219 protein-coding genes and 1 pseudogene (1 of these 220 cut by a window edge) are annotated in these 226204 nt (G+C 60.1%); 123 read left to right on the top strand and 97 right to left on the bottom strand.

What is annotated here, in order from left to right:
• Together M2497_RS09565 and M2497_RS09560 are read left to right on the top strand one after the other, a co-directional pair.
• Nucleotides 1-48, top strand: the 3' portion of a protein-coding gene (locus tag M2497_RS09565; protein ID WP_248487087.1) for a glycosyltransferase. The gene continues 750 nt to the left of window position 1, outside the view; the window shows 48 of its 798 coding nt (coding positions 751-798); the start codon falls outside the window, past its left edge; the stop codon is at nt 46-48.
• Nucleotides 41-1258 (top strand): glycosyltransferase, encoded by a 1218-nt coding sequence (locus tag M2497_RS09560; protein ID WP_248487085.1) that lies wholly within the window; start codon nt 41-43, stop codon nt 1256-1258. The genes M2497_RS09565 and M2497_RS09560 overlap by 8 nt, the downstream gene beginning before the upstream one ends.
• 56 nt (nt 1259-1314) lie before the next feature.
• Here the strand turns inward: M2497_RS09560 and M2497_RS09555 are convergent, their stop codons facing one another.
• The 6 genes from M2497_RS09555 to M2497_RS09530 form a co-directional block, all read right to left on the bottom strand.
• The gene (locus M2497_RS09555) at nt 1315-3309 is read right to left on the bottom strand and encodes a nucleoside-diphosphate sugar epimerase/dehydratase (RefSeq protein WP_248487083.1); all 1995 of its coding nucleotides are present in this window, start codon (nt 3307-3309) and stop codon (nt 1315-1317) included.
• 97 nt (nt 3310-3406) lie between these two features.
• Nucleotides 3407-4420: a glycosyltransferase family 4 protein gene (locus tag M2497_RS09550; protein WP_248487082.1), complete on the bottom strand. Its 1014-nt coding sequence runs from the start codon at nt 4418-4420 to the stop codon at nt 3407-3409.
• A 43-nt stretch (nt 4421-4463) separates the two neighbouring features.
• Nucleotides 4464-5729 carry a glycosyltransferase family 4 protein gene (locus M2497_RS09545; protein WP_248487081.1) on the bottom strand — a complete coding sequence of 422 codons (1266 nt, stop codon included), beginning with the start codon at nt 5727-5729 and terminating at the stop codon, nt 4464-4466.
• Nucleotides 5730-6860: a UDP-N-acetylglucosamine 2-epimerase (non-hydrolyzing) gene (wecB, locus tag M2497_RS09540; RefSeq protein ID WP_248487080.1), complete on the bottom strand. Its 1131-nt coding sequence runs from the start codon at nt 6858-6860 to the stop codon at nt 5730-5732.
• A 68-nt stretch (nt 6861-6928) separates the two neighbouring features.
• Nucleotides 6929-8047, bottom strand: coding sequence for a capsular polysaccharide biosynthesis protein CapF (locus M2497_RS09535; protein ID WP_248487079.1), 1119 nt, complete (start codon nt 8045-8047; stop codon nt 6929-6931).
• A gap of 3 nt (nt 8048-8050) precedes the next feature.
• Nucleotides 8051-9085 carry a polysaccharide biosynthesis protein gene (locus M2497_RS09530; protein ID WP_058424502.1) on the bottom strand — a complete coding sequence of 345 codons (1035 nt, stop codon included), beginning with the start codon at nt 9083-9085 and terminating at the stop codon, nt 8051-8053.
• 96 nt (nt 9086-9181) lie between these two features.
• Between M2497_RS09530 and M2497_RS09525 the strand changes: the two genes are divergently transcribed.
• On the top strand, nt 9182-9499 hold the full coding sequence (locus M2497_RS09525; RefSeq protein WP_248487078.1) for a hypothetical protein: 318 nt from the start codon (nt 9182-9184) through the stop codon (nt 9497-9499).
• Nucleotides 9500-9561: 62 nt separating this feature from the next.
• On the opposite strand, the gene M2497_RS09520 is transcribed toward M2497_RS09525, so the two are convergent.
• The 11 genes from M2497_RS09520 to mtnA form a co-directional block, all read right to left on the bottom strand.
• On the bottom strand, nt 9562-9792 hold the full coding sequence (locus tag M2497_RS09520) for a hypothetical protein (RefSeq protein WP_248487077.1): 231 nt from the start codon (nt 9790-9792) through the stop codon (nt 9562-9564).
• Nucleotides 9793-9812: 20 nt separating this feature from the next.
• On the bottom strand, nt 9813-10109 hold the full coding sequence (ihfB, locus tag M2497_RS09515; protein WP_003218804.1) for an integration host factor subunit beta: 297 nt from the start codon (nt 10107-10109) through the stop codon (nt 9813-9815).
• Nucleotides 10110-10241: 132 nt separating this feature from the next.
• Nucleotides 10242-10526, bottom strand: a complete 285-nt coding sequence (locus tag M2497_RS09510; protein WP_248487076.1) for a hypothetical protein — start codon at nt 10524-10526, stop codon at nt 10242-10244.
• Nucleotides 10527-10687: 161 nt separating this feature from the next.
• The gene (rpsA, locus tag M2497_RS09505) at nt 10688-12379 is read right to left on the bottom strand and encodes a 30S ribosomal protein S1 (protein ID WP_012722933.1); all 1692 of its coding nucleotides are present in this window, start codon (nt 12377-12379) and stop codon (nt 10688-10690) included.
• Between the two features lie 119 nt (nt 12380-12498).
• The gene (cmk, locus tag M2497_RS09500; protein ID WP_003172653.1) at nt 12499-13188 is read right to left on the bottom strand and encodes a (d)CMP kinase; all 690 of its coding nucleotides are present in this window, start codon (nt 13186-13188) and stop codon (nt 12499-12501) included.
• A complete protein-coding gene (locus M2497_RS09495) occupies nt 13185-15395 on the bottom strand; it encodes a bifunctional prephenate dehydrogenase/3-phosphoshikimate 1-carboxyvinyltransferase (RefSeq protein ID WP_248488187.1) in 2211 nt (736 codons plus the stop codon). The genes cmk and M2497_RS09495 overlap by 4 nt, the downstream gene beginning before the upstream one ends.
• 28 nt (nt 15396-15423) lie before the next feature.
• Complete coding sequence (hisC, locus tag M2497_RS09490; protein WP_248487074.1) at nt 15424-16536, bottom strand: histidinol-phosphate transaminase; 1113 nt, start codon at nt 16534-16536, stop codon at nt 15424-15426.
• Between the two features lie 9 nt (nt 16537-16545).
• Entirely contained in the window at nt 16546-17640 is a 1095-nt protein-coding gene (gene pheA / locus M2497_RS09485; RefSeq protein ID WP_003172650.1) for a prephenate dehydratase, read from the bottom strand.
• Entirely contained in the window at nt 17640-18725 is a 1086-nt protein-coding gene (gene serC, locus M2497_RS09480) for a 3-phosphoserine/phosphohydroxythreonine transaminase (RefSeq protein WP_248487073.1), read from the bottom strand. Before serC ends, pheA begins: the two co-directional genes overlap by 1 nt.
• A 111-nt stretch (nt 18726-18836) precedes the next feature.
• Nucleotides 18837-21491 (bottom strand): DNA gyrase subunit A, encoded by a 2655-nt coding sequence (gyrA, locus tag M2497_RS09475; RefSeq protein WP_010211963.1) that lies wholly within the window; start codon nt 21489-21491, stop codon nt 18837-18839.
• 424 nt (nt 21492-21915) lie between these two features.
• Nucleotides 21916-22992 (bottom strand): S-methyl-5-thioribose-1-phosphate isomerase, encoded by a 1077-nt coding sequence (mtnA, locus tag M2497_RS09470; RefSeq protein WP_248487070.1) that lies wholly within the window; start codon nt 22990-22992, stop codon nt 21916-21918.
• Between the two features lie 108 nt (nt 22993-23100).
• On the opposite strand from mtnA, the gene M2497_RS09465 reads away from it, so the two are divergent.
• The 4 genes from M2497_RS09465 (at nt 23101) to M2497_RS09450 (ending at nt 26797) form a co-directional block, all read left to right on the top strand.
• Complete coding sequence (locus tag M2497_RS09465) at nt 23101-24432, top strand: TRZ/ATZ family hydrolase (protein WP_058424510.1); 1332 nt, start codon at nt 23101-23103, stop codon at nt 24430-24432.
• A 64-nt stretch (nt 24433-24496) separates the two neighbouring features.
• The gene (gene ubiG, locus M2497_RS09460) at nt 24497-25195 is read left to right on the top strand and encodes a bifunctional 2-polyprenyl-6-hydroxyphenol methylase/3-demethylubiquinol 3-O-methyltransferase UbiG (RefSeq protein WP_003189760.1); all 699 of its coding nucleotides are present in this window, start codon (nt 24497-24499) and stop codon (nt 25193-25195) included.
• A gap of 4 nt (nt 25196-25199) precedes the next feature.
• On the top strand, nt 25200-25871 hold the full coding sequence (gene mupP, locus M2497_RS09455; RefSeq protein ID WP_248487069.1) for an N-acetylmuramic acid 6-phosphate phosphatase MupP: 672 nt from the start codon (nt 25200-25202) through the stop codon (nt 25869-25871).
• 185 nt (nt 25872-26056) lie between these two features.
• Nucleotides 26057-26797, top strand: coding sequence for a YciK family oxidoreductase (locus tag M2497_RS09450; protein ID WP_248487068.1), 741 nt, complete (start codon nt 26057-26059; stop codon nt 26795-26797).
• 130 nt (nt 26798-26927) lie between these two features.
• On the opposite strand, the gene M2497_RS09445 is transcribed toward M2497_RS09450, so the two are convergent.
• From M2497_RS09445 to M2497_RS09420, 6 genes are read right to left on the bottom strand one after another with little or no spacing between them, the layout of a single operon-like run.
• A complete protein-coding gene (locus tag M2497_RS09445) occupies nt 26928-28442 on the bottom strand; it encodes an ABC transporter substrate-binding protein (protein ID WP_248487067.1) in 1515 nt (504 codons plus the stop codon).
• A 35-nt stretch (nt 28443-28477) separates the two neighbouring features.
• The gene (locus M2497_RS09440; RefSeq protein ID WP_071496683.1) at nt 28478-29449 is read right to left on the bottom strand and encodes an ABC transporter ATP-binding protein; all 972 of its coding nucleotides are present in this window, start codon (nt 29447-29449) and stop codon (nt 28478-28480) included.
• Entirely contained in the window at nt 29446-30402 is a 957-nt protein-coding gene (locus tag M2497_RS09435) for an ABC transporter ATP-binding protein (protein WP_071496684.1), read from the bottom strand. The genes M2497_RS09440 and M2497_RS09435 overlap by 4 nt, the downstream gene beginning before the upstream one ends.
• Entirely contained in the window at nt 30399-31256 is an 858-nt protein-coding gene (locus tag M2497_RS09430; protein WP_071496685.1) for an ABC transporter permease, read from the bottom strand. The genes M2497_RS09435 and M2497_RS09430 overlap by 4 nt, the downstream gene beginning before the upstream one ends.
• On the bottom strand, nt 31253-32200 hold the full coding sequence (locus M2497_RS09425) for an ABC transporter permease (RefSeq protein ID WP_071496686.1): 948 nt from the start codon (nt 32198-32200) through the stop codon (nt 31253-31255). The genes M2497_RS09430 and M2497_RS09425 overlap by 4 nt, the downstream gene beginning before the upstream one ends.
• A gap of 3 nt (nt 32201-32203) precedes the next feature.
• Nucleotides 32204-33091 carry a proline iminopeptidase-family hydrolase gene (locus tag M2497_RS09420; RefSeq protein WP_248487066.1) on the bottom strand — a complete coding sequence of 296 codons (888 nt, stop codon included), beginning with the start codon at nt 33089-33091 and terminating at the stop codon, nt 32204-32206.
• A 184-nt stretch (nt 33092-33275) separates the two neighbouring features.
• Here M2497_RS09420 and M2497_RS09415 point away from each other — a divergent pair, with 184 nt between their 5' ends.
• Both M2497_RS09415 and M2497_RS09410 read left to right on the top strand, forming a co-directional pair.
• Entirely contained in the window at nt 33276-34040 is a 765-nt protein-coding gene (locus tag M2497_RS09415; RefSeq protein ID WP_058424519.1) for a LuxR family transcriptional regulator, read from the top strand.
• A 92-nt stretch (nt 34041-34132) separates the two neighbouring features.
• On the top strand, nt 34133-35065 hold the full coding sequence (locus tag M2497_RS09410) for a proline iminopeptidase-family hydrolase (protein ID WP_248487065.1): 933 nt from the start codon (nt 34133-34135) through the stop codon (nt 35063-35065).
• A gap of 114 nt (nt 35066-35179) precedes the next feature.
• Here the strand turns inward: M2497_RS09410 and M2497_RS09405 are convergent, their stop codons facing one another.
• On the bottom strand, nt 35180-36682 hold the full coding sequence (locus M2497_RS09405; RefSeq protein WP_248487064.1) for a nucleobase:cation symporter-2 family protein: 1503 nt from the start codon (nt 36680-36682) through the stop codon (nt 35180-35182).
• Nucleotides 36683-36840: 158 nt separating this feature from the next.
• Here M2497_RS09405 and M2497_RS09400 point away from each other — a divergent pair, with 158 nt between their 5' ends.
• Nucleotides 36841-37674 (top strand): nucleoside-binding protein, encoded by an 834-nt coding sequence (locus M2497_RS09400; RefSeq protein WP_248487063.1) that lies wholly within the window; start codon nt 36841-36843, stop codon nt 37672-37674.
• Here the strand turns inward: M2497_RS09400 and punC are convergent.
• Entirely contained in the window at nt 37671-38855 is a 1185-nt protein-coding gene (punC, locus tag M2497_RS09395; protein WP_248487061.1) for a purine nucleoside transporter PunC, read from the bottom strand. The two genes, M2497_RS09400 and punC, sit on opposite strands and share 4 nt — an antisense overlap.
• 122 nt (nt 38856-38977) lie before the next feature.
• On the opposite strand from punC, the gene punR reads away from it, so the two are divergent.
• A complete protein-coding gene (gene punR, locus M2497_RS09390) occupies nt 38978-39901 on the top strand; it encodes a DNA-binding transcriptional activator PunR (RefSeq protein ID WP_248487059.1) in 924 nt (307 codons plus the stop codon).
• Here punR and M2497_RS09385 read toward each other — a convergent pair.
• Nucleotides 39873-41051: an aspartate aminotransferase family protein gene (locus M2497_RS09385; RefSeq protein WP_248487057.1), complete on the bottom strand. Its 1179-nt coding sequence runs from the start codon at nt 41049-41051 to the stop codon at nt 39873-39875. The genes punR and M2497_RS09385 overlap by 29 nt on opposite strands.
• A 102-nt stretch (nt 41052-41153) precedes the next feature.
• Between M2497_RS09385 and M2497_RS09380 the strand changes: the two genes are divergently transcribed.
• The gene (locus M2497_RS09380; protein WP_248487055.1) at nt 41154-42059 is read left to right on the top strand and encodes a LysR family transcriptional regulator; all 906 of its coding nucleotides are present in this window, start codon (nt 41154-41156) and stop codon (nt 42057-42059) included.
• Here the strand turns inward: M2497_RS09380 and M2497_RS09375 are convergent.
• Nucleotides 42056-42679, bottom strand: a complete 624-nt coding sequence (locus M2497_RS09375; protein WP_248487053.1) for an HAD family phosphatase — start codon at nt 42677-42679, stop codon at nt 42056-42058. The genes M2497_RS09380 and M2497_RS09375 overlap by 4 nt on opposite strands.
• A gap of 156 nt (nt 42680-42835) precedes the next feature.
• A complete protein-coding gene (fabV, locus tag M2497_RS09370; protein WP_248487051.1) occupies nt 42836-44029 on the bottom strand; it encodes an enoyl-ACP reductase FabV in 1194 nt (397 codons plus the stop codon).
• 312 nt (nt 44030-44341) lie between these two features.
• On the opposite strand from fabV, the gene M2497_RS09365 reads away from it, so the two are divergent.
• Nucleotides 44342-45166, top strand: a complete 825-nt coding sequence (locus M2497_RS09365) for an aspartyl/asparaginyl beta-hydroxylase domain-containing protein (protein WP_248487049.1) — start codon at nt 44342-44344, stop codon at nt 45164-45166.
• Nucleotides 45167-45316: 150 nt separating this feature from the next.
• On the top strand, nt 45317-46690 hold the full coding sequence (gene ppnN, locus M2497_RS09360; protein WP_025856956.1) for a nucleotide 5'-monophosphate nucleosidase PpnN: 1374 nt from the start codon (nt 45317-45319) through the stop codon (nt 46688-46690).
• 1 nt (nt 46691) lies between these two features.
• On the opposite strand, the gene M2497_RS09355 is transcribed toward ppnN, so the two are convergent.
• Nucleotides 46692-47084, bottom strand: coding sequence for a RidA family protein (locus tag M2497_RS09355; protein ID WP_248487047.1), 393 nt, complete (start codon nt 47082-47084; stop codon nt 46692-46694).
• A gap of 145 nt (nt 47085-47229) precedes the next feature.
• Here M2497_RS09355 and M2497_RS09350 point away from each other — a divergent pair, with 145 nt between their 5' ends.
• From M2497_RS09350 to M2497_RS09340, 3 genes are all read left to right on the top strand, one after another.
• Nucleotides 47230-47487 (top strand): AbrB/MazE/SpoVT family DNA-binding domain-containing protein, encoded by a 258-nt coding sequence (locus M2497_RS09350; protein WP_248487045.1) that lies wholly within the window; start codon nt 47230-47232, stop codon nt 47485-47487.
• Nucleotides 47484-47879, top strand: coding sequence for a type II toxin-antitoxin system VapC family toxin (locus tag M2497_RS09345; RefSeq protein ID WP_248487043.1), 396 nt, complete (start codon nt 47484-47486; stop codon nt 47877-47879). The genes M2497_RS09350 and M2497_RS09345 overlap by 4 nt, the downstream gene beginning before the upstream one ends.
• Nucleotides 47880-47949: 70 nt before the next feature.
• Nucleotides 47950-48324 (top strand): hypothetical protein, encoded by a 375-nt coding sequence (locus M2497_RS09340; protein WP_248488186.1) that lies wholly within the window; start codon nt 47950-47952, stop codon nt 48322-48324.
• A gap of 25 nt (nt 48325-48349) precedes the next feature.
• Here the strand turns inward: M2497_RS09340 and M2497_RS09335 are convergent, their stop codons facing one another.
• Nucleotides 48350-48679, bottom strand: a complete 330-nt coding sequence (locus tag M2497_RS09335; protein ID WP_058424532.1) for a YXWGXW repeat-containing protein — start codon at nt 48677-48679, stop codon at nt 48350-48352.
• A 193-nt stretch (nt 48680-48872) separates the two neighbouring features.
• Nucleotides 48873-50519, bottom strand: coding sequence for a malate dehydrogenase (quinone) (mqo, locus tag M2497_RS09330; RefSeq protein ID WP_248487041.1), 1647 nt, complete (start codon nt 50517-50519; stop codon nt 48873-48875).
• 472 nt (nt 50520-50991) lie between these two features.
• On the opposite strand from mqo, the gene M2497_RS09325 reads away from it, so the two are divergent.
• Nucleotides 50992-52179 carry an MFS transporter gene (locus tag M2497_RS09325; protein ID WP_248487039.1) on the top strand — a complete coding sequence of 396 codons (1188 nt, stop codon included), beginning with the start codon at nt 50992-50994 and terminating at the stop codon, nt 52177-52179.
• A gap of 100 nt (nt 52180-52279) precedes the next feature.
• Here the strand turns inward: M2497_RS09325 and M2497_RS09320 are convergent, their stop codons facing one another.
• The gene (locus M2497_RS09320) at nt 52280-52501 is read right to left on the bottom strand and encodes a hypothetical protein (RefSeq protein WP_248487037.1); all 222 of its coding nucleotides are present in this window, start codon (nt 52499-52501) and stop codon (nt 52280-52282) included.
• 146 nt (nt 52502-52647) lie between these two features.
• Entirely contained in the window at nt 52648-52923 is a 276-nt protein-coding gene (locus tag M2497_RS09315) for a DUF6124 family protein (RefSeq protein WP_248487035.1), read from the bottom strand.
• A 288-nt stretch (nt 52924-53211) separates the two neighbouring features.
• Between M2497_RS09315 and M2497_RS09310 the strand changes: the two genes are divergently transcribed.
• The 6 genes from M2497_RS09310 to tal all read left to right on the top strand — a co-directional run bounded on the left by M2497_RS09310 (nt 53212) and on the right by tal (nt 58710).
• Nucleotides 53212-53454, top strand: a complete 243-nt coding sequence (locus M2497_RS09310; protein ID WP_016975290.1) for a hypothetical protein — start codon at nt 53212-53214, stop codon at nt 53452-53454.
• Nucleotides 53455-53459: 5 nt separating this feature from the next.
• A complete protein-coding gene (locus M2497_RS09305) occupies nt 53460-53729 on the top strand; it encodes a type II toxin-antitoxin system RelE/ParE family toxin (protein ID WP_248487033.1) in 270 nt (89 codons plus the stop codon).
• Between the two features lie 594 nt (nt 53730-54323).
• Nucleotides 54324-55577: an ATP-binding protein gene (locus tag M2497_RS09300; RefSeq protein ID WP_248487032.1), complete on the top strand. Its 1254-nt coding sequence runs from the start codon at nt 54324-54326 to the stop codon at nt 55575-55577.
• Nucleotides 55570-56001, top strand: a complete 432-nt coding sequence (locus tag M2497_RS09295; RefSeq protein WP_248487031.1) for a hypothetical protein — start codon at nt 55570-55572, stop codon at nt 55999-56001. The genes M2497_RS09300 and M2497_RS09295 overlap by 8 nt, the downstream gene beginning before the upstream one ends.
• Nucleotides 56002-56343: 342 nt before the next feature.
• Nucleotides 56344-57330, top strand: a complete 987-nt coding sequence (dusA, locus tag M2497_RS09290) for a tRNA dihydrouridine(20/20a) synthase DusA (RefSeq protein ID WP_248487030.1) — start codon at nt 56344-56346, stop codon at nt 57328-57330.
• 453 nt (nt 57331-57783) lie between these two features.
• The gene (tal, locus tag M2497_RS09285) at nt 57784-58710 is read left to right on the top strand and encodes a transaldolase (RefSeq protein WP_248487029.1); all 927 of its coding nucleotides are present in this window, start codon (nt 57784-57786) and stop codon (nt 58708-58710) included.
• 185 nt (nt 58711-58895) lie between these two features.
• Here the strand turns inward: tal and rssC are convergent, their stop codons facing one another.
• Both rssC and rssB read right to left on the bottom strand, forming a co-directional pair.
• Complete coding sequence (rssC, locus tag M2497_RS09280) at nt 58896-59378, bottom strand: anti-sigma factor antagonist RssC (protein ID WP_003218919.1); 483 nt, start codon at nt 59376-59378, stop codon at nt 58896-58898.
• Nucleotides 59378-60559 (bottom strand): two-component system response regulator RssB, encoded by a 1182-nt coding sequence (rssB, locus tag M2497_RS09275; protein ID WP_058424541.1) that lies wholly within the window; start codon nt 60557-60559, stop codon nt 59378-59380. Before rssB ends, rssC begins: the two co-directional genes overlap by 1 nt.
• Before the next feature lie 276 nt (nt 60560-60835).
• Here rssB and M2497_RS09270 point away from each other — a divergent pair, with 276 nt between their 5' ends.
• A complete protein-coding gene (locus M2497_RS09270; protein ID WP_248487028.1) occupies nt 60836-61132 on the top strand; it encodes a PilZ domain-containing protein in 297 nt (98 codons plus the stop codon).
• Between the two features lie 60 nt (nt 61133-61192).
• Here the strand turns inward: M2497_RS09270 and M2497_RS09265 are convergent, their stop codons facing one another.
• A complete protein-coding gene (locus tag M2497_RS09265) occupies nt 61193-61882 on the bottom strand; it encodes a VacJ family lipoprotein (protein WP_058424544.1) in 690 nt (229 codons plus the stop codon).
• A gap of 195 nt (nt 61883-62077) precedes the next feature.
• Between M2497_RS09265 and M2497_RS09260 the strand changes: the two genes are divergently transcribed.
• Together M2497_RS09260 and M2497_RS09255 are read left to right on the top strand one after the other, a co-directional pair.
• Nucleotides 62078-62686, top strand: a complete 609-nt coding sequence (locus tag M2497_RS09260; protein ID WP_248487027.1) for an HAD family phosphatase — start codon at nt 62078-62080, stop codon at nt 62684-62686.
• Nucleotides 62687-62796: 110 nt separating this feature from the next.
• Nucleotides 62797-63063 carry a DUF4404 family protein gene (locus tag M2497_RS09255; RefSeq protein WP_248487025.1) on the top strand — a complete coding sequence of 89 codons (267 nt, stop codon included), beginning with the start codon at nt 62797-62799 and terminating at the stop codon, nt 63061-63063.
• A gap of 130 nt (nt 63064-63193) precedes the next feature.
• On the opposite strand, the gene queF is transcribed toward M2497_RS09255, so the two are convergent.
• On the bottom strand, nt 63194-64024 hold the full coding sequence (gene queF, locus M2497_RS09250; RefSeq protein WP_248487024.1) for an NADPH-dependent 7-cyano-7-deazaguanine reductase QueF: 831 nt from the start codon (nt 64022-64024) through the stop codon (nt 63194-63196).
• A gap of 69 nt (nt 64025-64093) precedes the next feature.
• Nucleotides 64094-64606, bottom strand: a complete 513-nt coding sequence (locus tag M2497_RS09245; protein WP_248487023.1) for a cupredoxin family protein — start codon at nt 64604-64606, stop codon at nt 64094-64096.
• A gap of 155 nt (nt 64607-64761) precedes the next feature.
• Here M2497_RS09245 and M2497_RS09240 point away from each other — a divergent pair, with 155 nt between their 5' ends.
• Nucleotides 64762-65442: a heavy metal response regulator transcription factor gene (locus tag M2497_RS09240; RefSeq protein ID WP_058424549.1), complete on the top strand. Its 681-nt coding sequence runs from the start codon at nt 64762-64764 to the stop codon at nt 65440-65442.
• On the top strand, nt 65439-66785 hold the full coding sequence (locus M2497_RS09235; protein WP_248487022.1) for a heavy metal sensor histidine kinase: 1347 nt from the start codon (nt 65439-65441) through the stop codon (nt 66783-66785). Before M2497_RS09240 ends, M2497_RS09235 begins: the two co-directional genes overlap by 4 nt.
• A gap of 106 nt (nt 66786-66891) precedes the next feature.
• Here the strand turns inward: M2497_RS09235 and M2497_RS09230 are convergent, their stop codons facing one another.
• The 3 genes from M2497_RS09230 to M2497_RS09220 all read right to left on the bottom strand — a co-directional run bounded on the left by M2497_RS09230 (nt 66892) and on the right by M2497_RS09220 (nt 70140).
• Nucleotides 66892-68136, bottom strand: coding sequence for a lipoprotein-releasing ABC transporter permease subunit (locus M2497_RS09230; RefSeq protein ID WP_248487021.1), 1245 nt, complete (start codon nt 68134-68136; stop codon nt 66892-66894).
• A 62-nt stretch (nt 68137-68198) separates the two neighbouring features.
• Nucleotides 68199-68882, bottom strand: coding sequence for a lipoprotein-releasing ABC transporter ATP-binding protein LolD (gene lolD / locus M2497_RS09225; RefSeq protein WP_017477213.1), 684 nt, complete (start codon nt 68880-68882; stop codon nt 68199-68201).
• A 7-nt stretch (nt 68883-68889) separates the two neighbouring features.
• On the bottom strand, nt 68890-70140 hold the full coding sequence (locus tag M2497_RS09220; RefSeq protein ID WP_071489019.1) for a lipoprotein-releasing ABC transporter permease subunit: 1251 nt from the start codon (nt 70138-70140) through the stop codon (nt 68890-68892).
• A 94-nt stretch (nt 70141-70234) separates the two neighbouring features.
• Here M2497_RS09220 and M2497_RS09215 point away from each other — a divergent pair, with 94 nt between their 5' ends.
• The gene (locus M2497_RS09215) at nt 70235-70819 is read left to right on the top strand and encodes a PilZ domain-containing protein (RefSeq protein ID WP_248487020.1); all 585 of its coding nucleotides are present in this window, start codon (nt 70235-70237) and stop codon (nt 70817-70819) included.
• Nucleotides 70820-70862: 43 nt separating this feature from the next.
• The gene (locus tag M2497_RS09210) at nt 70863-71585 is read left to right on the top strand and encodes a glycerophosphodiester phosphodiesterase (protein ID WP_095015140.1); all 723 of its coding nucleotides are present in this window, start codon (nt 70863-70865) and stop codon (nt 71583-71585) included.
• A gap of 42 nt (nt 71586-71627) precedes the next feature.
• On the opposite strand, the gene sthA is transcribed toward M2497_RS09210, so the two are convergent.
• Complete coding sequence (sthA, locus tag M2497_RS09205) at nt 71628-73022, bottom strand: Si-specific NAD(P)(+) transhydrogenase (protein WP_248487019.1); 1395 nt, start codon at nt 73020-73022, stop codon at nt 71628-71630.
• 233 nt (nt 73023-73255) lie between these two features.
• Here sthA and M2497_RS09200 point away from each other — a divergent pair, with 233 nt between their 5' ends.
• Entirely contained in the window at nt 73256-73777 is a 522-nt protein-coding gene (locus M2497_RS09200; RefSeq protein ID WP_248487017.1) for a chalcone isomerase family protein, read from the top strand.
• 191 nt (nt 73778-73968) lie between these two features.
• On the opposite strand, the gene M2497_RS09195 is transcribed toward M2497_RS09200, so the two are convergent.
• Nucleotides 73969-75432 carry a glyceraldehyde-3-phosphate dehydrogenase gene (locus M2497_RS09195; protein WP_248487016.1) on the bottom strand — a complete coding sequence of 488 codons (1464 nt, stop codon included), beginning with the start codon at nt 75430-75432 and terminating at the stop codon, nt 73969-73971.
• A 340-nt stretch (nt 75433-75772) separates the two neighbouring features.
• On the opposite strand from M2497_RS09195, the gene mfd reads away from it, so the two are divergent.
• From mfd to M2497_RS09180, 3 genes are read left to right on the top strand one after another with little or no spacing between them, the layout of a single operon-like run.
• Complete coding sequence (mfd, locus tag M2497_RS09190) at nt 75773-79222, top strand: transcription-repair coupling factor (protein WP_248487015.1); 3450 nt, start codon at nt 75773-75775, stop codon at nt 79220-79222.
• An 11-nt stretch (nt 79223-79233) separates the two neighbouring features.
• A complete protein-coding gene (locus M2497_RS09185) occupies nt 79234-79800 on the top strand; it encodes a CsiV family protein (protein ID WP_248487014.1) in 567 nt (188 codons plus the stop codon).
• A gap of 9 nt (nt 79801-79809) precedes the next feature.
• On the top strand, nt 79810-82500 hold the full coding sequence (locus M2497_RS09180; RefSeq protein ID WP_248487013.1) for a DEAD/DEAH box helicase: 2691 nt from the start codon (nt 79810-79812) through the stop codon (nt 82498-82500).
• A gap of 101 nt (nt 82501-82601) precedes the next feature.
• Here M2497_RS09180 and nagZ read toward each other — a convergent pair whose 3' ends face one another.
• The gene (gene nagZ, locus M2497_RS09175) at nt 82602-83612 is read right to left on the bottom strand and encodes a beta-N-acetylhexosaminidase (protein ID WP_248487012.1); all 1011 of its coding nucleotides are present in this window, start codon (nt 83610-83612) and stop codon (nt 82602-82604) included.
• Nucleotides 83613-83748: 136 nt separating this feature from the next.
• On the bottom strand, nt 83749-84456 hold the full coding sequence (locus M2497_RS09170) for a TetR/AcrR family transcriptional regulator (RefSeq protein ID WP_058425062.1): 708 nt from the start codon (nt 84454-84456) through the stop codon (nt 83749-83751).
• A gap of 263 nt (nt 84457-84719) precedes the next feature.
• Between M2497_RS09170 and lexA the strand changes: the two genes are divergently transcribed.
• Together lexA and sulA are read left to right on the top strand one after the other, a co-directional pair.
• On the top strand, nt 84720-85328 hold the full coding sequence (lexA, locus tag M2497_RS09165; RefSeq protein ID WP_003172575.1) for a transcriptional repressor LexA: 609 nt from the start codon (nt 84720-84722) through the stop codon (nt 85326-85328).
• Nucleotides 85329-85338: 10 nt separating this feature from the next.
• The gene (gene sulA, locus M2497_RS09160) at nt 85339-85812 is read left to right on the top strand and encodes an SOS-induced cell division inhibitor SulA (protein WP_248487011.1); all 474 of its coding nucleotides are present in this window, start codon (nt 85339-85341) and stop codon (nt 85810-85812) included.
• A 229-nt stretch (nt 85813-86041) separates the two neighbouring features.
• On the opposite strand, the gene M2497_RS09155 is transcribed toward sulA, so the two are convergent.
• The 7 genes from M2497_RS09155 to M2497_RS09125 form a co-directional block, all read right to left on the bottom strand.
• A complete protein-coding gene (locus tag M2497_RS09155; protein ID WP_010212068.1) occupies nt 86042-86275 on the bottom strand; it encodes a hypothetical protein in 234 nt (77 codons plus the stop codon).
• Between the two features lie 120 nt (nt 86276-86395).
• Nucleotides 86396-86917, bottom strand: coding sequence for a DUF6586 family protein (locus M2497_RS09150; protein ID WP_248487010.1), 522 nt, complete (start codon nt 86915-86917; stop codon nt 86396-86398).
• Nucleotides 86918-87153: 236 nt separating this feature from the next.
• Entirely contained in the window at nt 87154-89775 is a 2622-nt protein-coding gene (gene topA / locus M2497_RS09145; protein WP_058425065.1) for a type I DNA topoisomerase, read from the bottom strand.
• A 114-nt stretch (nt 89776-89889) separates the two neighbouring features.
• Nucleotides 89890-90126: a DUF1653 domain-containing protein gene (locus tag M2497_RS09140; RefSeq protein ID WP_010212074.1), complete on the bottom strand. Its 237-nt coding sequence runs from the start codon at nt 90124-90126 to the stop codon at nt 89890-89892.
• Between the two features lie 97 nt (nt 90127-90223).
• A complete protein-coding gene (gene fadA, locus M2497_RS09135; RefSeq protein ID WP_016975260.1) occupies nt 90224-91399 on the bottom strand; it encodes an acetyl-CoA C-acyltransferase FadA in 1176 nt (391 codons plus the stop codon).
• Between the two features lie 29 nt (nt 91400-91428).
• Nucleotides 91429-93576: a fatty acid oxidation complex subunit alpha FadB gene (fadB, locus tag M2497_RS09130; RefSeq protein WP_248487008.1), complete on the bottom strand. Its 2148-nt coding sequence runs from the start codon at nt 93574-93576 to the stop codon at nt 91429-91431.
• A 448-nt stretch (nt 93577-94024) separates the two neighbouring features.
• A complete protein-coding gene (locus M2497_RS09125; protein ID WP_248487006.1) occupies nt 94025-94462 on the bottom strand; it encodes a hypothetical protein in 438 nt (145 codons plus the stop codon).
• Nucleotides 94463-94568: 106 nt separating this feature from the next.
• On the opposite strand from M2497_RS09125, the gene M2497_RS09120 reads away from it, so the two are divergent.
• A complete protein-coding gene (locus M2497_RS09120) occupies nt 94569-95009 on the top strand; it encodes a universal stress protein (RefSeq protein ID WP_024074077.1) in 441 nt (146 codons plus the stop codon).
• A gap of 170 nt (nt 95010-95179) precedes the next feature.
• Here the strand turns inward: M2497_RS09120 and M2497_RS09115 are convergent, their stop codons facing one another.
• Nucleotides 95180-97102, bottom strand: a complete 1923-nt coding sequence (locus M2497_RS09115; protein ID WP_222541211.1) for an ATP-binding cassette domain-containing protein — start codon at nt 97100-97102, stop codon at nt 95180-95182.
• Nucleotides 97103-97314: 212 nt separating this feature from the next.
• Between M2497_RS09115 and M2497_RS09110 the strand changes: the two genes are divergently transcribed.
• Nucleotides 97315-99243 carry a transglycosylase SLT domain-containing protein gene (locus M2497_RS09110; protein WP_248487004.1) on the top strand — a complete coding sequence of 643 codons (1929 nt, stop codon included), beginning with the start codon at nt 97315-97317 and terminating at the stop codon, nt 99241-99243.
• Nucleotides 99244-99402: 159 nt separating this feature from the next.
• On the opposite strand, the gene M2497_RS09105 is transcribed toward M2497_RS09110, so the two are convergent.
• Nucleotides 99403-101190 carry an ABC transporter transmembrane domain-containing protein gene (locus M2497_RS09105; protein WP_248487002.1) on the bottom strand — a complete coding sequence of 596 codons (1788 nt, stop codon included), beginning with the start codon at nt 101188-101190 and terminating at the stop codon, nt 99403-99405.
• Nucleotides 101191-101426: 236 nt separating this feature from the next.
• Between M2497_RS09105 and M2497_RS09100 the strand changes: the two genes are divergently transcribed.
• On the top strand, nt 101427-101600 hold the full coding sequence (locus M2497_RS09100; RefSeq protein ID WP_058425072.1) for a PA1571 family protein: 174 nt from the start codon (nt 101427-101429) through the stop codon (nt 101598-101600).
• Nucleotides 101601-101653: 53 nt separating this feature from the next.
• Here M2497_RS09100 and pdxB read toward each other — a convergent pair whose 3' ends face one another.
• Nucleotides 101654-102796: a 4-phosphoerythronate dehydrogenase PdxB gene (gene pdxB, locus M2497_RS09095; protein WP_248487000.1), complete on the bottom strand. Its 1143-nt coding sequence runs from the start codon at nt 102794-102796 to the stop codon at nt 101654-101656.
• A 140-nt stretch (nt 102797-102936) separates the two neighbouring features.
• On the opposite strand from pdxB, the gene M2497_RS09090 reads away from it, so the two are divergent.
• The gene (locus M2497_RS09090) at nt 102937-104331 is read left to right on the top strand and encodes an MATE family efflux transporter (RefSeq protein ID WP_248486998.1); all 1395 of its coding nucleotides are present in this window, start codon (nt 102937-102939) and stop codon (nt 104329-104331) included.
• On the opposite strand, the gene tusA is transcribed toward M2497_RS09090, so the two are convergent.
• Both tusA and rlmM read right to left on the bottom strand, forming a co-directional pair.
• Nucleotides 104328-104573 (bottom strand): sulfurtransferase TusA, encoded by a 246-nt coding sequence (gene tusA, locus M2497_RS09085; protein WP_058425075.1) that lies wholly within the window; start codon nt 104571-104573, stop codon nt 104328-104330. The two genes, M2497_RS09090 and tusA, sit on opposite strands and share 4 nt — an antisense overlap.
• A gap of 146 nt (nt 104574-104719) precedes the next feature.
• Complete coding sequence (gene rlmM, locus M2497_RS09080; protein WP_034102534.1) at nt 104720-105796, bottom strand: 23S rRNA (cytidine(2498)-2'-O)-methyltransferase RlmM; 1077 nt, start codon at nt 105794-105796, stop codon at nt 104720-104722.
• 196 nt (nt 105797-105992) lie between these two features.
• On the opposite strand from rlmM, the gene acnA reads away from it, so the two are divergent.
• Entirely contained in the window at nt 105993-108734 is a 2742-nt protein-coding gene (gene acnA, locus M2497_RS09075) for an aconitate hydratase AcnA (RefSeq protein ID WP_248486997.1), read from the top strand.
• Between the two features lie 162 nt (nt 108735-108896).
• On the opposite strand, the gene M2497_RS09070 is transcribed toward acnA, so the two are convergent.
• The gene (locus M2497_RS09070) at nt 108897-109835 is read right to left on the bottom strand and encodes an aspartyl/asparaginyl beta-hydroxylase domain-containing protein (RefSeq protein ID WP_034102532.1); all 939 of its coding nucleotides are present in this window, start codon (nt 109833-109835) and stop codon (nt 108897-108899) included.
• A 109-nt stretch (nt 109836-109944) separates the two neighbouring features.
• Entirely contained in the window at nt 109945-110919 is a 975-nt protein-coding gene (gene cysK, locus M2497_RS09065; protein ID WP_248486996.1) for a cysteine synthase A, read from the bottom strand.
• Between the two features lie 126 nt (nt 110920-111045).
• On the opposite strand from cysK, the gene M2497_RS09060 reads away from it, so the two are divergent.
• The 3 genes from M2497_RS09060 (at nt 111046) to M2497_RS09050 (ending at nt 114245) form a co-directional block, all read left to right on the top strand.
• Entirely contained in the window at nt 111046-112122 is a 1077-nt protein-coding gene (locus M2497_RS09060) for a DUF748 domain-containing protein (protein WP_248486995.1), read from the top strand.
• Nucleotides 112123-112221: 99 nt separating this feature from the next.
• Complete coding sequence (locus M2497_RS09055; protein ID WP_248486994.1) at nt 112222-113067, top strand: MoxR family ATPase; 846 nt, start codon at nt 112222-112224, stop codon at nt 113065-113067.
• On the top strand, nt 113067-114245 hold the full coding sequence (locus tag M2497_RS09050) for a VWA domain-containing protein (RefSeq protein WP_248486993.1): 1179 nt from the start codon (nt 113067-113069) through the stop codon (nt 114243-114245). The genes M2497_RS09055 and M2497_RS09050 overlap by 1 nt, the downstream gene beginning before the upstream one ends.
• Before the next feature lie 42 nt (nt 114246-114287).
• Here M2497_RS09050 and M2497_RS09045 read toward each other — a convergent pair whose 3' ends face one another.
• From M2497_RS09045 to M2497_RS09030, 4 genes are all read right to left on the bottom strand, one after another.
• Complete coding sequence (locus tag M2497_RS09045; protein WP_248486992.1) at nt 114288-114866, bottom strand: hypothetical protein; 579 nt, start codon at nt 114864-114866, stop codon at nt 114288-114290.
• Nucleotides 114867-114949: 83 nt separating this feature from the next.
• Nucleotides 114950-115858: a biotin-dependent carboxyltransferase family protein gene (locus M2497_RS09040; protein WP_248486989.1), complete on the bottom strand. Its 909-nt coding sequence runs from the start codon at nt 115856-115858 to the stop codon at nt 114950-114952.
• Nucleotides 115855-116559 (bottom strand): 5-oxoprolinase subunit PxpB, encoded by a 705-nt coding sequence (gene pxpB, locus M2497_RS09035; protein ID WP_248486987.1) that lies wholly within the window; start codon nt 116557-116559, stop codon nt 115855-115857. The genes M2497_RS09040 and pxpB overlap by 4 nt, the downstream gene beginning before the upstream one ends.
• Nucleotides 116556-117296: a 5-oxoprolinase subunit PxpA gene (locus M2497_RS09030; protein ID WP_248486985.1), complete on the bottom strand. Its 741-nt coding sequence runs from the start codon at nt 117294-117296 to the stop codon at nt 116556-116558. The genes pxpB and M2497_RS09030 overlap by 4 nt, the downstream gene beginning before the upstream one ends.
• Nucleotides 117297-117472: 176 nt before the next feature.
• Here M2497_RS09030 and M2497_RS09025 point away from each other — a divergent pair, with 176 nt between their 5' ends.
• Nucleotides 117473-118393 (top strand): LysR family transcriptional regulator, encoded by a 921-nt coding sequence (locus tag M2497_RS09025; RefSeq protein WP_248486983.1) that lies wholly within the window; start codon nt 117473-117475, stop codon nt 118391-118393.
• A gap of 109 nt (nt 118394-118502) precedes the next feature.
• On the opposite strand, the gene M2497_RS09020 is transcribed toward M2497_RS09025, so the two are convergent.
• From M2497_RS09020 to M2497_RS09010, 3 genes are read right to left on the bottom strand one after another with little or no spacing between them, the layout of a single operon-like run.
• Nucleotides 118503-119045, bottom strand: coding sequence for a DUF2937 family protein (locus M2497_RS09020; RefSeq protein WP_248486981.1), 543 nt, complete (start codon nt 119043-119045; stop codon nt 118503-118505).
• Nucleotides 119046-119056: 11 nt separating this feature from the next.
• Nucleotides 119057-119833 (bottom strand): class II glutamine amidotransferase, encoded by a 777-nt coding sequence (locus M2497_RS09015; protein WP_058425088.1) that lies wholly within the window; start codon nt 119831-119833, stop codon nt 119057-119059.
• Nucleotides 119834-119863: 30 nt separating this feature from the next.
• On the bottom strand, nt 119864-120400 hold the full coding sequence (locus tag M2497_RS09010; protein WP_248488185.1) for an MFS transporter: 537 nt from the start codon (nt 120398-120400) through the stop codon (nt 119864-119866).
• A 25-nt stretch (nt 120401-120425) separates the two neighbouring features.
• Here M2497_RS09010 and M2497_RS09005 point away from each other — a divergent pair, with 25 nt between their 5' ends.
• Together M2497_RS09005 and M2497_RS09000 are read left to right on the top strand one after the other, a co-directional pair.
• Nucleotides 120426-122468, top strand: a complete 2043-nt coding sequence (locus M2497_RS09005) for a S9 family peptidase (RefSeq protein WP_248486979.1) — start codon at nt 120426-120428, stop codon at nt 122466-122468.
• Nucleotides 122469-122536: 68 nt separating this feature from the next.
• Entirely contained in the window at nt 122537-123010 is a 474-nt protein-coding gene (locus tag M2497_RS09000) for a cyclic nucleotide-binding domain-containing protein (protein WP_248486978.1), read from the top strand.
• Here M2497_RS09000 and M2497_RS08995 read toward each other — a convergent pair.
• Nucleotides 123007-123285 (bottom strand): hypothetical protein, encoded by a 279-nt coding sequence (locus tag M2497_RS08995; RefSeq protein WP_058425091.1) that lies wholly within the window; start codon nt 123283-123285, stop codon nt 123007-123009. The genes M2497_RS09000 and M2497_RS08995 overlap by 4 nt on opposite strands.
• Before the next feature lie 78 nt (nt 123286-123363).
• Between M2497_RS08995 and M2497_RS08990 the strand changes: the two genes are divergently transcribed.
• Nucleotides 123364-124044 carry a hypothetical protein gene (locus M2497_RS08990; RefSeq protein WP_248486977.1) on the top strand — a complete coding sequence of 227 codons (681 nt, stop codon included), beginning with the start codon at nt 123364-123366 and terminating at the stop codon, nt 124042-124044.
• A 4-nt stretch (nt 124045-124048) separates the two neighbouring features.
• Here M2497_RS08990 and M2497_RS08985 read toward each other — a convergent pair whose 3' ends face one another.
• A complete protein-coding gene (locus M2497_RS08985) occupies nt 124049-124969 on the bottom strand; it encodes a ParB/Srx family N-terminal domain-containing protein (RefSeq protein ID WP_248486976.1) in 921 nt (306 codons plus the stop codon).
• A gap of 98 nt (nt 124970-125067) precedes the next feature.
• Between M2497_RS08985 and M2497_RS08980 the strand changes: the two genes are divergently transcribed.
• From M2497_RS08980 to M2497_RS08970, 3 genes are all read left to right on the top strand, one after another.
• Nucleotides 125068-125442 carry a YajD family HNH nuclease gene (locus tag M2497_RS08980; protein WP_025858458.1) on the top strand — a complete coding sequence of 125 codons (375 nt, stop codon included), beginning with the start codon at nt 125068-125070 and terminating at the stop codon, nt 125440-125442.
• Between the two features lie 170 nt (nt 125443-125612).
• Nucleotides 125613-126080 carry an RNA methyltransferase gene (locus M2497_RS08975; protein ID WP_003189607.1) on the top strand — a complete coding sequence of 156 codons (468 nt, stop codon included), beginning with the start codon at nt 125613-125615 and terminating at the stop codon, nt 126078-126080.
• Between the two features lie 68 nt (nt 126081-126148).
• The gene (locus M2497_RS08970; protein ID WP_071488982.1) at nt 126149-126499 is read left to right on the top strand and encodes a DUF2892 domain-containing protein; all 351 of its coding nucleotides are present in this window, start codon (nt 126149-126151) and stop codon (nt 126497-126499) included.
• Here M2497_RS08970 and M2497_RS08965 read toward each other — a convergent pair.
• Entirely contained in the window at nt 126496-127716 is a 1221-nt protein-coding gene (locus M2497_RS08965) for a hypothetical protein (protein WP_248486975.1), read from the bottom strand. The genes M2497_RS08970 and M2497_RS08965 overlap by 4 nt on opposite strands.
• A 13-nt stretch (nt 127717-127729) precedes the next feature.
• Complete coding sequence (locus tag M2497_RS08960; protein ID WP_003172524.1) at nt 127730-128179, bottom strand: YcgN family cysteine cluster protein; 450 nt, start codon at nt 128177-128179, stop codon at nt 127730-127732.
• Between the two features lie 154 nt (nt 128180-128333).
• Here M2497_RS08960 and M2497_RS08955 point away from each other — a divergent pair, with 154 nt between their 5' ends.
• Nucleotides 128334-128918: a nitroreductase family protein gene (locus M2497_RS08955; protein WP_058425096.1), complete on the top strand. Its 585-nt coding sequence runs from the start codon at nt 128334-128336 to the stop codon at nt 128916-128918.
• Between the two features lie 35 nt (nt 128919-128953).
• Here the strand turns inward: M2497_RS08955 and M2497_RS08950 are convergent, their stop codons facing one another.
• From M2497_RS08950 to M2497_RS08930, 5 genes are all read right to left on the bottom strand, one after another.
• Nucleotides 128954-129886, bottom strand: coding sequence for a D-2-hydroxyacid dehydrogenase (locus M2497_RS08950; protein ID WP_248486974.1), 933 nt, complete (start codon nt 129884-129886; stop codon nt 128954-128956).
• 107 nt (nt 129887-129993) lie between these two features.
• Entirely contained in the window at nt 129994-130287 is a 294-nt protein-coding gene (locus M2497_RS08945; protein WP_248486973.1) for a YcgL domain-containing protein, read from the bottom strand.
• Complete coding sequence (gene rnd / locus M2497_RS08940; RefSeq protein WP_248486971.1) at nt 130284-131417, bottom strand: ribonuclease D; 1134 nt, start codon at nt 131415-131417, stop codon at nt 130284-130286. The genes M2497_RS08945 and rnd overlap by 4 nt, the downstream gene beginning before the upstream one ends.
• 122 nt (nt 131418-131539) lie before the next feature.
• Nucleotides 131540-132139 (bottom strand): class I SAM-dependent methyltransferase, encoded by a 600-nt coding sequence (locus tag M2497_RS08935; RefSeq protein WP_248486968.1) that lies wholly within the window; start codon nt 132137-132139, stop codon nt 131540-131542.
• Between the two features lie 101 nt (nt 132140-132240).
• A complete protein-coding gene (locus M2497_RS08930) occupies nt 132241-133611 on the bottom strand; it encodes a glutamine synthetase family protein (protein ID WP_248486966.1) in 1371 nt (456 codons plus the stop codon).
• Nucleotides 133612-133956: 345 nt separating this feature from the next.
• Here M2497_RS08930 and M2497_RS08925 point away from each other — a divergent pair, with 345 nt between their 5' ends.
• Nucleotides 133957-134727 carry a transporter substrate-binding domain-containing protein gene (locus tag M2497_RS08925; RefSeq protein WP_248486964.1) on the top strand — a complete coding sequence of 257 codons (771 nt, stop codon included), beginning with the start codon at nt 133957-133959 and terminating at the stop codon, nt 134725-134727.
• Here M2497_RS08925 and cynR read toward each other — a convergent pair.
• The gene (cynR, locus tag M2497_RS08920) at nt 134702-135568 is read right to left on the bottom strand and encodes a transcriptional regulator CynR (protein ID WP_248486962.1); all 867 of its coding nucleotides are present in this window, start codon (nt 135566-135568) and stop codon (nt 134702-134704) included. The genes M2497_RS08925 and cynR overlap by 26 nt on opposite strands.
• A 110-nt stretch (nt 135569-135678) precedes the next feature.
• On the opposite strand from cynR, the gene M2497_RS08915 reads away from it, so the two are divergent.
• Genes M2497_RS08915 through M2497_RS08905 form a run of 3 tightly spaced genes read left to right on the top strand, consistent with a single transcriptional unit; the run spans nt 135679 to nt 137700 of the window.
• Nucleotides 135679-136308: a carbonic anhydrase gene (locus tag M2497_RS08915; RefSeq protein ID WP_071496758.1), complete on the top strand. Its 630-nt coding sequence runs from the start codon at nt 135679-135681 to the stop codon at nt 136306-136308.
• A 27-nt stretch (nt 136309-136335) separates the two neighbouring features.
• Nucleotides 136336-136806, top strand: coding sequence for a cyanase (cynS, locus tag M2497_RS08910; protein ID WP_248486960.1), 471 nt, complete (start codon nt 136336-136338; stop codon nt 136804-136806).
• 54 nt (nt 136807-136860) lie between these two features.
• Complete coding sequence (locus tag M2497_RS08905) at nt 136861-137700, top strand: cache domain-containing protein (RefSeq protein WP_248486958.1); 840 nt, start codon at nt 136861-136863, stop codon at nt 137698-137700.
• A gap of 9 nt (nt 137701-137709) precedes the next feature.
• On the opposite strand, the gene M2497_RS08900 is transcribed toward M2497_RS08905, so the two are convergent.
• Both M2497_RS08900 and pobA read right to left on the bottom strand, forming a co-directional pair.
• The gene (locus M2497_RS08900) at nt 137710-139227 is read right to left on the bottom strand and encodes an MDR family MFS transporter (RefSeq protein WP_248486956.1); all 1518 of its coding nucleotides are present in this window, start codon (nt 139225-139227) and stop codon (nt 137710-137712) included.
• Between the two features lie 66 nt (nt 139228-139293).
• A complete protein-coding gene (gene pobA, locus M2497_RS08895) occupies nt 139294-140478 on the bottom strand; it encodes a 4-hydroxybenzoate 3-monooxygenase (RefSeq protein ID WP_248488184.1) in 1185 nt (394 codons plus the stop codon).
• A gap of 189 nt (nt 140479-140667) precedes the next feature.
• Between pobA and M2497_RS08890 the strand changes: the two genes are divergently transcribed.
• A complete protein-coding gene (locus tag M2497_RS08890; protein WP_092247288.1) occupies nt 140668-141546 on the top strand; it encodes a helix-turn-helix domain-containing protein in 879 nt (292 codons plus the stop codon).
• Here the strand turns inward: M2497_RS08890 and M2497_RS08885 are convergent.
• On the bottom strand, nt 141539-141715 hold the full coding sequence (locus M2497_RS08885) for a hypothetical protein (RefSeq protein ID WP_248486954.1): 177 nt from the start codon (nt 141713-141715) through the stop codon (nt 141539-141541). The genes M2497_RS08890 and M2497_RS08885 overlap by 8 nt on opposite strands.
• A gap of 98 nt (nt 141716-141813) precedes the next feature.
• Nucleotides 141814-142719, bottom strand: coding sequence for a LysR family transcriptional regulator (locus tag M2497_RS08880; protein ID WP_248486952.1), 906 nt, complete (start codon nt 142717-142719; stop codon nt 141814-141816).
• A gap of 104 nt (nt 142720-142823) precedes the next feature.
• On the opposite strand from M2497_RS08880, the gene M2497_RS08875 reads away from it, so the two are divergent.
• Entirely contained in the window at nt 142824-143690 is an 867-nt protein-coding gene (locus tag M2497_RS08875) for an MBL fold metallo-hydrolase (protein WP_248486950.1), read from the top strand.
• A 34-nt stretch (nt 143691-143724) separates the two neighbouring features.
• Entirely contained in the window at nt 143725-144339 is a 615-nt protein-coding gene (locus M2497_RS08870; RefSeq protein ID WP_248486948.1) for an NAD(P)-dependent oxidoreductase, read from the top strand.
• A 45-nt stretch (nt 144340-144384) separates the two neighbouring features.
• Here the strand turns inward: M2497_RS08870 and M2497_RS08865 are convergent, their stop codons facing one another.
• Nucleotides 144385-145257, bottom strand: a complete 873-nt coding sequence (locus tag M2497_RS08865) for a LysR substrate-binding domain-containing protein (RefSeq protein WP_248486946.1) — start codon at nt 145255-145257, stop codon at nt 144385-144387.
• Between the two features lie 111 nt (nt 145258-145368).
• Here M2497_RS08865 and M2497_RS08860 point away from each other — a divergent pair, with 111 nt between their 5' ends.
• The 4 genes from M2497_RS08860 to M2497_RS08845 all read left to right on the top strand — a co-directional run bounded on the left by M2497_RS08860 (nt 145369) and on the right by M2497_RS08845 (nt 150884).
• A complete protein-coding gene (locus M2497_RS08860) occupies nt 145369-146994 on the top strand; it encodes a 5-guanidino-2-oxopentanoate decarboxylase (RefSeq protein ID WP_248486944.1) in 1626 nt (541 codons plus the stop codon).
• The gene (locus M2497_RS08855; RefSeq protein ID WP_248486942.1) at nt 146991-148433 is read left to right on the top strand and encodes an aldehyde dehydrogenase family protein; all 1443 of its coding nucleotides are present in this window, start codon (nt 146991-146993) and stop codon (nt 148431-148433) included. Before M2497_RS08860 ends, M2497_RS08855 begins: the two co-directional genes overlap by 4 nt.
• Before the next feature lie 190 nt (nt 148434-148623).
• Entirely contained in the window at nt 148624-149811 is a 1188-nt protein-coding gene (locus tag M2497_RS08850) for a cyanate transporter (protein WP_248486940.1), read from the top strand.
• 137 nt (nt 149812-149948) lie between these two features.
• Nucleotides 149949-150884, top strand: coding sequence for a LysR family transcriptional regulator (locus M2497_RS08845; RefSeq protein ID WP_248486938.1), 936 nt, complete (start codon nt 149949-149951; stop codon nt 150882-150884).
• Between the two features lie 3 nt (nt 150885-150887).
• Here the strand turns inward: M2497_RS08845 and M2497_RS08840 are convergent, their stop codons facing one another.
• The 9 genes from M2497_RS08840 to M2497_RS08800 form a co-directional block, all read right to left on the bottom strand.
• Complete coding sequence (locus tag M2497_RS08840) at nt 150888-151250, bottom strand: 5-carboxymethyl-2-hydroxymuconate Delta-isomerase (RefSeq protein WP_248486936.1); 363 nt, start codon at nt 151248-151250, stop codon at nt 150888-150890.
• 55 nt (nt 151251-151305) lie between these two features.
• Nucleotides 151306-152229 carry a LysR substrate-binding domain-containing protein gene (locus tag M2497_RS08835; protein WP_071488956.1) on the bottom strand — a complete coding sequence of 308 codons (924 nt, stop codon included), beginning with the start codon at nt 152227-152229 and terminating at the stop codon, nt 151306-151308.
• A gap of 58 nt (nt 152230-152287) precedes the next feature.
• The gene (locus tag M2497_RS08830) at nt 152288-153604 is read right to left on the bottom strand and encodes an MFS transporter (protein ID WP_248486934.1); all 1317 of its coding nucleotides are present in this window, start codon (nt 153602-153604) and stop codon (nt 152288-152290) included.
• Nucleotides 153605-153659: 55 nt separating this feature from the next.
• On the bottom strand, nt 153660-154982 hold the full coding sequence (locus tag M2497_RS08825; protein ID WP_248486932.1) for an MFS transporter: 1323 nt from the start codon (nt 154980-154982) through the stop codon (nt 153660-153662).
• A gap of 73 nt (nt 154983-155055) precedes the next feature.
• Nucleotides 155056-155934 carry an SMP-30/gluconolactonase/LRE family protein gene (locus tag M2497_RS08820; protein WP_248486930.1) on the bottom strand — a complete coding sequence of 293 codons (879 nt, stop codon included), beginning with the start codon at nt 155932-155934 and terminating at the stop codon, nt 155056-155058.
• Nucleotides 155935-155998: 64 nt separating this feature from the next.
• Nucleotides 155999-156931 carry a 3-keto-5-aminohexanoate cleavage protein gene (locus M2497_RS08815; RefSeq protein WP_248486928.1) on the bottom strand — a complete coding sequence of 311 codons (933 nt, stop codon included), beginning with the start codon at nt 156929-156931 and terminating at the stop codon, nt 155999-156001.
• A gap of 67 nt (nt 156932-156998) precedes the next feature.
• Nucleotides 156999-157787: an SDR family oxidoreductase gene (locus M2497_RS08810; protein ID WP_248486926.1), complete on the bottom strand. Its 789-nt coding sequence runs from the start codon at nt 157785-157787 to the stop codon at nt 156999-157001.
• Complete coding sequence (locus M2497_RS08805) at nt 157784-158506, bottom strand: GntR family transcriptional regulator (protein ID WP_058425125.1); 723 nt, start codon at nt 158504-158506, stop codon at nt 157784-157786. Before M2497_RS08805 ends, M2497_RS08810 begins: the two co-directional genes overlap by 4 nt.
• A gap of 148 nt (nt 158507-158654) precedes the next feature.
• Complete coding sequence (locus tag M2497_RS08800; RefSeq protein ID WP_248486924.1) at nt 158655-158798, bottom strand: hypothetical protein; 144 nt, start codon at nt 158796-158798, stop codon at nt 158655-158657.
• A gap of 195 nt (nt 158799-158993) precedes the next feature.
• Here M2497_RS08800 and M2497_RS08795 point away from each other — a divergent pair, with 195 nt between their 5' ends.
• On the top strand, nt 158994-160298 hold the full coding sequence (locus M2497_RS08795) for an MFS transporter (protein ID WP_248486922.1): 1305 nt from the start codon (nt 158994-158996) through the stop codon (nt 160296-160298).
• Nucleotides 160298-161056 (top strand): substrate-binding domain-containing protein, encoded by a 759-nt coding sequence (locus M2497_RS08790; protein WP_248486920.1) that lies wholly within the window; start codon nt 160298-160300, stop codon nt 161054-161056. Before M2497_RS08795 ends, M2497_RS08790 begins: the two co-directional genes overlap by 1 nt.
• Here M2497_RS08790 and M2497_RS08785 read toward each other — a convergent pair.
• Nucleotides 161048-161950 (bottom strand): LysR family transcriptional regulator, encoded by a 903-nt coding sequence (locus M2497_RS08785; protein ID WP_248486918.1) that lies wholly within the window; start codon nt 161948-161950, stop codon nt 161048-161050. The two genes, M2497_RS08790 and M2497_RS08785, sit on opposite strands and share 9 nt — an antisense overlap.
• A 333-nt stretch (nt 161951-162283) precedes the next feature.
• Between M2497_RS08785 and M2497_RS08780 the strand changes: the two genes are divergently transcribed.
• The 15 genes from M2497_RS08780 to M2497_RS08710 all read left to right on the top strand — a co-directional run bounded on the left by M2497_RS08780 (nt 162284) and on the right by M2497_RS08710 (nt 177130).
• Nucleotides 162284-162565 (top strand): type II toxin-antitoxin system ParD family antitoxin, encoded by a 282-nt coding sequence (locus tag M2497_RS08780; protein ID WP_348984778.1) that lies wholly within the window; start codon nt 162284-162286, stop codon nt 162563-162565.
• Nucleotides 162562-162888: a type II toxin-antitoxin system RelE/ParE family toxin gene (locus M2497_RS08775; protein ID WP_248486915.1), complete on the top strand. Its 327-nt coding sequence runs from the start codon at nt 162562-162564 to the stop codon at nt 162886-162888. Before M2497_RS08780 ends, M2497_RS08775 begins: the two co-directional genes overlap by 4 nt.
• A 104-nt stretch (nt 162889-162992) precedes the next feature.
• Nucleotides 162993-163844, top strand: a complete 852-nt coding sequence (locus tag M2497_RS08770) for an STAS domain-containing protein (RefSeq protein ID WP_248486914.1) — start codon at nt 162993-162995, stop codon at nt 163842-163844.
• A 2-nt stretch (nt 163845-163846) separates the two neighbouring features.
• A complete protein-coding gene (locus M2497_RS08765; RefSeq protein ID WP_248486913.1) occupies nt 163847-164209 on the top strand; it encodes an STAS domain-containing protein in 363 nt (120 codons plus the stop codon).
• Nucleotides 164206-164610 (top strand): ATP-binding protein, encoded by a 405-nt coding sequence (locus M2497_RS08760; protein ID WP_248486912.1) that lies wholly within the window; start codon nt 164206-164208, stop codon nt 164608-164610. The genes M2497_RS08765 and M2497_RS08760 overlap by 4 nt, the downstream gene beginning before the upstream one ends.
• The gene (locus tag M2497_RS08755) at nt 164601-165608 is read left to right on the top strand and encodes an ATP-binding protein (protein ID WP_248486911.1); all 1008 of its coding nucleotides are present in this window, start codon (nt 164601-164603) and stop codon (nt 165606-165608) included. The genes M2497_RS08760 and M2497_RS08755 overlap by 10 nt, the downstream gene beginning before the upstream one ends.
• The gene (locus M2497_RS08750) at nt 165601-166464 is read left to right on the top strand and encodes an ATP-binding protein (RefSeq protein ID WP_248486910.1); all 864 of its coding nucleotides are present in this window, start codon (nt 165601-165603) and stop codon (nt 166462-166464) included. The genes M2497_RS08755 and M2497_RS08750 overlap by 8 nt, the downstream gene beginning before the upstream one ends.
• Nucleotides 166454-168379 carry a response regulator gene (locus tag M2497_RS08745; RefSeq protein ID WP_248486907.1) on the top strand — a complete coding sequence of 642 codons (1926 nt, stop codon included), beginning with the start codon at nt 166454-166456 and terminating at the stop codon, nt 168377-168379. The genes M2497_RS08750 and M2497_RS08745 overlap by 11 nt, the downstream gene beginning before the upstream one ends.
• Before the next feature lie 141 nt (nt 168380-168520).
• Nucleotides 168521-169345: a hypothetical protein gene (locus M2497_RS08740; protein ID WP_248488183.1), complete on the top strand. Its 825-nt coding sequence runs from the start codon at nt 168521-168523 to the stop codon at nt 169343-169345.
• A 180-nt stretch (nt 169346-169525) separates the two neighbouring features.
• Entirely contained in the window at nt 169526-169735 is a 210-nt protein-coding gene (locus tag M2497_RS08735) for a cold shock domain-containing protein (RefSeq protein WP_248486905.1), read from the top strand.
• 66 nt (nt 169736-169801) lie between these two features.
• Nucleotides 169802-170014 (top strand): hypothetical protein, encoded by a 213-nt coding sequence (locus tag M2497_RS08730; protein ID WP_248486903.1) that lies wholly within the window; start codon nt 169802-169804, stop codon nt 170012-170014.
• Nucleotides 170015-170339: 325 nt separating this feature from the next.
• Nucleotides 170340-171566 (top strand): MFS transporter, encoded by a 1227-nt coding sequence (locus M2497_RS08725; protein WP_248486901.1) that lies wholly within the window; start codon nt 170340-170342, stop codon nt 171564-171566.
• Between the two features lie 605 nt (nt 171567-172171).
• Nucleotides 172172-173374, top strand: a complete 1203-nt coding sequence (locus M2497_RS08720; RefSeq protein WP_169892585.1) for a site-specific integrase — start codon at nt 172172-172174, stop codon at nt 173372-173374.
• A 106-nt stretch (nt 173375-173480) separates the two neighbouring features.
• The gene (locus M2497_RS08715; RefSeq protein ID WP_169892583.1) at nt 173481-174257 is read left to right on the top strand and encodes a hypothetical protein; all 777 of its coding nucleotides are present in this window, start codon (nt 173481-173483) and stop codon (nt 174255-174257) included.
• A gap of 260 nt (nt 174258-174517) precedes the next feature.
• On the top strand, nt 174518-177130 hold the full coding sequence (locus M2497_RS08710; RefSeq protein WP_169892581.1) for an AAA family ATPase: 2613 nt from the start codon (nt 174518-174520) through the stop codon (nt 177128-177130).
• Between the two features lie 301 nt (nt 177131-177431).
• On the opposite strand, the gene M2497_RS08705 is transcribed toward M2497_RS08710, so the two are convergent.
• Entirely contained in the window at nt 177432-178286 is an 855-nt protein-coding gene (locus M2497_RS08705) for a LysR substrate-binding domain-containing protein (RefSeq protein WP_248486900.1), read from the bottom strand.
• Nucleotides 178287-178448: 162 nt separating this feature from the next.
• Here M2497_RS08705 and M2497_RS08700 point away from each other — a divergent pair, with 162 nt between their 5' ends.
• The 4 genes from M2497_RS08700 (at nt 178449) to M2497_RS08685 (ending at nt 182479) form a co-directional block, all read left to right on the top strand.
• Nucleotides 178449-179432: a hypothetical protein gene (locus tag M2497_RS08700; protein WP_248486899.1), complete on the top strand. Its 984-nt coding sequence runs from the start codon at nt 178449-178451 to the stop codon at nt 179430-179432.
• 96 nt (nt 179433-179528) lie between these two features.
• Nucleotides 179529-180419, top strand: a complete 891-nt coding sequence (locus M2497_RS08695; RefSeq protein WP_248486898.1) for a 2OG-Fe(II) oxygenase family protein — start codon at nt 179529-179531, stop codon at nt 180417-180419.
• On the top strand, nt 180413-181327 hold the full coding sequence (locus tag M2497_RS08690) for a DMT family transporter (RefSeq protein ID WP_248486897.1): 915 nt from the start codon (nt 180413-180415) through the stop codon (nt 181325-181327). Before M2497_RS08695 ends, M2497_RS08690 begins: the two co-directional genes overlap by 7 nt.
• Before the next feature lie 417 nt (nt 181328-181744).
• The gene (locus tag M2497_RS08685) at nt 181745-182479 is read left to right on the top strand and encodes an ATP-binding protein (protein WP_248486896.1); all 735 of its coding nucleotides are present in this window, start codon (nt 181745-181747) and stop codon (nt 182477-182479) included.
• Between the two features lie 199 nt (nt 182480-182678).
• Here the strand turns inward: M2497_RS08685 and M2497_RS08680 are convergent, their stop codons facing one another.
• A complete protein-coding gene (locus tag M2497_RS08680; protein WP_248486895.1) occupies nt 182679-183305 on the bottom strand; it encodes a hypothetical protein in 627 nt (208 codons plus the stop codon).
• 407 nt (nt 183306-183712) lie between these two features.
• Between M2497_RS08680 and M2497_RS08675 the strand changes: the two genes are divergently transcribed.
• The 9 genes from M2497_RS08675 to M2497_RS08635 all read left to right on the top strand — a co-directional run bounded on the left by M2497_RS08675 (nt 183713) and on the right by M2497_RS08635 (nt 189773).
• On the top strand, nt 183713-183931 hold the full coding sequence (locus tag M2497_RS08675) for an AlpA family transcriptional regulator (RefSeq protein WP_123750546.1): 219 nt from the start codon (nt 183713-183715) through the stop codon (nt 183929-183931).
• A gap of 12 nt (nt 183932-183943) precedes the next feature.
• On the top strand, nt 183944-184795 hold the full coding sequence (locus tag M2497_RS08670) for a ParA family protein (protein WP_248486894.1): 852 nt from the start codon (nt 183944-183946) through the stop codon (nt 184793-184795).
• Nucleotides 184785-184988, top strand: coding sequence for a hypothetical protein (locus M2497_RS08665; RefSeq protein WP_102591965.1), 204 nt, complete (start codon nt 184785-184787; stop codon nt 184986-184988). Before M2497_RS08670 ends, M2497_RS08665 begins: the two co-directional genes overlap by 11 nt.
• Entirely contained in the window at nt 184981-186300 is a 1320-nt protein-coding gene (locus M2497_RS08660; RefSeq protein ID WP_248486892.1) for a ParB family protein, read from the top strand. Before M2497_RS08665 ends, M2497_RS08660 begins: the two co-directional genes overlap by 8 nt.
• Nucleotides 186297-186857, top strand: a complete 561-nt coding sequence (locus M2497_RS08655) for a DUF2857 domain-containing protein (RefSeq protein WP_248486891.1) — start codon at nt 186297-186299, stop codon at nt 186855-186857. Before M2497_RS08660 ends, M2497_RS08655 begins: the two co-directional genes overlap by 4 nt.
• Before the next feature lie 3 nt (nt 186858-186860).
• Nucleotides 186861-187997, top strand: a complete 1137-nt coding sequence (locus M2497_RS08650) for an STY4528 family pathogenicity island replication protein (protein ID WP_248486890.1) — start codon at nt 186861-186863, stop codon at nt 187995-187997.
• 155 nt (nt 187998-188152) lie between these two features.
• Nucleotides 188153-188911: a PFL_4669 family integrating conjugative element protein gene (locus tag M2497_RS08645; RefSeq protein WP_248486889.1), complete on the top strand. Its 759-nt coding sequence runs from the start codon at nt 188153-188155 to the stop codon at nt 188909-188911.
• On the top strand, nt 188899-189375 hold the full coding sequence (locus M2497_RS08640) for a DUF3158 family protein (RefSeq protein ID WP_248486888.1): 477 nt from the start codon (nt 188899-188901) through the stop codon (nt 189373-189375). The genes M2497_RS08645 and M2497_RS08640 overlap by 13 nt, the downstream gene beginning before the upstream one ends.
• Complete coding sequence (locus M2497_RS08635) at nt 189372-189773, top strand: single-stranded DNA-binding protein (RefSeq protein WP_248486887.1); 402 nt, start codon at nt 189372-189374, stop codon at nt 189771-189773. The genes M2497_RS08640 and M2497_RS08635 overlap by 4 nt, the downstream gene beginning before the upstream one ends.
• Before the next feature lie 315 nt (nt 189774-190088).
• Here M2497_RS08635 and M2497_RS08630 read toward each other — a convergent pair whose 3' ends face one another.
• The 4 genes from M2497_RS08630 to M2497_RS08615 form a co-directional block, all read right to left on the bottom strand.
• Complete coding sequence (locus tag M2497_RS08630; RefSeq protein WP_248486886.1) at nt 190089-191312, bottom strand: DUF1173 family protein; 1224 nt, start codon at nt 191310-191312, stop codon at nt 190089-190091.
• A gap of 85 nt (nt 191313-191397) precedes the next feature.
• On the bottom strand, nt 191398-192150 hold the full coding sequence (locus tag M2497_RS08625) for a hypothetical protein (protein ID WP_248486885.1): 753 nt from the start codon (nt 192148-192150) through the stop codon (nt 191398-191400).
• An 80-nt stretch (nt 192151-192230) separates the two neighbouring features.
• A complete protein-coding gene (locus M2497_RS08620; RefSeq protein WP_248486883.1) occupies nt 192231-196730 on the bottom strand; it encodes a hypothetical protein in 4500 nt (1499 codons plus the stop codon).
• A 162-nt stretch (nt 196731-196892) separates the two neighbouring features.
• The gene (locus M2497_RS08615; RefSeq protein ID WP_248486881.1) at nt 196893-200216 is read right to left on the bottom strand and encodes a hypothetical protein; all 3324 of its coding nucleotides are present in this window, start codon (nt 200214-200216) and stop codon (nt 196893-196895) included.
• Nucleotides 200217-201184: 968 nt separating this feature from the next.
• Between M2497_RS08615 and M2497_RS08610 the strand changes: the two genes are divergently transcribed.
• The 29 genes and pseudogenes from M2497_RS08610 to M2497_RS08470 all read left to right on the top strand — a co-directional run bounded on the left by M2497_RS08610 (nt 201185) and on the right by M2497_RS08470 (nt 226190).
• Nucleotides 201185-201577: a hypothetical protein gene (locus M2497_RS08610; protein WP_248486879.1), complete on the top strand. Its 393-nt coding sequence runs from the start codon at nt 201185-201187 to the stop codon at nt 201575-201577.
• Between the two features lie 76 nt (nt 201578-201653).
• Nucleotides 201654-202373 carry an ABC transporter substrate-binding protein gene (locus tag M2497_RS08605; RefSeq protein ID WP_248486877.1) on the top strand — a complete coding sequence of 240 codons (720 nt, stop codon included), beginning with the start codon at nt 201654-201656 and terminating at the stop codon, nt 202371-202373.
• 287 nt (nt 202374-202660) lie between these two features.
• A complete protein-coding gene (locus M2497_RS08600; protein ID WP_248486875.1) occupies nt 202661-203134 on the top strand; it encodes an STY4534 family ICE replication protein in 474 nt (157 codons plus the stop codon).
• Nucleotides 203135-203209: 75 nt separating this feature from the next.
• The gene (locus tag M2497_RS08595; RefSeq protein WP_248486873.1) at nt 203210-203503 is read left to right on the top strand and encodes a hypothetical protein; all 294 of its coding nucleotides are present in this window, start codon (nt 203210-203212) and stop codon (nt 203501-203503) included.
• A 72-nt stretch (nt 203504-203575) separates the two neighbouring features.
• Nucleotides 203576-204220 (top strand): hypothetical protein, encoded by a 645-nt coding sequence (locus M2497_RS08590; protein WP_248486871.1) that lies wholly within the window; start codon nt 203576-203578, stop codon nt 204218-204220.
• Nucleotides 204221-204339: 119 nt separating this feature from the next.
• Nucleotides 204340-204831 (top strand): integrating conjugative element protein pill, pfgi-1, encoded by a 492-nt coding sequence (locus tag M2497_RS08585; RefSeq protein WP_348984771.1) that lies wholly within the window; start codon nt 204340-204342, stop codon nt 204829-204831.
• Nucleotides 204828-205463 carry a hypothetical protein gene (locus M2497_RS08580; protein ID WP_248486867.1) on the top strand — a complete coding sequence of 212 codons (636 nt, stop codon included), beginning with the start codon at nt 204828-204830 and terminating at the stop codon, nt 205461-205463. The genes M2497_RS08585 and M2497_RS08580 overlap by 4 nt, the downstream gene beginning before the upstream one ends.
• Nucleotides 205464-205466: 3 nt before the next feature.
• On the top strand, nt 205467-206213 hold the full coding sequence (locus M2497_RS08575) for a TIGR03759 family integrating conjugative element protein (RefSeq protein ID WP_248486865.1): 747 nt from the start codon (nt 205467-205469) through the stop codon (nt 206211-206213).
• Nucleotides 206198-206761: a transglycosylase SLT domain-containing protein gene (locus M2497_RS08570; RefSeq protein WP_248486863.1), complete on the top strand. Its 564-nt coding sequence runs from the start codon at nt 206198-206200 to the stop codon at nt 206759-206761. Before M2497_RS08575 ends, M2497_RS08570 begins: the two co-directional genes overlap by 16 nt.
• Nucleotides 206758-207177, top strand: a complete 420-nt coding sequence (locus tag M2497_RS08565; RefSeq protein ID WP_248486861.1) for an integrating conjugative element protein — start codon at nt 206758-206760, stop codon at nt 207175-207177. Before M2497_RS08570 ends, M2497_RS08565 begins: the two co-directional genes overlap by 4 nt.
• Before the next feature lies 1 nt (nt 207178).
• Nucleotides 207179-209200 (top strand): annotated as a pseudogene (gene traD, locus M2497_RS08560) (type IV conjugative transfer system coupling protein TraD); the annotation flags it as partial.
• 34 nt (nt 209201-209234) lie between these two features.
• Nucleotides 209235-209978, top strand: coding sequence for a TIGR03747 family integrating conjugative element membrane protein (locus M2497_RS08555; protein ID WP_248486859.1), 744 nt, complete (start codon nt 209235-209237; stop codon nt 209976-209978).
• A 155-nt stretch (nt 209979-210133) separates the two neighbouring features.
• Nucleotides 210134-213079: a DEAD/DEAH box helicase family protein gene (locus M2497_RS08550; protein ID WP_248486857.1), complete on the top strand. Its 2946-nt coding sequence runs from the start codon at nt 210134-210136 to the stop codon at nt 213077-213079.
• Between the two features lie 215 nt (nt 213080-213294).
• Nucleotides 213295-213642 carry an RAQPRD family integrative conjugative element protein gene (locus tag M2497_RS08545; protein ID WP_248486855.1) on the top strand — a complete coding sequence of 116 codons (348 nt, stop codon included), beginning with the start codon at nt 213295-213297 and terminating at the stop codon, nt 213640-213642.
• Nucleotides 213632-213865, top strand: a complete 234-nt coding sequence (locus M2497_RS08540) for a TIGR03758 family integrating conjugative element protein (protein ID WP_169892604.1) — start codon at nt 213632-213634, stop codon at nt 213863-213865. The genes M2497_RS08545 and M2497_RS08540 overlap by 11 nt, the downstream gene beginning before the upstream one ends.
• Nucleotides 213866-213918: 53 nt before the next feature.
• A complete protein-coding gene (locus M2497_RS08535; RefSeq protein ID WP_123750543.1) occupies nt 213919-214248 on the top strand; it encodes a TIGR03745 family integrating conjugative element membrane protein in 330 nt (109 codons plus the stop codon).
• A gap of 9 nt (nt 214249-214257) precedes the next feature.
• On the top strand, nt 214258-214650 hold the full coding sequence (locus M2497_RS08530) for a TIGR03750 family conjugal transfer protein (protein WP_248486853.1): 393 nt from the start codon (nt 214258-214260) through the stop codon (nt 214648-214650).
• Nucleotides 214647-215306: a PFL_4703 family integrating conjugative element protein gene (locus M2497_RS08525; RefSeq protein WP_248486851.1), complete on the top strand. Its 660-nt coding sequence runs from the start codon at nt 214647-214649 to the stop codon at nt 215304-215306. Before M2497_RS08530 ends, M2497_RS08525 begins: the two co-directional genes overlap by 4 nt.
• Entirely contained in the window at nt 215303-216142 is an 840-nt protein-coding gene (locus tag M2497_RS08520; RefSeq protein ID WP_248486849.1) for a TIGR03749 family integrating conjugative element protein, read from the top strand. The genes M2497_RS08525 and M2497_RS08520 overlap by 4 nt, the downstream gene beginning before the upstream one ends.
• The gene (locus M2497_RS08515; RefSeq protein ID WP_248486847.1) at nt 216132-217511 is read left to right on the top strand and encodes a TIGR03752 family integrating conjugative element protein; all 1380 of its coding nucleotides are present in this window, start codon (nt 216132-216134) and stop codon (nt 217509-217511) included. Before M2497_RS08520 ends, M2497_RS08515 begins: the two co-directional genes overlap by 11 nt.
• The gene (locus M2497_RS08510) at nt 217492-217908 is read left to right on the top strand and encodes a TIGR03751 family conjugal transfer lipoprotein (protein WP_248486845.1); all 417 of its coding nucleotides are present in this window, start codon (nt 217492-217494) and stop codon (nt 217906-217908) included. The genes M2497_RS08515 and M2497_RS08510 overlap by 20 nt, the downstream gene beginning before the upstream one ends.
• The gene (locus M2497_RS08505) at nt 217908-220727 is read left to right on the top strand and encodes a conjugative transfer ATPase (protein WP_248486844.1); all 2820 of its coding nucleotides are present in this window, start codon (nt 217908-217910) and stop codon (nt 220725-220727) included. The genes M2497_RS08510 and M2497_RS08505 overlap by 1 nt, the downstream gene beginning before the upstream one ends.
• Nucleotides 220728-220792: 65 nt before the next feature.
• The gene (locus tag M2497_RS08500; protein WP_169892602.1) at nt 220793-221104 is read left to right on the top strand and encodes a type II toxin-antitoxin system RelB/DinJ family antitoxin; all 312 of its coding nucleotides are present in this window, start codon (nt 220793-220795) and stop codon (nt 221102-221104) included.
• A gap of 100 nt (nt 221105-221204) precedes the next feature.
• Nucleotides 221205-221858, top strand: coding sequence for a DUF2971 domain-containing protein (locus M2497_RS08495; RefSeq protein WP_248486843.1), 654 nt, complete (start codon nt 221205-221207; stop codon nt 221856-221858).
• A gap of 167 nt (nt 221859-222025) precedes the next feature.
• A complete protein-coding gene (locus M2497_RS08490; protein WP_248486842.1) occupies nt 222026-223174 on the top strand; it encodes a hypothetical protein in 1149 nt (382 codons plus the stop codon).
• Nucleotides 223175-223278: 104 nt separating this feature from the next.
• The gene (locus tag M2497_RS08485; RefSeq protein WP_248486841.1) at nt 223279-224307 is read left to right on the top strand and encodes a restriction endonuclease; all 1029 of its coding nucleotides are present in this window, start codon (nt 223279-223281) and stop codon (nt 224305-224307) included.
• Between the two features lie 540 nt (nt 224308-224847).
• Nucleotides 224848-225351, top strand: a complete 504-nt coding sequence (gene radC, locus M2497_RS08480) for a DNA repair protein RadC (protein WP_248486840.1) — start codon at nt 224848-224850, stop codon at nt 225349-225351.
• Between the two features lie 63 nt (nt 225352-225414).
• On the top strand, nt 225415-225693 hold the full coding sequence (locus M2497_RS08475; RefSeq protein ID WP_248486839.1) for a DUF1778 domain-containing protein: 279 nt from the start codon (nt 225415-225417) through the stop codon (nt 225691-225693).
• Complete coding sequence (locus M2497_RS08470) at nt 225693-226190, top strand: GNAT family N-acetyltransferase (protein ID WP_248486836.1); 498 nt, start codon at nt 225693-225695, stop codon at nt 226188-226190. Before M2497_RS08475 ends, M2497_RS08470 begins: the two co-directional genes overlap by 1 nt.
• Nucleotides 226191-226204 lie beyond the last annotated feature (14 nt).

Raw genomic sequence — 226204 nt, 5'->3', positions numbered from 1 at the left:
ATCCTCGTCAGAGTAATCAATACATTAGGAATATTTAAACGTGACTGATGAAAAAGGCATGACCGTCGAGCGCTCAGCCATTTTTACTGTGTGCAACTTGGCTTACTTGTCCAAAGCGTTGGTGCTGGCCGAGTCGCTGGTTAAATTCGGTCAGCCTAAACTGAAGATCTATATTTTTGATCGCAAGGTCGAGATGGATCTCCCTACCCACCTGGCAGAGTTCCATTGGGTTGAAGAGATCGGATTGCCAAATGTCCAGCACTACGCCTTTAAATACGACATCGTGGAGTTCAGTACCAGTCTCAAGCCCTGGATCACTTTGCAGCTGCTTGAGCAACACGAGAAGGTTATCTTCCTCGACCCCGACACGTGCGTTTTCAGCCGCCTCGATGGCCTATGGGACGAACTCGGTACGCGTGACATCATTCTAACGCCCCACTACGTCACGCCTCATGTCGAGGGTGATGTCGGGATGCTGCGCTTTGGCTCCTTCAATCTGGGCTTCTACGCAGTTTCAAACACGTCAGAAGGCATACGCTTTCTCCAGTGGTGGAATGAACGCTGTCTGGAACATTGCTATTTCGAAACTCAGTTTGGCCTCTCCACCGACCAGAAGTGGGTCAGCATCGCCCCCTGCTTCTTCCCGACCCTGCACGTATCGTTCAATCTTGGCTACAACATGGCTTTTTGGAATAGCCATGAGCGCACCCTCGCCCCTGACGGCCAGGGTGGCTATACGGTAAATGGAGAGTTCCCGCTGGTTTTCTTCCACTTCAGTTCGTTTGACGAGAAGAATCCGGAACGCTTGAGCAAACGAGCATTTGCGGGAAGAGAAGAAAAACGTGAAGATCTGTTGGAGGTCAGCTTCTATTACAAGGAACGGCTGTCCAACTTTTCAGCCTTCCCTTCCAACGCAGCCTATGCCTTTGATTATATGAGCGATGGGAAATACATTTCGCCCACGCTGAGAAGGGCCTACGCCGCCGTACTGGATGAACTGCCTGCCGAGCATGAGCCGTTCGATGCGAGCGGCCCTGTCTACCAATTTGCCAAGAAGAACTACTTGTTCGAAAAAGGCGGGCCATACAAACCGGCAGGATTTGGTGACGCACAAAATCACTCTGGAAAGCTTCAGATCATCAACTCGTTGCTAAAGGTGGTTCTTTACACTGTAGGCCCTAACAGGTTCATGAACATATCGAGACTGTTCGTCTACCTATCGAGCTTCAGACTGAACAAAAAACTCTGGAAGCTTTAACTTAAGTTTTACCTGATGGGCCTCCAAATAGGCCCATCAGAGCGTCCACCAGATGATCAGACTTCACGGTGTCGCTGAATGTGCATCCAGTCGACGATCTCACCTTCCGGGCTATAGCCACTGACGGTTTCTTTCAAGAGTTGCCTGACGAGCGCAAAATCGCCCTCCTCGACAGCCGCCAATAACCCGTGCAACCTGGCCTTGAGTACTTCCCACCCCAGAAGCTCTTCATTAGCTCGCATAATCATTGGATGACGAGTAGCCGCTACATTGTCGCCAATCAACAACTCCTCATACAGCTTTTCACCCGGACGCAGCCCACTGAAATTAATCAGGATATCTCCGTGCGGGTTTTTCTCGGAGCGGATACTCAAGCCCGAGAGATGAACCATCTTTTCAGCAAGCTCGACAATCTTCACAGGCTCACCCATATCCAGCACGAAAACGTCGCCGCCCTGCCCCATCGAACCCGCCTGGATAACCAGTTGCGCCGCCTCGGGAATCGTCATGAAATAGCGGGTTATCTTCGGATGAGTCACCGTCAAAGGGCCTCCCGCCTGGATCTGCTTATGAAACAGCGGGATAACCGAACCTGAAGAGCCCAGTACGTTGCCAAAGCGAACCATGGTGAAACGGGTTTTGTTGACGCGCGAGATATTCGACGCATCACCAAACAACGTCGGTGCCAATTCCTTGCTCAACGCTTGCAACACAAGCTCCGCCAGCCGTTTGGTGCTGCCCATGACATTGGTTGGCCGCACCGCCTTGTCGGTTGAAATGAGCACAAAGTTCTCGACACCTGCCTGCAACGCTGCCTGCGCGGTATTGAGAGTACCGATCACGTTATTAAGAATGCCTTCGGCAATGTTGTGCTCCACCATGGGCACATGCTTATAGGCCGCCGCATGGTAGACCGTGTCGACCGACCAGGTATTCATGACATCCAGCAGTTTGTCCGGATGGCGCACCGAACCGAGGATGGGTAACAACGTCACATTCAACAATTCTGATTGAACGCGCTGTTCAAGTTCGGACAGGATGCAGTAGAGGTTGTACTCACTGTGGTCGAACAACAATAGGCTGGTGGGTTCCAGCGTAAGGATCTGCCGGCAAAGCTCCGACCCGATCGAACCGCCCGCGCCGGAAACCAGTACCACGCGATTCTTGATGCATCGCTCCAGCAGTTCGGGCTGCGCAGGTACAGGGTCCCTACCCAGCAGGTCGGCAATGTCGACTTCCTGGATATCATCGACCTTGACGCGCCCGCTAGCCAGATCCATGAAACCGGGAACACTACGCACATGCAGCGGGTATCCCTCCAGATAACCCAGTATCTCTCGGCGACGAGCCCGTGTGGATGAAGGGATGGCCAGTAACAGCTCTTCCGCGCCAGTCTCATTGATCATCTGCTGGATACGCTTGGGCTTGTACACCTTCAACCCCGAGATGATCCGATCGGAGATGCCGCTGTCATCATCGATGAATGCCACAGGCCGCATTACCCGCCCCAGCCGCAAGGCTGCCACCAATTGATTACCTGCGGCCCCGGCACCGTAGATAGCGACCTTGGTCAAGCCATCATCACGATTGGTGAACGGCACGTGTTGCGCCGCAGTAAACCAGTCCCCTTGAAAGTACTGACGCATGGCCAGGCGCAAGCCACCAATGATGACCATGCTCAACCACCAATAGTTGAATACGATCGAGCGCGGCACCACCGTCTGGTGATTGCTGTACAGGTACACCACCAGCGCCAGCAATAATGCAGAGAGGCTCACGGCCTTGATGATTGCAATCAGCGCATCATTGCCAAAATAACGCATGACCGCACGGTACATGCCAAAGTGGATAAACAACGGGATAGCGATTACCGGCGCGCTGAGAAACAACCACAAATGCACGACGAAGGGGTTGTTAAGATCATCAAACCCCAGGCGAACGACAAATGCCAGCCACAGTGCTCCCCACACCAGGACGATGTCGGTCACTACTTGCAAGAAACGTTTTTGCCTGCGCGGCAAGCCCACCAATCGGGCACGTAGACTATCCATAAACCCTTTTTATACCTCAGTCCCTAGCGCTGCCAGCAAAAAATGGCAGTCACGTACGTGTGCAGCAACCTTTTCAAACACCAGCGTCAACCAATGATCACACTTTTTCCAACTCGCCCGCGTGAAACTTGATCGCCAGCACTACAAGCGGAACATACGCCACCACCAGCCCAAGAACACCGTCAAAACCAAGGCCGACGAAAAGAGCGATGGGCAGCAGCCACAATAGATTGATCGCCATCACCGTCAGCGTCACCGGCAAGTGGCGCCCGGCCTGGCGCGAGGCATACTGATAAGCATGACTGCGATGCGCTTCATAGACCTTATCCCCGCGCAACAGGCGTCGTCCCAAGGTAAAGGTGGCATCAACCACGAACACACCCAGCAAAATCAGCCAGACCCACAGCATCTGAGGGGCCGCCCAGGCCGCCTGCAGCGACAACACACCGATTACGACACCGAGGAAGCCGCTACCCGCATCGCCCATGAAAATGCGCGCGGGAGGAAAGTTCCAGTACAAGAATCCAAGCACGGCGACTGCCAGTAACATCGGCGCAAGCATGAGACTTTCATGCCCTGTCAGCCAGTAAACCAGGCACGCTCCCGAACAGGCGCAGACGGCCTCGATGCTGGCAATGCCGTCGATACCATCCATGAAGTTATACAAGTTCAACATCCAGACCAGGTACAGAGCCGCCAGCACGTGGCCGAACCACCCAAGGTCCAATTCAACCCCGGCCAGACTGATCGTCGGCAGCCTTCCGATCCAACATAACGCCCAAATGGCTGCGGAAAAATGGGCCAAAAGGCGCCAACGTGCTGCGATATGGCCGTGATCATCGAGAAAACCAACCACAGCGACCAGAGTCCCCGCCCCCAGCAATGGCAAGGCCGCGTTCCAACTGACCCAGCCAGCGAGCGCAACGAGCACCAACGCCACCAGGAAAGTCAGCACGATTGCGACCCCGCCTCCTCGTGGCGTGGGAACCGAGTGCGAGCTGCGACCATTGGGAATGTCCATCAAGCTACGCGACAAAGCATAGCGGCGCAGTACCCAGGTCAACAAAAGTGATACGAGGAGTACTGCGGCAAACACGAACCAGAGGGTCATTTCGCAAACAATTCCTGAAACAGAGACGGGCAAAGGGTTCTGGTCATTGTTGGTTACGCCTCAAGGTCGCTTTTCTAAATAGCGCCTCAAGACGATCGAACAAGGTGTCCTTGGAAAAATGCTCAAGGTAGTAACGCCTGCCCAACAGGCCCATGCTCTCAAGCTCGGACTTGGGTAAGACGCCCATGGTGCGAACGATACGCGCCAACCCCTGGGCATCGCCAGAACGACACACCATGCCCGCACCCGATCCTTCAACAACGTTGGCCGCTTCACCATCGATCATGGCGATTACAGGTTTCCCAGAAGCCAGGTAAGCCTGAACTTTGCCTGGAATGGTTTTCTCGAAAACGTCATTTGTCCTCAACGAAACCAGCAAAGCGTCCGCGACGGCGAACAACGCAGGCATCTTCTCCAAGGGATGTCTGCCAAGCAGTAGCACGTTGTCCATGCGGTTTTGCGCCACATGCTCGGTCAGCCATTGGCTTGCCCGACCATCCCCCACAATCACCCAGCGCACCGGCAGATCGGTCTCGACAGCCTTGACTGCCGCCATGATGGCTGGAAAATCCTGAGCATCGCCGATGTTACCGGCGAAAAGGATTGTAAATACAGCATCGTCACGCTGCAGCAACTCCGAAGGCCCCTGCTGCTCTGCGGAAAAATCATCCTCAGCCCAACTAGGGAAATACACCAGTCGGTCTGCATCAATTGCACGTGTGCAGTACTCCTTGACGTTCTCGTCGAACGAACGTGACTGCAACAACAGGTAATCAGTGCGGTTGTAGATCCAGGACACCACCTTGCCAACCAGTCCAAGCAACTTCGGGTTTTCTATAACCCCAACCGCCCTGAGGCTTTCCGGCCAAAGATCCAGCACCCATATAAGTACCGGAGCCCTTTTCAAGCGCCCAAGCAACAGCGCCGGGATCGCCCCCATGATAGGCGACACGCCATACACAAAGATGGAGTCGAACGCCTGACCACGCAGCTTGTAACTGCCAATGATTGAGGCACTGCTGAAAAACGAGAGGTAATTCATGGCCAGTCTGAAATTGCTCTTGCCTCGCGCCAGCATCGGCACCCTGATCACTCGCGCTCCCCGATAATTGGAAAACTGCGCAGGGTCACGCCGGAAATCGGCAAAGACTTGCCCTTCCGGATAGTTGGGCACGCCCGTGAGGACGGTCACCTCATGACCTTTGGCGACAAAGCCCTCGACCATGTTGTTGATACGCATGTTTTCGGGCCAGAAATACTGGGTGACCACCAGAATCTTCAGTGGTTTTTCCGGGGAGAGGCTGTCCAATCAATATTGCTTCCATACAGTGCGCATGACGTAGTCACGGTAGCTATGGATGATCCGCACAACCTTTTCGGCAACATTTGGCATGCTGTAATCGGCAACCAAGCGCAACGTCCGTTCCGCCCCAGCGGCCTGGCTTTCCAGGAGCTGCAAGCCCTGCAGGGCGCGCTCAACCTCCAGGCCGACCATCATGACCGCCGCCTCCTCCATCCCTTCCGGTCGTTCATGGGCCTCACGCAGATTCAGTGCAGGGAAATTCAGGATCGATGACTCTTCGTTGATGGTGCCGCTGTCGGACAGTACGGCCTTGGCCGTCAGTTGCAGCTTGTTGTAATCCTTGAACCCCAGCGGCTTGAGCAATTGCACATTCTTGTGAAAGGTTACGCCCATCGCATCGACACGCTTTTGCGTACGAGGGTGTGTGGTCACGATCACCGGCAGGTCATACTGGGCAGCAACGGTGTTCAACACGCCGACCAGCTTGAGGAAGTTTTTGTCGGAATCAATGTTCTCTTCGCGATGGGCACTCACCACGAAAAACTTGCCCGCCTCAAGACTGAGGCGATCGAGCACTTCAGAGGCTTCGATACCATCACGGTAATGGTTAAGCACTTCAAACATAGGGCTACCGGTCTTGATCACCCGATCCGGCGGCAATCCTTCGCTCAGCAGGTAGTCACGTGCGATGCTGCTATAGGTCAGGTTGATGTCTGCGGTGTGATCAACGATGCGGCGATTGATCTCTTCAGGCACACGCATGTCGAAACAGCGATTGCCGGCTTCCATGTGGAATGTCGGGATTTTACGGCGTTTGGCTGGAATCACCGCCATGCAGCTGTTGGTATCACCGAGAATCAGAAGGGCTTCTGGCTGCACCTCCTCCAGCACCTGGTCCACCGCAATGATCACATTGCCGATCGTTTGCGCACCACTCGCGCCCGCTGCATTGAGAAAATGGTCAGGCTTACGAATACCGAGGTCCTGGAAAAAAATCTCGTTCAATTCGTAATCGTAGTTCTGGCCGGTATGCACCAGGACGTGTTCACAGTGTTCATCCAGCTTGGCAATCACTCGCGACAAGCGAATGATTTCGGGACGAGTCCCAACGACTGTGACAACTTTCAGCTTTTTCATTTCAACACTCTTCCAGAATCATTGGCATCGGAGCTGTTCGCGCCATGCATTGCCTGATGCGCTCATGCTCAGGCTTGAGTACCCACCGGCATCGCAAAGGTGTCTGGCCGCTCACGATCAAAAACCTCGTTGGCCCAGAGCATGACGATCATCTCGTCTTCGCCGACATTGGTAATGTCATGAGTCCAACCAGGCACTGTCTCCACCACCCGAGGCTGTTCACCTTGAGTGAACAACTCATGGAACTCACCCGATACGATATGGCGAAAACGGAAGCAGGCCTTGCCTTTGATTACCAGAAACTTCTCGGTCTTGCTGTGATGATAATGCCCACCACGTGTGATGCCGGGATGCGCAGTGAAATAGGAAAACTGCCCACTGTCCTTGGTCTTCAGCATTTCGACAAAAACGCCGCGCGGGTCACCGTATTTCGGAACGTCATAAGTGAATTGCTCGACGGGCAAGTAGCTCACATAGGTCGAGTAGAGTGCTCGCACCAGGCCCGTGCCAACAGCTTCGCTGATCAACGTTTCGCGACTGTCGCGAAACGCATGCAGTTGATCGGCCAGTTCCCCGACAGCAATGCTGTAAATTGGGCTCACCTGAGCCGCCGCGCCATGAGGTAAACCCGAATCCATTACCCGGATAAAACACTCGACCACGTCGTCGATGTAGACCAGGTTAACCATCGCTTGTCGATCATTGACCTGGATCGGCAGGCCTCGGGTGATGTTATGGCAGAAAGTCGCCACGGCGGAGTTGTAATCAGGTCGCGCCCACTTGCCAAACACATTAGGCAGGCGCAGGACATGAACCCTGGAACCATGGCTCGCCTGCAGGTCGTGCAATGCCTGCTCGGCAGCCAGCTTGCTGGCACCGTAGGGATTGTCACGGTCAGCCTGGGTCGACGAGGTGTAGAGCACAGGAGTGAGCTTGCCACTTGCCTTGATCGCGTCGCACAGGGCCAGAGTCAGGTCAGTATTGCCCACCTTGAACTCATCGGACGATTGGGGCCGGTTGACCCCCGCCAGATGGAACACAAAATCGACCTCGGCAACCAACGCTGGCAGTTGGGCGATGCTGTTGTCACGGGTAAAGACGACAACCTCGACATCACTGCGCTCAGTCAAATGCGCAATCAGGTTCTTGCCGACAAAACCGTTGGCCCCGGTGATCAGTACCTTCATCAATTATTCCTCCGGCGTAGCGAGTTCGCCACGCTGGATCGCTTGCATGAATTCAAGCTTGAGCAGAAGCCGTTGCATGCCGGCCACATCCAACCGTTCAGTGTTATGGGAGTTATAGTCTTCCGTACGGGAGATTTTCTCTTCACCCTGCTCGACAAATTTTGAATAGTTCAAGTCACGCAGATCGGGGGGAATCCGGTAGTAATCACCCTTGTCTTCAGCGCAGGCCATTTCTTCACGGCTCAACAACGCTTCAAAAAGCTTTTCCCCATGGCGAGTACCGATGACCTGGATAGGGTGCTCAGGCCGGCCGACCATTGCGGTCAGTGCCTTGGCCAAGGTCTCGACTGTCGCGGCAGGCGCCTTCTGAACAAAAAGATCACCGTTGCGACCGTGCTCAAAAGCATACAGCACCAAGTCCACAGCATCGGCCAGCGTCATCATGAAGCGAGTCATACTCGGGTCGGTCAACGTCAATGCGTTACCTGCACGAATCTGCTCGATGAACAGGGGAATGACAGACCCCCTCGAAGCCATGACGTTACCGTAGCGAGTACCGCAGATAACGGTCTTGGCATCATCTACGTTGCGGGATTTGGCAACCATGACCTTTTCCATCATCGCCTTGGAGATACCCATGGCGTTGATAGGGTAGACAGCCTTGTCGGTGCTCAGGCAAACCACTCGCTTGACCGCGTTCTGGATAGCGGCTTCCAGGACATTCTCAGTGCCGATAACGTTGGTCTTGACCGCTTCCATGGGATGAAACTCACAGGAAGGCACCTGCTTCAGTGCGGCCGCATGGAAAATGTAGTCCACACCACGCGTGGCATTGAGCACACTTTGATAGTCGCGCACATCGCCTATATAGAACTTGAGCTTGGTGTCGGCATAGCGCTTGCGCATGTCATCCTGCTTCTTCTCATCGCGGCTGAAGATGCGGATTTCTGCAATATCACTGTCGAGGAAGCGCTTGAGGACGGCGTTGCCGAATGAACCGGTACCACCGGTGATAAGAAGCGTTTTTCCGCTGAACATAGTAAGTCCTAAAGCAACGCGCACAGCACGACAAGCTTCTAGTCGGCCAATCACCTCAATGCCTGCAGACCAACAAAGCCAACATGCCGCCCCGGAATGCTCAACGGTGAAGAGGTTCTAGGAAAACGTCGAAGCTCGTTAGCAAACAGCCCGAAAAATAAGCTTTGTGTGGTGCAGTTAAAGATGAAGGGGATGAAAATTGATGGCCATTTTAAGGCCTGCATCCTTAAAGTCAAAAGCGAACATGGATGCATGTCGCGTAAGAAGGCGCCTTGGCAGCGGCTTGAGGGGAAGGGGCGCAAGCCCCGAGCGGTGCAAGAGAATAACGCAGACCGACTTTTCGAGAGCATTAATGCAGACAAATGCGCAAGTTTTTCACTAGACCAGCAGGGCATGGCATACATGACAGGATAAACGTCTCAAATCCTGCTCAGGCTGCGGCCGCTAAAGAAAACAGGATGCTGCAGGAAAAGACATCAAGCCTTTTGTCGAGCCATCTTACGACCCACTATCAACCCCAGCACTGGCCCAATGATCATTCCCACGACCAAAGCCAACGTCGTAAAAACTGAAACAGGCAGTTCAACGGTAGACCAGCCGAAAAATGACAGCTTTGTACTTTGCTGATTTTCCAACACAAAAGTCACGACAATGAGCGCGAAAAACAAAACAGCTACAACCGATACAAAGCGCCTGGCTTTTAGCATAACGTTCTCCTGAAAGTCGATCAGACGCCCTCTTCCTCGTCTTCGTTCACCCGATCACGCAATTCCTTACCCGGCTTGAAGTGAGGTACGAACTTACCGTCCAGGCTGACGGACTGGCCGGTTTTTGGATTACGACCCACACGCGGTGCGCGATAGTGAAGCGAAAAGCTCCCAAACCCACGGATCTCAATCCGATCCCCGGTCGCCAGGCACTGGGACATTTGCTCAAGCATGGTCTTGATAGCCAGCTCGACATCCTTGGATGAGAGCAGCCCTTGATGGGTGACAATTCGTTCGATCAACTCCGACTTCGTCATATTTTTCCCTTCTTTTTCAAGCAGCTAGGAAAAGCGCTTCGAAGGTTTTAGCATGACTTGATGAATTTGAACAGCCCACCGAACAACTTATCCGCAGGATAGATGGCAACCGGCTATAGGCGTATTCCGACCTCAATTACAGATGACCAGCATAGTGCGGGTTACTGCCCCGGCAGGGTTCCAACCGAACAGATAGTCACCCTCTTCGTCGCTGGCATCGCTGGATCGGGTGATGACCTTGTAGCCCTGCATCTTGCACTCTCGAGCCGCGCGTTTTTCGCACTTGCTCCAGCTGTTGCCGAGGCCAGAGCAATCTACCTCGATACCACTCACACCGCGTTTGGCGTGGGTCTTGGCGCTGGTGGCCGAGCAACCAGCAAGCATTACCAATGCGAGCACTACGATAAGCCTGTTCATTCAAATCCTTACTGAAGCCACAACACAAGAACCGCTTTTAACTTAAGACTATAGTCAGTTCTGACACTGGGCTATACGCCTTGGTTCTCGGTGTTGATTCAACGAATTTCAGGCACAAAAAAGGGCGACCGAAGTCGCCCTTTTTTATGGTCTGACAGAACTTAGTTCTGTTTTTCCATTTGTGCACGCAACAGGTCGCCCAGAGTGGTAGGACCAGCAGCGATGCTATCCGAAGGCTTGTCTTTCAAGCTCTGGATGGCTTCTTTCTCTTCAGCATCGTCTTTCGACTTGATGGAGAGCTGGATTACACGGCTCTTGCGGTCAACGCTGATGATCTTGGCTTCTACTTCCTGGCCTTCTTTCAGAACGTTACGCGCGTCTTCAACGCGGTCACGGCTGATTTCGGAGGCTTTCAGAGTCGCTTCGATATCGTCGGCCAGAGTGATGATGGCGCCTTTAGCGTCAACTTCCTTCACGATGCCTTTAACGATTGCGCCTTTGTCGTTGTCCTGAACGTATTCAGAGAACGGGTCGCTTTCCAGTTGCTTGATACCCAGGGAGATACGCTCGCGCTCTGGGTCAACCGACAGGATAACGGTGTCCAGCTCGTCGCCCTTCTTGAAACGACGAACAGCTTCTTCGCCCACTTCGTTCCAGGAGATGTCGGACAGGTGAACCAGGCCGTCGATGCCGCCGTCCAGACCAATGAAGATACCGAAATCGGTGATCGACTTGATGGTGCCGGAGATTTTATCGCCCTTGTTGAACTGGCCAGAGAAATCTTCCCATGGGTTAGATTTGCACTGCTTGATGCCCAGGGAGATACGACGACGCTCTTCGTCGATGTCCAGAACCATAACTTCCACTTCGTCGCCGACTTGTACGACTTTCGAAGGGTGGATGTTCTTGTTGGTCCAGTCCATTTCGGAAACGTGTACCAGGCCTTCCACGCCTTCTTCCAGCTCAGCGAAGCAGCCGTAGTCGGTCAGGTTGGTAACACGCGCGGTAACGCGAGTGCTTTCTGGGTAACGGGCTTTGATAGCAACCCATGGATCTTCACCCAGTTGCTTCAGGCCCAGGGAAACACGGTTGCGCTCGCGATCGTATTTCAGAACCTTGACATCGATCTCGTCGCCAACGTTGACGATTTCGGAAGGATGCTTGATACGCTTCCAAGCCATGTCGGTAATGTGCAGCAGGCCATCCACGCCACCCAGGTCGACGAATGCGCCGTAGTCGGTGAGGTTTTTGACGATACCTTTGACTTGTTGGCCTTCCTGCAGGGATTCCAGCAGAGCTTCACGCTCGGCGGAGTTCTCTGCTTCCAGGACGCTGCGACGGGAAACGACAACGTTGTTGCGCTTCTGGTCGAGCTTGATGACCTTGAATTCGAGTTCTTTGCCTTCCAGGTGCGTGGTGTCGCGCACTGGACGAACGTCGACCAAAGAACCTGGCAGGAACGCACGGATGCCGTTAACGTCGACAGTGAAGCCGCCTTTAACCTTACCGTTGATAACGCCCTTGACCACTTCTTCAGCTGCGAAGGCTGCTTCGAGAACAATCCAGCATTCAGCGCGCTTGGCTTTTTCACGGGACAGCTTGGTTTCACCGAAACCGTCTTCAACCGAGTCCAGAGCAACGTGAACTTCGTCACCGACATTGATTGTCAGATCACCAGCATCGTTGTAGAACTGTTCCAGCGGGATCAGAGCTTCAGACTTCAGACCAGCGTGAACGGTTACCCAGCGAGCTTGGTAATCGATATCAACGATAACACCGGTGATGATGGAGCCTGCCTGAAGGTTCAGGGTTTTTAGGCTTTCTTCAAAGAGTTCCGCAAAGCTTTCGCTCATTTTAATTCCTGTTGATAAGGGCGAAGAATACGCCCATCTCCACACCCCAGACGGTGTGGGTCAGTTTCAATTAAAAGAAGCACCGCAGGACTATGACTGGTCCCCTGCAGCCTTCTTGGTCACCCGGCGATATCGCGAATGGCGATCTCGCTCAAGATGCGTTCCAGCACCTGCTCGATGGACAACTCCGTGGAATCCAGCTGTATGGCATCAGCCGCCGGCTTGAGCGGGGCTACTGCGCGCTGGGTATCACGCTCATCGCGTGCACGGATCTCATCTAGCAGACTCGACAGACTAACACCATCGACTTTGCCCTTCAACTGCAAGTAGCGGCGGCGAGCCCGCTCCTCGGCGCTGGCGGTCAGGAAAATCTTCAATGGCGCCTCGGGAAACACCACGGTTCCCATGTCACGGCCATCGGCCACCAGGCCCGGTGGCTCCTGGAAAGCCCGCTGGCGCTGCAACAATGCGTCCCGCACCGCTGGCAGTGCGGCAACCTGGGAGGCCCAGGAGCCGACTTGCTCATTGCGCAGATCATCGGTCACATCATCCCCTTCAAGGATTATGCGCTGGGGATGACCTTCCGTCGCGCCAACAAACTGCACATCAAGGTGCGCCGCCAGCAGCTTCAGGGATTCTTCGTTGGTCAGGTCGACGCCATGGTTGCGTGCGGCGAATGCCAGCAGGCGGTACAGCGCGCCGGAATCCAGCAGGCACCAGCCCAGGCGCTTGGCCAGGATGCCGGCGATCGTGCCTTTGCCCGAGCCACTTGGCCCGTCGATGGTAATCACCGGTGCTTTGATATTCACAATTGAGCCTCTTGGGCAACACGGATGCCGACTTGGGCACACAGTGTAAGAAAGTTCGGAAAAGACGTAGCAACATTGGCGCAGTCACGGATACGAATCGGCGCCGCCGCCCGCAGGGAAGCCACGCTGAATGCCATGGCAATCCGGTGATCGCCATGGGCATGCACTTCACCACCGCCCATCAGGCCACCGTCAATGATAATCCCATCAGGCGTCGGTTCACACTTCACGCCCAGTGCCAGCAGACCATCGGCCATGACCTGGATACGGTCGGACTCCTTCACGCGCAGCTCTTCGGCGCCGCGCAACACGGTCCGCCCTTCGGCACAGGCCGCCGCGACGAACAGCACCGGGAACTCGTCGATCGCCAAAGGCACCAGCGCCTCGGGGATTTCAATACCTTTCAACGTCGCGGCACGTACGCGCAGATCAGCAACCGGTTCGCCGCCCACTTCACGCGGATTTTCCAGGGTAATGTCCGCCCCCATCAGCCGCAGAATGTCGATCACGCCGGTGCGGGTCGGGTTGACGCCCACATGTTCCAGCAACAACTCGGAGCCTTCGGCAATCGAAGCCGCCACCAGGAAAAACGCCGACGAGGAAATATCCCCCGGCACTTCAATATGCGTCGCAACCAGCGCATGGCCAGACTCAACCGACGCCTTGGCCCCCACCACATCAACCGGATAACCAAAACCGCGCAACATGCGCTCGGTATGATCACGGGTCGGCGCAGGCTCGGTCACCGAGGTCTTGCCCTCGGCGTAAAGCCCGGCCAGCAACAGGCAGGATTTAACCTGCGCACTGGCCATCGGCATCGAATAATCGAAACCTTTGAGCACCTGACCACCCCGGATAGTCAGCGGCGGACGCCCCTCCGGGCCGGTCTCAATCACCGCGCCCATTTCCCGCAGCGGCTTGGCCACGCGACTCATCGGGCGCTTGGACAGGGAAGCATCGCCCGTCAGCACGCTGTCGAAGCTCTGCGCAGCCAGCAACCCGGACAGCAGACGCATGGAGGTGCCCGAGTTACCGAGATAGATCGGCCCCGGCGCCGGCTTCAAGCCATGCAAACCCACGCCGTGGATGGTCACGCGCCCATGGTGCGGCCCTTCAATCACCACGCCCATGTCGCGAAACGCCTGCAAAGTTGCCAGCGCGTCCTCGCCTTCGAGGAAACCCTCAACCTCAGTCACGCCTTCAGCCAATGAACCCAACATGATCGACCGATGGGAGATCGACTTGTCGCCCGGCACCCGAATGCGCCCGCTCAAGCGGCCACCGGGTTCGGCGAGGAAGGTCAGCTCATCAGCGTTCACAGCGGTTTCCATGTAGGCCCGGCGCGCCAGGATCTTGCTGAAATGCTCACGCGCCACCCGCGCACGGGTAAACACGCCCAATAACTGATGGCCATCCCCGGCGTCGACCGCATCGCGCAAGGCGTCGAGGTCGCTGCGGAAGGTGTCCAGGGTGCGCAACACCGCTTCGCGATTGGCGAGGAAGATGTCGTGCCACATCACCGGGTCGCTGCCGGCAATCCGCGTGAAGTCGCGGAAGCCACCGGCGGCGTAACGGAAAATCTCGAGGTTCTCGTTGCGCTTGGCCAGCGAGTCCACCAGGCCAAACGCGAGCAAATGCGGCAGATGGCTGGTCGCGGCCAGCACTTCGTCATGACGCTCGACCTGCATGTGCTCGACGTCCGCACCCAACTCGCGCCACAGACGATCCACCACCGCCAGCGCCGCCGGATCGGTTTGCGCAAGCGGCGTCAGGATCACTTTGTGGCGACGGAACAGCTGCGCATTCGACGCCTCCACCCCGCTTTGCTCCGAACCAGCAATCGGATGGCCCGGCACGAAACGCGTCGGCATGCCACCAAACGCCTGTTGCGCCGCGCGCACCACATTGCCCTTGGCACTGCCGACGTCCGTGAGGATCGCCTGGCCCAGGTCCATGCCCGCCAACACGGCGAGCAATTTCTCCATGGCCAGGATAGGTACGGCCAGTTGGATCACGTCAGCGCCCTGGCACGCGAGCGCTAGGTCCGCTTCACAGCGATCCACCACGCCCAACTCGACCGCCAACTGACGCGATTGCGGGTCCAGGTCCACACCGACCACTTCGCCACACAGCCCGCTTTCACGCAGGCCTTTGGCGAAGGAGCCACCGATCAACCCCAGACCGACCACCACCAGGCGACCGATCATAGGCACAGCAGGTTGCAATGCAGTGACATCAACCACGAGCCAGAACCTTGGCCAGCGCCTCCAGGAAGCGGCTGTTTTCAGCCGGCAGACCGATGGTGATGCGCAGGTGGTTCGGCATCCCGTAGTTGGCCACCGGACGCACGATCACGCCTTCGCGCAACAGCCCCTGGAACACCGGGGCAGCCACCTGGCCGAGATCGACGCAGATAAAGTTGCCCTTGGACGGAATCCAGCCCAGGCCCAGTTCGCGGAAGCCTTCCTGCAACTGCACCATGCCGCTTTCGTTGATGCGGCGACCCTCTTCCAGATACTCTGCATCCTTCACCGCCGCACAGGCCGCCGCCAGGGCCAGGCTGTTGACGTTGAACGGCTGGCGCACGCGGTTCAGCACATCGGCGACCACCGCACTGGACAAGCCGTAGCCCACGCGCAACGACGCCAGGCCGTAGGCCTTGGAGAAGGTGCGCGACACCAGCAGGTTCGGGTACGCGGCCAGGAAATCCAGGCCGTCCGGCAGGTCGCTGCCTTCGGCATACTCGATATAGGCCTCGTCCAGCACCACCAGCACGTGTTCCGGCACGTCTTGCAGGAAATCGTTCAGCGCCTGGGCGTCGAACCAGGTGCCGGTCGGGTTGTTCGGGTTGGCGATGAACACCACGCGGGTCTGGGCGTCGATGGCCGCCAGCATGGCTGGCAGGTCGTGGCCCCAATCTTTCGCCGGAATGATGCGCGCATCGGCACCGACGGCCTGGGTCACGATCGGATAGACCGCAAACGCGTGCTCGCTGAACACCGCGTTCAAGCCCGGTGCCAGGTAGGCACGGCCGACCAGTTCAAGAATGTCGTTGGAACCGTTGCCCAGGGTCACCTGGTTCAGCTCGACCCGGCACTTTTCCGCCAGCAGCGACTTGAGCGCGAAGCCGTTGCCGTCCGGATACCGGGTCAGCTCAGCCAGCTCTTCACGAATCGCTGCCAATACCTTGGGGCTGGGACCAAGCGGATTCTCGTTGCTCGCCAGCTTGACGATTTTCGAAGGATCCAGGTTCAACTCACGCGCCAGCTCATCCACAGGCTTGCCCGGAACGTAAGGCGACAGTTGTTGCACGCCCGGCTGCGCCAGGGCGAGGAAGTTGCCACTCATGTTAACGCCTCACAAAACCGCTTTCGGGTAAGAGCCCAGCACCTTGAGTGCCACGGCTTCCTGACTGATTTTCTCCAGCACGCCCTTGACCAGTGGGTCGCGGTGATGGCCGATGAAGTCGATAAAGAACACGTAAGTCCATTTACCGCTGCGCGAAGGACGAGTCTCGATGCGCGTCAGGTCAATCCCGTTGTCGTGGAACGGCACCAGCAGCTCATGCAGCGCGCCAGGCTTGTTGCTCATGGACACAATGATCGAGGTCTTGTCGTCACCGGTCGGCGGTACTTCCTGGCTACCGATCATCAGGAAGCGCGTGGAGTTGTCCGGGCGATCCTCGATTTTCTCGGCCAGCCGCGTCAGGCCGTACAGGCCCGCCGCCATATCACCGGCGATGGCCGCCGAGTTCCACTCACCCTTGACCCGCTTGGCGGCTTCGGCGTTGCTGGAGACCGCCACGCGCTCGACATTCGGGTAATGCGCATCCAGCCATTTGCGGCACTGGGCCAGCGACTGCGCGTGGGAGTAGATGCGGCTGATGCTGTCAGTCTTGGTGTTCTCGCCCACCAGCAGGTGGTGGTGGATGCGCAGCTCGACTTCGCCGCAGATCACCATGTCGTGTTCGAGGAAGCTGTCCAGCGTGTGGTTGACCGCGCCTTCGGTGGAGTTTTCCACCGGAACCACGCCAAAGTTCACCGCACCGGCCGCCACTTCACGGAACACTTCGTCAATGGCCGCCATTGGCTTGCTGATCACGGCGTGGCCGAAGTGCTTCATGGCCGCCGCCTGGGTGAAGGTGCCTTCCGGGCCGAGGTACGCCACTTTCAGCGGCTGCTCCAGCGCCAGGCACGAAGACATGATTTCACGGAACAACCGCGCCATCTCCTCGTTGCCCAACGGGCCCTTGTTGCGCTCCATCACGCGCTTGAGCACCTGGGCTTCACGCTCGGGACGGTAGAACACCGGCACTTCGCCTTCGGCCAGGGATGCCATCTTCACCCGTGCCACTTCCTGGGCGCACCGCGCACGCTCACTGATCAGCTCCAGGACTTTCTCGTCCAGGCTGTCGATGCGTACGCGCAGGGCCTTGAGTTCTTGCTCAGACATTAGCCGTGTTCCTTTTCGAACTCTGCCATGTAGGCAACCAGCGCGTTGATCGCGTGGATGTCGACGGCGTTGTAGATGGAGGCGCGCATGCCACCCACCGAGCGGTGACCCTTGAGGTTCAGCAGGCCGCGTTCGTCGGCACCGGCCAGGAATGGCTTGTCCAGGCGGTCGTCAGCCAGGCGGAACGGCACGTTCATCCACGAGCGGTCAGTCAGGTTGATCGGGTTGCTGTACAGGCCGCTGGCGTCGATGAAGTCGTACAAGACGCGCTTCTTCTCTTCGTTCAGCTTGCCCATGGCGGCGACACCGCCCTGCTCTTTCAGCCACTCGAACACCAGGCCGGACAGGTACCAGGCGAACGCCGGCGGGGTGTTGTACATCGAGCCGTTATCGGCTGCGACCTTGTAGTTGAGCATGGTCGGGCACAGCGATCGCGCACGACCCAGCAGGTCTTCGCGGATGATGTTGACCAGGATGCCGCTCGGGCCGATGTTCTTCTGGGCGCCGGCGTAGATCATGCCGTACTTGGACACGTCGATCGGGCGCGACAGGATGTCCGAGGACATGTCGCACACCAGCGGCACGTCGCCCACTTCCGGTACCCAGTCGAATTCCAGGCCGCCAATGGTTTCGTTGGCCACGTAGTGCACGTAGGCAGCGTCCTTCGACAGCTTCCACTCGTTCTGACCCGGAATGGCGAAGTAGTCGTAAGGCTTGGCGGTGCCTGCCACATTGACGTGACCGTAACGCGAGGCCTCTTCAATAGCCTTCCGCCCCCAGATACCGGTGTCGATATAGTCGGCAGTGCCGTCTTCCGGCAGCAGGTTCAGCGGGATCTGGGCGAACTGCTGGCTGGCGCCACCTTGCAGGAACAGCACCTTGTAGTTGGATGGGATGTCCAGCAAGTCGCGCAGGTCCTGCTCGGCCTTGGTGGCGATAGACACGAACTCATCGCTGCGATGGCTCATTTCCATCACAGAGAGGCCTTTTCCATGCCAGTCGAGGAGTTCACCCTGCGCACGCTGCAGGACTGCTTCAGGAAGCGCCGCGGGACCGGCACAGAAGTTATAGGCTCTCTTGCTCACATCCAATCTCACTCTGATCTGGTGGGGTGGTGCAATAAACGGGTATTTCAATACTTTCAGAAGGGACAAACAACAAGGGGGCGAATCTTCATCCGCCCCCTGTGTGTCCGCTTATTCCTGCGGTTCTTCTTCGTCTGCGGCAGCGTCGAGGGTTGGCTCGTCGACGTTGTCATCGCCGGCTGCGATCACCTCGCCCTCAAACTCCTCACCTTCCAGCTCTTCGCCTTCGACTTCCGACGGCTCCTGAACACGCTCCAGGCCGACCAGTTTTTCGTCCTTGGCCAGCTTGATCAGGGTCACGCCCTGAGTGTTACGGCCCAGGCTCGACACTTCAGCGACACGGGTACGCACCAGGGTGCCCTGGTCGGAGATCAGCATGATTTCCTCGCCGTCGAGCACCTGCACCGCGCCGACCAGACGGCCGTTGCGGTCGTTGCTGACCATGGCGATCACGCCCTGGCCGCCACGCTTGTACTCCGGGAACTCGCTGATGGCGGTGCGCTTGCCATAACCACGCTCGGAAGCGGTGAGGATCTGGCTGCCTTCTTCCGGGATCAGCATCGAAATCAGCTTCTGCCCTTCTGGCAGGCGCATACCGCGCACACCGCGGGCGGTACGGCCCATGGCACGCACGTCGGATTCCTTGAAGCGCGTGACCTTGCCGCCATCGGAGAACAGCATGACCTCACGCTCGCCATCCGTGATGGCAGCGGAGATCAGTACGTCGCCTTCGTCCAGCTCCAGGGCGATCAGGCCCACGCTGCGTTGACGGCTGAAGGATTCCAGCGGCGTCTTCTTCACGGTGCCTTTGGCGGTGGCCATGAAGATGAAGTGACCTTCGGTGTATTCCTCGACCGGCAGCATGGTGGTGATGTATTCATCACTGTCCAGCGGCAGCAGGTTGACCAGTGGGCGACCACGGGCAGCACGGGACGCTTCCGGGATTTCGTAGGTCTTGAGCCAGTACACCTTGCCCTTGCTGGAGAACAACAGCAGCGTGGTGTGGCTGTTGGCAACCAGCAGGTGAGCGATGTAGTCCTCATCCTTCACGCCGGTAGCCGATTTACCTTTACCACCACGACGCTGGGCCTGGTACGCAGCCAGCGGCTGGGTCTTGGCGTAGCCACCGTGGGAGATGGTCACTACACGCTCTTCTTCCGGGATCATGTCACCCAGGGTCAGGTCGAGGCGCGCATCGAGAATCTCGGTGCGGCGCACATCGCCGTATTCGGCGCGGATCACTTCCAGTTCTTCGCGGATCACTTCCATCAGGCGCACGGCGCTGCTGAGGATGCGGATCAACTCGCCGATCTGGTTGAGAATCTCCTGGTACTCGGCCAGCAGCTTCTCATGCTCCAGGCCGGTCAGGCGGTGCAGGCGCAGTTCCAGAATGGCCTGGGCCTGTTCCGGCGACAGGAAGTACTTGCCTTCGCGCAGACCGTATTGCGGGTCCAGGGTCTCCGGACGGCACGAGTCGGCGCCGGCACGTTCAACCATGGCCACCACGGCGCTGGATTCCCAAGGGGTGCTGATCAGCGCCTCTTTGGCTTCCGACGGGGTTGGCGAGGCCTTGATCAGGGCGATCACCGGGTCGATGTTCGACAGCGCAACTGCCTGGCCTTCCAGGATGTGGCCGCGTTCGCGGGCCTTGCGCAGTTCGAACACGGTACGGCGGGTGACCACTTCGCGGCGGTGACGCACGAAGGCTTCCAGCAGGTCCTTGAGGTTCAGGATGCGCGGGCGGCCATCGATCAGTGCAACCACGTTGATACCAAACACGCTTTGCAGCTGGGTCTGGGCGTAGAGGTTGTTGAGGATCACCTCAGGCACTTCGCCACGACGCAGCTCGATCACCACGCGCATACCGTCTTTGTCGGACTCGTCGCGCAGCTCGGTGATGCCTTCGAGCTTCTTCTCTTTGACCAGCTCGGCGATCTTCTCGATCAGGCGTGCCTTGTTCAGCTGGTACGGCAGCTCGGTGATGACGATCTGCTGGCGGCCACCGACCTTGTCGATGTCTTCGATGATCGAGCGGGCACGCATGTAAATGCGGCCGCGACCGGTGCGATAGGCTTCGATGATGCCGGCGCGACCGTTGATGATCGCGGCGGTCGGGAAGTCCGGGCCGGGGATGTATTGCATCAGCTCATCGACGGTCAGCTCGGGGTTGTCGATGAGGGCCAGGCAACCGTCGATGACTTCACCGAGGTTGTGCGGCGGGATGTTGGTCGCCATGCCCACGGCGATACCGCTGGAACCGTTGACCAGCAGGTTGGGGATCTTGGTCGGCATGACGGCCGGGATCATTTCGGTGCCGTCGTAGTTCGGCACCCAGTCCACGGTTTCTTTATGCAGGTCGGCCAGCAGCTCATGCGCCAGCTTGGTCATGCGCACTTCGGTGTATCGCATGGCCGCGGCGTTGTCGCCGTCGACCGAACCGAAGTTGCCCTGGCCGTCTACCAGCAGGTAGCGCAGGGAAAACGGCTGGGCCATCCGAACGATGGTGTCGTACACCGCAGTGTCGCCGTGAGGGTGATACTTACCGATCACGTCACCGACAACACGGGCAGATTTCTTGTACGGCTTGTTCCAGTCGTTACCCAGCTCGCTCATCGCGAACAGCACACGCCGGTGCACGGGCTTCAAGCCATCGCGCGCATCAGGCAGTGCCCGACCGACAATTACGCTCATCGCGTAGTCGAGGTAGGACTGTTTCAGCTCGTCTTCGATATTGACCGGGAGGATTTCTTTGGCCAGTTCGCCCATGAGAAGCCTGATTCCTTTTTCGGGTGAAACCTCGTCACATCCATATGGGACGAACGAAGCTCGCCGCTGCCGGCAGAGTGCCTGACAACGACTTACGACAAATCAACGAGTTATGACACGGATCTGCACGTTATAGGCCGCCCCTCGGGGCAGCCCTGGAAACCGCCGGATGTTATCACAATCGCCGCCACGCACCTATCCCCCTGATGCGCATGGAGCATAGTAAGTTGACGGATGACAGGCTTGAGGGCGACGAGAGGGGCTCAGAGCTGGGTCAGGGGTATTTTTCCGGGCTGGATCGGAGGGATTTATTGACTTTTAGCGCCAATCGGGGGCAAGCCCCCTCCCACATTTTGAATGTGTTCACGATTCAAGTGTGGGAGGGGGCTTGCCCCCGATCGCTATCTGACAAGCATCGACGCCCTCAATGCAGGCGTTTACGGCACATCAATTTGGCCAACTTGGCGGTGTCCGGCCGTTCGACCACGCCTTTTTCGGTCACGATCACATCGATCAGGTCAGCCGGGGTCACGTCGAACACCGGATTGAAGGCCGCCACATCCGCCGCGAAGCGCTGGCCGGCGACTTCCAGCAACTCACCGGCATCACGCTCTTCCAGGGCAACGCCATCGCCAGTGGCCATCATCAGGTCCAGGGTAGAACTCGGCGCCACCACCATGAAACGCACACCGTGGTGCATCGCACACACGGCCAACTGGTAGGTGCCGATCTTGCTGATCACATCACCGTTGGCGGCAATGCAGTCGGCGCCGACGATCACCCAGGTCACGCCTTTGGTCTTGAGGATATGCGCACCGGCCGAGTCGGCATTCACCGTCACCGGGATGCCCTCGCCCGCCAGCTCCCAGGCGGTCAGCCGCGAACCTTGCAGCCAGGGCCGGGTTTCATTGGCGTAGACCTGCTCGACCATGCCTTCGAGGTAAGCCGCGCGAATCACCCCGAGCGCCGTCCCCACACCGCCGGTCGCCAGGGCACCCGCGTTGCCATGGGTGAGGATGGCCTGGGCATTGCCCTGGTGCTTGCGGATCAGCTCGACGCCGAGCTGGGCCATGGTCAGGTTGGCCTCGCGGTCACTTTCATGGATAGCGATGGCCTCCGCCTCCAGCACCGCCAGCGGGTCGGCGTGCTTTTTCACACGATCCAGGCGATCACGCATGCGCTTCAACGCCCAGAACAGGTTCGACGCGGTGGGTCGGGCATCGGCCAACAATGCGTAGTCTTCTTCCCACGCAGCCTGCCAGTCACCGCCTTCGGCGATCCGCTCACGGGCCGCCAGCACCAGGCCATATGCGGCGCTGATACCGATGGCCGGCGCACCGCGCACCACCATCGAGCGAATGGCTGCAGCCACTTCATCGACCGTCACGCAGGCCACCCAGCTTTCCCGGGACGGCAAGGCACGCTGATCGAGCAGGTACAGTGCGCCATCACGCCAATCGATGGCCTTCACTTTCTCCGCTGCCAACAGTCGATCGCGCATCCCTTACTCCGCACTCATAAACAAAGCCGCCGATTATAGCGATCCGCCAGCCAGGACGCTCGGGTATACTTCGCCCTTCTTTTATAGCTGCCTGGGAAGAAGCCTGCGATGACCGCCACTGCCGCCCCGCTCGACCTATTGTTGCTGCCAACATGGCTGGTGCCTGTCGAACCCGCCGGCGTGGTGCTCAAGGAACATGGCCTGGGCATCCGCGATGGGCGCATTGCCTTTATCGGGACTCGCCAGGCGGCGTTGAAGCTGACCGCCAAGGAGACCCGTGAACTGCCGGGCATGCTGCTCAGCCCCGGCCTGGTCAACGCCCACGGGCACGCGGCGATGAGCCTGTTTCGCGGCCTGGCCGATGACCTGCCGCTGATGACCTGGCTGGAAAAACACATCTGGCCCGCCGAAGCCAAGTGGGTCGATGAAGCCTTCGTACGCGACGGTACCGACCTGGCCATCGCCGAACAGCTCAAGGGCGGCATCACCTGCTTCTCCGACATGTACTTCTACCCCAAGGTCGCCAGCGATTGTGTGCACAACAGCGGCATGCGCGCGCAGATCGCGATTCCGATCCTCGACTTCCCGATCCCCGGCGCCGGCAGCGCCGACGAGGCGATTCGCCAGGGTGTCGAGCTGTTCGGCGACCTCAAGCACCACCCGCGCATCAAGATCACCTTCGGCCCGCACGCGCCTTACACAGTGTGCGATGACAACCTGGAAAAAATCCGAGTGATCGCCGAAGAACTGGACGCCGCGATCCATATGCATGTTCACGAAACCGCCTTCGAAGTGCAGCAAGCGGTCGAACAGACCGGCGAGCGCCCATTGGCGCGCCTGGGTCGGCTCGGCCTGCTCGGCCCGCGCTTCCAGGCCGTTCATATGACCCAAATCAGCGAGGACGACCTGGCTTTGCTGGTAGAAAGCAACACCAGCGTCATCCATTGCCCGGAATCCAACCTGAAACTGGCCAGCGGCTTTTGCCCGGTGGAGCGTCTGTGGCAGGCTGGCGTGAATGTGGCCATCGGCACCGATGGCGCCGCCAGCAACAATGACCTCGACCTGTTGGGCGAAACCCGCACGGCGGCGATGCTGGCCAAGGCCGTCGCCGGTTCGGCCACCGCACTCGATGCCCATCGCGCCCTGCGCATGGCCACCCTCAATGGTGCGCGGGCCATGGGCCTGGAAAGCGAGATCGGCTCGCTGGAAGTCGGCAAGGCGGCGGATATCGTTGCTTTCGATCTGTCGGGGCTGGCGCAACAACCGATCTATGATCCGGTCTCACAGCTTATATATGCCACCGGACGCGATTGCGTGAAACACCTTTGGGTCGCTGGCAAGCAATTGCTCGACGACCGGCAATTGACCCGCATGGATGAACAACAGTTGACCGCCACGGCCATCGCCTGGGGCCAACGCATCAGCGGGCACAGCGAATAACGAAGGTCTTGAACCCCGGCGTTCAAGACTGACAAACCGATTTATCAGATTTAGAGGATTCACCATGAGCAACGTCGACCACGCCGAAATCGCCAAATTCGAAGCCCTGGCTCACCGCTGGTGGGACCGCGAAAGCGAGTTCAAGCCTTTGCACGACATCAACCCGCTGCGGGTCAACTGGATTGACGAGCGCGTCAACCTGGCCGGCAAGAAGGTACTGGACGTCGGTTGCGGCGGCGGCATCCTCAGCGAAGCCATGGCTCAGCGCGGCGCGACCGTGATGGGTATCGACATGGGCGAAGCGCCCTTGGCCGTGGCCCAATTGCACCAGTTGGAGTCCGGGGTGAGCGTGGAATACCGCCAGATCACCGCCGAAGCCCTGGCCGAAGAGATGCCCGAGCAGTTCGACGTGGTCACCTGCCTGGAAATGCTGGAGCACGTACCGGACCCGTCCTCGGTGATCCGCGCCTGCTTCCGCATGGTCAAGCCCGGCGGCCAGGTGTTCTTCTCCACCATCAACCGCAACCCCAAGGCCTACCTGTTCGCGATCATCGGCGCCGAATACATCATGAAGCTGCTGCCGCGCGGCACCCATGACTTCAAGAAATTCATCCGTCCCTCCGAGCTGGGTGCGTGGAGCCGCCAGGCCGGGCTGACCGTCAAGGACATCATCGGCCTGACCTACAACCCGCTGACCAAGCACTACAAGCTGGCCAACGATGTGGACGTCAACTACATGATCCAGACCCTGCGCGAGGAGTGAGCCTGTGAAGTTGCGAGCGGTTCTCTTCGACATGGACGGTACCCTGCTGGATACCGCGCCGGACTTTATCGCCATCTGCCAGGCCATGCGCGCCGACCGCGACCTGCCGCCGATCAACCCGCAGCACATCCGCGATGAAATCTCCGGCGGTGCGCGGGCAATGGTGGCGGTGACCTTCTCGATGGACCCGGAATCGCCAGGCTTTGAAGAACTGCGCCAGGAATTCCTCGAGCGCTACCTCAAGGGCTGCGCGGTGCACAGCAAGTTGTTCGACGGCATGGCCGAGCTGCTGGATGACATCGAGAAGTCCAAGCTGGTCTGGGGCGTGGTCACCAACAAGCCCCTGCGTTTTGCCGAACCGATCATGCAGCAACTCGGCCTGGCCGAACGCTCGGCACTGCTGATCTGCCCGGACCACGTGAAAAACAGCAAGCCGGACCCGGAGCCGATGATCCTGGCCTGCAAGATGCTCGGCCTGGACCCGGCCAGCGTGCTGTTCGTGGGCGACGACCTGCGCGACATCGAGTCCGGCCGCGACGCCGGCACCCGCACCGCGGCGGTCACTTACGGCTACATCCACCCGGACGACAACCCACGCCATTGGGGCGCCGATGTGGTGGTGGATCACCCGCTGGAACTGCGCAAGGTGCTGGATAACGCACTGTGCAGTTGCTGATTACTCAACGCCCCCACCCTCTATGAAGATCCAATGTGGGAGGGGGCTTGCCCCCGATAGCGGTGTGCCAGCCCGCACCTATCGGACTGATAGGCCCTCATCGGGGGCAAGCCCCCTCCCACAGGGGATCTTCAGTGTTTTCGGAGTTGGGGTTCATAAGCTGCTGAATTCTGTCGAGGCTATTTATGTTTGATTACTCCGCACGTCCAGAACTGCTCAAAGGCCGGGTGATCCTGGTCACCGGCGCCGGTCGCGGGATCGGCGCCGCGGCGGCGAAAACCTATGCCGCCCACGGTGCTACCGTACTGCTGCTGGGCAAGACCGAAGCCAACCTTGCCCAGGTATATGACGAGATCGAAGCCGCAGGCCAACCACAGCCGGTGGTGATCCCCTTCAACCTGGAGACCGCCCTGCCCCATCAATACGATGAGCTGGCGGCGATGATCGAAAAGGAATTCGGCCACCTCGACGGCCTGCTCCACAACGCCTCGATCATCGGCCCACGCACACCGCTCGAACAGTTGTCCGGCGAGAACTTCATGCGGGTGATGCACGTGAACGTCAACGCGATGTTCATGCTGACCAGCACCTTGTTGCCGCTGCTCAAATTGTCCCAGGATGCGTCGGTGGTGTTCACCTCCAGCAGCGTCGGGCGCAAGGGTCGGGCTTACTGGGGCGCTTATGGCGTGTCGAAGTTTGCGACCGAAGGCTTGATGCAAACCTTGGCTGATGAGCTTGAGGATGTGGCAGCAGTACGCTCCAACAGCATCAACCCAGGCGGCACGCGCACCAGCATGCGCGCCCAGGCGTATCCCGGGGAAAACCCGATGGAGCGGCCTGCTCCGGAAGAAATCATGCCGGTGTACCTGTACCTGATGGGGCCGGACAGTACCGGCATCAACGGCCAGGCGTTCGACGCGCAATAACCGGCACATTGTAAAACCAAATGTGGGAGGGGCTTGCCCCCCGATTGCAGTGGATCAGTCAACAGATACAGTGACTGTCCCACCGCTATCGGGGGCAAGCCCCCTCCCACATTTTTTATCGCGGTGTGGTTTAGTTTTTCACCACTTCTTCGAGGGTGAAACGGCCCAACGGGTTCTGCAGGAAGTTGCTCACATTCTTGCGTGAGATGTTGATGTAAGGGCTGTAGTACAAGTCGATCCAGTTCACATCCTGTTTCGCCAGTTTCTGCAATTCCACATACATCTGCTCACGCTTGACCGGGTCGGCCTCGATCCGTGCCTGAGCGACCAGGTCCTTGACCTTGTCGTTCTTGTAGCGGGTCATGTAGTTCTGGTTGGTGTCGTGGCCCAGCACGAAGGTGGTCTTCTGGTCGGGGTCGAGGATGTCGTTGGTCCAGTACATCACCGAAATGTCGTACTCACCGTCCACCAGCATCTGCCAGCTCTGGGTCGGGTCGACCTTTTGCAGGTTGGCGGTCACGCCGACCTTGGCCAATTGGTCCTTGATGATCACCGCAATCTGCTCGTCGGCTTCGTTACCGGCGTTGACTACGTAGTTGAGCTTCAAGTCCTTGGCACCGGCCTGCTCCAACAGCTTCTTGGCGGCCGTGGGGTCATACGGGCGCTGCAGGTTGTTGGCGTAGTGGTACAGCGAGCCCTTTGGAATGTAGGAATAGGCCACAGTGCCCTGACCGTAGGTGGCGGTCTTCACCAACGATTGTTTGTCGATGGCCATGTCCAGCGCCTGACGCACTTCCGGCTTGGCCAGCAGGCCGTGGGCGTGGTTGATCAGCAGGTGATCTTCACGGGTGGACGGGTCGGCGTGGATCACCACGTTCTTGTCTTTCTTCAGCTCTTCAACCCGCGAGAACGGTACGAAGATCGCCGTGTCCAGCTCGTTGTTCTGCACCATGCGCATGCGCGTGTTGTCGTCAGTGACGGAGACCCACTCCACGCCATCCAGGCTCACGTTTTTTGCCTGCCAGAAGTTCGGGTTCTTCTTCAGGATCACCCGATCGCCCTTGCGCCACTCGTCCACGGTAAACGCACCGGAGGTCACCGGGTTTTCCGAGTAGGCGTCTTCGCCCATCTTGGTCATGGCTTTTTCCGACAGGATCGACACCGTCGGCGACGCCAGTTGCGAGAGGAAGGCTACAGCCGGGGTTTTCAGGGTGACCACCAGGGTTTTCGCATCCGCCGCCTTGGCCGTGTTGATCAGGTTGAACGGATCAGCCCACAGCGACGCCTTGTTGTCGCGGATACGCAGCAGGCTGAACGCCGCATCGTCGGCAGTAATGGCCGAGCCATCGGAGAACTTTGCGTCACGCAGTTTGAAGGTGTAAGTCAGCCCGTCCTTGGAGATATCCCAGCTTTCAGCCAGGCCCGGCTCCATCTTGGTGCCCAGGTTGTCGACGCGCACCAGAGTGTCGTAGACATTGGCAAATACCCAGGTGTCGCGGTTTTGCGCGCTTTTGATCGGGTCGAACGTGGTGCTGTCTTCACGGCAGCCGATGGTCAGTACACCGGCGGCCTGCGCGAAACCGGCAGTCAGCGACCAGGCGGACAGTGTGGCGGCGGCGAGCAACTTCAAGTGGCGCGATTGCATGTCATAACTCCTTGTTCATGAATGGCAGGGATGGGTTAAAGCAAAGGTTCTTCAAGCACGCAACTGTACCGATGCTCGTGCAGGAAATGCGTTGGCGGCAACACCACGGAACACAAGGCGCGGGCATGCCGGCAACGCGGGTGGAAGGCGCAGCCGGTGGGCAAATTCAGTGGGCTCGGTGGTTCACCCGGCAAAGGCTGCGTAGGTAACGGCCGATGCGGATCGATCTCGGGAATCGCCTGGATCAACGCCGCCGTGTAGGGGTGACGCGGTGAAGTAAAGACCGCTTCCACCGGTCCCTCCTCGACGATCTTGCCCAGGTACATCACCGCCACGCGGTCGCACAGGCGGCGCACGATGGCCAGGTCATGGGCGATAAACAGGATCGCCAGGTTCATGCGCTGTTGCAGTTCCAGCAGCAGGTTGATGATCTGGCCCTGGATCGACACATCCAGCGCCGCCACGCACTCGTCGGCGATGATCAGGCGTGGCTCCACCGCCAGCGCCCGGGCAATGCCGACGCGCTGGCACTGGCCACCGCTGAGGGAGCCGGGTTTGCGGCTGGCCAGTTCGGGGCGCAGGCCGACCAGGTCGAGCAGTTCATTCACACGAGCTGCAACTTGCTCTGGCGCGACTTTGCGCTGCACGCGCAGCACCTCGGCGATGGTTTCACCGATGGTGTGGCGCGGGTTCAACGCGGCGTACGGGTCCTGGAAGATCATCGCGGTTTCATGCCGCAGGCGAGTGATATCGATGGCGCTGCCGTGGGCCATGTCGATGCCATCAAACAACACCTGACCGGCGCTGATCGGGTTGAGGTGCAGGATGGCGCGGCCCAGGGTGCTTTTGCCACTGCCGGACTCACCCACCAGCCCCAGGGTTTCACCCGCCGCCAGGTTCAGCGACACGCCATTCACCGCCCTCACCCACTGCTTGTTCAAGCCGAACACGCCGGTGCCGGAGGCGGCAAACTTCACCTCAAGGTCCTTGATCTGCAACAGGCTCATGGCTGCACTCCCAACGGGTAATGACAGGCCACTCGCGCACCTTGTGGCAGCACCTCGGTGCACAAGACGCCGACCTGCGGGCAGCGCGGGTTGAAGCGGCAACCGGCGGGCAATGCGTCCAGCAACGGCGGCTGCCCAGGGATCGTGCGCAGCAAGGCGTGGCCGCTGCTGTGGGCGGGCTGGCAATCGATCAGGCCGGCGGTGTAAGGGTGCTGCGGTCGAGCCAGCAAGTCGTATTTGCTGCCGTGCTCGCACAGCCGCCCGGCATACATCACTGCGATGGAATCACAGGTTTGCGCCACCACGCCGAGGTCATGGGTAATCATGATGATCGACAGGCCGCGCTGATCACGCAGGTCCAGCAGCAACCGCAGGATCTGCGCCTGCACCGTCACATCCAGGGCCGTGGTCGGCTCGTCGGCGATCAGCACTTTAGGGTTGCAGCCCAGCGCCACGGCGATCATTGCGCGCTGGCGCATGCCGCCAGAAAACTCGTGAGGGTAGTTGTCGACCCGCGCTTGGGGATCGGGGATGCCAACCTGGCGCAGCACGTCGATAGCCTGCAATCGTGCGTCTTTTTTTGACGCGCCTTGATGCAGTCGAATGCCTTCGGCAATCTGCTCGCCGATACGCATCAGCGGGTCGAGGTGGCTGCTGGGGTTCTGGAAGATCATGCCCAGTTGGCCGCCGCGCACGGCGCGCATGCCAGCATCATCCAGTGCCAACAGGTCTTGGCCGGCCAGCCGCACTGCGCCGCCTTGCACGCGCAGGCTGGGCGATGGCAGCAGGCGCATCAGGCCGCGACAAGCCATGGTCTTGCCTGAGCCGCTCTCCCCTACCAGGCCGAGGATTTCGCCTTCGGCCAGGTCGAACGACACTCGGTCGACCAGGGTCACCTCGCGCCCGGCATCGTTGGCGATGACACTGAGGTCGCGCACTTGCAGCAGACTCATGAGCGGTCCCCCAACACTTGCGCTACGCCATCGGCGAGCAAGCTGAAGCCCATGGCCAGGGTCACGATGGCCAGCCCCGGAAAGGTACAGATCCACCACGCGGTGGTGATAAAGGCCTGCCCCTCGGCGACCATGGTGCCCCATTCGGCGGTCGGCGGTTGCACGCCCAAGCCCAGGTAGCTCACGGCGGCGCCATTGAGCAGCACCAGCACCGCGTCCGACATGGAAAACACAATCGAGCCGAACATCGCATTGGGCAGCAGATGCCGGAACAGAATGCGCCCGTGGCCAAAGCCCAGGCTCTTGGCGGCCAGGGCAAACTCGCTTTCCTTGAGCACCAGGATCTGCGAGCGGATCAGCCGCGCATACGACACCCAGCCGACCAGCGCCATGGCAATGTAGAAACTCTTCAAGCCCGGCCCGAGGATGGCCATGATCGCCAGCATCAGCACCAGGAACGGAAACGCCAGGATCACGTCGATCACGCGCATGCAGACGCTGTCGAAGCGCCCGCCGATATACCCGGAAACCGCGCCGATGAAGGTGCCGATCATGAACGGGAAGATCACCCCGACAATCGCCAGTTGCAGGTCGATGCGCGCGCCCCAGATCACTCTCGAAAGGATGTCCCTACCGTAGTTATCCGTACCAAACGGATGCGCAAGACTCGGACCGAGCAAACTGAAATCGGTGTTCTGCGCAATCGGGTCATACGGCGCGATCCACGGCGCAAACAGCGCAAGCGCCAACCACAGCAGCAGAATCAACAGGCCCCACGCCGCCGTCAGCCGGCCATTGCGAAAACCGAAGCGCAGGCGCATGCGCCACGGGGCAATCAACGGGCGGCTGCTCATTGCATCTTCACCCGTGGGTCGAGGGCCACCGTCACCACGTCAGCAATGAAGTTGACCACTACCGTCGCACAGGCCAGCACCATGGCCACGCCCTGCACCACCATGTAATCGCGGGTAAAAATGCCGCGCACCAGCAATTGGCCAATGCCAGGGATGGCGAACAGGCTTTCGATCACCACCGTGCCGCTGATCAGCCAGCCGATGTTCACCGCCAGCAGGTTGACCGCCGGCACCAGGGAATTAGGCAGTACATGCCGGCGAAACACGGCGGCTTCCGACAGCCCACGGGCGCGGGCGGCGGTCACGTGATCAGCCTGCAACTCCATCAGCATGCTCGCCCGCAGGTTGCGCACCAGCACCGCCGACAGCGCCAGGGCAATCGTCAGGCACGGCAGCACCATGTGATGCGCCTTGTCCAGCCAGGTGCGGCCGTAGCCGGACACCGGAAACAAGCCCCACTGCACACTCAGCAACAGGATCAGCATCAAGCCCAGCCAGAACGCCGGCATGCCCAGGCCAACCGTGGTGAACACGCGGATCAGGTTGTCCGCCCAGCCGCCCTTGTTGCGTGCGGCCCACGTCGCCAGCGGCACCGCGATCAGCAGCGCCAGCACCACGCTGCCCAGTACCAGCACCAGGGTGGGCTCGATGCGCGTGACAATCAGCTTGAGAGCGTCGACCTTGTACAGCAGCGATTGGCCGAGGTCGCCCTTGAGCAGGTTCTTGAGGAAGTAGAAATATTGCAGCCACAACGGCTGGTCGAGGCCGTACTGGGCGCGGATCTTCAGCAAGGCATCCGGTGTGCTGCGCGAGCCCAGCAAGGCGCGCGCCGGGTCGCCGGGGATCGAGCGCACCAGCACAAAGGTGATCAGGCTGATGCCAAACAGCACCGGCAGCAACTGCAGCGGCCGGGACAGCACAAAACGATAACGCGCCAGGTTCATCCGTCAGCCTCGGTGACGAGCAAGGAAGTCCAGCAACACCGGGAAATACGCCTGGGGCTCCTCGTAAAAAGGCATATGGCTGCTGTTGGGGAACACATGCAATTCGGCGTGTCGGGCCGCCATTTTCATGCGCATGGCGCAGGCCGGGGTGAGTTCGTCGTGCTGGCCGGTGGTGATCAGGATCGGCATCTTGAATTCGGCCATCTCGGGGATGCGGTTCCAGTCCTTGAGGTTACCGATGTAGAGGAATTCGTTGGGCCCCTGCATGGTTTCGTAGGGGCCCATGTTCCAGTCGCCAAGGGAACGCTTGACCGGCTCGGGCCATTCATCGAGGCGGCACACGTGGCGGTAGTTGAGCAAGGTGATCGCCGCCTGGTATTGCGGGTGGTCGAGGGTGCCCATGGCCTCGTGGCGTTGCATCATGGCCACGGTTTCGCTGCCGAGGGCGCCGCGCAGGCGCTCCAGCTCCTGGGACAGGTGCGGAATGTCGCCGACGGTGTTTTCGAGGATCAGGCTTTTCAGTGCGTCGGGGTAATGGATGGCGTATTCGATACCGAGCCAGCCGCCCCAGGAATGCCCGAGCAAATGCACACGGCCCAGGCCCAGGGCCTGGCGCACAGTTTCGACTTCTTCGACATAACGGCGGATTTCCCACAGGGAAATATCAGTGGGTCTGGCTGATGCGCCCGTGCCAAGCTGGTCGAATGCAACCACTCGCAGGTTATGGTCCTTGAGCCAGCCATGGGCGTCGCGCAAGTAGTCACACGGCAGGCCCGGCCCGCCGTTGAGGCATAGCAGCACCTCATCGCCTTCGCCGAAGCTGTAGACCACGAGGTTATGGCCATCGACTTGCACGTTGTACTGCTGGTCGGGGGCAATTTCACGCCACATGCATACATTCCTTGTGTAGTGTCGGCCTGGCAGGTAGCGGGCCGTTTATCAGGCCAACACTACCGAGGATGCCGCGCGTCCATAACCTAGCATTTCTTATAGGTTTGGCCTGGCAGTCCTTCGCCGGGGCGTGGCATTCTACTTGCAGCAAGTCGAGATTCAAACGAATTCGGGAGCAGAACGGATGCTGGCCAAGCTGACTGCCTTAAATCACCGTCTGATGCCGGGCAGGAGCCTGGACGAGCAGATGGACAACACCTTTATCCTCGCCCAGCAACTGGGCTTCGACGCCTTGGTGTACGACTACACCCCGGTGCCGATCGACCAGGATGGTGCATTGATCACCCCTTCGGTGCTGCAACTGCGCAACACCCCGCCCGACTGGCATGCCTTGTGGTGCAGCGAAGGGTTCTACCAGATTGACCCGGTACAACATCTAGCCCTGAGCCGGGTGTCGCCGTTCGTCTGGTCCTACGACGTCAAGGCCGACACCCCTCTGCAAAAGATCATCGATCCCTGCCATGCGCCGGTTTCATCCTACCTGCATGACCAGCAATTGACCTGCGGCGTCAGCGTGCCGATCCACTTGCCCCGTGGTGGTTTTGCCTCGCTGACCGGGCTGCGTACCGGCAGTGCTCGCAACGTGCTGCAGGATGCGCAGCAGACCCTGTCGGACTTCGGCCTGATTTCCCATGCCTTGCAGGAAGCGGCCTACCCGCTGTTCAGCAAAGAGCTACGGACTTACCCGCACATTCACCTGACCAAACGCGAACGCGAGTGCCTCAAATGGGCCGCCGACGGCATGACTGCGGCCGAAATTGCCACACAACTGAGCCGTTCCCTGGCGGTAGTCACCCTGCACCTGGCCTCGGCCATGCACAAGCTGGGGGCCAAGAACCGTGTGCAAGCGGTGGTGCGCGCCACCCATTACCGCCTGCTCGACGATTGACCGCCGGGCAAAACCTAGCTGTTTTGCTAGTTACTTAAATTTCTTTCACCCATTATCGTGTCCCCGATCCTTTTTTCAGAGCAGGGCACGAAATGGAATTCATCGAAAAAATCCGCGAAGGGTATGCGGCGTTTGGCGCCTACCAAACCTGGTACCGCGTCACCGGTGACCTCTCCAGCGGTCGCACGCCCCTGGTGGTTATCCACGGCGGCCCCGGATGTACCCACGATTATGTTGACGCGTTCAAGGATGTCGCCGCCAGCGGCCACGCCGTGATCCACTACGACCAACTGGGCAACGGCCGCTCCACTCATCTGCCCGACAAAGATCCATCCTTCTGGACCGTAGGCCTGTTTCTCGAAGAGCTGAATAACCTGCTGGACCATCTGCAGATCAGCGATAACTACGCGATCCTCGGCCAGTCCTGGGGCGGCATGCTCGGCAGTGAACACGCGATCCTGCAACCCAAGGGCCTGCGAGCGTTCATCCCGGCCAACTCGCCAACGTGCATGCGCACCTGGGTCAGCGAAGCCAACCGCCTGCGCAAATTATTGCCTGAAGGCGTGCATGAAACCCTGCTCAAGCACGAAACCGCCGGCAACTACCAGGACCCGGAATACCTCGCCGCATCGCGGGTGTTCTATGACCATCACGTGTGCCGGGTCATCCCGTGGCCCGAGGAAGTGGCACGCACCTTCGCCGCGGTCGATGCAGACCCGACGGTGTACCACGCCATGAGCGGCCCGACCGAATTCCATGTGATCGGCAGCTTGAAAGACTGGAAATCCACTGGCCGCCTGTCGGCGATCAATGTACCGACCCTGGTGATCTCAGGCCGGCACGACGAGGCCACGCCGCTGGTGGTCAAGCCGTTCCTGGATGAAATCGCCGATGTGCGCTGGGCGCTGTTTGAAGACTCCAGTCATATGCCCCATGTGGAAGAACGCCAGGCGTGCATGGGGACTGTGGTGAAGTTTCTGGATGAGGTGTGTTCAGCAAAATACAAAGTGCTCAAGGCCGGCTGAATGCTCAAGCTGGATGCATTCCAATTGTGGGAGGGGGCTTGCCCCCGATGACGGTGGATCAGCTGAGTGATTGGTTGCTGACACACCGCTATCGGGGCAAGCCCCCTCCCACATTCAGACCTCAGTGGTTTCAGGCTTTGCGGCCTTCTTCGACACTTCCGCCACCAACGGGATTTCCCTGCCCTGCGCATCAAACAACTTGCCGCCTTTGAAGTAATCCCCATCACGCAGTTCCGACACATCGCGAAAGCACAAGCTACGCTCGGTCCCCGCCACAAATACCGACTGCTGGTCCGAGTTACCGGCGGTGAAATGGTTGAACGCCAGGTTCAGCAGGATCGCCATGATTGCCGACGAGCTGATCCCCGAGTGGAAAATGGTCGCGAACCAGCTCGGGAAGTGGTCGTAGAAGCTCGGTGCCGCAATCGGGATCATGCCAAAGCCGATGGAAGTGGCCACGATGATCAGGTTCATGTTGTTGCGGTAATCGACCTTGGACAAGGTGCGGATACCACTGGCCGCCACGGTACCGAACAGCACAATACCGGCCCCGCCCAGCACTGAAGTGGGCACCGCCGCGATGACCCGGCCCATGAAGGGCAACAAGCCGAGGATCACCAGGAACAGCCCGCCCGTGGCCACCACGAAGCGGCTCTTGACCCCGGTCACCGCCACCAGCCCGACGTTCTGGGCGAAGGCGCTCTGGGTGAACGAACCGAAGATCGGCGCAACCATGCTCGACAGCATATCGGCGCGCAGCCCGTTGCCCAAGCGTTTGGAATCGACTTTGGTGTCGATGATTTCACCCACCGCCAGGATATCCGCCGAGGTCTCGACCAGGGTCACCATCACCACGATGCACATGGAAATGATCGCGGCCACATGAAAGGTGGGCATGCCGAAATGGAAGGGTGTGGGGAAACCGAACATCGGCCCCTGGGTCACCCCCGAGAAGTCAGCCATGCCGAGGAACACCGCAATCACGGTGCCGATCACCATCGCCAGCAGGATCGACAAGCGTGAGATGGTCGCGCTGCCGATCTTGCTCAGCAGCAACACCAGTACCAGGGTCAACGCTGCCAGGCCGATATTGGACATGCTGCCGAAATCTGCAGCGCGGCTATTGCCGCCCATGGCCCAGCGCGCCGCAACGGGCATCAGGGTCAGGCCGATGGTGGTGATCACAATACCCGTCACCAGCGGCGGGAAAAACTTGGTGATCCGCGAGAACACCGGGGTTATCAATAAACCAATAAACGACGCGGCCATCACCGCGCCGAGAATCGCCGGCACACCGCCGGCGCCATCACTGCCGACAATCGCCACCATGGTCGCCACACCGGCGAACGATACGCCCTGCACCAGCGGCAACTGGCAGCCGAAAAACGGCAGGCCCAGGGTCTGCAACAGCGTGGCCAGGCCACCGGCAAACAGCGACGCGGCGATCAGCAGGCCGATATCCGCCGGCGACAAACCTGCCGCCTGGCCGACGATCAACGGTACCGCGACGATGCCGCCGTACATGGTGAGCACATGTTGCAGGCCGTAAGCCATGTTGGCGGCGACGCCGAGATTCTCATCTTCTGGCCGCTGCGGTGACGCCTTCGGGATAGTCATGGTGAGGGGTTCTCTGTTTTTGTTGTGCGGTCACTGTATGCAATGTTCGGACTGGATGTCCATAGAGTTGTATACAATCAATCGAACAAGTTACCCTCCATCGGCGTTACAAAAACAATCCGGCCGTGATGAGCCAGAACGCCAAAGGACCCATAACAATGAAAAAGGCACTACAGGGCGCAACCGTCGCACTCACCCTCCTCGGCGGCGGGGAGGCCGTCGCGGTGGAATGGATGAACAACAGCGTAGGGTTTCGCTACGGTCAGCAGTTCACCAACCCGAACAATCCCGACGAATTCAGCAAGCGCATCTACAGCTTCACCCACGCCAGCGGCTACCGGTATGGCAGCAACTTCCTCAACCTCGATGTGTTCATGTCCGACAGCCGCGACCCGCGCAAGGGTACGGACCATGGCGGGAGTGAGGTGTATGTCGTATACCGCCACCAGTTGTATGCGTCGCGGGTGTTCGATGTGCCGCTGGGCAGCGGCCTGGTCAAGGATTACGCGCTGACGTTGGGTTTCGATGCCAACCGCAACAACAACTTCGCCTCAGCCAAGAAGCGCGCCCTGGTGATCGGCCCGACCTTGAAGTTCAACACCGTCGGCGTGCTGGACCTGAGCCTGCTGTACTACAAGGAAAGGAACCACACCGGCATCCCCGGCGCGCAGGAGTCGAACCACACCTTCGACGATACCTACATGCTCAATCTGACATGGATGCGCCCGTTCGAGATCGCCAACCATGCGGCGAAATTCCAGGGTTTTATCAATTATGTCGGGGAAAAAGGCGAGGACTATCACGGTCGCGACACCGCGCCGGAAGCCCTGATGCGCACCGCGCTGATGGTGGCGGTGCGACCGGGCAAAAGCGTGAAGCCGAACCTGTACCTGGGGGTGGGTTACGAGTATTGGCATAACAAATTCGGCGTGGATGGCGGCCGGGGCAGCCGCACATCAACGCCGACGGTGAACCTGGAAGTGACGTTCTAGGCGGCTGCCAGTTCCGAATCATCGGCCTTGGGCCGTGCCAGCCAGTAACCCAATACCGCCAACGGCGCGGTCGCCAGCATCACGATCACGGTAATCAGCAGCGGTTGGTCGATCATCGATGACACCAACAAGCTGCTGAGAAAGCACAGGCCCAATTGCAGCGTATTTTGCAGCGCCGCCGCCTTGCCGGAGTTTTCCGCAAACGGCATCAGCGCATTCGCCACGACGATGGGGTAACTGGCACCGTTGCACAGCGCCATCAGGCAGAACGGAATCAGCAAGGTGGTGAGGGTCGGCACAGTCAAAGTGGCGACCAAGTACAACGCCACCATGCTGATGCAATACGCCAGCAGCAGCCACGGCAACAGCGCCTTGCCCTGGAAGTGCTGCAAGGCGCTGCGGCAGCTGTAACCGCCGACCAGGAACGCCAAGGTGGGCAGCACGTAGCTCAGGCCGATGTCATTCGGGCTGTAGCCCATGCCGCCCAGGATGAAGGGCGACGCCGTCAGCCAGGCAAAGAAACTGGCCGAGCACGCGGCAAAAATCATGACATTGCCGGTGAACACGCGAGACGTCAGTAACTGCCCATAACCCAGGCGCGAAGGTTCACCCTTCGCTGCCTGACGTTTTTGCGCAGTACGCAGGAACAACGTCGGCAACAGCAGCAACAACGACACCCCCAGCAATACGCCAAAGATCGCCTGCCAGCCGAAGTGATTCAGCACCAGCGCGCCCAACAGCGGCGCTAAAGCCGGTGACAACGACATCAGCGGCATGATGCTGGCGAACACGCGGTGAGCCTTCTCGGCCGGGTAGCGGTCGATCACCAGCGCCTGCCAGCTGACGGCGGCAGCGCACACGCCAATGGCCTGGATAAAACGCAATGCCAGCAGTTGCGGCGCCGTTTCGACCCAGAACATGCCCGCACAACCGAGCACAAACAGGCTCAGCCCGGCGAGCAGGATCGGCTTGCGCCCCAGGCGGTCGGACAACGGCCCCCACAACAACTGCCCGACCGCAAAGCCGGCGAGGAAGATACTCAAGCTGGCGCCCACCGCGCCTGCGCCAATCTGCAATTGCTCGCCCATGGCGCCGAACGCCGGCAGATACATGTCCATGGCGAGGTAACCGAGCATGCTCAGCCCCGCCAGATACGCAGTGAAACCAAAAGAATTTTTCATTGAAGCCTTGTTGACCTTGCCATCAAACTATTTGCTGACTGCCGCCCATTATGAAGCTGACAGTTTTGGTGTGAAGCGATAATAATTGGGCACTCTTATCAATAAATTTGAAGGCAGCCGCCATGTGGTCTGAATATTCGCTGGACGTTGTCGACGCAGTAGCGCGTCATGGCAGCTTCAGCGCCGCTGCCCAGGAACTGCACCGGGTGCCGTCGGCCATCAGCTATACGGTGCGTCAGATCGAGGAATGGCTGGCGGTGCCGTTGTTTGTGCGGCGCCACCGGGACGTCGAGCTCACGCCAGCGGGCCGGCTGTTTATCGAGGAAGCCCGTGGTGTGATGAAAAAAATGCTCGGCACCCGACGCCTTTGCCAGCAAGTGGCCAACGGCTGGAGTGGCCAGTTGAAGGTGGCGGTGGATTCCATCGTCAAACCCCAGCGCTGCCGGCAGTTGGTCATTGATTTCTATCGGCAATTTCCTGAAGTCGAGCTGTTGCTGGAGTACGAGGTGTACAACGGCGTGTGGGATGCCCTGGCGGATGAGCGCACCGACATTGTGATCGGCGCCACCAGCGCGGTGCCGGTGGCCAGCCGCTTTACCTTTCGCGACATGGGCTTGTTGAACTGGCTGTGTGTGGTCAGCGCGCGCCACCCGTTGGCCAGCGTCGAAGGCTTGCTGAGTGACGATCAACTGCGGCCCTTCGCCTCGTTGTGCATGACCGACACATCACGCAACCTGCCCAAGCGCGACACCTGGACCCTGGATAACCAGCGACGGCTGGTAGTGCCGAATTGGTCCTCGGCCCTCGATTGCCTGCGTGATGGCCTGTGTGTCGGCATGGCCCCGGCGCATCAGGTGTTGCCATGGATCGAACGCGGGGAGTTGGTGGCGCTGCAATTGAGCCGGCCGTTTCCGGCCAGCCCGTCGTGTGTGGCCTGGGCACAGGACAAGCTGTCCCCGGCCATGGCCTGGTTGTTGGAGTACCTGGGCGATACCGAAACCCTGAACCAGGAATGGCTCAATGGGCCTGATCCAGTAACCGGGTAATGGCCCGCACGATCATCTCAACCTCCTTGGCATCCAGGGTCAGCGGCGGCAGCAGCCGAATGACCTTGCCCCGCGTCACGTTGATCAACAGGCCGTGTTCCTGGGCCGCGCGCTGGGCCAGGTCACGATAAGGGCTCGCGAGCTCGATCCCGATCATCAACCCCTGCCCACGAATCGCCAGGACGTGCGGGTGCTCAGCCAATTCCACCCGCAACCGCGCCAGCAGGCGCTCGCCCTGTTGCGCCGCGTTCTGCAGCAAGCCTTGTTCTTCGATGATGTCCAGCACGGTGCAGCCGACCCGACAGGCCAACGGGTTGCCGCCGAAGGTGCTGCCGTGACTGCCCGGCGTGAACAGCTCGGCCACACCAGCCCGCGCCAGGCAGGCGCCGATGGGTACACCGTTGCCGAGGCCCTTGGCCAGGGTCATCACATCCGGGACGATGCCTTCATGCTGGAAAGCAAACCAGGCGCCGGTGCGGCCAATGCCGGTCTGGATTTCATCGAGCATCATCAACCAGCCATGGCGGGTGCAGTGATCACGCAGGGCTTTCAGGTAGCCCGGCGGTGCCGGCAGTACGCCGCTTTCACCCTGGATCGGTTCCAGCAGGACCGCGGCGATACGCGCACCCAACCTCTGGGTGATGGCTTCAAGCGCAGCCAGATCACCAAAGCCCACCTTGAGAAAGTCCCCCGGCAACCGCTGGAAACCCAGGCGAACCGACGGCCCATCACTGGCAGCCATGGTGCCGAGCGTGCGGCCATGAAAGGCGTTTTCCATCACCACCACCAACGGCTCTTCAATGCCCTTTTTCCAGCCATGCAGCCGCGCCAGTTTCAGCGCTGTTTCATTGGCTTCGGCCCCTGAGTTATTGAAGAAGGCCCGGTCCAGGCCAGACAGTTGGGCCAGGCGCTGGGCCAGCCGTTGTTGCCAGTCGATGCTGTAGAGGTTGGAGGTGTGCAGCAACAGCCCGGCCTGTTCACTGATGGCCGTCACCAGTCTGGGGTGCGAGTGGCCGACATTGGTCACCGCCACACCAGCCACCGCATCAAGGTATTCGCGGCCCTGCTGGTCCCACAGGCGCGTGCCCAGGCCGCGGGTAAAGCTCAGCGCCAGGGGTTGGTAAGTGGTCATCAGGCAGGCGGCGGTCATGGTGCGGGCTCCAGTGCATCGTTGTGATGCCTTCAGTATCGTTAGCCACCTGAGATGGATAAACTGCACATTCCTGCAATGACTTTAAATCAGGACTTGATAATGGATCTGTTCCAGGCAATGTCGGTGTACGTAAAAGTGGTCGAGACTGGCAGCATGACCGCCGCAGCCCAGGCCTGCGGGATGTCGACCACCATGGTCGGCAACCACTTGCGCGCGCTGGAACAACGCCTGGGCGTCAGCCTGCTCAAGCGCACCACGCGCAAACAGAGCCTCACGGAATTCGGTGGGCAGTATTACCAGCGCTGCCTGGAAGTGCTGGGCTTGGTGGCTGACTCCGAACAGCTTGCCGAGCTAGCCAACAGTGACATCCCCAAAGGTACCCTGCGTATCACCGCCCCCCCCGTATTCGGCACCGAGCGCCTTACACCGGCCTTGAGCGAGTTTTCCCGGCGCTACCCGCTGATCAACCTGTACGTGGTGCTGAGCAACGAGCGGATGGACTTGGTCGACAGCGGCTTCGACGTGGCGATACGTCTGGGCGAACTGGAAGCGTCGAGCCTGATTGCTCGGCCAATGCAGGACTACACCCTCACCCTCTGCGCGTCACCTGCGTACCTGGCACGACGCGGCACGCCTTCGAAACCCGAGGACCTCAAGCAACATGACTGCCTGGCGTTCGCCTACCCGGCAAATGACAATTGGCGCGACACCGAAAAACTCTGGCGCATGACCGACGATAGCGGCGAGGTGGAAGTGCCAGTGTCCGGCTCATTGACCATCAACAGCTCGCAAGGCTTGCGCCAGGCGGCCGTCAACGGCATGGGCATCATCATGCTGGCCGATGCCCTGGTACAACCGGACCTGGAGAGCGGCAAACTGGTGGCCTTGTTGACCACCTATCGACTGCCCAGCCGCCCCATGCATCTGCTCTACGGCCAGGACCGATATCGCCTGCCCAAGCTGCGCGCCTTCGTGGATTTCGCCATGGAAAAGTGGGCGCGCTAGAAGCCCACGCCCAACTCACGCAACTGCGCGGCCGTGCGCTCGGCAGACACATGGTGAATCCCCTGCCAGCCCAGTGCGATGGCCGCTTCGATATTGCCGGCAACGTCATCGATAAACACCACTTCAGCCGGCTGGATATCCGGCAACTGCGCACGTACCTGGCTGAGGCTGGCGTGATAGATCGCCGCGTCAGGCTTGATCAGCTTCAACTCGCCGGATACCACGATGTCGCGAAAACACTGCAGGAACGGGTAATTGGCCCGCGCATAGGGGAACGTCTCGGCAGACCAGTTGGTAAGCCCGAACAACGGCATATTGGCTCGGTGCAACGCTTCGAGGATCGCCACACCTTCCGGCAACGGCCCTCGCAGCATCTCGTGCCAACGGTCGTAATAGGCTTGAATCAAGCGCTCATGATGCGGGTATTGCTCGATCAGGCTGCGGGTGCCATCGGCCAGGGAGCGACCGGCGTCCTGCTCGGTGTTCCAGGCCTGGGTGCAGATGTTATCGAGGAACCATTGCCGCTCATGCTCGTCGGCAATCAGCTTGCGGTACAGGTGCTGCGGGCTCCAGTCGAACAGGACACCGCCGAAATCAAAAACCACTGCACGAATCGTCATCAGATCCTCCGTTAGCCTGAATGTGATAGCGGCTGGAGTCTGGCATATCGGAGCGATCGGACGCTGCTCAAAAATGTGTAAGAGGGTTCTGAAGGCAGCCTTTTTCAGCGGCCATAAAAAACGGCCCCGAAGGGCCGTCTTTTTGAACCGGATCACTTACGCCTGAATCAGGCCGTTGATCTTCACGGTCGGATTCACGTCAGCCTCGTAGTCCACGCCGTCGATTTCAAAGCCGAACAAACGCAGGAACTCCGCCTTGTAGCCGGCAAAATCGCTGATTTCGTTGACGTTGTCGTCGGTGACCTGGTTCCACAGGGCCGCCACGGCGTCCTGGACTTTCGGTTCCAGCTCGGCCAGGTCGGCACGCAGGCGGCCGTCGGCGTCGAGTTTAGGCTGGCTGCCGTACAGGCTGTCCTTGAACAGGCCGTAGACCTGCTCGATGCAACCTTCGTGGGTGCCCTGCTCTTTCATCACTTTGAACAGCAGCGACAGGTACAGCGGCATGATCGGGATCGCGGAGCTGGCCTGGGTGACCACGGCCTTGAGCACCGACACACGGGCGTCGCCCTTGAGCGCGGCGAGGTTGTCGCGCAGGGTCAGGACTTTCTTGTCGAGGTCTTTCTTGGCTTCGCCGATGGAGCCGTTCCAGTAGATGTCCTGGGTCAGCTTCTCGCCAAGGTAGGTGAACGCAGTGGTCTTGGCGCCTTCGGCCAGGACGTCGGCGTCACGCAGGGCGTCGATCCACAGCTGCCAATCTTCGCCACCCATCACTTTGACGGTGCCGTCGATTTCTTCCTGGGTCGCTGGCTCCAGGGTGGTGTCGACCACAACGCCTTTGTCGGTGTTGATGCCGCGCAGGGTCACGGCCTTGCCGATCGGCTTGAGGGTGGAGTTGTGCACCACGCCTTGCGGGTCGGTACGGCGAGGCGCGGCCAGGCTGTAGACGACCAGGTCGATCTTGCCGAGGTCTTTCTTGATGGTGTCGATGGTCAGGCGCTTGATCTCGTCGGAGAACGCGTCGCCGTTGATGCTCTTGGCGTACAGGCCTTTTTCGACGGCAAACTTCTCGAACGCGGCGCTGTTGTACCAGCCGGCGGAGCTCAGCTTGCCTTCTTCGCCTTCTTTCTCAAAAAACACGCCCAGGGTGTCGGCGCCACAACCAAACGCGGCACTGATGCGCGCGGCCAGGCCGTAGCCGGTGGAAGCACCGAGGACCAGCACCTTTTTCGGGCCGCCTTCGATGACGCCGTGTTGGGTCACGTAGTCGATCTGTTCCTTGACGTTCGCTTCACAGCCAACAGGGTGAGCGGTCACACAGATGAAGCCACGAACCCGCGGTTTGATGATCATAAAATTTCTGCCTCTTCCAAGGTGCCGAAGGCCAGTGGTGGCCATTCAACTTCAATCGTACCGGTCTATGACGTCCAAAAAACCGAAGCGTCACGATAGTCGCAAATCTTCTGTTTACAAAATCCAATCCACACAGCGCCGCCGGGGTTAAAAACTGTGTAAAGCCTTCACAATTTCGCAATATTTAAAACGCCCGGCTGCGGGGGAAAGCCCTATCATAGGGAGATTGTTTCATTATGTTTCATGTCTTCGCATCTCTGGGTGCCATGAGGACTGGAACTCGTGCACCTTCCCCCGTTGGAGTTGAGCTTCATGAGTGCGAGTGTCAACCGCAAGAAAATAGTCTCGGCCGCCTGGATCATCGGCGTGCTGCTGGTTATTTATTGCTTCCCGGTCACCACCCTGGTGTTCCTGGGCCTGGTGCTGGTGTGTGGTGTCTATGACTTTTTGCGCAACGGGCTGTACGACCGCACGACGATCAAAAAGTATTTTATCGGCAGTGGCCGTAACACTTGGCTGCTGGCCCCGTTCAACACCTTGTTCGACCTGTTGAGTTCGCCTAACCGCCACGTCTACACCATGGCCGACCTGCCACCCGCCTGGCGTGAAGACCTGCAACAGGTGATCAACGATGCCATGGCCCACAAGGACGAAATCATCGGCTACCTGGATGAGCGCATGGCCGAGAAGAAACGCGGCATGTTGTTCTTCCAGTGGTACGGCCAAGCCATCGAGACCACCCTGGACATTCCGAAACTGCGCGAAAAACTGCCGTTCGTGAAGACCATCGGTGTGTCGGTGTTCAATGAAAACCGCTCGACCTCCTTTCACTTCGGCCCGCTGCGCATGATGTTCCGCGTGCTCTACAACATGGCCCCGGCACCGCATCACGAGGGCGTCTACATCCAGGTGGGCCAGCACAAGCATTACTGGCACGACGACCCGCTGTTTATTTTCGATGACACCTTGATGCATGCGTCTTTCAACAAAAACGACGCCAAGCGTTACTGCCTGTTTATCGATATCGTGCGACCGACGCCGATCCCCCGGGTGCTCAATGCCGTGATCGCTGGGTTTGCCGGGATGGCCTTTACCCTGCGTCGGGTTTTCTACAAAAACTGGAAGCTGATTCAGTGAGTTCTGCGGCATGATGGTGCTGGACGGTATTTGCGCTCGACCTTGCGCGTGAGGTAAATAACCGTCTCGTGCGACCGAATTCGGCGCCCATCATTCTCAAGCCATCGCGGCCCCTTGCGGGTGCGGTGGCTGCGCTTTCAAGGAATCAGAATGCCCCAACGTCAAGTCATCAATGCCTCCGTCAGCCCCAAGGGCAGCCTCGAAACCCTGTCTCAACGTGAAGTCCAGCAACTGAGCGAAGCCGGCACCGGCAGCATCTACACCCTGTTCCGCCAATGCGCCCTGGCGATCCTCAACACCGGCGCGCACATCGACAACGCCAAGACCATCCTCGACGCCTACAAAGATTTTGAAGTGCGCATCCACCAACAGGACCGCGGCGTGCGCCTTGAACTGCTGAACGCTCCGGCCGACGCCTTCGTCGATGGCGAAATGATCGCCAGCACCCGCGAGATGCTGTTCAGCGCCCTGCGCGACATCGTCTACACCGAGAACGAGCTGGACAGCCAGCGCATCGACCTGAGCAACTCCCAGGGCATTACCGACTACGTGTTCCACCTGCTGCGCAACGCCCGTACGCTGCGCCCGGGTGTCGAACCGAAGATCGTGGTGTGCTGGGGCGGGCACTCGATCAATACCGAAGAATACAAATACACCAAGAAGGTCGGCCACGAGCTGGGCCTGCGCAGCCTTGACGTGTGCACCGGTTGCGGCCCTGGCGTGATGAAAGGTCCGATGAAAGGCGCGACCATTTCCCACGCCAAGCAGCGGATTACCGGCGGGCGCTACCTGGGCCTCACCGAGCCGGGCATCATCGCGGCCGAGGCGCCGAACCCCATCGTCAACGAACTGGTGATTTTGCCGGACATCGAGAAGCGCCTGGAAGCGTTCGTGCGCGTCGGCCACGGCATCATCATCTTCCCGGGTGGTGCCGGTACAGCAGAGGAATTCCTGTACCTGCTGGGCATCCTGATGCACCCGGACAACCGTGACCTGCCGTTCCCGGTCATCCTCACCGGGCCGAAACACGCCGCGCCGTACCTGCAACAACTGCATGCCTTCGTCGGCGCCACCTTGGGCGAAGCGGCCCAGGCGCACTACCAGATCATCATTGATGACCCGGCGGAAGTGGCACGCCAGATGACTGCCGGCCTCAAGGCGGTGAAGCAGTTCCGCCGCGAGCGCAACGACGCGTTCCATTTCAACTGGCTGTTGAAGATCGACGAAGGCTTCCAGCGCCCGTTCGACCCCACCCACGAGAACATGGCCAGCCTGCAATTGAGCCACGCCCTGCCGCCCCATGAACTCGCCGCCAACCTGCGCCGCGCGTTCTCGGGGATCGTGGCGGGTAACGTGAAGGACAAGGGCATCCGCCTGATCGAGCAGAACGGCCCGTATGAGATCCACGGCGACCCGGCCATCATGAAACCGCTGGACGAGTTGCTACAGGCCTTCGTCGCCCAGCACCGCATGAAGTTGCCGGGCGGCGCGGCGTATGTACCGTGCTACCGCGTGGTGCAATAAGCTAGCGCTGTACCGCCACACATTTGATTTCCACCAGCAGGCCGGGGTGCGCCAGTTCGGACACCCCGATTGTGGTCCAGGCGCAATGCCCACGTGGAAACAGGCGGTTTTTCACTTCACGGAAAACCGCCATGTGCTGGCTCATATCCACATGATAAGTGGTCATGTCCACCACATCGTCGAACGTGCAACCGCCCTCTTCCAGCACCTGCCGCAGATTGTCCCAGGCCGCGACGAATTGCGCCGCGGGGTCCTCGATCACCGCCAACCCAGCCGTACGCCCGACCTGCCCGGCGCAGTACAACGTCTTGCCAACCTTGACCGCAGGCACGTAGCCGGCGCGCTCGACGATGGGGTGCATGGAGACAGGGATAACGAGGCGGCGGTCGGTCATGGTTTGTATCTCTTTAGGCCCAGCGGGCGTGGACAGTTGGGACTAGTGTTTTACCTGTTCCGACTAACCCACACCAGATGAGCACCCTATGGACCAACGGATATTGTCCTCTGTCATTCCTTACCCTAAGGTAAGGAATATCACGATGGAGATCTTCAACATGGCTATCGCTACACTGACCTCAAAAGGTCAAATCACCATTCCTGTCCAGGTCAGGACCGCCCTCGGCCTGGAAACAGGTGATCGAGTTGAATTCGTAGAAATGCAAGATGGGCAGTTTTCCATCATTGCCGCGAGCAAAACGGTGCATGACCTCAAAGGGTTGATCCGCACGCCCGCCAGGACCATCTCTATCGAAGAGATGAACCAAGCCATCGCAGCGCAGGGGGCCAAAGCCGGATGATCGGGCTGGATACCAATGTGCTGGTGCGCTACGTCACCCAGGATGATCCCGTTCAATCCGCCAAGGCATCCGAGCTGATCGAATCACTGACCATCGCCTCGCCGGGCTTTATCAGCCTGGTCTCCATTGTGGAGTTGGTGTGGGTACTGCAAAGCTGCTACCAGTCGGCCAAAAGTGATGTGGTGATAGTGCTTGAGACCCTGCTGCGCACCCGCGAATTGACCGTAGAACATGGGGAGATCATCTGGCAGGCGCTGCGCAAGTTTGTGGCGAACAAGGCTGACTTTGCAGACTGCCTGATCGAGCGCTGCGCCCACGCCGCCGGTTGCGAATACACGGCAACCTTCGACCTCAACGCGATCAAGGCCACCGGCATGAAGCGGCTGGCCTGAACCCTGGCGTTGCGGCCGCGGGCGGGCTTTGGTACAAACCGTGTTCACCTTGATCGAGAGAAAGACCGACGTGCGCACGCTTCTACTCGCCGCCCTGGCCATGGCCCCCACTCTCGCCCTGGCCGACACCATCACCTGGCCCGATCTACCAAAGACCTGCTTTGTCAGCGGCCGCTCCGCCACCAGTGTGGATGTCGACAGCGGTTGCGCCGCCTTCCTGATCAATGTGAAGGGCAAGGCGGCGGGGACGCCGATCAAGCTGGATATTCCCCAATACGCGATGCATGTCGACGAAACCACCGGCAAGGAAACCCCGGTGATACTTATCCAGGCGGAGGAGAACGGCGAGGTCAAGGCCGTGGGCTACCGGGAACTGGGCACCGATCAACTCGGCGCCGCGTTGCTGCGGGAGGTTCGGCTCCTGGGCACCCAGAAGCCGATTTAACGCTCGTTGCCGATGAAACCAGGGCTCAGCGAACCCAGCCACCGCCCTGCCAGTGATACCCATCATTGCGCTGCACCCAATGTGGATGCACATAGCGATAGCCTTCACGTACAGGCTCCCAGTGGCCGTGTACAGCCACATATCGCCCGCCGTCCCAGCGCCAGTAACCACGCGACCAGACGTAGCCGTAGCGCACGGGCGGCTCGACTTCGATCACCTGCACCGGCGGCGGTTGTGGCGCGATGACTTCCACATACTCACGTTGCACCGGCCTGCGCTCGTGCACGACGCGCTCTTGCACACATCCGGATGCCGCGACGACCATGGCCGCCAATGCTGCATAACGTAGCCACATACAAAAAACCCTCGGGCGCGTGCGCCCAACACTGACACTGGTAAAAAATGCCCCCTTGTTGCGGCCTCGCTCCTGCTTGGCTCTGGAATATTTTTAACAGGTGGCGTCTGTCAGGTTGCTGAACTGTTCTCACGGCCATGAAAAAGCCCGCTGACCGTTACCGGTTCAGCGGGCTTTTGTGCATCAGCCTGGCTTACAGCGCCAGGTCAGATGCCGGCTTGCTTGGCTCAGCCGCAGGCTTGGCAGCCTCGGTAGCCTTTGGGGCAGCCATTTGTGGAATCACAGGCGGCGTAGGCAGTTGCAGGACTTCGGCGGTGTAGGCCCATTCCTTGGCAACCGCTTCCGGGCTGTCGTTCAGCTTGGTGCCGTAGCTCGGTACGATCTGGTGCAGTTTGGCCTGCCACTCAGGAGTCGCGACCTTGTCCTTGAACACTTTCTGCAGCACGGTCAGCATGATCGGAGCCGCGGTGGACGCGCCTGGCGATGCACCCAACAGGCCCGCGATGGTGTTGTCGGCGGAGCTGACCACTTCGGTGCCGAGTTTCAGGACGCCGCCCTGCTCTTCGTCACGCTTGATGATCTGCACGCGCTGGCCGGCTTGCCACAGGCGCCAGTCGGATTGCTTGGCGTTCGGGAAGTACTCTTGCAGCGCCTTGAAGCGGTCGTCATCGGACAGCATCAGTTGGCCGGCGAGGTACTCGACCAGTGGGTATTCACGAATACCGACTTTGGTCATTGGCCAGATGTTGTGGGTGGTGGTGCTGGTCAGCAGGTCCAGGTACGAGCCTTCTTTCAGGAACTTGGTCGAGAAGGTCGCGAATGGGCCAAACAGGATCACGCGCTTGCCATCCAGCACGCGGGTGTCCAGGTGCGGAACCGACATCGGTGGCGCGCCAACCGAAGCCTTGCCGTAGGCCTTGGCCAGGTGTTGCTCGGCAACGGTTGGGTTATCGGTCACCAGGAACGAGCCGCCCACTGGGAAGCCAGCGTATTCCTTGGCTTCAGGAATGCCCGACTTCTGCAGCAGGTGCAGTGCACCGCCACCGGCGCCGATGAACACGAACTTGGCGTCGGTTTCGGTCTTGGTGCCGTCTTTCAGGTTTTTGTAGCTCACACGCCACGAACCGTCGGCGTTCTTGGTGATGTCCTGCACTTCGCTCGACAGTTTCAGGTCGAACTTAGGCGTGGTTTGCAGGTGAGCGACGAACTGGCGGGTGATCTCGCCGAAGTTCATGTCGGTACCCAGCGGGCTCCAGGTGGCCGCGATTTTCTGGTTCGGGTCACGCCCTTCCATCATCAGCGGAACCCACTTGGCGATCTGCGCCGGGTCTTCGGAGTACTGCATGCCGGCGAACAGCGGGCTGGCCTTCAGGGCTTCGTAGCGTTTTTTCAGGAACTTGATGTTGTCATCGCCCCACACAAAGCTCATGTGCGGTGTGGTGTTGATGAACGAACGCGGGTCCTTCAGCACGCCCTGGCGGACCTGCCAGGACCAGAACTGACGGGAAATCTGGAACGCTTCGTTGATCTCGACCGCTTTCGGGATCTCAACGTTGCCGTTCTTGTCTTCCGGGGTGTAGTTCAGCTCAGCCAGGGCCGAGTGACCGGTACCGGCGTTGTTCCAGCCGTTGGAGCTTTCTTCGGCCACGCCATCCAGGCGCTCGACCATCTCCATCGACCAGCCCGGCTCCAGCTCATTGAGCCAGACACCCAGGGTTGCACTCATGATGCCGCCGCCAATCAGCAGCACATCGACTTTCTTTGCCTCTTCCGCCTGAACGGAGCTGATCCCCAGCGACAAAGCCAGCCCCAGCAGGGCAGTGTTTACTTTTTTAAACATCAGTAGCACCTATGATAAAACGCCATCCGCCCTACCGCCCCTGATCATGGGCAACCCTCCATCACAGCTGCGCAAGGCAGCACCGCGGGGTATGCACATTCACGAGAGGGCCGCAGGGTGGGCACACAAGGCCGACGTATCGACCTCACTGTTTATGTCCCTTCTGCGCTGACTTCTTATCATTATTGGCTTCAGCTACCTGGGCGACAGCCAACCGCTGGGACGTACGTACCCAGGGGATGCTAGACCAGGACGGCGCGCAGAATATCACGGCAAACGGCGTTTATGCGCCGTTTGGCCAATTGACAGCTCTAAATCGCAGCTTTTAACCCGTCGATGTCAAGCGTGGCAGGCGCGACCTGGGGTCACAGGCCTGGAACTCTCACGCAAACCGCTGTTCTAGACACCTTTGCCGCTGCTTGCGTAGCATCGGCGGCTCTCCTTCGTGCGCTCCATCCAACCAGAGTTACCCATGACTATCCAGCAAACACCCGGGCATGTGCTGCCCGCGCGCGGCGCCGCCAAAATGGAAGCGGCCATGGCCGTGGGCGCCTTCGCGATCGGCACCGGCGAATTCGCCATCATGGGCTTGATGCCCGACATCGCCCACAATCTCAATTTGAGCGAACCGCAAGTCGGCCACGCCATCAGCGCCTACGCCCTGGGCGTGATGGTTGGCGCGCCACTGCTGGCCATTCTTGGCGCCAAGCTACTACGCAAACACATGCTGTTGCTACTGATGGGCCTGTACGCCTTGGGCAACCTGGCCACCGCCTTCACCCCGACCTTCGGCTCGCTGGTGGCCTTCCGCTTTATCAGCGGCCTGCCCCACGGCGCCTACTTCGGCATCGCCGCCGTGGTCGCCTCGAGCATGGTCCCCAACGACAAACGCGCCGGCGCCGTGGCCCGCGTAATGATGGGCCTGACCCTGGCCATGCTGCTCGGCAACCCCATCGCCACCTTCCTCGGCCAACACCTAGGCTGGCGCTCGGCGTTTGCACTGGTCAGCGTGATTGCCCTGTGCACTATCGCGCTGGTCTGGCAATTCGTGCCCCATCGCCACGACGAACAACGCAGCGACCCGCGCAAGGAACTGCGCGCCTTCACCAAGCCGCAGGTGTGGATGGCGTTGTCGATTGGCGCGATCGGGTTTGCCGGGATGTTCTGCGTGTTCAGCTATTTGGCGCCGACCATGCTGGAAGTGACCAAAGTCTCGCCGCAGTGGATTCCCTTCGGCCTCGCCGCATTTGGGGCAGGCGGCATCATCGGCAACATCGCCGGCGGCAAATTGTTCGACCGCCTGCAATTTCGCGCCGTGGGTTGGATCATGGTGTGGTCGATGGCCGTGCTGATCTTCTTCACCGTCGCCGCCAGTTCGCTGTGGAGCGTACTACTGGGCATTGGCCTGGTCGGCACCATGATCGCCATGGCGGCCCCCCTGCAAATCCGCTTGATGGACATCGCCCACGAAGCCCCGAGCCTGGCGGCGGCGTCGAACCACGCGGCGTTCAACCTGGCGAACGCGCTGGGGCCGTGGCTAGGCGGGATGGCGATTACAGCCGGGTACGGCTGGACCAGCACCGGCTATATCGGCGCCGCTACAGCGCTGATCGGCCTGGGCATCTACCTCATCGCCCGCCGCATGAAGGGGGGGCACTGACGCCCCCGGTTTTGCGCCGATCACAGCTCCAATGTGGGAGGGGGCTTGCCCCCGATAGCAATGGGTCAGTCACCACCCCAGTGACTGCCCCACCACCCCATCAATCATCATGCAACAACCCCGCCCCATACTCCCCATAACTACTCCCCAGCCCACTGCCGCCATAATTCATCTTGGTGGCTTTGCTGGGGCTATGGTCCCCAAACGCCTGGCATCCGCCTGAAAAACACGGGTCACTGCTCACGCCGGCCGACCCCGTCGAACAAGCGCCCAACAGCAACGTGCCAGCAACCATCACGACTTTAACGAGGTTCGAGATCATGGTTTCAGTTCCCTGTGGAATGGAGGCGCGGAGGTCCTCTCTTGAAGAGGATCGTAGACCTCAAAAGCGCCGGGAGTGATGAAACATTGCTGGGTGACAGGATGGGTTCAGGTTGCCGCCTTGGGGTAAGGCGGCGGGGTTGGGTGTCAGGCGGCAGGTACGACCTGTTCCTGGACTCGGTCGACGAGTAGAGCGCTCAGATCGATGAGTTGTTGGATGCCAAGGACGATGGCACGGTGCGGGTCTTCGAGATCGAAGGCCAGGGTGGCGGCCATTTGATTGGCGGATGCGAGGTTTTCGGCGGCGTTGGCCAGGAGGGTTTCGGTGTCGATGTTGGGGCTGACCAAGAACAAGTTGCCGGTTTGGTGTTCGGCGGGCGCACTGTTTTGATCGACATAAGGACTGCGTGATTTGTTAGGCATGGGCGAAGCTCCAAATATTTCCGGGAGTTAAAACGCCTTAGCAATACGGACTTCCACCTCCGGTCGCTGGGTTTGCAGCGACTTGCGCAGGTTAGCGATGGGTGGTCTGAGGGGCAAGCCGAAAGAAGAGTAGGAACTTTTTCCCGAATGCCCTCAGACCAAATCGATAAAACCACGATGCTCTGAATTGAGGTTAATCGCTTCTGGATACACCTCGCGACGACCTGCTGATTCAAGCCAACGATCCACAGTGTAAGATGCCCACAACCATCCACCATCGAGGTCGCCATGACTGGAATCTCCCTAAACCTGCCGGAAGACCTGTCCAACTCTCTTGCCGACTTGGCCAAAAGCAACGGCCAGACTGCGACCTACCTGGCGATGGATGTTCTTCGCGACTACATCGAGCATGAAAAAACCCTGACCGCTCAGATCGAGCTGGCAGTCAAAGAAGCCGACCAAGGCAAATTCGCAACCGACGATCAAGTAGCAGCCATGCGCGCTAGGCGCTGGAGTCGGAATGCGGGTTGAGTGGCTTGAAAAAAGCGCTCAAACATCTGGAAGACGAAGCGAACTATATCGCTCTCGAAAATCCAATGGCTGCTGACGACTTCTCCGATGCCATTTTCGCCAGCGTCGACAAACTGGCTCAATTTTTCTCTGTGGGTCGTGAAGGCCGGGTCAAAAACACCCGTGAATGGGCAGTACCCAATTGGTCATATCTGATTCCGTATCGGATACGCGGTGATCGCCTGCAAATCCTCGGGGTATTCCATACAAGGCAGCGTCCGCGTTCGAAGTGGTAGTGGACGCAAATCTCGGCGCCCCGACACCCAACATCCATCCCTGATAAACTGCGCCCCATTCGTCTCGCTAACTCAGATCCCCCCCAATGCCCCTACAAACCGCTCCCCTCTCCCGCCGCTTCTCCGTCGCCCCGATGATGGATGGGAACGACTGAATCTACAAGCCACGAAGGACGGGCGCTACAACCACACCGTCAACCATCCGTACCACTTTCGAACCACCAGCATTGCTGTCCAGTCGAAGCCTCTACAACCCTTCGCTGGCTGGGGCGCTTCTGACACTCCACTGGGTGTGCTTGGTTTTCAAACTAATCCTCAACTGTGGCAAGCGAAAAATCGCCAATCACCTGCAAAATGGCCGTTGCTCCTTTCTCCCACACCTCCGGTCATCTATACCTCCCTAGGCATCCGCCTCACAACAGAAATGATTTTCTTGCAATAGAATTAAAGACGATGATAGGCTCATTCTTATCATCAAAAAACGCATTTTTTTTACATTTTTCCAATTTAAGAACCCACGGAAGCAAAAACTTAATGCTAGTAAATTTTTCGGCTGCCAACATTCTGTCCTTTAGGGATACGCAGAATCTGAGCATGCTTGCCTCAGACTCTAAAAAGGACGATATAAATCAACAAAACACTCAAATAGTTTCGGAAAATAGTGAGAGACTTTTAAAATCATCTTTACTATTTGGCGCGAACGCGAGCGGAAAATCTAACTTAATAAAAGCAATTTCCTTAATGAAGGAGATCGTTTTAAAATCAGTCGTAAACATAGAAAACAATGTAGCAAAAAAAGTCATCCCATTTCTTCTGCATAGTCCGGAAGTGGACAACCCATCTGAAATGGAAGTGATTTTTTACTCTAAAGGCATTAAATACCGATACGGCCTTAGCTTATTGAATGGCGAAGTAGCAGAAGAATGGCTATTCTATACGCCTCAAACACGAGAAACTGTACTTTTTCAACGCGAAAAAATGCACATAGAATCCAATAGATCCGCTTTCTCTGAAGCAGCGCTTTTTATCAAAAATAAAACCATACAAAAAACTCGGCCTGACGTTCCATTTATCTCCGTCTTAGCTGGTTTTGATGGGGAGCACTCAACAGTAGTCACAGATTTCTTTATAAGATTGCACGTATTAAATGGAATTAGCGATTTCCAATATAAAAACTTTACGACCAGACAACTTAAGAGTAATCCAGAATTTAGAGCATGGCTGCTCAAAATTCTAAATTCTTTCCAAATATCCGACATCAAGGTTGTTGAATCAAGCACCAAGCTACCATTCGACGAACTAGAGATTGAAAACGATGGAGTTAGAAAGATTGTTAACAATCTTAAGGAAATAACCAAAGATAAAAAACTGATCAACCATGATCTTTTCGTAATCAAAAACGCTGGCAATAATACTGTAGAGTTCCCTCTTGAGTTTGAATCTGAGGGCACCAAAAAACTAATCTATATTTTAGGCCCGATCTACGATTCAATGATAAATGGAGAAATTCTATTTATTGATGAACTAGATTCTAAATTCCACTCCCTACTGACCAAGCTTATCTTTAAGATTTTCCACTCCGAGAGCAATAATGGCAGTCAAATTATTGCAGCAGTGCAAGACGTGAATCTCATGGATACAGATTTTTTCAGGCGCGACCAGATTTGGTTTGTAAATAAAGATATTGATGGCTCTAGCGAGCTTTACTCTTTGATTGAATATAAAGAAAAATCTAGAGCATTAAAGAGAAATTACGGGGACAACTATTTAGAAGGAGCTTTTGGAGCAATTCCTTTATTCAATAATTTTTCTGAGATAGATAATCTTATGGGGCGAGATGATGCGTAATAGATCAGCTCCACTTAAAGGTACATCACGGCGCGAGGAAACCCGAGAGCCCGCCGCCTCTACCCATGATCAATATTTAAGCTTTAGCTTTAAATACTTTAAAAATAATGATACAGAAGGACAGTCACTGGAAGACTGGGCTGCAAGTGGAATTACAGACAGCTTACTTACAAGACTTCATCATTTAAGCACTACCAATATAACAGCATTACAAACTCAAAAATGCATTACAAACTACAAAGGATTCCCGCCCGCAGACAAAACATTTTTTACGTGTCCACCGGACCTTTCAAAGAAGGAAAACTGGGGGGTAATCAGAAACATCGGCGGGCAAAAAAGGAGAGTTGCTGGATTCTTCAAAGGAAATATATTTTACATAGTTTTTTTTGATAAAGAACATAGATTCTGGCCATCCGACACATAAAATTTATTAAAATATCGCATAACCATGGAAGGTTCATGCATCACCTAAAAAACTTTTCAAGTTATTACAAAGCCTTAAATTAATTTCATCGAAAACTGAGCGACCTCAGGGTTATATTATGATGTTTTAGGCGTCGCTCACCTTTCCTTCCTGAACGGCATACGGAATATCGGGGTCAGACCACGATATCCGACGTACTTGCCTGCCTCAAATACCGAAAAATTCCACACGGAGCAATGTGCAACGCGAGGTCGCGAGAAGCCCAGCGCACGCCTCTCCCACACCCAACACCCATCCCTGATAAACTGCGCCCCATTCGCCTCGCTAACTCAGATCCCCCCAATGCCCCTACAAACCGCTCCCCTCTCCCGCCGCTTCTCCGTCGCACCCATGATGGATTGGACCGACCGCCACTGCCGCTACTTCCTGCGCCTGCTCTCCAAGCACGCCCTGCTCTACACCGAGATGGTCACCACCGGCGCGATCCTCCACGGCGATCACGACCGTTTCCTGCGCCACAACGAAGCCGAGCATCCACTTGCACTGCAACTGGGCGGTAGTGTTCCGGCTGATCTGGCGGCTTGCGCGCGTATGGCCGAGGCCGCTGGCTACGACGAGGTAAACCTGAACGTCGGTTGTCCCAGCGACCGGGTGCAAAACAACATGATCGGCGCGATCCTGATGGCGCATCCTGCCCTGGTTGCCGATTGTGTGAAGGCGATGCGTGACGCGGTGTCGATTCCGGTGACCGTGAAGCACCGCATCGGGATCAATGGGCGGGACAGTTATGCCCAGTTGTGTGATTTTGTCGGGACGGTGAAGGACGCGGGCTGCTCCAGTTTTACCGTGCATGCGCGGATTGCGATTCTGGAGGGGTTGTCGCCGAAGGAGAACCGTGACATTCCGCCGTTGCGTTATGACGTGGCGGCGCAGTTGAAGCAGGACTTTCCGGAGCTGGAGATTGTGCTCAACGGCGGGATCAAGACGCTGGAGCAGTGCCATGAGCATTTGCAGGTGTTTGATGGGGTGATGCTGGGTCGGGAGGCTTATCACAATCCGTATTTGCTGGCGGAGGTAGATCAGAAGTTATTTGGCAGTGAGGCACCGGTGATCAGTCGGGCTGAGGCGCTGGTGCAGTTGCGGCCGTATATTGCGGAACATTTGGCCAGTGGTGGTGCGATGCATCACATTACTCGGCATGTGTTGGGGTTGGGGACCGGGTTTCCGGGGGCGCGTAGGTTCAGGCAGTTGTTGTCGGTGGATATTCATAAAGCTGCGGATCCATTGGCTTTGTTGGATCAGGCTGGAGAGTTGTTGGAGGGGCGGTGAGGGATTGGGTGTCAGCTGGTTAATTTGGAGGCTGACAGGCCGCTTTCGCGAGCAAGCCCGCTCCCACAGTTTTGAGTGCAGGGTGTCAGGGAGTTGCTCGATGGCCGGGCTGTTGGGGCGCGCAGGCTTGCCCTGCTTGGGGCGCGCAGCGCCCCTGATAACTACGACGGCGTTCTCACTGAAAACCTCATCGCCTTACTGGGGCCGCTTCGCAGCCCAACGCAGGGCAAGCCTGCTCACCACAAGAAGCCAGCGCCTACAGGGGGCAGCACTGATTGGGGGAACTTGAGTTGAACCTGCCGGCGGTTTTGGCCTCCTATTTAGCACCAAGACAAGGCATTCAAACGGCCGTTTTCAGGTTGTTGCCCTCGCAAACGATCGAACGCATTTGCGCCCTTGAGCGCCTGCCGGTGCTCGGGTAATGTCATCAGACCCACAGGACAGAGCACGCCCATGACTTCCAAGCTGGAACAACTCAAGCAATTCACCACTGTTGTAGCCGATACCGGCGATTTTTCCACCCTCGCCAAGCTCAAGCCGCAGGATGCCACCACCAACCCTTCCCTGCTGCTCAAGGCGGCGTCGATCCCGGCTTATGCCAAGCTGCTGGATGAAGCCGTACAGGACTGCAATGGCGATGTGGGCCTGGCCAGCGACCGTTTTGCGGTGGCGGTGGGTCAAGAGATTCTCAAAGTGGTGCCGGGTCGTATTTCCACTGAGGTGGACGCCCGTCTGTCGTTCGATGAAGCCGCCATTCTCAAGCGTGCGCATCGCCTGATCGACCTGTATGACAAAGCCGGCGTTGGCCGTGACCGCGTGCTGATCAAGATCGCCTCGACCTGGGAAGGCATCCGCGCGGCGGAGAAGCTGGAAAAAGAAGGCATCCAGACCAACCTGACCCTGCTGTTCTCCTTCGCCCAGGCCGTGGCCTGTGCCGAAGCCGGGGTGTTCCTGATCTCGCCGTTCGTGGGCCGTATCTATGATTGGTACAAGAAGGCCAACGGCAACGACTACACCGGTGCCGAAGATCCGGGCGTGCAGTCGGTGACCCGCATCTACAACTACTACAAGGCCAACGGCTACAAGACCGTGGTGATGGGTGCGAGCTTCCGTAATCTGAGCCAGATCGAGGAGTTGGCCGGTTGTGATCGCCTGACCATCAGCCCGGACCTGCTGGAGAAACTGGCGGCGGATAAGGGCAAGCTGGAGCGTAAGCTGTCGCCGGGGCATGCCGGTGAAGCGCGTGTGCATCTGACTGAAGCGCAGTTCCGTTGGGAGTCCAACGAGGATGCGATGGCGACTGAGAAGCTGGCGGAGGGGATTCGTCAGTTTGCTCGGGACCAGGAGAAGCTGGAGGCGTTGCTGACTGCCAAGTTGTAAGGCAGACGGCGACAAAAAGGGCGGCACCCTCGCGGGTGCCGCCCTTTTTTACGCTCAGTAGATCTGAAGCCTATCTAGATTCAATGTGGGAGGGGGCTTGCCCCCGATAGCAGTGTGTCAGGCACAGATGTTGTGATTGACCCTCAGCAATCGGGGGCAAGCCCCCTCCCACAGTTGGAATGCGGTCAGTGGCGCTCGAGGGCGTTGACGAGGTCGTGGAAGGCTTCGCGGTTGGAATCGTTCAAGCCCATCAGGATCTTGTGCGCTTCCAGCACCTTGACCCGCACGACTTCCTCGGACTGGTCCTGGGACGGCAGGTCGGTCAGGCATTCCGGGCATGGGATTGGGCGGTCAACGATGTTGAACACCTGATCAAAGCCCATGGACTGCAACAGGCGGGTGATGTCTTCGTGGGTGGTGACGACGGTCGGCAACAGGCCGACCTTCTGCCGAGACAGAATGGACAACTTGGCCAACAGGCCCAAGGTGGTGCTATCGATGCTGCGGGTTTCGGTCAGATCGATCACGATCGCCGAGAAGTTCAGCGCTGTGAAGATCCGCTCAATCGTCGCATCCAGCGCCGAACACAAGGTCAGGCGCACTTCACCGACAAACTTCAGGACGAAGGTCCCGTCTTGCTCGGCGAATTGGATTCTTCCGGTACTCATCAAAGATTCCTGCTCAACACCAATAGGGCGATATCATCCGGCATCTCCCCTAGCGTGGCCAATCCAAAAACCTGCCGCAGGCCATCCAGGCTGCCGCCCGCCGACTTGACCTTTTGGGGCAAGGCGGCTTCTTTCTCTTTGAGTGTAGGCTCTGGAAGCAGGTCCAGAATGCCGTCGGACATCAGCGTCAGGCTGAAGGTCGGCGGCAGTTCCAGGATGTGGTCTTCGTAGGTGGCTTCATTGAACAAGCCCACCGGCAGACCACGCCCTTCCAGGTAACGCACACTGTCAGGAGTGTATAAAACAGGCATCGGCAGGTGACCGCCGATACTGTAGGTCAAAAGACCGGTTTCTTCATCGATCACGCCGCCGACCATCGTCACGTGCTTGCCCAGCTTGCAGCTGATCAGGCCCCGGTTGATGTGGCCCAGCACCTCGGAGGGGGTGAACTCGGGCAAGGTGCCATTGCGCTTGGATTCGAACAGCAACCGTGTGGTCATGAACTTCAACAACACGGTGACAAAAGCCGAGGAAGCACCGTGGCCGGACACATCGGCCAGATAGAATGCAACACGCCGCTCGTCGACGCGGAAATAGTCGACGAAATCACCCGACAGGTACAGCGACGGGATGATCTGGTGGGCGAACTGGAATTCGTCAATCGTCCACGGGCTGACCGGCAGCATATTCATCTGCACCTGGCGACCGGCATTCTGGTCTTCCTGGAGCAGATTCAGGCTGGCTTCAAGTTCGCGGTTGGCGGTTTCGAGCTTTTCGCGGTAGCGCTGGTTTTCCAGCAGCAGGCGAGCCCGGTCCAGCGCACGGCGCACCGAGTGCTCCAGCACGGCCAGGTCTTCCAGGGGCTTGATCAGGTAATCGGCAGCGCCCAGGCGTAACGCCTCGACGGCATCGTTCATCACGCCGGCGCCGGATACGACAATCACTGGCGTCTGCGGGGCGAGCTCGGTCACCTGTCGAATCAGCTCCAGGCCGCCCATCTGAGGCATGCGCAAGTCGCAGATCACGAGGTCGGGCTGGTCGCGCTCGAACACCTGGAGACCCTGTTGGCCATTGCTGGCCTGCAGGACGCTGAACCCACTGTCTTCCAAATAGGCCGCGAGGCTCGCGCGCACTACTTCGTCGTCATCGATTATCAGCAGCGTGGCACTGGTTTTTTGCATGTGGGCAAACGGCGCCAGAATTAGGTTGGCGTAGGTGGCGCGACAATGGCCGGGCTCACGTACTGGATTCGCTTTCTAGCCTCTCTGTCCTACAAAGCATTGGGATTTTTCCCATGCACAAAGGTAAAGCAGAGGTGCCCTTCTAAGGCGCAGACGGTACTCCCATCCGTCAGGGGTTTCAAGCTCATGCCGATGGTCGCCGGGCGTCTTTACACCGCAAATCACCGGGAGTTATAAGAACAGGCACGACCACAACACAAAGTAAGGATGGAGCCCATGAGCGAACACGAGCGCGACTACGCCGAAAAACGCGATTTCATCCGCATGCGTGTGGATGCCGATGTGTCTCTGATCCATGCAGGCCAGGAGATTGCCGGGGTTTGCGTGGACCTCTCCAGCTCCGGCATGCAAGTGCAGGCGCCGCGCCAGTTCAACGTAGGCGACCGGTTGACGGTGCGCATCGATTCGGAGCACCCCGCGTTGAAGGGCCTGGAGGCGGACACGGAGGTGGTGTGGACCAAAACCACCGACGACGACCAGCACTTGGGCCTCAGGATCCTGAAAATGCGCTGAAAACCGTGCACAAAAAAGGCGACCACGCGGGTCGCCTTTTTCATGTCAAAACATAACAGCTTAGAAGTCGTCGACGACCTTGCCGTCCTTGACCTTGAACTCGCGGTTCTGCAGGTACGCATTACGGATAAAGGTGTACTTGTCACCGGTGATCAGCTTCTCGCTGTCGAGCAGGCTGGCACGGGTATCAACGATATTCAGGCCGAAGGTGCTGTTGCGCCAGCCGATATCGTTCATGTAGCGGTAAGGCTGGGTGTAGCTGTCCACGTACTTGGACGGCGCGTCACGCAAGGTGCTCGGGCCCAGCAGCGGCAGCATTACGTAAGGGCCGCTGCCGACACCCCAGTAACCGAGGGTCTGGCCGAAGTCTTCATCACTGCGTTGCAGCCCCATTTTGGTGCCTACATCGATGAAGCCCAACACGCCGAAGGTGGTGTTGACCAGCAAACGGGCCGTATCTACACCGGCCTTTTGGGGCTTGAGCTGCAGCACGTTGTTGGCCAGGTTGCCGACATCGCCGATGTTGCGGAAGAAGTTGTGAACGCCATCCTGGACGAATTGCGGAGTCACGAACTGGTAACCCTGGGCCAATGGCTTGAGCGCGTAAGTGTCAACGGTGTCGTTGAAAGTGAAGATCGGACGGTTGACGCTTTCCCATGGATCGTCTTCCGATGCTGCCTGTGCGGCGAACGGCGCCAGCAGGACAGTGGCACACACTGACAGCTGAGCGAAGTAGTGGCTCCAGCGCATAGCTTTTGCTCCTTGAATGGTCTGTCATGGGCGCTATGCCCTGAATAAGGACGTCAGTATATGACGGAAGTCGCCAATTAGGCAGTAACTAGGAAACGTCAGACCAAAAATGGACAAAATTCCTACAATTATCCCGGCTGTCATCGGCCTGTCATGGTGCCTGGATAGCGTTAGCGCTATTTCAGGGATGTCGACATGCCTCACGCCGAGATAGCCATCGCCAGCGCCCCCGCCTTGACTGCCGTTCTGTTTGGCCTGAGTGGCTGCCTGGTGGACTTCGGTTCCCGGGCCCGTACCGACTCCCCCGCCCCCGACTCCCAAGCCACACCGGGCGCACTGAACATTTTGCGCAGCCTCAAGGAACAAGGCGTGCCCTGCGCCTGGCTGGACGAACTCCCCTCCTCTGTCACCACCCCACTGGCCGCGACGCTGCCCGCCTGGGTCAAGGCTACGTCGCCGTCCGCCATCCGCTGGCCTGCGCCCCACGCCTGCTGGCAAGCCTTGATGGCGCTGAACATCGAACGCCTGGAAGGCTGCGTACTGGTCAGCGGCGAGCCGCGCCTGCTGCAGTCGGGCCTTAACGCCGGGTTGTGGACCATCGGCCTGGCCTCCTGCGGCTCGCTGTGCGGTATGGCCCCCGAGCAATGGCAGGCGCTGAGCGAACCGGAGCGCGAGCTCAAGCGCGGCAAGGCCACCCTCGCGCTGTACGGGCTGGGCGTGCACTCGGTGATCGATCACCTGGGCGAGCTCGGCACCTGCCTGGCGGACATCAGCCTGCGCCAGCTCAAAGGCGAGAAGCCCTGACACGGATCATGCACACTCAGCGCCGGTGGATTAATCTACAGGTCAGCCCGTAGACCTTTCGCGGCGTGCCGTGGTCTATGCCAGTGCCTATCGATAAAAGGAAACACGTCATGCCTGATCGCAAAAAACTGGAAGAACAGGTCGAGATCCTGCGCGGGCAGTTGGAACAGGAACCGCCGCTGTCGGAAGAAAAACGTGAAGCACTGGAGGCCTTGATTGCCAAGTTCGAATTGCAACTTGAGCTGGAACCGGCCACCCAGACACCCAGTATTTCCGACGATGTGAATAAAGCGGCCATAGAGTTCGATGCTGAACACCCGGCCATTTCCGGGGCACTGCGCAATATCATGAACACGCTGGGCAGCATGGGAATCTAATCTTCCCGCCAGCCCGGATCCAAATGTGGGAGGGGGCTTGCCCCCGATAGCAGAGGTTCAGACACAGGTTCTGTGACTGACACTCCGCCATCGGGGGCCAGCCCCCTCCCACATTTATCTTGCATTAAGCCTATTGACGGGCCAGGCGCACGTTCTGGAACGCCACATCCTCAGTACTGCGATACGGGTTGATATCCAACCCACCCCGTCGCACATAGCGCGCATACACCGTCAATTTTTCCGGCTTCAGCAGGCGCTGCAAGTCCAGGAAGATGCGCTCCACGCATTGCTCATGGAAGTCAGAGTGCTGGCGAAAGCTCACGATGTACTCGAGCAGGCTGGCGTGGTCCAACGCGTGACCACGGTACTCCACCACCACGCTGCCCCAGTCGGGCTGGCTGGTGACCGGGCAGTTGGATTTGAGCAGGTGGCTGTGCACGCTTTCTTCGACAACGCGCGAATCATCGCAACGCAGCAGTTCCGGGCGCGGGTGTTCGTAGTTGCTGACGCGGATATCCAGGTCATCGATGCACACACCGGGCAAGGCCATCACGCCCTCGGCCTCGATCTCGGCCAGGCTGCGGATGCGTACGCTCACCGGTTTACCGGCAGCGGCGCTGAGGTCGGTGCGCAGGGTGGCTTCCAGGCTGGCCGCATCGGCAAACGCGGTCTGGTTCAGCGAGTTGAGGTACAGCTTGAACGACTTTGACTCGATGATGTTCGGCGAGTCGGCCGGGATGCTGAATTCGCCGATGGCCACCACCGGCTTGCCCGACGGCAGCAGCCAGGACAATTCGAAGCAGTTCCAGAAATCCACGCCCTTGTACGGCAGGGTCTCGGCGCTCAGGCCCAGCTCGGCCCATTTGGCGGCACGCGGGATCGGGAACAGCAAAGACGGGGTGTAGGTGGAGATGTATTCACTGGACTTGCCCAGCGGCGAATGTTCGGCTGCGGGATGCATGGCGGAAACCTGGCTAAATAAACCGCGCCAGTCTACCAGCCTTTGCCCCCGCGCCTAAGCGCCAGCGGATCAATCGACGTTGAGTTTGCCGACCATGCCCGCCTGGTAATGCCCCGGCAGGTTGCAGGCAAACTCAAGGCCCGTGGCCTTGGTGAACGTCCAGGTCAGCTCGGCGGTTTTGCCAGGCTCGACCAATACGCTATTGGGATCGTCGTGTTTCATCGCACCATGGCCCATGGCGTTGTGGTCCATATTGCCCATGCCGGTAGAGGTGAGCATGCCGCTGGCCTGCATCTGTAGCATTTCCTTCTGGTGCTCGGCATGCATCGCCGCGTCGCCCAGGTTGAATTCGTGGAGCAACTGCCCTTTGTTGACCAGTACAAAGCGCACCGTCTCACCGGCTTTGACATCCAGGGACTTGGGCGAAAAGGAAATGTCCTGCAGGGTCACTTCCACAGTACGCGTGGCTTTGCTCGCCGGCGCCGCCTCGCCGAACGCATAGGTATGAGCGCCATCGGCCATCGCCTCAACACTCAACGCCAACAGGCAACCGGCCAACAACAAGGGTGTACGCAACGCCATCGGTTTTCTCCAAAAATGTGTGACTCGCCTGGGGAGCACTCTAAGAATGCGCCGCTGCCAGCCAGCTGACTGCTAGATTACAACTTTGTCAGGTTGCCCTCCTGCCCTGGCACCCAAGGTATAAAGCCGTCGTCCACCGTTGCCAAGAGCCGCCCATGAAACTGCTGATCGTCGAAGACCAACCCAAAACCGGCCACTACCTGCGCCAGGGCCTGGCCGAGGCGGGGTTTACCACCGAACTGGTGGCCGACGGCACCAGCGGCCAGCACCTAGCATTGACCGGCGACTACGACCTGCTGATCCTCGATGTGATGCTGCCGGGCCGTGATGGCTGGCAGATCCTCCAAGCCGTGCGCAGCGCCGGCCTGGACATTCCCGTACTGTTCCTCACCGCCCGCGATGCCGTGGAAGACCGCGTGCACGGCCTGGAACTGGGCGCCGACGACTACCTGGTCAAGCCTTTTGCCTTTTCCGAACTGCTGGCCCGCGTGCGCAGCCTGTTGCGCCGGGGCGGCAGCACGCCCCAGGAAACCGCGCTGCAACTGGCCGACCTGCGCCTGGACCTGATCCGCCGCCGCGTCGAGCGGGACGGCCAGCGCATCGACTTGACCGCCAAGGAGTTCTCCCTGCTGGAACTGTTGCTGCGGCGCCAGGGCGAAGTGCTGCCCAAATCACTGATCGCCTCCCAGGTGTGGGACATGAACTTTGACAGCGACACCAACATCATCGAAGTCGCCATCCGCCGCCTGCGCCTGAAAGTCGACGATAACTTCCCCAACAAACTGATCCACACCGTGCGCGGCATGGGCTATGTGTTGGAGGAACGGGTCAATTGATCAAGCGCCTGTCCCTGGCCAGCCGCCTGGCGTTGCTGTTTGCCGCCTGCACGGCGGTGGTGTCGCTGATCGCCGGTGTGCTGTTCAACCGCGCCAGCGAAGCGCACTTCATCGAGCTGGACCAGCAACAGCTCGACAGCAAGCTGGTGGCGCTGCGCAGTACCTTGCAGGGGGTCGATTCACCGGAAGCCCTGGCCCAGCGTGAGGCGCAACTGCGCGCCGAACTCAGGCGCCAGCCCGACCTGACCCTGCGTATCACCGCCGCCGGCCAACGCTGGCTGGACGATGCCCCCAGCGTCGACCTGCCCGCAGCCCCCGGCCTGCACAGCCTGCAAAATGCCGACACCGACTACCGGGTCTACAACGCGCCGCTGAGGGCGGGCCAACCCGACTCGCCACAACTGACGCTGATGCTTGATATCACCCACCACCAGCATTTCCTGCAGCGCATGCAGCATCTGATCTGGCTCACCGTCGGCTTGTCAGCCCTGGCCACCGCCCTGCTCGGCGCCTGGGCCGCCCGCAGCGGGTTGCGGCCATTGCGACGCATGGGCGAAGTGGCCGCCAGTGTGTCGGCCCACTCCCTGACCCAGCGCCTGCCCCAGCAACATATGCCGGTGGAACTGGCCGAACTGGCCCAGGCCTTCAACGCCATGCTCGGCCGCCTGGACGATGCGTTCCAGCGCCTCTCGGCGTTCTCCGCCGACATCGCCCACGAACTGCGCACACCGCTGTCGAACCTGCTGACTCAGACCCAGGTCATCCTCACCCAGCCACGCCCACTGGAGGATTACCGCGAGGCGCTGCACAGCAACCTGGAAGAGCTGCAATGGATGGCGCAACTGGTCAATGACATGCTTTACCTGGCCAAGGCCGATCATGGCCTACTGATGCCCAAGCGCGAGCCTTTGGCACTGACCGATGAAGTGGATGCGTTACTGGAGTTTTTCACGCTGCTGGCGGAGGACGGGCAGATCAGCCTGGTTCGCGAGGGCACGGCCCATACGATGGGCGACCGTGGAATGTTGCGGCGGGCTCTGTCGAATCTGCTGGATAACGCGCTGCGCTTTACCCCGCCAGGCGGCGAAGTGCGTGTGCAAATCGAGGATGGGGTGAAACTTTCAGTAGAGAACACCGGGGACGGCATTCCAACCGAGTTGCTGCCCCGGTTGTTTGACCGCTTCTATCGGGCCGATCCGGCACGGCACGAAGGCAGCAGCGAGCATGCAGGGTTGGGGCTGGCGATTACCCAGTCGATTGTGCGGGCGCATGGAGGGAGGATTTATTGTGAATCCGGGACGGGGTGGACGCGGTTTGTGATTGAGTTGCCTGCTGGAGATTGATGCAAGCTGTACCGGCCCTATCGGGGGCAAGCCCCCTCCCACAGGGTGATTTGTGAATACATTCGAAATGTGGGAGGGGGCTTGCCCCCGATGGCGGTCTTGAATATTACGAATATCTCAGCGCATGCGCCGGCTCAATCTTCGCCGCCCGATACGCCGGGTACAGCGTGGCCAAAAAGCTCAGCACAAACCCAGCCGTGCAAATCAGCACCACATCCCCACCTTGCAGCTGCGAAGGCAGGTTACTGACAAAATACACGTCCGAACTGAAGATATGCTGCCCGGTGACCCGCTCCATCCAACCCACCAGTTCACTCACGTTCAGCGCCGCGATCACGCCCAATACGCCGCCGATCAAGGTGCCGACGATGCCGATCACCGTGCCCTGCACCATAAAGATCGCCATGATCTGCCGTGGCGTGGCGCCAATGGTGCGCAAAATCGCAATGTCCGCGCCCTTGTCGTTCACCACCATGATCAAGGTGGCGATGATGTTGAACGCCGCCACGGCGACGATCATCAGCAACAGCAGACCGATCATGGTCTTTTCCATCTTCATCGCGCTGAACAGACTGCCCTGGGTGTGGGTCCAGTCATCGGGCTTGTAGGCGGTGCCCAGGCTGGCGGCGATGTCTGCCGAGACCTTGGGTGCCGCGTACAGGTCTTTCACCGCCAGGCGCACGCTTTGCACCTGGTTCGGCTGCCAATGCTGGATCTCGGCAGCGTCGGCCATATGGATCATGGCCATGGAGCCATCCAGCTCGGCACCGACCTTGAAGATCCCCACCACGTTCAAGCGCTGCATGCGCGGGGTGATGCCACCCGGCGCGGTGCTGATTTCCGGCACGATCAGGGTCAGCTTGTCGCCCACATTCAGGCGAAAACGCCGGGCGGTGATTTCGCCGACCACTACACCGAATTCGCCGGGTTTGAGGTCATCCAGTTTGCCCTGCACGATATGCTGGGCCACGATCGACACCTTGCCTTCCTGTGCCGGGTCGATGCCGCTGATCTCGATCGGCTGCATCGCGCCTTTGTAGGAGAACATGCCGTCCATTTGTGTGAACGGTACCGCTGCGGTGACTTCCGGATTCTTCATCGCAGCGGCGGCCACGGGCTGCCAATTATCAATCGGGTTCACACCAACGATGGTGGCGTGGGGCACCATGCCGAGGATGCGCGAGCTCATTTCGCGCTGGAAGCCGTTCATCACCGACAACACTACGATCATCGCCAGCACACCCAGGGCAAGGCCGATCATCGAGGTCATCGAGATAAACGAGACAAAACGGTTGCGGCGCTTGGCGCGGGTATAGCGCGTGCCGATGAAAATCGATAACGGTCTGAACATTCGCTTGCACCGCCTGAAAAAATGAAAAAACCCGGCGCATGAAGCACCGGGCTTGAAACGGGTCAGATGGCGACCAGATGACCTTCCTGCAGGTGCAGCACGCGGTCCATCTGACGGGCCATGCTCATGTCATGGGTCACCACCAGGAACGCGGTGCGCATCTGGGTGCTCAGTTCCAGCATCAAGTCCTTGATGCCCTGGGCCGTGTGGGAGTCAAGGTTGCCGGTAGGCTCGTCGAGCATCACCAGGCCGGGGTTGTTCACCAGGGCACGGGCGATTGCCACACGCTGGCGCTCGCCGCCGGACAGTTCGGCCGGTTTGTGCTCCAGGCGATGACCGAGGCCGACGCGCTCCAGCAGGGCCTTGGCGCGCTGGCGGGCCTCCGGGATCGCGGTCTTGCCGATCAGCAGCGGCATGCACACGTTTTCCAGGGCGGTGAACTCCGGCAACAGGTGATGGAACTGGTACACAAAACCGAGCGAACGGTTGCGCAGCTGACCACGGGCCTTCTCACCGAGGGCCGACAGTTCTTCACCGGCCAGCCACACGCTGCCCTGGGACGGCGTATCCAGGCCGCCCAGCAGGTTCAGCAAGGTACTTTTACCGGAACCGGAACTGCCGACGATCGCCACGCGCTCGCCCGGGTGCAGCTCAAGTTGCAGGTTGGACAGCACCACCACCGACTCCGGACCTTCCTCATAGGATTTGCCCAGGTTGCGGCAGCTCAGGATTGCTTTTTCACTCATGCCCGATTCACTCATAACGTAAGGCCTGTGCTGGCTGGGTACGTGCCGCGCGCCAGGCTGGATACAGGGTGGCAAGGAAACTCAGGACCAACGCAGCGCCGCCCACCATCAACACGTCCTGGGCCTGCACCTGGGACGGCAAGTAGTCAATGAAGTAGACGTCGGCGTTGAGAAACTTGTGGCCGATCAGGGTTTCGAGGCCAGCGATGGCGGCACTCACGTTCAGCGCCGCCAGGATGCCGACCGCCGTGCCGATCAAGGTGCCGACCACGCCGATCACGGTGCCCTGCACCATGAAGATCGCCATGATCTGCCCCGGTGTGGCGCCGAGGGTGCGCAGGATGGCGATATCACCCTTCTTGTCGTTCACCACCATCACCAGCGTGGAGATGATGTTGAAGGCGGCCACGGCGACGATCAGCAGCAACAGCAGGCCGATCATGGCTTTTTCCATGCGGATGGCCTGGTAGAGGTTGCCGTGGGTTCGCGTCCAGTCGCGGGCGTAGTACTGGCTGTCACCCAAATGCTGGGCGATTTCCCATGAAGTGCGCGGCGCGTCGAACAGGTCGTTGAACTTCAGGCGCAGGCCCTGCACCTGGTCCGGCTGCCAGCGGTGCAGGCGCGCCAGGTCGGTGAGGTTGGTCAGGCCGAGGTAGCCGTCGATCTCGCCGGCGCCAACGTGAAAGGTGCCGACCACGGTAAAGCGCTTCATGCGCGGGAACATGCCGGCCGGGGTCACGGTGACTTCCGGCGCGACGAAGGTCAGCTTGTCGCCCAGGCCCACGCCGAGCTTGGCCGCCGCCTTGTCGCCGATCACGATGCCGAACTCGCCGGGCGCCAGGTCATCGAGTTTGCCCGACAACATGAACTTGTCGATGATCGACACGTTACGTTCCTGGGCCGGGTCGATGCCATTGAGCAGGATCTTCTGCACCTTGCCGTCGTTGGTCAGCAACCCCTGCATCTGGGTAAATGGCGCAACGGCCAATACCTTGGGGTTCTGCTTGACCTTGGCCGCCAGGCTTTGCCAGTCGCTGATGGGCGCATCGCCCTCGATGGTCGCGTGGGGCACCATGCCCAGCACGCGGGTGCGCATCTCATGATCGAAGCCATTCATCACCGACAGCACCACGATCATCACGACCACGCCCAAGGCGAGCCCGATCATCGAGGTCAGGGAAATGAACGACACAAAATGATTGCGACGCTTTGCACGGGTATAACGCGTGCCGATAAATACGAAGAGAGGTCTGAACATGTCGGGGCTTGTTCGGAGGAAAAGAAGACGTCCCGGTGGCGGGGTCTGGTAAGCAGCTTTACACTCAGACCATTAACGCTACTTGGGGTTCGCCATGTCGACATTAGATGAAGAAGAACGCCGCGAATACTACCGTATCGACGACATGATCGCACTCCAAATCAAAAGCCTGTCTGCTCCCGAAGCGGCGAGCAAGGAAGTGTTGCTGGATGATTCGCCGCTATTCAATCTGCTCAGTGAACTGCACCTGAGTGAATTCGAGGCCCAGCACCTGTTGCGCCAGATAAATGAGAAAGATCGCAGCCTGGCCGCCTTCCTCAAAGTACAGAACAAACGCCTGGACCTGCTCAGCCAGATCATGGCGCGCGGCCTGCTGGATGAAGTTGGCGCACCGCAGCCGGTGATCCTTTCCGAGGGCGGTATCGACTTCCAAAACCCCACGCCCCTGTCGCCCGGTGCGCACCTGGCGGTCAAGCTGGTGCTGATGCCCCAGGCGCTTGGCCTGCTGCTGCGCGCCCGGGTCACCCATTGCGATCCCAAGGGCACAGGTTTTGACGTCGGCACGGAATTCGAAGCCATGACTGACGCCCAACGCCAGCTGCTGGCGCGTTACATCCTGCAGAAACAGGCCCAGGAACGGCGCCTGGCGCGGGAACAGAGCGACGCCCAAGACACCTGAATTCGTATTACCCCGCCAGCAGACCTGGCGCATAGGAGCAACTGTGACCCTGATTTACGGCCACCGCGGTGCCAAAGGCGAAGCACCGGAAAACACCCTGACCAGCTTCCAGGAATGCCTCAAGCACGGGGTACGCCGCTGCGAACTGGACTTGCACCTGTCCATGGATGGCGAGTTGATGGTCATCCACGACCCGACCCTCAAGCGCACCGCCGACCGGCGCGGCAAGGTCGTGGAGTATTCGGCAGCCGACCTGGTGAAGATGGACGCGCGCAAAGGCGGCCCGGGCTGGGTCAAGCCGTGCCCGATCCCACGCCTGGAAGAACTGTTCGAACAATGCGACTTCGATCACTGGCAACTGGAAGTCAAAAGCGCCTCACGCACCCGCGCCGCCACCACGGTGCTGGCCATTCGTGAAATGGCCGTGCGCTTTGGCCTGATGGACAAAGTCACCGTCACCTCAAGTTCGCGGGAAGTGCTGAAAGCAGCGGTTGAACTCACCCCGGACCTGTCACGCGGCCTGGTTGCCGAATATGCCTGGCTCGACCCGTTGAAGGTCGCGCAGAACTATGGCTGTGAGATTCTGGCGTTGAACTGGACGCTGTGCACCCCCGAGCGACTGGAAAAAGCCCAGCGCCAGGGCTTGCACGTGTCCGTGTGGACAGTCAACGAACCCGCGCTGATGCGCAGGCTCGCCGACTTCGGCGTAGATAGCCTGATTACAGACTTTCCCGGTTTGGCCACTGCCACCCTCGGGAATTACTGAAATCGGTCTCCCCGGCCGGCTCAGGCCACCGGCCGGAGCCGCTCAAAAAAGCCGGTTGAGGCCGTCGTAGGCCGCTACCCGATAGGCTTCGGCCATGGTCGGGTAGTTGAACGTGGTGTTGACGAAGTACTTGAGGGTATTGAGCTCGCCCGGCTGGTTCATGATCGCCTGGCCGATGTGCACGATCTCCGACGCCTGATAGCCGAAGCAATGCACGCCGAGGACTTCCAGGGTTTCGCGGTGGAACAGGATCTTCAGCATGCCTTGGGGCTCACCGGCGATCTGCGCACGCGCCATGCTCTTGAAGAACGCCTTGCCCACTTCGTAAGGCACCTTGGCCTTGGTCAGTTCGTGCTCGTTCTTGCCGATCGAGCTGATCTCGGGAATCGTGTAGATCCCGGTCGGCACGTCGTTCACATAACGCCAGCTGCCATTGTCGACGATGCTGCCAGCGGCCGAACGGCCCTGGTCATGCGCAGCACTGGCCAGGCTTGGCCAGCCGATCACGTCACCGGCGCCGTAGATGTTCGGCACGCAGGTGCGGTAGTTCTCGTCCACCTCGATCTGGCCACGGCTGTTGACCTTGACCCCGATGTTTTCCATGCCCAGCTTGTCGGTGTTGCCGGTACGGCCGTTGCACCACAGCAAGGCGTCGGCCTTGATCTTCTTGCCGGACTTGAGGTGCAGGATCACGCCGTTGTCCAGGCCTTCGACGCGCTCGTACTCTTCGTTGTGGCGCACGGTGATGTTGTTGTTGCTGAAGTGGTAACTCAACGCCTGGGAGATTTCCGAGTCGAGGAAGCTCAGCAACTGGTCGCGGTTGTCCACCAGTTCCACCAGTACGCCCAGGCCGCTGAAGATCGAGGCGTATTCACAGCCGATCACGCCGGCGCCGTAGATGATCAGTTTGCGCGGGGTGTGGCCCAGGCTCAGGATGGTGTCGCTATCGTAGATACGCGGGTGGTGGAAATCGATGTCCGCCGGGCGATACGGGCGCGAACCGGTGGCGATGATGATGTGCTTGGCCACCAGCTTCTCGACCACGCCGTTGGGGCAGACCACTTCGATGGTTTGCTCGTCGGCAAAGCTGCCGGTGCCGAAGAACAGGTCGACGCGGTTACGGGCGTAGTAGCCGGTGCGCGACGCGACTTGCTTGGAGATGACCTTCTCGGCGCTTTTGAGCACGTCCGGGAACGAGAACCAGCGTGGCTCACCAATGGCCCGGAACATCGGGTTGGTGTTGAATTGCATGATCTGGCGCACGGAGTGACGCAACGCCTTGGACGGGATGGTACCCAGGTGGGTGCAGTTACCGCCGACCTGGCGACGGCTATCGACCATCGCCACCTTGCGCCCAGCTTTGGCAGCGTTCATCGCCGCACCTTCTCCAGCCGGGCCGGAACCCAGTACCACCACGTCGTAGTTGTAGACAGCCATGCGTACTCCTCAGAACAGGCCAGGCGTACGGTTGGACGCCGGGCTAAATCATGCCGCGCCAGCGGTCATGAAGGACAATTTGGCTCAAGTGTGTGAACCGGGGCACAGTCTATATAAGGCTCAACGCCGCGCACATTAACCCTTGGTCGCGTCGTAGGCCAGTATTGCCTCTACTACACGCTCAGGAAATTGCAATTACACTGTCGGCACGCACCTTTGCAGGACGAGCCATTATGCGGCATGTCGCTTTCTGTTTATTACTGATGTTTTCGTTCACGGTGCAAGCCAATGAAGTCGCCCGACTCAAGCAGGCAGGTTTCCCCCCGCAGTCTCATGAATTGGCACTGAAAAACCAGGCAGTACTGACCTATCTTTGGGCCGATGTATACGCCGCGGCGCTGTATGCCCCAGCCGACACTCCCGCAGAGTCAGCCTGGAAACAGCAAAAGACGCTGCGCCTGGAGCTGTATTACTTTCGCGATATTGATCGCAATGATGTGATCAAGGCCGCCAATACCACGCTGGAGCGCCAGCACGTCAGCGACCGCTTGAAACCCGAAGTGGACAAACTGCATGCCGTCTTTCGCAACATTCATAGCGGTGATCGCTACGCACTGGATTTTCGACCCGGACGCGGCTTGAACCTGGAGATCAATGGGGAAGTGCTGTTCAGCAGCAACGACGATGAGCTGGCGAGGGCTTACCTGGGGATCTGGTTAGCGCCCAAGGGCTTGTCGGAGAGGTTGCTGGAATAAAGACATGTATTGTCTGAACTGACGCCATCGAGGGCAAGCCCCCTCCCACACTGGACCGCATTAACCCTGCAGGAATGCAGTTTAAATGTGGGAGGGGGCTTGCCCCCGATGAGGCCCTTCCAGCCAGCACAAAATCCCCAGGCACAAAAAAACCCCGAACCAGTCGGGGCTTTTTTATTCAACGCGGGTGCTTAGCGCGGAAACGCTGGCGGGTTGACCCCAGCCATGTCTTCCATCACGCGAACCACCTGGCAGCTGTAGCCGAACTCGTTGTCGTACCACACGTACAGGACAACGCGGTTGTCCTGGGTAATGGTCGCCTCGGCGTCCACCACACCGGCGTGGCGCGAGCCCACGAAGTCGGTGGAGACCACTTCCTGCGAGTTGACGAAGTCGATCTGCTTGTGCAGATCCGAGTGCAACGCCATGTAGCGCAGGTACTCGTTCATCTCTTCACGGGTGGCGGCTTTCTCAAGGTTCAGGTTGAGGATGGCCATCGACACGTTTGGCGTCGGCACGCGGATCGCGTTACCGGTCAGCTTGCCGGCCAGCTCAGGCAATGCCTTGGCTGCAGCGGTGGCCGCACCAGTCTCGGTGATCACCATGTTCAACGCGGCGCTACGGCCACGGCGATCGCCCTTGTGGAAGTTGTCGATCAGGTTCTGGTCGTTGGTGTACGAGTGAACGGTTTCAACGTGGCCGTTGACGATGCCGAACTTGTCATTCACCGCCTTCAGCACCGGCACGATGGCGTTGGTGGTGCAGGACGCGGCGGACACGATCTTGTCGTCAGCGGTGATTTCAGCGTGGTTGATGCCGTGAACTATGTTCTTCAGCTTGCCCTTGCCAGGCGCGGTCAACACAACGCGGTCGATGCCCGGGCAGGCCAGGTGCTGGCCCAGGCCCTCGGCGTCACGCCATACACCGGTGTTGTCCACCAGCAGGGCGTCCGTGATGCCGTACTGGGTGTAATCCACCTCGGACGGGTTCTTCGCGTAGATCACCTGTATCAGGTTACCGTTGGCGGTGATGGTGTTGTTTTCTTCGTCGATGACGATGGTGCCGTTGAACGGACCGTGTACCGAATCGCGACGCAGCAGGCTGGCACGCTTGGTCAGGTCGTTCTCGGCGCCTTTGCGCACCACGATGGCCCGCAGGCGCAGGCCGTCGCCGCCACCGGTTTTTTCGATCAGGATGCGCGCCAGCAGGCGGCCGATGCGACCGAAGCCGTACAGCACCACGTCGGTGCCTTTGCGGGCCGCGGCGTTTTGCTGGCCAACCACATCGGCCATTTCTTCACGCACGAACTGCTCGGCGGTACGGCCGGCGCCTTCCTTGCGGAATTTGTAGGCCAGCTTGCCCAGGTCTACCGAGGCCGCGCCGAGCTTGAGCTCGCTCATGGCTTTAAGCAGTGGGAATGTTTCGTGGACGGAGAGTTCGCTGTCGTCGGCAGAGCGATGGCGTGCAAAGCGGTGCGCTTTGAGAATCGCGATGACGGACTGGTTGATCAGGCTGCGGCCATAGATCGAGCTCACCACATTGTTATTGCGGTACAGCTGACCGATAAGCGGGATCATCGCTTCTGCGAGTGCTTCACGGTCGATCCATTCACCAAGACACTGGTCGGGCTTCTGAGTCACGGGAACCTTCCACATGTAGGGGCTGAAAAAAGGGGCTACATTATGCCGCCCGACCGCCCTCGGAGCAATGCGCGCCCCACAACAAAAACCCCTTGCCAAAAAATACCGCCCCGCTACAGCCCAGTAAATACGCGGGTTCCAGAAGGCCACCAGTTGGGAGAGCTGGCCGACTTGTCCGTAACCCTCCTAAACAATCGCGTATTTCGGCACTACATATTGAGTCAAAACACGCCATTGTTTGTCTTAGCCACCACATTTCCTACAAACCGTAATAGGCTCAGTCAGAAACTGACAGGCGGCACCTCGGGCCGTTACAATTACCGACTTTGTCGCAACGCTTGGAGCTCAACCTTCCGTGCCCGTTCTGCGTCTACCGCTACTCCCTGCCGAAGCAGGTAAACAGCACTGGGGCAACCTGCCCGGTGCCGCCCTGAGCCTGGCTATCGCCGAGGCTGCCAGCGCAGCCAAGCGCTTTACCCTGCTGCTCACCGCCGACAGCCAAAGCGCCGAACGGTTGGAGCAGGAGCTGAGCTTCTTCGCCCCCGATTTGCCGGTGCTGCATTTCCCCGACTGGGAAACCCTGCCCTACGACCTGTTCTCGCCGCACCAGGACATCATCTCCCAGCGCATCGCCAGTCTGTACCGCCTGCCGGAACTGGCCCACGGCGTGTTGGTGGTGCCGATAACAACGGCACTGCATCGCCTGGCGCCGACCAAGTTCCTGCTGGGCAGCAGCCTGGTGCTGGATGTCGGCCAGAAGCTCGATGTAGAACAGATGCGCACGCGCCTGGAAGCCAGCGGCTACCGTTGCGTCGACACGGTGTACGAGCACGGTGAGTTCGCGGTGCGCGGTGCGTTGATCGACCTGTTCCCGATGGGCAGCAAACTGCCCTATCGCATCGACCTGTTCGATGACGAAATCGAGACCCTGCGTACCTTCGACCCCGAGAACCAGCGCTCCATCGACAAAGTGGACTCGATCAAGCTGCTGCCGGCACGGGAATTCCCGCTGCAAAAAGACGCGGTCACCCGCTTCAAGGCGCGCTTTCGTGAACGCTTCGACGTGGACTTCCGCCGCTGCCCGATCTTCCAGGACCTGAGCAGCGGGATTACACCGGCCGGTATCGAGTACTACCTGCCGCTGTTCTTCGACGAAACCTCCACCCTGTTTGATTACCTGCCCCAGGACACCCAAGTGTTCTCGCTGCCAGGTATCGAGCAAGCAGCGGAAAACTTCTGGAACGACGTGCGTAACCGTTATGAAGAACGCCGCGTCGACCCATCCCGTCCTTTATTGCCGCCCGCCGAGCTGTTCCTGCCGGTGGAAGACTGCTTCGCACGCCTGAAAAACTGGCCGCGCGTGGTCGCTAGCCAGCAGGAGGTCGACACCGGTGTCGGTCGCGAACGCTTCCCCGCGGGCACGTTGCCCGACCTGGCGATCCAGGCCAAAGCCACGCAACCGCTGGATGCGCTGTCCAACTTCCTCGGCGACTTCCCAGGCCGCGTGCTGTTTACCGCCGAGTCTGCCGGCCGCCGCGAAGTACTGCTGGAACTGCTCGAACGCCTGAAGCTGCGCCCCAAGACCGTCGACAGCTGGCCGGATTTTGTGGCGAGCAAAGACCGCCTGGCGATCACCATCGCACCACTGGACGAAGGCCTGCTGCTGGACGATCCAGCGTTGGCATTGATTGCCGAAAGCCCGCTGTTCGGCCAACGCGTGATGCAGCGCCGCCGCCGTGAAAAACGCGCCGACGCCAACAACGACGCGGTGATCAAGAACCTGACCGAGCTGCGTGAAGGCGCGCCGGTGGTGCATATCGACCATGGCGTCGGCCGTTACCTGGGCCTGCAGACTCTGGAGATCGACAACCAGGCCGCCGAATTCCTCACCATGGAATACGCCGAAGGCGCCAAGCTCTATGTGCCGGTAGCCAGCCTGCACCTGATCGCCCGCTACACCGGCAGCGACGACGCCCTGGCGCCGTTGCATCGCCTGGGCTCCGAAACCTGGCAGAAAGCCAAGCGCAAGGCCGCCGAACAGGTGCGCGACGTCGCCGCCGAGCTGCTCGACATCTATGCACGTCGCGCCGCCCGAGAGGGTTACGCGTTCGCCGACCCGAAAGCCGACTACGCCACTTTCAGCGCCGGCTTCGCCTTCGAAGAAACCCCGGACCAGCAAACCACCATCGAAGCAGTGCGCGCCGACATGCTCGCGCCCAAGCCGATGGACCGCCTGGTCTGCGGCGATGTGGGCTTCGGCAAGACCGAAGTGGCGATGCGCGCCGCCTTTATTGCGGTGCATGGCGGCAAACAAGTGGCAATCCTGGTGCCCACCACCCTGCTCGCCCAACAGCACTACAACAGCTTCCGCGACCGCTTTGCCGATTGGCCGGTGACTGTCGAAGTGATGAGCCGCTTCAAGTCGGCCAAGGAAGTGAGCGCCGCCGTCGCCGATCTGGCCGAAGGCAAGATCGACATCGTGATCGGCACGCACAAGCTGCTGTCGGATGATGTGAAGATCAAGAACCTGGGCCTGGTGATCATCGACGAAGAACACCGCTTTGGTGTGCGCCAGAAAGAACAGCTCAAGGCCCTGCGCAGCGAAGTCGACATCCTCACTCTCACCGCCACGCCGATTCCGCGCACGCTGAACATGGCGGTGTCGGGCATGCGCGACCTGTCGATCATCGCCACGCCGCCGGCGCGTCGTTTGTCGGTGCGCACCTTCGTGATGGAGCAGAACAAGAGCACGGTCAAGGAAGCACTGCTGCGCGAACTGCTGCGCGGCGGGCAGGTGTATTACCTGCACAACGACGTGAAGACCATCGAAAAATGCGCCGCCGACCTGGCCGAGCTGGTGCCGGAGGCGCGTATCGCCATCGGCCATGGGCAAATGCGCGAGCGCGAACTCGAACAGGTGATGAGCGACTTCTACCACAAGCGCTTCAACGTGCTGATCGCCTCGACCATCATCGAGACTGGCATCGACGTGCCGAGCGCCAACACCATCATCATCGAGCGCGCCGACAAGTTCGGCCTGGCGCAGCTTCACCAATTACGCGGCCGCGTCGGGCGCAGTCACCACCAGGCCTATGCCTATCTGCTGACACCACCGCGCCAGCAAATCACCGGCGATGCGGAAAAACGCCTGGAAGCGATCGCCAACACCCAGGACCTGGGCGCCGGTTTTGTACTGGCCACCAACGACCTGGAAATCCGTGGCGCCGGCGAACTGCTGGGCGATGGCCAGAGCGGGCAGATCCAGGCGGTGGGTTTCACGCTGTATATGGAGATGCTCGAGCGAGCGGTAAAAGCCATCCGCAAGGGCGAGCAACCGAACCTCGATCAACCATTGGGCGGCGGTCCGGAGATCAACCTGCGCTTGCCGGCGTTGATTCCCGAGGACTACCTGCCGGATGTGCACGCACGGCTGATCCTGTACAAGCGCATCGCCTCGGCCACCGACGAAGAAGGCCTCAAGGACCTGCAGGTGGAGATGATCGACCGCTTCGGCCTGTTGCCGGAGCCGACCAAGAACCTGGTGCGCCTGACCCTGCTCAAATTGCAGGCCGAGCAACTGGGGATCAAGAAGGTCGACGCCGGGCCGCAGGGTGGGCGCATTGAATTCGAGGCGCAGACCCCCGTGGACCCGTTGGTGCTGATCAAGCTGATCCAGGGCCAGCCCAACCGCTACAAGTTCGAAGGGGCTACGCTGTTCAAGTTCATGGTGCCGATGGAACGTGCCGAAGAACGCTTTAATACCTTGGAGGCGTTGTTCGAGCGCCTCATCCCGAAACCTGCTTGAAGGACGCCCGAATGCGCCTGTTCCGCATGTTGAGCCTGTTGTTGGTGGTCGTGGCACCTGCGGCGTTCGCCGACAGCCCGTACCAGGTGGAAATGATCCTGGTGCGCCAGAACGCCGAACCGGTGATCAACAGCCGTGCCGCCCCGGAAAACTGGGATGCTGGCGCCGCGCGCCTGGGCGACCGGCTGAGCCCGCCGCGCCTGTCCAACATTGTCGATAAGCTGCGCGCCGACTCCACCTACACGGTGCTGCTGCATAAGGCCTGGGAACAGAACCTGGGCGAACAACCGGTCAAGGTCGCCATCACCGACGGCCAGGAGCAGTTCGGCCAGTTTCCGATCGAGGGCGTGCTGAGCCTGCAACTGGGGCGTTTTACCGATATCGATGCGAACTTCTGGATCAACCAGTTCGACGCCAACGGCAGCGTGATCGCCAGCGAACACCTGAGCCAGACCGACGTGCGCACCAAGAACAACCAGCTCAACTACCTGGACGGCGGCCACCTGGCGTTGCTGATCAAGATCACCTCGCTGACCGCCAAGCCCCCCAGCGCACCACCGCCCGATCTCCAGGACTGATCCAACGCCATGCCCCTGACGTCGTCGCTGACCAAACCCCTGGCCCCTTCGTGGGCCAATCGCTTTAAAGAGCAGAGCCTTGAGCGCGGGCGGCGTTATGCCCTGGAGAACCGGGTGCGCATCGTCGAATCCGGCGACAGCACCATCATCGCCAGTTGCGAAGGCTCAGGCGGCAACGTCTACCGGCAGACCATTTCGCTGCGCGAATCGGCCAAGGGCACGTTGATTCTGGTGGACAGCCGCTGCACTTGCCCGGTGCACACCAACTGCAAACACATCGCGGCGGTACTGCTCAAGGTCCAGGAAACCCTGGCCTTCCCCGCTGCCGCCCAGGATGCAGAGCTGCTGGAAAAGCTCCAGGCAGTCCTGGAAAACCGCGCGGTGTTGCCGCAGGTGGTCATGGAAGATGTGGTGCCGGTGCCGCGCCTGTGGATGGCCAGTGTTGAGTTCAGCGCGTTCGAACCACGCAACGGCAAGATGCAGCGCTATATCCAGCATCGGGCGGCGCTGTCGTTCAACTATTTGGGCAACTATGTCAGCGGGCAGAAAAACGCCGACATCATCGTGCGCCAGGACACCCAGAGCCTGCGCATCAAGCGCCATCCCGAGCTGGAACAGCCGTACCGCGAGCAACTGCGCCTGCTGGGTTTCAAGATCGCCACGCGCCAGAGCAAGGCCCTGCCGGAAAGCGCCGGCGAGTTGTTCGAGATGGTCAATGACAGTGCCTGGCTGACCTTCACCCTCAATGCCACGCCGACCTTGCGGGCCGAGGGCTGGGAGCTGCTGATCGATGATGATTTCGGCTTCGACCTGAGCGCCGTCGATGACTGGTATGCCACGGTTGATGAAGGGCCGGAGCGCGACTGGTTCGACCTGGAGCTGGGGATCATCGTCAACGGCGAGCGCCTGAGCCTGTTGCCGATCCTGTTGAATCTGATGCGCTCCCACACCGAGATCCTCAACCCGGAGAAGCTGGCGCGGCGCCGCGATGATGAGCTGATCCTGGTGAATATCCCTGGCCTGCCCAATGGCCACGACCCGATACAAGTGGCGCTGCCTTATGGCCGACTGAAACCGGTGCTGGCTACCCTCGGTGAGTTTTATCTACAGGAAGCCGGCGCCACCACTCTGCGCCTGGCCAAGGCCGATGCGATTCGCCTTAACCCGCTGGAAGACCTGCCGCTGCAATGGGAAGGTGGCGAAAAAATCCGCAACTTCGCCCAACGCCTGCGGGACATCAAGGATTTCACCTGTGTGGCGCCCGAAGGGCTGAACGCGACCTTGCGTCCGTACCAACTGGAAGGCTTGAGCTGGATGCAGTCGCTGCGCCAGCTCGATGTAGGCGGGATACTTGCGGATGACATGGGGCTGGGCAAGACCTTACAGACCCTGGCGCATATTCTCAGCGAAAAAAACGCCGGGCGCCTGGATCGCCCCTGCATGGTGGTGATGCCCACCAGTCTGATCCCCAATTGGCTGGATGAAGCAGCGCACTTCACGCCGCAACTCAAGGTGTTGGCGCTGTACGGCGCAGCTCGCAAGAAACATTTTGCGAACCTGCAGGACTACGACCTGCTGCTGACCACCTACGCCTTGCTGCCCAAGGACATCGAACAGCTCAAGGCGCTGCCCCTGCATGTGCTCATCCTCGATGAAGCCCAGTACATCAAGAACCCGTCCAGCAAGGCGGCCCAGGCGGCACGCGAACTGAATGCGCGACAGCGCCTGTGCCTGAGCGGTACGCCGCTGGAAAACCACCTGGGTGAGCTGTGGTCGTTGTTCCACTTCCTGCTGCCGGGCTGGCTGGGTGACGTAAAAAGCTTCAACCGCGACTACCGCGTACCCATCGAAAAGCGCGCCAGCGACATACGACTGCAGCACCTCAACGGCCGGATCAAACCCTTCCTGCTGCGCCGTACCAAGGAACAGGTGGCCACGGAGCTGCCGCCCAAGACCGAGATCATCCATTGGGTCGACCTCAACGAGGCCCAGCGCGACGTGTACGAAACCATGCGCCTGGCCATGGACAAGAAGGTGCGCGACGAGATCACCCGCAAGGGCGTGGCACGCAGCCAGATCATCATTCTTGAGGCGCTGCTGAAGTTGCGCCAGGTGTGCTGCGACTTGCGCCTGGTCAACGACGCCACCCTGCCCGCCCGTGGCAGCAGTTCAGGCAAGCTCGATAGCTTGATGGAAATGCTTGAGGAGTTATTTGAGGAAGGTCGACGGATCCTGCTGTTTTCCCAGTTCACCTCGATGTTGAGCCTGATCGAAGCCGAGCTGAAACAGCGCGGTGTTGCCTACGCCTTGTTGACCGGCCAGACGCGGGATCGGCGCACGCCGGTGAAGGACTTCCAGAGCGGCAAGCTGCAGATTTTCCTGATCAGCCTGAAGGCCGGTGGTGTGGGCTTGAACCTGACCGAAGCCGACACGGTGATCCACTATGACCCCTGGTGGAACCCGGCGACGGAGAACCAGGCGACTGACCGTGCGTATCGCATCGGTCAAGAGAAGCCGGTGTTTGTCTACAAGATGATTGCCCGCGGCACGGTGGAGGAGAAAATCCAGCACCTGCAAAAGGAAAAGTCCGACCTGGCGGCAGGTGTGCTGGATGGCCGTACGACCGGGGATTGGCAATTGGGCAACGAGGATATCGAAGCGCTGTTTGCGCCGTTGCCGCATAAGCAAGAGAAGCGTTGACGGTAACATCGCCATCGGGGGCAAGCCCCCTCCCACACTTGACCAGGTTCACAGATCAAAATGTGGGAGGGGGCTTGCCCCCGATGGGCGCGACGCGGTCTTCACTCAATCAGCTGAGCATCCCGCAACGCAGTCAGCGCCGCCAACCAACGCGGATCCTGTTTGTACTCAGTCGAGGCGACCGTCTGGCCGCGCATGCGTGCGATGCGCGCCGAAGGCTTGACGTTCATCCGCTGGGCGGCGCTCAACGCCAATTCGGCAGCTGCGCGATCGTTGCAGACCAGCCCCATGTCGCAACCAGCTGTCAGCGCCGCTTCGATGCGGCTGGCGGCATCGCCCACCACATGGGCACCTGCCATGGACAGGTCATCGCTGAAAATCACCCCATCGAACTGCAACTCACCGCGCAGGATGTCTTGCAACCAGCGGCGCGAGAAGCCGGCTGGCTGGGTGTCGACTTGCGGGTAGATGACGTGCGCGGGCATGACAGCCGCCAGTTGCTGACTCAGGCGTGCGAAAGGCACCAAGTCATTGGCGCGAATCTGTTCCAGGCTACGCTCATCATTGGGAATGGCGACGTGGGAATCGGCCTCGGCCCAACCGTGACCGGGGAAATGCTTACCGGTGGCGGCCATACCGGCGCTGTTCATGCCACGGATGAATGCACCCGCCAGCACAGCGGCGCGCTCGGGGTCGGCCTCGAAGGAACGGGTGCCGACCACAGCGCTGCGCTGGTAATCCAGGTCCAGCACTGGGGCGAAGCTCAGGTCCAGGCCCACGGCCAGTACTTCGGTGGCCATGATCCAGCCGCACTGCTCGGCCAGGTATTGCGCATTCGGGTTATCCGCCAAGGCACGCATGGCCGGCAGGCGCACAAAGCCCTGACGCAGGCGTTGTACGCGACCACCTTCCTGGTCGACCGCCAGTAGCAGGTCCGGGCGCACTGCACGAATCGCCGCACTCAACTCGCGCACCTGGCGCGGGTGCTCGATGTTGCGTGCAAAAATGATCAGGCCGCCCACCTCAGGCTGGCGCAGCAGATGGCGGTCCTCGGCCGTGAGCCAAGTGCCGGCAACGTCGACCATCAATGAACCTTGCAGGGCAGCAGTCATAAACCTTCCTTATATAACGCGCACAACCCGTTGCACCCACCAGGCACAGTGAGCACAACAGGTTGCGAGTAAATAGCTGAATTCGGCATGGGCCGCTAGCTTAGCGGATGCAAGCGGCTGCGCACACCCGGCAGGGTCAAACCTTGGCGGGGGTTGGCGCGGATTTGCTGCGCGGGCGCAATTGGGCGGCCGCCATCGTCGGGTCGGTCACGCCGGTTTCGGCACGCATGCCGGCAGCCAGGAATGGCACCATCAGGCGCATCACCTGCTCAATAGAGGTGTTGACGCCGAAATCGGTCTCGGCAATGGCCCGCAGCGCCTTGATCCCGGACATGCTGAACGCCGCCGCACCGAGCATGAAGTGCACGCGCCAGAACAGCTCGATGGGCGGAATACGCGGGGCAGCCTCGTTGACCAGCAACATATAGCGACGAAATACCTTCCCGTACATGTCTTCCAGGTAACGCCGCAGGTGACCCTGGCTCTGGCTGAACGCCAGGCCGAGCAGGCGCATGAAGATGGACAGGTCGTTGCCGCTGCGCGGTTGAACCACCAGCGCTTGCTCAACGAGGATTTCCAGCAGCTCTTCGAGTGTCGGCTTGTGGTCAGCCTTGCCCTGGCGACGCTCGAGCTCACGGTCGAGACTGGCGCAGAACGGCCCCAGGAAACGCGAAAACACCGCCTGGATCAGGGCCTTTTTCGAGCCGAAGTGATAGTTCACTGCAGCGAGGTTGACGCCAGCCTTGCTGGTGATCAGCCGCAATGAAGTTTCAGCAAATCCTTTTTCCGCGAACAATTGCTCGGCAGCATCGAGAATGCGTTCAACGGTTTCCGACTGGGCCATGGCTACTCCGCCTGACAAACACTTGTTTGAAACATACGTTTCAGGGTGTGTCTTGTCAAGCCTGCGAGTTCGCTTTCCGGCCGGGCAGTCATGTATTTCATCGCTATTTAATCACATCTCTATTGATCTGTAGGCAGCGCTATCTCGGGCCTGTGGGAAGCCTCAGGGATGACCGTCCAGCGGAGGGCTGGAAAAGGATGATTGCCAAGCGCAGTTCACTGTATATAATCCCAGTCACTGTATAAAAAGACAGAGCGATCAACATGCTAAAACTGACGCCACGCCAAGCTGAGATTCTGGCTTTTATCAAGCGCTGCCTCGATGACAACGGCTACCCGCCGACACGAGCAGAGATTGCGCTGGAACTGGGGTTCAAGTCCCCCAACGCCGCCGAGGAACACCTCAAGGCCCTCGCTCGCAAAGGCGCGATCGAGATGACCCCCGGTGCCTCACGCGGTATTCGCATCCCTGGCTTCGAGGCCAAGGCCGACGAATCGACCCTGCCGATCATCGGCCGCGTCGCCGCCGGTGCGCCGATCCTGGCGCAGCAGCACGTCGAGGAGTCCTGCAACATCAACCCTACCTTCTTCCACCCTCGCGCCGACTACCTGTTGCGGGTCCATGGCATGAGCATGAAGGACGTGGGCATCTTCGACGGCGACCTGCTGGCCGTCCACACCACCCGCGAAGCCCGTAATGGCCAGATCGTCGTCGCCCGAATCGGCGATGAAGTCACCGTCAAACGCTTCAAGCGCGAAGGCAGCAAGGTTTGGCTCCTGGCCGAGAACCCTGAGTTCGCCCCGATTGAAGTGAACCTGAAAGACCAGGACCTGGTGATCGAAGGCCTGAGCGTCGGCGTCATTCGCCGCTAAAGGAGGCATCATGCAGCTCGTCCACACCCCACAACACACACAACTGTCGCTGTTCGAGGCCTTCATGGCCCAACCCCTTGCGCCCATCCTCAAGGAAACGATCGAAGCGCCCTGGAGCGCCGAGCCTGAGGCGTTCAGTGAATTGTCGTTGCGCGGTGCAGCAGGGAGCTGCCTGAGCCTGCTGGCGCCCATCCTGCGCGAGTTGAGCGAAGAGCAGGACGCCCGCTGGCTGACACTGATCGCCCCGCCCGCCAGCCTGACCCAGGCCTGGCTACGGGACGCCGGCCTCAATCGCGAGCGCATCCTGCTGCTGCAACCACGCGGCGCGCAAAGTGCCCAACAGTTGACCTGCGAAGCACTTCGCCTGGGCCGCAGCCATACAGTGGTGAGCTGGTTGAATCCACTGAGTGTCAGCGCCAAGCAGCAGTTGATCAGCGCTGCTCGTACGGGTGATGCGCAGAGTTTGAATATTCGATTGGGCTAGTGCTGATCGACCGAAGTCCTGTGACATGCGGGCTTCTGTGGTGAGCGGGCTTGCCCCGCGCTGGGCTGCGAAGCGGCCCCAAAACCAAGCACCGTGGAATACCTGATGTACTGCGTCAATCTATTTAGGGCTGCTGCGCAGCCCTGCGCGGGGCAAGTCCACTCACTACAAGCAAGCTAGCTCACCACAGAAGCCTGTCTAACCACCCCAGACTCCTTCACCACAGAACTCAGTGAAGAACCCGCGGCCCGTCTTCTTTCTCCGGTTCGCCTTCTGCCAGGCGACCTGCCATCTGCACACCCACGCTCAACATGGCTTTAGCCACTTCCACGTGTTGGCCCTGCAGGAACACCTTGGCGTCCTCGGAAAAATCCAGAATGACCAGAGAACCTTCGTCCTCAGCCCGGCGCAGCTCGATTCGGCCGTCAGGCAACTCAACAATTTCCAGAAAGGACGTCGGCATAAAAGTCTGTTCTCCACGAAAGGCCGGGATTATATCAGTCATCCACCCAGCCTCGCAGAGGATCTGAACAGGTTTCTTGACAGCTTGATGAATGGTCGCTATCCAATTCCTACAGAATGATCAGCACTCGTTGAGGCCTTCGCGAAAGCGCAACGCCATTTTTTTCAATTCCTGGCGCCAGCCTTCCAGCTCTTCGCGGCTCAACGGCTTGGGTTCTTCGTCTTCCACCGCAACCGCCACAATCAGCGGCTGAGTCACATCCCCCTTGGGCACATGGGGAATGCGCGGCGGTTGGAACATATCGGCATGCGCCTTGAGTAGGCGTGCAACCCAACTGTCGGGGCTTTGCGCCATTTCCACCAGCTCGGCCAATTCAGGAATCGCCATCGAATCGAGCACTTCGCGATTCATGATCATTTCAGCACGGGGCGAGCCGGCCTGGGGCAGACGGTAAAAGCCGGCGATTTCGTGGCACAGGCCCAGCAAGGCGCCGTACAGGTGGAACAACGCCGCTTCACGCCCCGCCTGGACCAGCGCGATGGCATTCATCTCCTTCCCTTCCTCGGCACGGCCAAGGGCTTCCAGGGACAAACCCGCGAAGTAAATTTTCTGATTGGTACGGGTATAGAGTTCGTAGGCCATGACGGCAATCTCCACAACGAATAAGCGTGATGCTGGCTGAACAGTTTCACGGATCAGCCGAACCTACTGCAAGTGCAATAAACCGCTGCCTATGCGGGCCTAAAGAACCAAACAGACCCAAATGTGGGAGGGGGCTTGCCCCCGATAGCGGAGTATCAGTCATACACATGTTGACTGATATGCTGCTATCGGGGGCAAGCCCCCTCCCACATTGGATCTTCAGCGCATCCGCCGGATCAAGCGCCCTGACGCTTGTCCTCGACCTTCCACTTGCCACCGTCGTAGAACGCTTTCCAACCGGTCGGCTTGCCGTCCACTTCGGACTGCACATACTGCTCCTTGGTCTTGCGGCTGTAGCGGATCACGGCCGGGCGACCATCCGGATCCTTCTTCGGTGCTTCACACAGGAAGTGGTACTTCGGATCGATCTCATCCTTGTGCGGCACGATCTCCAGCACCAGCGGTGCACGGGTCTCACGGTTTTTCGGGAACTGGCTCGCAGCCAGGAACAACCCCGAAGCCCCGTCACGCAGGATGTAGGTGTCGTTGACCTTCTCGCACTTGAGCTCCGGCATCTTCACCGGATCCATCTTCGGCGGCGCCGCATCACCACTTTTGAGCAGCTTGCGGGTGTTCTTGCAGGTCGGGTTGGTGCAACCGAAGAACTTGCCAAAACGGCCAGTCTTGAGCTGCATCTCGCTGCCACACTTGTCACACTCCAGGCTCGGACCTTCGTAGCCCTTGATGCGATAAGTGCCTTCCTCGATCTCGTAGCCGTTGCAATCCGGGTTGTTACCGCAGATGTGCAGCTTGTGCTTCTCGTCCAACAGGTAGGCGTCCATCGCCGTGCTGCAGATCGGGCAGCGGTGCTTGCCACGCAGTACCAGCGACTCGGACTCGCCCTCGTCATCGGCGGCGATTTCGTCGCCCGGCACCAGGTTGACGGTGGCCTTGCAGCGCTCTTTCGGCGGCAGGCTGTAACCCGAACAACCGAGGAACACGCCGGTGGATGCAGTACGAATCTGCATTGGGCGGCCACAGGTCTGGCACGGAATATCGGTCATCACCGGCTGGTTGGCACGCATGCCACTCTCAGGGCTTTCGGCCACCTCGAGCTTCTTCTTGAAGTCGCCGTAGAACTCGTCCAGCACGTTTTTCCAGTCGCGCTCGCCCTGGGCCACGTCATCGAGGTTCTCTTCCATACCGGCGGTGAAGCCGTAGTCCATCAGGTTGGAGAAGCTCTCGGACAGACGCTCGGTGACGATATCGCCCATCTTTTCCGAATAGAAACGACGGTTGTGCAGCGCCACGTAGCCACGGTCCTGAATGGTGGAGATGATCGCCGCGTAGGTCGAAGGACGACCGATACCACGTTTTTCCATCTCTTTTACCAGGCTGGCCTCGGAGTAGCGCGCCGGCGGTTTGGTGAAATGCTGGGACGGGTCGAGCTTGATCAGCTTCAGCGTATCGCCCTGGGCCATGTCTGGCAGCACGTCATCATCGCCCGGCTTGGCGATCTGCGGCATCACGCGGGTGTAGCCATCAAACTTGAGGATACGGCCCTTGGCACGCAGCTCGAAGTCGCCAGCGCCCACGCTCACGGTAGTGGACAGGTATTGCGCCGGCAGCATCTGGCAGGCCAGGAACTGGCGCCAGATCAGCTCGTAGAGGCGCTCAGCGTCGCGCTCCATGCCACTGAGCTTGGCAGGCGTGGTGTTGGCGTCGGAAGGACGAATCGCTTCGTGAGCCTCTTGTGCGCCTTCCTTGCTGCTGTAGACGTTCGGCTTCTCCGGCAGGTACTTCTTGCCGAATTCGCTTTCGATATAGGTACGCGCCATGGCGACCGCGTCCACCGACAGGTTGGTGGAGTCGGTACGCATATACGTGATGTAGCCGGCTTCGTACAAGCGCTGGGCCATCATCATGGTCTTCTTCACACCAAAGCCCAGGCGGTTGCTCGCGGCCTGTTGCAGGGTCGAGGTGATGAACGGTGCCGACGGCTTGCTGCTGGTCGGTTTGTCTTCACGCTTGACGATGCTGTAGCTGGAAGCCTTGAGCTTTTCCAGCGCGGCCATGGCCTGGGCTTCGTTCAGCGGCTTGAAGGCCTCGCCTTTCTCACGGGCCACTTCAAAGCGCACATTGGCGCCCTTGGCGGTGCCGAGGTCAGCGTGTACTTCCCAGTACTCTTCAGGGATGAACGCACGGATCTCGCGCTCACGCTCCACCACCAGCTTCACCGCAACCGATTGCACTCGGCCGGCCGACAGACCACGGGCGATCTTCGCCCACAGCAGCGGCGAGACCATGTAACCCACCACGCGGTCGAGGAAGCGACGCGCCTGCTGGGCGTTGACGCGGTCGATGTCCAGTTCGCCTGGCTTGGAGAAGGCTTCCTGAATGGCTTTCTTGGTGATTTCGTTGAACACCACGCGCTTGTAGCGGCTGTCATCACCGCCGATGGCTTCCCGCAGGTGCCAGGCAATGGCTTCCCCTTCGCGGTCCAAGTCCGTCGCGAGATAGATGGTGTCAGCATCCTTGGCGAGCCGACGCAGCTCCTCGATGACCTTTTCCTTGCCGGGAAGGATTTCATACTTGGCCTTCCAGCCATGATCCGGGTCCACCCCCATACGCGAGACCAGCTGCTTGCGCGCTTTCTCTTTAGGGGTGAGCACCGGACCTTCGCCCGCAGCCGCCTTGCCGCGCTTGGCGGCTGGCTCCTTGCTGGCGCTAGCCGAACCGCTGGTGGGCAGGTCTCGGATATGGCCGATACTCGACTTCACCACGTACTCGTTGCCCAAGTACTTGTTGATGGTCTTGGCCTTAGCCGGGGATTCCACAATGACCAGCGATTTGCCCATGGATCGGAAAATTCCTGAATTCGAGAAGTGAAAGGCAGTTGGCGCCTGTCGCGGCAACGCTATATATAGTGGCAACAAGGTGAGGTCAAGCGCAGCAGTCTGCGCGACCTGCCGTTATTGCCCTGAAAAAAGACTGGGTTCGGCCTGGACCAAAGCAAAGCGCGGGACCTGCTCGCCGTCAACTTCGACGGTCTCCAGAAACATGCTCAATGGGCGCACCCAAAAGCCGTAATCGCCATACAGAGCTTGGTAGAACACCACTTCTTCTTCGGTCTCGGAGTGCCGCGCCACACTGAAAACACGGTACTGCGGACCTTTATAATGCTGGTAGAGCCCTGGTTCGACTTTCATGCTCTGGCCCTCTTACAAAATTTGTTGAAAAAAAATATTAAAAATTCCAAAAAACAAAAACCGGGGCACTGGGCCCCGGCTTCCGTCAACCCAACGCTTAAACGCGTTCGAAGACGGTGGAAATGCCTTGGCCGAGACCAATGCACATGGTTGCAACCCCAAGGTTGCCGCCATTTTGCTTCATCACGTTAAGCAAAGTGCCAGAAATCCGCGCACCGGAGCAACCGAATGGGTGGCCCAGGGCAATCGCGCCGCCGTGCAGGTTAACCTTCTCATTCATCTTGTCGAGTACTTTCAAATCTTTCAGCACCGGCAGGGCCTGTGCGGCGAAAGCTTCGTTGAGCTCGAAGAAGTCGATGTCGTTGATGGTCAAGCCCGCGCGCTTCAAGGCTTTTTGTGTGGCCGGTACTGGACCATAGCCCATGATCGCCGGGTCCACACCCGCCACTGCCATCGAACGAATCACGGCCAGCGGCTGGATACCCAGGTCCTGGGCACGCTGCGCCGACATCACGATCATGCACGAGGCACCGTCGGTGATTTGCGACGACGTACCGGCTGTCACGGTGCCGCCCTTTGGATTGAAAGCAGGCTTGAGCGCCGCCAGGCTTTCCAGGGTGGTGTCCGGACGAATGGTTTCGTCGTAGTCGAACAGTTTCAGGAAACCGTTCTCGTCGTAGCCGTTCATCGGGATGATTTCATCCTTGAACTTGCCTTCCACGGTCGCCTTGTGAGCCAACTGGTGGGAACGCAGGCCGAACGCGTCCTGGGCTTCACGGGTAATGCCGTGCATTTTGCCGAGCATTTCCGCGGTCAGGCCCATCATGCCCGAGGCTTTTGCCGCGTACAGCGACATGTGCGGGTTAGGGTCGACGCCGTGCATCATGCTGACGTGGCCCATGTGCTCCACGCCACCGACCACGAACACATCACCGTTACCGGTCATGATCGCCTGGGCGGCGGTGTGCAGCGCGCTCATCGACGAACCGCACAGGCGGCTGACGGTCTGGCCGGCAGCGGTGTGCGGGATCTGGGTCATCAAGGAGGCCATGCGCGCGATGTTCCAGCCCTGTTCCAGGGTCTGGTTGACGCAACCCCAGATCACGTCCTCGACTTCGTTCGGGTCGACCTTGACGTTGCGTTCCAGCAGCTTGCTGATCAGGTGCGCCGACATGTCTTCGGCACGGGTGTTGCGGTGCATGCCGCCCTTGGAGCGGCCCATCGGTGTGCGACCGAAGTCGACAATCACCACGTCTCTTGGATTCAAGCTCATAAATATTCTCGCTCTAGTCGTCTGGGCGCTTAACCGAAGAAGCTCTGGCCGTTCTTGGCCATTTCACGCAGCTTCGCGGTCGGGTGGTACAGCGGGCCCAGATCAGCGTATTTGTCAGCCAGGGCAACGAACTCAGCCACACCGATCGAATCGATGTAACGCAGTGCACCACCACGGAATGGAGGGAAACCAATACCGTACACCAGGCCCATGTCGGCTTCGGCGGCGGTTTCAACGATGCCGTCTTCCAGGCAACGCACGGTTTCCAGGCACAGGGCGATCATCATCCAGTTGATGATGTCCTCGTCGGACACCTCACGCTGCTCGTAGATGACCGGAGCCAGCACTTCGTGCACCGACGGGTCGGCGACTTTCTTCTGCTTGCCCTTCTTGTCGGCCTCGTAGGCGTAGAAGCCCTTGCCGTTCTTCTGGCCCAGGCGCTTGGCCTCGTACAGCGCGTCGATCGCCGAGCGGCGGTCGTCTTTCATGCGGTCCGGGAAGCCTTCAGCCATCACGTCGCGACCATGGTGGCCGGTGTCGATGCCGACCACGTCCATCAGGTACGCCGGGCCCATGGGCCAGCCGAATTTTTCCATGACCTTGTCGATACGCACGAAGTCCACGCCGGCGCTGACCAGCTTGGCGAAACCGCCGAAGTATGGGAACAGTACGCGGTTGACCAGGAAGCCCGGGCAGTCATTGACCACGATCGGGTTCTTGCCCATTTTCTTGGCGTAGGCAACGGTGGTGGCAACGGCCAACTCACTGGATTTCTCGCCACGGATGACTTCCACCAGCGGCATCATGTGCACCGGGTTGAAGAAGTGCATGCCGACGAAGTTTTCCGGACGCTTGAGGGCCTTGGCCAGCAGCGAGATGGAAATGGTCGAGGTGTTGGACGCCAGGATAGTGTCGTCTTTGACCTGGGCTTCCACCTCAGCCAGTACGGCTTGCTTGACCTTCGGGTTCTCGACAACCGCTTCGACCACCAGGTCGACATGGCCGAAATCGCCGTAGGACAGCGTAGGACGAATGCCGTTAAGCACCTCAGCCATCTTCGCAGCGGTCATACGACCTTTGTCCACACGACCGACCAGCAGCTTGGCGGCTTCTGCCAGGCCTTGCTCGATGCCGTGCTCGTTGATGTCTTTCATCAAGATCGGCGTGCCTTTGGACGCCGACTGATAGGCGATACCGCCGCCCATGATACCGGCGCCGAGTACGGCAGCCTGTTTCACGTCGCGGGCGATTTCGTCATAGGCCTTGGCCTTTTTCTTCAGTTCCTGATCGTTCAGGAACAGGCCGATCAGGCTCTGGGCCGCAGAGGTTTTCGCCAGTTTGACGAAACCAGCCGCTTCCACTTCCAGGGCCTTGTCGCGACCGAAGTTCGCGGCTTTCTGGATGGTCTTGATCGCTTCAACCGGCGCTGGGTAGTTCGGGCCGGCCTGGCCAGCCACGAAACCTTTGGCGGTTTCGAACGACATCATTTGTTCGATGGCGTTGAGCTTGAGTTTTTCCAGCTTCGGCTGACGCTTGGCCTTGTAGTCAAATTCGCCGCTGATGGCGCCCTTGATCAGGTTCAATGCGGCTTCGGCCAGTTTGTCCGGCGCAACTACAGCGTCGACAGCCCCGACTTTCAGCGCGTCTTCAGCACGGTTTTCCTTACCGGCGGCAATCCACTCGATGGCGTTGTCGGCACCGATCAGGCGCGGCAAACGCACGGTGCCGCCAAAACCTGGATAGATGCCCAGCTTGACTTCAGGCAGGCCGATCTTGGCGGTGGCCGACATGACGCGGAAGTCCGCCGCCAGGCACATTTCCAGGCCGCCGCCCAACGCGATGCCGTTGATGGCAGCCACGGTCGGTAAGTTGAGGTCTTCGAAATCGCTGAAAATCTTGTTGGCTTCGAGGTTGCCAGCCACCAGCTCGGCATCGGGCAGCTTGAAGTTGTCGACGAATTCGGTGATGTCAGCGCCGACGATGAACACGTCCTTGCCACTGGAGACGATCACGCCCTTGACCGAAGCATCTGCTTTGATGGTGTCTACGGCCTGACGCAATTCATTCAGGGTTAGACGGTTGAACTTGTTGACGGACTCACCCTTGAGGTCGAATTTCAGTTCGACGATGCCACTTTCAAGAGCCTTAACCGTGATGGCTTTACCTTCGTAAATCATCAACTGATCTCCACGATATGGAAGCTGAACAGTACACATTGGACGCTGGCCTATGGGTTGGACATTGATGAAATCTTCAATGTTCACGCCAATCCGCCAGGCACACCCGCCAATGCGATAGTCGGGATTCTGTATGAGTCGTCTGACAGACAAACGCTCAATTCATACGCCCGTTTGATTTGGGTACGCCACCTTCATCCAATTCCGGGCAATTGTCAATCGCTCCAAAGGCTAGGAAAAACGCGACTTTCCAGTCAGTTCAGAACCCCGCCCTCATACGTGCGCCTCGCCAATATTCAAATATTCACGAAATCAATAATAGAAAAGATGTGGGAAAAGGCTGTACAGAATGGGATATGCGGCTAGGCTAGCCGCAACCAAAGATTTACCGGCCTGCCTGGCCAACTCCAGCCCGATGATGATTGTCGGGCTTTTTATTGCCTGCAATTCAGGCCAACTCCTTGAGCAGCGCATCGATATCCTTCAACACGCTCGCCTCGCCCTTCTCGCCCCAATACAGGGCGATCATCTGCTTGTCGGCTTCGATCTTGTAGACGTTGTCCGGCAGCGTCGCAAAATGCGGCAACAACTTTTCATCGACGCACACTTCACGCCACTGATTGACCCACACACTTGGCTCCAACTGCCAATAACACCAGATCGCCGGCGTACTGCCGCGCCGTGGCCGGCAGTACTGCGCGCAAGGGCTCGGCGGCTCCTGCTTGAGCCAGTGCGGCCACTCCTGGGGCGCCAGTTGCATGGCCAGGCCGATGCGGCGCGCCTCCATGCGCAGGGCCATGCGTCCGCTCTGGTGGCGCGACGGGCGCAGCCATGCCAGGGGGCTCAGCACCACCACAAGGATTGACACCACTATCCAGACCGTCATATGTGTACTCCCGAATTTACAGATGAGCGGATTTGATCTGACGCAACCCTATCCGCTTGAAAGCAGCCATACTGAATCTATTGCAGTCCCCCTGGAGGAACGCCTCATGCCCTACCAACATATTCTGGTCGCTGTCGATCTGACCGAAGAGTGCGATCCAGTGATCAAGCGCGCGCAGGAATCTGCATTGGCCAATGGTGCCGTACTGTCACTGGTGCACATCGTCGAGCCCATGGCCATGGCCTTTGGCGGTGACGTGCCGATGGACCTTTCCCAGTTGCAGCAACAACAATTCGACCAGGCCAAAGAGCGTCTGGACCGTTTGATTCTCAAGTACCCGCACCTGAAAAAGGAAGACTGCCACCTGACCTACGGCCAACCGCGCCAGGAAATCCACCACCTGGCCAAAGAAAAGGGTTGTGACCTGATCGTGGTCGGTAGCCATGGCCGTCATGGGCTCGCACTGTTGCTAGGCTCCACGGCCAACGATGTATTGCACGGTGCGCCATGCGATGTGCTGGCGGTAAGACTGGTCAAAAGTTCGTAAGACCATGTGGGAGGGGGCTTGCCCCCGATAGCGGTGTGTCAGCTACACATTCACCTGCTGTCCCACTGCAATCGGGGGCAAGCCCCCTCCCACAGTTTGAATCGTATTTCCTATAAAAAACCCGGTGCTCATCTGATGAACGCCGGGCTTTTTTAATGCGCTGAAATCACTCAGGCATCCAACTCAGCCCAACGCTCGACCAACACTTCCAGCTCCTGGTTCAGTTTCTCCAGGGAAGCGATGACCTCGGCGGTTTCCGCCGCCGGACGCAGGTAGAACCCCGCGTCAGCCATTTGCGCTTCTACCGCGGCAATCTGCTGTTCCTTGGCGTCGATATCACCCGGCAAGGCTTCCAGCTCACGCTGCAGCTTGTAGCTGAGTTTCTTCTTGGTCGCCGGCGCAGCGTCCTGGGCCGGTGCAGCAGCAGCGACCACCGGGGTCACGACGGCGGAGGTCAAGTCGGCTTTGCCGGACTTGCTCTCGGTCACGCCCAGCAATCGCGGGGAACCGCCCTGGCGCAGCCAGTCCTGGTAACCACCGACGTATTCACGCACCTTGCCCTCACCTTCGAAGACCAGGGTGCTGGTGACCACGTTGTCGAGGAATGCCCGGTCGTGGCTCACCATCAGCACGGTGCCGTTGAAGGTCAGCAGCACTTCTTCCAACAGCTCGAGGGTTTCCACGTCGAGGTCGTTGGTCGGTTCGTCGAGGACCAGCAGGTTGGCCGGCTTGCTGAACAGTTTGGCCAGCAGCAGGCGCGCACGCTCACCACCGGACAAGGCTTTCACCGGGGTACGCGCACGCTGCGGGCTGAACAGGAAGTCGCCCAAGTAGCTGAGCACGTGACGGCTCTGGCCGTCGATATCGATAAAGTCGCGGCCTTCAGCGACGTTGTCGATTACGGTCTTTTCCAGGTCCAACTGATGGCGCAACTGGTCGAAGTAGGCCACGTCGATCCGCGTGCCCTCCTCCACTTTACCGCTGGTCGGCTGCAAGCCGTTGAGCATCAGCTTGAGCAAGGTGGTCTTGCCAGTACCGTTGGCGCCCAGCAGGCCGATACGGTCGCCGCGCTGCAGGACCATGGAAAAGTCCTTGATCAGGAACGGGCCATCCGGGTGATGGAAGCTGACGTTCTCCAGCACCATCACCTGTTTGCCCGACTTGTCGGCGGTGTCCAGCTGGATATTCGCCTTGCCGGTACGCTCGCGACGCTCGCTGCGCTCAACACGCAGGGCTTTCAGGGCGCGTACGCGGCCTTCGTTACGGGTGCGACGGGCCTTGATACCCTGGCGGATCCAGACTTCTTCCTGGGCCAGTTTCTTGTCGAACAGCGCGTTGGCGGTTTCTTCGGCGGCCAGCGCGGCTTCCTTGTGCACCAGAAAACTGGCGTAGTCGCCGTTCCAGTCGATCAAGCCACCACGATCCAGTTCCAGGATGCGCGTTGCCAGGTTCTGCAGGAAGGAACGGTCGTGCGTGATGAACAGCACGGCGCCCTGGAATTCCTTGAGGGCTTCTTCCAACCAGGCAATCGCGCCGATGTCCAGGTGGTTGGTCGGTTCGTCGAGCAGCAGCAAATCAGGCTCGGACACCAGGGCCTGGGCCAGCAGCACGCGACGACGCCAGCCGCCGGACAACTCGGCGAGGGTCTTGTCCGCCGGCAGTTGCAGGCGACTCAGGGTGCTGTCGACCAATTGCTGCAAGCGCCAGCCATCACGAGCTTCCAGGTCTTGCTGGACGTGCATCAGCTTGTTCAGGTCATCTTCGGTGACACAGTTCTGTGCCAGGTGATGGTATTCGGCGAGCAGTGCGCCAACGCCGTCGAGGCCTTCGGCAACCACGTCGAACACTGTCCGTCCGTCGGCCACCGGCAATTCTTGCGGCAATTCGCCGATCTTGAGGCCCGGCGCGCGCCATACGGAGCCGTCATCGGGCTTCTGGTCGCCCTTGACCAGCTTCATCATGCTGGATTTGCCGGTGCCGTTGCGGCCGATGATGCACACCCGCTCACCACGGGCGATCTGCCAGGACACCTTGTCCAACAACGGCATGGCGCCGAAAGCAAGGGACACATCGCTGAATTTGAGCAGGGTCATACGCTTCTCCAAAAACTGGGCGCGCATTCTACCTGAGTTAGGGGCTGAGGCGGCCGGGATTTTCTCAGTCGACATACTCTGAGAGACATTTCCGAGGAACTTGAACGAAGCGGCCGTCAAAGCTTTCACCGGCGTCAGGCAAAAGGCTAAGCTAGGGGCAATCAGTGTCGGCGATGCCGGCACTTGTCCAGATTCCTCTGCACGGACGTCTCATGCGCAGTCGCCTTTTCAGCTTTTTATCTTGTCTGCTTCTTTCCGCCACCGCCGTTCAATCCGCCCAGGCCGTGGACCTCACCACCCAACGTCAATACTACGATGAAGCCAAACGCGCCCTGGCCAAGGGCGATACCGGGCCGTACATGCAATACAGCCAGGCCCTGGCCGACTACCCGTTGACACCCTATCTGGCCTACGACGAACTGACCGCCCGCCTGAAAACCGCGAGCAACCAGGAAATCGAGCAGTTCCTCGCCAAAAACGGCGACCTGCCCCAGGCCAACTGGATGAAACTGCGCTGGTTGCGCTGGCTGGCCGAACGCGGCGACTGGCAGACCTTTGAAAAGTACTACGATGCCAAGCTCAATTTCGTCGAACTGGACTGCCTGCACGGCCAGTACCAGCTCACCCATAATCTGAAGGCCGAGGGCTACAAGACCGCCGAAAAACTCTGGATGACAGGCAAGTCCCAACCGGCTGCCTGCGATGTCACCTTTGGCCAATGGGCGGCTGACGGCCAACTCACCGAACAGAAGATCTGGGACCGCGCCAAACTCGCCGCCGAAGCACGCAACTACGCGCTGGCCAACAGCCTGGTGAAAACCCTGCGCACGCTGGGCCCGCAAGGCCGCTTGATGGTGGACGTGGCGCAAAAGCCGGACATGCTCAGCGACCCCTCGCGCTTCCTGCCGGCCACCGAGGCCATGTCCGACGCCGTAGGCCTGGGCCTGCGCCGCCTGGCACGCCAGGATCCGGACAAGGCCATGGCCCTGCTCGACGGCTACGCCAGCAGCATGCACTTCTCCCGTGACGAAAAAGTGTCGATCGCCCGGGAAATCGGCCTCACCCTGGCCAAGCGCTATGACCCGCGCGCCCTTGAGGTGATGACCAAGTACGATCCCGAGTTGCGCGACAACACCGTGTCCGAGTGGCGCCTGCGCCTGCTGCTGCGCCTGGCCCGCTGGGAAGATGCCTACCAGTTGACCCGCAAACTGCCACAAGACCTGGCCATCACCAACCGCTGGCGCTACTGGCAGGCCCGCAGCCTGGAACTGGCCGAGCCGAAGAACCCGCAAGCGCTGGTCTTGTACAAGCACCTGGCGCAGGAGCGTGACTTCTACGGTTTCCTTGCCGCCGATCGCTCCAAGGCCCCGTACCAGTTGAAGAACAAACCCCTGCTGATGAGCCAGGCGCTGGTCAACAAAGTGCGCAATACCCCGGGCGTGCGCCGCGCCCTGGAGTTCTATGCACGCGGCCAGGTGGTCGATGGCCGCCGCGAGTGGTACCACGTCAGCCGTCACTTCAACCGCGACGAAATGGTCGCCCAGGCCAAGCTGGCCTACGACATGAAGTGGTACTTCCCGGCCATCCGCACCATCAGCCAGGCGCAGTACTGGGACGATCTGGACATCCGTTTCCCGATGGCCCACCGCGATACCCTGGTGCGTGAAGCCAAGGTGCGCGGCTTGCATTCGAGCTGGGTGTTCGCGATCACCCGCCAGGAAAGCGCCTTCATGGACGACGCGCGCTCCGGCGTCGGCGCCAGCGGCCTGATGCAACTGATGCCCGGCACCGCCAAGGAAACCGCACGCAAGTTCAGCATCCCCCTGGCCTCCCCGGCCCAGGTGCTGGACCCGGACAAAAACATCCAGCTCGGCGCCGCCTACCTGAGCCAGGTGCACAGCCAGTTCAACGGCAACCGCGTACTCGCCTCCGCCGCGTATAACGCCGGCCCCGGCCGTGTGCGCCAATGGTTGCGCGGCGCCGACCACCTGAGCTTCGATGTGTGGGTGGAGAGCATTCCGTTCGACGAAACCCGCCAGTATGTGCAGAACGTGCTGTCTTATTCGGTGATCTACGGGCAGAAGCTCAATTCACCGCAGCCGTTGGTGGATTGGCATGAGCGTTATTTTGATGATCAGTGAGTTCATGAGCTGGCATTTGTGGCGAGCCGGCTTGCCCCGCGTTGGAGTGCGAAGCGCTCCCAATCCAGGCCAAGCAGTGTGACGTTTTGGGGCTGCTACGCAGCCCAACGCGGGGCAAGCCCGCTCGCCACAACAAGCTTGTTCACCACATAGGCCGCGTTAACGTTCGCTTTTTCCGACCTCGGCCCCGTCACTGAACTGCAACGCCGCCAACCTTGCATACAACGCATTGCTCGCAATCAACTGCTGATGTGTCCCCACCGCCACCAGCTTGCCCTGGTCCATCACGGCAATCCGGTCGGCGTTCTTCACCGTGGCCAGTCGATGGGCGATCACTAGCGTAGTGCGCCCCTGCATCAATTGCGGCAGCGCTTGCTGGATCAGGTGTTCACTCTGCGCATCCAGGGCGCTGGTGGCTTCGTCCAGCAGCAGGATCGGCGCGTCCACCAGCAACGCCCGTGCGATGGCCAAGCGCTGGCGTTGTCCACCAGAGAGGCCCATGCCGCCGTCGCCCAGGTGGGTCTGGTAACCGTCGGGCATTTGCAGGATGAAATCGTGGGCGTGGGCAATGCGCGCCGCTGCTTCGACCTGTTCCTGGGTGGCCGTCGGGTTGCCGTAGCGGATGTTCTCTTCAACGCTGCCATAGAACAGCGCCGGGCTCTGGGACACTAGGGCGAAGTGGCGGCGCAGGTCCATGGGGTCGAGTTCGGTCAGCGGGTGGCCTTCAATGAGGATCCGGCCTTGCTGGGGGTCGTAGAAGCGCAGCAGCAAGTCGAAGATCGTCGATTTGCCCGCACCGGAAGGGCCGACCAACGCCAGGGTTTCGCCAGGGTTGATGGTCAGGTTCAGGCCGTCGATGGCATAGCTGTCCGGCCGTGAAGGATAGGAAAAGCGCAGGTCCTGCAGCTCCATGCGCCCGCTGACCCGCGCCGGCAACTGGACAGTGCCGGCGACCGGCGCCTGGATTTCGTTGCTCGACTGCAACAACTCGCCAATGCGCTCGGCGGCACCGGCGGCACGTTGCAGCTCGCCAAGCACCTCGCTGAGGGTGCCGACCGCGCTGCCGACAATCAGGCTGTAGAACACAAACGCCGCCAGCTCGCCGCCGGAAATACGCCCACTGATCACGTCCATGCCGCCGACCCACAGCATCACGCCCACGGCGCCGAGCACCAGCATGATCACCAGGGTAATCAGCCACGCACGCTGGGTGATGCGCTTGCGTGCGGTGGTGAAGGCATCTTCCACGGTGACGGCGAAGCGCTGTTCGTCCTGCACCTGGTGGTTGTAGGCCTGCACGGTCTTGATCTGGCCGAGGGTTTCTGACACATAGCTGCCCACATCGGCGATGCGGTCCTGGCTCTGGCGCGACAAGCTGCGCACGCGCCGGCCGAAGATCAGGATCGGCGCCAGCACCAGCGGCAGCGCCACCACCACGATGCTGGTGAGCTTGGGATTGGTGACGAACAGCAGCACGATGCCACCGATGACCATCAAGGCATTGCGCAGGAACAACGACAGCGACGAACCGATCACCGATTGCAGCAGCGTAGTGTCAGTGGTCAAGCGTGACTGGATTTCCGAACTGCGATTGTTCTCATAAAAGCCCGGATGCAGGTAGATCAGGTGATTGAACACCTGCCGGCGGATATCCGCGACCACCCGCTCGCCGATCCACGACACCAGGTAGAACCGCGCAAAGGTGCCGACAGCCAGGCCCAGCACCAGGATCATGAACAGCCCGATGGACTGGTTGAGCAAGTGCGGCGACCGGGTCATGAACCCCTGGTCCACCAGCAGGCGGATGCCCTGCCCCATGGACAAGGTGATGCCGGCCGTGACGATCAGCGCCAACAGGGCGCCAAGCGCCTGCCAGCGGTAAGGCGCGATGAATCGACTGGCCAGGCGAATGGCACGGCGTTGACGGACTGAGAACATGGAGAGCATCACCAATGAGAAGTCTGTACACCTACATGGGGGGAACTTGGGCGAATAGCAATGAGTCAGGTTAATTATGCCCGCCGATGCTGATCCCTAGAGGCTATCGGTCTAACCCCTGGCTGGAAATTTGTATTGGTTTCTGGTGGACTGAGTGTTCGAACCGCTGACCTGGCAGGGAGTTGTAACAGCCTGGTCACGCGCGGGCTTTAGAGTAGGTACACAACCTGATGAGGAGACAGGCCATGACCTTGCAGAACAGCAGCGATGCCAAGATTGAAGTGATCCGCCAGCCGCAGCAGTTGCCTTGCTCGTACATTGACGCCCAAGGCCGCGAAGTGCAGATCACCGAAGAGATGATCCAGCAAGCGTGCAGCGAACTGGAACAGCGACTGGTCAAGCCTGCCCAGCAAGGCTGAAGCGCCCACGCTCTTTCAAACCCGGCCCTGGTGGCCGGGTTTTTTATTGGTCTCTAAACCGCTTCGGCGCCCAACGCGGACACGATGTTCGACAACACAGCCGACTCACCCAGGATGCGCACCTTCAAACCATCGATCTCGCGGCGCTCGGGGTAGTGCTTGCGCAGCAGGTCAAACGCCTTGCGCTGCTCGTCCACCGTTCCTACCAGGCTGCGGCGGAAATCCGCATCATCACGACGCGGGTCGTACACGCTGCGGCACAGCGTCGCCAGCGCCCAGGCCGGGTCGGTAGACGCATTCAGCTGCACCTCGGCCAACCACGGCGGTGGCAGCAAATCACGCAATTGAATGCTCGGCTCCTGCCCCAGGTGCGCGCAGAACGCCTGATAGATCTGCGCCGTACCGCGCTGCTTGCCGTCCAGGCTGTAGCCAGCGATATGCGGCGTGGCCAGCACGCACAAATCAGCCAGGTCGACGTCAACTTCCGGCTCACCCTCCCACACATCCAGCACCGCCTGGAGGTCTTCGCGCTCCAGCAGCACCTCGCGCAGGGCGGCATTGTCGACCACCGGGCCACGGCTGGCGTTGATCAGCCAGGTACCGGGCTTGAGCTGCTCAAGGCGTTGGCGGTCGAACAGGTGCCAGGTGGAGCCGTTACCGGACTTGGTCAGCGGTGTGTGCAGGCTGATCACGTCGCACTGCTCGATGATCTGCGCCAGGCTGACGTAATCGCCGTCTTCGGCGATCTGCCGGGGCGGGTCGCAGACCAGCACGTTCCAGCCCAGGCCCTTGAGCACCTTGACCAGTCGCCCGCCGACTTCACCGGCGCCAACCACGCCGTAGGTGCGCTGGTTAAGGTCGGCGCCTTCGATCTCGGCCAGCGTCATCAGGCTGCCCAACACATAATCCACCACGCCACGGGCGTTACAGCCGGGGGCGCTGGACCACTGGATGCCGGCCTGTTTGAAGTAGTCGAGGTCCAGATGATCGGTGCCGATGGTGCAGGTGCCGACAAAGCGCACGTTCGTGCCATCGAGCAGGGCACGGTTGACGTTGGTCACCGAGCGCACCAGCAATACATCGGCCTGCTCGACCGTCGCACGGTCAATGGAGCGGCCAGGCACGCGGCGAATTTCACCGAAACCCTGGAAGAAGGCATCGAGCAGCGGAATATTTTCGTCGGCAACAATCAGCATGGCAGGCTCCTTAGGCGGACCCGCAGTGTACAGGGATCGCAGCCCTCGCTTACAAATCGCTAACACAGGTTTTTTCCTGACCGATGCGTCAGCGCGTAGAATCCGCCGTCCTTGCGCTGCCCTCGACTGGACACCTGTACGTGAACACTGCCACCGCCCCCCTTACCCGCCCCGCCCGCATTCGCCGGGAAGTGCGCGGCCTGCTGACGCTTGCCCTGCCGATCATGATCGGTCAACTGGCCACGACGGCGATGAGTTTTGTCGATGCGGTGATGGCCGGACGCGTCAGCCCCCAAGACTTGGCGGCGGTGGGCCTGGGCAACTCGATCTGGATTCCGGTGTACCTGCTGATGAGCGGCACGCTGCTGGCCACCACGCCAAAAGTCGCCGAGCGCTACGGTGCCGGGAAATTCACCGAGATCGGGCCACTGGTGCGCCAGTCGCTGTGGCTGGCGATTGTGGTCGGCATCGTAGGCGGGCTGTTGCTGTTGTGCGCGGAACCAATCCTGCACTGGATGAAGGTCGAGGCCGACCTGATCAAACCGTCCATGGGCTACCTGCACGGCATCGCTTCGGGCATGCCGGCCATCGCGCTGTACTACGTGCTGCGCTGCTTCAGCGACGGCCTGGGCCGCACACGGCCGAGCATGGTCATGGGCCTGGTCGGCCTGGCGCTGAATATTCCGCTGAACTACATCTTCATCTACGGCCACCTCGGCGTACCGGCCATGGGCGGCGTGGGCTGCGGCTGGGCCACGGCCCTTTCGATGTGGGCGATGGTGATTGGCCTGGCCGTGTGGACACGCTTCGGCCCGGCGTACCAGAGCAGCGAGTTGTTCAAGCGCTTCGACTGGCCGCAATGGGCGGTGATCAAGCGCGTACTCGGGATTGGCTTGCCGATTGGCATCGCGATCTTTGCTGAGTCCAGCATTTTCGCGGTCATCGCCCTGCTGATCGGCAGCCTCGGCGCCACGGTGGTCTCGGGCCATCAGATCGCGCTGAACGTCAGCTCGCTGGTGTTCATGATTCCCTACTCGCTGAGCATGGCGGTCACCGTACGGGTCGGCCAGGCCCTGGGCCGTGGTGAACCGCGTGAAGCACGCTTCGCCGCGGGTGTCGGCATGGGCACGGCGCTGGCCTACGCGTGCCTTTCATGCAGCTTGATGCTGCTGTTGCGCGAGCAGATTGCGGCGATCTACACCCCGGACCCGATCGTCATCCACCTGGCATCCACGCTGATCGTGTTTTCAGCGCTGTTCCAGTTCAGTGATTCGATCCAGGTCACTGCCGCCGGCGCCTTGCGTGGCTACCAGGACACCCGTGTCACCATGGTGCTGACCCTGTTCGCCTATTGGGGCGTGGGCCTGCCGGTGGGTTATGCCCTGGGCCTGACCGACTGGCTCGGCGAACCGAGCGGCCCGAGCGGCTTATGGCAAGGGCTGATCGTGGGCCTGAGCTGCGCCGCGGGGATGCTGCTGGTGCGCCTGGCGCGCAGTGCACGCCGGCGCATCCGCGTAGATAAAGCGCAGGGTTAAGCAGACTTCTTGCGGATCCAGTACAGGTACGTACCGGCCTGTTCCTGCTGATCCACCAGTTCGTGATCCAGAAACACGCAGAACTTGGGAATATCGCGGCGCGTGGACGGGTCGGTCGCGATCACCTTGAGCAAGCCGCCGGGTGGCAGGTCACGGATATGCTGGTGCAGCATCATCACCGGCTCCGGGCAGTTGAGGCCGGTGGCGTCGAGGGTGGCGTCGACGGGCAAATCGAGGTTCATACATCACTCCTGAAACGGATGCCGCTCCAAAGGTGGGAGCGGGCTTGCCCGCGAAGACACGGGCACATTCAACATAAGTTTCGACTGTTATACCGCTTTCGCGGGCAAGCCCGCTCCCACAGGGGTCCTGTGATGATTTCAACTGTTCAGCGAGCCTTGGGTTTCTTCGCTGTTTCCAATCGACGCAAATGGCATGTCACTTCCTCACGGTCGTGGTACAGCTGCTTGCAGCCGATCTCCACGCGAATGCCACGCGCCTTGAAGCCGTCCTCAATGCGCTCCAGCAAGCGCTTCACTTCGGCGTAGCGCTGCTTCATCGGCAACTTCAGGTTCACCACCGCCTCGCGGCAATGCCCCTCGCCGATCCAGGTTTCCAGCAGCGCGGCGTTGCGCGCCGGCTTCTCGACGATGTCGCAGACCATCCAGTCCACTGGCTGCTTGGGCACGAAGGTGAAGCCGTCGGCCATCAAGTGCTGGACCAGGCCGGTGTCCATCAGGCTTTCGGCCATGGGGCCGTTGTCGATGGCGGTCACCAGCATGCCACGGTTGACCAGTTGCCAGGTCCAGCCGCCCGGCGCCGCGCCGAGGTCGACGCCAGTCATGTCGCCGTGCAGGCGCTCGTCCCACTGGTCGCGGGGGATGAAGTGGTGCCAGGCTTCTTCCAGCTTCAAGGTCGAACGGCTGGGCGCTTCACGCGGAAACTTCAAACGCGGAATTCCCATCGGCCACATCGCCGAGTTGTTCGACTCGGCCAGGCCCATGAACACTTCGCGGCCGCTCTTGAAGGTCAACAGCAGGCGCGGCTTGCTCGGGTCGTCCACCAACTTGCCGGCGTTCAGCAGGGCTTTGCGCAGGTGCACTTCGAATTTCTTGCAGAAGTTCGACAGTTCCTTGCCGTCGTTGGTGTCGACCATCTCCAGCCACAGGCTGCCGCACACCGGGAATTCGCGCAGGTGGGCGAGGATCACGCTGATGCGGTCGGTTTCCGGCAGGTCGATGAACACCCCGCGCGCCCACTGCCTGGGGAAGATCAGCTCGGCAAAGCGCTGGCCGTGCATCAGGCGCTGGGCGCCATCTTCTTCGGTGCAGACGAATTCGGCGCAGGCGCTGCCGGTCTTGGCCTTGGCGTAGCCGGAAACGTTCAGGCGCGCGGCGTGTTCCGCGATCTCGGAACAGACTTCGCCTTCAAAACCCGGGCGGCAGTGCATAAAAAGGGTGTTCATCAATTCTCCAAGTGAATCAACCGACCTTGCGCTGTCGCAATGCCTGTCATGAAAACCCGCGCATGATAACGGACTTCGGAACCTTGGACTTAACGATAGAGTCCAGTTATTAGCCTGCTAATGAAAACAGGGCTAAGTTGATAGCTCTGTTCGTCCCGTCAGGTCCGTAGCCGTGCGGACCATAAGGAGTCGTGTCATGTCATCGCTTGATAGCCTGAGAACCCTTAAAACACTGCAAATCGACAGCAAGACCTATCACTACTTCAGTTTGCCCGAGGCCGCCAAGAGTCTGGGTGACCTCGACAAGCTGCCGATGTCGCTCAAGGTGCTGCTGGAAAACCTGCTGCGCTGGGAAGACGACAAGACCGTCACCGGCGCCGACCTCAAGGCCATCGCCGCCTGGCTCAAGGAACGCCAGTCCGACCGCGAGATCCAGTACCGCCCCGCCCGAGTGTTGATGCAAGACTTTACCGGCGTACCCGCCGTGGTCGACCTGGCCGCCATGCGCGCCGCCGTGGCCAAGGCCGGGGGCGATCCGCAGCGCATCAACCCGCTATCGCCCGTGGACCTGGTAATTGACCACTCGGTGATGGTCGACAAGTTCGGCAACGCCGACGCCTTTGAGCAGAACGTCGACATCGAAATGCAGCGCAACGGCGAACGCTACGCCTTCCTGCGCTGGGGCCAGAGCGCCTTCGACAACTTCAGTGTTGTGCCGCCGGGTACCGGCATCTGCCACCAGGTCAACCTCGAATACCTGGGCCGCACCGTGTGGACCAAGGACGAAGACGGCCGCACCTATGCGTTTCCCGACACGTTGGTCGGCACCGACTCCCACACCACCATGATCAACGGTCTTGGCGTACTCGGCTGGGGCGTGGGCGGGATCGAGGCGGAAGCGGCGATGCTCGGCCAACCGGTGTCGATGCTGATCCCGGAAGTGATCGGCTTCAAGCTCACCGGCAAACTGAAAGAAGGCATCACCGCCACTGACCTGGTGTTGACCGTGACCCAGATGCTGCGCAAAAAGGGCGTGGTGGGCAAGTTCGTCGAATTCTACGGCGACGGCCTGGCCGACCTGCCGTTGGCCGACCGCGCCACCATCGCCAACATGGCCCCGGAGTACGGCGCCACCTGCGGCTTTTTCCCAGTGGATGAGGTGACACTGGACTACCTGCGCCTGTCAGGGCGCCCGGCAGAAACCGTGAAGTTGGTCGAGGCGTACACCAAGGCCCAGGGCCTGTGGCGCAACGCCGGCCAGGAACCGGTGTTCACTGACAGCCTGGCCCTCGACATGGGCAGCGTCGAAGCGAGCTTGGCCGGGCCGAAGCGCCCACAGGACCGCGTAGCCCTGCCGAATGTGGGCCAGGCCTTCAGCGACTTCCTCGACCTGCAATTCAAACCCACCAACAAGGAAGAAGGTCGCCTGGAAAGCGAAGGCGGCGGCGGGGTTGCCGTGGGCAATGCAGACCTGGTGGGCGAAGCCGACTACGAATACGACGGCCAGACCTATCGCCTGAAAAACGGCGCCGTGGTGATCGCCGCGATCACCTCCTGCACCAACACCTCCAACCCCAGCGTGATGATGGCCGCCGGGCTGGTGGCGAAAAAGGCCGTGGAAAAGGGCCTGACCCGCAAGCCCTGGGTGAAAACCTCGCTGGCCCCCGGCTCCAAAGTGGTCACCGACTACTACAAGGCGGCCGGCCTGACCCAGTACCTGGACAAGCTCGGCTTCGACCTGGTCGGCTATGGCTGCACCACCTGCATCGGCAACTCCGGACCATTACCGGAGCCGATTGAAAAAGCCATCCAGAAGGCCGACCTGGCCGTGGCCTCGGTGCTGTCCGGCAACCGCAACTTCGAAGGCCGGGTGCATCCGCTGGTGAAAACCAACTGGCTGGCGTCGCCGCCGCTGGTCGTCGCTTATGCCTTGGCCGGCACCGTGCGCATTGATATCAGCAGCGAACCGCTGGGTAACGATCAAGACGGCAAGCCGGTGTACCTCAAGGACATCTGGCCGAGCAGCAAAGAGATTGCCGACGCCGTGGCCCAGGTCAGCACCGGCATGTTCCACAAGGAATACGCCGAGGTGTTCGCCGGAGACGCGCAATGGCAAGCCATTGAAGTGCCGCAAGCGGCGACCTACGTGTGGCAGAAGGACTCCACTTACATCCAGCACCCGCCGTTCTTCGATGACATTGCAGGGCCGCTGCCGGTGATTAAAGACGTCAAGGGCGCCAATGTGCTGGCGTTGCTGGGCGATTCGGTGACCACCGACCACATCTCCCCCGCCGGTAATATCAAGACCGACAGCCCCGCCGGCCGTTACCTGCGCGAACAGGGCGTGGAGCCACGAGACTTCAACTCCTACGGCTCACGCCGTGGCAACCATGAAGTGATGATGCGCGGCACCTTTGCCAACATCCGTATCCGCAATGAAATGCTCGGCGGTGAGGAAGGCGGCAATACGCTGTACATCCCCACTGGCGAGAAGATGGCGATCTATGACGCGTCGATGAAATACCAGGCGTCGGGCACACCGCTGGTGGTGATCGCCGGCCAGGAATACGGCACCGGCTCCAGCCGCGACTGGGCGGCCAAGGGCACTAACCTGCTGGGGGTCAAGGCGGTGATTGCCGAGAGCTTCGAGCGTATCCACCGCTCCAACCTGGTGGGCATGGGCGTACTGCCGTTGCAGTTCAAGCTGGATCAGAACCGCAAGTCGCTCAAGCTTACGGGCAAGGAGAAGATCGACATTCTCGGCCTGACGGACGTGGAGATCGTACCGCGCATGAACCTGACGCTGGTGATTACGCGGGAGGATGGCAGCAGCGAGAAGGTCGAGGTGTTGTGCCGGATCGATACATTGAATGAAGTGGAGTACTTCAAGGCGGGCGGCATCCTGCACTACGTACTGCGCCAGCTGATCGCATCTTAAGAGCACCGCAAAACCAATGTGGGAGGGGCGGTGCGACGGTTCGACTTGCCCCCGATAGCAGTGGATCAGTCAACACATACAGTGACTGAAACATCGCCATCGGGGGCAAGTCGAACCGTCGCACCGCCCCTCCCACATTTTGACCGCGTTTAACGTTTCAGATCAGCCGAACAGCCACTTCCACAGCAGTACCAAAACAACTACAGCCAGCACCGGCCGCGCAATGCGGTAAGCCTTCGGATGCTTGCGCTTCCACTGCTTGACCACACCGCTGAACTTGTCACTGAAGGTCTTGCTCCAGGCATACGCCTGGTTGATCCCGCCCACGCGCTCGTCATCCAGATTTTGCGGCGCAGTCGCGCGGCCCAACTGCTTGCTGACCCAGCGATTGACCCGGGTCATCAGGCGGTTACTCAGCGGTCGCTCGATGTCGCAGAACAGGATCACGCGGGTCTGTTCGGTTTCGTTCTTGACCCAGTGCACGTAGGTCTCATCGAACATCACGTCTTCACCGTCGCGCCAGGCGTAGACCTGGCCGTCGACGAAGATGCGGCAGTCGTCGGAGTTCGGCGTGGACAGGCCCAGGTGGTAACGCAGGGAACCGGCAAACGGGTCGCGGTGCGGGTTGAGGTGGCTACCGCCCGGCAACAACGCGAACATCGCGCCTTTCACGTTAGGGATGCTGCTTACCAAGGCCACGGTTTTCGGGCACAGCGCCTCGGCCGATGGCAGCGGTTTGTCGTACCACTTGAGGTAGAAACGCTTCCAGCCTTTCTTGAAGAACGAACCGAAACCGGCGTCGTTGTTCTTTTCGGCGGCGCGGATATAACCCTCGTCGAACAGGTGCATGGCCTCTTCGCGGATCACTTCCCAATTGTCCTTGAGCACGTCCAGTTCCGGGAACTTGCTGCGGTCCAGGTAGGGCTTGGACGGCACGGCCGAGAACAGGTACATCAAGGCGTTATACGGGGCGAACAGCGCCGAATGGTTGACGAACTGACGCAACATCGGCAAACGCGCCTTGCCGCGCAGATGCACGTACAGCGTGCTGCCGATAAACAACGCCAGCACCGACAGCTTGGCGGCCAAAGAAAAGGTCATGCAGCAACTCCTGGAAATAAGCGCCTGGCCAACAGCAGACGTAGCAGCCGGCCATGATAAACACTTGGGCCAGTATGCAGAAGGCCCAAGGTATTGGCGCTGACATACATCAAGCCTGGTTTTCCTGCTCGGTAAACAAATCGCTGAACAGCATGCTCGACAGGTAGCGCTCACCGGAGTCCGGCAAAATCACCACGATGGTCTTGCCCTGCATTTCCGGTTTCTCGGCCAGGCGCACGGCCACGGCCATCGCCGCGCCGCAGGAAATACCGCACAGTATCCCCTCTTCTTGCATCAGGCGAAGGGCCATGGCCTTGGATTCGTCGTCGGTCACCAGTTCCACGCGGTCGACCATCGCCAGGTCGAGGTTCTTCGGCACGAAACCGGCGCCAATGCCCTGGATCTTGTGCGGGCTGGGCTTGATCTCTTCACCGGCCAGGGCCTGTGTGATCACCGGCGACACGATCGGCTCGACGGCCACCGACAGGATCGGCTTGCCCGCAATGTTCTTGATATAGCGCGACACGCCGGTGATGGTGCCACCGGTGCCCACGCCCGCCACCAGCACGTCCACCGCGCCATCGGTGTCATTCCAGATTTCCGGACCGGTGGTTTTCTCGTGGATGGCCGGGTTGGCCGGGTTTTCGAACTGGGCTGGCATGAAGTAAGTGGCCGGATCGCTGGCGACGATTTCGCCGGCTTTTTCGATAGCGCCCTTCATGCCCTTGGCCGGTTCAGTCAGCACCAACTCAGCGCCGAGGGCCTTGAGTACCTTGCGCCGCTCGATGCTCATGGACGCCGGCATGGTCAGCAGCAGCTTGTAGCCACGGGCAGCGGCGACAAACGCCAGGCCAATCCCAGTGTTGCCCGAAGTCGGTTCCACAATGGTCATGCCCGGCTTGAGTTTGCCGGTGCTTTCCGCGTCCCAGATCATGTTGGCGCCAATGCGGCACTTCACCGAGTAGCCCGGGTTACGCCCTTCGATCTTGGCCAGGATGGTCACGCCACGCGGCGCGATCCGGTTGATCTGCACCAGGGGCGTATTACCGATGGAGTGCGCGTTGTCTGCAAAGATGCGGCTCATGACGGGTCCTATTGGCGGTATTCAGGAAGGCAACAAGGGTATGCCTCGTGCCGCCAAGCGTCCAGTCGGAGGAACGTTGCGCCCATCGCAACAGTCCACTCCCCATACGGACAGAGGACCCTCCCCATGAAACGTCGCTACAGCTGGCCACTATGGACCGTTGCCGGATTGCTGGTGGTACTGGTCGCCCTGAGCATTGCCCTGCCCTATCTGGTGCGCAACTACCTGAATAACAAGCTCGCCGACATGGGCGACTACCGTGGCCAGGTCACCGACGTCGACCTGGCCCTGTGGCGCGGCGCCTACAGGATCAACGGCCTGCAGATCATCAAGGTCGACGGCAAGGTGCCGGTACCGTTCGTCAAGGCGCCGCTGATCGACCTGGCGGTGAGCTGGCACTCGCTGTGGTACGACCATGCGGTGGTGGCCAAGGTGCTGTTTATCAACCCCGAGGTGAATTTCGTTGACGGCGGCGCCAACAAGCAGGCGTCCCAGACCGGTAAAGGCACCGACTGGCGCGAACAGTTGAGCAAGCTGGCGCCCATCACCCTCGATGAAGTGCGCATCGAAGACGGCAAGATTGCCTTCCACAACTTCAGCTCCAAACCACCGGTCAATCTCAATGCAACGTCGGTCAACGCCAGCTTCTATAACCTGACCAACGTGGTCGACGTCAAGGGCAAGCGCGATGCCCGCTTCGACGGCAAGGCCCTGCTCCAGGGCCAGGCGCCGCTGGAAGCCAGCGCCACTTTCGACCCGCTGAGCAACTTTGAAAACTTCGAATTCCGCTTCCGCGCCAAGGACCTGCAGCTCAAGCGCATGAATGACTTCGCCTCGGCCTATGGCAAGTTCGACTTCAAGGCCGGCACCGGTGATGTGGTGATCGAAGCCCAGGCGGATAACGGCCAGTTGACCGGCTATATCAAGCCGCTGCTGCGCGATGTCGAAGTGTTCGACTGGCAGCAGGACGTGGAAAACAAAGACAAGAACATCTTCCGCTCGATCTGGGAAGCTGTGGTCGGCGCCAGCGAAACCGTGCTGAAAAACCAGCACAAAAACCAGTTTGCCACCCGTGTCGAACTCAGTGGCAGCGTGCACCAGCAGAATGTCAGCGCGTTCTCGGCGTTTTTGGCGATTTTGCGCAATGGGTTTATCCAGGCGTTCAATGCGCGGTATGAACAGCCCAAACCTTCGGCGGATTGAATGTGACCGGTCATTCAGAGACTGAATATTCCACCTGCGTTCACAGTCGCCGGGGCTGCGCGGTATAGTCCCGGCATTGATGAATGCGAGGAAGCACCGATGAAGTTCGAAGGCACCCAGGCCTATGTGGCTACCGATGACCTGAAACTGGCCGTCAACGCCGCCATCACCCTGGAACGGCCGCTGCTGGTCAAGGGCGAACCGGGCACCGGCAAGACCATGCTCGCCGAGCAACTGGCCGAGTCCTTCGGTGCCAGGCTGATTACCTGGCACATCAAGTCCACCACCAAGGCCCATCAGGGCCTGTACGAGTACGACGCGGTAAGCCGTCTGCGCGACTCGCAACTGGGTGTGGACAAGGTGCACGACGTGCGCAACTACCTGAAGAAGGGCAAGCTCTGGGAAGCGTTCGAGTCGGAAGACCGGGTAATCCTGCTGATCGACGAAATCGACAAGGCCGATATCGAGTTCCCCAACGACCTGCTGCAAGAACTCGACAAGATGGAGTTCTACGTCTACGAAATCGACGAGACCATCAAGGCCAAGAAACGCCCGATCATCATCATTACCTCTAACAACGAAAAAGAGCTGCCGGACGCATTCCTGCGCCGCTGCTTCTTCCACTACATCGCCTTCCCCGACCGCGCCACCCTGCAAAAGATCGTGGATGTGCACTACCCCGACATCAAGAAAGACCTGGTCAGCGAAGCGTTGGACGTGTTCTTCGACGTGCGCAAAGTGCCCGGCCTGAAGAAAAAACCGTCCACCTCCGAACTGGTCGACTGGCTCAAGCTGCTGATGGCCGACAACATCGGCGAAGCGGTGCTGCGCGAGCGCGACCCGACCAAGGCCATCCCGCCGCTGGCCGGTGCGTTGGTGAAGAACGAGCAAGACGTGCAGTTGCTGGAACGTCTGGCGTTCATGAGCCGTCGCGGTAATCGCTGATGTTGCTCAACCTGTTCAACGAGATGCGCGCGGCCAAGGTGCCGGTGTCGGTGCGCGAGCTGCTTGACCTTATCAATGCGCTGAAGCAGCGCGTGACCTTTGCCGACATGGACGAGTTCTACTACCTGGCCCGGGCGATCCTGGTCAAGGATGAACGGCATTTCGACAAGTTCGACCGGGCCTTCGGTGCCTATTTCAACGGCCTGGAAAAGCTCGACGACCACCTGCAGGCGTTGATCCCCGAAGAGTGGCTGCGCAAGGAGTTCGAACGCTCGCTGACCGATGAGGAACGTGCTCAGATCCAGTCCCTGGGTGGCCTCGACAAGCTGATCGAGGAATTCAAGAAGCGCCTGGAAGAACAGAAAGAACGCCACGCCGGCGGCAACAAGTGGATCGGCACCGGTGGCACCAGCCCGTTTGGCTCCGGCGGCTATAACCCGGAAGGCATTCGTGTCGGTGATGCCGGCAAGCGCCAGGGCAAGGCTGTAAAAGTGTGGGACCAGCGCGAGTACAAGAACCTCGACGATCAGGTGGAACTGGGCACGCGCAACATCAAGGTCGCCCTGCGCCGCCTGCGCAAATTTGCACGCCAGGGCGCGGCGGAAGAGTTGGACATCTACGGCACCATCGACCACACCGCCCGCGACGCCGGTTTGCTGAATATCCAGATGCGCCCGGAGCGGCGCAACACCATCAAGCTGCTATTGCTGTTCGATATCGGCGGCTCGATGGACGCCCATGTGAAGATCTGCGAAGAACTGTTCTCCGCGTGCAAGACCGAGTTCAAGCACCTGGAGTACTTCTACTTTCACAACTTCGTGTACGAATCGGTGTGGAAGAACAACCAGCGCCGCACCTCGGAACGCACCTCGACCCAGGATTTGCTGCACAAATACGGCGCCGATTACAAAGTGATCTTTATCGGCGATGCGTCGATGGCACCGTACGAGATCACCCAGGCCGGCGGCAGCGTCGAGCACTGGAACGAGGAGCCTGGGTATGTGTGGATGCAGCGCTTCATGGCCAAGTACAAGAAGCTGATCTGGATCAACCCGTATCCCAAGGACACCTGGGGCTATACGGCGTCGACGGGAATTGTGCGGGAGTTGGTGGAGGATCAGATGTATCCGCTGACATTGCGCGGGCTTGAGGAAGGGATGCGGTTTCTGTCGAAGTAGCCTGAAAACCTGTAGTCGCGGGCAACGACTACAGGACTGTCATCAGCCGTGCTGGGCGTCGGTCCAACCAAACTTCAGGAACAGCGCGGCAAACTGTTTGACCAGTTCAGAGTCCTTCTTGTCGACCTTACGATCATTGTTGACATCCTGATTGATCGAAACCCCACCAAGGCCGTTCCCATCGGCATAGACCGCCGCCGTGTAGGCGATACTTTCATCGGTGGGTACACCGTCACCTTGATGAAAATGCAGGCGCACCGTGTCAGGCACGCCGTTGCCATCAAAGTCCCGGGCAAACACTTTCAAGTATTTATCAAAGGGTTCGTCAAGGCTGAACCAATTGAACTCAAGAAACAGCTGGGCCAACTCAATGGCCTGTGCACGGTCAACCGCATCGACGATGCCATCCTGGTTCACATCATCGGCAATTACCCAATCCAGCTTCCCGTCATCGGTGATATCGAAGGTTGTGGCCTGGTGGACAAGCGTCGGTGTTCGGGTATCGTCGTGAAACTCAAGCGTGACCACGTCGGGCACATCGTTATCGAGTATGTCCTGTGCGTAGATCTTCATGTAGCGCATGGTGATTCCTGATTGCGAATGAACGACCAAGACTTCCATGCGCGTCCTTGCGGACCAATACGACAGAGGACTCAAACACCGTAGGAGATATCTCGTATTGTGATTGCGTACTGCCTCCGTACTTAAATGAAGCGACGCAAAAAGTCGACGTGCTGGCGGTGCGCGGTCTCTTGCACCACCGGCGACAACCTGACCATTTCCCCCGGCAGACACTGCGCCAGCCGCGCCAGTGACAACGGCGTCAGTGCCCCGAGGCGTGGATAGCCGCCGATGGTCTGCCGATCATTGAGCAACACAATCGGCTGTCCATCCGGCGGCACCTGGATCGCGCCCAGGGGAATGCCTTCGGAAATCAGCGACGGCCCCTGGTACTGCAAAGGTGTACCCAACAAACGCATGCCCATGCGGTCGGCGCGGCTGTCCAGGGACCAATCGCTGTTGAAGGCATCGAACAGGCTTTGGCCGCTGAACTGGCCGATCTGGGCGCCGAGGATGACATCCAGTGATGCACCGGTTGGCAATTGGGGTTCACTCAGTACCTTCATGGCCCCGCCCGCCCCCGAATAAACGAGGCGCCCGCCTTCGGCCAACGCCCTGCCAAAACCGTCCACCCCGCCCAATTCCTCACGTACAACCGTGGCGCAACTGCCGAGCACATCCGGCGCGTCAAAGCCGCCCGGTGCCGCAAGGTAGGCCCGCGCACCGCTGAACGGCTGGGTGAAACGCAAGCGCTGGCCCTTTTGCAGGATAAAACTGCGGCCGGGGCTGATTGCACGTTCGTCGATATACGCGCCCAGGTCCGCACCGGCCAGGGCCAGCAAGCAATAGTCCTCGGCCTGCACGGTGAAACCGCCCAGGGTGATTTCCACCACCGGCGCGTCCAGTGCATTGCCCAGCAGCCAGTTGGCCCAGGACATCGACACCCAATCCAGCGCCCCGCCCTGGGTCACGCCCAGGTGGCGCACGCCAAAGCGACCGGCGTCCTGCAACAGGCACAGCGGCGTGCTGGCCTCGATCAATAAGCGACTCATGCCTGCGCCTCCAACGGCGTGTCATCGCCACCCAGCTTGATGAATTCAGCGTGCTCGACCGCCTCGAAGCGCACCGTGTCACCGGGCTGCATCAGGCTGTAGCCGTCGCGCCCGCGGTCGAAGAGCCTGGCCGGCGTGCGGCCGATCAGGTTCCAGCCGCCCGGCGACACCACCGGGTAGGCGGCGGTTTGTCGTTCGGCGATGCCGACGCTGCCGGCCGCCACGCGCTTGCGTGGGGTACTCAGACGCGGCGTGGCAAGAACTTCATCCACCAGGCCCATAAAGGCAAAACCGGGCGCGAAACCGAGGGCGAATACCTGGTATTCGTGGGCGCTGTGGCGGCGAATCACTTCGTCGATCGCCAAGCCGCTGCGCTGGCTGAGCAAGCTCAATTCCGGGCCGACGCTCAGGTCGTACCAAACAGGCAGCACATGGCACTGGCCGCCGCCCTGGGTCTGTGGCTGCAGCTCGGTGAGGGCCTGGTCGATCAGCTCCCGCGCCTGGGCCGGGTCCACTGCGTTGAGGTCGTAATGCACCATCAACGTGGTGTAAGACGGCACCAGGTCCACCAGTGCCGCGCCAAACCCGCTGCGCAGGCGCTGGGTAGCGGCGAGCATCCACGGCATGTTGGTCTCGGCGATAGCATCAAACAGACGCACCATCAGGCAGTCGATGGCGACCACTTCAATCCGTGGCTTCATGCTGGCTTCAATGCCTCGCGGATGCGCTGCACGGCCGCGACCGAGCTCGCGTTGTCGCCGTGCACGCACAGGGTATTGGCTTGCAGGAGCAGCGGGCTGCCGTCGCTGGCAATCAGCGCCTCACCACGGGCAAGGGTCAGGGCCTGCTGCACGATGGTGTCGGAATCATGGTGCACGGCGCCCGGCAACTGCCGCGACACCAGGTGCCCTTTGTTGTCATAGGCGCGGTCGGCGAAGGCTTCGAACCACAGGGTGACACCGTATTCGGCGCCCAAGGCCTGGGCCGCGCTGTTGTCACGGGTGGCGAGCAGCATCAGCGGCAGTTCCCCGTAGGCCGCCACAGCCTGGATCACCGCGCGCAATTGCACAGGGTTGGCCATCATGTCGTTGTACATCGCGCCGTGGGGTTTGACGTAGCTGACCCGCCCGCCTTGGGCGCGGCAGATGCCATCGAGCGCACCGATCTGGTAGTGCAGCAGGTCCTGGATTTCCTGCGGTGTGTAAGTCATGGAGCGGCGGCCGAAGCCTTGCAGGTCCTGGTAAGCCGGGTGCGCGCCGACTTGCACGCCATGCTTGAGCGCCAGGCTGACGGTCTTGCGCATGATGCTCGGGTCACCGGCATGGAAACCGCAGGCCACATTGGCGCAATCGATGAACGGCATGACTTCGGCATCCAGACCCATGGTCCAGTTGCCAAAGCTTTCGCCGATGTCGCAATTGAGTAGAAGACGGCTCACGGACTGTCGCTCCTGTAGGCTTTGTTTTTTTGTAGTGTGGGATTTTTTACGCAGAACTCGCAACTTGTCCTGACACCCCAACGGCGCTTATCGTGGAATGGCTCGATTTTTGGCGCTGGCCCGGTGCCGCGTCCAACTAATAAAAACCGATCCATGCATAAGAAAAAGTTGATCCCATGAATTTGAAGTTCCTCGAAACCTTCGTCTGGGTGGCCAAACTCAAGAGTTTTCGCCTGACCGCCGAGAAGCTGTTCACCACCCAGGCCTCGATCTCCAGCCGCATCGCGGTGCTGGAAAGCGAGTTGGGGGTGAAGTTGTTTCTGCGAGATTCGCGTGGCGTGAGCCTGACCCCGGAAGGCTTGAAGGTGCTGGATTACGCCGAGCAGATGATGGTGACCATGCAGGGCCTGAAGCAGTCCCTGGAGACCACCAGCAGCAAGGTCGGGCGCATCCGAATCGGCGCCATGGACACGGTGATCCACACGTGGCTCAGCCCCTTGGTGGCGGAATTGATGGACCACTTCCCCCTCGTGGAAATCGAATTGGTCGCCGATACTGCACTGAACCTCAGCGATCAGCTGCAAAAAGGTTTCCTCGACCTGATCCTGCAAACCGACCTGCTGCGCCTCGAAACCGTGCGCAGCCTGGAACTGGCCAGCCACCCCATGGCCTGGATCGTCGCCAGCCAGTCGATCTACAACCGCGACTACTCCTCCCTCGCCGAACTGGCCCGGGAGCGCATCATCACCTACTCGAAAAACTCCCATCCGCACCAGGACGTTATCAGCCTGATGCAAGCCAACGGCGTGGCCGCGCCACGCATGAACTGCGTGAACTCGGTGTCGGCGATAACCCGCCTGTTACGCGACGGGTTCGGCATCGGCGCGTTGCCGCCGGTATTGGTCAGCGAAGAACTGGCGCGCGGGGAGTTGGTGATGTTGCCGATGGCGCAGAAACTGCCGAATCTGCAGGTGGTGGTGTCGTGGCGCGTGGGGGTGGAGTTGGTGGAGGAAATTGTGGGGTTGTGTCAGAAAGTCGTTGCCCGCTATGCCGGGGAAGTCGGTGAAGACAGAATGTTACTGACGAAACCCGGTTAAAACTGTGGGAGCTGGCTTGCCTGCGATAGCGGTGTATCAGTCACTGATGCATTAACTGATAAATAGCTATCGCAGGCAAGCCAGCTCCCACAGTTGACCGCGTCAGTCTTTAGAGGCCTTTCAGGTCACGCTCTTCGATCGGCCGGCTCTGGCGCAGGCGCTTGCCGCCCAGCACCACCCAGTCGATCAGGCGGAATAGGCATTCCAGGCCAAACGACAGCAGCATCGCCCCGCCCAGCCCCCAGCCCATGGCTTCAGGCGTCAGCAGGATCTGGTAGCTGTAGCCGCTCCAGGTTTCCAAGCGGATATCCGGGTCAGCCGCCACCGCTACTTGCAGGGCGCGGATGTACCACGGGCCTTGCATGGCCTGGAATTGCTTGTCCAACGCCACCTGGCGATCAAGCATGGCGCCCAGGCTGTTGGCATCGCTCTGGAACACCGGGTCATCACTGGCGCGGTAATGCGCCACCAACGCTTTCAAATCGCCGTTGAAGAACTGGCGTGCGGTGTTTTCAAACCCGCTGAGGCCGGTCTGGGCCTCGATCAGGTGCGCTTCGACACGCTTGGCATAGTCATTGATAAACCCCGGCACCTGCACGCCGACCAGCAGGCCAATCGCAAACAGCACCAACCGCAGATAACTGAGCAACATGGGCGATATCCTTACTCGGTGATACCCTGGCTGACGCATTCACCGCGTCGCCACAGGCTCCATTGGCCCGGTTCGTAGCGGGTCCAGTTTTCATTGTCGGTCAACGGCTCGGTGGCGATCACCGTCACCACGTCATTGGGGGTGGTTTCGGCCTGAAAATCGACGATCACGTCGACATCTTTCAGGCGAGCCGGGCCGAACGGTGCGCGGCGGGTGATCTGCGCCAATTTGGTCGAGCAATAGCAGAACAGCCAGTCGCCATCGCTAAGCAGGCAGTTGAACACACCTTTGCTGCGGTATTCGGTACAGGCGGCGATCAGGTCCGGCAGCACCTTTTCAAGGTCCACCGGTTCAGGGAAGGCTTCGCGCACGCGATTGAGCAGGTCGCAAAAGGCCGCTTCGCTGTCGGTGTCGCCCACCGGCCGGTAGAACGTGGCGCGGGGGTTGAAATCCGCCAACTGGCCGTTGTGGGCGAAGCACCAGTTGCGGCCCCACAGTTCGCGCACGAACGGGTGGGTATTGGCCAGGCTGACCTTGCCGACATTGGCCTGGCGGATATGGCCGATGACCACTTCGCTTTTGATGGGATAACGCTGCACCAGCAGCGCGACTTCCGACTCACTGCTGGCGGCCGGGTCCTGGAACAAACGCAGGCCACGGCCTTCGTAGAACGCGATGCCCCAACCGTCACGGTGGGGGCCGGTGCGCCCACCGCGCTGCATCAGCCCGGTAAAGCTGAACACGATGTCGGTGGGGACGTTGGCACTCATGCCCAATAATTCACACATGCCAGGGCTCTCGCAGCAGGGCGGACGACGTTAAAGGCGCGGTTCGACGCGCATACCGCTCACGGGGGCAGGACGGCGGAAGGGTACGTCGTCTTCATCTTGATCCGGCTCGGCGGCCAGGGCCGCATCGGCGGCGGCCTTGCGCTCGCGGCGGGCCTTGGCGGCGCGCTCGATCGGCCAGCGGATCAGCACAAACACGAGGTACACGCCAAAGGCGATCATGCTGTACATGAACAGATCGGAAATGGCCCGCCAGGCGTTGTTGCCGACCTTGAGCACCAGATCGAGGGCGGTGATGGCCACCGCCGGCGCGAACTGGGTCTTGACCGGATCGACGATGGTCGGGCTCAACAGCAGCACCGCCATCAGCAATTGCAGCGGCTCGCGAAGCCAGCGCCAGATCCAGCGGGTCATGCGCCACCACACCAGCAGGCAGCCCAAAGCGGCGAAGGCGTAAAGGCCCCAAGCGGTCAGATAGTCGTTCTCGGTCATGGTGTCCATGGCAAGGTTGGCAAACAGGCGGCTATGATAACGGCTTTTGCGTGTCGCGGCTGCAATGCCTGCCACCGTCTGCCAGATAGAGATCAATCCTATGCCTGTATCGACTGCTCCGATTGCCCGCAAGGCCCAAGGCCCCGATCCGTATGCCTGGCTGCAAGAGCGCGACAGCGCCGAGGTGCTCGATTACCTCAAGGCCGAAAATGCCTGGCAGGAAGCGCAACTCGCCGACCAGAAGGCGCTGCGCGACAGCCTGTTCGAAGAGATCAAGGGCCGCATTCTCGAAACCGACCTGTCCCTGCCCTCGCCGTGGGGGCCGTACTTGTATTACACGCGCACCACCGCCGGTGACGAGTACGCCCGCCATTACCGCTGCCGCCGCCCGGCCGATGACAGCAACCAGGTGGACGACAGCAGCGAAGAACTGTTGCTGGACCCCAACGTGCTGGCCAATGGCGGTTTCTTCTCCCTCGGCGCGTTCAGCATCAGCCCCGACCACCAGCGCCTGGCCTACAGCCTCGATACCAGTGGCGAAGAGATCTACACCCTGTACGTGAAGGAATTGGCCACCGGCAAGGTCAGCGAACTGGCGTTTGAAGACTGCGACGGCAGCATGACCTGGGCCAATGACAGCCTGACGCTGTTCTTCGGCGAACTGGACGACACGCACCGCCCGCACAAGTTGTATCGCTATCGCCTGGATGGCACGGCGGCGCAGGAAGTGTTCCACGAGCCCGATGGCCGTTTCTTCCTGCATTGCTACCGCTCCAGCTCCGAGCGCCAGTTGCTGCTGTCGCTGGGCAGCAAGACCACCAGCGAAGTCTGGGCGCTGGATGCCGAACAGCCGCACCTGGATTTCACCTGCCTGGCGCCACGGGTCGAGGACCATGAATACGATGTCGATCACGGTCAGCTGAATGGCGCGTGGACCTGGTTTATCCGCAGCAACCGCGATGGCATCAACTACGCGCTGTTCGTGGCCACCGACATTGGCGATGTGCCGACCGAAGGCGAATGGCAGACCCTGATCCCCCACAACGACGAAGTGATGCTCGACGGCATCAGCCTCAACACCAGCGCCATGACCCTGAGCCTGCGCATCGGCGGCCTGCCGGTGATCGAGGTGCACCCGGAAGGCCTGCCGGTGTATCGCGTGGAATTGCCCGACGCCGCCTACAGCCTCTACGTACAAAACAGCCTGGAATTTGCCAGCAATAGGATCCGCCTGCGCTACGAAGCCCTGAACCGCCCGGCCCAGGTGCGCCAACTGGAACTGGCCAGCGGCACGCAACAGGTGCTCAAGGAAACTCCGGTGCTCGGCGTGTTCAATGCCGACGACTACGTGAGCCAGCGCCTGTGGGCCACCTCGGCGGACGGCACCCAGGTGCCGATCAGCCTGGTGGTCAAGCGCGACCAGCTCGGCAAGCCGACACCGCTGTACCTGTACGGCTACGGCGCCTACGGTTCGAGCCTCGACCCCTGGTTCTCCCACGCCCGCCTGAGCCTGCTGGACCGGGGCGTGGCGTTTGCCATTGCGCATGTGCGCGGCGGCGGCGAGCTGGGTGAGGCCTGGTATCGCAACGGCAAGCAGGAGCACAAGCAGAACACCTTCAGCGACTTTATCGCCTGTGCCGAACACTTGATCGCCGAGGGCCTGACGACGTCCAGGCAACTGGTGATCAGCGGCGGCAGCGCCGGCGGCCTGTTGATCGGTGCGGTGCTCAACCAGCGCCCGGCGCTGTTCCAGGCGGCGATTGCCGAAGTGCCGTTCGTCGACGTGCTCAACACCATGCTCGACCCCGAGCTGCCATTGACCATCACCGAGTATGACGAGTGGGGCAACCCGCAAGAACCCGAAGTGTACGAGCGCATCAAGGCCTATGCGCCGTACGAAAACGTCAGCGCCCAGGCCCACCCGCACCTGCTGGTGATTGCCGGCTACAACGACAGCCGCGTGCAGTATTGGGAAGCGGCCAAATGGGTGGCCAAGTTGCGCGACACCAAGACCGACGACAACCTGCTGTTGCTCAAGACCGAACTGGGCGCCGGCCACGGTGGTATGAGCGGTCGTTACCAGGGATTACGTGACGTAGCGCTCGAATATGGATTTGTGTTCAAGGCGCTGGGGCTGGTTTAAGGAACTTAGCCGGGCGGTCCTGTCTGAACACAGGACCGCCTACTGATTGATGGATCAAGATTGCAGCCATGGCACTACCGACCTTAATGAATACCGAAATCCGCGACATGCTCATGGATTGCGGCCTGTTCGACCCGCTGTTGCCGGAAGATTTTCACGTCGCCGCCGGTTACTTCAACATCAGCAGCATTGCCTGTGACGAGGTGATTTTCCTCGAAGGCGACGCCGGCACCTTCATGTGCATCCTCCACAATGGCCAGGTGGCGGTGCAGAAAACCAATCATGACGGCCAGCGCCTGACTATCGCCACCCTGCGCAGTGGCCGGGCCTTTGGCGAAATGGCGGTGCTCGACGGCGAGCGGCGTTCCGCCAGCTGCGTGGCGGCCAGTGACTGCGTACTGCTGAACCTGGGCCGGGATTCCCTGGAAAAGATGCTCAACGAAGCGCCCAGGATCGCCGCCAAGATCATCCGCGCGATTGCCATCGCCTTGTCCAAGCGCCTGCGCATGGCCGACGGGCAGTTACTGTCCCAGCAGTTCTAACCGCCCGGCGACTTCGGCTTGCTGTCGTTCTGCAGCAAGCCAGGCACCGTCTGATCCTTCGGCGGCGTCGGCAGCACGATGGGCACCAACGGTGGCGAGCCGTTGGTCTTGGGCACCGCCGGCGGGGTGACTTGCGGGTACAACGTCGGCGTCGGGGTGCCCGGCGCGCCTGGCGTCGGGGCGGGCGCGACCGGTACGGTTTGCAACTCCTGAGCCTGCGCCGCACCCAATGCGAGCGCGCTCAACACAATGACCGTTAGAATGCTGCACTTCATCGATGGCTCCATGGCCTGACCGGAATGTCACAAGGCTACTCCCAACCGCGCAAGAATGCCCTTCCCAATGAGATTTCCATGAAACGTTTCGTTCTGCTGGACACCACCCCGATCCCCGACAATGGCGGTGCCTTGTGCCTGTTCGAATACGGTGAAGATTTTGTCATCAAGATCCAGGGCGGTGACGGCGGCCAATTGATGAACACGCGCATGCACGGTTCCGAAGATGCGCTGGCGGAAATTCCCTGCCGCAAAGTTGCCGGGCGTCCGGATTCGCGGGTGCTGATCGGTGGCCTGGGCATGGGGTTCACCCTGGCTTCGGCGCTCAAACACCTGGGCAAGACCGCCGAGGTGGTCGTGGCAGAACTGGTGCCGGGGGTCGTGGAATGGAACCGTGGGCCGCTGGGAGAAAAATCCGGCCGGCCGCTGCTGGACCCACGCACGGTGATCCGCCTGGAGGATGTCGCCAAGGTGCTGCAGGCCGAGCCCCAGGGTTTTGACGCGATCATGCTGGACGTGGACAACGGCCCCGAAGGCCTTACGCAAAAGGCCAACAGCTGGCTTTACTCCGCCGGTGGCCTGGCCGCCTGCGCCAAGGCCCTGCGCCCCAAGGGCGTGCTGGCCGTGTGGTCGGCCAGCGCGGACAAGCTGTTCAGCGACAAACTGCGCAAGGCCGGTTTCAAGGCCGAGGAAGTGCAGGTGTTTGCCCATGGTAACAAGGGCACGCGGCATACCATCTGGATTGCACAGAAGGCGTGATCGGCTAGCGCAGGGAATTGCGGTAATCGATCACGTACGGCACTTTTTTGTCGAAAGTCTTTTCCAGCTCGTTACGGTCGAGCTTTGTCATGCCTCCCAGCTGATGGGCAGTAAACCCGCTATCGCCCACCTGTGAACCCGGCGCCAGGCTGACCATACGCTTGGCGACGGCTTCAATGGCGTCCTTGTAACCGCCCTTCTTGTTCAGGTTGTACTTGCCCAGGTCAATTTGAGTGCGCAGCCAATTGCCCCAGTAGAACTCCAGGAACTCCGGTGCGACCTCTCCCGCGTCCGGCTTGCCATAGGCGGCCTTGCGGGTGAAATACACCAGGCTGCGGAACGTGTCGTCCTGCAGGTTCTTGAAGCCCAGGTGTGCCGGCAACTGCTCGGGTGGCAGGGTCTGGCCCTGCTTGTCCTTGAGCCAGACCTTGCGCGCCGCTTGCATGTGCCGCCAGAAGCTCTGCATGTCCGGGCTGTTGCTGAAGTCATCGGTGACCTTGACCCACATCTTCAAGCGGGGGCCGCCGCCCGGCACCTCCCACAAGGTGGTGAAGCTGTGGTGACCGTCGGTCAGGTAGAGCTGGCCGCCGGGGCCGACCACCACGGTTTTCATTTCGTCGGGATGGGTACCGACCGGGTCCTGGCAGGTGAAGCTGGACGGCTGGTGCAGGTCCGCGCCCTTGGGCACGTTGTCAGCCTCGCCCTGGCCGTTGGTCTCGCAGTATTCATCGAAGACCTTGGCGGGTTTGTCGGCGAACAGGCCCAGGCTGTAGTAAATCTGGTCAAAGCCCACCACAGCCTGGGTCGGGTGCAGTTGTTCGAGGGCCACCTCGATCACCTGCCCGGGTTTTGGCGTGGAGAACGCTTGGGCGTGGGCAACTACCCCACACAACAACAGTGCAACAGTCCATGAATGCAGACGCATGCGTTTCAGATCCTTATGAGTAAAGTGAAGCGGTTATTTACGTCGCGAGCGGCTAGAATCAACCCTATCCGTGAACCACCAAATAGCCAGGAGCCATGATGAGCTCGACCAACCCGCCCTCCCACACCGCCAAGCTGGACCGCATCCTTGCCGATGCCCAGCGCGACCGGGAAATGGGCTACCGCGACAAAGCCTTGAAGATGTACCCCCACGTGTGCGGCCGCTGCGCCCGTGAGTTCTCCGGCAAACGCCTGAGTGAACTGACAGTACACCACCGTAACCACAATCATGATGACAATCCCCAGGACGGTTCCAACTGGGAATTGCTGTGCCTGTACTGCCACGATAACGAACACTCGCGCTACACCGACCAGCAGTACTTCGGCGAAGGCTCCACCAGCAGCCCGACAATTGCCAAGGCCACGCATAACCCGTTTGCGGCGTTGGCGGGGTTGATGAAGAAAGACGACTGATCGTCCATTGTTGTTAGCACCGGCCTCATCGGGGGCAAGCCCCCTCCCACATTCTGACCTGCGTACGCAGGCCTGGTGTGGGAGGGGGCTTGCCCCCGATGGCGATCGTCCAAGCAACACATCCCCCCAAGGCCGTATAATCGCCGTTTTTCTCCAAGGCACCCTTCCCCGTGGGCAATAAACGCTACAGCTGCATCGGTCTGTATAACCCCAAATCCCCCGAAAACGTCGGTTCGGTCATGCGCGCCGCCGGTTGCTACGGCGTGGCCTCGGTGTTCTACACCGGCGTGCGCTACGAGCGCGCCCGGGACTTCATCACCGACACCAAGAAGGTCCACCACGACATTCCGCTGATCGGCATCGATGACCTGAAAAAAATCCTGCCCCTGGGTTGCATCCCCGTCGCCGTGGAGCTGGTGGAAGGCGCCCGCCCGCTGCCTGAGTACACCCACCCCGACCGTGCGCTGTACATTTTCGGCCCCGAAGACGGTTCGCTGGATAAAGAGATCCGCGACTGGTGCGAAGACGTGGTCTACATCCCGACCACTGGTTGCATGAACCTTGCAGCCACCGTCAACGTGGTGCTCTACGACCGCCTGGCCAAGGGCAACAACACCCGTTCGGGTCCCAAGTACTGATATTTCGGGAACATCCGGCGTCTGCGGGCAGTCAGCTACTTATCAATAGCCCTTGTTGGAGACAGATCATGAGCGACAGCAAAACCTTGCGACCTATCATCGAACACACCCCCTTCGAGACTCAGCCAAGGCAGAACGTGCACGGTTGGGAGCGCATCGGCTCGGTGGCGGGTGGCGTGATGATGGTCGGCAAAGGCCTGCGCCGAGGCGGGATTTTCGGTTTGATCCAGGTGGCGATCGGCGGTGTGGCGCTGGCCCGTGGCTTTACCGGGCACAGCTCGCTCAAGGACAAGCTGGAACAGGGCCGCCAGGAAATGAACACGGTACGTACGAAAATCGAGCGGGCCGGCGCGGAGCTAAAGAACTTGAAGACCAAGGCTGAAGTGGCGGCCGAGAAGGCCACCAAAACCAGCGTCTAACGTAGCAGCTTACTGTCCAGCACCACCGACGACTCGCCGATGATGCTTTCAGCCAACTGCACAAACTCCGCCGTGGTGATGCGGCTGGCCCGCATCACCGCTTGCGTCAGGTCATCCAGCGACCGCTTGTTATGAGTCTTCACGCGGATCTCGCGATCCAGTTCCTGCAGCAGCACCACCGCCCGTGACACTGTCGCGCCGCTGACGTGCTCGCCACGCAGGCTGGTCACGTCCTTGCCTTCCTTCGCCAAGCGCGCCTGTATCGCCTGGTAACGCTCATCGGTGATGCCGCCGGCGCGGCGCAGCAGCTCGATGGCGTAATACTCGCCCAAGCCCTCGCTGATCCAATCACTGGTGTCGTGATCGTTGAAACGCCCTACCGCCTGCACCACTTCACGAATCAGCGGGCTGCCGCCGTTTTCGCTGACCAGCGGCGTGCGGCTGTTGAGGTAGATCGAGTCATGCGCCGAAAACGCACCACGACGCATCGGGTCGCTGGCGCCGACCACCAGCAGCTTGGCCGGGTGACGCGGGAACGCCGTTTCCACCTGCGGCCAGACGAAGGTCAGCAACGTCAGCACATCCATACGGCGCATGGCCTGGCCCTTGGGCGAAGCCACGGTGACTTCGGTTTCGCCCAGGCGCACCCGGCGGCTGCCGAGGTTGCCGGCGAGCATCCAGCCGGTGGGCCGGTCGAACAGGCGGGACACGTTGTCGATGCGAAACTTGTTCTTGCCGATGCGCGGCCAGGCGGTTTCGACGCTTTTCCAGCCGGCCGGCAGTTCGAACACCAGGCGCGAGACCAACTCGACGCCGTCCTGCTGGTCGAGCCGCGCCGTCGGCACTAGGTCTTCGCCGCGAAACAGCGCCCAGCCGGGTGTCATCCGCGCTTCATAGATACCCGGTTTGCGCGCGTGGGTGAGGCGTACGCGGTAGGTCAGGCTGGCCTTGTCGGCGCTGGGTTGCCACAGCCCACGGTGCTCCTTGACGCTCCACTGGCCGTCGGCCTTGAAGTCGCTGTAGTCACCGTCGCGGCCCAGGTCGAAGTTCAGGCTGCGCACCGCCGAGCCCTGGGACAGGCTCAGGCGTACCTCGGCCTGATCGCTCTGGGGCAGCAGTTTGACGTGATAATCCAGGTCGACTTTCTTCGCGCACCACCCAGGCTGACTCAGTGCCAACAACACCAGGCTTGCCGCCAGCTTGGTTCCGACCCTCATACACACTCCCCTTTCAGCCCGCGCGGAAAATCAGGTAATCCTCCCAGTCGTCCTCGGGCACACTGCCTTCGCTGAGCATGCGCCCGGACTGGGAAATGCGTTCATGATGCACGGCATCGCGGTCGCCGCAGACCAGGTGGTGCCACAACGGCAGGTCCTTGCGCTCGCTGACCAGGCGATAGCCGCAGGTGGGCGGCAGCCATTTGAACTGGTCGGCCTGGCCCGGGGTGAGCTGGATGCAATCGGGCACCGACGCACGGCGGTTGGGGTAGTCGGTGCACTGGCAGGTCTTGAGGTCGAGCAGTTTGCAGGCGATACGCGTGTAATAGACGCTGTTGTCGTCTTCATCTTCAAGCTTTTGCAAGCAGCACAGGCCGCAGCCGTCGCACAACGACTCCCATTCCTCCTGGTCGAGGTGTTCGAGGGTTTTGCGTATCCAGAAAGGTTCGACTTTGGCGGCCATGGCTCTACATCAGTATCGGTAGGTGAAAAGGCCGCCAGTCTAGTGCCCACGGCTGCGGGATCCAAGCGCTTACGACTGGCGGTGTCACAACACTTGTCAGTCTAGTGACTGCACAGTAGCTTTGAGGGCCGAATTGACGATCAGGAACTGCTCCATGACACGTGTTGCCGACTATCCGATCCACACCCAGTTCACCGACCGCTGGTCGCCTCGCGCCTTCACCGGCGAGAGCATCTCCAAGGAAACCCTGCTGAGTTTCTTCGAAGCCGCACGCTGGGCACCCTCGGCCTACAACTCGCAACCCTGGCGCTTTCTCTACGCACGCCGCGACACGCCGGACTGGGAGCGCTTCCTGGGTTTGCTGAATGAATTCAACCGTGGCTGGGCACAACATGCGTCGGCCCTGGTGATCATCGCCTCGAAAACCGACTTCACCGCCCCCGGCGCCACGGAAGAAACCCCGGCGCTGTGGCACACCTTCGATACCGGCTCCGCCTGGGGCCACCTGGCGCTGCAAGCCAGCCTCAGCGGTTGGCACACCCACGGCATGGCCGGCTTCGATCAAGAACTGACCCGCAAAGAGCTGAAGATCCCGGAAGGTTATGCGCTGCATGCCGCCGTGGCGGTCGGCAAGCTGGGGGACAAATCGAGCCTGCCGGAGTACCTGCAAGGCCGTGAAGCACCGAGCCCGCGCAAGCCACTGAGCGAGCTGGTGTCGGAAGGTGACTTCAGCCTGTAATGCCAAGAGGAGCCGGCATGCCGGCTCCTCTGCTGTCAGTAACCGCGCTCGAAATCCACGTTCCCGCGCAAGTCTTGCCCGGCCTGATACGCCCGCAGGTTTTGCACAAACAACTCCACCATCAATGCCGGCGAAGTCGGCGCGGAGCTGTGCCCGGTCAGCAGCAACCCCCAAGCTGTCCAGAACGGATGACGTTGCGGCAGCGGCTCCTGGCGGCACACGTCGATCACCGCACCGGCCAGGTGCCCTTCTTTCAGCGCTTCGACCAGGTCGGCATCCACCACCGCCACGCCGCGCCCGACGTTGATGAACAGCCCGGTTGGCTTGAATTGCTTGAACAGCCCCGCGTCGTAGAGATCGTGGGTACTCGGCGTGTTGGGCAGCAGGTTGATCACGTAGTCCACCTCGCCCACCAGCCGGCCCAACTGGTCGAGCCCGGCCACTTCGATAAACGGCGCCTGCTCGCGTGCGGAACTGGCGATGCCGTACAGCTTCACGCCAAACGGCACGAGAAACTCAGCAACACTCTGGCCAATATCGCCGGTGCCGACGATCAACGCCTTGCGTCCCGCCAGGCTCTGGCCCATGCGATTGTCCCATTTACGCTCGACCTGGCTGACCAGGCGGGCCAGCACTTCACGCTCGTGGCCGAGCATGTAGGTGAGCACGAATTCAGCCATGACCTGGCCAAAAATACCCACGGCACGGGTCAATCGATAATCACGCGGCAGGCCCTCGGCGAGCAACGGGGTGATACCTGCCCAGGTCGATTGCAGCCATTGCGGGTGGTGACCCTGGCGCAACAATGTGGCCAACAGGTCCGGCTGGCCCAGCCATACCGGGCAATCGGCGGCCAGGCGCGACAGTTCGGCCGAGTCGCCGCTGGTCAGCACTTCAAGGTCCGGTGCCGCTTCGCCGAGCAATTGGGCGTAGAGCGGGTGATCCTGTTCAGCAATCAGAACGCGCATGCATAAAACCTTTCAAAAACACTACGGACGGCCGCCCGCATCCTTACGGCCACCGCCCACTTATACGATTCCATTGAAGCGAGTGCCCCGGATGGGGCACCGGTCGATCACATCGGGTCGTTGCGGCGCAACAGCTCTTCGGGCAAGTGTTCGATGTACTCGTCCTCGGCCGGCGGCATTTGCAGGTGGTAGCCCTGTTTGTCGAGGTTTTCCAGGACTTGCACGATGTCTTCCTGTTGCAGCTTGCGCTCGGGGGTCAGCACCAGGTCGAACGCGTGGGCCGGCTTGCCGAAAATCGTGATCAGCGCTTCAGGCACACGTTCAAGGGCATCGCTCTTGAGCACATAGAGGTACATACCGGCGCGTTTGGAGCTGCGGTAGATGGAGCAAATACGTTTCAAGGCTGTTCTCCGGCGGTGGCCAGGCTGTCGAGCAGCGCCTGGCCCATCAACTCGCGACGCCAGCCACGCAGCGAGTCTGGCAATTGGTAAGGCCCATCGGGGTAGCCACTCTTGACCAGGGCTTCGAGGGTTTTCTTGCGCAGCATCAGTTCCGGCGCCATGTCCAGGCGTTCGGCCTCAGCCTGGCCAAGAGCGCGCAGTTGCTTGATCAGTGCGGCGGCATCCACCGGCAAAGGCTCGGCAACGGCGGGCGGCCATTGGTCCATGGGCACGCTGCCGGCACGCTTGATCAGGTCCAGCAGGAACTGGCCGTCCTGACGCACGGTACGCGGGTGCATGTCTTCGATCTTGCCCAGGGCGGCGAGGTTGTCCGGCTGGGATTTGGCCAAGGGCCACAGCGAGTGTTCACGAATGATGCGGTTGCGCGGCAAGTCACGCACGCGGGCTTGCTGCTCGCGCCAGGCGCACAGTTCACGCAGCACGGCGAGCTGGGCACGGGACAGTTTCCACGCCAGCTTGGCGTCGCGGTACACCTCGTACGGGTCGACTTCGCGGCGCAGGTTCGCGACCAGCTCGGCACCGTCTTCCAGCACCCAGGCGTACTTGTCGTCAGACAGTTGCGGACGCAGCCGCGTATAGACCTCGGCCAAATGCACCGCGTCTTCGGCGGCGTAGCTGACCTGGGTCTCGGACAATGGCCGCTGCAGCCAGTCCGAACGGGTCTCGCCCTTGGGCAGCTCAATGTCCAGCACGGCTTGCACCAGGCGCGAGTAGCCCATGGAGAAACCGAGGTTCAGGTAAGCCGCTGCCAATTGGGTGTCAAACAACGGCGCGGGCAGGCTGCCGGTCAGGCGCAGCAACACTTCGAGGTCTTCGCTGCAGGCGTGCAGCACCTTGATCACCGCCGGGTTCTCCAGCAGCGCAGCCAAGGGTTGCCAGTTGTCGATGGTCAGGGGATCGATCAGGTAAGCGCGCACGCCATCACCGATCTGGATCAGCCCGGCAATGGGATAAAAGGTGTCGACCCGCATGAATTCGGTGTCGAGGGCGACGAATGGCAACTGCTGCCATTCGGCGCAATGCTGGCCGAGGCTATCGTTGTCGCAGATCCAGTGAATATCGATGGCCACACGGCTCTCCCTTGAAGAATGGCGCGCAGTATATATCGCGAAAGGGGCTAGCGAGCATCCGCAGTGCACAGCCGACCATGAAAACTCAGACAGGAGATGAAGAATAGTCCGACAGGCGGGAGTTATCCTCTCTTACGAAGAACGTAGACCCGCCACAGGTTGGAGCCCGGCATGAACTCGTGATGACTCAGGACCTTGAAACCAGCCTGGCGGAACTCGTCCTCAACGCTGGTACGAGAAGGCACAGAGACAATCACCGAGTCGCGGCTGACCCGATGAAACTCGCGCAGCAACGCCTGGCGCCCTTCACTGCTGGGCACATGGCGAAACAATTCCAGGCAGAAAATGCAGTCCACCGCATTCGCCGACAAGCCGATGGAAAACGCCGACCCCTGGAATGTCTTGACCCGCTTGAGCAACGCCGCCGCGTGATGGGTAAGCGCGTGGTCGAGCATGTCCTGGGAGTTGTCCGACGCCAGGATAACCCGGTTGACGTGTTCGGCCAGCACCGGCCAGAAGCGCCCCGACCCGCAGGCCAGGTCGAGGATCAGGCCCGGCTCACCCGCAACCTTCAAGGCCTGACGCACCAACCACTCACTGCGCCAGGCCGCCAGGCGCTGCGTCAGCCCGGGCGGGCGCGTGTCGCCGCAGACCCTGGCGTGCTCACGACCGCAGCGCTCGGCGTATTCAATCTCGATGGAGGAAGGCGTGTGTGGCGACATCGCGGGCTCATATGGGTGGAACGGCAGTGAACGACCTTGATTCGCAGCTTAACCAGCGCAACGTGAAAAAAAGGTCGAAACCGTGATTGCCACCCAATCGATCACGCCTGATGCAAATACCACCGCCAGTCTTGCTCCCCGACCTCGCCCATGAACTGGCGGTATTCGGCGCGTTTTACCGCCAGGTACACGCCAAGGAACTCACTGCCAAACGCTTCCCGTGCCCAACTGGAAGCCTCCAGTGCGCGCAGGGTGGTGAGCCAGTCGGTGGGCAGCAGCGTCTTGGCCTGGGCATAGCCGTTGCCTTCCACCGGGGCGCCGGGGTCACGTTGCTCACGGATGCCGCGATGGATCCCGGCCAGGATCGCGGCAGCGGCCAGGTAGGGATTGGCGTCGGCACCGCAGATACGGTGTTCGATATGCCGCGAATTGGCCGGCCCGCCCGGCACCCGCAGGCTGACGGTGCGGTTGTCCACGCCCCAGGTGGCGGCCAGTGGTGCGTAGCTGTTGGTCTGGAAACGGCGGTAGGAGTTGGCGTTGGGGCAGAACATCAGCAATGAATCGAGCAAGGTACTGAGCATGCCGCCCACTGCCTGGCGCAACAGCGGCGTGCCATCGGTGGCTTCGCTGGCGAACAGGTTATTGCCCTCGGCGTCCGCCAGGCTCACGTGCATGTGCATGCCAGTGCCGGCCAGGTCGTCGAACGGCTTGGCCATGAAGCAGGCGGTCATCCCGTGTTTATGCGCCACGCCCTTGACCAGGCGTTTGTAGCGCACCGCTTCGTCCATGGCTTGCAGGGCGTCGGTGCGGTGTTCCAGGGTGATCTCTACCTGGCCGGGCGCGTATTCGGAAATCGCCGTGCGCGCCGGGATGCCTTGCAGTTTGCAGGCACTGTAAAGGTCGGCGAGGAACGGCTCGATCTGCTCCAGCTCGCGCAGGCCATACACCTGGGTCGAGCGCGGCCGACCGCCGTCCACATCGCGTGCCGGTTGCGGGCGACCATTGCCGTCGGGCTTCTGGTCGAGCAGGTAGAACTCCAGCTCGGCCGCCATCACCGGGTAATAACCGTCAACCTTGAGCCCGTCGATCACCTTGGCCAGCAGATGCCTGGGGTCGGCCACGGTGGCGGGCAGGCCTTCGGTGGGGTGCATGCTGACTTGCACCGCCGCGGTGGGGATCAGCCGCCACGGCATGCGCTGCAGACTGCCGCTGATCGGGTAGGCCCGGCAGTCGATATCGCCCACCTCCCAGACCAGCCCGGAGTTTTCCACGTCGTCGCCGTTGATGGTCAGGCCGAGGATGGTGCTGGGCAAAGGGCGCCCGCTCTCGTACACCGCCAGCAGTTCGTCGCGGTGCAGCAACTTGCCGCGTGGCACACCGTTGTTGTCGAGGATAAACAGCTCGAACATCTCGATGTCCGGGTGTTGTTCGAGGAAAGACTGGGCTTCCTGCAGGCAGGCAAAAACACTCATGGGCATTCTCATACGTAGGGGTCAGGCAGGCGCGCAGGTGCACGCCATCGAACGGGATGGATCAACGTAGGAATGCGGTATCTGGTGGGCGGGCGTGCCGGCAGTGGAACAGGGCCCAGAACGCGAGGGCGGACGGCAGTTTCGCGGAGTGAGTGTCGGAGGAGCCGTCCATGCGGGGATCACAGTGCAAGAGATAACTACCAGCGTCACACGCCGGCACAGGGCAATTAAATTCAGGGTTGACGGAGTTTGGTTGCAACTTGGCTAAACATTCAGCGTGCCTTGCCACCCTGCCCCACGCTGGAAATAATGGCCGCCCCGACCATGCCCCAAGGACTCGACCGCATGAAAGCTCTTTTCGCCCTGTGTGTACTCGGCCTGGCCACCAGCGCCCTGGCCGACACCGCGCCCTCGCGCCTTGACCAGGTGCTCGAACGCGGCACGCTCACCGTTTGCACCACCGGTGACTACAAGCCCTACACCTCGCTGCGCGCCGACGGCACTTATGAAGGCATCGACATCGCCATGGCCGAATCCCTGGCCAAGAGCCTCAACGCCAAGATCCACTGGGTGCCTACCACCTGGAAAAGCCTGATGCCGGACTTCCTCGCCCAGCGCTGCGACATCGCCGTGGGCGGCATTTCGGTGTCCCTGGAGCGCCAGAAAAAAGCCTTCTTCAGCCAGGCCCTCGGCGTCGACGGCAAGATCCCCCTGGTGCGCTGCGCCGACGTGCAGCGTTACCAGAGTGTCGAGCAGATCAACCAGCCGAATGTGCGCGTGATCGAACCGGCGGGTGGCACCAACGAAGTGTTTGCCCGTACCCACTTGGGTCAGGCACAGATCCGTTTGCACGACAACGTGACCATCTTTGACGAACTGCTGGCCGGCAAGGCCGACGTGATGATCACCGACGCCAGCGAGGCGCGTTACCAGCAAAAGCTCAAGCCCGGGCTGTGCGCGGTCAACCCGGAACGGCAGATGCAATACAGCGAAAAAGCCTTCCTGCTGCCCCGTGATGATGTGGCGTGGAAAAGCTATGTCGACCAGTGGCTGCACCTGAGCGTGGCCACCGGGGCGTACGACAGCATCGTCAATCAGTGGCTGGCGGCGCCTTGATCAACGCGACAAAGGCCCGGCACGCGGCGCTGCGATAGGCGCCCTGGCGGCTGAGCAGTGCCACGGTGCGTTGCGGTAACGCCGGTTCGATGGCGACCGCACGCAAACCCGGCTGGGCCTGGGCAATCGCACTGGGCAGGATGGTGGCCAGGTGGGTGTTGCGCACGATTTCGATGATCGCACTGATGGAGTTGGCTTCCATCGCAATCAGCGGCTTTAACCCTTGATCGCGGCAGTAGCCATCGATGTAGCGCCGTGTCGCGAAGCCTGGGTTGAGCAGTACCATCGGCTGCTCCAGCCACCGCCGGCCGTCTAACCCCGGATGGCCAGCCGCCACCACCACGCTCAACGCTTCGGCAAACAGCCCTTCGCATTCGATATCCGGCAGATGCTCGCCAGTAAAACCGATGCCGATATCCAGCAGGTCCTCGGTCAGCGCGGCTTCCATACGGTCCTGGGTCAGCTCTTCGATGCTCAGGGTGATTCCCGGATACAGGGCGTTGAACCGCGCCAGCAACGGGCCGATCAGGTACGCGGTGAAGGTCGGCGTCATCGCTAGGCGCAGGCTGCCCCGGCTCAAGTCCTGTACGTCATGCATGGCCCGTGTTCCGGCCTGCAAGTCCTGCAAGGCCAGGCGCGCAAAGCGCACATAGGCCGCGCCCGCATCGGTGAGGCTGACGCTGCGCCCGGAGCGGTCCAGCAACGGCGCGCCGAGGGTGTCTTCCAGCTGTTTGATCTGTTGCGACAAGGTCGGCTGCGACACGTGCAGCGCCTCGGCAGCGCGGGTGAAATTGCGGTGCTCGGCGACGGCCAGCAGGTATCGGATATGGCGCAACAGCATCGGCTGCCTCCAACTATAGGCATGACTTATAGAAACCATAATAAGCCGGTCTTGGACGCTATAGCTGAAAAATTCCATCCTTGCCCCATCAGCGACGCAAGGAGAACCCTATGCAAGACCTCATCAACGGCTTTCGCAAGTTCCAGTCAGAAGCCTTCGGCCAACGCAGCGACCTGTTCAAACACCTGGCCACCACCCAGAACCCCGGCACGTTGTTCGTGTCCTGTTCCGACAGCCGGGTGGTCCCGGAACTGCTGACCCAGCAGGAACCCGGCGATCTGTTTGTGATCCGCAACGCCGGCAATATCGTGCCGTCCTACGGCCCGGAGCCGGGCGGTGTGTCGGCCACGGTCGAATACGCAGTGGCGGTGCTGGGGGTGCGCGATATCGTGATCTGCGGCCATTCCGACTGCGGCGCCATGACCGCGATCTCCACCTGCAAATGCCTGGACCACCTGCCGGCCGTGGCCAACTGGTTGCGCCACGCCGAGTCGGCCAAGCTGATCAACGCCGCCCGCGAGCATGCCTCGGACGCCGCCCGCCTGAGTTCATTGGTGCGCGAAAACGTGATCGCGCAACTGGCCAACCTCAAGACCCACCCTTCGGTCGCCCTGGCGCTCGGGCAAGGCCGGCTGACCCTGCATGGCTGGGTGTACGACATCGAGACCGGCGCCATCGACGCCCTGGACCAACGCAGCGGTGGCTTCGTGTCGCTGCTGGATCAGATTCACGCGGCCTGACCCCCTTCCAACCCAGAGGACACCACCATGTTGCAATCCCACTTCACCCAAACCCCACGCTTGGCCCTGGCCGACACCGTGATCGAACGCAAGGCGCGCAAGAACCTGTCCTGGCAGGACCTCACCGATGGCACCGGCCTGAGCCTGGCGTTCGTTACCGCCGCCCTGCTCGGCCAGCACCCGTTGCCCAAGGAGGCCGCTGATGTGGTGTGCGACAAACTCGGCCTGGACCAAGACGCCAGCCGCCTGCTGCAAAGCGTGCCCCTGCGCGGCAGCTTCCCCGGCGGTATACCGACGGACCCGACGATGTATCGCTTCTACGAAATGCTCCAGGTCTATGGCTCGACCCTCAAGGCCCTGGTGCACGAGCAATTCGGCGACGGCATCATCAGTGCGATCAACTTCAAGCTGGACATCAAGAAAGTCGAGGACCCGGACGGCGGCTCCCGCGCGGTGATCACCCTGGATGGCAAGTACCTGCCGACCAAACCCTTCTGAGTGGCCCACGACCGTCTACGCTCTTGTCACACCAACAAGAACGAGGGACCGGTAATGAAGGCACTGCTTCGACTCACCTGGCTGCTGCTGTTGTGTTTCAGCCAGGTGCACGCCGCAACGGCTCAGGGTGAGGACGCCCAGGCCGCCAAGGCACTGCTGGAAAAAGCCTTGGCGTACTACCAGAGCAATGGCGACAAGGCGTTTGCCGCGTTCAGTCGCCAGGGCGAGTTTGTCGACCACGACCGCTATGTCTTCGTGGTCGACACCCAGGGCGTGCTGCTGGCCAGTGGCGGCCCCTCCTCCGCCTTGATCGGGCGCGATGTATCCGAGGTGCTCGGGCCGGAGTTGCGCCAGTCATTCAAGGCTGCGCTGACGGTGCCTGAAGGCCAGGGCATCCAACAGGCCGATTACCGCTGGCAGAACTGGAACGACGGCAAGGTCGAGCACAAGCATGTGTTTTATCAGCGCGTGGGCGAACGCATCCTGGCGGTGGGTTACTACTTGCCCCGGGCCACGCCGGAACAGGCCAGGGCCCTGCGCAACAAGGCGGTGAACGCACTGCTCAAGGATGAAGCCGGCACGCTCAAGGCCATCAATTCGTTGCAAGGCGGTTTCCTGCAGGATGACCTCTATGTGTTCGTGGTCGACCTCGATACCCAGCGCTATGTGGCGCACGGCACCAACCTGCGCCTGATCAACACCGACTTCAGCAAGATCAAGGACCCCGACGGCAAGCCGGTGGGCGAGCCAATCCTGAAGCTGATGGCCGAGCAGGACCAGGGCGAATACAAATACCGCTGGAAAAACCCGGTGACCGACAAGGTCGAGAACAAGCACGCGTATGTGCGCAAGGCCGGGCATTTCATGGTAGCGGTGGGTTACTACAGCCCTTGAAACTCACGCTCAGCGTGCCTTGTCTTCGCGGCCGCGCAGCACCCGGTTGGGCATCGCGATTGCGGCCGCGAGCCCCAGCAGCGACACCGCCGCACTCACCATCAACAAATGCCGGAAGGTCACAGCCAGCTCCCCGCGCAGGGCGTCCTGCGCCGGGCCGGGGGCGGCGTTGAGGCCGTCGAGCAGCACATTGCCGGAACTGCCCTCGGCCACCAGCGCGCCGCTGGCCAGGTGGGCGAAGCTCGAGTCCTGCAACAGCGCCAGCAACAGCGCCGACATGCACGCTACCCCGACTGCTCCGCCGAGGGAGCGGAACAGGTTGGTGGTGCTAGTGGCGACGCCGATGTCGCGTTGTTCCACCGAGTTCTGCGTACCCACCAGCGAAGTGGGGAATTGCATGCCGGCGGCGATCCCGCACAGCAACATGAACATCGCCGTCAGCCCCACCGCCTGGGGCGCGCTCAAGGCCATGCCGAGAATCGCAAAGGGGCTCAGCAAGGCGCCACTGAGGATCATCGGTTTATAACGGCCGGTCACCGAGGTCATGCGCCCGGCAAAATAGGCGCCCATTGGCAAGCCCATCGCCAGGGGCAGCAGGTGCAGGGCCGCGCTGTCGGCCCCCGAGCCGGTCACCGTCTGATAGCGCAGCGGCATCAGCACCGTCAGGGAAATCGCCTGGAAGCTGGTGAAGAAAATCGTGCACCAGCACAACACCGCGCTGCGGTTGGCGAACAGATGCATCGGCAACAACGGCTCGCGTGCACGCCGCTCATGCCAGACAAACACCGTCAACGCCACCAGCGCACACGCCAGCAAGCCCAGCACCGAGTCACTACGCCAATGCTGGCCCTGGCCGATTTCGGTGATGCCCAGCAGCAAAGCGGTGAGGCCGATGATCATCAGCAACGTGCCGAGGTAATCGATGATCGGCTTACGCTGCGGCACCGGCAGCCCCACCAGGGTGCGATGGGCCACGTACCAGGCGCCGGCGCCCAGTGGCAGGTTGATCAGGAACACCCAGCGCCACGACAGGTACTCGGTCATGTAGCCGCCCAGTACCGGCCCGGCCACGCTGGCCACCGCGTACATACTGCTGAAATAGCCCTGGTAGCGCCCGCGTTCGCGGGGCGGGATGATGTCGCCGATGATCGCCTGGCTCACCGAGATCATGCCGCCGGCGCCGATACCCTGGAGGATCCGCGCCAGCACCAGTTGCTCCATGCTTTGCGCCATGCCGCAGAACAGTGAGGCCAGGGTGAACAGGCCCATGCCGATCAGCATCATCGGCCGGCGCCCGTACAGGTCGCCAAGCTTGCCGTAGATCGGCACCGCCACGGTCATCGCCACCATGTAGCCGGAGATGACCCAGGCCAGCAGGTTGACGTCGTGGAATTGGGCGGAGATCGCGGGCATGGACACGGCGACAATGGTCTGGTCCAAGGCCCCCAGGAAGATCGCCATCATCAGTGAGGCGAGGATGCTGCGCACAGCGGGCAGCGGCGGAACGGGCTGATTGAGGTGCGTCACGGCAAGACCTTCGAGCAAGGCCCGCGGGAAAAGGCGGCCCGCGGGAATGCTCGATACGATAGCAGGCTATTCGATAGCTTCGTAAGGAAGCCCGACGTAATTTTCGGCGATGGTCTTGCGCCCGGCCTCGGAGTGGATGAAGTAATCGAGCTCACTCTCGGCGATGCGCTGGCTGAAGCCATCCGCCTCGGGAAACTGATGCAGCATCGAGGTCATCCACCAGGAAAAGCGCTCGGCCTTCCACACCCGCCGCAGGCAGATGGCGGAATAGCGTTCGAGCAAATCCACCCGCCCCTCGCCGTAGACCTTGAGCAGAATCCGATACAGGGTACTCACGTCACTGGCCGCCAGGTTCAAGCCCTTGGCCCCGGTGGGCGGCACGATATGCGCCGCGTCACCGAGCAGGAACAGACGCCCGTACTGCATCGGCTCCACCACAAAGCTGCGCAGCGGCGCGATGCTTTTTTCGATCGACGGGCCGGTCACCAGGTCGGCTGCAAGGTGGCTGGGCAGGCGGGTTTTCAGTTCGTCCCAGAAGCGCGCATCGGACCACTCATCAAGCGCCTCCTCCACCGGCACTTGCAGGTAATAACGGCTGCGCGTCGGCGATCGCATGCTGCACAAGGCGAAGCCACGCGGATGTTTGGCGTACACCAGTTCAGGGTGAACCGGCGGCGTATCGGCGAGGATACCCAGCCAGCCGAAGGGGTAGACCCGTTCGAAAACGTTCAGTGATTCGGCCGGGATCGATTGGCGCGCAACCCCGTGGTAACCATCGCAACCGGCGATGTAGTCGCACTCCAGGCGAAAGGCTTCGCCCTGATGTTTGAAGGTCAGCCAGGGTCGATCACTTTTGAGCTCGTGGGGTTGCACGTCATGGGCTTCATACAGGGTGATGGCGCCCGCGGCAGCACGGGCGGCCATCAGGTCGCGGGTGACTTCGGTCTGGCCGTAGATCATGACCGTCTGGCCGCCGGTCAGCGCCTTGAGGTCGATGTGGGTAAGCTGGCCATTGAGCGCCAACTCGAAGCCCTCATGCACCAGGCCTTCGTTGTCCATGCGCTGGCTGACGCCCGCCTGCCGCAACAGGTCGACCATGCCTTGTTCCAGCACCCCGGCACGGATGCGGCCTTGTACATAGTCGGCGCTCTGACGCTCGAGGATCAGGGTCTGGATACCGGCGTTGTGCAGCAGTTGGCCGAGCAACAGTCCGGAAGGACCGGCGCCGATAATGGCGACTTGGGTTTTCAGCGTTTTCATTATTTTTATGGCCCGCAAGTTCCACCCGAACGGATTGAGTGAAAGAGTTGTCATTGGTCTTGTTGCTGACATTTTTCACTTGAGTGGCCGGCATAAGAAGGTGAAAACTGAGCCAAAGCCTGCGCTTTTTGCCAATTGGGGCGATTACCGCACCACTCTCCTGGGTATCGGATTGAAACCATGACCAAAACCGCGATTCCGGTCTTCAAGCTTTACGGGGAAAACCAGCAATGGCCAACCCCCGATTTGTTGCACTGCGAAACCATTTCCCGACGCAGTCGGGAATACCAGTGGGAAATCCAGCCCCACCGGCACGCGGATCTGTGCCAGTTGCTGTATGTGCACAAAGGTCAGGCACAATTGGAAATCGAAGGGCAGCGCACCACGCTGAACGAAGCGACGCTGCAAGTCCTGCCGCCGCTGTGCGTGCACGGTTTTCGGTTTCCCGAGGATGTCGAAGGCTACGTGGTGACACTCGCGGCGCCGCTGGTCAGCCACCTGCAGACACAACTGGGGGCGACGGTGGATGGTTTGCAGTCCCTGGGCAGTTACCCGGCGGGCAAGGACAGTGATTACCTGAACAGCCAGTTCGCCCGCTTGCAGGATGAATACGCCGACGCACAACCGGCCAGGGACATGATGATGCACGCGCTGGTCAGCGTGCTGCTGGTGTGGATCAGCCGCCAGGCCATCCAGAAGCGCCACCCACGGGCGCCGAGGGGGCGTGAATACTTCCGCCGCTTTACCCAATTGGTGGAACAGCATTACCGCGAACACCCGAAGATCGAGGACTTGGCCCACAAGCTGGGCATCTCGGTCTCACACCTGAACGGCACCTGTCGGGAATTGGGTGGGCAACCCGCGCTGCAGATCATGCACGACCGCCAATTGCTGGAAGCCAAGCGCCTGCTGACGTACACCAGCATGACCATCAATGAAATGTCGGAAGTGCTGGGTTTTTCCGACCCGACCAATTTCTCGCGGCTGTTCCGCCGACGGGTCGGGTTCTCACCCAAGGCGTTTCGCGAGCAACTCAAGGCTCAACAGCCGATTACCTGAGCGCACTGAAACTGCCGGTATGCGGCACGCATTGGTCCTGATGGCAGCTGATCGCAAAGGTCGGCTGCATACGGGTCTGCTCCACACGGAAGGCAGCAGTCCCGTAAAGCGCGCTGGCGATGGCGCACAGGGTGACAATCATCAGGTACTTTCTGGTTTTTATGCTCATGGCACAGACCTCTGCGGATCTACACGGTGCTGTTTAAAGCATAGGTCAACCAGGGCGAGTTGCCATTATCGGACGACATTCAACAGGTTTATGTCGTCCTAAAGACCAACGTCCCACGCAGGCTCCTCCGGAAACCTCAGCACCAGAAAATCCAACAGGCTGCGCAGCGCCGACGGCATGTGTTTGCGCGACGCATACACCGCGTAGATGTTCATCTGCCGGGGCTCGGCGTCGGGCAGCAGGCGCACCAGTTCACCCCGGCGGATGTAATCACCGGCCTGGTAAGTGGGCAGCATCGACACGCCGGCCCCGGCCAGCGTCACACGCAACAAGGTGCTGGCCTCGTTGGACGTGATGTTGCCGGTGATGGGCACCGAGACGTGCTCACCCTGCTCTTCAAAATGCCACAGGCTCTTGCCGAAATAGGAATGGGTGAGGCAGTTGTGCCCGGCCAGGTCTTCGACTTTCTGCGGGGCCGGATGGGCCAGCAGGTACGCCGGCGAGGCGCACACCACCGAGCGACACAGGGTCAGGCGGCGCGCAATGAGATTGGGGTCCAGGTCGTTACTGGTGCGGATGGCCAGGTCAATGCGCTCATCCACCAGGTTCACCGTGCGGTCGAGCATTTGCAGGTCGACGGTCACCAACGGGTAACGCTTGACGTACTCGGCGATGGCCTCGGCCAATTGCGCCTGGCCGAACGAGGTGCTCACGCTCAGGCGCAGCAGGCCACGGGGCGCGTCATCCGGCTCGCTGACGGCGGCTTGCATATCGCAGCACAGTTCCAGCAATTGTCGGCAGCGCGGCAGGGTTTCGCCGCCGGCCGCCGTAAGGCTGAGCTTGCGCGTGGTGCGGTGCAGCAGGCGCGCGCCGACCCAGTCTTCCAGCTCGGCCAGGTAGCGCGACACCACCGGGCGCGACAGGTCCAGATGATCGGCGGCGGCGGACTGACTGCCCAGGTCCACCACGGTGACAAACACGCGCATTGCTTGGAGACGGTCCATGATTTGCCCGATTTCAGAAACAAACTATGTCCCAGCATCGCATTTTTAGTCTGGTTTTGTGCAACTAAGCTCTGTGCATCCTTTACCGATGCTGGAGCTGCCCGATGTTCTCCCCCCTCAAGCGCCTGACCCTGGCCACCGCCGCCTTGGCCTTCGCCGCCCACGCGGCCGCCGCCGAGCTGAAGCTGGACGTGTACAACCCTGGCGACGCCGCGATCTTCCCGGTCACCTCGGTGCTGGTCAGCGGCGCCAAGGATGCGATCCTGGTGGACGCCCAGTTCGGCAAAGGCCAGGCCGAACAACTGGTGCAGAAGATCCACGCCAGCGGCAAACACCTGACCACCATCTACATCAGCCACGGCGACCCGGACTACTACTTCGGCCTCGACACCCTCACCACCGCCTTCCCCGACGCCAAGGTGCTGGCGCCGCAACCGGTGGTCGATCACATCAAGGCGACCGTGGCCGGCAAGCTTGCGTTCTGGGGCCCGAAAATGGGCGCCGACAAGCCGTCTAAAACCATCGTGCCGCAGGTACTTCAAGGCCACAGCCTGAGCCTGGAAGGCCAGCAACTGGAGGTGATCGGCCTGGACGGTCCGCAGCCGGACCGCAGTTTTGTGTGGATCCCGTCGATCAAGGCCGTGGTCGGTGGCGTGGTGGTCGCCGAAAACATTCATGTGTGGATGGCCGATACCCAGAGCGCGCAATCCCACAAAGACTGGCTGGCCACCCTGCAACGTATTGAAGACCTGAAACCGCGCACCGTGATCCCGGGCCATTACCTGGGTACGCCGTCCGTCCAATCGGTGAAATTTACCGCTGACTACATCAAGGCCTTCGACGCCGAAACCGCCAAGGCCAAGGATTCCGCCGCCCTGATCGCGGCCATGAAAAAACGTTACCCGACCCTCGCCGACGAAAGCTCGCTGGAACTGAGCGCCAAAGTCGCCAAGGGCGAAATGAAGTGGTGAACCGTTTCAAACCTTAACCGTACTGGAGAACGTCATGAGCAAGATCGCAATCATTGGGGCCACTGGCCGGGCCGGTAGCCAACTGCTGGAAGAAGCCCTGCGTCGCGGGCATAGCGTTGTGGCCATCGCACGTAACACCGACAAGCTGGCGGCGCGCCCTGGCGTCACCGTCAAGCAGGTGGATGCCCTGGACGCAGACGCCCTGCAACAGGCCATCAGCGGCAGTGACGTGGTGATCAGCGCCGCGCACTTCGCCACCCTGCCGGCCAGCGCGGTGATCGGGCCGGTGAAGAAAGCCGGAGTGAAACGCCTGCTGGTCGTGGGCGGTGCCGGTTCGCTGTTGCTGCCGGGTGGTGGTCGGCTGATCGACAGCGCGGGTTTCCCGGCTGAGTACAAAGCCGAAGCCAGTGCAGGCGCAGCGTTTCTCGACACGCTGCGTCAGGAAAAGGAACTGGACTGGACCTTCCTGTCGCCTTCGGCGGAGTTCGTCGAGACCGAGCGCACCGGGCAATTCCGCGTGGGCCAGGACGATCTGCTGGTGAGCAGTGAAGGTCGCAGCTGGATCAGCTTTGCCGACTACGCCATTGCCTTGATCGACGAAGTCGAATCGCCGAAGCACTCGCGCCAGCGTTTTACCGTCGGCTACTGAGATTTGGGAGGGGGCTTGCCCCCTCCCACATTTGAAATGTGAGTGTCAGGAGATTCTGGCCTGGCTGACCAACCAATCCATCAAGGCTTCAAGCCCCGCCGAAGGCTCGGTGCCCGGTGGATACACCAGGTAATAGCCCATCCCCGTCGGCACCCGCAGCTCAAACGGCGTCGCCAACCGCCCGGCCTTCAAATCCTCGCCAATCAACGCACGGTCGCCAATCGCCACGCCGGAGCCTTGCGACGCCACCGTCATCGCCAAATCCAGCGTCTCGAAATGATGGCCCTGGCTCAGGTTACTCAGTCGCGTCTTCGCCGCTTGCAGCCACAACGCCCAATCCCGTTCATCCCGCGTGGGGTGCAGCAGCACCTGCTGCTGCAAGTCCGCCGGGGTGTGCAAAACACCGAGCAGCGCGGGCGCGCAGACCGGGGTGAGTTGTTCGTCGAACAGATGGCGCGCCTCGGCCGACTGCTCGGCAATAGGCGCATAGATCACTGCCGCATCGAATTGCTCACGGCGAAAATCCACGGTGTAGGCCACGGTGGTGGTGAGCTCCACCGGTACGTCCGGGCGCGCCTTTTGCCACTGCATCAAGAGCGGCAACAGCCAGCGCATCACACAGGTGGAGGCCTTGAGCTGCAGGACCTGGCGGCGACTGCCGATCTGCTCCACTGCCTCGCCGATCAGGCCAAACACCTGCTGCGCGCGCAGCGACCATTCGCGGCCTTCTTCGGTCAGGCTCAAGCCCCGCGCCTGGCGTTGGAACAGCGTGTAGCCCAGGTGGCTTTCCAGCCCGGCAACCTGGCGGCTCACGGCGCCCTGGGTGATGTGCAGTTGCTCGGCGGCGCGGGTGAAGTTGCAGCACTGGGCCGTGACCCAGAAGGTGTGCAGCGCGGGCAGCGGCGGGAGGCGTTTCATCGGGGCGCAGCCATGACGTGAGGACATGGCTAGTATGACTTTTTATCGATTGTTGCCGCTACCGGCCAGCCGGTCCAATAACGCCTTATCTCAACAATAAGAGCGACGTTTATGGCGACCTGCGGCGAAGTACTGGTCAACCTTCTGGAAGGCTATGGCGTGGACCAGGTGTTTGGCATCCCCGGCGTGCACACCGTGGAGCTGTATCGTGGCCTGGCCCGTTCCAACATCCGTCACGTCACCCCGCGCCACGAACAGGGCGCCGGCTTCATGGCCGATGGGTATGCGCGCACCAGCGGCAAGCCCGGCGTGTGCTTCATCATCACCGGCCCCGGCATGACCAATATCACCACCGCCATGGGCCAGGCCTACGCCGACTCGATCCCGATGCTGGTGATCTCCAGCGTGCAGTCGCGCAGCCAACTGGGCGGCGGGCGCGGCAAGTTGCATGAGCTGCCGAACCAGGGCGCGATGATCGCCGGCGTGGCGGCGTTCTCCCACACCCTGATGTCGGCGGCCGAGTTGCCCGGCGTGTTGGCGCGTGCCTTTGCGTTGTTCCAGGCCGGACGACCACGCCCGGTGCATATCGAAATCCCGTTGGATGTATTGGTAGAAAACGCCGACGCACTGCTGGGCAGTGAACCGGTCAGCGTGGCGCGCGCCGGTGCCGCGCCATCGGCGATCAAGCAGATGAGCCAGTTGCTCGCAGCGGCCAGGCAGCCCTTGATCCTGGCCGGTGGCGGCGCCATCGATGCAGCCGCAGAACTCACGCAACTGGCCGAAGCCCTCGGCGCGCCGGTGGCCCTGACGATCAATGCCAAGGGCATGCTGCCTGCCAACCATCCGCTGTTGATCGGCTCGACCCAGACCCTGGTCGCCACCCGCGCCTTGGTCGCCGAAGCGGACGTGGTGTTGGCCATCGGCACCGAGCTGGCGGAAACCGACTACGACGTCACCTTCGCCGGCGGCTTCGGGATTCCCGGTGCGTTGCTGCGCATCGACATCGACCCGGACCAGACCGTGCGCAACTATCCGCCGCAGGTTGCCTTGGTGGCCGATGCACAAATCGCCGCCGAAGCGCTGCTGGTCGAGTTGAACAGCAAACCCTTGCCGCCCCGCAATCGCGCGTGGGGCGCTGCGCGTGTGGCACGCTTGTGGGCCGAACTGAACCCCGGCTGGGACGCCGCCACCCGCGCACAAACCCGGTTCCTCGACACCGTCCTGGAGGAGTTGCCCAACGCCGTGCTGGTCGGCGACTCGACCCAACCGGTGTACAGCGGCAACCTCACCCTGAACCTCGACCACCCGCGCCGCTGGTTCAACTCATCCACTGGCTACGGCACCCTGGGCTACGCCCTGCCCGCCGCTATCGGGGCGTGGCTGGGGCGTGGCAACGGGCAACCGGTGGTGTGCCTGATCGGTGACGGCGGCCTGCAATTCAGCCTGCCGGAACTGGCCAGCGCCGTGGAAGCGCGCACGCCGGTGATCGTGCTGCTGTGGAATAACCAGGGCTATGAAGAGATCAAGAAATACATGGTCAACCGCGCCATCGAGCCAGTCGGCGTGGACATCTATACCCCGGACTTTATCGGCGTAGCCAAGGCGTTGGGTTGTGCCGCTGAAAGCATCCAGGGCATCGCGCAGCTGCGTGCGGCACTGCGCAGCGCCGCCGATCGCCAGGGGCCAACACTGATTGAAATCGACCAAGGTCTGTGGATGAAGGAGGTGGCGGTATGAGCGCGGTGTTGAACGGGATCTACATCGACGGCGCGTGGCGAGCCGGCCAAGCAGTACTTGAGGTGATCAACCCGGCCACCGAGGCGGTATCGGCCCAGGTCAGCGTCGGCGACGCGACAGCGGTGACCCAGGCGGTCGACGCCGCCAGCGCGGCCTTCATCGAGTGGTCGAACAGCACCGGCCGTGATCGCGCCGCCCTGCTGCGCAAGATCGCCCAGGGCGTGAGCGAGCAGCGCGAACACCTGATGCACCTGCAATCGAGCAACAACGGCAAGCCACTGTTTGAAGCCGCAATTGATGTGGACGATGTAATCGCCACGTTCGAGTACTACGCCAGCGTTGCCGAAGAAATGGACGCCGCTCAGGACCAGCCGGTGGCACTGCCCAGCGATGACTTCAGCGCACGCCTGCGTCGTGAGCCCTGTGGCGTGGTGGGGCTGATCGTGCCGTGGAATTTCCCGATGGTAACCACCGCCTGGAAACTCGCCCCGGCCCTGGCCGCCGGCTGCTGCGTGGTGCTCAAGCCCTCGGAAGTCACGCCGTTGGCCGAGTTGCACTTGGCGCGGATTATCGCCGAGGCCGGCTTGCCGGCTGGAGTGTTCAACCTGGTGTGTGGCACAGGTTTGGCGGTCGGCGCACCGCTGGCAGCGGACCGTCGTGTGGCGAAAATATCGTTCACCGGCAGTAACGCCGTTGGCGTGCAGGTGATGCAACGCGCGGCCGAAACCATCAAGGGTGTGAGCCTGGAAATGGGCGGCAAGTCTTCGCTGCTGGTGCTGGCGGATGCCGACCTGGACCTGGCGGTGGAACTGGCCTGTGGCGGCGGTTTTTTCAACGCCGGGCAGATGTGTTCGGCCACCAGTCGCGTGTTGGTGGCTGACACGCTCGCCGATGAATTCCTGGTGCGTGTGCAGGCACGGGCTGAGGCCATTCGCGTGGCAGACCCGTTTGCCGATGACGTGGAAATGGGTGCGTTGATCAACCGCGCGCAGTATCAGCGGGTGCTGGGGCATATCCAGCGTGGCATCGAAGACGGCGCCCGCTTGCTGTGTGGCGGTGACCGCCCGACGGACTTGCCCAAGGGCTTTTTCATTCGCCCCACGGTGTTCACCGACGTACCCCTGGAAAGCGCGTTGTGGAACGAAGAGATCTTCGGCCCGGTGCTGTGTGTCCGCCGTTTTACCTCTGAGGCAGAAGCGATCACCCTGGCCAACGACAGCGATTTCGGCCTGGTGGCGAGTGTGGTCAGCCGCCATGCTGAAACCGCCGAGCGTGTGGCGAATGCCTTGCAGGCCGGGCTGGTGTGGATCAACGCGCCGCAAGTGATCTTCCCGCAGACCGCGTGGGGCGGTTACAAGCAGAGCAGCATCGGTCGCGAGTTGGGGCCGTGGGGGTTGGCGGCATTCCAGGAGATCAAGCATGTGATCCGCTCTATCTAATGTGGGAGGGGGCTTGCCCCCGATAACGGTGGGTCAGTCAAAGATTTGTTGGCTGACACACTGCCATCGGGGGCAAGCCCCCTCCCACAATTTTGATCAGCGCAATTTTTAGATAGACCTAGCGACTTTCTCATTTGCCCCACTCCCCCGCCCATGGCCTGATTCGCCCTTGTTCACTCAAGGGCCTCCCATGGAAACCGTTCACGCAAAACCCACCACCGCCCTCTGGCTGATGATCAGCGTCGTGCTGGTCGCCCTCAATCTGCGCCCGTCGATGGCGGCGGTCGGCCCGTTGTTGTCATCGATTCGCGGCGATGTGCCGCTGAGTTTCAGCAGCGCGGCGTTGCTGACCATGTTGCCGGTGATGGCCATGGGCTTGGCGATGTTTTTCGGCATGGGCCTGGCCAAACGCTTTGGCGAGCACCGCAGCATCGTGGCGTCCCTGTTGGTGATTGGCGTGGCCACGTTGTCGCGGCTGTTCCTCGATTCGGCGCTGGAGCTGATCGTCAGCGCCATCGCGGCCGGTGTGGGGATCGCGATGATCCAGGCGTTGATGCCGGCGCTGATCAAGTCGCGGTTCAGTGACAACGTTTCACTGTTCATGGGCCTGTACGTCACCGCGATCATGGGCGGCGCAGCACTGGCGGCGTCGTTCTCGCCGTTCGTGCAAGTGCAGACCGGCAGCTGGCGCATCGGCCTGGCGATCTGGGCCGTGCTGGCGGTGCTGGCGTTAGTGTTCTGGTGCGCGCAACGCTCGGTGCTACCGCCGTTGCCGCAAGCCGGTGCGGGCCCGCAGGAGTCGTTTTTCGGCAATGGCCGGGCCTGGTTGCTCGCAGTATTTTTCGGCCTGGGCACCGCCTCCTACACCTGCGTACTGGCGTGGCTGGCGCCGTACTACGTGGAGCAAGGCTGGAGCGAGCAGAACGCCGGCCTGCTGCTGGGCTTCTTGACGGCCATGGAAGTGGTCTCCGGCCTGGTCACCCCCGCCATCGCCAACCGTCGCCGGGATAAACGCGGTGTGGTGGCGGTGCTGCTGGTGCTGATCATCCTGGGTTTCTGCGGCCTGATCCTCAGCCCGCACCACCTGAGCCTGTTGTGGCCATGCCTGCTGGGCCTGGGCATTGGCGGCCTGTTCCCGATGAGCCTGATCCTGTCCCTCGACCACTTGGACAACCCGCGCCGCGCCGGTGGCCTCACCGCCTTTGTGCAGGGCATCGGCTACCTGATCGCCGGGCTGTCGCCGCTGATCGCCGGGATGATCCGCGATCAGCTGGGCAGTTTCGAGTGGGCCTGGTGGACGCTGACAGCAGTGATCGTGCTGATGCTGCTGATCGTCACGCGCTTCAATCCAAGGCACTACGCACGACATATCCGCTGAGGTCGTGTTGCAAACAGTATTTGTCTCACACCAAACATAGAAACGCCCTACAGAGCTTTCTAATGGCACGCTCGTTCCGTTAAGCTTTTGCGCTGTCTTGTACTGAGTTCGGTACAACAGGTTTACGGACGAAACCGATGCTAAACAGTAACTTGCTCAGAAAGCTCGATATGCAGGACTTGATGGTGTTTATCGCCGTCTACGACCAGAGCAGCGTTACCGAGGTGTCCGAAACACTGTTTGTCAGCCAGTCCACCGTGAGCTACAGCCTGAAGAAGCTGCGCACCAGCTTTGAAGACGAGTTGTTCATCAACACCCGGGCGGGCATGCGGCCAACGTATAAGGCCACCACCATGTACGGGCATGTGCAGAAAATCCTCGAAAGCATCAACCTGTGCCACGCCGGAGGCCAGGCCTTCGACCCGACCCAGAAGGCCGTGACGTTCAATGTGTGCGCGCCGGAATACTTCGAACAGTTGATCCTGCCGCGCTTGTTGAAGCACTTCGACCGTGCCGACCTGCCAGTGATCGTCAACGTGCAAAAGTTGGAAACCGACATCCCCGCCGACGACCTGCGCGAAGGCCGCCTCGACCTGGTGATCTGCTTCGGTCCCAATTTCCACCGCGCCCATAAAGACTTCCGCACCCAGATGCTGCTCGAAGACGACCTGGTCTGTGTGTTCGATAAACGCTCAGCGCCACGGGAACCGGCCTTCAGCCTGCAGTCCTTCGTCGAACGGCGTCATGTGTTCCCTACGCCGTGGACCTCCGACACCAACATGATCGATGGCTGGCTGGCGCGCCAGGCCCACAAGCGCCAAGTGATCGCCCGCGCCAACAGCTACAGCGCAGCGCTGAAGATGATCACCGGCACCGACTTCATCGTCACCTTGCCGCGCCGCGTGCAAAAACTGCTGGCGCCCGCCACCACGTTCGGCCATTGCGAAGCGCCCAACGGCTTGCCGGGGTTCACCCTGGAGATGCAGTGGAACGAAACCAGCGAACAGGACAGCGCCAATACCTGGTTTCGTGAGCAGGTGGTGAAGGTGTGTGCGGATCAGGGTTTGTTGTAAACCTTAGCCGACGGCGACCTTGCTGTAGCTGTCGCGGTCCATATCGACCAACAGGACACTCAGTTGAACCTGGATACCTTCCGGCCAGTCGCCCAGATCCTGCAGGGCTGCCAGCAGGCTTTCCGACAGCTGCTTCTTGACCTGCGGTGAGCGCCCGCTGAGCAGCGACAGCTTCACTGCGATAAACCCACGCGGGTCGAGGGAAGTGCCCACCTGGAACGTCTCGACCTTGACCGCACGGCTTTTGATATCGAACTCGGAACCGAACTGCCCGGACGCCATCAGCACGTTGTTGAGCCGCAACAGGGTCTTCTCGACGGCGAGGCCTGTCAGGTTGGCGGTGTATTCCAGGTGCAGGTGTGGCATGGATGGCTCCGAGTCTTTGGTAGGAAGATTCCTAGATATACCACGGATAAAAGCATCAGGCTTTGCTGGCCAGCCCTCTGTCACTCATAAACGCTTCAAGCCGCGAACGTACCCAGCGCTCAGCCGGGTCGGTGTCCACGTGGCTGAGCCAGACCATCGACAAATCCAGGGTCGGCGTTTCGAACGGGAACGGCTCACAGAACAGGTGGCCCGACACCGCCATGGCCTCGGCGGTGTAGTCCGGCAAACTGGCGATCAGGTCGGTGCCGGCGAGCAAGGCCGGCAGCGCGCTGTACTGCGGCACCGACAGTACCACATGGCGTTTGCGCCCAATCTCCGCGAGCCACTCATCGGCAAACCCCGACACGTTGGCGGTGTGGGACACCAGCACATGGGGCCGTGAGCAATATTCGTCGAGGGTCAGCGGTGTTTCCGAGGCATCGGCGCGCAGGATGCGCGGGCGGATATGGCGCAGCAGCTTGCGCTTGGCGTTCGCCGGCAGGCCCCGGGTCTGGGTGATGCCGACGGTGATATCGCCGGAGGCCAACAGGTCGGGAATACGCCAGTAGTCCACATGCTGCACCACAAACACCACTTGCGGCGCTTCCTGGCGCAAGGCGCGCAGCAGCGGCGGCAACAGGCCGAACTCCACGTCATCGGAGAGGCCGATGCGAAAGGTCATGGTGCTGATGGACGGGTCGAAATCGTGGGTCAGGCTCAAGGCCGATGACAACGAATCCAGGGCCGGCGACAGGTGCTGGATGATCTCCTCGGCCCGCGCCGTGGGCTCCATGCGGTGGCCGACGCGGATGAACAGCGGGTCGTTGAACAAGGTACGCAAACGGTTGAGGGCCGAGCTGATGGTCGGCTGGCCGAGAAACAGCTTCTCCGCCACCCGCGTCACGTTGCGCTCCAGCATCAGCGCTTCGAACACCACCATCAGGTTGATGTCGGCTTTGCGTAGTTCATTGCGATTCATCGGCGCCTGCCCTTTTCCCCAAGACAAGCCGCAGTGTAGAAAGGCCCGTTGCCGGCGTCTACGTGTAGGACGCTTCGCTGGCCTGGGCGCCACGCTCAGGCTCGTGCCCCATGCGCAAGCGCAGGGCTGCCACGGCCGCCACCACCAGCACCAACGCAATGACTTTCAAACCATTCATTGCATTGCCGGTACTTTGCTCGATCACGCCCATCACCGACGGCCCGACAAACCCGCCCAACAGCCCGCAGGCGTTGACGAACCCGAGCCCGCCCGCCAGCGCAACACCCTTGAGACGCGAAGCCGGGTACAGAAAAATGATCGACTGCACCACAAAGAACATCACCGCCGACAGGCAAAAACCGAGCAGGCTGAACACCGGCCCCGACACCGAGGCAATGCCCAAGCCCAACGCCATGGTCAACAGGCCCGTGACCAGCAAGCGGCGGCAACGCCCTGGGGTGGTGGCGAAACGCGGAATCAGCAGCGCGCCGAGTGCGGCCGCGATCCACGGCAAGGAGGTCAGCAGGCCGACGCTCATGGTGCTCAGTTCACCGTATTTGCTGATGATGCTCGGCAGGAAAAAGATCACCGTGTAGATGGTGATCTGATGGCAGAAGTACACAAAGATCGCCAGCAGGATCTGCGGGGTCAGCCAGTTCTTCAGCGAGTGACCGCCCGCGCCTGCGCCTTCTTCGCTTTCCCGGGCAATGCGCTGTTCGATCCCGCGCGCTTCCTCGACCGACAGCCACGGCGCCTTGCTCGGGCGGTCTGGCAGCTTGCACCACACCACCCAGGCAAACGCCACGGCCGGCAGGCCTTCAAGCAGGAACATCCACTGCCAGCCGTGCCAGCCGAGCAGGCCGTCCATGCGCATCAAGGCCGCGCCCACCGGGCCGCCGATGATGTTGGCGAAGCACACGCCGAGCAGGAAGTAACCGGTGGCCCGCGCCCGTTGTTCACGGTTGAACCAGTAGGTCAGGTACAGCATGACGCCGGGAAACAGCCCCGCTTCGGCGATGCCCAGCAACAGGCGCAGCACGTAGAACGACGTCTCGCCCTGCACAAACGCCATGGCCGCCGAGATCAGGCCCCAGGTCACCATGATCCGCGCGATCCAGAAGCGCGCGCCGACCTTGTGCATGATCAGGTTGCTGGGGATTTCCGACAGCGCATACGTCAGGAAAAACAGCCCCGCGCCCAGCCCATAGGCGGCAGCGGAAATGCCCAGGTCGACGTCCAGGTGATGCTTGGCCAGGGCGATGTTGGTGCGGTCCAGGAAGCTCAGGATGTAGGCGATGATCAGCAAGGGCATCAGCTTGACGAACATCAGTTTGTTCAACGCCTGCGGGGTGCGGGCGGCGGTGGCGGTAGTCATCGGCAGTTCCTCTTGGCGCCCCGCCAGGCGGGCTGGGGGGCGCATCGGTGTTGTTCTAGGAGTCGAGTTGCAGGGCCAACGCCTGGGGGCGATGGGAAAACAGTTGCAGCAGCGCGCCGCCGAGGGCACAGCCGGCCATCACGAAGAAACACACGGTGTAGCCATGCAGCGTGGTCCAGCCGCCGCCCATGGCAATCAGGCTGCCCATCAGCACCGGCGCCAGGCCGCCGCCGATAAACATCGCGGTGGTGATGATGCCGTTGGCGGTGGACGTCGCCGACGGCTCGGCCGAGTCGCAGGCCACCGCGTAGTAGATCGGCCACACCGCGTTGGCCACCAGGCCGAACAACAGTTGCACGACGATCATCAGGGTCAGGGTGTTGGCGAAGTAGAACGCGCCGACACTCGCCGCCATCCACACCCCGCAGATGATCAGGGTGGTGCGCCGGCCGATGATGTCCGACAGCGACGGCCACACCAGTTGCCCGAGAATGCCGGTGAGGGTGAACACCACGCTCATCCCCGCCGACTCGGCCAGGGACAATCCGGCGATGTTGTAGAGGTAGGCCGGCAGCACGATGTTCACGCCCATGTACACCACTTGGGTGAGCATCGTATTGCCCGCCGTGAGGGCGATATTGCGGTTGCGCAAGGTGGCGACGAAGGTACGCCAGGCCTCGCCCTTCACCGAACTGGCTGGGGCGTTGTCCGGCGGCGTCATGCCCTTGGCGGCGATGTCGACGTACAACGCGGTGATGCGCTCGGCGGTGGAATAGCGCGCCCAGAAAATCATCAGCGGCAGCGCCACCACGAAGGCGAAGAAGAACACGTAGCGCCAGTTGTCCTCGCCGAACACGGTGATGACAAAACTCGCGACGATACCGCTGAGCATCGCGCCAATCGGATAGCCCGTGTGGTGCGCGCCCAGGGCAAAGCCGCGTCGCTCCACCGGCCACCATTCGGCGGTGTTGCTCACCCCCACCGGCTCACCCCAACCGGCGCCGAGGTTGACCCCAACGCGCAGGGCAATGAAGGTGGCGAGGTTGCCGCTCAACGCTTTGAAGCCAGACAGGAACGAGATCGCCGTGTAGCCCAGCACCAACGGCACCTGGAAGCGCGCACGTTTCCAGCCGCCGCCGTAGCGGTCGCTCCACATGGAGCCGGGGATATCCAGCAGCGCCAGGGCCAGCATGACCACCGTGGCCACGGTGCCCCATTGGTCGGCGGATAAATCGAAATGCTTGGAGATGGTCGGCCCCAGGCGCAACACGATCTCACGGTCGTAGGCATTGAGAATCCAGATCATCCAACAGACCAGCAGCGACACCCAGGAATGCCGGTGAATGCTGCGCAGCGACGCTTTTTTGATAGTTGCCATGGGCCTCTCCAGGCGCGCGAGGGCGCGCACTGACACAAGGTTGCGAAGGAATATGCCTTGTCACACACACGCGCTAGCTGGCGAACCGTTGCTCGGCTATTCCTTGCACGCCCAACCCGGTAATGGCGAACAGCGCTCCGCGCTGCTGGCCGTCTGCCGGAAAACGCGGCAGCGGCGGCTTGGCCATGGAGGTCACAAACAGGGTGTCCAGATTCGGCCCGCCAAAGGTCAGGCTGGTGACCTTTTTCACTGGCATCTGAATGATGCGGTCGACCTGTCCATCGGGGGTGTAGCGCACCAGTTTCCCGGCATAGACCAGCGCCTGCCACAAACAGCCCTCGGCATCCACGGTGCAGCCATCGGCAGCGCCACCGCCCGAGGTGTCGACCTTGGCGAGGGTGCGGCGATTGCGCACATTGCCGGTGGCCAGGTCATAGTCGTAGGCCCAGATCTCGCCAGACCAGGTGTCGCAAAAGTAGAAGGTCTCGCCCGACGGACTCCAGCACGGGCCGTTGGACACGATGATGCCTTCGTCCAGGGTGTGCAGGCTCAGGTCGGCGTCCAGGCGGTAAAGCCTGGCGCTGGCGCTGTCTTCCTGGGTATCCATGGAGCCGAAGATAAAGCGGCCCTGGCGGTCGACCTTGCCGTCGTTGAGGCGGTTATCCGGCAGGTGCGGTTCCGGGTCGATGACCAGGTTGAGCCCGCCGCTTTTGAGGTCGAGGGTGTGCACGCCGTTTTGCAGGGCGACAATCGCCGACTCACCGTTATGGCGCAGGGCCATGGAGCCGATTTTCTGGCCGACCTCCCAGGCGCGCAGTTCGCGGCCATCGTCGGTGCAGCGCAGGATGCGGCCGTCGGCGCTGTCGATCCAGTACAGCCGTTGTTGCTCGACGTCCCACACGGGGCCTTCGCCCAGGGTGGTCTTGACGTCGACAAGCACTTCGATACGCATGGTGTGATCCCCTTATTGTTGTTGTGCGGGATGCAGGCCGCGCCGTGACGCGGCGGTTTTCGGATTAAAAATTGACCTGGTCGCGCCCTTTGAGCCCAAGGATTTCCCGCGCTTCATCGGGCGTTGCGACCCGATGGCCGAGGGCCTCGATCACCGTGCGGATACGTCGCACTTGGTCGGCGTTGGACGCGGCCAATTTGCCCGGGCCGTCCCACAGCGAATCCTCCAGGCCAACACGCGCATTGCTGCCCATGGACAGGCCCATGGTCGCCAGTGGAATCTGCCCACGCCCGGCGCCGAGGATCGACCACACATAGTCGTCGCCAAACAGGCGGTCGGCGGTACGCCGCATGTGGGCCAGGTCTTCGGGGTGCCCACCGATACCGCCACGCAAACCGAACACCGACTGGATAAACAACGGCGGCTTGAGCAGGCCGCGCTCCAGGAAATGCGCGGCGGTGTACAGGTGGCCGATGTCGTAGCACTCGATCTCGAAACGGGTGCGGTTCTCGGCACAGGAATTGAGGATGTGGGTGATGTCACGGAAGGTGTTGCGGAAGATCCGGTCGTCACTTTCTTCCAGGTACGGCCGCTCCCAGTCGTGCTTGAAGTCGGTAAAGCGGTTGAGCATTTCGTACAGGCCGAAGTTCATCGAGCCCATGTTCAGCGAGGCCAGTTCCGGCTTGAACTGCATCACCGGTTGCAGGCGCTCTTCCACGCCCATGGTCGGCGCGCCGCCGGTGGTGATGTTGATCACCACGTCGCTGGCGGCCTTGATCTGCGGCAGGAATTCGGCGAACAGCGCCGGGTCCTGGCTTGGGCGGCCGTCGTTGGGATCGCGGGCATGCAGATGAACAATCGCGGCGCCGGCTGCGGCGGCACCGATGGCGGCGTCGGCAATTTCCTGCGCGGTGATCGGTAGATGCGGCGACATCGACGGTGTATGAATCGCACCGGTGACGGCGCAGGTGATGATGACAGGACGATTTTTGGACATGACGAATCTCCGACTTTTATTCTTATGAAAAAAATCCTGGGTGCTGCGCGATGTGTTCTTCCGTGGCTTACAGGTACTCGACGTTACCGTCGACGCTGATCGCCTGGCCGGTCACGTTGCGTGCGGCGGGCGAACAGAGGAACAACGCCATGGCGGCCACGTCTTCGGCGGTGACCATGCGTTTGAGGGAAATTTTGTTGAGGTATTCCTGGCGCATCTCGGCTTCCGGCACGCCGACCTGTTCGGCACGGGCGCGGATCACGCCGTCCATGCGCGGGCCTTCGACGATGCCGGGCAGCAAGGCGTTGACGCGGATATCACTCTCGCCCAGCTCCGAGGCCAGGGATTTCATCAGGCCGACAATCGCCCATTTGGTCGCCGCATACGGCGTGCGCCACGCGTAGCCCAAGCGCCCCGCTACCGAGGCGATATGCAGCAGGTGGCCGTGGGACGATTGCTTGAGCATCGGCACCGCGTGGTGGGCAAAGCGGTATTGCGCGGTGAGATTGATGTTGATAGTGGCTTGCCACTCGGCGTCGCTGATCGCATCGATACCGCCGGTAGGCCCGGCGATTCCGGCGTTGTTGACCAGCACATCGAGGCCGCCGAAATGCTCGCGCTGCACCGTGAACACCGCTTCGATCTGCGCGGCATCGCTGACGTCGGCGCGGGTGGCGACGGTGCCGGGGTACTTGTCGCGAAACGCGGCCAGGGCTGGCTCGCTCACGTCACACACATGCACCTGGGCACCGGCTTCCAGGTACGCCGCCGCCAGCACTTCACCAATGCCGGCAGCCCCGCCGGAAATCAACACACGTAACCCAGGATAGGGCTGCAGCCGCTGTAGGACACTCATGCACGTTTACCTCCTGAAGCAGACGACCGTGAACGGTCGTTCTTGACGAGCAGGCGCGCCAGGGAGTCGGCGGCCTGCATGATGTCATCGGTCACCGCTGCACGGGCGCCGGCGCCATCGCGGGCAGCCAGCGCCTCGACAATGCGCGTGTGCGCCTCCATCGAGCGTTGCAGGTGAGCTTTATCCGGGGCGACCAGCGCAAAGCACGGGCCCATGTGCAGCCAGAAGTTTTCCACGGCGGCCATGGTCAGCTCGGCCTGGGCCACGGCGTAGATGCGCCGGTGGAATGCAAAGTTGGTCCACAGGTAGCGCGACACGTCGACTTCGTCGGCGGCGTGTTGCATTTGCTGGCACAGGTCGGTGATTTCGTCGAGGTCAGCCTTTTGCAGGCGCAGCACGGCTTTTTCCGCCAGCAGCCCTTCGAGGGCGACCCGTGCATCACGAATTTCACGCAGGCGTTCGACCGTCATCAGGCGTACACGCAGACGGGAGGTCTCGGTGACTTCAAAGGCGTTTTCGGCGCTGAGGCGTTGCAGGGCTTCGCGCACCGGCATCGGGCTAGAACCAAGGGCTTCGGCAAGGCCGCGGATGGTGAGTTTCTGGCCAGGCTGGAAACGGCCACTCATCAACGCTTCGCGGATCTGGCGGTAGACCTGGTCTTGCAAGGTATCGCGGGACACCTGGCGCAGGGTGGGCAGGAGGAGCGGACCATCTGTCATGAGGCAAAACCTGTGTTGTGGTTCTTATGGCCTCAATATGTGATCACAAATCAAATATTTCAAATAGTTTCCTGATTTTGGGTGGTGCACATACAAATGTGGGAGTGGGCTTGCCCCCTCCCACATTTGGACCGCTGAAACCCTGATATCAGGGTTTCAGCGGACGCTCCTGGTCGCGCTCTGAAAGCTCGGTGCCATCATCGGGATGTTTCCAGGTCTGCGGTTTTTCTTCCTCATGCCGCCGGGGCTGCTCACGTTCCGACTCGTCCCGCCGTTTCTGTTGATCAGTCATTGCCACCTCCCATCCGTAAGAATTGGTCACATCTTCAGCATAGACAGCGAATGTATTTCCGACCGCATTACCAATTGATAGCCAAAACACATCAATCTATCCAAATTTGTCACTTTTCATTTCTAAATGTGTCAGCCACTATGCTAGGTCTTAAGCGAAACAAGCACTTTAAAAGAACGCTGGAGACATAAAACCATGACTAGCTCTACCCGTCCCGATTCTGCCCCCTCGAAAGTGGGTGCGGTATTCCGCGTTACTTCGGGCAACTTCCTCGAACAGTTCGACTTCTTCCTGTTCGGTTTCTATGCCACCTACATCGCTGCCGCGTTCTTCCCTGCCGCTAATGAATTTGCGTCATTAATGATGACCTTCGCCGTGTTCGGCGCAGGCTTCCTGATGCGTCCGTTGGGCGCGATCATTCTGGGTGCCTATATCGATGACGTCGGGCGCCGCAAAGGGCTGATCGTGACCTTGTCGATCATGGCCAGCGGCACGCTGCTGATCGTGCTGGTGCCCGGCTATCACACCATCGGCCTGTGGGCACCGCTGCTGGTGCTGCTCGGTCGTTTACTGCAAGGCTTCTCGGCCGGTGCGGAACTGGGCGGCGTATCGGTGTACCTGTCTGAAATGGCCACCCCAGGCCGCAAAGGCTTCTACACCAGCTGGCAATCGGGTAGCCAACAGATCTCCATCGTGGTCGCCGCTGCGCTGGGTTATGGCCTGAATGTGTGGATGGAACCCTCGGTGGTTGCCGACTGGGGCTGGCGCATTCCGTTCGCCATCGGCTGCGTGATCATCCCGTTCATCTTCGTGCTGCGCCGCAACCTGCAGGAAACCGAAGAATTCGCCAACCGCAAACATCGCCCGACCATGCGTGAAGTGATGGCGACCCTGGTGAAAAACTGGACCGTGGTCATCGGCGGCATGCTGATGGTGGCCATGACCACTACCGCGTTCTACCTGATCACCGTGTACGCGCCGACTTTCGGCAAGACCGTGCTGCAACTGAGCACGTCCGATGCGCTGCTGGTGACCCTGCTGGTGGCGGTGTCGAACTTTGTCTGGCTGCCGATCGGCGGTACGTTGAGCGATCGTTTCGGCCGCAAGCCAGTGCTGATCGCCATGACCGCGATGACCGTTCTCACGGCCTACCCAGCACTGTCCTACGTGGTGAACGCACCGAGCTTCGCCCACATGCTGGAAACCCTGCTGTGGTTCTCGTTCCTCTACGGTATGTACAACGGCGCCATGATCCCGGCACTCACCGAAATCATGCCGGTGGAAGTGCGCGTGGCGGGCTTCTCCCTGGCCTATAGCCTGGCGACCGCGATCTTCGGCGGTTTCACCCCGGCGATCTCCACCTGGTTCATTCACATCACCGAAGACAAGGCCTCGCCGGCCTACTGGATGATGTTCGCCGCCCTGTGCGCGCTGTGCTCGACCCTGGCGCTGTACCGTCGCGCCAATACCCGTGGCCAGGTGATGCAGGGGGCCGCGTGATGAAGCCGCTGTTCAAGACCCTGGCGGCCCTGGCCCTCGGCGCCCTGGCGCTGTCGGCCCAGGCCGAACAGCTCAAGGTGATGACGTCGGGTGGCTTCACTGCCGCTTATAAGTTGCTCGGCCCGCAATACGCCAAGCACAGCGGCGATACCCTGGACACTATCCTTGGCCCGTCGATGGGCAAGGCGCCGGAAGCGATTCCCAACCGCCTGGCCCGAGGCGAACACGCCGACGTGGTGATCATGGTCGGCTACGCTCTGGACGACTTGATCAAGCAGGGCAAGGTCGACCCGGCCTCCCGCGTGGAGCTGGCAGACTCGCGCATCGGCCTGGTGGTGAAGGCCGGCGCCGTCAAACCGGCCATCGGCACCGATGCCGAATTGAAAGCCGCCCTGAGCAAGGCCAAATCGGTGGCCTATTCGGACAGCGCCAGCGGTGTGTATGTCGAGAAAGAGCTGTTCAAGAAGCTCGGCATGCCCGCCAAAGGCACCATGATCGAACGCCTGCCGGTGGCCGAGCAGGTGGCCAAGGGTGACTACGAAGTGGGCTTGCAGCAGGTCGCGGAATTGTTGCCGGTGCCCGGTGTGACCTACGTCGGCAAGATCCCGGAAGACGTGCAATCGGTGACACGCTTTGCGGCGGGCATACCGGTCAACGCCGAACATCCGGAGCAGGCCAAGGCGTTGTTGCAATTTCTGGCCTCGCCCGAGGTGCAACCGGTGGTGCAATCCACCGGGCTGGATTCGGTGTCACGCTGACCGGAACGGCATCTCCCGCACCAACCGCTCCAACTCCAGCGCCGCTGGCGGCAAAGTCCGCCCGCGGCGTTTTATCAAGCCCACGTTGCGCATCACCTGCGGATCCACCAGCGGCACGCTCACCAGAATCGGATGCTCGACCGCCGGCATCGCAATCGACGGCACCATCGCCACCCCCAGCCCCGCCTCCACCAGCCCGATCATGGTGGTCACGTGATGCGTTTCGCAGATACTCGGCTTTTTCACCCGCACGCCGCGCAAGGCCTGGTCAAGCAGGGAGCGGTTGCCGGAGGTTTTGTCGAGCGTGATGTAATCATGCTCAAAGGCTTCGGCCCAAGCCACGCTTTCACGCTGGGCCAGCGGGTGGTCACGACGACAGGCCAGCACGTAGCGCTCCTGCAACAGCAGCTCGAACTCCACCTCATCGGCCAGGCTGCCGCTGAAACTCACGCCGAAATCCGCCTCGCCACTCTCCACCGCATTGCACACTTCGCCGGCACTGGCATCCAGTACGCGCAGGCGAATCTTCGGGTACAGCTTGTGGAACTCGGAGATCACGTGGGGCATGAAGTAGTAGGCGGTGGACGGCACACAGGCGATGGTGACATTGCCCATGCGCGTGGACGCGACGTTGCTGATGCCCATCAGCGCCACGTCGAGGTCATCGAGCATGCGCTCCACCTGCGGCAGGAAGGCGCGGCCGACCATGGTCAGGCTGACGCGCCGGGTGGTGCGTTCGAACAGTTTTACATCGAGGGCGGTTTCGAGCTTTTCGATGCGTCGGCTGAGGGCCGGTTGCGAGATGCGGATGGCCTCGGCGGCGCCACGGAAACTGCCCTTGTCTACCACAGCGCGGAAGGCCTGGAGGTCGTTGAGGTCGAAGTTGATGATCACGGGAGTGAGGCCAGAGTGGTCGAGGGGGTGGGCATTATCGTATGGGAGCGGGTGGGGCGCCATGTGTGCCAGGACCGGTTTGCCGTAATAACCCTGCTACAAATATGAAGTCATACATATCAGCGGGTTATTGGCTGCCCGCGACCACGCAATCGTTGAAATGGGTCAATACTTGCGGCCTGACCTACACAACGGGAGATGGACTCACTCATGGAAACCTATCACTTCTGGATGGACGACGAGACGCCGGATATCGGCTTTGACCAGATGCTCCTTGCATCACGCCAATGGTCAAGTAGGATTGAATCCTACTCACCCCTGGCGGACGTCCAAATGCGCTCAACCCAGCAAATGAGCATTACCTTGCCCATCGAAATGGCTGCCTTGGTCAAGGCCAAGGTCGCTGCCGGTGAATACGCCACCGAAAGCGAAGTGATCCGCGACGGCCTGCGGGCCTTGCTGGCACGGGATCGCGCCATGGATGACTGGCTGCGCGACCAGGTTATCCCCGCCGCCGTGGCGCTCGATGCCAACCCCGGCCGGGCGTTATCGGCCGAGCAGGTTCGTGAGCATCTGGCCACCAAACGCCAGCGCAAAGGCCACGATAGAACGTGAAGTATTCAGTGACCTTTTCGCCCGAGGCACTGACCCAACTTGACGCCCTTGAAGACTACATCAGCGATACCGGCTCGCCGCTGGTCGCCGCACGCTTCGTCGACAACCTCGTGACCTGCTGCGAAAACCTGACCATGTTTCCTTTACATGGCACCCGCCGGGACGACGTGCTGCCCGGCCTGCGCATTACGCATTATCGGCATTCCACCGTCATCGCATTCAGGGTGGATGCACGTGCGCGGAGGGTGTCGATTCTGGGAATTTTCTACGGCGGCCAGGATTACGCCGTGCTGTCACAGCAAGAGGGGTCCACCGCCGATTAATGTCGCAGTGCCACTAATGAACGATTCCACCGGAAACAATTCTAAACAGTTCGTTTTAGTATAAATTGCGCGATTCCCATCGATGGCATTCAAGGAGGTTCCCCGTGGCAACTCTGCAAACGAACACAATCCAGGCCCTGCAGGACAATCGCAGCGCCCTCCTTGCTGAATGGAATGCCAGCCTCGATACCTCAGGGGCGACGCGCAACATCAAAGGCGATGACGTCAAACAGCAAACCCAGGAGTTCCTGAACCTGCTGACGACAGCCCTGCAACAAGGCAACTCGCAGAACACCGACCATGACAACTGGGCAGAAACCCGCGTATTCCTGGAAAAGTTGTCCCACAGCCGCGCCCTCGTCGGCCAGGACTCGCAACAGACCGCCAGCTTTATCTTCGCCCTCAAAGGCCCGCTGTTCGTCCTGCTGCAGCGAGAATACGCCGACCAACCGGCACAACTGGCCGAACAACTGCTGAAGATCTCCGAACTGCTCGATGCCCTGGGCATGCACACCATCCGCACCTTCCAGAAATCCCGGGAGTCGGTGATCAAGCGCCAGCAGGAAGAGTTGCTGGAGCTGTCCACCCCGGTGGTCAAGCTGTGGGACGGCGTCCTGGCCCTGCCGATGATCGGCACCCTGGATTCGCAACGCACACAGGTGGTGATGGAGTCGCTGCTGCAACGCATCGTCGATACCGGCGCGGAAATCGCGATCATCGACATTACCGGCGTGCCAACCGTCGACACCCTGGTGGCCCAGCACCTGCTGAAAACTGTCACGGCCATCCGCCTCATGGGCGCCGATTGCATCATCAGCGGCGTACGCCCGCAAATCGCGCAGACCATCGTGCACCTGGGCCTTGACCTGCAGGGCGTGGTCACCAAGGCCAACCTGGCCGACGCGCTGGCACTCTCCCTCAAACGCCTAGGCGTCACCGTCACCAAGGCCGTTTAAGCATGGAACGCATCCCTATTTTGCAGATGGGCGAGTTCTTGCTCGTGACCATCCAGGTGGACATGCACGACCAACTCGCGCTGACCTTGCAGGACGACTTGTCCGAACGCATCAACCGCACTTCCGCCCGCGGCGTTCTGATCGATATCTCGGCGCTGGACATGGTCGACTCGTTCATCGGACGCATGATCGGTACCATTTCCGGCCTGTCACGCATCATGGATGCCCAGACCGTATTGGTGGGCATGCAACCGGCCGTGGCCATTACGCTGGTGGAACTGGGCATGACCCTGCCTGGCGTGGCGACGGCGTTGAATGTCGAGCGCGGCATGAAACTGCTGCGTGACCGGGTAGAACACTCATGACCCAAGCCAGCAATGGCACCCACCCGGTGCTGATCGAACAGGACGTCGTGCTGGCTCGACAACTCGTACGCAAACTGGCCCAGGACTGCGGCATGCGCCTGATCGACCTGACCAAGCTGGTCACGGCGGTCAGCGAGCTGGCGCGCAACACGGTGGTCTATGGCAAGGGCGGCTACATGGATTGGGCGGTGGTGGAAAAAGACCATCGACCCGGCGTGCGCCTGACCTTTCGTGATGAAGGGCCGGGCATTCCCGATCTCAAGCTGGCAATGACCGACGGCTGGACCTCCGGCAGCGGCCTGGGCCTGGGGCTTACCGGAGCCAAGCGCCTGGTGGATGAATTTGAACTGGAGACCGCGCCAGGCCAGGGCACCCGCGTGACGATCACCCGATGGGCCTGAACATCCCCAGCGCCCTGACGCATGTACTGCTGATTGAGGACACCAGCCAGATCGGTCATGCCCGTCGCACGGCGCAGCAGCTCGCCGAGCAGTTGGGCTTCGACGACACCGATGCCGGGCGCGTGGCCCTGGTGGCCACTGAACTGGCCAGCAATATCCTCAAGCATGCCGAACATGGCCAACTGCACCTGCGCACCACCGGTAATGGCGGCCTCGAACTGATCGCCATCGACCGTGGCCAAGGCTTCGACCTGAACAGCTGCCTGGTGGACGGCTACTCCACCGGAGGTACCCAAGGCATTGGCCTGGGCGCGATTTCGCGCCTGGCTCAGGTATTCGATGCCTACGCCGATCAACGCGGCACGGCGATCCTGGCCAGGCTGTATCCGCGCGGTTCAGTTGCAAAAGACATTCGCTACGGGGTCAGCCAGCATTCACTGCATGACGACCCGCACTGCGGGGATGCCTGGCACCTGGCAATCGAACCCGGTCGTTTCAGTGTGATGGTGGCCGATGGACTCGGCCATGGAGAATATGCCGAGCACGCCGCGCGGGCAGGAGAGGTGGTATTTGCCCAGGATGCCTTCCTGGATTCGACCGTGCTGATGAACGATCTGCACATTGCCATGAACGGCACCCGCGGCGGGGCCCTTGCCGTGGCGCAGTACGATGCCGAGGCCGATCACCTGAGGTTTACCGGCGTGGGCAATATTGGCGCCAGCCTGATCGGGCCTGGCAAGTCCCGGGGACTGGCTTCGCACCCTGGGATCGTCGGCGTGCAGTTTCGCAAGGCGCATGCCTTCGACTACGCTCAAGTCGGCGGCCAGTTGCTGATCCTGTACAGCGACGGCCTGCAATCACGCTGGAACCTTTCGGACTACCCCGGGCTCGTCCACCGCCACCCTGCCCTGATCGCCGCCGTCCTGCACCGTGACTTCTGTCGCGGCCGGGATGACGTCACGGTCTTCGTGATTGCCCTGGAGGCCATTGATGGCTGACACCCCTGCCGCGCTCGCCGCTGAAATCGAACGCCTTCGCCTGGAGGCGGACGCCTTGCGTGCCGAGTTGGACGAAACCAACCAAGGCGTGCTCGCGCTGTATGCCGAACTGGACACCCAGGCAGATCAACTGCGCCAGGCATCGGACCTCAAAAGCCGCTTCCTGTCCTACATGAGCCATGAGTTCCGCACACCGCTGGGCTCGATCCTGAGCATCACCAGCCTGCTGGCCGATGAGCTGGATGGCCCGTTGAGCGAGGAACAGCACACCCAGGTCGGCTTCATTCGCAACTCGGCCCGCGAACTGCGCGAGATGGTCGATGACCTGTTGGACCTGGCCAAGATCGAGGCCGGGCGTATCAGCATTTCCCCGGCCTGGTTCGACATGTTCGACCTGTTCTCGGCATTGCGCGGCATGTTCCGGCCGATTGTCGATGCGTCCTCGGTGGACCTGATCTTCGAAGAGCCGTCCGGCTTGCCCAAGCTCTACACCGATGACAAGAAACTGGCGCAGATCCTGCGCAACTTTATCTCCAACGCGCTGAAGTTCACCACGCAGGGCGAAGTGCGGGTGTCGGCGCGCATGGAGAATGAACACGAGATACGCTTTGCGGTGCAGGACACCGGCCTGGGTATACCAGCCGAATTGCACAGCAACCTGTTCGAAGACTTTTCCCAGATCGATTCGCCCTTGCAAAAACGTCTGCGCGGCACCGGCCTGGGGCTGTCCTTGTGCAAGCGTTTCGCCGAACTGCTCGGTGGCCGGGTGGGCGTGGAAAGCACACCTGGGGTGGGCTCGCTGTTTTTTGTGATCATTCCCTTTTCCATCGCCAGCGAGACCGTCGATGAAACGTGACATCCAGCTGCTGATCGTCGACGACAACGCCGCCACGCGCTACGCCCTGCGCCGACGTCTTGAGCGTCATCACTACCGGGTACTGGAAGCCGGCACGGGCCAGGAAGGACTCGACCTGATCGCAAGGGGCAAGATCGACGCACTGATCCTGGACGTCAACCTGCCCGACATGAGCGGCTTCGATATCGTGCGCGGTTTGCGCGCCAACCCGGCCACGGCGTTGCTGCCGGTGGTGCACGTTTCGGCGGCGTCCATCGAGACCGGCGACATCATCACCGGCCTGGACGCAGGTGCCGATGCCTACCTGATCCACCCGGTAGACCCCGAGGTCCTGCTGGCGACCTTGCGCACCTTGCTGCGGGTACGCGACACCGAATACGCCCTGCGCGAAAGCGAGGCGCGCTTTCGGGAAATCTTCTTCAATATCAGCGCACCGATTGCGGTGATGGACGCGCAGTTGAAGGTTCACGAGTGCAACCACGCCTTCGCCCAACTGATCCACGACAACCTCAACCCGGACGCCCTGCTCGAATGCTTCGCCAGCGATCAATATAGCGTTATCCAGGAGCTGTGCTTGCGCCTCGCGGCAGGCGAGCGCTGGAAGGGCACGCTGCAGATGAAGGTCGATGGCCAACTGCGCGAAACCGAATGGCAGATTTCGCCCTATGATCGCGCCGAGCTGAGCCTGGTGTTTGTCGAGGACGTGACCGAACACCGCCATCGTGAACGTCACCAGCAGGCCGAACTGGCCAACGCCGCCACCCAGCTTGCACGTACGGAGGCGCAACTGCTCCAGGCCCAGAAAATGGATGCCCTGGGCAAGCTCACCGGCGGTATCGCCCACGACTTCAACAACCTGCTGACGGGCATCATCACCAGCCTGGAACTGATCAAGAAGCGCATCGAAAGCCAGCGCACCGACAAGGTCCTGGGTTATGCCGACGCGGCGCTCAGTTCAGCCCTTAGCGCCGCCGGCCTGACCAACCGTCTGCTCGCCTTCGCCCGCCAGCAGCCACTGGACACCCGGCCGACCGATATCAACGCACACATCCGCTCCCTGGAAGAACTGCTGGTGCGCACCATCGGCGAACACATTGCCCTGAAGCTGGAGTTGACCAGCAACCCCGCCGTGGCGCTGGTGGACCCGATCCAACTGGAAAGTGCGGTACTGAACCTGGTGATCAACGCGCGGGATGCACTGCCCCAGGGCGGGATTATCTGGGTGACGACTTACCCATCGTACTCTAACGGCCACCTCAAGCTGGAAGACGGCCCGTACGTTGCACTGTCGGTACGGGACAACGGTGTGGGCATCGAGCACAGCGTGATCGATAAGGTGTTCGACCCATTCTTCACCACCAAGCCCGTGGGCCAGGGCACCGGCCTGGGTCTGTCGACCATCTATGGCTTTGCCCGCCAGTCCGGCGGTGATGCGCAGATCCGCAGCGTCACCCGCCAGGGCACCGAGGTGACCCTCATGCTCCCCGCCGCCGACGGCCCTGCCACCCTTGCCACCAAGACCGTGGCAGTGCCAGGTAACAGCAAGGGTGAACATATACTGATCGTCGAAGACATGCCCTCGGTCCGCAGTTTTGTCGCCGAGGTCCTGATGGACGCCGGCTACCGCTGCAGCCTGGCCGCTGACGGTGACGAAGCAATCGCCATTCTGCAGGCCGACCCGAGCATCCATCTGCTGCTGACGGATGTCGGCCTGCCCTACATGACCGGTCGGGAGTTGGCCGACCACGCGCGCGCCCTGCATCCCAACCTGCCGATTCTGTTCATGACCGGCTACGCCGAGAATGCGGCCAACCGCCAGAACTTCCTGGGCGAACGCATGGACCTGCTCACCAAGCCCTTTCATATCGATGAGTTGCTGGAAAAAATCAGACAGGGCGTGGGGGAGCAGGACTAGGCACCAGTAAACGGGGCAACGGGTTTCCCACGCGTGAAGTTCAGCGACAAGCTTGGTAGGGTGGTCGACGATCTTTCCCCCGACGGCTGGCAACTCTCGATGACCAACGCTCCAAAAAAATACCCGGCGCTCCGATTTGGCATGCGCGCAGCAGGCCTGCTGTGCGTGGCAACCCTGGGCTTTTTTGCCTGGCAGAGTTACTACCCCGTCAGTGCCGCCAAGGGGTGGAGTGTCCAAGTGGTGCACCGCGACGTCCCCAAGGCCGCCTCACTGATGCCCCTGGCGGACGGCTCGCTGATGGTCAGCCAGGAACTCGACAAGGCCAAAGGCAGCATTGTACGCATCCACCCCGACGGCAGCCGCGACGTGGTGGTGGCCAGCCTGTCCAAACCCGACGGCCTGTTCGCCACCCGCGGCGGCTGGGTGTTCAGCCAGGAATCGGCCAACCTGCCCGTGAGTTTCTTCAAGGACGGCGTCGTCACCGAACTGTTCAAAGGCGAGAACGTGCAAGGCCTGTGGGATGACGGCGACGATCTCTATGCCATCGAAGACCGCAAACCCGTCGGGCGATTGCTGCGTTATCGCTGGAGCGACCAGACCCTCACCGTGGTTCGCGACCAATTGCAGGAAGGCGAGTCCATCGTGCGTTGTACTGACGGGCGGATGCTCTACACCGAGAAGAAGAAAGGCGTGGTACGTGAGCTGACCGAAGATGGCAGCGACCCGGTGGTATTGAGCAAGCTGAACCAGCCGACCTTCTTGATGTGCGATGCGCGTGGGCTGTGGGTCAATGAAGACGCTACCCATCGTGCGCGGTTGCTGTTGATCGATAAACAGGGAAGGCAGCAGACGATTCTGTCTTTCCTCAAGGCCCCACAGTCTATTGTGCCAACGGACAGAGGGACGTACTTGCTGGCGGAAGGCGGGAGAGACCGGATACTGGAACTGATACCCGCGCGTCAGTGAATTCCATCGCAAAACTTCGCAGTATTGCTCAAATTCATCAGTGATAAACCTGTCATAAATGACAGTACCGCTGGTCCTGAGGTGCGTTGACGAATTGTAGGTTCATGACTTTGCTTATGGGTACCGCTCCCAGTTGTATCGGCCCCGAGCGGGACACATGGGCATCGAGGATACAAAAAAATGAGCGATACACAAAACGGCACGGTGAAGTGGATCGACGAAGAGAAAGGCCGCGGTATTATCACCGGAGCGGATGGGACTGATCTTTTTTTCCAGTTGACTGCGGCTCAAACCTTAGCTGCATCTTTGAAAGGAGGAGAAAAGGTTACTTTTGTAGTCGTAGATGGGCCAAAAGGTAAACAGGCCACTGACGTAACTTCTGTCGCCTGAACAACCTTATCGATCAAAGCCCTCTCCACTACGAAAAATGCATTGCACTGAAAAAGGAGAACGGCCATGCCCAGTAAAGCTCCGCAAACTGCAATCACCACCAGCAGCGAGACAACGACCTACGATAACCAGGATATCTTCTTCCAAAGCCTGTCCTTCGCCAATGGAGGTCAGTTGCTACGCGAAGGGCAAACCGTTACCTACGATCTGAGAAAAAGAAGCAACGGTGTGTTGGAGGCGTTCAACATTCGCGTTGAAGAGGAGCCCATCGCGCATTAGTGCAACCTACTGCGTGCCACGAACCCCGTTCGCGGCACGCCTTCACTATTTTGCCCATGCCTGCAGCTCAGCAAAAAACGCCCGCGCATTACTTTCCAGCGTCTCCAGGTGATAACCCTCTTCTCAGCCCACGGAAGCATTCGCCCGACCTTGCAAAGCCTGCCGCCTCGTCATGCAGTGCGTGCCAGAGCGTCGCATCGATAGCACTGATGATTACTATCGAAACGAGCGCCTGCCCGATTTTCAGTACCGGTTCCTATAATCGCCTCCAATTTCCCTCCCCCGCGCCTGACTTCAGGCGACATTCACCCTGGAACCCAACGCCATGCCAAGTGCCAGCCAGGCCCCCAGCGGCCTTCCCGAACATAATCAACAGAGCGTCAAACAGCAGTGGCTGGCGATTCTCTCGGTCGCCGTCGGTGCCTTCGCCCTGGTGACCAGTGAATTTCTCCCAGTGGGCGTGCTCAACGACGTCGCCGCCGACCTCGGCATCAGTGCCGGCCACGCCGGCCTGATGGTGACCCTGCCCGGCATCATGGCCGCCCTCGCCGCCCCGTTGCTGTCGGTGATCATTGGCGCCATGGACCGCCGCTACCTGCTGATTGGTCTGACGCTGATCATGATCATCGCCAACATGGTCGTGGCGTTCGCCAGTGACTTCAGCCTGCTGCTATTCGGCCGCGTCTTGCTGGGCATCAGCATCGGCGGTTTCTGGGCGACGGCCATCGCCCTCAGCGGCCGCCTGGCGCCCAAGGGTGTGGACGTCGCCAAGGCGACCTCGATCATCATGATGGGCGTGACCCTGGCCACCGTACTGGGCGTGCCGGTCGGCACTTGGCTCAGTGGCTTGATGGGCTGGCGCATGACGTTCCTGGTGACCGCGCTGGTGGGCATACCGGTGCTGTTGGCGCAGGTCCTCTTGTTGCCTCGGCTGGATCCGGAGAAAGCCATTCTGGTGCGCGACCTGCCCGCCTTGTTCATCAACCCACGGGCTCGGGTCGGGTTGATCGCGGTATTGCTGATCGGCCTGGCGCACTTTGCTGCGTACACCTATGTTGCGCCGTTCTTCAAGAACAGCTCCGGCTTCGACGGCCCGACCATCGGTTCGCTGCTGCTGATGTTTGGCGTGGCAGGGGTTGCGGGTAACATCTTTGCCGGCTTCGCCGCCAACCGCAGCGTGCGCTACACGCTGCTGCTGGTCGCACTGATGATCGGCACCAGCACTGCACTGTTCCCCTACTTCGCCACTGGCTTGACCGGCGCAGCGATGCTGATCGCACTCTGGGGCTTTGCCTTCGGTGCCTTCCCGGCCTGCGCCAGTATCTGGATGTTTGTCGTGGCGCCCAAGGATGTCGAACGCGGCATGCCGCTGTTTGTCGCCCTGTTCCAGGTGATCATTGCCCTGGGTTCGTTCTTTGGCGGGCGAATCGTCGACCAGATGGGCAGCTCGGTGTTGTTGAGCCTGGCCACGGCGTTGGTGGGCGTAGGCTTTGTGACGGTGCTGGTGCTGGGGCGTAATGTGAGCAATCGCTTGGCGGCCCAGCCCGCCTAAGCGAACAGTGCCCTCCCAAAAAAGCCTGCTGAGCCGTGAGTCCAGCAGGCTTTTTTATTACCGTCACAGCGATGGAAAAGCTTGGTAATGAGAATTCGCACAATGAACATTGTGCACTCAGGCCTCTGGGCTAGGCTGAAAGCGTCGCCGATGTGGCGACATACTGCCAAGGAGTTTGTATGCCAGCCAAGTATCGTGATGCGGTCACAGGAGAGTACGTGACAGAGGCTGAGGCCAAGAAAAGACCGAGGGAAACGGTGAAGGAAACGGATAAGAAGCCGCCGTCAAAGCCGAAGGGCAAGAAGTAGGGTCAAGCTTTGAAGCTTGCTGGCTACAGCAAAGGAACGAGTGCACACCAAAACGAAAAAGCCCCGTAGCTTATTCAGCTACGGGGCTTTTTCTATGTAATGGCGGAGAGATAGACCGTATTGGCGGAGAGAGTGGCGGAAGCGGTGAACTTCCAGAAAAATCCATCAACAGCCAAAAAATCCCACGCAACCCCTTGAAATACTGAATATTCGAAAAACCACTCGTCTGATGGGGGTTTTCAACAACCACCCTTGTAACCTAGGGTTTTGATAGTCAATTCGTGGGTCGGGATCACCATGAAAACTATCTTCCGCCTAACTGCCTTATCGGTGTCGCGCACCAAAAAACCAGGCCTGTACTGCGACGGCGTGGGATTGTACCTGCAAGTCACCAAGGCGGGGGTCAAATCCTGGTTGTTTCGCTACATGCGCCATGGCAAGGCCAGAGGCATGGGGCTCGGGCCCCTTCATACGGTGAGCTTGGCCGAAGCGCGAACCAAGGCACTTAACTGTAGAAGGAAGCTGCTCGACGACATTGATCCTCTGGATGAGAGACGCCAGTTGAAGGCTGCGAGCAAAGCTGAGCTGGCCAACCAGCTGTCCTTTGACGAATGCGCCAAGAAGTACATCGCCGCCCACCGCAGCAGTTGGAAGAACGACAAACATGCCGCTCAATGGCAAAGCACGCTGGACGCCTACGCCAGCCCAGTGTTTGGCAACCTGCCCGTGCATACCGTTGATACGGCGCTGGTCATGCAAGTGCTTGAACCCGTCTGGACGAAGAAGACCGAAACCGCATCACGCGTGCGCGGCCGTATCGAGTCCGTGCTGGACTGGGCCACGGTCCGCGGCTACCGCAAGGGAGAGAATCCCGCACGCTGGAAGGGCCATCTTGACCATTTGCTACCACGCAAATCCAGAATTCAGAAGGTCAAGCACCACGCCGCCCTGCCCTACGCCGAGGCCAGTGCGTTTATTAGCCGGCTGCGCTCGTTGAGTGGCGTAGCGGCAAGAGCCTTCGAGCTACTCATCCTGACCGCCACTCGCACGAGCGAGACCCTGGGTGCCCGCAGGGTCGAGATCGATCTGGACGCCCAGATCTGGACGATTCCGGCTGAGCGCATGAAGGTCCCCAAGGAACATCGCATTCCACTCTGCCCGCACGCGATCAAGTTGCTTCGCCCGCTTGTCCAGGACGAGGCGAGTGATTCCGAGTACCTGTTTCCTGGCAACAAGCCTGGCACTCATTTATCCAACATGGCCCTCCTTCAGCTTTTGAGGCGGTTGGAACGTTCGGATCTTACCGCCCATGGCTTCCGCTCTACGTTTCGAGACTGGGCCAGGGAGACAACCGACTACCCACGGGAAGTTGCTGAAGCCGCCCTTGCCCACACCATCAGGGACAAGACAGAAGCCGCCTATGCGCGGGGAGATCTGTTTGATAAGCGTCGGGTCATGATGACGCACTGGGGCAGGTATCTCAGTCAAAAACCGAGATAAACCATTGTCCCCTACGCACCCAGCGTTCCGCATTGTTGACCCTCGAAACTCATGCGACTGCAAGGCAGCAGTGATGTACGATCATCCAACAGACAAGGAGCCAGTCGTGAAAAGAACCAATGGCAGCTTTCTTCATAGCTATCTAGAAGCGGCAAACCGCACAAGCAAGGAAGTGCTGGAAGAAGACCCGATCGCATTAGATCTGATCGAAAAATGCGACGACCTGATCGCACACCTTGTTTCTACTGACCAAAGCAAACTAGGCCTTGTAGGTCATGCCCTCGCGCTAAACGCCTATTTTCTGTTCATGGCCAGTGTGCGCACGGCCATCTCAGGGCACCCTGGAGCTGTACATTCCACACTGCGCTCCGCTTTGGAGCATGCCTGCTATGCATTTTTGATTGTTGAGGACGAACAACGTGTGGAGGTCTGGCTGAAGCGCAATGTTGATAAGGCTGGGAACAAAGAACAGCGAGCGACTTTCGGGCAGGCAGTCCACCGAGCCTCCACCGAAATGGAAAAGTATGATCCTGAGACCGCCTCGCGCATCAAGGCTTTGTATGACGCGGCAATCGACTTCGGCGCCCACCCCAACCCAAAATCCGTTCTCGCGCACCTAACAGTAGATTCGACTCAATCCAGCGACGCTCAAGTGTTGACCTGCCTGTATCCCTGGAGCCAGGAAACGGGGAGAGGCTTGCTTGCCTGCCTCGAGTTCGGCATCGCGATCATCAGCATCTTAGTCATCACAAAGACCAAATGCCCACCACTGCAGATGACCAACCCAGAGCTCTTCGACCTAATGATTCGGAGGAACGATGTGGCGGTTCAGCACTACGGCCTAAAGGTCGAGAACGGCAGAGTTATCTATAACGCATTCTGAGAGAGGTCGCCAATCAACCAGGAGCCCGCAGCTTATATGGCCTTTTCATGTGCCGCACACGCGCACGAGGCCATGAGAAGGAAGCGCGTGCGCAGAGCCAGAACGGGACGAGCGTTGATGTCGGCCAAACTGACCTGACCGGTCACATCAAAGAACGGCATACGACTCGCCCCCTTCGCCACCATCACAAGAAAACTACGAACCAATAAGACTTCGCATCAAACAACAACTCATCGCGCTAGGAAGCAACAGGGGAACTCATGAGTCTATTGGAAGAGCAGTATGAAATGTTTTTGGGCGAGCTGCAGGCATCCGGGGCGGATCTAGATGTCCGTAAAGTCGCAAGCATTATTCACGCGAACCTGGGGGCCATAGCCGCCACAGTGAGCGCAGGCGGCCAGCGAGCAAATATGCTGACTCCGCTTGTAAGGCGTGAACTTGCTGAGATGGAAGCCCCCCCTAACCTGGCACAACGCGCCGTCGCCGCTGCCCTGCCTTGGCAACGATTGCAGACACTAAAAATTGGTCCATTTCGTGGTTTCCGCAGGGAAGAGATCTTTGATCTAAAGAAAAATGTAACGCTTTTTTACGGTCCAAACGGAAGCGGAAAGACCAGCCTTTGCGAGGCACTAGAGTTCGCACTAACTGGCGATGTTGAGGAGTCTTCACTTAAGCGATCTGCGTCGCTCGCAGCATACTTTGCCAACATTCATGAAGGCAGACATGCCCACCCTCAGCTCTACTCAGCCGGCGCTGGCGATGGAATCGCAGTCCAGCCAGCGGCAGACCTTCTTCGCTTTGCGATTATTGAGAAGAATCGAATCGAAAGCTTTGCAAGAATTGCTGCCCGAACACCTGCGCAAGCAAATGAACTAATCTCCGCGTTGTTTGGGCTAAGTTCATTCAATGATTTTGTCGGGAACTTCCCTGCAGCCATTCAAGGAAAGCTCAACCTTGCGAGTCCAGTCAAAGATGAGATGCAGGGAAAGATTGTTGAGTTAAATGGCGCAAATGAGCGACTGCAAAGAAGCACCGAAGTACTTGCTGGTTTTGACGCTGACTTGGCTCGCATTGCTGAAGAATACAAGCAGGATTGTACCACCGCCCAACTACGCGAACTGATCGGCAGTGAGCAGCAGCCCGGCAGACTACAACACCTCATCGCTGCTGCGGATGAGATTACGCCTGCGCAATCCGGACTGCGAACTCGCGCTTTCAAAAAGTTGTTCCTACAACTTCGCCGCAACCTCAGAAGCCAAAAACACTGCAAAGCACAACTCAGCAGTATGGCTGGCCAAATTTCTTTCAAGCGCCTCTTCGAGACGGTTCAAGCTCTCCAAGATGTCTCTCCGGATGCTTGTCCCGCCTGCCTGACACCTTTGAGCACCGTCGCCTCAGATCCCTACGTGAGAGCAGGTGCCGAGCTTCAACTGCTGCAGCATCTTGCCGTGCTTGAGACCGAGTTCGTGGCTCTGGAGGCTGATTACACCGAGCTAGAACGACAATCTAAAGCCCTTATCGTGATGCTTCGCGACAAGGAAGATACCATCGACCTCAGTGAAAATGGTCTCGTCACTTGGGCAACAGATGACAATGCCACTCCCCTCTGGGAAGTGGAGGATGTATCAAAGTCAGATGTTCAGGAGATCATTGGCACGCTTACACGGTTCGAGCTGGAAGATGCTGCTCTGCAACTTCGCGTCGATGCGCGTGAAGCTATTGTAAGAGAGCGCGACCAGCTACTCGAAATCCAGCGTCAGCTATCCGTATTGGATGGCAAGCGCAGTCAGCATGAAAGCGATATCCAGACTGACAGGAAGCTCGTCGCAGAGTTCGACGAAGTCAACGCCGAACTTATAGATCGGGTTGTTCAGGAGTCGGCCTCCATTGCTTATGAGCTAAGGCTGGGCACGTCTTACTCAGCCTTCAGCGAAGCAATCAAAGCCTATAGGGACACGCTACCAGCCAAATTCTTGGCTGATCTCAACGATACAACGCGAGACCTATACAACGGGTTTAACGAGGACGACCATGAAAGGGACCGACTGGCATCCCTATCCCTCCCGCTTCGTGGCGGTGAAAGAATAATGGTCTCATTCGGCGCAAATCCAGAGCAAATGTACGATGCTCTTCACGTGCTCAGCGAAGGGCACCTTCGTTGCCTTGGGCTTGCAATTCTTCTTGCCAAGAACATCAAACTTGGGCTTCCTCTGTTGGTCTTTGATGATGCAGTGAATGCGATCGACGATGATCACCGCGCCGGAATTAGGAAAACCCTTTTCGGAGATGCCCGCCTCAGCACTAAGCAAATAATTGTGACCTGCCATGGCAACGAATTCATCAAGGATATCCACAACCAACTCGGCGATGAGGCATCGCATTTGTATGTACTTGGACACCATGCCGGAGACCATCAGCCGAGAGTGCAAGGAGGTTCCAGCCGCAACTACCTTGTACGTGCCCAGGCTTCTTTGGATGAGGGAGACCAAAGGCAATGCTTAGCTTTCTGCCGGCAGGGCCTGGAAAACCTCACATCCAGAACGTGGAGAAAGCTCTATGGCAAAGCACGGGACCTCAGCTTTCTATCTGTTCCGGTTGGCCCTCCCACCTACAAACCAGAGCTCGGAGCCTTGAGCAAAGCTCTGCTCAAGGGAATCCAGCTAGGGAGCGAGCGAGGAATGCTAACTGGCGCATCGTGGGCGAGCATATCTACAGGATTTGAGGAAGTCCTCGCCGTTCCAAACAATCAGCTCATCTGGAGCTATTTCAACAAGGGTACTCATGATGAGGTCGATCGTGAAGACTTCGAACTTCCAGCAGTAAGGCATACGTTAATGGCGCTGAAGAAGATCAGCGTCGGCCTGCCCGATTGAGCGGCTGACGGCATTTCTCGCCTGCAATGGACTGGGCCACCATCGCAGGTCCGCGAACGGCGCGCGGACCTGCGATTTGGCCTGGCACCAAGCTCCCCTGCCGCGCCTCCGGACTCCCCATCCAGTACGTAGGTCAACTCCCGGCCAGACTGCGTGTGCGGTGAAACACTGGTGCCCTGAGGTGATTGACGGTGAAACCACCAGGGAATGCGCGGGGAGACCTGCTCGATAGGCGTCGGGGCACGATGACGCACTGGGAAATATATCTGGGTCAAACACCAAGATGACTAGTGCCCCGCATCTACCCAGCCTGCTGCATCGTTGATCTCAACAACCCGTGCAAATGCAGGGCCGCATGGTGGGAGCTATCTGTCAGCAGATAGACCTGGTGCTCAGGAAGAGCGGGAAGATTCAGCCCCACCGCGAGCCCTAGTGACGCATCACTGGCGTCCAGCTCCTCGACGATGCCAACTGCCAGCCCGCTCTTCATGCACGCCAACACCGCATGCCAGTTCGCACTCTCCAGCAAGATGCGATACGAAATGCCCCGCGCCTTGAGCGCCGCCAGTGCCACTTCTCGATACGGGCAGCCCTTCAGTTGCAGGGCTAGAGGCAGCGGGCGATTAGGGTCATGCGTGAAGCCTGGCGCCGCCACCCAGCGAGGCCGCGTTGAACAGAGCCTTTCGCCCTGCGCCAGCTCCTCACCACTGACCGCCAGCGTCAGGTCCAGATGTTGCCGCGCAAACAGATCGATGAGCTCCGCACTGGATCGCGCCACGACCTCCAGCTCCAGCTGCGGGTGGCTGACGACAAACACCGGCAGGAAGTCGCTCATGAGATCCGCAGCATAGCCGTCGGGAACACCCAGACGCACCCTACCCGTCATCTGCTGGAGTGAAAGTGTCGCTAATAGCCGGTCGTGCGCCATCAGGAAGCGCGTGGCCTCCCCCAGCAACTGCCGCCCAGCCGGGGTCAGTTCAACGGCCTGGTTGCTGCGCAGAAAAAGTTGCCGCCCGACCTTCTCCTCCAACCGCTGGATCTGCGTTGTCACCGCCGACGGGCTGCGGTGGACGTAGTCGGCGGCCGCCTTGAAGCGGCCAAGTCGCGCCACTGCCTGGAAGGTTCTCAGTACATCGACATCTAGGCCTTTTCCCATAGGGTCACCTGATTTCGTCGTCTCGAATTACCAGTTCACTTTATTCGGCTGTACAGCATTTTTCCCCCCGCCTATGGTTCGGTCAAGGTAGATCCTCTACCTGCCAACTGTGCTCAAACAAGGGTGAAACCGCCACGCGACTCACAGCATGGAGCCATGGGGATGAGTTTGAACAATGTCGTCGTCGATGCGCTCACGCGCTGCAAGCAGTATCAGGGCCAAGCCATCTGGACCGTCGAGAACCACGCCAAGTACTCGACGTTGAAGAATCCGGCGGGGCATCAGCAGGATCATCGCATCAACCACCAGATCTTCATGTTGATGCGCGCCCTCAATGAGCAGGGCATCAGTACGAACGGACTCTGTGCAGACGCACAGGGCCATGGCTCACTAAAGAGTCTTCTGACACAACTGACCCAACGCCTGGTTCATATGAGCCGTGGCAAACGCGTTCACTACGTCGAACTGGGGCCGGAGCCGGTCAAGACCTCGTACATCCTTACCCAGATCGCGCAAGCTGCGACGGCCGTGCGCTACACGGCGATTGACATCAACGCGACATCCGAAGGCGCTATGCGCGACGCGGTGATTCCAATCATCGCCGACCCAGCAAATTTTAACTATCTGGCGGCCGACTACCGAACCGTGACGCATGACACCTTGCGCCATGACCAGGATCTCACTCTGATCACCATGCTTGGCTTCCAGGAGGGCAATGAGTCGCCACTCGCCACTGGGCGCCTGATCCAGGCCTTGGCAGATGACACTACCTGCATCATCTCGGAGATGCAGGTCTATGAAGAGGGCCTAGAACACTGCATCCATGCCTTCTACGCCAATCCCCACATGCTGAGCTTCTCGCAACTGATTGCTCGCCAGCAGGGCTTCGTGCCCGTGGGCGATCACGAAACCACCCTGTTGCGCCTGACCATCGCAGGTGAGCTGCTGCATATCGCCGTCACCTTGCAACCGGTGGAGCACTTGCAGAAGCGCGGCTATCTACTGACCAACAGCTGCATCAAATACACACCAGACCAGTTCCGCCGCGTCAGATCACTGCACGGGAACTGCACCGTGCTGGATGAACTCGTCAGCGGCGATGGTTCGGTCCGCTACCAGATCGCCCAGTACCTCCCACCACTATGACTTAGGGAGCGAATGACCATGCATCGCACAGACCTCCCCCTCTATGCCCGCGGCCTTGATCGTGTGAAATTAGCGTTCAAATCGACGCTGCACCGCATGCCCCGTCACCCGGTTATTCAGCGGGACGAGCAAGATCATTGGCACGACGGCCTACTGACTGTGGCCGGCCCGGTGATCAGCGACAGTCGCACGCTGAGCGAGCTGGGCTATACGCAGAGCCCCCATCCCAACATCGCCGTGGACACCATCACCGGCCTGAGCGCCGTGCATGGCTTGTTAACCCCCGACGCAGTGTCGGCACTGCAGCGTATCTGCGCCGGCCTTGAGCAAGACGCTGGCGACAGCGACTGGATCATCTCGCGCCGCACCCGTGGCGTCACCGCACTTTCGCCATTCCTCCACAGCATGATGAGAAGCCGTGCGTTCCTGCTGGCGGTCTCGCGGATCGCCGGGGTTCCGCTGGTGCCCTACCCCATGCTCAACGCCCGCGCCCAGGTCAACTACTTCTATCCCAAGGCGCATGGCAGCCCGCGCGAACAGGTCGGGATGTGGCATACAGACGGCACCAACTACGTGCTGAACATCGTGCTTTCCAACGCATCGGACTACACCGGCGGCGAGTTCCTGTTCCACAACAGCACTATCGACTCTTTCGATGCTCTAGACCACCGAACCTTCGAGACCGCACCGCTGGTTGAGCCAGGTGACGCGTTGTTCATCTATGGCAGCCGGCTGTTCCACGGCGTATGCCCGGTGAAAACCGGACGGCGCATGTCACTGGTGTTGTCCTTCCACTGCCCCTATGCCCGGGAAGACTCCAACCGCTTCTGGCATCTCGCCTCCGATGATGGCATTCCCGCGACCGTGCCCAACTGGCTGCGCCTGCATTGGTCCCTGCAACAATCCGCGGCCCGCCAGTTCGCGGCGCTCGGCATCGAGCCGATCACCTTCGAAGAGCTGGGACGGGTCCAGGCGCACGCATGCTAGCCAACCCGCTGTACCTGCTCCTGCTGCAGGTGGTGTTTGTGCTCTCATGGAGTTCGGGATTCATCGGTGCGCGCCTGGGCACAGAGGATGCTGGCGCGATCAACCTGCTGTTCTGGCGTTTTCTGCTGGTCAGCCTTTGCCTGCTGCCGTTGGTGTGGCATAGGCTGCGCGCGTTGTCATGGGCGCAGGTGCGCTACAACGCGATGATCGGCTTCTTAGCCCAGTTCGCCTACCTAGTCAGCGTCTACATCGCCATTCGCGGCGGCCTGCCGGCCGGCATTGCCGCCATCATCTGTGCCTTGCAACCGCTTATCACCGCGACAATGAACAGCCGTGGCCGACATGAGCGCAGCAGTGTGCAGGAATGGCTGGGGCTTGCGGTCGGTTTCGCCGGCGTCAGCGTGGTGATCCTGGGCGAGTACCGCTTTTCTGCCCAACGCTTGAACCTTGGGTTGTATGCCCTGCCGTTGATCGCTGCGTTCACCCTCTCCATCGCCACCCTTTACCAAAGGCGGCAATCACTGCTGGCCACCGACCACAGCAAGGAGGGTTTGCTGATGCCGCTGTTTCTGCAGTCGGCGGCGACCTTGATCCTGCTGATGGCGACAGGTCTGCCATTGGGTCTGATAGAAGTGCCCAGAAGCACCCAGGCCTGGGTGTCTGTTGCATGGCTGACCGTGTTCTCGACCTTCATCGCCTATCTCAGCCTGTGGAGCCTGCTGAAGTGGATATCGGCGACAAGGGTGTCTGCACTGGTATATCTGGAGCCGCCGGTGACCTTGATCTGGGCGACGTTGATGTTTGGTGATGTGATTCAGTGGACCACCTATCTAGGCATTGGAGTGGTCGCTGTGGGAATTCTCATCACACGACACCGCAGCAAGTCTGGCCTTGCCTGCGCAAACTAGACAGTCGCAGTAGCGACCAGCGCATGGAGCGATCATCAGCTCCGACCAAGACCGACATTTCTTCCAACGCCTGACCGGCAGTCACTATCGACATGACAAATTTCTCACCAGATCAACGTACGGGATGAGGCGAACATCCCGGAGGCGATAGTCCTGCGCGCGTCATTAGCCGTCGGCACCTCGGGCTCGGCGGACGAAGTACATAGAAAAATGTAACGCCAGATTTCGCAGAACCCTACAGTGATATGCCAGGGCCACTCTGAAATTTTCGGCCGTACCGCAGCCCCCTCCCAAACTCACCATTTCGTTGGATGATAGCCACGACGGCTATCGGGACATGCTCCTGCATTCCCACATAAAGAGCCGCCCAACCAAGGAACCCATTGATGATTTCACCATTCATGCAAGGTATCGATCATGCGCGAACTTACTACCTCATTGATGAAAGCCTATTACCACCCGATTGAAGCAGCGATCCGCTGGAGTGACCTGCATCATTTCGAAACCTCAATCCTGGCACAACTCGGCGACCGTCTGCGCCCGACCAAGGACGACTTCCCACGCTGGCCAAACCTGCATTTGAACAGCGAACGCATCTACTGCGCGCTGTACAACGGCGACCTCCCCTTCGGCAAGCACGGCATCATCTGTCAGGACAAAAGCCTGCTGGAGTCCCCTGAACTGAGCATCTGCGAGCCGCACCTGAAGGCCTGGATGCAACTCCACTATCCGGCAGACAAGCCAAGGTTTTTGTATGGGCCTGCCGAACGTCGCGGCCTGACGTGGACGGCGATGCAGGAGATGTCGGCCAACCACACGGAGCTGAAAGTGCAGCTCGAAATGTGCGCCAAGAACGGGGCACAGTTGAAAGAGCAGAAAGCCCTGCTGGAGCGCGACCTGGCTAAGTTGCGACACCTGGCACCACCCGGCGAAGAACTCAGTGACCGTGGCCGCTCTGCCCTTTTGAACATCATCGGCGGCCTGCTGACGGTCCTGCGCGGCAGCTCCCCCGGCGGGCAACGCTACAGTCAGTTCGACAGTGACTCGTCGATCATCCAGGCGATCATTTCCTACCACGGCGGGCGTGTCGGCATCACCGAGCGCACGATGCAGAAGCATTTCGCCGCGGCTCGCCGTAGCCTAGGTGCCTGAGCCTGCCGTCTGAGACCGCAACTGCGACCGCAACTCGCAGTTGCGGCTCCGCTCCAGGTCAATATACCGACGACCTAGCAGGTACTCTCGAAGCACCGCACGCTGTACGGTACGCATTGAGGCATCTAAAAAGTGTGGTGTCGCCCAAGCACAGAGCCATATTTCATTGCTGAAGCAACACCTACGGCTACTGGCCAATCTAATAGCCTGGCGACTGATCCATGACCGATAGCGATGAATGAATTCCTACCATCATCATGAAAACGCTATCCATGATCTCGCTGAGCTGCCGCACATTGATATGGCGCAACTCTGGTAGCGATACCTCACCTTTCTTGGTGGTTGGGTATCGGAAAGAAAATGACCCTGGATCAACATCATCCAACTGCTGGATGAACTCCTCCATGGCGGACAGCTCTTTATCATCCTCTTGAGGATCAAGTTTCTCTGCAAGCTCGCGCAGCTCCCGCCACAAAGGCATGAGCCTGTGATCGTGATCGTCCTTAGGAGCACGATCAGCTAACCGCCTTGCTAAAGGCAGGATCAATTTCAGCTGAAGCTCAAGACCTTGGCGATAAAGAAACACCAGCGGATAGATCACGCTATCAAGACTTACGCGACGATCTGCCAATGCGTAGAGCAACCCGTCCGCTGCATCTTTGTACCCCGCTGCGTATAGATCCATAGGGAAGTGTGTCCAACCCAGCATGGCGTTGTTCTGCCAGTCATCGCCCTGAACAAACAACTTCTGGCCAGCGAACGCAGAGGGTGACTTGTACTCACTCGTCAGGCTTGGGTCCAACATGTCATCGTCCATGGCATTCATAACGCATTCCCTACCTTGATTGGTCAATGTGATGAAGCTGACGTTCTACGTCACCGCATAGGTTTAGCACCTTCGCCGGTTGGATGCACTGCAACGTGGTGCGAAGTGTCAGTCAGCCGATGCACCTGATACTGATCAAAGCCAGGAAGAATCAGACACAAGGAACCCGCCCCTCGACGAGGCGAAACATCGCGCATCGTCCAAACGCACCAACTGTCGGCCCGGCGTGTCGGCATCACCGAGCGCACGATGCAGAAGCATTTCGCCGCGGCTCGCCGCAGCCTGGGCGCTTGAGCTAGTCCCCGGAACCGCAACTGCGGCCGAGTCCCCCGCAGTTGCGGTAGCCGCAGGCTGACGCGGGCTATTGAATACCGATCACCCCTAACAAGCCTTCGGGAGTGATCATCATGATTGACAACATCTCCACAGAACCCCTGCACGCCGAGCATCGCGTGCTGCGCCGGGTCGATGTCGAGCACAAGACCGGCCTCAAGCGCGCCCACCTGTACGCGCTGATGCGCGCCGGGCGTTTCCCCAAGAGTTTTCCACTGGGCATCCGTGCGGTGGGCTGGGATTCGCTTGAAGTTGAGCAATGGATCGCCGAACGCCGCGCCGAACGCGACTGACGGGAGAAGACCATGCGTATTGTGGCCATAGCCTCCTCCAAAGGCGGCGTCGGCAAAACCACCACTGCGGCCAACCTCGGTGGTTTTGCCGCCGACGCCGGCCTGCGTGTATTGCTGCTGGATCTGGATGTGCAACCCACCCTGTCCAGCTACTTTGCACTGACCTACCAAGCCTCGGCCGGTACTTACGAGTTGCTGGCCTGCAACGAGCGCGACCTGGACCGATTGGTGTCGCGCACCAGCATCCCCGGCCTGGACCTGATCGTATCCAATGACGAGTTGGGCCAGCTCGGTACCTTGCTGCTGCACGCACCCGATGGCCGCTTGCGGCTACGCAACCTGCTGCCGATTTTTCAGGCCCACTACGACCTGCTGCTGATCGACACCCAGGGCGCACGCACTGTGCTGCTGGAGATGGCGGTGCTGGCCGCGGACCTGGCACTGTCGCCCGTCACCCCGGAAATCCTCGCCGCCCGCGAACTGCGCCGCGGCACCCTGCGGTTACTGGACGATATCGCGCCCTACCGTCACCTGGGCATCCAGCCGCCGCCGCTGTACCTGCTGATCAACCGCGTGCATCCGGTGTCGGCCGATGCGCGGCAGATCCAACAGGCCCTGCGCCAGGTGTTCAGCCACACCGGCGGTGTCCAGGTGTTGCATACCGCAGTGCCGGCGATCGATGCCTACCCGCGCGCCGCCACGCAGCAATGGCCGGTGCATCGGGTCGAGTACCGCAAGCCGTCCGGGCGCGTGGCCCCTGCTGCACTGGAAACCATGCGCGCCCTAGCAGGGGAATTGTTCCCGGCCTGGGTGGCGCGCTTCGCCACGGTTACTGGGCGCGGAGGTCGTCAGCATGGACAGTAATCGCCTACCGCGCCGCCTGCGTCGGTTGATCCTGATGGCCCTGCGTGAGGGCTGGCGGGTGGAGATCAGCCCCGACCTGCACCTGACCCTGCGCAAGCCTGGCTTCACCCCGATCCACACCGGCGCCCGCGCCAACGACAGGCGCCCGGTAGTGCGGCGGGCCAAACCAACCGACAGTAATGACCATGGCTAAGCCGACCGCCCCGGACCTGGCCGCCCAACTGCTGGCCACGCCATTTACGCGCAGTGTGCCGTCTGCGCAAGCAGCCAGCGATCCGGTGGTGGACACCCCGATGCAGGTGAGCCTTGAACAACTGCGCCCGTACCATTTCGACCCACGCCGAGCGCCGAACCCGCAGTATCAGGCGATCAAGACCTCGATCCGTCAGCGCGGCCTGGACCAGCCACCAAACATCACCCGCCGCCCAGACGAAGAGCACTTCATCATCCGCAACGGCGGCAACACCCGTCTGGCGATCCTCAATGAGCTGTGGGCGGAAACCGGCGAGGAACGTTTCCACAGTTTCCTGTGCCTGTTCCGCCCCTGGACCGCGCGCGGCGAGATCCTGGCCCTGACCGGGCACCTGGCCGAGAACGAGTTGCGCGGCAGCCTCAGCTTTATCGAGCGCAGCCAGGCGGTGGATCAGGCGCGGCAGCTGTATGAGGAGGAATGCGGGCATGCGCTGAACCAGCGCGAGCTCGCCGAACGCCTGACCGAGGACGGCTACCCGGTGGACCAGCCAGCGATCAGCCGCATGGGCGACACCCTGCAGTACCTGTTGCCAGCCATTCCCGAGGCGCTGTATGCCGGGCTGGGGCGGCCACAGATCCGCAAGCTGTTGGCGTTGCGAAAGGCCGCGCAGCACACCTGGCAGCAACATGCCCCCGACGCCGAGGCCGAGTTCGCGCCAGCCTTTGAACACAGCCTGGCGCGCTGCGACAGCGGTCAGGGGCAGTTCTCGGTGGAGCGGGCACGCGATGAGCTGATTGGCGATCTGGCCCAACGTTTGGATCTGGGCTACGACGAACTGGCGCTGGACCTGGGCGAAACAGAACTGCATCGCGACCTGCTCAGCCAATTGCTGGAGCCCGAAGTACCGCTGCCGCACCCCGAACCAGGCAGACTGCCGGCGGCCGCGACCTTTACCCCACCGCCGACGAATGCCGCAGTCCCCAATAGCGAACCGCTGCGTAAACGCATTGCTGAGCTGGCGCAGTCGATCACCGAAAGCTGCGCGCCAACGATTGAAGTCCTGGCGAAGACCGAGGGGCTGGGCTTCGCCTGCCACTGTGCAGATCCCGGCACCCTACCCGCGCAAGGCCAAGCCCTGCTCGGGTTCTGGCAGACGTTGACGGATCCGACCACTGCCACGCCAGCCAAAATTGGCGCGCTGCTATGCGGCACCCCATCCCACGCCCCTTGGCTGGACGATACGGCGCTGTCTCAATTGTTTCGCCTGATCAAGCTCGCGCGCCAGTTGCCCCGTGCCGGTGAACCGCGATGAAGACACGGCAACCACTGAACCAGGCGGTGATCGCCCAGGCAATGCAAGACCTTCGCAGCGGCCAACTACGCCGCTGCCTGGCGATGGGCTTTACCGAGCAGCAACTGGCCGCGCTCAAGCGCCCGGAGCTGCTCTGCGTCTTGATCAACGCCCAGGTCTGCTGGTGCAAAGTCACGGTCAACCCGGCGGTGGTGCAGCGCATCCTGACTCAGGCCGTCGTGGTCAGTGAGGAGGTCGCCACCATCGACCGCCTGCTGCGTGCCGGCGCCAGCACCGAGATGATGAGCCGCTACCACGGCCTGCCCCACCAGGAAGTAGCGACCCGGCGCGAGGTACTCGGCTTACCCAAGCGCCGCGGCCGCCACCCCACCCTCGACGAGGCCCAGGACACCGAACTGTGGCGGCGCTGGAAACCCTTGCGCGATCAACGCCAGCTCGACTTGGCCGATGATGCGGCGATGCTGCAACTGGCGTTGGAAGTGGCCGAAGATATGGCCCTGCCGCTGTCGGTGGTGTGGGCCACGATCCAGGGCTGGGTCGAACAGAAACTGGTCTGAACCATGGCGCGCCGTCCCGAGCCGCCCGCCACCACACCGGTCCGGCCGCTGCCACGCGACGACTTTGTTTACAGCGGCCAGCTGCATGACTGCGTGCCGCGCGCCCTGCTGCTGGACCGCCGCTTGTCACCGCTGGAGCGCAATGCCTGGCAGGTGATCCGCCTGCTGCTCAATGGCGACGGCGTCACCGCCCTGCCCACCTACGAACGCCTGCGCCCCTTCCTCACCACCTCCCCCTGCGCCAGCCAAGCCTCCTTCGAAACCGTCGCACGGGCGCTGACCGTACTGCGCCTGTGCCGCTGGCTCAGCCTGGCGCGCCGGCGTCGGCCGGGGAGTCACGGCCAATGGCAGGGCAACCTCTACGTGCTGCACGAAGCGCCGCTATCGCCCTTCGAGGCGCTGCGCCTGGACGCCGAGTACTTGGAGTTGCTCAGCCAGTCACTGACCCATGCCAGCAAGGCGGTGCAGTGGGTGGCCTATGACGCGCTGCAGGCACTCGCCGAGGATCCGTTATTGACCACCCGCCCGCTGCCGGAGCGCCTGCAACGGTTGGCCGATTGGCTGGAAAGCGCCACCGACATCCAGCCGCCACCGCCCTCTCTGATCTCACAGCTCACCGCGGCACGTACTTCGGATTCCGAAGGCAACCCTACTTCGGAATCCGAAATCACCTCACCTGCTTCGGATTCCGAAGCAGGTCTGAAAGCCCCGAATTCCGCCTGCCTTCGGAATCCGAAGCAGGGGCCTAGTACTGTATTTAGTATCAGTAAAAGCTTTTGTATACCGCGCGCGCGGGAAACGAATCCGGCCAAGCTGCCACCCGGCTTTGCCCAACTGCGCCCGGAAGAACAGAGTGCCGCACTGGCCACCTTGCAACGCGTGGAGCCGGAATTACGCCAGGCGGTGCTGGACGAATGGCAGGTGCGCTGCGCGGCCGGTGGTGTGCAACGCCCTGCGGCCTACCTGTTCGGCATCCTGCAAAAGGCCCTGCGGGGTGACTTCCACCCCTGGGCGACCAAGGCCAAACCCGCCTCACCACCACCCGCACCGGCACCGCTATCGCCCGAACAGCAACAAGCGCGGTTGGACAATGCGCGCCACCACCTGGCCAACCTGCGCGAGCTACTCGGCATCCGCTAACCCCCGTGCTCTGTTCCAGCGATGTCTGCCAACGACTTATGTCACTGACATAGTCAGCGTGGCAATCCGGAACACCGCGCGTGTGCATTGCCCACAGACACCGGGTAGCGAACCAGCCACGCTAGGCCCTCGACTTGCCTTCGAGCCCTTTGCCCATGGCCCTCACCGACCACGCCCCGCTCGGTCGCCTGCGCAGCGATATGCAGCTGACCCTGCACACCCACCATGCCATCCGCCTGTGGCAAGGCCGCCTGCCCGCCGCCGACCTGCACGGTATCTTCGGCCTGAGCGCCTTTGTCGCCATGCTCAACCGCATCCACCGCGACGCCTCCCAGGACGACCCGTATGCCGATGCCTGGCTGCTGCAAGTGGAAGCCAAACTCGACAGCACCCGCGCCGCCCTGCTCGACCTGCGCGCCCAGTTGAGCGACGCTCTAACCCAGGCCCCGGCCGCCCTCAGCCTGGGCGATAACCTCAACCTGGAGCCCGTGCAACTGCCCGTCACGGTCAACGCTCCGCTGGGGTTCCTTGGGCTGTACCTGCTGGCCGACTACGACGAACTAGCCCGGCGCGCCCTGCTGGCCCAACACACCGCCCTGATCGACCCACCCACCCTGGATCGCTGGCTGGAGGAAGGTGCGCACCAACTGCGCAGCCTGTTCGGCCTGGTCCAGCCCTACCGCTCCAGCGGCGTCTGCCGCAGCGATTTCCAAGCCAACAATGCCCGGGCGGCGCACGCGCGCGAACAGTTTGGTGAACTGCCACAGCCCGTGCTGGAAGGCCGGCAGCGTGCCCGTCACGCTCCAACGATCCGACGTCCTGGGCCAACCAAGACCAACGGTGCTGGGCCAGAGCCCACGTTTGCAGACGATGCCGCCTGCGATGACGAGGAGGCCCAGCCATGCCCGCACTGACCCACGCCGAGGCGCTGGAACAGCTCGCCTCCCTAAAAGGCCTTTTCAAGGGTAAGGGGGAGTTGGTGGTGCTGGCCGAGGTCTGCTGCGCATTGCGCGATGAACTGATCCAGCAGGATCTGCATGCCGTGCTGGCCGATGCCCGTACCTCGCCGCTGCACCTGATGCCGGTGCAACTCAATCGCCAGGCCACGGCCGCCGGTACCTGCTTCCTGCGCTGGCGCCGGGTCGACCGCACGGCCATGGGCGTGGCGCAGTGGCAGGCACTCTTGCTGGCCCCGAACACGCCCGAGCTACTCGTGCCCCAGCTGTATCAGCTGGAGCGCCAACGCGTGCTGCTCAACGCCCAGATCAGCCTGGCCCACAACCTTGCACAGCTGGCCCGCAGCGCCGTCGACAAACTGGTCCATGCCGAGCACACCGTCCAGCAGCGCCTACCCAGCCTTACCCCGGAGGTTCCATGAGCACCTATTTCATCGGCGAAGGCAACATCGGCTCCGCCCCGGAATTTCGCGAATTCCCCCGCGACAACGTCGAACCCCGGCGCCTGCTAAGGCTCAACGTTTACTTCGACAACCCAGTGCCGACCAAAGACGGCTATGAGGACCGCGGCGGCTACTGGGCGCCGGTGGAGCTGTGGCACCAGGATGCCGAACAATGGCAGGCGCTGTACCAGAAAGGCATGCGCGTGCTAGTCGATGGCCGCACCGTGCGCGAAGAGTGGGAGGACCGTGAGGAGAACCCACGCGTCACCTTCAAGATCGAGGCGCGACGTGTGGCGATCCTGCCGTATCGGTTGGCGCGGGTGATGTTGTTGGCACCTGCCGGGCCGGCCGCCGATGTGCCTGACGACCCGGTGTGACTCAACTGCCAACATGCTATTGTAGTCCGTTTCCCACGTCATTCGTCGCATCGGTATTGAAACGATGTGCAGGGGTTTTTACGATTCCAAGCGACGGTGTACCGGCACCGTCACGGAGTCGCGGGTACGTGACGGGCCACCTCATGACCGCCCACTGCGCCCGCCACTCTTTTCCTTGCGCAAGATTGAGCCTCAAGGGTGCTTTCCTCCTTCCCTACTAGCGCCTTGAGGCTCCCTTTCTCCACCCAATGTCAATGTCAGCCACCGCCGGGACGACCTGATGCTGGAACTGGATTCGCACGAAGGCGTACCTGCCTAAGCAGACTCAACCAACATCGGTAGTGGTGGAACAGTCGTAGTGGCGTAGGCATCCCATTGCCACCAGCCAGATGGATAGTTGGTGTTGTAGTGCTCGACCTTGACCGCCTTCCGCGTCAAGTACTCCGGCGTGTTCATGCCGAACACCTCCATCGGGTAGTCACGATCCATATCCAGCAGCCAAAAGTCTGGGAACACAGCCTCTAACCCGGCATCAAAACGAAGTGGCTTGTAGAAACTTCGTTTGTTGTCGTAGAGCAGCTTTTCAATCGTTGCCTCATGGCCGGAATCCAGCGGAATCAGGCGTTCGCTCACACGCATCAGCCCGATCTTGTTCACATCCGCATATGGGTTGGTTCCAGCACGCATGCTCAGATGCAAAATCGCATATATCTGGCCGCCCGCCTGCCAGGCATTCAGCTCGGCTGCGAAGCTCTCGTTCAACGCCGCCCTCGCGATATCGCCCAGGTACATCATTGGCATACCGGCGGCGCTACGCAGGGGCAGTCGCTTAAGCACAGCATCACGATCGGGGCTGTACCTTGCCAGTGGAGCGATGGCCACCACGTTGCGTCCGTGTTTCCGGGCATCCGCCACGACCTGAAGGTTCTTATCCTTCTCTTCGGAGCCATCGGCGGCTGGTACCAACAGCACATCGTTCAACGTCATTCGTGCCGCGTTGATCCTGTCTGCTTGCTCGGCCATCAAGCGAGCGACAAGCCGATCGTTACGCTTTCCATCCATGGCTGGGTACCACTTGATCAGACCGCTTTCGCTCCAGAGCAGATGCAAGAGCCCCAGCAATGACATCGCATCACGTTTCACGCCCGCGCCGGCAACGCGTGGCGAAACGGGTTTGGTCTCAGCATCGGTTTTGCGAGGCTGACGCAATGGAAGGTCCAGCCGGACCCTCAGCCCTCCGTCCTCAAGCTCTGTGACCGCGTTGACGCTGTAGCCTTGCAACCCCGAGCTGGAGGCATCGGACGAGTAGAAGCGGCAGTTCCGACGATGATTCGGACCAGAGCCCGCATAGCGATGTAGGTGGTACTTTTTGCGGAACTTGACTGAAAGCCGTCCTTCGCCCGTCTGCGTGCAAAGACAGACGAAGTGAGTCACACGGTGGGCGCGAGTGAGTGCGCTGATCCAAGCATCGCCTTGCTGGCTGCTGCTGTCGAAGACCCTGCCGGTGTTGGCAACCTTGAGAGAGTAGATTTTCGTCATTCCGTCTCCATGCTGGCTCGATTCAGTAGTCGCCTCACTCACCATTGATCAATGGCTGACGCGCTGGCTATTGGGATATGGAACCCTAGGGGCAGGTGGCAACGCAATGCAAGGGCGTATTTGCATCTCCATTTGGCGGTCGACAGGATGCACCATCGGTCACCTCAATCGCTGGTGAAGACACCGCTGCACTGTCAGCTATCTGATCAGCCGGACGCAAAGCATTAGATGGCACTACTTCCGCCGCATGGGCTTGAACCGGATTACTACCGCCAGCAACGACTGGGCCAAGCTTAAACAGTCGATTGGCGGTGCTCAGCCCAATGGACACTTTGAAAGCCACGAAGAAGCACATGAACGAAATCGGCAGTATCAGCCATGCGCTCACAGTCTCGTGCTTGGCAAGGTGCGCGTAGAGCAGGATGAGTCCCGTGTACAGGACTAGGCCGGACACAGCAGCGATAGCCGGCCAGAAACGATAGTTCCGATCATCGTTAGCGCGCGCAGTTCTTTGAAACCGACTTCCGTCCTCGGAGACACGCACGAACTCGCGGGCCGCCAGATAGTCCCTCAATACCCCAAAAGCGGAATCCTGGTATGAAAGCGCAAGACGCAACGCTCGCGCGTCCAAGTTGATCCGCATGCCAAAGGCTTCACGGACATCCAACACCAGCACCATGGGATGCACCTTGTTCCAAGCCCCAGTGAGCACCAACTCGCGCAACCGCTGAGTTCGTTGATGGGACAGGCTTGCGGAGTTGTTCGACCACGTGACCACCAGCGTCAAAAAGGCGATCGCCAGCGGCACAACGATGGCTTGCCAAACCTGAATATCCATAATTAGCTCCTTGCTGAGCGTTGAAGGCAGACAAGGCCTACTTTCGCATAGCGGCGACTGCTCCTGTTGGCGAAAATTACTTAGAAATCCACGGGCGGCCAAGATCGACCGGATTCGAGATCAGGGTGACGCGGCTCGCCTGCTGGTCGACCGTACTCCAGGCGCCACTCTTCTATTTTGCCGAGAAGGATAGAAGCAGACTTATGTCGTTTCTGGTCCCCAACCGCCATTCTAAACAGCAGCACACGCAACTCATTTGAGGCACGCGCGTGTTGCGTGAAAACATTAGAACTCTGTCCAAAGGGGCGCTGCTCAACGCACGCACTCTCGAGCTGATCCCAGATTCCTTTGGGAATTGGCATCGCCTCAGCATCGTCAATAAGATCTAGATTTGCGGCAAGAGCCTCGGATGTCCCGAGCGAACTCATTACCCTCGACAGGATGTCCCGGCTAACTTCCGGCAGATCGCTCTGGCATAAATCTCGCATACGCTCTGCAACATGGCGACTGCGCCGGGCAAGATTTGCAAGTCGCGCAATCAGCACTTCATTCGCATGATAGCGGCGCGCTGACACAACTCCACGAATCTCCGGATCTACAAACCCTAGAAGCCACTCGCGCGCACGCGCTGTGTCGAGCGATGCAAACGCATTAATGAAGTCGTCCTCGTAGTGCTCAAAGGTCCGGGCATCAGATGCCCACTCGCATAAGAAATCAACGGCTGCATCCGACCGACTCTGACCCAGAGCATTGATAAGCTCGCGCAGATCCCCTCCTCGGAACTGTCGCAACTCTAGAACATCTCGTATCTTGGCCACGCCTGCGAAAGGGTCGTCAACGAACGGACAGAGAGAAAGGATCCGTTTCACAAGATACCTGTCGGATTCCTGCATCCACCCATTCGTACGCTCGACCATAGAATCAACGAGAGCGAACACCACGTTCACAGGCAAAATGACACCTGCAGTCAACAGGCGCTCGGAGGCATCGAGACAAGTGTGTTGATCCCATTGACCGGGCGTAGAAATAGCGTCTAACACGACTGACGCAGATCCAAGCCCGTCAACTGCAGCAAGCGCCATTGCAAGATTTTTCAACCCTGCACCGACACCCCCCTCTTGCTGGCGCTTGATCTCAGCATTGAGTGCGGCGCTAAATTGTGCCCGACGCTGATCGCTGCCGGGCAGCGCAATTTTCCCCTTTCGTGCAGCCCATATCAAATCGTAGCGAAGCGCCCGATTGAAAGAGCCCACAGAGCTGGGCAGGAAGTCGCGTGCCATCGCGGCCGCAGCCTCAGAGCAATACTCCGGCTCTGGGAGCAACTCAATGAGCACCTGCTCGGAAGCACCCTCACGAAGGTGCATGACGGCAGAGATATGCCAACTTGCATAGCTCATAGTACCGCCATTACCAAGCGGACCGCGGTCTCCCGCTAAACGGGCAGCGCGACCGCGACGGACACGCTCAATGTCAGCGCGGATGAGCCTCACTAGATCGACCATGTCTTCTGGCTGTCCCACCTGGGCGATCGCCGAGGCTAAGTTGGCCTTCTCTTCACCGCTGAAGTCATTCTGGTACAGCACAACATCAACGCTGTTCTTCAAATACGTGCGAATGCCTAACCTCAGGTCCTCATTCACAACCTGGAAAGCTTCTGCGTCAGGTCTGGCGACTCGGCTGAGCAGGCCAGCTGCGACTTTGATATCAAGTGCATCGCCACTCGTGACGGACGATAGAATGCCCGCTGCAGCGACTTCGCCAGGAAGGTGTCGATACACAGCTTCCAACTGACGCGTAATCGCCCACTCGAGTTCATGCCGCTGATCTGGAGCTCCGTCCACCATCCGTCGCAATTCGCAAAGTCTCCCAAACACGCGCGCGGCAAGACTCGCCTCCCCACCCGCTGCAATGATGGACATCATGCCAGTGAGGCTAGGATGCTTGACGTCTTCCGTCTCGAGACGTTGCAAGTACCTCTCAATAAAGCTATCGGGAATGACCGTCGCAAACGGCAACCAGGATTCGGGATCGTAGAGAGCGCCTTCGGCAATTCTGACCACTACCCACTCGCTTACCCAATCAGGATCGGCCTTGCACAGGTGCTTGAGCGCAGTTTGGACGTACCGTGGACCAATGCTTCGCATGTCGCTGCGGCGTAGCTCGACCAAGGCATTCCTAATAGTGCCCTCCATTCCGGCCTGCCCGAGATCGACCAAATCGAGCGCGACTCGCAGACGGGCAACACCGTCCTTGGTGGTCTCTACGAACTTCCTCATCGCCGCAAAGACTTGCGGCATGAGAGCATCGGGCATTCGTTCGGGATTTTGACAGCAGACTTCCTCAAATGTGGGAACATCCAAAGACTCAAGGACGCGAATGAGCCCATCGTCAAAGCCGGTCCACATGAGGCCGGAGACCGCGGCCTTCTTGACCTCGGCACTACCGTCTTCGGCAGCAAAGATCGCGATGTCATCGTCAGTACGGTGATGCAGCAGCTCCGAGACGAAATCCGCGCGCGCCCCGTCGTCCCAGCCACGCACCAGCTCACGCCAGTTCTCTCCTAGCGAAGAGACATGAAAGTCCGGCCAGAGACGATACGTGCCAAGCCGTATCTGCTGGTCTTGATCTGATAGAAGCGGCACGATGAGATCGCTAAAATCGTCTGCGCCGCTGGCGAGCATGGCAGAAGTTACATACTCCTGAAAACTGCCGCCACCGATCGCATAAAGCGTACGGAAACGCTCTCCGACATTTGAGCGAACCTCATTCCAAACGGACGTACCGCAAAGCTGTGCAAGCTCGGCGGTGAATACAGGATCAACGGTGAGTGCCATCACCAAGAGCCTCACCCCCCCACTGACATTTCGCCCTTTCACTTCACCGTCGACTGTCTGCTCAGCGAACGTCTCGGCAATCATACGCAGAGGTTCAGCCCATACCGGATCGTTCACATAGCTGGCCGTAAAGCGGGCAACTGATCCATAGTCATCATCTTTCAGGCTAAGGAGTAGCTCACGAACGTCAAGTGCAGCGTAGTACTCCTGGAGCTGTTGATGCTCGAACTGAAACGCTGCGTATGGGTAGTCAACGCGTTCAAGAACGTGGTGTGCCGTAAGCGTCGCAAGGACCGCAGGAGCTCCCACTTGATCGATCTGGCCTCGCTGAAAAAGATCTCGAGTGATAGCAGCAACCACAGTGCGAGTATCCGCCTCAGGCATTGTCGTGGCGCCCAGCCGGGTCATCTCAGTTGCGATGGCTTTCAGATACTCTTCTTGCACACCGAAGATAGGTGCTGCGCGCAGGGCATTTCTGTGCTCGTCTCGCTGCTCTTGCAGCAGAAGAACCTTGCCTAGAATTCCAATTTTTGTGGATGGAATTTCGAGGCCAGCTTCAAACAAGGAAACGACTTCGGAAAGAATGAATGGCGTACGGGTCAGTTGATCAAGCGGTCGATCGGAATCGATGCGAGCACGCAACTCAGCGTGTCGTTCCTTAAGTCGAGCAACGAGGTAGCTGAGCCGCTGGGTACGCTGAAGACGCGACAACCGCAGCCGTACAGCACCTGGCAGTGGTGGAGTTAGGTGATGCGTACGGGTTGCGACGATGATACCCGCACCAGGAAAATCTCGCTCTAGCTCCCGCAGTGCGTCACTCGCCCGCAAAGAATTTGACTCCGAAATCTCATTCCAACCGTTCAGCAAGAACAGGAAAGGCTCCGTTGACTGCACGCGAGCCAGATCGGCAGCTGTAAGCCCCTCAGCTTGGAACGCGGGCATACCTGCAACATATTCGAGAATTCCTCGCTGCGATGATGTCCACGCCGGAAGCTCGACCATTAGCGCAGTCCCAGCAGCGCGTTCGCGTTGTGCGAGCTGTATTAGCGTCGTAGTTTTTCCACGTCCTGCCGGCCCCTCTAGAACGATGCGACCGCTCTGCTGCAACTCCAAATCGATCTGTTCCAGTGATAACACGTCGGCAGACACTGCGCCGTCTGCGTCAAGGCGCACCGCAGCCAGATCGATAAGTGGGTGCCCTTTTGTCCTGATTGCCCACGCCCGCGCGACAGTCGTAGCTGCACGCTTTGCCCTTTCAACAAGATCAGCGATCTGTGGTTCGGCATCGACATGGAGAGACAGGAAGCTCGCACAGAGCGCGACATTCTCCGGCATCATCATCTGCGTAATGATTTCTTCGCGCTCTATGAGATGAAGTTCGACACCGTGATCTCGCGGAATTGCCTCCTCCCACCTCCTTCGATCGGCGTTACCGACTTTGGCGGGCGTCACGAAGAGAAGCTTCCTGAGGTCAGGGAAGTTTTCCTTGGCGGTCTTCGCGTCGTCAGAAATCTTCTTCAATGTCGGCGTGATTGAGGCGGCGAGCCCCTTGCCAATACTATCCGGCGCCAGACTGGCCGGAGCGTAGGCATCAAGCCCGAAATCCTTCTTCCTCTGACGGGAGACAAGTTCGGGCCAGAACTTCTTGCCGAGTACTACTGCCAGCCCCTGAAATCGCATCCCCTCTTCTTGGGAAACGAGCTCATCGAGCGCCCTTTCTACATCTGTTCTCAAAAGAGCCATCATTGAACCGCGCTGAGTTTTGAATGAGCCTGGGGAAATATGTCACGGTGTACTTCACTACTCCACGTGCCGGCGCTCCACTGCCATTGCCGCAGACATTTCTTTAGATCAATAGACCTACATGGGTGAACGATCACATTTTGCCTATATCGCATCTTCGAAGGTTTACTTGCGCCCTTTGAAATTTTCGAGAGGACACGGCCCATGATGACCGAGAGCGGCTGACTGACTTCCCGATGTTTCAACCTCGTAATCCAGCGAAGGAATGGCTGCAAAGCATTCAATCATGGTCAGGTTTATCAGGAAGGTCTGCAGCAATTCCATTACGGGAGATTGTTCGCCCTGCAACAGCTTTACGGCAGCCTCCGCAAGCGGGAAGCCCCCTCCTAGACCGTCTTCTATAAGCGCCAATCCTGCTTCTCCTACATCATCGGGCAGCCCTAGCTTTATCCAATCCTCTCGACCCTGATCCAAGGCATCTGATGCCGCCTGATACACGCGTATCTCTTCGGGCGTCCGCGCTACCTTGCTTTTCCAGTAGGCAGCGATTCCCTGGAGCTCAGCCAGTAGGTTCGTGAGGCGACAGAACGCGTTCACTGACGTCAGCGGCGCGACCTTCACCCCCGCAGTCAGACACCACGGGTGCGCCTCCTCATGAGGAAGCACAGGAAAGAGCACGTCGAAACCGCTCACAGCAAGATTCGTCAAGGCGAGGCCGTGCAGGATCGGCAGAACACAGATCTTTCGTCCGTCACCAACTAGTGCCCGCCAAGCCGGAAAAGCCTCCGCCACAATGATCGTCGTTACATCAGTGTTCAACGGCACGGTAATAAGCACGTCCGCCGGCGGCCAAACAGAGGCGATCGCTGCATCAGACAACAGATAAACCCCGATGCCCTCACTGACAGAGCAAAGATCTACCCTTAACCTCGCCTCCAAGGCATTTAATTCAGCTTCACGACGCTGGCGCGCAGTCCGCGCGGCGTTATCAAATACAGCCCCCTTCGCCGAAGCTTTCGGGAGACGCGTCGCAAAAGGTGAGCGCCCCCCTCTATGCGCCTCACCGGCCATATCTTGAAAGGCCTCGACGATATGGGAGAGCTCGCCCAGCTCCTTTGGTGATTCAAGGGACAGCATCTCCCACGGCTCGCTTGCGCGAGCAATCGAGATACTCTTCAGAAGGTCATTAAGCCAGCCTAGATAGGCGGGGGCACCTTCTGGAAGGCCATAAAATCTGCGAATCAGGTCTGAGGAGCAGTCAGAAATAATTGACTGCAGCCTCGACCATCGCTTCTGGCCCCCCGCAGGCTGTTGCTCCACCGGAGCTACCAGAAAACGGCTGCGGTCGTAGACCCGTCCTAGCGCCTCCAATGCACCTTTGTCCGTCTTCCCCCTGAACTGCCCCCCCAGGAGCAGCCTCAGATTTCGACTGACGATCCGAATCAGGTCAAGGCACTCTGCCAAGTAAACTGTATAGTTCTCGGAAGCTTGTAGTTCGTTAAGTATGGCCAGCCATTTGCGATTACGCTCCACTTGAGGACGCGCAGGAAGGTTTACCCTTGGCATACGCTTGCTTTCAATGGGGTAGTCCCCTATTGCGGACCTTATAGCGGCGCCGTCAGGCCCCAGCGCAACACTTGAGACCACATCAGCAGCTGGGACTAACGCCAGTAGAACTTCGCACGTTCGGACCACCACTCTGTTGAGGTCCATCTGGATAGACGGTGCTACAAACCAGACATTGGACCGAACCTCTTGCCCTTCCTCGCAAGCAGTCAGTTCAGGGAAAGCGGCCCAAGAAACGTTTTCAGAAAAACGCTGGAACATGGCAGCCTGCCCGACGGCCTCAACCCAGCCTATAGCCAGGGTCCTGTTGACCCGCACCGCCACCTCAAGCAGCGACACTACATCCTGAAAGTCAGCCACAAGAAGGGACGGCGCCAGCCGGACGAGTTCCGATAGATGCTGAGACGGAAGCTGTTGTCCCAGCAGCGCCGCTAGACATGGAACCAAGTCACAAACCTCACCCGCAGCATTCAAAACATCCCTCAGATCACTTGAACTCAAGCACTCAAGGAAACGGGCCGTTAAGCCTGTAGCTACTATCTCAGATCGAATTTCCGTGAATCGGAGACAGGCGGGCGCGATCGATCCGAAGTCTGGGGGCGTAATATCTCCAATCGCAAGACCGGCAGGTGTCCCCTGCAACGCCTTCGGTACAGCCTGGGCTTCAGGGGTCTCCTGCCACATGCGAATGACCCGATAGGCGTTTGCGTGATCCAGGCCCGTCAGAATTGAACTGAATAATTCAGGGGTTGGTGATGCCTTGAGCCGCAGCATGAGAGCTTCACGCACGGCCTCGTCGCACCCGTTGTGCTTCGAGAGGGTACGCTCTAGGAACCGAGCCAGCTCATCGATCGGAACAAGTCGCGCCGCAGACGAGGCGGTCGCAGACATCAACGGTGGAGGAAACTCGTGAGTCAGTCGGAGCAGTTCCGTTGACCTCAACTCGTGCAACCCAATGATTCGGCCATCACTTGTGTTCTGCAGGAGGTGCTCGTCCTTCAGCCTGGTAAGCGCGTATGAAACTGTCGATAGCGGCTTTTCAACAACCTGAGGCAGATGTGCGATTTCAACGCTGCACCCTGCGGCGTTTGCGCATGCGACTATCCTAAGAATGTCCAGTTCATCGTGTCGCGCGACGTCGTTCATTCGAGAAGCGACCTGAGCATGCAGGGTGTCACTCAGGCGACGTCCCTGAGTGAGCACGTGCGTGTACTCGAGCAGGTGACCAGCAGCCAAGCTCCAAGGCTCTCTCCAGCCTTTCCAAGAGGTTTGCTCTCTATCCCGCAGCTCTCGCCATACTCTCTCAGCGAGGGTGTCATCACCAAGAACTCTGACCAGGGCAGCACGACGTATATCTACTAGAGGATATCTGTCCTCCTCTCGCACGGATGCGAGTAGCAATAGCCCAGGATCGCGGTCCACCTCTCTAGCCAGTGCTGTCCAGCCGTCGGAGAAACCGCGCCCCACATCGTCGATGATGAAACCAACCGGCGCGTCAGATGTTGCGCGCCTAGAACGTGACAGGTGGAGCAGCGGCTGCACTGCTGTCAGCGGCAGTTGACGAATTTGAAACCAACGGACGGCATGACGAGTAGCATAGGCCGCCTCCCACAGAATGGCAGACTTTCCGGCGCCTGATGCTCCGTGGATAAGCGCATTGCGTTGTCTCTCTAAGCCGGCCAGAACAGCCAAGCGCAACTCTGTGCGCTCAACCACAAGTCCTGCAGCAACGTGTGATGCCTGTGCATCCACACCAAGATAGAAAAGCGGGTCTTCGTCCGGTGTGAGGAAGTCGACCGCCTCACAGTAACCTAGCGTCAGGGCTTCTTCGATGACCGCTGACGTCAGTAGTGGCTGCAGAGCATCCAGGCGCTGCTGAACATCGGATACGGCAATGCCGCGGAACGTCTCTGCCCCGCGCATACCGTTTTCGTCAGATATGCGCCCCATAAGGCCCAATAGGTCCGAAAAGTAGATCTCAGCCTCTAAGGGTGTGCAACCTTGTCGGCACGAGATGAGGCAAATGGCACTAGACCGAGGATTCGGCAGCACTAGCACCTTGGTCCTCGCTGCAATTGCTGCGAGCGACTTGTAGCCTTTCAGGTCCGCGATGACACTCGGGTAGTCGGATAATTCTTGAAGCAAGACGCCTGTGGTGCGGTGCTCCCCGACCTCACTTTCAAGTACCAGAAGGAAGCTATCACTTGGTCCCACTCCCCTAGCTTCCCACATCTTTCTAACGAAGGAAGCCGCTGCCCGAGGCGTGAACGGGCCAAGATGATCACGACGTGACTTGATCTGCGTCAAGACTCTAGAGTCCCTTGATCTCAGCTCAAGATCATCACCGCCCTCAGGCACGACCGTACCGTACTCCGATTGACCAACGAACCCTTGCATGCACAGATAGACCGCGACAGCGTCCTGGTATCGGAATCCTCTTCCTGCGTGAGACCCTGCTCTTGTCGACAATTCACACTCCCCTGTGCGGCTGAACTACGACGTCATTCACTCTTCTGACGGCCCCATAAACCTCGCCGCAGGTCGAAGCCGGCTCCCGGCCGATTGTAGCCTGTGGTATTTGTCGCTGCGATGGCTAGTGACAGAAGATAGGCCTCTTACTGTGCTCCGCCATATAGTCATGGGTGGAAGCAGTCACTAGGCTGCAGGAATCTGGGTGCCGGTAGAGTCGAATTACCGCTGCATATGCCTTTTGCACGCCCCCAAACTACCCCAGCACCGCCGCCCCGTCGGCACTCGCCCAGGTAGCCCCGATCTTCAAGGCTACGACGCGGTGTTCACCGCGTTGATCCCACCGCCTGTCCGCACACCCCACAGGCACCCATCCCTTCCAGCGGCCCACCCAGGCCGTCACTGATTGGAGGTTCCTCACCATGCACCCACAGCTCCCAGAGTCCGCACTCTCGGACCTGATCAACGCCCATCAACAGCAAGCCCTGGCACCAGAGCAGTTCTTCCAGGCCTGGAAGAAAGCCGTCCTGCTCGCCGGGCCGCGTTACTTCGGTATCGAGTGCCGAAGCGACATCAACATGGCCCACAGCAAGTGGGACCTGTGTCCCGATGTCCCGCTGATCGAGTCCGCCATCGGCGTCATGAGCCACGGCGAGCAGGTGTTCCTTGCCGCGCTCGTCAGCTTCTACAACGATGAGACCGGGGGACGCCTGTTGCAGCGGGTCGGCGTCCGCGGCCTGGCCGATTTCGGTCTGCTGGACACGCAGCGACGCATGCTCCTTGCCACATTGATCATCCACTACAGCGGCTGGTAACCCACCGCACGATGGCACCCGACGGGACACCTCCCGTCGGGCGGTGTCCCTCCTTCATAAACATAGGAGATCACCCATGCCTATTCATAATCATCCGTCCAATCCGTTTGCCCGCGGGTTCAATGACCTGCGCATCCAGCGTCTGCTGGCCGTGCTCTACGACGCGAAAGCGCCGCTGTGTTATCTGCCGCCGCATCCATCCCAGCAGCACCTGGACGACGCGGAGCTGGAACGCCAGCCGTGCCTGTTCAATGACCAGCATGCGCTGGTCGTCAATTCCAGTGGCGCGCTGGCCGCTCATGAGGACAGCTACCCTCATCCGGGCATCGTCGTACAGGTGATCTATGGGGTCTTTTCCCATGATCAGTCACCGCCGATCCTGGTGGGTGATCTGTACTCCGAGGCGCTGGCCCAGGAGCGGGTCCGGCAGATCGCGTTCGAAACCGGCTATTACAGCCGGTGCTGGGAGATCAGCAGCGCGCATTTGCCTCAGGTCGCCTGGGAGCGACTGGCTTCATCGTCAATCCCGACGGGGCTGCTGCTGGAGGAGTTCGAACTGCCGGACAGCAACGCGCTCGGCTTCAAGCTGATTGCCACGCCCTGGACCGATAGCAATCTGGATCAAATCGACGTATGCACCGCCGATCAGTTACGCCAACAGCAGTTGGACGCCGGACTGCCGCTGGAGCTGGTGGAGGTACTGCACCTGGCCGCACAGGCCGATGTGCGCCTGCTCATTTTCGACCCCGATGCCGCCGACTTGGACGGCTTGCCGACGTATGTTCATCAACCATAAGCCCTCAATCAGAAGCCCCGATATCGGGGCTTCGCTTTTTCCGACCAGCCTTGCAACACGGAGGTGCTGCGCGCCGTATTGAGATACGCACTCGGCACGCCACTGCGTCAGGCTGACCCCATGTTCCGCCGACCCGCTCGGCAACATGCCCAGGTGGCCCCGATCTTCAAGGCCACGGCGCCAATGCGCTGATCCACCCGCCAGTCCTGCACTGGCATCCGACCCGTGGGGCCACGTCCCGACGGGGCGCCTCCACGTTCACGTCTGTTCCGAACCAGGAGACTGTCATGTCCCACTCATCTGCCGTCGCCGGCGAGGCGACCTACTTCGATCTGCACACCCAGGGCCTGGGTTACCTCAACCGCATCCGTGAGATCTGCCCCAAACGCGGCAAGCCGTTTCTGGCCTGCACCATCGCCGCGCTCAACGGCCCGACCGAGGCACCGGAGTACCGCTACTTCGATGTCACCGTCTGCGGCGCCGAGGCCCAGCAACTGGTCAACCGCTATGCCAGCGCCGTCGATCAGGGCCGCAAGGTGCTGATGGGGTTTCGGCTCGGCGATTTGTGGACCGATCTGTTCCGCTACAGCCGGGGTGAAAAGGCCGGGGATACCGGCGTCAGCCTGAAGGCGCGGCTGTTGTTCGTCAGTTGGGTCAAGGTCGATGGGAAGCTGGTCTATCAGGCCCGCCCCAAGGCTGAGTCCGACGATGCCGTGGCTGCAAAGGCCTCGGCTACATCGGCGATTGCCCAGCCCGTCTAAAACCTTGTTCTTTTCATCCTTGCGACCGGGTCACGGCATGCCGTGGCTTCGGCGCTCGCTATGGAGGAATCCATCATGGAGTCCGCACGCTCTGTTACCCCTTGCTTTGCACCGGGCAATATCTATGTTACGGCCGGGGTTCACGCTCTGGTCGAGAACGGTACCTTCCATCCTGCCCCTTATCTGAAACGCCACCTCAGCGGTGACTGGGGTGATATCGACCCCGAAGACTGGGAGGAGAATCAGTCCGCACTGGAGCATGACAATCGTCTGCTCTCGGTCTACCACGTCACGCCAGAGCTGACGTTGTGGATCATCACCGAGTGGGATCGATCGGTGACGACGATGCTGCTTCCTGAGGAGTATTGAGCATCAGACAACGGCCTTCCTTGGAAGGCCGTTTGTCTTTAACCTTGGGGAAAACTGGAGAGAACTGACGCCATGCTTTCTTACAGGCTGCTCAATAACCATGCCGGCTTACTTCTTATTGGTGACTACACATCGCTGCGGTGGCTGCATGAAGTCATCCACGAAATAAACGACCGATCGCCGCTCATACGTGTTGATGATGGCCCGTTTCTTGGCTTGGCCTATGAGGTGCGCAAAGCCTATGAGCAGCAGCGCGAGATCATTCCCGCCCCCGAGCACTTCGAAGAAGTAGGCACACGGTACGGCACCAAACTCCTATGGCCGGTACTGCTGTTGCAGCAACGCATGATGCGCGTCTCCCTGGCCTATCTCGAACACAGTGCTAAACATCAAGCCATCACCTACGCACTTGAAGCCGTGATTGAAGAAGCCCTCATCGAGGACTTTGGCCCCCATAGCCGGGTTGTCATCGACCATTGGCAGCAAACTGACCCAGCCTCACCTGATGTTCTCGACAAGCTGGACAGTCGTGGAGGGATCTTCTGTTCTTGGACCAAAAGCGAGCGTAAGTACCGCATCGCGGCATTGCTCGCGAGCTTTGATCGCCGGTTTGAGGATAACCATCTAGCTGAGGTCGCGCGCGGGGAGAGTCCAGTGCTGTCACCAGAGGAATTGCGCATGTGGGAACAAGCTGAATGGCCAGATCCAAACTGGTGACGCAGGACCATCAGCATCACCGAGTTGGCAATGTATACGGCTACCCGCGGCAACGTTTTACCGCCTGCCCTCTTGCCCTAAGTGAGGCTAGATAGCTCTCTCCGTGAGAGGGCTATTTGATGTTTTCGTCGCGTATTCGCCAGTGCCGCAATGCACTTTTTCTAAGCATGCCCCTACTGGGCGGCTGCGTTACAGCACCGTCTTTCAAACCTGCTTATACCGCCGTTTCGATAACGGCGTCCTCTGCGGCGCCGATCTCTACACTCAGGCAAAGCCGCTACACCTTGGTTGAACTGCGCCCCGACCGAGGTCAAGAAGATTTACAACATCAGATCATCGACCTGCGTATCCCGACCACCACCGCCACAACCGTCGGCGATACCATGCGCTATGTACTGCGTCACTCGGGCTACCAATTGTGCGAAGGCGACCCGACGCTGGCGTCCTTGTGGGCCCTGCCCTTGCCCGCTGCACACCTGCAGCTCGGGCCACTACCACTGAACCAGACCTTGCAATTGCTGGCCGGCACCGTCTGGCGTCTGTCAGTGGATGAGCGCGCACGGCAGGTCTGCTTTATCGCCGTCCCACTCGCAAGGGAGGCTCAGCCATGATGCACACACCCCTCCCCAATCCGCACCTGACTCGCCTGTTTGTTGTGGCATGGCTGACGCTGCTCAGCCTCGCCCTGATCGCGCTGGCACTGTCCCTGACCCGCCAAGATGCGCAGTACCGACAAGACGCGCCGGATGCCCAGGTCGCCGAACTGCAAACCCGCATGCTTGAGCTGGAAGCGTTCCGCGCCTCGGTGGAGGTTTCGCCGGCGGTAGTCACAGAAAGCGATTTCCAGCAAATGCGCGACCACTGGCAGCAACAGTGGGACAGTCTCAATCAGCGTCAACGAGACTTCGCCAGCAGCACCGACCTGGCTGCCGTGCAAAACCGCCTTGATGCCCTCGTGCAACAGGTCAGCGCCACCAAACCCGCTGCAAACAAACCTCGACCTCGTACTGCCAAACCGCGTCCGACTCCCACAACGCCAACCTTCCAACTGCTCGGCGTAGAGTCTCGCGGCGGCGAGCGTTTCCTGGCCATCCAACCCAATGGCTCCACTGGATTGGCCGCCGTCCGCCTGCTGCGGCTCGGCGATGCCGAAGGACGTTGGCAACTGGACGCCCTGGAGCCCCACAGCGCGGTGTTCCGGGTCGACCAACAGACGCGGCGCCTGCCGCTGCCGCAGGATTAGGTCATGGCCATGCATATGCTCTCCCGCGCCAAGCCTGCGCTGGCCGTGGCTGTCCTCGCAGCCCTGCTGATCGGGCTGGCCTCGGCACTGGCCGGTGGCGAAGCCACCAGCGATACACGACTCAACCAGCAACGTGACAGCCGCGAAATCCGCAGCGAAGAGCAATTGGCCCAGGACTGGGGCCTGCAAGCCGAAGACTGGGCACGCTACCGTCAGCTGCAGCAAGGGCCGTTGGGTGTGTATTCGCCCAATCTGGACCCGCTGACCGCGCTCGGCATCGAGGCGCGCAGTGACAACGAGCGGCGCCGTTTCGCCGAACTGCAGGTACGCGCCGAATCAGCCCGAGTGAACAAAGAACTGGCTTACCAGCGCGCCTACGACCAGGCCTGGAAGCGCCTGTATCCGAACCTGCTGCCCGTCACCCTGCTCGACGCCCACAACAGCAGCCCCATCCCTCAACCTGGCAGTGGGCGCCTGGCACTGTTCATCGAGGACGACTGCGTGGCCTGCAACCTGCAGGTCAAGAAGTTGCAGGCCACGAGCAGCGAGTTCGACCTGTATATGGTCAGCAGCGACAGCGACGATGCCCGGCTGCGGCGCTGGGCCCAGCGTGTCGCGCTGGATCCGCGCGCGGTGCGTGAACGCCGGGTCACCCTGAATCACGATGCGGGCCGCTGGAGCAGCTTGGGTGTGGCAGGAAACCTGCCGGCGCTGGTGCGCGAGGTGAATGGGCAATGGCAACGTCAGTGACAGGCCACTGTGCGGCACTGGTGCTGGTTCCGGCGCTGCTCACCCCCAACGTACTTGCAGCGCGGGAGCTGCCGCCGCCGGCCTATCAACTGGCCGCCGCGCAGGCCCAGGTGCCGCCAAGCCTGCTGTATGCCGTGGCCCTGCAGGAAAGCGGTCGCAGCCTGCGTGGACGCATCGTGCCCTGGCCATGGACGCTGAACGTCGCCGGGCAATCGCGCCGCTACGCCACCCGCCACGAGGCCTGCGCCGACCTGCGCCGCACCCTGCTCGTCACTCCAGCGACACGGGTCGATGTGGGCCTGGGACAGCTCAACGTCGGCCATCAACGCCACCGCGTGCGCCAGCCATGCGAACTACTGGAGCCCTACCGCAACCTGCGCCTGGCCGCGACCATCCTGCGCGAACAGTACGACCCCGCGCAAAGCTGGTTGATGGCCGCCGGACGCTACCACCGCCCGGCCGGTGGCGCGCCAGCCGTACGCTACCGGCAAAGTGTTGGACGACATCTGGCTCGTGTTGCCGAGCCTGTACAGAGGAATCAACCATGAAGCACCTGCTATTGGTCGGCCTGCTCAGCCTCCCCTGCGTGGCAACGGCACTTGAAGAGCCCGATGACCCACCAGCGATAGCCTACGACGAAGCTGCGCTCCTACCCATCCGCTCGCCCTCGCTGCGCCCCGGCCCGGTGGAGCCACGAGTGAACAATCTCCCAGGCATCACCGCGCTATTCCTGATCGGCGATGACCCACGCTCCCACGCCTGGCTGCAACAACGTCTGCCGGATCTGCAACGCCTTGGCGCCGCCGGGCTGGTGGTCAATGTCGAATCAGCAACCGCGCTGCAAGCCCTACGTGACCGCGCCCCTGGCCTGAGCCTGACACCAGTCCCCGGCGATGACCTGGCTCAACGGCTGGGCCTGAACCGCTACCCGGTGCTGATCACCGCCACGGCGATCGAGCAATGACATGGCCCAGACCGTCGAAGTGCTGCTACGCCCGGCGGTGGAGTTGTACACCGTCGCGGTCTGTGCCGGCAGCGCCGTACTGTGCCTGGCCGCTCCCTGGGCGCTGGCACTGAACCCAAGCCTGGGCCTAGGGGCCGCAATGGTGTTTACCGCTTTCGGCACGATCCGCCTGCGGCAGGCTTGGGTGATCCTGCGCTACCGCCGCAACATCCGCCGCCTGCCCCGCTACGCCCTACGCGACGACCGCATCCCGGTCAGCCAGGAACGGCTGTTCCTCGGCCGCGGCTTTCGCTGGGAGCCGCATCACACCCACCGCCTCCTGCAAACCTACCGTCCGGAGTTCCGCCACTATGTCGAGGCGCCCTGGCGGCTGCGCTACGCGCGACACCTGGAACAACGCCTGGAGTTTGCGCCCCGCCCCTTACCACATCTGGCGCGGCTCACTGCCTGGGACCACCCGCTGAACCCCGTGCGCCCTCTGCCCGCCGTGGGCGGCCTGCCGCGCCTGCATGGCGTCGAACCGCATGAAGTGGATGTCACCCTGCCCCTGCGTGAGCGCGTAGGCCACACCCTGGTGCTCGGCACCACCCGCGTTGGCAAGACCCGCCTGGCCGAACTGTTGATCGCCCAGGACATTCGCCGTGGCGAAACCTGCATCGTGTTCGACCCCAAGGGCGATGCCGACCTGTTCAAGCGCGTCTACCAGGAATGCCGCCGCTGCGGCCGGCTGGATACCCTGTATGTCTTCCACCTAGGCTGGCCCGACAGCTCGGCACGCTACAACGCTGTGGGCCGCTTTGGGCGCATCACCGAGGTGGCCAGCCGCATCGCCGGCCAGCTTTCCAATGAAGGCAACAGCGCCGCGTTTCGCGAGTTCGCCTGGCGCTTCGTCAACATCATCGCCCGCGCCCTGGTCGAACTCGGGCACCGCCCGGACTACCTCCTGATTCAACGCCATGTGGTGAACATCGACACTTTGTTCATCGAATACGCCCAGCACCTGTTCGCCCGCAAAGCGCCCAAAGCCTGGGAGGCCATCGTGCAGATTGAGGGCGCCATCAACGAACGCAACACCCCGCGCCACATGCTCGGCCGCGACCGCCGGGTGGTAGCCATCGAGCAATACCTGACCCAAGTGCCGCTGTTCGATCCAGTGCTCGAAGGCCTACGCAGTGCCGTGCGTTACGAGCGTACCTTCTTCGACAAGATCGTCGCCTCACTGCTGCCGCTGCTGGAGAAGTTGACCAGCGGCCGCATCGCCCAGCTGCTGGCCCCGGACTACGCCGACCTCAACGATCCCCGGCCGATCTTCGATTGGATGCAGGTGGTCCGCCAACGCGCGGTGGTCTACATCGGCCTGGATGCCCTCTCCGATGCCGAAGTGGCTGCCGCCGTGGGCAACTCGATGTTCGCCGACCTGGTGTCGGTTGCCGGCCACCTCTACAAGTTCGGATTGGACGACGGCCTGCCCGGCACCGCAAACCGCCCGATGGCCCCAATCAACGTCCACGCCGACGAGTTCAGCGAGTTGATGGGCGACGAGTTCATCCCCATGGTCAACAAAGGCGGCGGCGCCGGCGTGCAGGTCACTGCCTACACCCAAACCCTCAGCGACATCGAAGCCCGCCTCGGCAACCGCGCCAAGGCCGGGCAAGTGGTGGGCAACTTCAACAATCTGATCATGCTGCGCGTACGCGAAACCGCCACCGCCGAACTGCTGACCAAGCAATTGCCCAATGTCGACATCGCCAGCATCTCCCCCATGAGCAGCGCGACCGACAGCTCTGACCCACAGGGGCGCACCGCCTTCACATCCAGCAGCATGGATCGCATCACCACCACCAGCGTGCCGCTGCTGGAGCCCGCGCATATCGTTGCCCTACCCAAGGGACAGGCGTTTGCCCTGCTGGAGGGCGGCACATTGTGGAAGTTGCGTATACCGCTGCCTGTCCACCAAGCTGAAGACGGTCTACCCGACAACCTGCGGGCACTGGCCGAACAGATGCGCCGGCAGTACTCCGAAGATGAGGCTGCCTGGCAGGGTGAAGAACGCCGCCATGCGTGATCCGGCCAGCGTCGCCCAGCAACAGCAGGCGCGGCAGCAAGGATTCGTCGCGGCATTGATCACCGTGCCGTTGCGCTTCCTCGGGGTGTTGCTGGGGTCGCTGTTGCTGTGCCTGGTGATCGAACTGGTGGGCATGCACCTGTTCTGGCCAGAGCAAGGCTGGCGGCATGCGCAGGGCATGATGAGCTTTGAACTGCAACAGCTCTCGATCCAGTTCCCCCGTAGCGTGGTGGTGCAGGAGCCGGGGCGTAGTGCCTATCGGCTGGTGGCTTGGCTGCACCAGAACCTGCTGCTGGACAGCGGGCTGCTCGACTGGTTGACGAGGATGAACGAACAGGCAAAAGCAGCGGATACCGCCACAGGGTTCAATGCCACTCTGGCTCAGGCGGTGGTGTATGTGGAGAGCTACATGCTGGCGGCGTTCTACACCACGGCGACGTTTCTGCTGCGGCTACTGGTGTTGGTGCTGACCTTGCCGCTGTTTGCATTGGCGGCATTTACCGGACTGGTCGATGGGCTGGTAAGGCGGGATCTACGCCGTTTCTACGCCGAGCGGGAATCGGGGTTCCTCTACCATCGGGCACGGGCGACGATTCTGCCGTTGGCGGTGCTGCCCTGGGTGACATATCTGGCCTTGCCGGTCAGTGTGCATCCTTTGTGGATCCTTTTGCCGGCAGCAGCGACGTTGGGAATGGCGATGGATCTGACGGCAGGAAGCTTCAAAAAATATTTGTAAACAACTTCACCTTGCAATTAAGCAATCAAGGTGCCTCAACACTATTGTGCCACTACATCGAAGCGTGTAAGTTCCTTAGAAAACCTCACTTTTTGTAAGCCAAAGCTATCAACAACAATCAGATACAACGCCACCAATAACTTGGAGATGGACTGATGCCGCTCGATGCAGGGATGTATAAAACGAATGATGCATACCGTAGCTGGATAGACAATCCATTTCGCTTTATAGAACCAAACTCAAGCAATGGAGATTTCGGGCTGCGCAAACCGCAGCTCGCTGCGCTGCACATGACGCTGGGCCACTTAATCTCCACCCCGGATATTCCCGCTACTGTTGTGATGCCCACAGGAACAGGTAAAACCGACACGATTTTTTCGTTGATCTTGGCTGGCACATTTCCAAGAACACTGATTATCGTCCCCTCCGACGCACTGCGAGAGCAGACCGCCGAGAAAATTGTTGCCCTTAAGACTCTTCGCAACATGAAAGCAGTGATACCAGCGGTTCTGAGCCCTGCGATCTCAAAACTAAGCTCAAAACTCACCGTAAACGAAGTTGAGAAGCTGGAACAATTCAACGTTCTGATAGCCACCCCTCAAGCACTCCAGCACTTTAATGAGGAGGAGCTTGCAGCCCTGACAAAACTTTGTACTCATCTAGTCATCGATGAGGCGCACCACGTCGCTGCCAGCACATGGAATCGGATTCGTAAAGTATTTGCGGGTAAGCCTTGTATTCAATTCACCGCGACGCCATTTCGCGAAGATAAAGAGGGGTTAGACGGGAAAATAATATATAACTACCCGCTCAAGGAAGCCCAGATTGATGGCTATTTCCAAGAAATAGAATTTCATCCAATTCGAGAGTACCAACCCAGCCTAGCCGATACAGCTATTGCAGAAAAAGCAATAGCTCTCCTCAGAATTGATCTAGATGAGGGTAAAGATCACTTAATGATGGTTAGGGCAAAAACGCAGAAGAAAGCAGAAACTCTTTTCGAAATTTACCGTAAATTTGAAGACCTAAAACCAGTACTCATACACAGCAAATCAGCCAACAGAGCGGCAACTCTCGAAAATATAAAAAACAAAAAACACAAAGTTATTGTATGTGTCGACATGCTTGGAGAGGGCTTCGATCTTCCAGAACTGAAAATCGCCGCCATACATGACCAGCACAGAAGCCCAGCCGTCACCCTGCAATTCATAGGTCGATTGACACGAGTGGACAAGAAGCTCGGAAATGCAAAATTTGTCGCAAATATCGCCAACCAAAAAATGGACTCACAGATGTCTGCACTTTACAAAGAAAGCGCAGACTGGAGTGCGGTAATCCGAGACGTCAGCGCAGAAAAAATCCACAGAGAAGTTCAGAGGGAGGAGCTAACCTCGCAGTTTTCTGACGACGAGGACGGAGAAAAAATTCTAGCCCTCAATCCAATACCGAAAATCAGCGCGATTGCGTACCACGTAGAAAAAGAAGATTGGACTCCCGCGAGAGCCGCGCACTTCAAGTCCAATAAAGAAAAGCTCCAGTATTCGTCTGTAAATGAGTCCGGTGATACGGTAATTTTAGTAACCAAAGCGGACGTATCCGTCGGCTGGGCTAACACTTTCGAAATCCATAATACTGAATGGTATTTGTACCTTGCATACTACCGCAAGGATGATAAAACACTTTTTATAAACTGCTCAGGAGACGAAGGTCAAGCATTGAAATTCCGGGATCTGGTTTCCTCTGCCAGCACCAAAATAGCAGGTGAGAAAACCTTCCGAACATTACACAACATTACCTTCCTAAAGCTACAGAACGTTGGCCTGTCACGCGCACAAAAAGATGTACGATTCACGATGCATGTGGGTCGCGACATCAATGCGATCATGAGTGAGCTCGAGAATGGCACAGCGGTGAAGTCCAACATCTTTGCAACGGGTTTTGAAGATGGTGATAAGACCTCTGCGGGATGTTCCCATAAAGGCAAAATATGGGAAATGAACTCAGAATCCATCGACTATTGGGTACGCTGGTGCGACCAAGCATCGGTGAAGCTCAATGACTCAAACATCGACCCGCAGAACATCCTGAATAACGTAATGCGCTCTGAACAAATACGTGAAGCATGGCCGACTGGATTATTCTACGCAGACTGGCCGGACTCGATCGGTATCGAGACAGAGGCAAAGATATCAATAACGATAGATGGGTTATCCTACAATCTTTTGGATATCTACCCAGGCCAACCAAAACGCACCTCGGATACCCAATTAGAAATACCACTCCTCACCGACACTGATGAAAAATATCTCCAACAAATCGCCATAGTAAAAATCAACCTACTAGAAGATGGGTATAAGACAACCTGTGATGGCGCAAAAATCTCGCTGCAAAATGAGCGTCCGCTTGCAGAGTACTTGGATGATCACCCGTTTCGAATTCTTAAGCAGGACGGGTCATTCATATTCGGGAATTACAGGTATTACTCGCCTGTGACGCTAAATATTAAGATGCCATTAAAGCTCATCTCGGCGTGGGACTGGGGAGATACGCAGATTCAGAATGAATCGATGGGCAAAGACGAAAACTTAGACACTGTACAGGGGTTCACGTACAAAAAAATTGAAGACAAGTACCAAATTATTTTCAATGACGATGGTGCTGGCGAGATCGCCGACCTAATCGGGATAAACGAAAACGACGGCATCATCACTGTTGATTTCTATCATTGCAAGTATTGTGGATCTAAGGATGGAGTGGCGACGCCTGGGGCAAGAGTTACTGACACCTATGAAGTCAGCGGTCAAACTTCTCGATCAGTAAAATGGCTACACTCTGGCGAAGCCCTCTTTTCACAGATGGTATCTCGCTTTTCAAAATCCATAGACAAGGGCTTTAATAGAATACTAAAAGGCACCATTGACGAAGTTGACTTGCTTCGCTACAAATGCCGAGACAACGAACTATCAGTTGGCTTTTTCATAGTACAGCCAGCAATCTCAAAAGCTAAAATCTCGGATGAACAACTCACAGTACTAGGAACTAGCTACACATACATCAAAGGAATCTCCGGATCAGACCTACAAGTAATTGTTAATAACTGACATCCTGCTTTTTCGACGAGACGATGAGCCACGCTAAATAAGCGCGACTCATCATTTCGTTTACTCAACATACTCAACCCCATTCACAAACTGGCTCCCGCTTTCAACTGCACACTACCTTTGGGAATACCGGACCAGGGTCCTTTCCTATTTCGAGTGGCAATGCACCAGCAACCTTAAGAACATCAGTCTCCCATGTATTGGAGTTGCGGCCGATGTACTGCCCTCACGCTGTCAGCCGACAAGTGCTGATCATTATTGCTCTACTACTCATAGCCCCGCTTGCCTACCCTTCCAGCACAACGCCAGAAGCAACACGCATGATGGGACTACTGCGCCAGCTCGACGTGATCGAACGCCTAGCCGAAGACAGCGCCCGCCTCCCCCGCGACGACACCTCGCGATACCACTTCGACTACGCCCGTTTCCGAGACGATTTACAGCGCATGCGCCAAGGCATCCGCGACCACCTGAGCCCACAACGCGCACAACCCCGCGATCCAATGCCCTTGCAGGGCGACTACTGCCGGGAGACGGAGGTGGTCGATGAGCCTGAGCTCTGATCAAAGCGCCGCCTTCCTGGCCCATGGCGGCTTCACGCCAGGGGCCAGTGCCACGCTGCTGGTGGGGGTGGTGTTCGCCGTGCTGTTGGTCTGGGGCGTGTGGGCATTGCGCACGGCCTATGTCGGCTGGGCCGAGCACAAGCTGACCCAGCGTCAATTGCTGGGCGTGGCGGTGCGGTTTGCGGCGATGTATGTGGTGCTGACCTATTTCCTGCTGTCTTGAGCGAGTCCGTGATGAAACGTTCCGATCAAGCCTTTCCTGCTGTGCTCGCCGTGATGTGCGGCGCGTGGCTGTCTGCTCTGGCGGTGGTGTTGTCGCCAGCACGGGCGCAGGGCGCGTTGCCGTCCTTGGAAGATCCGTCGCGCGGCACCGGTGATGGGATCCTGAAGACGCTGCAGAACTACGGCTACGACATTGTGATGCTGGTGGCGCTGTTGGTGATCGCCTCGATGTTCATTGGGGTCTGCTACCACGCCTACACCACCTATTCGGAGATCCACGCCGGGCGCAAGACCTGGGGCCAGTTCGGGCTGACCGTGGCGGTGGGCGCGTTACTGTTGGTGGTCGGGATCTGGTTGCTGACCAAGGCCACCGGGATCTTGTAGGAGGACGGCATGGACAGTACGGCGCGCCAGGATCAGACCCTGACCTTTCTACCCCACCGACTGAACCGGCAGCCGGTGGTGGTGCGTGGTCTGACCGCCGATGAGTTGTGGGCCTGTACCGGGCTCAGTGCGGTGCTGGGTTTGTTGATCGGCCTGCCGTTGGCATGGTTGAGCAGCAGCCTGGCGGTCGCACCTACGCTGGTATTGATTGCTGTGGCTGGCGGGGTGTTTTTCGGCGGCGGGTTGCTGCGTCGTCAGAAACGCGGGCGGCCGGATGCGTGGCTGTACCGGCAGTTGCAGTGGACGCTATGCCAACGCGCTCCAAGCCTTGCTCGCTACCTGGGCGGCGCGGACTTGATCCTGCGTTCGGGTGCCTGGGGCATCCGCCGGAGCCGGACGTGAGCCGGTTCAAGAATGAAGTCAGCCACCTGCAGGCGCATGTCCGGACCCTGCGCCTGGGTGGCGCGGCGCTGTTGTTGATATCGCTGTTACTGGCCATCGGCTGGTGGAGCGCGCCACGGGACATGACCGTGCATATCCCGCCGGATTTGCGCTCGGGCAGCGTGCGCAAGTGGTGGGAGGTGCCGCCGTCGACGGTGTATGCCTTTGCGTTCTACATCTTCCAGCAGCTCAACCGTTGGCCGAACAATGGTGAGGACGACTACCCGCGCAATATCCGCGCCCTGTCGAACTATCTGAGCCCTGCCTGCCGGGCGTTCCTGCTCGAAGAGTCCACGCGGCGGCGGGACAGCGGCGAGTTGCGCCAGCGAGTGCGCGGGGTCTACGAAATCCCCGGCCGTGGTTACGGCGACAACCCGATGACGCGGGTCAAGGTGGTGTCCGATGACGACTGGGTCGTCACCCTGGACCTGACCGCTGACGAGTATTACGGCGCCGAGCAGGTCAAGCGCGCCCTGGTGCGCTACTCGCTAAAGGTGGCGCGGCGCGACATCGACCCCGAGCGCAACCCCTTCGGCCTGGCGCTGGACTGTTACAGCCAGGCGCCGCAACGAATTGGCCGTAGTCCGGTTGACACCAACGAGGAACCGTCCTCATGAAGCGATACCTGTTGAGCGCCGTGCTGCTGTTGCCCATCCCATTGGCGAGCGCGGTGGAGATCCTGCGCTGGGAGCGCCTGCCCTTGGCGGTGCCGTTGCAGGTCGGTCAGGAGCGTGTGGTGTTTATCGAGCGCAATGTCAGAGTCGGCCTGCCCGCCGCGCTGCAAGGCAAGCTGCGGGTACAGAGTGCCGACGGCGCGTTGTACCTGTTGGCCAGCGAATCCATCGCCCCCAGCCGCCTGCAATTGCAGGATGCCGACGACGGCACGCTGATCCTGCTGGATATCGCCGCCGAGCCGGCCAAGGCCGGGCAGCCCGCGCTGGAGGCGGTGAAGATCGTCGAGACCGAGCGACCGGCGCCACGCGATACGGTAGAAGCGCCAGTACCCCGCCCCGCTCCGACTACGCCCCTGCCGGTGGCCCTGACCCGTTACGCCGCGCAAAGCCTGTATGCCCCGCTGCGCACCGTCGAAGCCGTGCCCGGCTTAGGCGCCCTGCCGCTGCCTGGTGATCTGAATCTGGACAGCCTGCTGCCGGAACTCACGCTGTCATACCGGGCACTGGCGGCCTGGCGCCTGGAGGATCTGTGGGTCACCGCGATACGTCTGCGTAACCGCGCGCCGCGCTGGATCGAGCTGGACCCGCGTCGGCTGCAAGGGGACTTCGTCAGCGCGACGTTCCAGCATCCCGACCTCGGCCCCAAGGGTGACGCCACCGACACCACAGTGCTGTACCTGGTTACCCGCGGCCGTGGCCTGGCCGCTGCGCTGCTACCGGCCATCAGCCCAGTCGATGCGGCCCTGAACCTGCCGCGGAGCAGCAGTGATGAAGAGTAATGGCCTGCTCAAATGGCTGATGCTGCCGCTGCTGGTGTTGCTGCTGTATGTGGGGGGCAAGCTGGCCGCGCCCTCCCGCGACGTTGGCGGCGAGGGCAATACGGTCGATCCGCTCAGCCCGGATGAAATGCAGGCACTGGGTATCGAAGGCGACACCCCGCGCGACACCGTCGCCACGTTGGTCGCTCAGGTCAAGCAACTGCGCGGCGAACTGCAGGGTGCGCTGAAAGCCAATCAACAGGAGAAGGCCGAAAACGAACGGCTGCGCCAGCGCGAAGGCGCGATTGAGCAACGCGTGCAAAGCGCGCTGGAGGACGGACGTGAACAGGTCAGCGAATCCCAGCGCCAGACCAGCCAGCTGCTGCAAGACCTGCAACAGCGCCTGGATTCATTGGGCAGCCAGGACCTGCCGCTGGGTTTGGGATTGGAGGATGGCGACGGCCAGGACCTGCTGCGCGACCGGTTGATCTGGATCGAGCAGCAGGACGGCCGAGACCCCAGTGCCAAACCGCGCAAACCGCTGAGCTTTCCATCGTCGTTCAGCGCGGCGCAAAAGCCGCTGGAAGACACCGCTGCCCAACTCAATGCTGCCGGCAAGGTTTTGCAGGCCAAGCCGGTATTGCAGCCGGTCTATACGGTGCCGGCCAACGCCACCCTGATGGGTTCGGTGGCAATGACCGCCCTGATCGGCCGCGTGCCAGTAGATGGCACGGTCAACGACCCCTACCCGTTCAAGGTGCTGATCGGCCCGGACAACCTGACCGCCAATGGCATCGATCTTCCGGACGTGGCTGGTGCGGTAGTCAGCGGCACCGCCTCGGGGGATTGGACGCTGTCATGCGTGCGCGGGCAGATCCGCTCGCTGACCTTCGTGTTCCGCGACGGCACGGTGCGTACGGTTCCCTCGAAGGGCAGCAAGGAGGCCGATGACGAGCAGAACAGCGGCGATAACCGCCAGGGCCTGGGCTGGATCAGCGACCCCTACGGCGTGCCCTGCGTCACCGGCGAGCGACGCAGCAATGCCCAGCAGTACCTCGGCTCACAGGCGTTGATCACCGCCGCCGGCGCCGGCGCAGCATCGCTGATCCAGGGAAACAACAGCACGACCTACATGAGCCCTGGCAATCCGCTGGGGACCGTGGGCATCACCACCAACGAGGCGCTGGGACGGATTTTGGCCGGCGGCGTGCAGGAGATGGCGCAGTGGGTCAACAAACTCTATGGCCAGGCCTTTGCCGCGGTGTATGTGCAACCGGGCGCCAAGGTCGCGGTGCATATCGAGCGGGCGATCAATGTCGACTACAACCCGAGCGGGCGCCGGGTCGACCACAACCGAGGAGACAACGGCCATGTCGTTGAACTGGACTAGCCTGAGCGGCCTGGCTGCGCTGCTACTGTTGACGGGCTGTGCGACCAATCCGGAGAAGCTGCTGCCCCATGGCGATGCGACCATGCTGGATATCTGGAACCAGCAGACGGCGGACAGCGGCGGCCCGTCAACCCGTGTACTGCTGGATGCCCGGCAGACGCTGCGACGGCCGCTGCAAGCACCGCTTCCTGTGCTGGATCAGACGCCTTACACCCGCACCGCGCAGAGCGAAATCTATCGGCAATTCCAGCGGCTACCCAACCCCGATCTGGTGATGTACATCTTCCCGCACCTGGCCGGCAGCGACCCGGTTCCGGTCCCCGGCTACAGCACCGTATTTCCGCTGTACCAGCGTGTCCAATATGCCCTGCCGGGCGAGCGGATCGAGGACTACTGATGAAGCGGATACGCCGCCAGCCGGGTGACGCCTGGCAACGGTACATCGCACGACTGCGGGGCCAGGGCATCCCAGCACCGGGGCACCGCTCGCAGCAATCATCAGCCACCCGCTCCGATGAGCAGCGCCTGTATGCCGCCCCGCCCTCCTTTATCGATCTACTGCCCTGGGTGGAATACCTGCCCGGCTCGCAGAGCCTGTTGCTGGAGGATGGCCAATCGGTCGCGGCTTTTTTCGAGTTAAGCGCAGTCGGCACCGAGGGCCGTGAAGCCGAGTGGCTGCGCGAGGTGCGCGACGCCCTGGAGAATGCGCTGCAGGACAGCTTCGATGAATTGGACCAGCAGCCCTGGGTGGTGCAGCTCTACGCCCAAGATGATTGTGATTGGGGAGGCTATCTGCGCGGGCTGCACGACTACATTCAGCCCCGCGCCCAAGGCAGTGCCTTTACCGCGTTCTATCTGCGTTCGATGGCGCACCACCTGCAAGCAGTGAGCAAGCCCGGCGGCCTTTTCGAGGACAGTACCGTCAGCCACCTCCCCTGGCGCGGCCAACGCCGCCGTACCCGGCTGGTGGTGTATCGGCGTACCCAGCATGCACGGTTGCGCTACGAACGCTCCCCGGAAGCGGCGCTCAAAGCCGTGTGCGAACGCCTGGTCGGTGGTCTAGCCAACGCCGGGATACACGCACAGCGGATGGACGCCGCCGCTATTCACCGCTGGCTGTTGCGCTGGTTCAACCCGGCGCCCGACTGGCTAGGCTATGATCCGGCCGCACAGCAGCATTTCTATCAACTCGCCGACCTTCCCCCTGCCCCGGATGCCGAGGAATTGGAACTGGCCAGTGGCACCGACTTCGCCCAACGCCTGTTCTTCCGCCAGCCATGCTCGGACACCGAGCACGGCGTGTGGTGGCTGGACGGCCAGCCGCACAGAGTGATTGTCCTCGACCGTCTGCGCAGCCCACCGGGCATTGGTCATCTGACCGGCGAAAGCAGCAAGGGCGGCGATGCACTCAATGCCGTGTTTGACCAGTTGCCGGAAAGCACCACCCTCTGCCTGAGCCTGATCATCACTCCACAGGATCGGCTGGAAGCGCAGCTCAATCACCTCAGCCACAAATCCGTCGGCGACACCCTGGACTCGCAGCAAACCCGCGAAGATGTCGAGCAAGCGCGCCAGTTGATTGGCCGCTCGCACAAACTCTATCGCGGTGCATTGGCGTTCTACCTGTGCGGGCGTGACCTACAAGAGCTAGACGCGCGCGGCCTGCAATTGGCCAATGCTCTGCTCAACGCCGGCCTGCAGCCGGTACGTGAAGAGGACGAGGTGGCACCACTCAACAGCTACCTGCGCTGGCTACCCTGCGTGTTCGACCCGGAGCTGGACAAGCGCCATTGGTATAGCCAACTGATGCTCGCCCAGCACGCGGCCAATCTCGCACCAGTCTGGGGTCGCAGTGAGGGCACCGGGCATCCAGGCATCACTCTGTTCAATCGCGGTGGCGGGCTGATCACCTTCGACCCGTTGAACCGCCTCGACCGGCAGATGAACGCTCACCTGTTTCTGTTCGGTCCCACCGGTTCGGGCAAGTCTGCCACCCTGAACAACCTGCTTAACCAGGTCGTCGCGGTCTACCGCCCACGGCTGTTTATCGTCGAAGCCGGCAACAGCTTTGGCCTGTTCGCTGAGTTCGCCCAGCGCCTGGGGCTGAGTGTGCACCGGCTCAAGCTCGCCCCTGGCGCGGGCGTCAGCCTGGCACCGTTCGCCGACGCCCGCCGATTGGTGGACAGCCCTGGCCGGGTCACGACCTTGGACGCCGAAGCCCTCGACGACGAAGACCTGCAGGAAGACCAACGCGATGTGCTGGGCGAACTGGAGATCACCGCCCGGCTGATGATCACCGGCGGCGAGGACAAGGAAGAACAGCGCCTGACCCGCGCCGACCGCAGCCTGATCCGCCAGAGCATCCTCGACGCCGCCCGCCTCTGCGCCCAGCAACAGCGCACGGTACTGACTGAAGACGTGCGCAACGCCCTGCGCACTGCCGGGCAGGACCTGGCCCTGCCCGAATCACGGCGCATCCGCCTGCTGGAAATGGCCGACGCCATGGACCTGTTCTGCCAAGGCAGCGACGGCGAGCTGTTCAACCGCGACGGCACGCCCTGGCCCGAGGCCGACATCACCCTGGTCGACCTGGCCACCTACGCCCGCGAGGGCTACAACGCGCAACTGTCGATCGCCTATATCTCGCTGATCAACGCGGTGAACAACCTCGCCGAACGCGACCAGATGCTTGGCCGCCCGATCATCAATGTCACCGATGAGGGGCACATCATCACCAAGAACCCGCTGCTGGCGCCCTACGTGGTCAAGATCACCAAGATGTGGCGCAAGCTCGGCGCCTGGTTCTGGCTGGCCACGCAAAACCTGGACGACCTACCCAAGGCTGCCGAGCCGATGCTGAACATGATCGAATGGTGGATCTGCCTGTCGATGCCGCCTGACGAGGTAGAGAAGATCGCCCGCTTCCGCGCCCTCACCCCGGCGCAGAAAGCCCTGATGCGCTCGGCGCGCAAAGAGGCCGGCAAGTTCAGCGAGGGTGTGATTCTGTCCAAGTCGATGGAGGCGCTGTTCCGTGCGGTGCCCCCGAGTCTTTACCTGGCCATGGCGATGACTGAGCCGGAGGAGAAGCACCAGCGCCACCAACTGATGCAGGCCCAGGGCATCACGGAATTGGAGGCGGCGTTCGAGATGGCTGCGGAACTGGATCGGCGTCGGGGCATTGAACCGCTGGTCATTGACCTGCCGGAAATGGGGTGACGGGCATGGAATTTGTCATTCACTTGCATTACATTCACCCTAAGACCCTCTCAGGTGCCCCCACCATGGCCAGTAATGCCCTGATCCAGACCCGCATCGACCCGGACGTGAAAGACCGCGCCACGGCCGTCCTGCACAACCTGGGGCTAACGGTGTCCGATGCCGTGCGCATCCTCCTCACCCGCGTCGCCAATGAAGGCGCCCTGCCCTTTGGATTTGCCAGCGACCCAGCCACCTACGACGCGTGGTTCCGCGCCAAGGTGCAGGAAGCCCTGGACGACCCGCGCCCGGCGATTCCCGCCGAGGATGTCGAAGCCCACTTTGCCAAACGCCGCGCCAAGGCCCAGCGCAAGCTGTCGGAAGGTGGTGAGGGGTGAGGCTCGAGTGGTCGCCATGGGCCCTGAAGGATCGCGATGCGACATAAGTTCAAACCTGTATATCCTGCAGTAAAACCTTAACCCAGCAAAAGGAATTGATATGTATCTTAACTTAGATAAAAAAGAATTACACCAACACATATATCGAACCATCTCATACGATCGCTTAATAGAACTATTTCAGACAAAACAAAATACACTGGTTAAGCCACAGCTCTGGGAAGACACTTTCGAGAATTTTATTTTAAAAACAAAATTGAAAAATGGAGCTGGCGAGCAAATTGAGTATGATGTAAACAATAGAATGTACGGACAATGTTGGACTTTGGAAAAATCATCCGATGCGATGTGGAGAATTTACTCCTCAAAGAAAGATGGTCTTAGGATTCGTACAACTATTGACCAACTACTCGACAGCCTTTGCTTAGCAACCATCGATAAAAATCAATGCGAACATTGCGTTGGCAAAGTTGAATACCTGAGTGAGACTAAGCTCCTAAGAAGGGCGAGAGACACATTCACTCAGCACGGCGAGATTACATTCGGTGGACTTTTTAAATCCCTCTTACTGAAGAGACGGGCATTCAAACACGAAAATGAAATTCGATTGATATTTTGCGACTGGGCCAAAGATGCTGGCGAGAGCAACTTATTCAAATACGAAGTTGATCCTCATGAACTTATAACTCAGATTATGATAGACCCCAGGGTCTCATACGAAGAGTTCAAGAAAATTGAGATCAACATCCGCTAGAACACAAATTATAGCGGTGAAATCAAGAGATCTTTGCTATATCGACTACCAGAGAGTCTAGTACTTAACATACAAGCAAAAATATAACTTGCACTTTAAAATATTACGCCGGCGCTAAATATGGAAAGCCGCACTTATCATTAAAACACTGGTTAACGGGTGCAGCCATGAGTCGAAAATGCCTTGATGAACGAAATGCACTTGCGTTATTGCCCATCCCAAGCGCGAGCCTTTATCAGCTTGAAGCGTCGTTTGGAGAGATCGACGCAGGCATGCACGGCGCCGTCAGAGGCTGCCTTGCAGATTTAGTAAAAATCAATAAACGAACCAGACATGTCCAAAAGTCTTGGGGGCGATTGAAATCTGGCCGAAAACACGACCTTCTAATCACCTTTAGATTCATATTTTTTGATGAGCAGGAAGATCCGGACCAGTTCTTCTATTCTTGGGAGGCAAGCACACACGGAACACCACAAGCCCCCACATTAATGTGCCACTTCGACCGTGTTTCTGGCAAACCACCTTCAGAAGGCCTTGATCCACCTCCAGGAGCATATGTTCAATCTCGACGCATCTTCTCCGTTCCCGTTCAGTGCGTCCTGAAGGGCTGGGGGAACGTCGAGAATGGCCATATGATTTACGAGCACAACATTTCGGCGATGGACTTTTCAGAACAACAGTTCGAGTCAGTTAGCTACATAGGCCTTACATCTCGAAACTGGCAAACCAGGTACAAGGAACATCAGCGTGATGCACTAACAGGGAGCGAGCTAATATTCCACAGCTCTCTACGCAGAGTATTCAACTGCGAGAGCTTTACACAGTCTGGACTTGGTAGCTTTGAATTGGTCAGAAAGGGCGCCGTTCTTCTGTCAGAGCTTCAGTACGTAAATCTCTCCTACGAGGAGGCTATGCAGATTGAGGAGCAGATGGTTGAACGGACTCTTTACCCAAAAGGCCTGAACATGATTCCAGGCGGATTCGCAGGCTTTCAGTTTCTTCACAAGCTCGGCCTTCTTAATCGCTCACAGGTCTCTGTTGACGAGCGCGACAAGGCTGCGGCGAAATATCTGCTTGACAAAACCCATGCCCCCCGAGTCGCCCCCTGGGTGAAAGAAAAGTGGAATGACGATCAATTTTATGAACAAGTAATATTCAAACGCAGCAACACTTTAAATCGAGATCAGATTCAATCTATCCGCAGGTACGGAAGAGAATGGGGATTCGACCATGAGCTTATCGCAAATTTAGTTGGGGCAAACGACCGGCAGGTGAGGGACGTACTGAGTGGCAAATACTATTCTCGCGTAAGATAGTCAGTTAACAAGTTGACAAAACAACCAAGTACCAAAGCCAACCCAGGCCGCCAATGATTAACTACCTCATGGCCGTAAATAAAATTTAAAAGATGGAGCGTAGAATGCACTACGGCTACTCTCAAGGAATACAATTCGAGCAACTCGTAGCCGATCTGCTACGTGCACTTGGGTATGCCAATGTTCGCTCCAATGTTCGCGTCAAAGGAGCAGATGGGTCAAGAGAAGAAGTGGACGTTGTGTACGAGCATGAGGGCTTGCTTCGTGCTGTAGAGGTGAAACACTACCGTTACTTATCTCCGCCTCGTGCTGATATCTTCGTGAAGGCCATGCAACAAACTTCACGCAGACAAGGCATGTTTGAAGCGAGTACCGCGTTATTGGTAATCTCATGCCCAATGAATGCAGCATTGCAGATGGCGGCGAAGGCGTTTCCAAATGTAGAAATTTGGGACGCAAATGAGTTATTCCAGAGAGCGTCTGGGTTCCCCGATTTATCCAGGGAGCTTGAGAATTTTTTCGAGGTATCTGCGCCAGCCCCCAGCCAACCTGCGATCACGCTTGAACTTACTCAAGAGTCCGATTCTGGCCAGATGCCGAAGACTGGTAGATTGCTTGCAGGAGCACTGCTATCCATCCCCCCAGGGAAGCATAGCTCTTCTAATTTTGAAACCGCATGCATCAACGCCTTAAAGTATCTGTTCGAACTTGATCTTCATGGCTGGCATGAACAGCTTAATACAGATGACGACCTACATAGACGGGACCTGATTTGCCGAATTTTGCCAAAGGCTGAAGTTTGGAAACTGATACTTACCGATGTTAAAAGTAGATATGTAATTTTTGAGTTCAAAAATTACACGAATGAAATTACACAAAAGGAAGTTGTTACAACTGAGCGATACCTATACCCTTCCGCACTTAGAAATGTCGCGATTTTGATATCGCCTAAAGGATGCGCCGCTTCTGCGACGAGAGTAATTCAAGGTGCCATGCGTGAAAGCGGCAAAATGATTCTATCCCTATCAGTGCCAGAGGTAGAAAAACTATTACTCGCTAAAGACGACGGCGGAGACCCTAACACCTACCTCTTTGACAAAGTTGATCGGTTTCTCATGCGCCTCGGCAGGTAGAGAATACGCATGGTCACGCGATGGAAAAACACCATCCTTCGGGACAGATGCCATGCCCAATAGCCCTCTCTGCATCAGCTTCTAATGTAAGTTGCAATTCCCTCGATCATGCTCATTTGATCGTTGAGAAACTGAACCAGATCATCGATCAAGCCCTGAAGCCTATTCTGTCAGGCTTGGCACACAAGGAAGCGCCGCTGGACGATACGGACGAACACTTGCGCGCACATGTCCGCCTAGCACTACTGGCAGTCCCACAGAGGTAGTGGGTGCGCGCAACCTGCCAATAGGGTCATAGGTCAGACCGTGAACTTGCACGGCAAAGAGATCTCTCATCCCGTTTACTGAGCAACACATACGAACCGCTTGACCTGGTTCGCCAGGTCCTCGCCCAGGTGGTCGCGATCTTCAAGGCCACGACGCAGCGTCAGCGCGTTGATCCCTGTTCCTGTCGCCCAAATGCGGGCGCACATTCCTCAACACACCCTCGGGGTTCTTGCCCCTTGGGCCGGGACCCTGTTTCTCATTCAGGAGATTCCCATGAGCGTGCCACCTCCTACCAGCACAACCCCAGTGCCAGCAACCTATTCCTCAGAGCTGCAGAGCAACGAAATGCACTTGGTCCACCGAGCCCTCCACGTACTGGAGCAGCGGCTGTTCCAACGCGGGCCTTGCCTTGAAAACCCGCAGAGCGTCCGACAGTACCTGCGCCTGGCACTGGCCGGCGAGAGGGACGAAGTCTTTGCCGTACTGTTTCTCGACACCAAGCATCGCCTGCTTGCCTTTGAGCCCTTGTTTCAAGGCACCGTCGACAGCGCCGCTGTATATCCGCGACGCATCGTGCAGCGCGCACTGGCACATAACAGTGCCGCAGTGATCCTTGTTCACAACCACCCGTCCGGCTGCACCCAACCCAGTCACAACGACCTGGTACTGACCCAAGAGTTGAAAAGACTGCTGGAAGGACTTCAAGTGCGGGTCCTCGATCATTTAATCATCGGCAAGGGTGAGCCTTACTCATTCGCTGAATCTGGAAGGATGTGAAGGCCACCCCGCTTGTACGCACATTGTGCTAACATTCGTTCATCTTCACAGGAGACCCTAGTGATGGCTAATCCCTCCTCCCGCAGTGCCCGGCTTGGCCTGCGCACCACCCTGGAGCAGGACATCGTTCTGCGCCGGGCTGCCAAGCTGGCCAACAAATCGTTGACCGACTTCATCCTCGACAGCGCCTATCAGGTCGCCGAGCAGACTCTGCTCGACCAACGCCTGTTCTTGCTAGATGGGGTACAGGCCCAGGCCTTCGTCGACCTGCTCGACCGGCCCGCTCAGGACAATCCCGGCTTACAAGACCTGCTGGGCCGTCCTATTCCCTGGAGCAACTGATGCTTCGAGCACCGCAGCCGCTGGACGCCAGCCATGTGCTGGAACCCTTCGACTGCGGCAAACCCACGCTCAACGAGTGGCTTATCCGCCACGCCCGGCAAGCACAGTCCAGTGGTTCAGCCAGGACCTTCGTGGTACTGGACGACGAGCGACTGGTCGGGTACTTCAGCCTGACCGTCGGCCAGGTTGATGTCCTCACCGCCCCGGAGCGGATCAGCCGCGGCATGGGCCGCTATCCCATCCCCGTGGCTATCCTTGCCCGTCTGGCGGTATCGCAGACCGATCAGGGGCGCGGTATCGGCGTTGGTCTGCTGCGCGATGCCATCGTTCGCACATTGACGGTGGCCGACCAGGTCGGTGTGCGAGCCTTGCTGACTCATCCGCTGGATGACGAGGCGGCACGCTTCTACCGGCGGTTCGGCTTCGAATCCTCGCCGGCCAGCGAATCGCAACTGCTGTTGCTGCTCAAAGATGCGCGCAAGCTGCTCGCACGTTGAACCTCAAGGCGCCC

It is taken from the genome of Pseudomonas sp. CYM-20-01, from assembly GCF_023169845.1.
Classification (GTDB): Bacteria; Pseudomonadota; Gammaproteobacteria; order Pseudomonadales; family Pseudomonadaceae; genus Aquipseudomonas; species Aquipseudomonas azotoformans.
The sequence above is the reverse complement of the archived record's forward strand: the minus strand, read 5'-3'. Positions and strand labels throughout refer to the sequence as shown.

What these genes read in the sequence shown, in the direction of transcription:
- M2497_RS09555 (WP_248487083.1), bottom strand. Translation starts at nt 3,309, where the DNA reads ATGGATAGTCTACGTGCCCGATTGGTGGGCTTGCCGCGCAGGCAAAAA.
- M2497_RS09550 (WP_248487082.1), bottom strand. Translation starts at nt 4,420, where the DNA reads ATGACCCTCTGGTTCGTGTTTGCCGCAGTACTCCTCGTATCACTTTTG.
- wecB (WP_248487080.1), bottom strand. Translation starts at nt 6,860, where the DNA reads ATGAAAAAGCTGAAAGTTGTCACAGTCGTTGGGACTCGTCCCGAAATC.
- M2497_RS09535 (WP_248487079.1), bottom strand. Translation starts at nt 8,047, where the DNA reads ATGAAGGTACTGATCACCGGGGCCAACGGTTTTGTCGGCAAGAACCTG.
- M2497_RS09530 (WP_058424502.1), bottom strand. Translation starts at nt 9,085, where the DNA reads ATGTTCAGCGGAAAAACGCTTCTTATCACCGGTGGTACCGGTTCATTC.
- M2497_RS09525 (WP_248487078.1), top strand. Translation starts at nt 9,182, where the DNA reads ATGCTCAACGGTGAAGAGGTTCTAGGAAAACGTCGAAGCTCGTTAGCA.
- M2497_RS09520 (WP_248487077.1), bottom strand. Translation starts at nt 9,792, where the DNA reads ATGCTAAAAGCCAGGCGCTTTGTATCGGTTGTAGCTGTTTTGTTTTTC.
- ihfB (WP_003218804.1), bottom strand. Translation starts at nt 10,109, where the DNA reads ATGACGAAGTCGGAGTTGATCGAACGAATTGTCACCCATCAAGGGCTG.
- M2497_RS09510 (WP_248487076.1), bottom strand. Translation starts at nt 10,526, where the DNA reads ATGAACAGGCTTATCGTAGTGCTCGCATTGGTAATGCTTGCTGGTTGC.
- rpsA (WP_012722933.1), bottom strand. Translation starts at nt 12,379, where the DNA reads ATGAGCGAAAGCTTTGCGGAACTCTTTGAAGAAAGCCTAAAAACCCTG.
- M2497_RS09495 (WP_248488187.1), bottom strand. Translation starts at nt 15,395, where the DNA reads ATGATCGGTCGCCTGGTGGTGGTCGGTCTGGGGTTGATCGGTGGCTCC.
- hisC (WP_248487074.1), bottom strand. Translation starts at nt 16,536, where the DNA reads ATGAGTGGCAACTTCCTCGCCCTGGCGCAGCCGGGCGTGCAACAACTG.
- pheA (WP_003172650.1), bottom strand. Translation starts at nt 17,640, where the DNA reads ATGTCTGAGCAAGAACTCAAGGCCCTGCGCGTACGCATCGACAGCCTG.
- gyrA (WP_010211963.1), bottom strand. Translation starts at nt 21,491, where the DNA reads ATGGGCGAACTGGCCAAAGAAATCCTCCCGGTCAATATCGAAGACGAG.
- mtnA (WP_248487070.1), bottom strand. Translation starts at nt 22,992, where the DNA reads ATGCGCGATCGACTGTTGGCAGCGGAGAAAGTGAAGGCCATCGATTGG.
- M2497_RS09465 (WP_058424510.1), top strand. Translation starts at nt 23,101, where the DNA reads ATGACCGCCACTGCCGCCCCGCTCGACCTATTGTTGCTGCCAACATGG.
- ubiG (WP_003189760.1), top strand. Translation starts at nt 24,497, where the DNA reads ATGAGCAACGTCGACCACGCCGAAATCGCCAAATTCGAAGCCCTGGCT.
- M2497_RS09450 (WP_248487068.1), top strand. Translation starts at nt 26,057, where the DNA reads ATGTTTGATTACTCCGCACGTCCAGAACTGCTCAAAGGCCGGGTGATC.
- M2497_RS09445 (WP_248487067.1), bottom strand. Translation starts at nt 28,442, where the DNA reads ATGCAATCGCGCCACTTGAAGTTGCTCGCCGCCGCCACACTGTCCGCC.
- M2497_RS09440 (WP_071496683.1), bottom strand. Translation starts at nt 29,449, where the DNA reads ATGAGCCTGTTGCAGATCAAGGACCTTGAGGTGAAGTTTGCCGCCTCC.
- M2497_RS09435 (WP_071496684.1), bottom strand. Translation starts at nt 30,402, where the DNA reads ATGAGTCTGCTGCAAGTGCGCGACCTCAGTGTCATCGCCAACGATGCC.
- M2497_RS09430 (WP_071496685.1), bottom strand. Translation starts at nt 31,256, where the DNA reads ATGAGCAGCCGCCCGTTGATTGCCCCGTGGCGCATGCGCCTGCGCTTC.
- M2497_RS09425 (WP_071496686.1), bottom strand. Translation starts at nt 32,200, where the DNA reads ATGAACCTGGCGCGTTATCGTTTTGTGCTGTCCCGGCCGCTGCAGTTG.
- M2497_RS09420 (WP_248487066.1), bottom strand. Translation starts at nt 33,091, where the DNA reads ATGTGGCGTGAAATTGCCCCCGACCAGCAGTACAACGTGCAAGTCGAT.
- M2497_RS09415 (WP_058424519.1), top strand. Translation starts at nt 33,276, where the DNA reads ATGCTGGCCAAGCTGACTGCCTTAAATCACCGTCTGATGCCGGGCAGG.
- M2497_RS09410 (WP_248487065.1), top strand. Translation starts at nt 34,133, where the DNA reads ATGGAATTCATCGAAAAAATCCGCGAAGGGTATGCGGCGTTTGGCGCC.
- M2497_RS09405 (WP_248487064.1), bottom strand. Translation starts at nt 36,682, where the DNA reads ATGACTATCCCGAAGGCGTCACCGCAGCGGCCAGAAGATGAGAATCTC.
- M2497_RS09400 (WP_248487063.1), top strand. Translation starts at nt 36,841, where the DNA reads ATGAAAAAGGCACTACAGGGCGCAACCGTCGCACTCACCCTCCTCGGC.
- punC (WP_248487061.1), bottom strand. Translation starts at nt 38,855, where the DNA reads ATGAAAAATTCTTTTGGTTTCACTGCGTATCTGGCGGGGCTGAGCATG.
- punR (WP_248487059.1), top strand. Translation starts at nt 38,978, where the DNA reads ATGTGGTCTGAATATTCGCTGGACGTTGTCGACGCAGTAGCGCGTCAT.
- M2497_RS09385 (WP_248487057.1), bottom strand. Translation starts at nt 41,051, where the DNA reads ATGACCGCCGCCTGCCTGATGACCACTTACCAACCCCTGGCGCTGAGC.
- M2497_RS09380 (WP_248487055.1), top strand. Translation starts at nt 41,154, where the DNA reads ATGGATCTGTTCCAGGCAATGTCGGTGTACGTAAAAGTGGTCGAGACT.
- M2497_RS09375 (WP_248487053.1), bottom strand. Translation starts at nt 42,679, where the DNA reads ATGACGATTCGTGCAGTGGTTTTTGATTTCGGCGGTGTCCTGTTCGAC.
- fabV (WP_248487051.1), bottom strand. Translation starts at nt 44,029, where the DNA reads ATGATCATCAAACCGCGGGTTCGTGGCTTCATCTGTGTGACCGCTCAC.
- M2497_RS09365 (WP_248487049.1), top strand. Translation starts at nt 44,342, where the DNA reads ATGAGTGCGAGTGTCAACCGCAAGAAAATAGTCTCGGCCGCCTGGATC.
- ppnN (WP_025856956.1), top strand. Translation starts at nt 45,317, where the DNA reads ATGCCCCAACGTCAAGTCATCAATGCCTCCGTCAGCCCCAAGGGCAGC.
- M2497_RS09355 (WP_248487047.1), bottom strand. Translation starts at nt 47,084, where the DNA reads ATGACCGACCGCCGCCTCGTTATCCCTGTCTCCATGCACCCCATCGTC.
- M2497_RS09350 (WP_248487045.1), top strand. Translation starts at nt 47,230, where the DNA reads ATGGAGATCTTCAACATGGCTATCGCTACACTGACCTCAAAAGGTCAA.
- M2497_RS09345 (WP_248487043.1), top strand. Translation starts at nt 47,484, where the DNA reads ATGATCGGGCTGGATACCAATGTGCTGGTGCGCTACGTCACCCAGGAT.
- M2497_RS09335 (WP_058424532.1), bottom strand. Translation starts at nt 48,679, where the DNA reads ATGTGGCTACGTTATGCAGCATTGGCGGCCATGGTCGTCGCGGCATCC.
- mqo (WP_248487041.1), bottom strand. Translation starts at nt 50,519, where the DNA reads ATGTTTAAAAAAGTAAACACTGCCCTGCTGGGGCTGGCTTTGTCGCTG.
- M2497_RS09325 (WP_248487039.1), top strand. Translation starts at nt 50,992, where the DNA reads ATGACTATCCAGCAAACACCCGGGCATGTGCTGCCCGCGCGCGGCGCC.
- M2497_RS09320 (WP_248487037.1), bottom strand. Translation starts at nt 52,501, where the DNA reads ATGATCTCGAACCTCGTTAAAGTCGTGATGGTTGCTGGCACGTTGCTG.
- M2497_RS09315 (WP_248487035.1), bottom strand. Translation starts at nt 52,923, where the DNA reads ATGCCTAACAAATCACGCAGTCCTTATGTCGATCAAAACAGTGCGCCC.
- M2497_RS09310 (WP_016975290.1), top strand. Translation starts at nt 53,212, where the DNA reads ATGACTGGAATCTCCCTAAACCTGCCGGAAGACCTGTCCAACTCTCTT.
- M2497_RS09300 (WP_248487032.1), top strand. Translation starts at nt 54,324, where the DNA reads ATGCTTGCCTCAGACTCTAAAAAGGACGATATAAATCAACAAAACACT.
- M2497_RS09295 (WP_248487031.1), top strand. Translation starts at nt 55,570, where the DNA reads ATGCGTAATAGATCAGCTCCACTTAAAGGTACATCACGGCGCGAGGAA.
- dusA (WP_248487030.1), top strand. Translation starts at nt 56,344, where the DNA reads ATGCCCCTACAAACCGCTCCCCTCTCCCGCCGCTTCTCCGTCGCACCC.
- tal (WP_248487029.1), top strand. Translation starts at nt 57,784, where the DNA reads ATGACTTCCAAGCTGGAACAACTCAAGCAATTCACCACTGTTGTAGCC.
- rssC (WP_003218919.1), bottom strand. Translation starts at nt 59,378, where the DNA reads ATGAGTACCGGAAGAATCCAATTCGCCGAGCAAGACGGGACCTTCGTC.
- rssB (WP_058424541.1), bottom strand. Translation starts at nt 60,559, where the DNA reads ATGCAAAAAACCAGTGCCACGCTGCTGATAATCGATGACGACGAAGTA.
- M2497_RS09270 (WP_248487028.1), top strand. Translation starts at nt 60,836, where the DNA reads ATGAGCGAACACGAGCGCGACTACGCCGAAAAACGCGATTTCATCCGC.
- M2497_RS09265 (WP_058424544.1), bottom strand. Translation starts at nt 61,882, where the DNA reads ATGCGCTGGAGCCACTACTTCGCTCAGCTGTCAGTGTGTGCCACTGTC.
- M2497_RS09260 (WP_248487027.1), top strand. Translation starts at nt 62,078, where the DNA reads ATGCCTCACGCCGAGATAGCCATCGCCAGCGCCCCCGCCTTGACTGCC.
- M2497_RS09255 (WP_248487025.1), top strand. Translation starts at nt 62,797, where the DNA reads ATGCCTGATCGCAAAAAACTGGAAGAACAGGTCGAGATCCTGCGCGGG.
- queF (WP_248487024.1), bottom strand. Translation starts at nt 64,024, where the DNA reads ATGCATCCCGCAGCCGAACATTCGCCGCTGGGCAAGTCCAGTGAATAC.
- M2497_RS09245 (WP_248487023.1), bottom strand. Translation starts at nt 64,606, where the DNA reads ATGGCGTTGCGTACACCCTTGTTGTTGGCCGGTTGCCTGTTGGCGTTG.
- M2497_RS09240 (WP_058424549.1), top strand. Translation starts at nt 64,762, where the DNA reads ATGAAACTGCTGATCGTCGAAGACCAACCCAAAACCGGCCACTACCTG.
- M2497_RS09230 (WP_248487021.1), bottom strand. Translation starts at nt 68,136, where the DNA reads ATGTTCAGACCGTTATCGATTTTCATCGGCACGCGCTATACCCGCGCC.
- lolD (WP_017477213.1), bottom strand. Translation starts at nt 68,882, where the DNA reads ATGAGTGAAAAAGCAATCCTGAGCTGCCGCAACCTGGGCAAATCCTAT.
- M2497_RS09220 (WP_071489019.1), bottom strand. Translation starts at nt 70,140, where the DNA reads ATGTTCAGACCTCTCTTCGTATTTATCGGCACGCGTTATACCCGTGCA.
- M2497_RS09215 (WP_248487020.1), top strand. Translation starts at nt 70,235, where the DNA reads ATGTCGACATTAGATGAAGAAGAACGCCGCGAATACTACCGTATCGAC.
- sthA (WP_248487019.1), bottom strand. Translation starts at nt 73,022, where the DNA reads ATGGCTGTCTACAACTACGACGTGGTGGTACTGGGTTCCGGCCCGGCT.
- M2497_RS09200 (WP_248487017.1), top strand. Translation starts at nt 73,256, where the DNA reads ATGCGGCATGTCGCTTTCTGTTTATTACTGATGTTTTCGTTCACGGTG.
- M2497_RS09195 (WP_248487016.1), bottom strand. Translation starts at nt 75,432, where the DNA reads ATGTGGAAGGTTCCCGTGACTCAGAAGCCCGACCAGTGTCTTGGTGAA.
- M2497_RS09185 (WP_248487014.1), top strand. Translation starts at nt 79,234, where the DNA reads ATGCGCCTGTTCCGCATGTTGAGCCTGTTGTTGGTGGTCGTGGCACCT.
- M2497_RS09180 (WP_248487013.1), top strand. Translation starts at nt 79,810, where the DNA reads ATGCCCCTGACGTCGTCGCTGACCAAACCCCTGGCCCCTTCGTGGGCC.
- nagZ (WP_248487012.1), bottom strand. Translation starts at nt 83,612, where the DNA reads ATGACTGCTGCCCTGCAAGGTTCATTGATGGTCGACGTTGCCGGCACT.
- M2497_RS09170 (WP_058425062.1), bottom strand. Translation starts at nt 84,456, where the DNA reads ATGGCCCAGTCGGAAACCGTTGAACGCATTCTCGATGCTGCCGAGCAA.
- lexA (WP_003172575.1), top strand. Translation starts at nt 84,720, where the DNA reads ATGCTAAAACTGACGCCACGCCAAGCTGAGATTCTGGCTTTTATCAAG.
- sulA (WP_248487011.1), top strand. Translation starts at nt 85,339, where the DNA reads ATGCAGCTCGTCCACACCCCACAACACACACAACTGTCGCTGTTCGAG.
- M2497_RS09155 (WP_010212068.1), bottom strand. Translation starts at nt 86,275, where the DNA reads ATGCCGACGTCCTTTCTGGAAATTGTTGAGTTGCCTGACGGCCGAATC.
- M2497_RS09150 (WP_248487010.1), bottom strand. Translation starts at nt 86,917, where the DNA reads ATGGCCTACGAACTCTATACCCGTACCAATCAGAAAATTTACTTCGCG.
- topA (WP_058425065.1), bottom strand. Translation starts at nt 89,775, where the DNA reads ATGGGCAAATCGCTGGTCATTGTGGAATCCCCGGCTAAGGCCAAGACC.
- M2497_RS09140 (WP_010212074.1), bottom strand. Translation starts at nt 90,126, where the DNA reads ATGAAAGTCGAACCAGGGCTCTACCAGCATTATAAAGGTCCGCAGTAC.
- fadA (WP_016975260.1), bottom strand. Translation starts at nt 91,399, where the DNA reads ATGAGCTTGAATCCAAGAGACGTGGTGATTGTCGACTTCGGTCGCACA.
- fadB (WP_248487008.1), bottom strand. Translation starts at nt 93,576, where the DNA reads ATGATTTACGAAGGTAAAGCCATCACGGTTAAGGCTCTTGAAAGTGGC.
- M2497_RS09125 (WP_248487006.1), bottom strand. Translation starts at nt 94,462, where the DNA reads ATGACGGTCTGGATAGTGGTGTCAATCCTTGTGGTGGTGCTGAGCCCC.
- M2497_RS09120 (WP_024074077.1), top strand. Translation starts at nt 94,569, where the DNA reads ATGCCCTACCAACATATTCTGGTCGCTGTCGATCTGACCGAAGAGTGC.
- M2497_RS09115 (WP_222541211.1), bottom strand. Translation starts at nt 97,102, where the DNA reads ATGACCCTGCTCAAATTCAGCGATGTGTCCCTTGCTTTCGGCGCCATG.
- M2497_RS09110 (WP_248487004.1), top strand. Translation starts at nt 97,315, where the DNA reads ATGCGCAGTCGCCTTTTCAGCTTTTTATCTTGTCTGCTTCTTTCCGCC.
- M2497_RS09105 (WP_248487002.1), bottom strand. Translation starts at nt 101,190, where the DNA reads ATGCTCTCCATGTTCTCAGTCCGTCAACGCCGTGCCATTCGCCTGGCC.
- M2497_RS09100 (WP_058425072.1), top strand. Translation starts at nt 101,427, where the DNA reads ATGACCTTGCAGAACAGCAGCGATGCCAAGATTGAAGTGATCCGCCAG.
- pdxB (WP_248487000.1), bottom strand. Translation starts at nt 102,796, where the DNA reads ATGCTGATTGTTGCCGACGAAAATATTCCGCTGCTCGATGCCTTCTTC.
- tusA (WP_058425075.1), bottom strand. Translation starts at nt 104,573, where the DNA reads ATGAACCTCGATTTGCCCGTCGACGCCACCCTCGACGCCACCGGCCTC.
- rlmM (WP_034102534.1), bottom strand. Translation starts at nt 105,796, where the DNA reads ATGAACACCCTTTTTATGCACTGCCGCCCGGGTTTTGAAGGCGAAGTC.
- acnA (WP_248486997.1), top strand. Translation starts at nt 105,993, where the DNA reads ATGTCATCGCTTGATAGCCTGAGAACCCTTAAAACACTGCAAATCGAC.
- M2497_RS09070 (WP_034102532.1), bottom strand. Translation starts at nt 109,835, where the DNA reads ATGACCTTTTCTTTGGCCGCCAAGCTGTCGGTGCTGGCGTTGTTTATC.
- cysK (WP_248486996.1), bottom strand. Translation starts at nt 110,919, where the DNA reads ATGAGCCGCATCTTTGCAGACAACGCGCACTCCATCGGTAATACGCCC.
- M2497_RS09060 (WP_248486995.1), top strand. Translation starts at nt 111,046, where the DNA reads ATGAAACGTCGCTACAGCTGGCCACTATGGACCGTTGCCGGATTGCTG.
- M2497_RS09055 (WP_248486994.1), top strand. Translation starts at nt 112,222, where the DNA reads ATGAAGTTCGAAGGCACCCAGGCCTATGTGGCTACCGATGACCTGAAA.
- M2497_RS09050 (WP_248486993.1), top strand. Translation starts at nt 113,067, where the DNA reads ATGTTGCTCAACCTGTTCAACGAGATGCGCGCGGCCAAGGTGCCGGTG.
- M2497_RS09045 (WP_248486992.1), bottom strand. Translation starts at nt 114,866, where the DNA reads ATGGAAGTCTTGGTCGTTCATTCGCAATCAGGAATCACCATGCGCTAC.
- M2497_RS09040 (WP_248486989.1), bottom strand. Translation starts at nt 115,858, where the DNA reads ATGAGTCGCTTATTGATCGAGGCCAGCACGCCGCTGTGCCTGTTGCAG.
- pxpB (WP_248486987.1), bottom strand. Translation starts at nt 116,559, where the DNA reads ATGAAGCCACGGATTGAAGTGGTCGCCATCGACTGCCTGATGGTGCGT.
- M2497_RS09025 (WP_248486983.1), top strand. Translation starts at nt 117,473, where the DNA reads ATGAATTTGAAGTTCCTCGAAACCTTCGTCTGGGTGGCCAAACTCAAG.
- M2497_RS09020 (WP_248486981.1), bottom strand. Translation starts at nt 119,045, where the DNA reads ATGTTGCTCAGTTATCTGCGGTTGGTGCTGTTTGCGATTGGCCTGCTG.
- M2497_RS09015 (WP_058425088.1), bottom strand. Translation starts at nt 119,833, where the DNA reads ATGTGTGAATTATTGGGCATGAGTGCCAACGTCCCCACCGACATCGTG.
- M2497_RS09005 (WP_248486979.1), top strand. Translation starts at nt 120,426, where the DNA reads ATGCCTGTATCGACTGCTCCGATTGCCCGCAAGGCCCAAGGCCCCGAT.
- M2497_RS09000 (WP_248486978.1), top strand. Translation starts at nt 122,537, where the DNA reads ATGGCACTACCGACCTTAATGAATACCGAAATCCGCGACATGCTCATG.
- M2497_RS08995 (WP_058425091.1), bottom strand. Translation starts at nt 123,285, where the DNA reads ATGAAGTGCAGCATTCTAACGGTCATTGTGTTGAGCGCGCTCGCATTG.
- M2497_RS08990 (WP_248486977.1), top strand. Translation starts at nt 123,364, where the DNA reads ATGAAACGTTTCGTTCTGCTGGACACCACCCCGATCCCCGACAATGGC.
- M2497_RS08985 (WP_248486976.1), bottom strand. Translation starts at nt 124,969, where the DNA reads ATGCGTCTGCATTCATGGACTGTTGCACTGTTGTTGTGTGGGGTAGTT.
- M2497_RS08980 (WP_025858458.1), top strand. Translation starts at nt 125,068, where the DNA reads ATGAGCTCGACCAACCCGCCCTCCCACACCGCCAAGCTGGACCGCATC.
- M2497_RS08970 (WP_071488982.1), top strand. Translation starts at nt 126,149, where the DNA reads ATGAGCGACAGCAAAACCTTGCGACCTATCATCGAACACACCCCCTTC.
- M2497_RS08965 (WP_248486975.1), bottom strand. Translation starts at nt 127,716, where the DNA reads ATGAGGGTCGGAACCAAGCTGGCGGCAAGCCTGGTGTTGTTGGCACTG.
- M2497_RS08960 (WP_003172524.1), bottom strand. Translation starts at nt 128,179, where the DNA reads ATGGCCGCCAAAGTCGAACCTTTCTGGATACGCAAAACCCTCGAACAC.
- M2497_RS08955 (WP_058425096.1), top strand. Translation starts at nt 128,334, where the DNA reads ATGACACGTGTTGCCGACTATCCGATCCACACCCAGTTCACCGACCGC.
- M2497_RS08950 (WP_248486974.1), bottom strand. Translation starts at nt 129,886, where the DNA reads ATGCGCGTTCTGATTGCTGAACAGGATCACCCGCTCTACGCCCAATTG.
- M2497_RS08935 (WP_248486968.1), bottom strand. Translation starts at nt 132,139, where the DNA reads ATGTCGCCACACACGCCTTCCTCCATCGAGATTGAATACGCCGAGCGC.
- M2497_RS08930 (WP_248486966.1), bottom strand. Translation starts at nt 133,611, where the DNA reads ATGAGTGTTTTTGCCTGCCTGCAGGAAGCCCAGTCTTTCCTCGAACAA.
- M2497_RS08925 (WP_248486964.1), top strand. Translation starts at nt 133,957, where the DNA reads ATGAAAGCTCTTTTCGCCCTGTGTGTACTCGGCCTGGCCACCAGCGCC.
- cynR (WP_248486962.1), bottom strand. Translation starts at nt 135,568, where the DNA reads ATGCTGTTGCGCCATATCCGATACCTGCTGGCCGTCGCCGAGCACCGC.
- M2497_RS08915 (WP_071496758.1), top strand. Translation starts at nt 135,679, where the DNA reads ATGCAAGACCTCATCAACGGCTTTCGCAAGTTCCAGTCAGAAGCCTTC.
- cynS (WP_248486960.1), top strand. Translation starts at nt 136,336, where the DNA reads ATGTTGCAATCCCACTTCACCCAAACCCCACGCTTGGCCCTGGCCGAC.
- M2497_RS08905 (WP_248486958.1), top strand. Translation starts at nt 136,861, where the DNA reads ATGAAGGCACTGCTTCGACTCACCTGGCTGCTGCTGTTGTGTTTCAGC.
- M2497_RS08890 (WP_092247288.1), top strand. Translation starts at nt 140,668, where the DNA reads ATGACCAAAACCGCGATTCCGGTCTTCAAGCTTTACGGGGAAAACCAG.
- M2497_RS08885 (WP_248486954.1), bottom strand. Translation starts at nt 141,715, where the DNA reads ATGAGCATAAAAACCAGAAAGTACCTGATGATTGTCACCCTGTGCGCC.
- M2497_RS08880 (WP_248486952.1), bottom strand. Translation starts at nt 142,719, where the DNA reads ATGGACCGTCTCCAAGCAATGCGCGTGTTTGTCACCGTGGTGGACCTG.
- M2497_RS08875 (WP_248486950.1), top strand. Translation starts at nt 142,824, where the DNA reads ATGTTCTCCCCCCTCAAGCGCCTGACCCTGGCCACCGCCGCCTTGGCC.
- M2497_RS08870 (WP_248486948.1), top strand. Translation starts at nt 143,725, where the DNA reads ATGAGCAAGATCGCAATCATTGGGGCCACTGGCCGGGCCGGTAGCCAA.
- M2497_RS08865 (WP_248486946.1), bottom strand. Translation starts at nt 145,257, where the DNA reads ATGAAACGCCTCCCGCCGCTGCCCGCGCTGCACACCTTCTGGGTCACG.
- M2497_RS08860 (WP_248486944.1), top strand. Translation starts at nt 145,369, where the DNA reads ATGGCGACCTGCGGCGAAGTACTGGTCAACCTTCTGGAAGGCTATGGC.
- M2497_RS08855 (WP_248486942.1), top strand. Translation starts at nt 146,991, where the DNA reads ATGAGCGCGGTGTTGAACGGGATCTACATCGACGGCGCGTGGCGAGCC.
- M2497_RS08850 (WP_248486940.1), top strand. Translation starts at nt 148,624, where the DNA reads ATGGAAACCGTTCACGCAAAACCCACCACCGCCCTCTGGCTGATGATC.
- M2497_RS08845 (WP_248486938.1), top strand. Translation starts at nt 149,949, where the DNA reads ATGCTAAACAGTAACTTGCTCAGAAAGCTCGATATGCAGGACTTGATG.
- M2497_RS08840 (WP_248486936.1), bottom strand. Translation starts at nt 151,250, where the DNA reads ATGCCACACCTGCACCTGGAATACACCGCCAACCTGACAGGCCTCGCC.
- M2497_RS08835 (WP_071488956.1), bottom strand. Translation starts at nt 152,229, where the DNA reads ATGAATCGCAATGAACTACGCAAAGCCGACATCAACCTGATGGTGGTG.
- M2497_RS08830 (WP_248486934.1), bottom strand. Translation starts at nt 153,604, where the DNA reads ATGACTACCGCCACCGCCGCCCGCACCCCGCAGGCGTTGAACAAACTG.
- M2497_RS08825 (WP_248486932.1), bottom strand. Translation starts at nt 154,982, where the DNA reads ATGGCAACTATCAAAAAAGCGTCGCTGCGCAGCATTCACCGGCATTCC.
- M2497_RS08820 (WP_248486930.1), bottom strand. Translation starts at nt 155,934, where the DNA reads ATGCGTATCGAAGTGCTTGTCGACGTCAAGACCACCCTGGGCGAAGGC.
- M2497_RS08815 (WP_248486928.1), bottom strand. Translation starts at nt 156,931, where the DNA reads ATGTCCAAAAATCGTCCTGTCATCATCACCTGCGCCGTCACCGGTGCG.
- M2497_RS08810 (WP_248486926.1), bottom strand. Translation starts at nt 157,787, where the DNA reads ATGAGTGTCCTACAGCGGCTGCAGCCCTATCCTGGGTTACGTGTGTTG.
- M2497_RS08805 (WP_058425125.1), bottom strand. Translation starts at nt 158,506, where the DNA reads ATGACAGATGGTCCGCTCCTCCTGCCCACCCTGCGCCAGGTGTCCCGC.
- M2497_RS08800 (WP_248486924.1), bottom strand. Translation starts at nt 158,798, where the DNA reads ATGACTGATCAACAGAAACGGCGGGACGAGTCGGAACGTGAGCAGCCC.
- M2497_RS08795 (WP_248486922.1), top strand. Translation starts at nt 158,994, where the DNA reads ATGACTAGCTCTACCCGTCCCGATTCTGCCCCCTCGAAAGTGGGTGCG.
- M2497_RS08790 (WP_248486920.1), top strand. Translation starts at nt 160,298, where the DNA reads ATGAAGCCGCTGTTCAAGACCCTGGCGGCCCTGGCCCTCGGCGCCCTG.
- M2497_RS08780 (WP_348984778.1), top strand. Translation starts at nt 162,284, where the DNA reads ATGCGCTCAACCCAGCAAATGAGCATTACCTTGCCCATCGAAATGGCT.
- M2497_RS08765 (WP_248486913.1), top strand. Translation starts at nt 163,847, where the DNA reads ATGGAACGCATCCCTATTTTGCAGATGGGCGAGTTCTTGCTCGTGACC.
- M2497_RS08760 (WP_248486912.1), top strand. Translation starts at nt 164,206, where the DNA reads ATGACCCAAGCCAGCAATGGCACCCACCCGGTGCTGATCGAACAGGAC.
- M2497_RS08755 (WP_248486911.1), top strand. Translation starts at nt 164,601, where the DNA reads ATGGGCCTGAACATCCCCAGCGCCCTGACGCATGTACTGCTGATTGAG.
- M2497_RS08750 (WP_248486910.1), top strand. Translation starts at nt 165,601, where the DNA reads ATGGCTGACACCCCTGCCGCGCTCGCCGCTGAAATCGAACGCCTTCGC.
- M2497_RS08745 (WP_248486907.1), top strand. Translation starts at nt 166,454, where the DNA reads ATGAAACGTGACATCCAGCTGCTGATCGTCGACGACAACGCCGCCACG.
- M2497_RS08740 (WP_248488183.1), top strand. Translation starts at nt 168,521, where the DNA reads ATGCGCGCAGCAGGCCTGCTGTGCGTGGCAACCCTGGGCTTTTTTGCC.
- M2497_RS08735 (WP_248486905.1), top strand. Translation starts at nt 169,526, where the DNA reads ATGAGCGATACACAAAACGGCACGGTGAAGTGGATCGACGAAGAGAAA.
- M2497_RS08730 (WP_248486903.1), top strand. Translation starts at nt 169,802, where the DNA reads ATGCCCAGTAAAGCTCCGCAAACTGCAATCACCACCAGCAGCGAGACA.
- M2497_RS08725 (WP_248486901.1), top strand. Translation starts at nt 170,340, where the DNA reads ATGCCAAGTGCCAGCCAGGCCCCCAGCGGCCTTCCCGAACATAATCAA.
- M2497_RS08720 (WP_169892585.1), top strand. Translation starts at nt 172,172, where the DNA reads ATGAAAACTATCTTCCGCCTAACTGCCTTATCGGTGTCGCGCACCAAA.
- M2497_RS08710 (WP_169892581.1), top strand. Translation starts at nt 174,518, where the DNA reads ATGAGTCTATTGGAAGAGCAGTATGAAATGTTTTTGGGCGAGCTGCAG.
- M2497_RS08705 (WP_248486900.1), bottom strand. Translation starts at nt 178,286, where the DNA reads ATGGGAAAAGGCCTAGATGTCGATGTACTGAGAACCTTCCAGGCAGTG.
- M2497_RS08700 (WP_248486899.1), top strand. Translation starts at nt 178,449, where the DNA reads ATGAGTTTGAACAATGTCGTCGTCGATGCGCTCACGCGCTGCAAGCAG.
- M2497_RS08695 (WP_248486898.1), top strand. Translation starts at nt 179,529, where the DNA reads ATGCCCCGTCACCCGGTTATTCAGCGGGACGAGCAAGATCATTGGCAC.
- M2497_RS08690 (WP_248486897.1), top strand. Translation starts at nt 180,413, where the DNA reads ATGCTAGCCAACCCGCTGTACCTGCTCCTGCTGCAGGTGGTGTTTGTG.
- M2497_RS08685 (WP_248486896.1), top strand. Translation starts at nt 181,745, where the DNA reads ATGCGCGAACTTACTACCTCATTGATGAAAGCCTATTACCACCCGATT.
- M2497_RS08680 (WP_248486895.1), bottom strand. Translation starts at nt 183,305, where the DNA reads ATGAATGCCATGGACGATGACATGTTGGACCCAAGCCTGACGAGTGAG.
- M2497_RS08675 (WP_123750546.1), top strand. Translation starts at nt 183,713, where the DNA reads ATGATTGACAACATCTCCACAGAACCCCTGCACGCCGAGCATCGCGTG.
- M2497_RS08670 (WP_248486894.1), top strand. Translation starts at nt 183,944, where the DNA reads ATGCGTATTGTGGCCATAGCCTCCTCCAAAGGCGGCGTCGGCAAAACC.
- M2497_RS08665 (WP_102591965.1), top strand. Translation starts at nt 184,785, where the DNA reads ATGGACAGTAATCGCCTACCGCGCCGCCTGCGTCGGTTGATCCTGATG.
- M2497_RS08660 (WP_248486892.1), top strand. Translation starts at nt 184,981, where the DNA reads ATGGCTAAGCCGACCGCCCCGGACCTGGCCGCCCAACTGCTGGCCACG.
- M2497_RS08655 (WP_248486891.1), top strand. Translation starts at nt 186,297, where the DNA reads ATGAAGACACGGCAACCACTGAACCAGGCGGTGATCGCCCAGGCAATG.
- M2497_RS08650 (WP_248486890.1), top strand. Translation starts at nt 186,861, where the DNA reads ATGGCGCGCCGTCCCGAGCCGCCCGCCACCACACCGGTCCGGCCGCTG.
- M2497_RS08645 (WP_248486889.1), top strand. Translation starts at nt 188,153, where the DNA reads ATGGCCCTCACCGACCACGCCCCGCTCGGTCGCCTGCGCAGCGATATG.
- M2497_RS08640 (WP_248486888.1), top strand. Translation starts at nt 188,899, where the DNA reads ATGCCCGCACTGACCCACGCCGAGGCGCTGGAACAGCTCGCCTCCCTA.
- M2497_RS08635 (WP_248486887.1), top strand. Translation starts at nt 189,372, where the DNA reads ATGAGCACCTATTTCATCGGCGAAGGCAACATCGGCTCCGCCCCGGAA.
- M2497_RS08630 (WP_248486886.1), bottom strand. Translation starts at nt 191,312, where the DNA reads ATGACGAAAATCTACTCTCTCAAGGTTGCCAACACCGGCAGGGTCTTC.
- M2497_RS08625 (WP_248486885.1), bottom strand. Translation starts at nt 192,150, where the DNA reads ATGGATATTCAGGTTTGGCAAGCCATCGTTGTGCCGCTGGCGATCGCC.
- M2497_RS08620 (WP_248486883.1), bottom strand. Translation starts at nt 196,730, where the DNA reads ATGATGGCTCTTTTGAGAACAGATGTAGAAAGGGCGCTCGATGAGCTC.
- M2497_RS08615 (WP_248486881.1), bottom strand. Translation starts at nt 200,216, where the DNA reads ATGCGCGGGGCAGAGACGTTCCGCGGCATTGCCGTATCCGATGTTCAG.
- M2497_RS08610 (WP_248486879.1), top strand. Translation starts at nt 201,185, where the DNA reads ATGCACCCACAGCTCCCAGAGTCCGCACTCTCGGACCTGATCAACGCC.
- M2497_RS08605 (WP_248486877.1), top strand. Translation starts at nt 201,654, where the DNA reads ATGCCTATTCATAATCATCCGTCCAATCCGTTTGCCCGCGGGTTCAAT.
- M2497_RS08600 (WP_248486875.1), top strand. Translation starts at nt 202,661, where the DNA reads ATGTCCCACTCATCTGCCGTCGCCGGCGAGGCGACCTACTTCGATCTG.
- M2497_RS08595 (WP_248486873.1), top strand. Translation starts at nt 203,210, where the DNA reads ATGGAGTCCGCACGCTCTGTTACCCCTTGCTTTGCACCGGGCAATATC.
- M2497_RS08590 (WP_248486871.1), top strand. Translation starts at nt 203,576, where the DNA reads ATGCTTTCTTACAGGCTGCTCAATAACCATGCCGGCTTACTTCTTATT.
- M2497_RS08585 (WP_348984771.1), top strand. Translation starts at nt 204,340, where the DNA reads ATGTTTTCGTCGCGTATTCGCCAGTGCCGCAATGCACTTTTTCTAAGC.
- M2497_RS08580 (WP_248486867.1), top strand. Translation starts at nt 204,828, where the DNA reads ATGATGCACACACCCCTCCCCAATCCGCACCTGACTCGCCTGTTTGTT.
- M2497_RS08575 (WP_248486865.1), top strand. Translation starts at nt 205,467, where the DNA reads ATGGCCATGCATATGCTCTCCCGCGCCAAGCCTGCGCTGGCCGTGGCT.
- M2497_RS08570 (WP_248486863.1), top strand. Translation starts at nt 206,198, where the DNA reads ATGGCAACGTCAGTGACAGGCCACTGTGCGGCACTGGTGCTGGTTCCG.
- M2497_RS08565 (WP_248486861.1), top strand. Translation starts at nt 206,758, where the DNA reads ATGAAGCACCTGCTATTGGTCGGCCTGCTCAGCCTCCCCTGCGTGGCA.
- M2497_RS08555 (WP_248486859.1), top strand. Translation starts at nt 209,235, where the DNA reads ATGCGTGATCCGGCCAGCGTCGCCCAGCAACAGCAGGCGCGGCAGCAA.
- M2497_RS08550 (WP_248486857.1), top strand. Translation starts at nt 210,134, where the DNA reads ATGCCGCTCGATGCAGGGATGTATAAAACGAATGATGCATACCGTAGC.
- M2497_RS08545 (WP_248486855.1), top strand. Translation starts at nt 213,295, where the DNA reads ATGTACTGCCCTCACGCTGTCAGCCGACAAGTGCTGATCATTATTGCT.
- M2497_RS08535 (WP_123750543.1), top strand. Translation starts at nt 213,919, where the DNA reads ATGTGCGGCGCGTGGCTGTCTGCTCTGGCGGTGGTGTTGTCGCCAGCA.
- M2497_RS08530 (WP_248486853.1), top strand. Translation starts at nt 214,258, where the DNA reads ATGGACAGTACGGCGCGCCAGGATCAGACCCTGACCTTTCTACCCCAC.
- M2497_RS08520 (WP_248486849.1), top strand. Translation starts at nt 215,303, where the DNA reads ATGAAGCGATACCTGTTGAGCGCCGTGCTGCTGTTGCCCATCCCATTG.
- M2497_RS08515 (WP_248486847.1), top strand. Translation starts at nt 216,132, where the DNA reads ATGAAGAGTAATGGCCTGCTCAAATGGCTGATGCTGCCGCTGCTGGTG.
- M2497_RS08510 (WP_248486845.1), top strand. Translation starts at nt 217,492, where the DNA reads ATGTCGTTGAACTGGACTAGCCTGAGCGGCCTGGCTGCGCTGCTACTG.
- M2497_RS08505 (WP_248486844.1), top strand. Translation starts at nt 217,908, where the DNA reads ATGAAGCGGATACGCCGCCAGCCGGGTGACGCCTGGCAACGGTACATC.
- M2497_RS08500 (WP_169892602.1), top strand. Translation starts at nt 220,793, where the DNA reads ATGGCCAGTAATGCCCTGATCCAGACCCGCATCGACCCGGACGTGAAA.
- M2497_RS08495 (WP_248486843.1), top strand. Translation starts at nt 221,205, where the DNA reads ATGTATCTTAACTTAGATAAAAAAGAATTACACCAACACATATATCGA.
- M2497_RS08490 (WP_248486842.1), top strand. Translation starts at nt 222,026, where the DNA reads ATGAGTCGAAAATGCCTTGATGAACGAAATGCACTTGCGTTATTGCCC.
- M2497_RS08485 (WP_248486841.1), top strand. Translation starts at nt 223,279, where the DNA reads ATGCACTACGGCTACTCTCAAGGAATACAATTCGAGCAACTCGTAGCC.
- radC (WP_248486840.1), top strand. Translation starts at nt 224,848, where the DNA reads ATGAGCGTGCCACCTCCTACCAGCACAACCCCAGTGCCAGCAACCTAT.
- M2497_RS08475 (WP_248486839.1), top strand. Translation starts at nt 225,415, where the DNA reads ATGGCTAATCCCTCCTCCCGCAGTGCCCGGCTTGGCCTGCGCACCACC.
- M2497_RS08470 (WP_248486836.1), top strand. Translation starts at nt 225,693, where the DNA reads ATGCTTCGAGCACCGCAGCCGCTGGACGCCAGCCATGTGCTGGAACCC.